Below are 230686 nucleotides of genomic sequence, written 5' to 3' on the forward strand. Positions count from 1 at the left end.
GAGGAACTGCCCGAAGCCTTGCTCCAGCCGGTGGGTCATGCCGCAGCACCGGCAACGTATGGCAACCCCTACGCGTCGGGCGCATCCGCCGGGCGGCAGGAAAGCGCCGGGGGGGCAGAACGCGCCGCGCCGGAGGCACCGGGCGGATTTCGCATTGGCCAAAATGTGCACCATGCCAAATTCGGCGCGGGAGTCATCGTTTCTGCCGAGGGGCACGGGGCAGATGCGCGCGTCCAGGTGAATTTTGGCAAGCAGGGGATGAAATGGCTGGCGCTGGCCTACGCCAAGCTGACAGCGGTTTAAGATCATTCCGACGGCCTGCAATCGGGCAACGAAGCCGGCTGCCGGCTGCGTATATTTTCATCGCCCGTTCATCGCCGCGCAATCGCGCTGGCACCGTGCGCGAACTGCGCAGCGCCATTCGTCTGTACGAACGGCTGGGTTTTGTCGAAACTGCACCCTACTACGCCAACCCCATGCCCAACGTGATCTACATGAAGCGGGCGCTGTAAACCCCGTGTAAACAGACCAAAAAATATAAAATGCCCGGAGGTCCCCGTAGATAAAGGGCTTCAGAGCATCAAAAAACATAAACCGGAAAAATAGCGGCTTCTTTTGCCAAAACACGGTGTTGGCTCGCCTTGCCGTACTGCTCGTACTGTCAGCGGCTTGCCGCCTTGTCTTTGGCAACGTCGAGCCATAGCGGCTTCCTTCGCCAAAATACTACGTTGGCTCGCCTTGCCGTACTGCTTGTACTGTCAGCGGCTCGCCACCTTGTCTTTAGCAAAGTCGAGCCGCTATGAGGCTTTCGGGGCACACTTCTGAACCCCGCGTGGATAGGGCGTTTGCGGGAAGGCACATCTGAAAATCCCTATTTATAAGGGTTTCAGAGCACCCCTCTCGGAGATGCCCTAAATACAAGGGCTAGCAGGCAGGTGCCCTAAGACACTTTAAATATAGGAATTGAATTGCCAAGGCCTGCGCGCTGACTTCCACCCACGGAACTCCTCTTAATGCCGTTGCGCTGAGCGGCAGCGCGCCCCGCTGACTTTCTTTGCCTCGCCAAAGAAAGTCAGCAAAGAAAGGCGACCCCAGGCGCAGAAAACCCCTTGTCGCTGGGCTGCTTGTCGGCGGGCTTGATTAACTCGCTGCGCTCAGACAATCAAGCCCTTGTTCCCGCCAAGCCGCCCCGCGCCTGCGGCTGCGCCTAAGGGGTTTCTGGGTGCTTCGTAGTGATTGAATGCGCAAGGGGATATGCCCGCAACCCGCGTCGATAAAGATGCTCTAGGTAGGTGCTCCGAACCCCGCGTGGATTGGGTGTTTGCGGGCAGGCACCTCTGGAACCCTTATAAATAAAGGGCTTCAGGGAAGGGGTGCCGGAGATGCTCTGTTTACAATGGCTCCAGGGCATACCTCTCGGAGATGCCCTAAATACGTGGGCTAGCGGGCAGTCTCTCGGAAAAACCTGAAAACAAAAATTGAAAGGATTGTTTGACTGTCGGTGCTGGCTCCGTACGCAAGGCTTCTCTTGATGCCGTTGCGCTGAGCGGCAGCGCACCCCGCTGACTTTCTTTGCCTCGCCAAAGAAAGTCAGCAAAGAAAAGCGACCCCGAGGCGCAGAAGACTCCTTGTCGCGGGTTTGCTTGTCGGCGGGCTTGATTAACTCGCTGCGCTCAGACAATCAAGCCCTTGTTCCCGCCAAGCTGCCCCGCGCCTGCGGCTGCGCCTAAGGGGTTTTGGGCGCTCCGTAGTGATCGAATACGTAAAGGGGCGTGCCCGGGACCCCGCGTGGATTGGGCATTTCCTAACACCCCATCTGAAACCCCCGTAGATAGGTCGTTTTCGGGCTGGCTCTTCCAGAACCCGCATGGATAAAGGCGCTCCGGGCAAGTGCCTCTGGAACCCTTATAAACAAAGGGCTGGCGAGCAGGGACTCTGAGATACTTTAAATATAGGAATTGCCAAGGCCTGCACGCTGACCTTCTACCCACGGAACTCCTCTTGATGTCGTTGCGCTGTGCGGCAGCGCGCCCCGCTGACTTTCTTTGCCTCGCCAAAGAAAGTCAGCAAAGAAAAGCGACCCCAGGCGCAGAAAACTCCTTGCCGCGGGTTGCTTGTCGGCGGGCTTGATAACTCGCTGTGCTCAGACAATCAAGCCCTTCTTCCCGCCAAGCTGCCCCGCGCCTGCGGCTGCGCCTAAGGGGGTTCTGAATGCTTCGTAGTGATCGAATAAGTAAAAGGAGATGCCCGCAACCCCGTATGGATAGGGCGTTTCCCCGGCCCCCCCTGAAGCCCTTATGGATAGGCCATTTCCGGGTAGGCATCTCTGAAGTCCTTATAAATAAGGGGCTGGCGGGCAGGATGTCTGGAGATGCCCTGTTTACAAGGGGTTCCGGGCATCCCCTCTGAAATGCCCCAAATACGCGGGGTTCAGGGCATCCATATTTGAGACACTCAAAACATAGCGGCTTAACTTTGCCAAAAGATAAGGCGGCGAGCCGCTGACAGTACACCTAGTACGGCAAGGCGAGCCAACGCCGTATTTTGGCAAAGGAAGCCGCTATACCTCCTTGGAGATACCCTGTTTACGCGGGCTTCGTGTCACCTCAAAAGTTCAGCGTGCGTTTGTCCACGGCCAGCGCGGCTTCTTTGGTGCTTTCGCTCAGGCTGGGGTGGGCGTGGCAGATGCGGGCGATGTCTTCGCTGCTGGCGCGGAAGGCCATTGCCACGCAGGCTTCGGCGATCAGTTCGCTGGCATAGGGGCCAACGATATGCACGCCCAGAATTTCGTCGGTGGCAGCGTCGGCCAGAAATTTGACGAAGCCCGTGGTGTCGCCCAGCGCGCGGGCGCGGCCGTTGGCCAGGAAGGGAAAAGTGCCCGCCTTGTAGGCCACGCCTTGCGCTTTAAGCTGCTGTTCGGTTCTGCCCGCCCAGGCGATTTCGGGGTTGGTGTAGATGACGTAGGGGATGAGCCCGAAATCCACATGCCCGTGCTGGCCGGCGATGCGCTCGGCCACGGCGACGCCTTCTTCTTCGGCCTTGTGCGCCAGCATGGGGCCGCGCACCACGTCGCCCACGGCCCATACGCCGGGCAGGTTGGTGCGGCAGTGTTCATCGACGATGATGTCGCCGCGTTCGCCTAGCTGCAAACCCACGGCTTCGGCATTGAGCCCTTCGGTGCTGGGCGTGCGGCCGATGGAGACGATGAGCTTGTCCACCGCCAGCGTTTGCGCTTCGCCTTGGGCGTTGGCGTAGTGAACGGTGACGCCCTTTTTGCCGCGCTTGATTTCGCCCACTTTGACGCCCAGCTCGATTTTTAGCCCCTGCTTGTCAAAAGCCTTTCTGGCTTCTTTGCTGACTTGTTCGTCGGCCATTCCCAGGAATGTGGGCAGCGCTTCCAGCAGCGTCACTTCCGCGCCCAGACGGCGCCAGACGCTGCCCATCTCCAGCCCGATGACGCCGGCGCCGATGATGCCCAGTTTTTTGGGCACGGCGGTCATGCGCAAAGCGCCTTCGTTGGAGAGGACGGTTGCTTCATCAAACGGCATGTCGGGGAGCTGGCGCGGGCGCGAGCCGGTGGCGACGATGATCTGTCTGCCCGTGACGATTGCCGGTTTATCGCCCGTCACAGCGATTTCATAGCCGCCATCGACTGTTTTCAGGAAAGAGCCGCGACCGTGGAAGAAGGTGACCTTGTTCTTTTTGAACAGATAGAGAATGCCCTCGTTATTCTGCTTAACCACGCCATCCTTGCGGGCGAGCATTTTTGCGACATCCATTTTCAGGTCTTTGAGGCTAATGCCGTGTTCGCCAAAGTGATGCGCGGCCTGCGCGTAATACTCGCTGCTTTGCAGCAGCGCCTTGGACGGAATGCAGCCCGCATTGGTGCAGGTGCCGCCGGGCGCGGGGTCGCCCTTTTCGTTTTTCCAGTCGTCAATGCAGGCCACCTTGAAGCCCAGTTGCGCGGCGCGGATGGCCGCAACGTAGCCGCCGGGGCCTGCGCCGATAACGATGACGTCAAAAGTGTCACTCATATTGTGAATCTCCAGAAAAGATAAAAGGTTGAATCTCAGCAGACTTTCAATGCGGAAGGCGGCAACAACAATTGTGGTAGCCACGCATAAAACAAGTAGGTCGCCCACAGAAGCATGCATAGCGCCAGACCCGCAGCCAGCAACAGACACCACCCACGCCACACGGCAGCCCGACCTTCGAGCAGCACCATGGGAAACCACGGCTTGCCGCGAGAAGGCAGGTTGGTCCGGCGGCGTATCAGTTGGCAGGCTTGATGGACGAGACACGCCCACATCAGCCATGCGGGCAAAAAGCCAAACAGAACGATGCCGCCTGCCACGCCCCACAGCCCTTGGCTGTAGCCGCCCCAGCCCGTTTCACATATCAATGAGCGGGTCCAGGCAAAGTAAGGCTGGAACGGATCGAAACTGGGCGCTTGCCACCAACCCGCCATGTCTGCCAGCATTCCGGCCAGCAGCAGGAAGGCGAGCACGTTCAAAGCTTTGCCGGGAATGCGCCCTTCCACCCAAATAACAGGCTTCGCCTGGCGCGGCGAAGTGCCGGGCAGCGGCTGATTCAGCCAGCGCCACAGCAGGGCAAGGCGCTGGCGCAAGGTCGGTTTGGGCATGGGCATCTTCCCGGTTGCAAGACCCGCCGCGCGCTGCCGCATTGACTCGGAACCTGTTTGCGGCAGGCGACTGGCGTGAGGCCGATCAGAGGTCGAACAGCAGTCGTGCCGGGTCTTCCAGCGCCTCTTTCATGGCCACCAGCCCCAGTACGGCTTCGCGGCCGTCGATGATGCGGTGGTCGTAGCTCATGGCCAGATAGTTCATGGGGCGGATGACGATCTGGCCGTTTTCGGCCACGGGGCGTTCTTTGGTGGCATGCACGCCGAGAATGGCCGATTGCGGCGGGTTGATGATGGGCGTGGACATCATCGAGCCGAACACGCCGCCGTTGCTGATGGAGAAGGTGCCGCCGCTCATTTCTTCGATGCCCAGTTTGCCGTCGCGCGCTTTGGCGCCGAATTCGGCAATTTTCTTTTCGATGTCGGCAAAGCCCATCTGGTCGGCGTCGCGCAGGATGGGCACGACCAGCCCGCGCGGGCTGCCGACGGCGACGCCGATGTCGAAATAACCGTGGTAGATGATGTCGTTACCGTCGATGCTGGCGTTGAGAATCGGATATTGCTTGAGCGCATGCACGACGGCCTTGACGAAAAAGCTCATAAAACCCAGCCTGACGCCATGCTGTTTCTCGAATTTTTCCTGGAAGCGCTTGCGCATGTCCATCACCGGCTGCATGTTCACTTCGTTGAAGGTGGTGAGGATGGCGTTGGTGGCCTGCGATTGCAGCAGACGCTCGGCGATGCGTGTCCGCAGGCGGCTCATGGGCACGCGCTCTTCGGCGCGGTTGCCGGCCATGACTGGCGCGATTGGCGGCGCGGGCGGCATCGCCGGTTGTGCTGGGCGAGCGGCGGCGGGCGTAGTGGCGGTGGCGGCCAGCGCATCGGCTTTGGTAATACGGCCGTCCTTGCCCGTACCGGCGATGCTGGCTGGGTCGATATGCTTGTCGGCAAGAATCTTGGCCGCGGCGGGCATGGCGACGCCCGCTTTACTGCCGGGGGCGGGTAGCGTTTGGGCGGGCGCGGTCGTGGCTAAAGTATCGGGCGCGGGCGCATCGGTATGCGCATTGGCCGATGTGGCGGCGCTGGCTGCGGTATCTATGCGGGCGATGAGCTGATCGGCGGTGACCGTGGCGCCGTCGCCTTCGACGATTTCGACCAGGGTGCCGGCCGCCGGGGCAGGCACCTCCAGCACGACCTTGTCGGTTTCAACTTCGATCAGGATTTCATCGGCCGCCACGGCTTCGCCGGTTTTCTTTTTCCATTGCAGCAATGTGGCTTCGGAGACGGATTCGGAGAGTTGCGGGATTTTGACTTCAACGAGTGCCATTTTGGTTTCCAGTCTTGGGTAGGTTGGCGTCAGGCGCTGGCGAGGCGGAGGCGACTATCATCCCGTCCGGATGCCGGCGCTGGGCGCAATTCATTTATTCAGAACAAAGCCTTTCAGTTTGGCGAACGCGGCGTCGATCAGCGCCTTCTGCTGTTCCTGGTGCAGGTGCGCGTAACCGACGGCCGGCGAGGCCGAGGCGGGACGGCCTGCGTAGCCGAGTTTCTGGCCAGCGGACATGTTTTCGTGAATGTAGTGCTGCACGAAGAACCAGGCCCCCTGATTTTGCGGCTCGTCCTGGCACCAGATGATTTCGGTGGCGTGGGGATATTTTTTGATTTCCGCCCCGAAGGCCTTGTGCGGGAAGGGGTAGAGCTGTTCGATGCGGATGATGGCTACATCGTCACAGCCTTTCTCTTCGCGCTTTTTGACCAGATCGTAATACACCCGGCCCGAGCAGGCGATGATGCGTTTTACCTTATCGGCCTTGAGTTCGCTCTTGTCACCAATGACGGTCTGGAAGCCGCCTTTGGTGAATTTGGCGATGGGCGAGGCAGCGTCCTTGTTGCGCAGCAGGCTCTTGGGCGTGAAGATGACCAGCGGTTTGCGTAGCGGGCGGATCATCTGGCGACGCAGTACGTGGAAGATTTGGCTGGCCGTGGTGGGCTGCACGATTTGCATGTTGATGTCAGCCGCCAGCTGCATGAAGCGTTCGACGCGGGCGGAGGAGTGTTCCGGGCCTTGTCCCTCGTAGCCGTGCGGCAGCATCAGGGTCAGGCCGTTCAGGCGTCCCCATTTCACTTCGCCGGAAGCGATGAACTGGTCGATGAGCACCTGTGCGCCGTTGGCAAAATCGCCGAACTGTGCTTCCCAGATGACGAGGGTGTCCGGCGCATTGGAAGCGTAGCCGTATTCAAAACCGAGCACGGCTTCTTCCGACAGGATGGAGTCGATGACGGTGAAGGTTGCCTGTTTTTCAGCCACGTGTTGCAGGGGAATGTAAATACCTTCATCCCATTTTTCGCGTTTCTGGTCGTGCAGCACGGCGTGGCGGTGGCTGAAAGTGCCGCGGCCGCTGTCCTCGCCGGAAAGGCGGACGTTGTAGCCGCCAACGAGCAGCGAAGCAAAGGCCATGTGCTCGCCCATGCCCCAGTCGATGTTGATTTCTCCGCGTCCCATGGCGGCGCGATCTTCCAGGACTTTCTGGACCAGCGGATGCACGGCAAAGTTTGTGGGAATGGCGGTGATCCGCTCGGCCAGGCGTTTCCATTCAGCCTGCGGGATCGTCGTATCGGCGGTATCGGTCCAGCGGGTATTTCTGAAGCGTTCCCAGTCGGCCGAGTATTTGCGCTGGAAGTTGGCGAGCACGGGATCCACCGGATGTCGGCCGGCCTCCATGGCGGCGCGGTAGGCGGCAACCATGTCTTCCGGGCCGGAAGCGGGTAGCACGCCCTGCGCAACCAGTTTGTCGGCGTATAGCCGGCGTGTGCCCGGATGTTTGGCGATTTTTGCGTACATCAACGGCTGGGTGAGCATGGGCGTGTCCTGCTCGTTGTGTCCCAGTTTGCGGAAACAGACAATGTCCAGCACGACGTCCTGATTGAATTCCTGACGGTATTCCAGCGCCAGCTGGGTCGCGAGTACGACCGCTTCGGGATCGTCGCCATTGACGTGCAGCACGGGGGCTTCGATCATCTTCACGATGTCGGTGCAATACAGCGTGGAGCGCGCATCGCGCGGGTCACTGGTGGTGAACCCGATCTGATTGTTGATCACGATATGGACTGTGCCGCCTGTGGTGTAGCCGCGTACCTGCGACATGGCCAGCGTCTCCTGAACGACGCCCTGGCCGGTGAAGGCGGCGTCGCCATGCACCAGCACGGGCAGCACGGTGTCGCCTTCGGCATCGCCGCGGCGATCCAGGCGGGCGCGCACACTGCCTTCGACGACCGGATTGATAATCTCAAGATGCGAGGGGTTGTAGGCCAGCATCAGGTGAATCGGCCCGTGCGGCGTCATGATGTCGGAGCGGAAGCCTTGGTGGTATTTCACGTCACCCGCGGGCAAATCCTGCGGTGCGGTATGTTCAAACTCGGCAAACAGCATCGCCGGCATTTTGCCCAGCGTGTTGACCAGTACGTTCAAGCGGCCGCGGTGCGCCATGCCGATGACGACCTCCTGAACGCCCTGCCGGCTGGCCTGGCGGATGAGTTCATCCATGGCGACGATGAAGCTCTCGCCGCCTTCAAGTGAAAAGCGCTTCTGACCGACATACTTGGCGTGCAGGAAACGTTCCAGCCCTTCGGCTGCCGTGAGCTGTTCGAGAACGCGTTTTTTTTCCTGCGCGTTCAGATGCGGATTGGTGCGGGCGCTTTCTAATTTCTGCTGCCACCAGCGTTTCTGTGTCTGATCGGTCAGATACGTATATTCGGCGCCAATGGTGGTCGTATAGGTTTCGCGCAGCGCGTTGAGCAGGTCGCGCAGCGTCATTGTGTCATGGCCGAAGAACGTGTTGCTGGTGTTGAACACCGTTTCCAGGTCGGCGTTCGTCAGTCCGTAGAAAGCGGGTTCCAGCTCCGGAATGTCCGGGCGCGGCGTGCGTTTGAGCGGGTCGAGATCGGCCCAGCGCTGCCCGACGTTGCGATAGGCGGCGATGAGTTGTTGGACGGCCGTGCGCTTGCGCCCCATTTCGGTGTCGGCGCCGCTGGCGACGATGACCTGCGTATGCCCTTGGCGGGCGCGTGCAGCAAAGGCGTCGATAACCGGCTGATGCGGAACGTCGCGGCTGAAAGAGCCGTCGGGCGCGGGGGCGTTTTGCAGCGCGTCAAAGTAGGCGCGCCAGTCATCGGGAATATTCGTGGGGTTGACCAGGTAGTTCTCATACATTTCTTCGACGTAGGGCGCATTACTGCCGAAGAGGTAGGTATTGCCCCGGTAATGCTGGTACAGATTGGATTCGCTCATGATTCGCAGGACTCCACGCTTCTTGGAAGCGCTTTGGCGGGTTTGAGAAAACCTTCCGCGACACGGCTGAACCGATTGGCGGATGCGGTAGCTGGCGTAAGGAAGGCGCCGATAAACGCTGCCATTATGCCATCACCGCCAAGTGCGTGTCAGCGCGTGCCGGTGCCTATCTTTAGGCGCCCGTCTGCCCGGGGCAGACAAATGAGTCATGCGATTTTGGCTGCTGTGGTGAAAATCATCTCGCGCGCTGCCGCGCTCGTGCCGCAAGTTGCTGTTTGTCTGAATGTTTTGGCGGCTTTCTGCCAGACTTCCGTCGGCGGTTTTGCTGGAATTCGGAAGCCTTCGGTTATAATAAGCGCCCATTTTAGTCCTGAAAGTTATTGTGTCCGATTCACTGGTCAGCATATCCGAGCTGAATTTTTCATATGACGAGCGAGCGATCCTCAAGGGAATCAATATGGAGGTTCCGCGCGGTCAGCTCGTCGCCATCATGGGTAATTCCGGTTGTGGCAAGACGACGTTATTACGCCTGATTGGCGGGCAGCTCAAGCCGACGAGCGGGACCTTGCTCGTCGATGGTCAGTCGGTGCCGGACATGAATCACAAGGCGCTGTATGCCATGCGTCGGCGCATGGGCATGTTGTTCCAGTTTGGCGCTTTATTCACTGATATTTCCGTATTCGAGAATGTCGCCTATTTGATGCGCGAACATACTGACCTGACCGAGGAAATGATCTGCGACATGGTGCTGATGAAGCTCAACGCAGTCGGGTTACGCGGCGCGCACGCCCTGATGCCTTCCGAGCTGTCGGGCGGCATGGCGCGCCGCGTTGCGCTGGCGCGGGCGATTGCGCTCGATCCGATGCTGATCATGTACGACGAGCCGTTCGCCGGGCTGGATCCGATTTCGATGGGCGTCATCGGCCAGCTTATCCGTCGGCTGAACGATGCGCTTGGCGCGACTTCTCTGCTGGTGACGCATGACGTGCAGGAAGCGTTGCAGATCGTCGATTACGTCTATTTCGTTTCTGACGGGCAAATCGTTGCGCGCGGTACGCCTGACGAAATTCGTGCTTCGAAAGAGCCGTTTGTACACCAGTTTGTCTATGGCGAAGCCGACGGGCCCGTACATTTCCATTATCCATCCGCGCCCTTTACCGAGGCTTTGTTGCGGGAGCGTGCCGATGGCTGAACGTAAACCTTCCATTTTCGTCGCGGCACTCGAATCGCTCGGGCACCGGGTGACCAGTCTGTTGCAGCGGACGGGGTTTGCGGCGCGTTTTTTCGCCACGATTCTGGCCTATTCGGGGCAGTCGTTCCGCCGCTTGCCGCTGACCATCCGGGAAATCTATTTTTCCGGTTTCCAGTCGCTGCTGATCATCCTTGTCTCCGGGCTGTTTATCGGGATGGTGCTGGGCATGCAGGGTTATGAAACGCTGCAACGCTATGGCTCTTCCGAAGCATTGGGCGTACTTGTTGCCTTGTCGCTGACGCGCGAATTGGGGCCGGTGGTTTCCGCCCTGCTTTTTGCTTCCCGTGCCGGTTCGTCGATTACTGCCGAAATCGGCCTGATGAAGGCGACCGAGCAATTAACGGCGATGGATATGATGGCAGTCAACCCGATTGGCCGTGTGGTTGCGCCACGTTTTTGGGGTGGAGTCATCTCGATGCCGTTGCTTTCGGCGATGTTTACCCTGATTGGCGTATTTGGCGGCTATCTGATCGGCGTCGTATTTATCGGGGTGGATGAGGGGGCATTTTGGTCACAGATGCAGGGTTCGGTCGACTTCCGTTTCGATATCTGGAACGGAATCGTCAAGAGCTTTGTTTTTGGTGTGGCGGTTTCTCTGATCGCCGTATTTGAAGGGTACGACGCAGTGCCGACAGCCGAGGGCGTGTCAGCGTCGATCAAGCGAACCGTCGTTCATTCGGCGCTGGCCATTCTGGCGCTGGATTTTGTCCTGACTTCCTTTATGTTCCGGGGAATGTAATGAATCGCAAGCTAATGGATTTGTGGGTGGGTATCTTCGTGGTGGCGGGCTTCGCGGCCATTCTTTTTCTTGCGTTGCGTGTCGGCAACGTATCTTCGGCAAACTTTGCTGAAACTTATCAGCTCAATGCTAGGTTTGATAACATTGGCGGCCTGAAAGTACGTGGCCCGGTCAAGAGCGCGGGCGTTGTCGTGGGCCGGGTGACGGGAATCAGCTTTGATGCGCAGACGTACGAAGCGGTCGTAACGATGACGATCGACAGCCGTTATCGCTTCCCCAAGGACACTTTTGCCTCGATTCTTACCGCAGGCCTGCTCGGCGAGCAATATATCGGGCTGGAGGCGGGCGGCGATGAGAAGATGCTGCAATCCGGCGATGCTTTTGCCCAAACGCAATCGGCGGTGGTGCTGGAAAAACTGATCGGGCAGTTTATGTTCAACAAGGCTTCCGAAGGCTTGGATGCTAAATAACGATAGAGGATCCCCGTGAGCACAGACCGATGTGGCCGTAATCCGCGCTCTCCATTCTTCCGTTTTCTGATGACCGCTGCCAGCGTGTTGGCATTGTCCGGCTGCGCGACGACGGCGGACAACCCCGATCCGTACGAAGGCTTCAACCGCGCCATGTTCCGCGTCAATGAAGGCATTGATGTCGTTTTCAAGCCGATCGCGCAAGGTTACGATGCGGTGACGCCGCAGCCAGTCCGGACGGGTATCGGTAATTTTTTCGGCAATCTGGAGGATGTCTGGATTTCGGTCAATAATCTTTTGCAGGGCAAGCCCGTCGAGGGGGTTTCCGACGCCTGGCGTTTTGTTATCAATTCGACGATTGGTCTGGGCGGAGTGCTTGATTTTGCCTCGGAAATGGGACTGGAAAAGCATAGCGAGGACTTTGGGCAAACGCTTGCTGTTTGGGGTGTTGGTGAAGGCGCATACCTGTTCTGGCCGGTGATTGGCCCGCGCACGGTGCGTGATACTGCCGGCTTCGTCGTCGATCTCTACGGCGATCCGCTGACCTACGTCGACAATATACGGCTGCGCAATTCCCTTTGGGGCGTGCGTCTGGTGGATCGACGCGCCAGCCTGCTGCCGTCGGAGAAAGTGGTCGAGGAAGCCGCTTTCGACAAATATACGTATATCCGCGATGCCTATTTGCAGAACCGCCGCAGTGAGATCGAGAACTGAGACTTCCGGGGAGATTTCCTGGAACGTTTAAGTTCAAATTAGAAAGCTTTGGAAAGAGAGTAAGGAAAACCTATGAAGAAAATATTCAATCTTCTTAATGTGTTGTGGACCTTGTTTTTTAGCCTGCTGATGATCGCGCCGTCTGCTTTTGCGCAGGAAGATTCACCTGACGCCATGATCAAAAGCGTGACGGAAGAGGTGTTGAGCATCGTGCGCCAGGATAAGGATATCCAGAGCGGTAATACGCAGAAAGCGATCAATCTGGTCGAAACCAAGGTTCTGCCGCATTTCAACTTTCAGCGTATGACTTCGCTGGCGGTGGGGCGCGACTGGAACAAGGCCAATGCGGAACAGAAAAAACGCCTGACCGAAGAATTCAAGACGCTGTTGGTGCGCACCTATTCAAATGCGCTGACCGGCTACCGTAACCAGACCGTACGTTACCGGCCGACGCGTATGCAGGCGGGGGATACGGAAGTCGTCGTCAAAAGTGAGATTCTTCAACCGGGTAACAAACCGATCCAGCTCCAGTACTCGGTCGAAAGACAGAACGAGGGCTGGAAAGTCTACGATGTCGTCGTCGCTGGCGTTAGTCTGGTCAGCAACTATCGCAGCACGTTTAATCAGGAAGTGAGTGCCAACGGCATTGATGGGCTGATCAAAATGCTGGTCGACAAAAATCAGCAGAACAACCCGAACAAGCAATGATCGAACGCGACGAAAATGGCGTACGCTTGCGCGGCGCCATGCTTAACACTCATGCCACCGCCCTGCTTGCTGCAGGGCGCGGTTTTTTGCGCCAGAAAGATGCGCCGCGCCGCTTTGTCGTCGATCTGGCCGCGGTTGAGGAAACCGACGCTTCGGCGCTGGCGGTCGCTTTCGCCTGGTTACGTACGGCCCGATCGCTGGGTATCGACCTGCGTTTTGCTCATCTGCCGGCCGGAATGGTCAGTCAGGCCAGACTGTATGGCGTTGACGATATGCTGCCGCTTGGCTGAGCACTGCGCTATTTCTGGCTTTTTCTGTGGGCATTGCCGTTTCCGTTCAGCACGTTGTCAAGGATTTCCCCGGCCTGCGTGCGCTCGACGGCGTTTCTCTGGATATCGCCGAAGGTGAATTTTTTGGCCTGCTTGGCCCGAATGGCGCAGGCAAAACGACCCTGATTTCCTGTCTAGCCGGATTGGCGCGGCCAACGTCCGGCCAACTGACGGTGCTCGGCCGCGATGTACAGGCCGATTACCGCGCGACGCGGCGCTGTCTGGGCGTCGTGCCGCAGGAACTCGTTTTTGATCCCTTCTTCACCGTGCGTGAAACCTTGCGTTTCCAGTCCGGATATTACGGCATTGTGAGCAACGACGACTGGATCGACGAAATCCTGACCCAGCTCGATTTGACGGACAAGGCCGATACCAATATGCGCCGTCTTTCGGGGGGTATGAAGCGGCGGGTGCTGGTGGCGCAGGCGCTTGTGCATCGCCCGCCAGTTATCATCCTCGATGAGCCGACAGCCGGTGTCGACGTCGAATTGCGCCAGACACTCTGGCGTTTCATTCGGCGTCTTAATCGTGAAGGCCATACCGTTGTTCTGACGACGCATTATCTGGAAGAAGCGCAAACCTTGTGTTCGCGTATCGCCATGCTCAAACAGGGGCGTATCGTCGCGCTCGACAGCACGCGCAACCTGTTGGCGCGTTTTGCCGGCCGCACCTTGAGTTTCCGTTTGGAGGAGGGCGGGCGCCTGCCAGAAGCACTGGCCGGACGAGCCGTGCTCAATGATGGTCTCTGGTCGATGCGGCTGACAGGCATCGATGAGCTTGAACCGATACTGTCTGGCCTGCGTACGGCAGGGTGTCGAATCGAAGATATGCAATTGACGCAGACCGACCTGGAGGACGTGTTCATCGGCCTCATGCACGAAGAAGCGCCGCATCTGCCGGAAAGCGTGCCATGACCGGGCTGCGTATGTTGCTGCGCAAGGAAGTTTTGCGCTTCTGGAAAGTCGGTTTTCAGACCGTCGGCGCGCCAATCTTGAGCGCGCTGCTGTATCTGACAATTTTCTCGCACATGCTCGATGCGCGGGTCGAGATCAACGGCGTGCGCTACACTGCTTTCCTGATTCCCGGCCTGATCATGATGTCGGCTTTGCAGAATGCTTTTGCCAATAGTTCGTCGAGCCTGATTCAGTCCAAGGTAATGGGCAGCATCGTTTTTATCCTGCTCTCGCCGATTTCGCACGCCGAATTTTATTTTGCATATCTGGCGGCGGCGATGCTGCGTGGCCTGATGGTGGGGGCGGGGGTGCTGGCGACGACCTGGTTTTTTGCCCCCCATACCTTTGCCGCGCCGCTCTGGATCGTCGTGTTTGCCGTTCTCGGCTGCGGTGTGATGGCTTCGCTGGGTATCATTGCCGGTATCTGGGCGGATAAATTCGACCAGCTGGCAGGATTCCAGAATTTCCTCATCATGCCGTTGACCATGCTTTCCGGTGTCTTTTACTCGTTGCATTCACTGCCCGCCTTTTGGCAGCGGGTGTCGCACTTCAACCCGGTGTTTTACATGATCGATGGTTTCCGCTACGGTTTCTTTGGTGTTTCCGATGTGGCGCCGGAAAAGGACTTGGTGGTCGCCGCCGTGTGTTTTGCCATCGTGTCCGCGGGCGCCTATGCACTGCTGCGCAGCGGCTATAAATTGAGGTATTGATCTGATGAAACTCGAAAGTGTCCAGAAACTCATTGCCGATGGGTTGCCCTGCGAGGGACTGAGCGTCCAGGGTGATGAAAATTATCCGCAGGCGCTGATCGTCAGTTCGTGCTTTGTCGGTAAAAGCCGGGTGCAGCGTCAGCAGATGGTCAATGCGCTGCTCAAACCCTATTTTGATAGCGGCGAACTACATTCCTTACAGATGCAGACGATGACGCCGGAAGAATGGAGCGCTGCGCGTGGATAAGCTGCTGATCCGCGGCGGACGGCGGCTTTCCGGCGAGATTGCCGTTTCCGGCGCAAAGAACGCCGCCTTGCCGATTCTGTGTGCCGGCCTGCTGACGCGCGAAACGATGCGTTTCCAGAATGTGCCGCGCCTCAACGACGTGGCGACCATGCTGCGCCTGATTGAGCAGATGGGCGTCGGCGTGAAGCGGACAGGCGATGGCGAAATCGTCCTGGATGCCGGCAATCTCGATCATCCGCTGGCGCCATACGACATGGTCAAGACCATGCGGGCGTCGATTCTCGTACTGGGGCCGTTGCTTGCCCGTTGCGGCGAGGCGCGCGTTTCGCTGCCCGGCGGTTGTGCCATCGGTGCGCGTCCGGTCGATCAGCATATCAAGGGCCTACAGGCGATGGGCGCTGAGGTGCGTGTCGAGCAAGGTTATGTGCTTGCACGGGCGGCGCGGTTGAAAGGCGCGCGTATCGTCACCGATATGGTGACGGTGACCGGTACGGAAAATCTGATGATGGCGGCGAGCCTGGCGGAAGGTGAAACCGTGATTGAAAACGCCGCGCGTGAGCCGGAAATCGTCGACCTTGCCAACTGCCTGCTCGCCATGGGGGCGCGTATTGCCGGTGCGGGCACCGATCGCATCGTCATCGAAGGCGTTGATGCCCTGCATGGCGCGACGCATACTGTCATGCCCGATCGCATCGAAAGCGGCACCTATCTGTGCGCCGCGGCGGCGACGGGCGGCAACGTGCGCTTGACGCATACTTCGGCGAATTATCTAGAGGCTGTTCTCGATAAATTGCGCGAATCCGGTTGTGAGATCGGCAGTGGGCCGCATGAGATTACACTCAAGGCGCCGGCGCGCTGCAAGGCGGTTGATGTGCGTACCGACCCGTACCCGGCTTTCCCGACCGATATGCAGGCGCAGTTCATGGCGCTCAACAGCGTTGCCGAGGGCACCGCCCTCATCCGCGAAACGATCTTTGAAAACCGCTTTATGCACGCCACTGAACTGATCCGGCTGGGCGCAAACATCAAAATCGATGGGAATACCGCCGCGGTTACGGGCGTTCCGCGTCTGGATGGCGCTAATGTGATGGCGACGGATCTGCGCGCATCCGCCAGTCTGGTCATTGCCGGGCTGGTGGCGCAGGGCGAGACGCTGATTGACCGTATCTATCATCTCGACCGCGGCTACGAGCGCCTCGAAGAAAAACTGGTGCAATTGGGCGCGCGCATCGAGCGGGTCGGGTAGAATTTTTCCGTCGGCTCAAAAAACAGGTCACAGAAAGATCGCAGACAGAAAGGAACCATGCCGTGGATGGCATCACGATTGCCCTGTCAAAAGGGCGCATTTTCGAAGAGACGCTGCCGCTGCTGGCGACAGCGGGCATCGAACCGCTGGAAAATCCGGAAACCTCGCGCAAGCTGATCATTCCGACCAACCGGCCGGATGTGCGCGTTGTCATCGTGCGCGCTACCGATGCGCCGACCTACGTGCAGTACGGCGCCGCGGATCTGGGCGTTGCCGGCAAGGACGTGCTGATCGAACATGGCGGTGATGGCCTGTATCAGCCGATCGACCTGAAAATCGCCAAATGCCGGATGATGGTTGCCGTTCCCGCCGGCTTTGATTACGCCAACGCCGTGCATCAGGGCGCACGCCTGCGCGTGGCAACCAAGTACATCAGGATTGCCCGTGAGCATTTTGCCGCCAAGGGGGTGCATGTCGACCTGATCAAATTGTATGGTTCGATGGAACTGGCGCCGTTGGCGGGATTGGCCGATGCCATCGTCGATCTGGTTTCGACCGGCAGCACACTGAAGGCGAATAACCTTGTCGCCGTCGAATCCGTCGCCAATATTTCCTCGCGCCTGATCGTCAATCAGTCCGCGCTCAAGCTCAAACGCGCCAGGATCGCCCCGATTCTTGACGCCATTGCCCAGGTGGTCAACGCATGATGCCCGCACTCAAACGTTTGTCTACGTCCGATGCCGATTTTTCCGTGCGCCTCGATGCGCTGCTTGCTTTCGAGAATGCGCAGAACAGTGCCGTCGAGCAGACGGTTGCCGCTATTCTGGACGATGTGCGGACGCGCGGCGACGCCGCCGTGCTCCATTACACACGGGACTTCGACCGCCTGAGCGCCAATGCGCTGGCTGAGCTGGAATTACCGCGCGCCACGTGGATGCAGGCGCTGGCGGCGCTGCCCGGCGAGCAGCGCACTGCGCTGGAAACGGCGGCGCGGCGCGTGCGCGAATACCATGAGCACCAGCCGTTGCAAAGCTGGCAGTACGAAGAACCGGGGCGGACAGAAGAGGACGGCGCCGTTTTTCTTGGTCAGAAAGTGACGCCGCTCGACCGTGTGGGGCTGTATGTGCCGGGCGGAAAGGCGGCTTATCCCTCTTCGGTGCTGATGAATGCGATTCCGGCCAAAGTAGCGGGTGTCGGCGAATTGATTATGGTCGTGCCGACACCGGGCGGTGAGCGTAACCCGCTGGTGCTGGCCGCTGCCGCGCTGGCGGGCGTCGACCGCATGTTTACGATCGGCGGCGCCCAGGCGATCGGCGCATTGGCTTACGGCACGGAAACCGTCCCGCGCGTCGATAAGATCGTCGGCCCCGGCAATGCCTATGTTGCTGCCGCCAAGCGCCGCGTTTTCGGAAGGGTGGGCATCGATATGGTGGCGGGGCCATCGGAAATCCTGATTGTCTGCGATGGGCAGACCGATCCGGACTGGATCGCCATGGATCTCTTTTCGCAGGCTGAGCACGATGAGCTGGCGCAGGCGATGTTGCTGTGTCCGGATCTGGGCTACCTCGACCGCGTGGCGGCGTCGATCGAACGGCTGCTGCCTGCCATGCCCCGCCGTGACACGATTTTCGCCGCGCTGGAAAATCGCGGCGCATTGATTGCCGTGCGCGACCTGGAGGAGGCTTGTGAACTGGTCAACCGCATTGCGCCCGAACACCTCGAACTTGCCGTGACCGATGCGGATATTTGGGTCGACAGGATTCGCCATGCCGGCGCAATCTTCATCGGCGCTTACGCCTGTGAGGCGCTCGGCGACTACTGCGCCGGCCCGAACCATGTCTTGCCGACCTCGGGTAGCGCACGCTTTTCCTCGCCGCTCGGCGTGTATGACTTCCAGAAGCGCAGCAGCCTGATCCGCGTTTCGCCCGCCGCCGCCCGGACGCTGGGGGAGGTGGCCGCAACGCTGGCCGATGGCGAGGGGCTGGCGGCGCACGCCGCTTCGGCGCGTTACCGCGTCAAAGGCTGAATAAGGGGTGAATTTTTATCGGGTGCAGATGCATCCGGTGCTGCGGATCGCATCTCAGATCGTGCGTTTATTCGCGTACCGGCAGGCATGAGTCCGATGTCGAGCGAGCCTATGAAAACGGCGTCCATTCTGATTCTGTATTCGACGACAGACGGACATACGCTGCGCATTTGCCGGTATTTGCAGGCACGCATCGAAGCGGCCGGGCAGGAAGCCGTTCTGATGCCTATCACCCGCGATGCAGCGCCGGACTGGCCAGCGTTCGACAAGATCGTCATCGCTGCGCGCATCCGTTACGGGCATCACCATCCGGATGTTTTCGCCTTTGTGCGCGCGCATCTCGATGTGCTGACACGCATGCCGAGTGCGTTTTTTTCCGTCAATACCGTGGCGCGCAAACCGGAAAGAAGCCGGCCCGAGACGAATCCTTACGTACAGAGATTTTTTCAGAAAACGCCGTGGCGACCGTCTCTTGTCGATGTATTCGCTGGCAAGCTCGATTATCCGCGCTATGGATTTTTTGACCGGCAGATCATCCGCTTCATTATGCGGCTGACAGGCGGCCCGACCGACCCGTCCGGCGTATTTGAATTTACCGACTGGGCAAGGGTGGATGCCTTTGCGCGCAAGCTGTGCGCGCTGTAAATAAAAAATGGGAGGCTTTCGCCTCCCTGAAAATGCCGCCGATGAATCCGGGCTAAAAAACCCGGCCATCGGGAGATGCACGGATTGAAACGCGTGGGCTCTAGAAGCCGCGGAAGTCGGTGAACACTTCGACGGCTTCGCGCTCGGTTCTCAGCGTGTTTTCCGGCGCGTTGGGATCAGCGTAGCCGAGCGCCATGCCGCAATAGACGATTTCATTGTCCGCGATGCCGAGATGGGCGCGAATCGTCTTGTGATAGTCGGCAAAGAAGGCTTGCGGGCAGGTATCAAGGCCGCGTGCACGCGCTGCGATCATCAGGTTGCCCAGGAACATGCCGCAATCGACGAGCATGCCTTTGCCGAGGCGGTTGTCGAGCGTGAAAATCAGGCCGACCGGCGCGTCGAAGAAAATGTAGTTACGGCCAGCCTGCTCCTTCATCCGCACCGTATCGCCTTTCTGGATGCCCAGCAGGCTGTAAAGGCCGAGGCCGCACTTGCGGCGGCGCGACAGCCAGGGTTCGACCCATTCTTTCGGGTAATAGTCAAGTTCGCGCCCGCCGTCCGTTTCGCCGGCGGCGTGCTTGGCCATGATCGCGGCGGAAAGCGCATTTTTTGCTTCGCCGCTCAGCGCATAGACCCGCCAGGGCTGAACGTTGGTGCCGGAAGGCGCGCAGGCCGCCAGTTCAAGCAGTTCGCGCACTGTCGCCTTGGGCACCGGCGTAGGCAGGAAGCGGCGCATGGAATGGCGCGAGCGGATGGCTTCGTCGACGTATTTGATGGCTTCGTTCATGGTTTCCTCTCTTTCCTTTCTTGGCGTTTAGAGTGTTGGCGCGTGGTTTATACCCATTGTGTAGAGCCGGGCGGCGTAAATCATTGCCCGCCGCCGGAGGCGTTCACAATGGCCGATAAGGCGTCGGCCAGCGCACGGCACTGCGCGTCCGTGCCGATGCTAATGCGCAGATACTGCTCAATGCGCGGCTGTTTAAAATGGCGGATAAGAATATGGCGCGCCCGCAGACTGGCGGCGATATGTGCGGCATCGTGCCGTGGATGGCGGGCGAAAATGAAATTGGTCGCCGATGGCAAGACTTCAAAGTCCAGCCCGCGCAAGGCGCCGATTAACCATTCCCGGCTTTGCATGACGGCGCGTCGCGTCATGTCGAAATGGGCGCGGTCGCGCAAGGCGGCGGTGCCGCCGGCGATGGCGAGGCGGTCGAGCGGGTAGGAGTTGAAACTGTTCTTGACGCGATCAAGCGCCTCAATGAGCGGCGCCTGGCCGATGGCGTAACCGATGCGCAGGCCGGCGAGGGAATAGGATTTGGACAGCGTGCGGATAATCAGCAGATTCGGCAGGTGCTTGATGAGCGGTACGGCGGTGGGAATTTCCGCAATCGTTTCGCCGCTGAAGTCGATATAGGCTTCGTCGATGACGACGGGGATATCGGGATGTGCGCGTGCCAGGCGCTCGATGTCGGATTGCGGCAACAGACGGCCTGTCGGCGCGTTCGGGTTGGCGAGAATAATGGCACCGCATCCGCACTGGGGGGCCAAGTAATCGTCGATGCGAACGGTGAACTCGTCATCGAGCGGTATACGGACGCAATCAATACCGTAAAGCTGGCAATAGGCGGGATAGAAACTGTAGCCGATGTCCGGTGTGAGCAGTGGCCGGTCGTGCTGGAGTAGCGCCATGAAAACGTGCGCCAGCACTTCGTCCGAGCCATTGCCGACGAAGATCTGTGCGGGGGTGATGCCGCTTGCCGGAAACTGCTCGGCGATCGTTGCCTTGAGCAGCGTCGCCTCCGGGTCAGGATACAGGCGCAGTACGGCGGCGTCTTCACCCAGTGCCTCGTGCAGCGCTGCCAGAACGGCAGGTGAGGGCGGATAAGGATTTTCGTTGGTATTGAGCTTGATGAGGCCGGGCAGCGCGGGCTGTTCGCCGGGGACATAGGGCGTCAGGCGGTGGACGGTCTGGCTCCAGAATTGGCTCATGGCGGCAACGGTATGCGGAATAGGTCGTGGGATCGTGGCTGTTGCAGTGACGGCATGGCGCATCCGGCCGGAAGCCCTGGACAACGCCTTTGCGGACAGGAGGCAATGGTATCATGACGCCCATAAACTGATACGGGCGCGGATGCATGGGCGAAACGGCCTGCCCGAGCAGCCGGCCTTTTCCGCCCGCCCATCATCCGACATGTCATTTCCTCTCAATGATCGTGAATCAAGGTGCCAGCATGCGGCAAGCCGAAGTGAGCAGAAATACCTCCGAAACGCAGGTCAGGGTCCGGCTGAATCTCGATGGCGCCGGTCAGGCAAAGCTGGCGACCGGCGTGCCTTTCCTCGACCACATGCTCGACCAGGTGGCGCGGCATGGCCTGATCGATCTTGACATTGAGGCGACGGGCGATCTGCACATTGATGCACACCATACCGTCGAAGACGTCGGCATCGCCTTCGGGCAGGCGCTGGCGGCGGCGCTGGGCAGCAAGCAGGGCATCTGCCGCTACGGACATGCTTACGTGCCGCTCGATGAGTCACTCTCGCGCGTGGTGGTCGATCTGTCCGGGCGTCCGGGGCTGGTGTTCTCCGTCGCCTTCGCGCGTGCATGGGTCGGTGCGTTTGACGTTGATCTGTGCCGGGAATTCTTCCAGGGGTTGGTCAATCACGCGCTGATGACACTGCATATCGACAACCTGCGCGGCGACAATGCCCATCACCAGGCGGAAACCGTGTTCAAAGCCTTCGGCCGCGCCCTGCGCATGGCCGTTGCCGAAGATGCGCGCCAGGTTGGCCGGGTGCCATCGACCAAGGGGGCGCTTTGATGCTGGCACGCGGGACGATTGCCATCATCGACTATGGCATGGGCAATCTGCGCTCGGTGCAGCAAGCGCTACTCAAGGTTGCCGACGGATGCGAGGTCGTCGTGACGGCTGATCCGCAAACGGTCATGGCCGCCGAACGGGTCGTTTTTCCTGGGCAGGGCGCGATGCCCGATTGCATGCGAGAGATCGATGCGCGCGGTTTGCGCCAGGCCATCGTTACTGCGGCACGGAACAAGCCTTTTCTCGGCATCTGTCTCGGGCTGCAAATGCTGTTTGAACATAGCGAGGAAGGCGATGCCGCCGGATTGGGCATTCTGCCCGGCCGTGTTCGGCGCTTTCCGGCGCGTGGCGTGGGTGCGGACGGTACTACGGAACGGCGGCTCAAGGTGCCGCACATGGGCTGGAACGAAGTGCATCAGACGCGAATGCATCCCATGTGGAACGGTATTGACGACGGCGAGCGTTTCTATTTCGTACATAGCTACTACGCCGAACCGGCCGATTTACAGATGACGGTGGGCGAAACCCGGTATGGCCTCCGCTTTACCAGCGCGGCGGCGCAGGATAATATCTTTGCCATCCAGTGCCACCCGGAAAAAAGTGCGGCTGTCGGCCTGCGGCTGCTGGAAAATTTCATCGGCTGGCGGCCTTGAGTTCTTGAACGATAAACACATGCTATGGCGGGTTTCTTGCTGTACGGACGCCGGAATGACGGTAGGAATAGCCCGCTTTGGGCTGTTTTCCGCATGCCGATTTTGAGGCGTTCCGGGTGAGTGCCCGTTTTTTCACCAACCTCAGTAATTCGTTTCCGAAAAATGCTGATCATCCCCGCAATTGATCTGAAAGACGGCCAGTGCGTGCGCCTGAAGCAGGGCGACATGGACGAAGCCACGGTGTTTTCCACTTCTCCCGGCGAGCAGGCCGCGCACTGGCTGGCACAGGGCGCACGTCGGCTGCATGTCGTCGACTTGAACGGCGCTTTTGCCGGCCGACAGAAGAATGAGCGGGCGATTCGCGAAATTGTCGAGGCGCTCGATGGCGAAATTCCCATCCAGCTGGGCGGCGGTATCCGTGATCTCGATACCATTGAGCGGATTCTGGATCGCGGCATCAGCTACGTCATCATCGGTACGGCGGCGGTCAAAAACCCCGGCTTTCTGCGTGATGCCTGTAGCGCCTTCCCCGGGCAGATTATCGTTGGGCTTGACGCGAAGGATGGCAAAGTCGCGGTTGATGGCTGGTCGAAACTGACGGGGCACGATGTCATCAGCCTGGCCAAAAAATGTGAAGACTACGGTGTCGAAGGCATTATTTATACGGATATCGGGCGTGACGGCATGCTCACCGGCATCAACATTGAGGCAACGGTGCGGATGGCGAAGGCGCTGCGCACACCGGTCATTGCCAGCGGCGGCTTTTCCAGTCTCGACGATATCCGCCAGTTATGCGAGGTAGAAAGCGAGGGGATTTTCGCCACCATTGCCGGACGCGCCATCTATGACGGCACCCTTACTTTTGCCGATGCTCAGGCCGAGGCGGACCGTCTCTCGGCGGACTTTCGCTGACGGAAACTGACGCCATGACCTTGGCCAAACGCATTATCCCGTGTCTGGATGTCACGGCCGGGCGTGTCGTCAAGGGGACGAATTTCGTCAACCTGCGCGATGCCGGCGATCCGGTTGAAATTGCGCGGCGTTACGATGAACAGGGGGCGGATGAGGTGACGTTTCTCGACATCACGGCTTCATCCGATCAGCGCGATATCATCCTGCATGTCGTCGAAGCCTGTGCCGCGCAGGTTTTCATTCCGCTGACCGTTGGCGGCGGCGTGCGCACGGTTGCCGATGTGCGCCGCCTGCTCAATGCGGGAGCTGACAAGGTGAGCATCAACACGGCGGCGGTACACAATCCCGGTCTGATCGCCGAAGCATCGGCCAAGGTCGGGAATCAATGCATCGTTGTCGCCATCGACGTCAAGCAGGTCGGAGTGGGGCGATGGGAAGTCTTTACCCATGGTGGCCGTACGCCGACCGGGCGTGATGCGATTGCATGGGCGAAGCAGGTGCAGAGACTAGGTGCGGGGGAAATTCTGCTGACCAGTATGGATCGTGATGGCACCCGAAACGGCTTCGATCTGGCGCTGATACGCGCCGTATCGGATGCCGTCGATGTTCCGGTTGTCGCCAGCGGCGGCGTCGGAAACTTGCAGCATCTGGCCGATGGCGTGACGCTCGGTGGCGCCGATGCCGTGCTGGCTGCCAGCATTTTCCATTTTGGTGAATACACCGTGCGGCAGGCCAAGGAATTCATGCGCGAACGCGGTATCGAGGTCAGGCTGTGAGCGATCTCGATACCAGCCAGCCTTGGCTCGACGCACTCAAATGGGACGCGCACGGCCTGATTCCAGCGATTGCCCAGGACGCGGCGAGCGGGCGCGTTGTCATGCTGGCTTGGATGAACCGCGAGTCTTTGCAGGAAACGCTTCGCTGCGGCCATGCGGTGTATTGGTCGCGCTCGCGTCAACGTCTGTGGCGTAAAGGAGAGGAATCGGGGCATGTACAGAAACTGCTGTCGATTCGCGCCGATTGCGATGGTGACGCACTGCTGCTGTTGGTCGAGCAGGTGGGGGGCATCGCTTGCCACACCGGTCGGGCGAGCTGCTTTTTTCTTGAACTGAAGGACGGACATTGGTCGCCCGCCGATCCGGTGCTGAAAGATCCTGACACCATTTATAGACGATGATGCCGTGTGCCGCACGGGTATAGGGCCATACGCTAGAGGTGTGAACGTGCGGCTTATGGGTTCGATCCATGCAGGACGCAGGCGTGGGTTGGGGTAGAATGGCGCCCATCGGGTAATCGCCAAACGCTGCTCCGGCAGATAGAACAGGATGATCGGAAAGGATGACCGAAAAGGGGCTCGGAACGAGATGGCAAATGAAATCACGACTGCGATGAATGAGGACGTTCTGCGTCGCTTGGGCGCAACGCTGGCTTCACGCCGCCATGCCGATCCGGCTGTTTCGTATACGGCCAAACTATTCGCCAAGGGGCCGGACGCCATCCTCAAAAAGATTGGCGAGGAAAGCGCCGAGCTGATCATGGCGGCCAAGGATGGCGAGGCCGATCACATCGTTTACGAATCGGCCGATCTGCTCTATCACGTCATGGTTTTGCTGACCTTCTGCGGCCTGAGCATCGAAGATGTTTTCCGGGAACTGCATCGCCGCGAGGGCGTTTCCGGCATCGAGGAAAAAAACGCGCGGACGGCGAAGTGAGCTGAGTTCTGACAAAGTGAATGCGAGGTCAAATCATGGATGACTGCCTTTTCTGCAAGATCGTGCACGGTGAAATTCCGTCGCGCAAAGTGTACGAAGATGATCTGGTTTTCGCGTTTCATGACATCCACCCGCTGCGGCCGATGCATCTTCTCGTCATTCCCAAACGGCACATCACTTCACTGGCCGAGGCGGAAGCCGCCGACGAACCGGCGCTGGGTCGACTGCTTGCCGTTTCCCGGCGTCTGGCGCAGGAATGCGGCAGCACGGACGGATTCCGCGTGATCATCAACACGGGGCGTGTAGGCGGCCAGGAAGTCCCGCATCTACACGCGCATATTGTCGGCGGGCCGGATCCGGTTGGGCCGATGCTCAAACGCAATTAAGGAGGAACATCATGGCTCCGAGTATCTGGCAAATCCTGATCGTCCTGCTCATCGTACTGGTTATCTTCGGTAAAAAGCTGCCTAGCCTGACTTCGCTGGGCAAGGATCTGGGCGGGGCGTTTCGGGGCTTTAAGGAAGGCATCAAGGGCGAAGAAAATTCGGCGGCCGAGTCTCGGGCGGCCGTCGATGCCGACCCGGCAAAACAGTTGTCCGAGGGGCAGAAAGCGGTCGAAGGCGAGGCCAAGAGCAGCGCCGATACTTAGACGATGCTTATCGGGTTTGCTTCCTGCGCCATTGGTTGATTCCGCCAGCTTCGCTGAATGTTCGACATCGGTTTTTCTGAATTGGTGCTTATCGCCATCGTTGCGCTGGTGGTGGTCGGACCGGAGCGGTTGCCGCGTGTAGCGCGTACGGCGGGGTTGCTGCTTGGTCGTCTGCAGCGATACGTGGGCGACATCAAGGCCGATATCCACCGGGAAATCGAGCTTGATGAGCTGAAGCGGTTGCAGGCCGATATGCAGGCATCGGCGCGCGATCTGGAGCGCAGTATGGCGAGCGTGAAGGAGAGTGTGCAGTTGGCTGAACGGTCGTCACGGCATGCGCTGGCAGAAACTGGCGACGAGATTCGTGCGCTGACGGGCGATATCCCTGGACGCGTCATCGACGAGATGCCGCAGACTGAGTCGGATGCCGCTGCCGAGACCGGGGAATCCCCGCCGCCTGCTGCCGCGTCGGCCATGCACGCGGACGATAGCGCCAGAACGGCCCGCCCGCCGGAGAAAGCATGAGCGCCGGGCCGCATTCCGACCGGGAGCCTGACTGCGCAGGCGATGATGACGGGGGGAAAGAAGAACCTCTGATGTCACATCTGATCGAGTTGCGTGACCGGCTTATCCGCGCGCTGCTTTCGATCCTGATCGTTTTCCTTTGCCTCTTTTATTGGGCCAAGGATTTGTACGCACTCTTGGCCCAACCGTTGCTGGCCAGCCTGCCACAGGGCGGGCAGATGATTGCGACGGATGTCGTTGGCGTCTTTCTCGTACCGATGAAAGTTGCGCTGATGGTTGCCTTTCTCATTGCCTTGCCCTATGTGCTGTATCAGGCCTGGGCGTTTATTGCTCCGGGTCTCTATGCGCATGAGAAGCGTCTGGCGCTACCGCTGGTGACGACGAGCGTGTTGCTTTTTTTCGTCGGCATGGCGTTTGCCTACTTCCTCGTCTTTCCCGCCGTGTTTGGTTTTATGGCGCAAATTGCGCCGGAAGGCGTCGCCTGGATGACCGATATCGATAAATACCTTTCCTTCGTCCTGACCAGCTTCATTGCTTTTGGCGTGACTTTCGAAGTGCCCGTCGTCGTCATCGTTCTGGTTAAAATGGGTATTGTCGAACTGGAAACGCTCCAGGGATGGCGGCCTTACATCATTGTCGCCGCATTCGTCATCGGCGCCATCTTTACACCGCCGGATGTCGTTTCTCAGCTTTTTCTGGCTGTGCCGCTCTGCTTGCTTTACGAGCTGGGTTTGTTGCTGGCGCGCTTCATCAGTAAACCGGCGGATAAAGACCCGGATAAAGACCATTTTCCGGCGGCGATGGACTGATTGCAGCACAAGGGCGTTTGCCAGAACATGCTTTATTGCCGGGTCGGCCGTGTTGGCCGAGAGGGCGTAAATGATCAACCCGTGCAGGAGGTGTGGCATGAATCGTGATGCGCTGGTGGGCTATCTCAATGACTTGCTGGCAGCGGCGCGTTTTAAGGACTATTGTCCCAACGGTTTGCAGGTGGAAGGGCGTGCCGAGATACGAAAAATCGTTGCCGGCGTGACGGCCAGCCAGGCGCTAGTCGATGCCGCAATCGAGCGCGATGCGGACGCATTGCTGGTACACCACGGCTGGTTCTGGCGCGGTGAGGACGTACGTGTGACCGGCCTGCGCAAGCGGCGCCTGCAAGCCTTGCTCGACCGCGATATCAACCTGATTGCCTACCATCTGCCGCTCGATGCGCATCCTGAGTTGGGCAACAATGCGCGGCTGGCGCAGCGCCTGGGCTGGTGCGTCGAAGGGCATTACGGTGAGCAGGAAATCGCCTGGTTTGGCCGCCTGGAAACGCCGCTGCCATTGGCTGATCTGGCCGCTCGCGTCGAGGCCGCTTTGCAGCGCCCACCGCTGGTCATCAGCAATGATGTGACGCCTGGACGCCTGATTCATCGTATCGCCTGGTGCTCGGGAGGCGGGCAAAGTTACTTTGACGAGGCGCTGACGCTTGCTGTTGATGCGTTTTTGTCGGGCGAGATTTCCGAGCCGCAGGTGCATATGGCGCGCGAATCCGGCGTTGCCTATATCGCCGCCGGGCACCACGCCACCGAGCGCGGCGGGGTTGCGGCACTGGCGGCGCATCTGAGCGAAAAATTTGCGCTCGACTGCGAATTTCTCGATCTCGACAATCCGGTGTGACCGCTTTGCCGGTTTTCTGACGCTCTTTTCCCCAGTCTCAAGGAGCCGCCATGGCCTATGTTTTCCCGCCGGCACTGCCGGTTAGCCTACCGATCGTCGGTCGTACCGAGCGCTTTCCTGTTCGCCGCGTCTATTGCGTCGGGCAGAATTATTCCGACCATATTGCCGAGATGGGCGGCAATCTGCGTGAGCCGCCGTTTTTCTTCAGCAAGCCGTCCGATGCGCTGGCGCCGGGTGACGGCGAGGTCGTTTATCCAACGCAGACTGAAGACTACCAGCATGAAATCGAGCTGGTCGTGGCGATTGGTGAGGGCGGCCGCGAGATCGCTGCCGGGCGGGCGCTGGCGCATGTGTTTGGCTATGCCGTCGGCCTCGATATGACGCGCCGCGATTTACAGCGGCAGGCGAAAGAGCGGCAGCAGCCGTGGGAAATGTGCAAGGGCGCTGATCAGAGTGCGCCCATCAGCCCGCTGTTTCCAGTCGCGCAGGCCGGGCATCCGTGTCGTGGGGTGATTTGGCTGAAAGTCAACGGCGTTGAGAAGCAGCGCGGCGATCTTGCGCAAATGATCTGGAAACCCGCCGAGATTATTGCCAACTTATCCGCGTACATCGCACTCGCGCCGGGAGACCTGATTTTTACCGGCACGCCGGCAGGGGTATCGGCGGTGACCCGCGGCGATGTGCTGGAAGGGGGCGTTGACGGATTGGGGACCTTGAATGTCCGCGTGGTTTAGCCTGATCCGGTGGCCGTCAGAAAAACTGCGTGGCAAGGAGCGGGGCGGCGAAGCATTGGCCGCCTAAAATGACGGCCCAAAAACAATGCCGCGCCCGGGTGTCGATAACACATCCGGAACGCGGCATGCGCGTTGTGATGAACTGCGTTTAGTGTGCCGAGACCGTTGGCCCGTGACGACGGGACTTGATCAGATCCGCGAGTGCGTTGACGGCGTTGGTGGTCAGATCGACCAGTTTGACCGCGGCATACGTGATGAATGCGGCGACCAGGGCGACGAGGAGATGCAGTTCCAGAGAGTGCTTCATAAACAGATCAAATGTTGCCATGCTTCTTACCTTCTTCCTTCTATCTTCCAAAACACAATCAATAAAAATAAACGACTCAATCAAACCTCAATGATTCGGGATACCCGAAAAATCGAGGCGCCTATTCTATCCCCTGCGTCGCCATTGTTCTGCCAACTTTGTCACTGTTTTGGTATGTGGCGTGGTTTTTTTGCAGAATACGGGGAAAGCATGGCGTCAATACGGCAAGGCGCACGAGTGAACGGAGGGTGGAGAGGGTATGGAAAAAATGGCGGAAGCGGCGGAGAAAGCAGCATTTGGCAGTCTGCCAGGAATCGGGTAGTCTGGGGTAGTCTGGCCGGCATGGTGATGTCTCATGCGCTGCTGATCGGGCAATCTTATCCCGCGTCTCGGTGTTTTTTCGCCATTGTCCGATGCTTTCTATTCCTGTTTCTCCTGACCCCATTCGTCCCTGATCGCCCATGTTTTTCCAGCAGGCCAGACTGATCGTCCTGCATGCCGTGCCGATGCTGGTAGCGCAATTGGCGGCAATGGGCATGATGATTACCGATACGGTGGTGCTGGGCCATTATGGTACGGAGGATCTGGCCGCCGTTGCCGTTGGCGGCGGCATCTACGTCGCCGTACTGTTTGCGCTGACCGGTGTGTTGCAAGCCGTTTCGCCCACCGTGTCGCAGATCAAGGGCGCCGGGCGCGACGGCGAGATCGCCGGGGCGCTCCAGCAATGTTTCTGGCTGGCGCTGTGTTTTGCCGTTCCCGGCGTGCTGATTCTGCTCCATCCCGATCCGCTGCTGAGCCTTTCAAACATCGATGCCGGCGTCGAAATGCGCGCGCGCGCCTACCTTGCCGTGCTTGCCTGGGCAATTCCGGCGATGCTGTGCTATCGCACCTTCTACGCTTTCTGCAACGCGCTGGGTCAGACGCGGCCGCTGGTGCTCATCTCGCTCGGCAGCACTTTGCTGCACGCGCCCTTGTCCTGGTTTCTGGTCAATCGCGGACTGGGCGTGACAGGGGCGGGCATAGCCAGCGCCCTGATCAGCTGGTGTACGGTCATTTGCGGTTTCTTTTACATGAGAACCGGCAAGGCGCTGGCGCCTTACCGCCTGCTGCACGACTGGCAACCGCCCAGGCCGGCGTCGATGTATGAGCTGGTCAGGCTGGGCCTGCCCATGGGGATGTCGAATTTCGTTGAAATTTCCTCGTTCACGCTGACCTCGCTGTTTGTCGCCCAATTGGGCGCAACCGCGGTTGCCGGGCATCGCGTCGTCGCCAATCTGGCGGCTATCTGCTACATGCCGCCACTGGCGCTGGCGATCGCTACGCTAACGCAGGTCGGTTTTGCCGCCGGCGCGCGCGACTGGCCGCGCGCCCGCATTTCTGCGGTCGCCGGACTAGTGCTGGCCTGCGCTGTGGCCTGTCTGCTCGGCGGCGCGCTCTGGCTCGGCGAAAACGCCATAGTCAGCGCCTACAGCAATGATCCCGCCGTGCGCAGCGTTGCACTGTCGCTGATTATTTACATTGTCGGCTATCAGATTTTTGACGCCGTCCAGACGATTGCCGCCTTTGCGCTGCGCGGTTACAAGATCGCCTTCGTCCCCATGCTGGTGCATCTGCTGTGTTTCTGGGGCGTCGGTTTATTCGGCGGCTGGTGGCTAGCTTTCCGTGGGCTGGCGCCGATTGCGCCGATGGGGGTGGAAGGATTCTGGCTGGCCTCCCTGCTTGGCCTGGCGCTGGCCTCGCTGCTCTTTGGCGCGCTACTCTGGCACCGCATACGGCGCGATCTGTAGCGCGCCCTGGTCGATCTTTACAAAAGACTGCCCGCTAGCCCGCGTATTTCGGGCATCTTCGGGCAGGCGGCCTGAAACCCTTATAAACAGGGCGTTCCAGAGGGGCGCCCGGAGGCCCTTTATCCATAAGGGTTTTAGAGGCGCAGACGCTGAGATGCCCTGTCCACGCGGGTCACGCGGGTTTCGGAGAGAATGCTTCTGGTTGTACAGGCATTTGTGCCCGATAAACGTGAACGAGCGTCGGGCACGATATTCCGTTTTATGTTTTTTGATGCGCTGAACCCCGCGTATTTAGGGCGTCTCAGGGCGATTTATGTTTTCTGCCCTATTTGCGCGGGTTTCCGGGCATCGTTTTTTGCCGGGCATTTAAGCCCGGCCAATCGTCTAATCTTCCCCCAGAACGCCTGCGCAGCCGCTGCGCCCGTCCGCGCGCGGGCGCATGAAAACAGGCAGCATGTGCCAGCCCATGAGCGTGAAGGCAATGCACCACAGCGCAGCGGACAAGGCCAGCAAGGGGATCGGCGCATCAGCGAGCGAGGCGGCGGCGCGCAGCGGCGCACTGGTCGCGAGCAGGCAGGCGCCAACCGGCACCCAGGCGCGATCATCCTTTTCCAGACCGCTGTGGGTGTAACCGGCAATGGCGATGACCGCGTAGATGGACAGCCCCAATCCGCCGATGGTGAGCAGATGCAGGCTGCCGTTGGCGAGCAGCCCGTCGCCGAGCAGCGAGAGTCCAGTCAGGCCGTAACCGGCGGCCATCGCGGCGTAAGAGGCATAGAGCATGAGCGGCCAGCGCCGCCAGAGCGCGCGGCCGACGTGCCAGTCACCCATCAGATTGAGCATGGCGCAGGCGGCGGCCAGCGCCAGCCAGGCGCTGATGCGTCCGCCGGGCTGATACCACTGTGCGGTGGTGAATAGCGCGATGCAAATGATGGCCAGGTTACGGCGCGGCGGCCGGGCAATATAGCGCTCGGGCGCTTCTACGGCGTCGAAAGCAGTCTGCGCGGCCTGTTCGGCGTCTTGACGTTCCTCGATACTGGCGTTGACGATGCGCATGGAGATGCGGCTCATGGCGATAATGATGAGCGCCATGAATGCGCCGAGCTGCGCCAGCAGCCAGCGTGCAGGCGGCTCGCCGCGCAGGGCATCGAGGTAAAAGCCCGCCGTCAGCGCGATCATCAGCAATAGCGCGCCGACAAAAGCAAGCTGGGCGTCGTTCGCGGTCGCGCCAGATGGGCGGCGCAATCAGTTTCAGCAGGCCGCCGAGCAGGAGCAAATGCGCAAGCGCGGCGGTGGCCATCGCCGGGCGCGGCCATGCGCCGCTGAGCCAGAAAGCGATGCGTCCGGTTAGCCAGAGCAAAACAAGCGCACGCACCGGCGCGGCCGGGAATTCAGGCGTTTCGGTGAATTCCGGCACGGCCGTCAGGATGAAGCCAATGGCGGCGGCCAGCGCACATCCCATGAGCAGTTCATGCGCATGCCAGACGAACGGGCCATCGGGGACGTCGGGCAGCGGCCAGCCGAAGGTGAGGTATGCTCCCCACAGCGCGATCAACCCGGCGGCAGAAAGGATGGCCAGCGCGAAAAATGGACGAAAAGGGCACAGCCATAGCGGATGGGCGAGCGACCACGGCGGAATGCGGCGTTGTGTCCGGAGAGGCGCGGGGGAGGGCGGCGATGCCGGCTTCTGCATTTCTGCGGGGTCGGGGCGGCTGGAAAGGGTTTTTTGCATTGCTTCTAGATGAGCGGATGGCGTTTTGGGTGGGTGTGTATTTGCAAGCCGTGTGTTTTGCGGCGTTCGCTTCCGTGCGGTTTTCGGCACGCCGCCTTCAGGCGGATGCGGCCCACGGAGAAACCTCGATCAGCTGCGGATCGTGTGCGTGGTCGATGAGCATGGCGCGCACGCGCGCCTGCCAGAGTGCGGCGAATCGTTGCTGTTCCGCCGGGGTGGCCTGGCCGCCGATGGCTTTCGGCATCAGTGTCTGCATCGCTGCATCGGGCGGCACAAGGGCCGGATGGCAATTCACCTGCACGCCTGCGCCATTGTCGCGCCGGCGCAGCGCCAGCGAACCCGTGATATCCGCGTCGTAGTGCAATAGATTGCGGCGGCTGAAGCGATGCCCCGGGCCGACGCCGCCAAAGCCGGTTTCTGCGGCGGCGCCGGTGAGGAGCGTGACGATGGCAGCCGTGACGCCGGTGGTTCCTTCCTCGCGGCCGCCGCGCATCCATGCCTCAACGCCGCCGCGTTCAGGCAAGGCTTCGCCGTACAACGCGCGCAGGGCGTGCACGACCATCAGGTAGGCGCCGGCGACCGTGGGGCAGGAATGCCCGGCCAGGCGCACGGCGTCAGCATAGCGGTATTCGATGATGCCGTCGGCCGCGGCGCCGAGAAATTCGGCCAATGGGTCATAGACGCGCAGCGTCGGCGCGTCGGTAAAAAATTCGGGAAATGTCGTCGGTGTCGTACTGTGGTGGGGCGTCATGGCGGCGTCGATGAATCGTCAGTGGTTGTAAAAGCGTTGGTTACGGCATCGGCAAAAAGAATGAGACTTCCTGCACTTAGCATTGTGTCGGGGATTTGGCGGGGGTGACCGACCCGGCGACGGCCGTGCCGGAAAACAAGGGCGCGGACGGATCAGCGTCGCCAGGCGGCTCAACCGGCGCCCGATGGGAAACAGCGGCAGCGGGCAGGTTGAAAGCGGTGCGTACCGCCGGCTGCGCCAGCAACAGCGCCGTCTGGCGGTAAATCCACTCATCGCTGCGCTGCGCCGGCGGTATCGGCAGATCGAGCCGCCAGCGCATGCGCCCGGGCTGTCCGCCCATGACGATGATGCTGTCGGCCAGCGTGACGGCTTCCATCACATCATGCGTGATCATCAGCACAGCGAGCGGGCGGCGTGCCATTTCGGCGAGCAGCAGTTGGTGCATCTGGCCTTTGAGGCCGATGTCCAGGGCGGCGAAGGGTTCGTCGAGCAGCAACAGATCGGGCGTCAGCACCAATGCGCGCGCCAGCGCGGCACGGCTTTGCATGCCGCCGGAAAGCTGACCGGGAAATTGCTCGATGGCAATATCGTCCAGCTCCAGGGCGTGCCCCATGCGGCGGGCGGCGGCCAGCCGTTCGGCACGGGGCATGCCGCGCGCCTTGAGGCCGAGAGCGATGTTGTCGAGAACGCTCTTCCAGGGCAGCAGATGCGGTTGCTGGAAGAGCATGGCGGTGCAGTCGAAGGTATTGTCGATGCGCCCTGACTGTACGCTCAGCAGATTGGCGCACAGGTTGAGCAGCGTCGTTTTTCCACAGCCCGACGGGCCGACCAGTGCGATTGCCCGGCCAGCGTCGAGGCGCAGATTGACGTCCTCCAGCACGGTGCGCATGGCAAAAGCGTGGCTGAGGCCGCTGACGGTCAGCGCCGGCGTGTTCATGCCTTGTCCTCTGCTCGTGTGCCGGCCTCGCGCCAGCGCTCGGTTTCGCGCTTGATCGGCTCCAGCAGCAGGTATTCGAGCGCCAGAAGAAGCAGCACGACGACGCTGATCCAGGCCAGCGTGGCCGGCATGTCCAGCTGTGCGCGGCTGGCCTGCAAGGCTGCCCCGACGCCGCTGGACGAGGCTAGCAGCTCGGCCATGACGACGACGCGCCAGGCGCTGCCAAGGGCGACGACCCAGGCGGGAAATAAATAGGAGATGACGTGCGGCAGGTAGATGTCGGTGACCCGCATGCGCCAGGGCAGTGCAAAGGTTTGCGCCAGATCGCGCCAGCGCTGTTCCAGCGTGCGCGCGCCCTGCATGCCGCCGGCGAAAACGACCGGGAAACAGGCGATGAACACGGTGAAAACCGGCGTCCCGTCGCCCGTGCCGAACCACAGCATCGCCAGCACCAGCCAGGCAATCGGCGGCGTTCCCAGCAGCACGGTCACCCACGGGCGCGCCATCATCGAGGCGGTCATCGACACGCCGGCGGCGACGCCGAGCAGGCTGCCAAAAGTGACGGCTAGGGCGAGGCCGGCGAAGGCGCGCCGCGCCGTCAATAGCAGGGCGTCGCGAAAAGCATGGCCCTGCTCAATGAACTGGCGCAGGGTCTCGGCCGTTTCCAGCGGCGCCGGCAGCACCAGCGGGCCGTAGAGACCGGCGAGCAGTTCCCACAGGGCAACGAGCAGGAACAGGCTGGCGATGGCGCCCCAGCCGCCCCACAGGTAAGCGGGCAGTCCGGCGAGCCAGGTGCGTAGTATCGTCATGAGGCAGCGACGGCTGTCGTAGAAGTTGTGGGTTGGTAATAAAAGCCGTCGTCTGGTAGCTTGCCGCCAACTAGACCTGGCTGCTGCTCCATCAGCTGTCGGTAGAAAAATTCCAGCTCGGGACGGGCCTGGCTGGCGGGTACAAGTTCGGCCTTGTCTGCGCGCATAGCATCGGTTACGGCCTCAGGGGTAAGCATATTGATGTGCTTGACAACCATTTTTCCGCATTCTTCCGGATGGGTTTTGCACCAATGGATGGCTTCGGCGTGCGCTTGTTGAAAGCGTTCGATCAGCATAGCATTGCCTAGCTGTGGACCCAGCATGGCGACGCCCGCTTGCGGAATGCGTGGTGGGCGTTTGAGGAGGCGGCCCCATTCGGCCTGAATGTCGATGCCGCGATGCAGATCAGGCGCAATGACGCTGACCGGAAAAGAACCGCTCTTGCGCAGCCCCATTGACACGGCAGGCTCGGCGAGCAAAACGTTGTCGGTGCGGCGCATAAGCAGTAGTTGCAGGGCTTCCATCGACGTAGCGACGTAACGCAGCTTTACATCTTTATCGGGATCGATGCCCGCATGCTTCGCCAGCAGACGGAAGGTGCAGTCCGGCATGTCGCCCTTGAAGTGCATGGTGAGTTCTTGTCCCTTGAGATCTTCGATGTGGTTTAGCTTCGCGTCGCGTGTGAGCACCCACAGAATGCCCCAGATAGTGATGCTCAGCAGCTTGAGCGGTACGCCCTTGTTGTAGAGGTTGGCGGGCACATTGCTAGGCATGGCGAGAAAGTCCGCTGACTTGTTCACGGCCATGGCGCGCAACTGGTCGGGGCTCTTCCAGGAGATGAATTCCACCTGGTCGGCCACGTCGGCCAGGGCGCCGCTCTCCGCGATGCGGATCAGCGGGTACGAAACGGTGGCAAATGGCCCAGCCAGCGTCAGTTTGGGCAGACGCTTAAGCGGCGTCGCGGTTTTGGCGGGCGACTGTGCGCCGGCGCGCCACGGCGCACCCAGCGCCAGCGCGGCGCCGGCGAGGCTCGCTGCCAGCAGACGGCGGCGGCCAGGATTGCCGGGCGTTTCCGGATTTTCGGTGCAGGGCGCAACGCGCAACGATGCCGAGGATTCGGCGAATCCATTACGATGATGGCGCGGATCGGATGAGGACATGGTGAACTCCTTGCAGGATGGACTGATGGGTTCGGCGGAAGTTCAGAAGGTTAGAAGTGGACGTCAGAGGCTCAGGACGTCAAAAGCGACCTTCCCAGGTGACGTGAAGGCTGCGGCCGGGCGCCTGCACCTCCATGCCGGGCAGCCCTTCAGCCAGATGCTCGTGATAGCGCTTGTCGCCCAGATTCTTGATCGCGGCGCGCAGCGACTGCCGGGGCGCAAAGCGCCAGGTGGCGCCGATATCGACCACGCCGAAGCCCGGCGTCGCGTCTTCGGTGCCGCGCGCAAAGCGCGTCGCTACGCGCGTTTGGCGTCGTACCAGGCGCACGCCGGCGTCCGCTGTCCACGCGGGGGCGAGGCGGCCTTCCCAGCCCAGCGTCAGCTCGTCGGCCGGCATCTGGAACAGCGGTTCGTCAAAATCGCCGTTTTTGCCGCGCAGGCGTGAATAGGCGGCATGCAGCCAGTGGCCGGCGGCGAACTGCCAGTGCAGTGCGGCTTCCAGGCCGGTCAGCGTGGCGTGGCCAAGATTGACCGTCTGCATGCAGGCGCCGGCATTGGCTGCGCCGCAGGCGGCGATCGCGGCGCGGCCGCTCAGGCGCATGCCGGTGATGTAGTCGTCGATGCGGGTGCGGTAGGCGGAAATCTGGTAGTTGAGCCGTTCGCTTGCGCCTTTCAGGCCGATCTCGAACTGCGTCGCCGTTTCCGGCTTGATTTGCGGGCTGCCGGCGTAGTAGTAGCCGTTGTTGCGCAGGCCGGACTGGTAGCGCTCGCGCAGGTCGGCGGCGCGGAAGGCGCGTGAGAGGTTGGCGTAAGGACGCAGGAGCGGCGCGGCTTCGTAAATGACGCCGAGGCTGGCGGAGGTGGCGCTGTCCTCACGCGCCAAGCCAGAGGTAATGCGGCCGCTGTTCATCGAGCCGGCGCTGCCGCGCACCCGGTCATGACGCAGACCGGCCAGCACGTTCAGCTTGCCGAAACGCATGTCGTCTTGCAGGTAGAGGCCGGCAGCGTGCATCTTGCCGTTGGTGAACGGCAGGGTTGTGACGAAATTCCGGAACTGCGGCGGTTGGGCGGTGCGGCTGTCCGGTTCGGCGTTCATGCGCCAGAGATTGACGCCGAAGGAAAGCAGATGTTGCGGATGGGCGAGCCAGTCGGCGCGCGCATCGACACCGTTGGTGGCGAATTTCACCGAATTGAGGATGATGTCGCGTCCCAGCCTGTTAGCGTGGGCGTAGATGGTGCGCTGCATTTCCTGCCGGTAGACGCGCACGTCGACATTCAGCGGCTGCTCGCCCGCCCCCTTGAAACTGTAACCAGCCTCGTACAGGCGGCGCGTCTGGCGCGGCGAATGCGTCGTGACGCTGCCGATGGCAGGCAGCCTATGCGGGCGCGTTGCGCCGGGATACCAGACGTCTTCATCACGCTGCTGCTGGAACGACAGGCGCAATTGCTGTGCGCTGTCGATGCGGAAACGGTACTGGCCGATAAATGCGCCTGAATCATAGCCGGTGCGGTTGGTGCGGCCCTCCGGCGTGCGGTAATCCTGCTGCTGCGAGCGCGCTACGCCGAGCATCAGGGCATGGTCGTCACTGGCTGCGTTGAGCACACCCGCGCCGCGCAGCCCTTTGCTGGCGGTGTCGTAGCCAAGCCGCGTGTCGAAGTGCACGCCCGGCTCGAAACGCGCCTGCGGCAGCCGCACGTTGATGGCCCCGCCAAGTGCGCCGGTGCCGTAGAGTACCGAGGCCGGGCCTTTGACGACTTCGACCTGTTCGGCCAGCCCCATCGACATGAACGAGGCGATCGCACCGACCGGCTGCGCGGAATTCAGCCGCATGCCGTCGACCAAGAGCACGATGCTGTCCTTGCCCAGTCCGCGGATGATCGGATTTTGTCCCTGCGCGCCGTCAAGCATGACCGACAGGCCGGGTTCGCCGCGCAGCGCCTCGCCGACGTTCTGCGCCTGCTTGTGCGCCAGCGCCTCGCGCGTGAGCACCGTCGTGGCGATCGGTGTTTCGCTATCGTCGGCGGCGTAGCCCTTGGCGGTGACATTGACCGTGGATAACGCGGTCGCTTCGTTTTCTTGTGCGCCGGATTGTTGTGCGCTGGATTGAGCGCGCGATGGCGTCTCGGCGGCCTGTGCCTGTGCGCCGGCCGCAAACAGGGCAGCCAGCGCTGCGGCCAGCGGCGTGACAAGCGCCGTGAAGGTGCGGGATGAGCGATTCATGATGAGCTTCCTAAAAATTTGCGTTATTGAGTTTTGGTGTCGATTGGGGCGACGTTCTCGTTTTTTCCGTTCCTTTTTGCATGGTCTGCGGTTTTGGCAGCGAGCGGCTTTTCTGCCTTCCCGCACTTCCCGCCCTTGCGCTGGGGTCCGCGGTCAGGAACGGCGACAGCGGGCAGGATCAAGCAAAAATCATCTGCCCAAGGCCTGCGCAGATACCCCAGGCATCACGGATACCGGCGAGAATGCAGCATTGCGCGGCATTTGCCAAAACGCGCCGCGAGTCTATCCAAACGATTTGTTATTGACAATTAATCTTATTGAGAGTGTGGTTTTGGGGGCGGGTGTTGCCAGTTACCCCCGCTGAAATAGCGGCTTCCTTTACCAAAATACGGCGTTACTGTGTTGGTTTGGCCTTGCCGTACTGAGTGGTCTGCCTGCGGCTTACCGCCTTGTCTTTTGGCAAAGTTAAGCCGCTATAGATTGTTTGGTTTTTAAAAAAGGCTGCCCGCAATCCCGCGTGGAGTGGGCGTTTCCGGGCATGCACCTCTGAAACCCTTATCAATAAAGGGCTGGCGGGCATGGTGCTCTGAGATGCCCTAAATACGCGGGCTTCAGACCACCTCTTTTTGGACATGCACCTGCACTTTTGCCCCCGCGTTTTTCCAATTCTCCCTGTCGGGGAGAGGCTCCGAAACCCGCGCGGATAAAGTTACTCTAGGCAGGTGCCCTAAAACTAAAAACAAGAATCACCAAAGCCTGTGCGCTGACCTTCCACCACGGAACTCCTCTTGATGCCGTTGCGCTGAGCGGCAGCGCGCCCCGCTGACTTTCTTTGCTTCGCCAAAGAAAGTCAGCAAAGAAAGGCGACCCCGAGGCGCAGAAGACTCCTTGCCGCGGGTTGCTTGGCGGCGGGCTTGATAACTCGCTCATGCTCAGACAATCAAGCCCTTGTTCCCGCCAAGCAACCCCGCGCCTGCGGCTGCGCCTAAGAACGTGTTCATAGTCTTCGTAGCAGGATTCCCAAGAAAGCCAAAACTACCATTTGCAGACTGGTACTCAACTTACGCTCGCAGTTTTTCCAAAGCCGTCTGTTCTTTTCCAACCAGGAAAAACTGCGCTCTACTACCCATCGCTTTGGCAATACCGCAAAACGCTGCAATTCGTTTCGTTTGGCAATCTCTACTTCCGCACCAATCAACTCCTGTACCGACGAAGCAAATGCCTGACCCGTGTAACCTCCGTCGGCAAGGACTTTTTGTACCGCACCAAGATTATCTCTGTCACGTTCCAATGCCACCAGGCCGCCTTTTCTATCCGTAACATCCGCCGTCGTTACCGCAAGGGCATGCGGCAAACCTTGCGTGTCAACCGCTATATGTCGCTTGATACCGCTAACCTTCTTGCCCGCATCGTAGCCTTTTTCCATGGCGGTATCCGTGTTCTTCACGCTCTGCGCATCAATAATCAGGAAAGTGGTTGCTTCATGGCGTCCCTGCTTGCGACGTGCTGCGGCCACCTGATTTTTTTTAACGCTTCCTCAAGGAGACTGATGCCACTTTCGCGGGGCTCACTCCATCTTTGGAAGTAGGAATGAACGGTGCGCCATTTGGGAAAATCGCCCGGTAAGGCACGCCAGGCACAGCCGTTGCGTAGAAGATAGAGAATGGCACAAAAGACATCGTACAAGTCCACTTTGCGCGGTGCTGTGCGTCTGCGAGCACTTTCCAAAAGAGGAAGAAGAGTAGCAAATTGTGTGCGACTTATATCGCTTGGGTAGGCTTTTCTGTTCATAACGATACTTTACAGCAGAGACTATGAACACGTTCTAAGGGGTTTTGGGCGCTTCGTAGTGATCGAATACGCGAAGGAACATACCTGGAACCCCGTGTGGATAGGGCGTTTCCGGGCAGATGCCCCTGGAACCCTTATAAATAAAGGGCTTCAGGGTAGGGTGCCCGTAAATGCCCTAAATACGCGGGCTTCAGGCCACCTCTTTTGGTAGATGCGCCTGCATTTCCGCCCCCGCGTTTTTCCAATTCTCCTACTTCTCCTACTGTTGGGAAGATGTACCGAAACCCGCATGGATAAAGGGCTTCAGGGCAGGGGTGCTGGAGATGCCCTAAATACGCGGACTTGCGGGCATCCTTTCTGCGGCGCCGCAAAACATAGCGGCTTAACTTTGCCAAAAGACAAGGCGGTAAGCCGCAGGCAGACCACTCAGTACGGCAAGGCAAGGCCAACACAGCAACGCCGTATTTTGGTAAAGGAAGCCGCTGTCAGCCACCCCGGAGATGCCCTAAATACGCGGGTTGCAGCGGGGGTGTTTTGCTGATGAGGTTTAGAGCGGCCAGCCGCGTTGGCGTGGCGCTTTTGCCGTGGAGCGCGTCAGTTTTGCCGTATCGGCGGCCGGTGGGGCGAGGCGCACGGAAAACGTCATCAGTTCATCGCGGCGGAAGGCATGAACCTGGATCGTGTCGCCAGGCCGGCGGCGGAGCAGGCAGGCATCGAGCGTTTCCGGCGTGACGCGCAGTCCGTCGATGGCGACCAGTACGTCGCCTGCGGCCAGACCGGCTTGTTGCGCCGCACCGCCGTCGAATACGGTCGCCAGCCGGAGTTCGTTGCCTTCGCGCGCTGTTTTGACGCCGAGCGTGGGCGCGCGGGAAGCCTGCCAGTCAAGGCGGATGCCGAAGTGGGCGAGCAGTGTTTTGAGCGGCAGTTCACGCGTGCCATAGACGTAGTCGGCGAAGAAGCGTTGCAGCCGCAGGCCGGCGCATGCTTCGGCGATTTTTTGAAATCCGTCTTCCGCCAGGCCAATACCGGTCTGGCCGTGATGCCGCCAGAGCGCGCGCATCACATCGTCGAGGGAAATCCGGCCCTGCGTGTCGCGCCGCAAGGTCAGGTCGAGCGTCAACGCGACGAGTGCGCCTTTGGCGTAATAGCTGACGACGGCGTTCGGCGTATTTTCGTCCGGCCGGTAGAACTTGCTCCAGGCGTCGAAGCTCGATTCAGCGACGGACTGACGCAGACGGCCGGGTGTTTTCTGAACATTGCCGAGCGTTTGGGCGAGCAGCGCCAGGTAGTCGTCGATACCGATGACGCCGCTGCGCAGCAGGGCGAGGTCGTCGTAGTAGGAGGTGATGCCTTCAAAAGCCCAGAGCTGTGTCGTGTAGTTTTCGCGGTCGAGATCGTAGGGAACGAAGGCGGCGGGTTTGATGCGTTTGACGTTCCAGGCGTGGAAATACTCGTGACTGCACAGACCGAGGAAGGTGCGGTAGTGCTCGTTCATGCCTGGCATGCCGGGCCAGGGCAGATCGCGGCGTGCGCAGAGCAGCGCGCTCGAGGCGCGATGTTCGAGGCCGCCGTAACCTTCGCCGACGGCGGTGACAAGAAAAATGTAGCGCTTCATCGGCGCCGGTTCGCCAAACAGGCGGATTTGCCACTCGCAGATTTTCTTGAGGTCGGCGGTCAGCCGGCCGAGGTCGGCGTCATGCCGGCCGGTCAGCGCGATTTCATGGGGAATGCCGCAGGCACTGAAGCTCGCCAGCGTGAAGCGCCCCATTTCCACCGGATGATCGATCAGTTCGTCGTAATCAGCGGCGCGGTACAGTCCGAAGCCGTGCCGCCTGGCGGCGCCGGCTTCGCCGCGCGCTGGTTCGAGCGCGGTCGCGACCCGCCAGTTGGCGAATGCCGGGCCGGCCGGCGCCTGGAGATGAACCTGGCAAGGCGTGCTTTCCTGGCCAATGACGCGCAGGAAGACGCTGGCGCCGTTGAAGAATCCGTGCGTTTCGTCCAGATGCGCGCCGCGTACCGACAGATCCCAGGCATGAATTTCGCAAATGACGCTGAGCGGCTGCCCTGCGCGCAGCGGCGCGGCCTGCCAGGTGTGTTTGTCAAGTTTGCTGAGACGTACCGGCCTGCCGCCCGATTCGGCGCGGATGGCGACGATGTGGCGGGCGAAATCCCGGATCAGGTAGCTGCCGGGAATCCACGCCGGCAGGGCGAAACGCTGTCCGGCTGGGTCGGGGCATTCGACGCGGCAAATGACTTCATAACGGTGCGCGCGCGGATCGAGCGGGCGGATGGCGTAGCGGATAGGCGGGCGGCGTAGCGCGGAAGTGTGTGCGGCGCGTGGGGTGGAAAAGGGCAAAGCGGGTAAAGCGGGCAAAGCGGGCAAAGCGGGCATATCAGACATGGGCGCTGGAGGTTTTGAAGGGGCGGATCGGCGGCGCCCTGCCGGTTACACGGGCGTGCCGGATGATGCGGTGTGTTGCGGCCGGGGGCGGGTCGTGCAGAGCCGTGCCATGAACGCTGGGTATATCATTCGCCCTCTGGTTCGCGCGGATTTTACGCTTTCCGCGTAGGTTTTGATTTTTGCGGCAGCCCGATGATGCGTCCGGGCGCGCTGGACTGTTTGAAAGGTTGTGTCAATGCCGTTGCCTTTGCCTGTAGCGGAACGCAGGCGCGTGCACAAGCGCGCAATTACTCTGGAAGGCTTTCGCCGTAGCGATGGCTTGTGGGATATCGAAGGTCATTTGCAAGATACCAAGGATGCGCCTTTCGACATTCATGGCGATATGCGCCTGCCCGGCGATGCGGTGCACGACATCAGCGTGCGCCTGACCATCGATCACCGGATGAATGTGCTGGATGTGGCCGTCAGCTTCGATGCGACGGCTTTTCCGGGGACATGCGAAACCGTGGGGCCGGATTATCGGCAGGTGGTGGGACTCAATCTATTCAAGGGCTTTGTCAAGACGGTCAAGACGCTGTTTCGTGACACGCAAGGTTGTACGCATGTCTCCGAATTGCTGATGTCGATGCCGACGGCAGCGTTCCAGGCATTTGCCGGACAGGTTCGTTATGAGGACCGCGTCGATGCCCGCCAGGTGCCCTACCATCTTGATCGTTGCCATGCGCTGAGTCTGGAATCTGAAGTGGTTCGGCGGGCGTATCCGCGCTGGTATCGGGGGAAAAAGCCGGTGTCCGGCGACGGTTTGCCGGGTATGCCGACTTCGCCTGAAGGGCGCCGGGACGCGGGCTGACGGGCATGGCCGGTGCGTCGCATGCCGCTGCATGAGGCAGTGCCTGCGCCGGCGGTGCGATGCATGGTCGCTGGCGGGCGATGAACGGCGGTTTGCGGGCGGAACCGTCGGGCGGTGAATTTTGTCTTTTCAGGCGTTCGCGTTCTATGCGTCGTGGCTGATAAAATCGGTCTTAAACCGCGTGCATGCGAGGAATCCAGAGGTGTACACTCACTCAGCATTTTCAACGCAGAAAAAAGAGAGGCGGCAAACAGATGGCACAGCGAAGCAATCGGGGCAAGCGGAAGCAGTAAAGGATAAGCGGGGATGGCAAGAACATTGTCGGAGAAATGCAGGTGGCGTCCAATCCGTTGAGCGGAGCGCTCGAAATTGTCGTTCGTTCGGATCCGGGCATGATGCGCCGGTACAACGAGGACGCCGTATTCGCCAATCCTGCGCTGGGTCTGGTCATCCTGGCCGACGGGATGGGCGGCTATAACGCCGGTGAAGTCGCCAGTAGCATGGCGATTACGGGGATTTCCGCCGCGCTCGAACAGGATTTTTTTCTGCACTCGCCGTATGCGATCGGCGGCGCCCCCGGCGATCTGCATGTCCAGCGCTGCCTGTCCCGGCGCATCGCCGCAGCCAATACGGCGATTTATCAGACGTCAATGACCCAGCCGGAATGCGCGGGAATGGGCACGACGCTGGTGATGGCGATGTTTCACGATAACGCCGTGATTGCCGCGCATCTGGGCGATTCGCGCCTGTATTGCCTGCGCGGCGATGAGTTCCGCCAATTGACCCATGATCATTCGTTTGTGCAGGATCAGGTTGACCGTGGCCTGATGACGGCGGCGGATGCGCGCCTTTCGCGCAATCGCGGTCTGCTGACGCGGGCGCTGGGCGTTGATGCGATCGCCGCGCCCGATCTGCGCCGCCATCCCGCGCGCCCGGGCGATATTTATCTGTTGTGCTCGGATGGCCTCAACGATATGCTGATGGACAGAGAGATCGGCAAGGCGCTGCGCGCGCAGTCGGACAATCTCGAACTGGCCGCGGCGCAGTTGATTCAGATGGCCAACGACATGGGTGGACGTGATAATGTTTCTGTGATTTTAATCAAGGTGTTGCGTGAGTTTCCCGTACAGCACACAGCGCTGTTCCGGCAGCGTCGAACCGGTGAGCACAGCCGCACGCTTTTTGAATGAGGAATGGGCAAAATGGCGAAGCTGATATTGAGCATGGACGGTCTGGTTCTTAAGGAGATCGTTCTTAACAAGGAGCGGATGACCATCGGGCGACGCGCCAGCAATGACGTGCAGATCGACAATCTGGCGATCAGCGGCGAACACGCGGCGGTGGTGACGATCCTCGAAGACTCTTTTCTTGAAGATCTCAACAGCACCAATGGCACGCTGGTGAATGGGCAGCCGATCCGGAAGCATTTCCTCAAGGACGGCGACCTCATCGAAATGGGCAAGTACAAGCTCAAGTATGTGGTTGAGCGGCCTTCTGCGATTGAGACAGAGGAATATGGAAAAACGGTGTTTCAGCCGGAGGGGGAAGCGGCCGCAGCCACAACCGCGCCGCCTGCAGCTGAGCCGGTGGTTTCTGCGACGTCGGTCATGGCCACGCAGCCCATGACCTTGCCGGCGGCCGCGCTTCAGATACTCAACGGCGCCAATGCCGGGCGCGAGCTGGCGCTGACCAAAACGCTGACGACGCTCGGCCGGCCGGGGGTGCAGGTGGCCGCCATTACGCGGCGTCCACACGGTTATTTCATTGCGCACGTCGAGGGGGCGCAGTTTCCGATGGTCAATGGTCAGGCGCTCGATGCGCAGGCGCGGGCGCTCCGCGATCACGACATCATTGAGCTGGCCGGCACCAAGATGGAGTTCTTCCTCAAAGAATAGGGGAGCGCGTCTGTTGCAGGCGAAGGCGGGCAGCCGCGGATCAATGCAAGTCTTCGGGCAGGCACCGGGAGCACCGGCGATGTCAACAATGGAGTCAGGATGAGGGTCGAGGTTCTCGGATGTAGCGGCGGTATCGGACGGATAGGCGGCCAGGTGCTGCAAACGACTTCGCTGCGTGTCGATCACGACATCCTGATTGATGCGGGCACCGGTGTTGCCGGCCTGACGCTGGCTGAAATGGCGGCGATCGACCATGTGTTCATTACCCATTCGCATGTGGACCACATTGCGGCGCTGCCGTTGATGATTGACTCGGTTGCCGAAATGCGCCAGGCGCCGATGACGATTTATGCCGAAGCGGCCACATTGGAAATTCTCCGCGAACATGTTTTTAATTGGGCGATCTGGCCGGACTTCAGCGAAATTACGGTATGCAAGTCCATGGCGATCCGGTTTCAGCCTGTGGCTGTCGGAGCGCCGCTTTATCTGGGGGGGCGGACGATTACCCCGCTGCCGGCCGTGCATGCCGTGCCGGCGGTGGGTTACTGCCTTGATTCCGGCGCGGGCAGTCTGGCTTTTACTGGCGATACAACGGCCAATGACGCGCTCTGGCCCATGCTGGAGCATGTCGACAACCTCCGCCATTTGATCATTGAAACGGCCTTTCCCGACAGCGAGCAGGCGCTGGCGCTGCGCTCAAAGCATCTGTATCCGAGCCTGCTGGCCAAGGAACTGGCGCGCTTTGCCGGGCCGGCCGATTTAGCCGTTCATATCTCGCACATCAAACCGGGTCAGGCGGAACGGATCATGCGCGAAATCGCCGGGCATGGGACCCGGTTTTCACCGCAGATGTTGCAGGATGGACAAATTTTCGAGTTATGAACCCGACCAGGGAGTTTCATGAATGCTCGTGAACACCCCATGCCGAGAGATGAGTCATTTTTATGAATAACACGATGCCGATCCTTGCCGCCAGCATTCTTTCTGCCGACTTTACCCGTTTGGGGGCGGAAGTCACCGACGTGATCGCGGCCGGCGCCGACTGGATTCACTTCGATGTTATGGACAATCACTATGTGCCGAACATGACCGTCGGCCCGCTGGTTTGTGCGGCTATCCGTCCGCTGACCGGGGCGGTCATCGACGTGCATCTGATGGCTCGTCCGGTCGATCGCCTCATTGCCGATTTTGCCAAAGCCGGCGCCAACCTTATTTCCTTTCATCCGGAGGCTTCGGAGCATGTTGACCGCAGCCTTGCGCTGATTCGTGAGCATGGCTGCCAGGCCGGTCTGGTCTTCAATCCGGCAACCCCGTTGAATTACCTCGACTACCTCATGGACAGGATCGATCTCGTCCTGGTCATGGGCGTCAATCCCGGTTTTGGCGGCCAGACCTTCATTCCGGCGATGCTCGGCAAGCTGCGCGAAGCGCGCGTCCGAATCAACGATTATGCGCGCACTAGCGGCCGCCGGATTCGGCTGGAAGTCGACGGCGGCGTCAAGGTTGATAACGTTGCCGAGCTTGCGCGGGCAGGCGCCGACACCTTCGTGGCCGGTTCGGCCATTTACGGCGCCCGTCGCCCAGACGATGCGCACGGCTACGACAGCGTTATTACCGCCTTCCGTCGCGCGCTGGAGGCGGCGTGACGACCGGAACCACCCTGCCGCACCTGGAGGCACGCGCCGTCCTTTTTGATCTGGACGGTACGCTGGTCGATACCTTGCCCGATCTGCATGTGGCGGTGTGCGCCACGCTGACCGAAATCGGGCGGCCGATTGTTACGCAGGAAACAACGCGCGCCTACATCGGCAAAGGCCTGCGAGTGCTGATCCGGCGCTTGCTGGCCGGTTCGCTGGCGGCGACTGACGGCGAGGATACGCCGCAGCATGTGCAGGCACTGGCGGCGTTCCGCACGCATTATGCGCGCGAGAACGGATGCCATTCGCACCCATACCCGGGTGTCGTCGACGGTTTGCGCGCGCTTAAGGCGCGTGGCCTCGCGCTGGGCGTGGTAACCAACAAACCTGACGTTTTCATTGCGCCGCTACTGGAAAAAACGGGACTGTCTGGGTTTTTCGATGTGCTCGTCGGCGGCGATACGCTGCCGCGTATCAAACCCGACCCGATGCCCGTCGTCTGGGCGTGCGGGCGTCTTGGCGCATTGCCGAAAGAAACCCTGTTCGTCGGCGATTCGCTCAATGATGCCCTGGCGGCGCGTGCAGCGGGCTGCCCTGTATTCCTTCTGCCTTATGGCTACAACGAGGATCAGGACGTACGGCATCTGGATTGCGATGCTATAATCGCCGCCATTTCCGACATTGAGCCGCATCTGCGCACGGTTGGCCGACCATGACGGCGCGCTATGGCTTTAGAATCCGGTTATCGAGTTTTTGAATACGCAATGACGCAACTTCTTCACAATCTGCATTGGGCGCCCGCATGTTGGGCGGAGGCGTGGCCCTGGCGACGCTGTCGCTAGTTGTTGTCCCGCTTTGCGCGCGGGCATGAGTTTCAGGATTTTCTGGATTTACCGCGCGTTTTCGTTGCCCCGCAGTTTTGTGAATGGAGTTTGATATGACCGAATCGTCCGCGTCGGCGTTTGAGCGTCTGGCCACCGAAGGCTATAACCGCATCCCCGTCACCCTCGAAACATTTGCTGATCTCGACACGCCGCTGTCGATCTACCTCAAGCTGGCCAACGGCCCGTATACCTACCTGCTCGAATCCGTCCAGGGCGGTGAGCGTTTCGGCCGCTATTCGTTCATCGGCCTCTCCTGCCCGACCCGTCTGGTCGTCAACGCCCGGCAGGTTCTGCTGCTCAATGGCAACCGTATTGCCGAGCGCGCTGACGATATTGATCCGCTGGATTTCATCGGCGCGTATCTGAAACGTTTCCGCGTCGCACCGCTGCCCGGCCTGCCGCGCTTTTGCGGCGGGCTGGTCGGCTGCTTCGGCTACGACACCGTGCGCTATGTCGAACCCCGCCTTGCCCATGCGCGCAAAACGGATGTCTTGGGTGTGCCGGACATCATCCTGCTCCTATCGGAGGAGATTGCGGTGGTCGATAACCTGACCGGCAAGCTGACGCTGGTCGCCTATGCCGAGCCGGGCGTGCCGGGCGCTTACCATAAGGCGCGTACGCGACTCAAATCACTGCTGGAACAGCTGCGCCGGCCGGTCGATATTCCTGCCGAAACGCCGGCCACCGCGCAGCCTGCCGTTTCCAGCGTGGGTGAGGCGGCTTTCCAGGCGGCTGTCGTCCAGGCCAAGCGGCATATTTTTGAAGGGGACATCATGCAGGTTGTCCTCTCGCAGCGCCTGAGCAAACCTTACGCAGCCAGTCCGCTGGCGCTTTACCGTTCGCTGCGCTCGCTCAATCCTTCGCCCTACATGTTCTATTTTGATTTTGAGGATTTCCACATCGTCGGCGCATCGCCGGAAATTCTTGTGCGGCTGGAGGGAGAAACCGTGACCGTGCGGCCGATTGCCGGCACGCGCAAACGCGGCGCAACGCCCAGTGAGGACCAGGCGCTGGCCGCCGAGCTGCTGGCCGATGAAAAGGAGCGCGCCGAGCACGTACAGCTGCTTGACCTTGGGCGCAATGACGCCGGCCGCGTATCACGCATCGGCAGCGTCAAAGTGACCGAGACAATGACCATCGAGCGCTACTCGCACGTGATGCACCTCGTTTCCAATGTGGAAGGCCGCCTGCAAGCCGGGCTGGACGCTATCGACGTGCTGCGCGCAGCCTTTCCGGCGGGAACGGTGTCCGGTGCGCCCAAAGTCCGCGCGATGGAAATCATCGACGCGCTGGAAAGCGAAAAGCGCGGCATTTACGCGGGTGCGGTTGGCTATCTCGGTTTTCAGGGCGACATGGATCTTGCTATTGCCATCCGTACCGCACTGATCAAGGATGCGCGGCTTTATGTTCAGGCCGGTGCGGGCATCGTCGCTGATTCCGACCCGGCCTCCGAGTGGCAGGAAACCTGCAACAAGGCGCATGCCGTGCTGCGTGCGGCGGAACTGGCCGAGCGCGGTCTCGATACGCGGTTTGCGTAAGCCGGTTGTGCGGAATGTGTGGCAGGCGCGAGAAACATCGCGCCGCTGCGCGGGTTTTCTTTGCAGGCTTTTATTTCCGGCCGCCATTTCCTGCCGGGCCGTGCGCCTGCCAACGTCTGCAACCGGCGAAATCACGGATTCCCAATGAATTTCGAGGAAATCAATATGCTGCTGATGATCGATAACTACGATTCGTTTACCTACAACCTTGTCCAATATTTCGGCGAGCTGGGCGAAACGGTGCGCGTCTATCGCAACGATGCCATTTCCCTGGACGGGATCGCCCGTCTCAAGCCGGATCGCATCGTGATTTCTCCCGGGCCGGGAACGCCCGCGCAGGCAGGCGTGTCGCTGGACGTCATCCGCGAATTCGCGGGCAAAACGCCGCTGCTCGGCGTCTGCCTCGGCCATCAGGCGATCGGTGAAGCATTTGGCGGACGGATTGTCCATGCCAAACGCCAGATGCACGGCAAGGTCTCGCCGGTTCACCATTACGGCACGGGCGTTTTTGAAGGCTTGCCGAATCCGCTGGCCTGTACGCGCTATCACTCGCTCGCACTTGATCGAACTTCGCTGCCTGAATGCCTCGAAATCACCGCCTGGTGTGACGACGGCGAAATCATGGGCGTGCGCCATAAGACGTTCGATGTCGAAGGCGTGCAGTTTCACCCCGAATCCATCCTGACCGAATGCGGGCGCGACCTGCTGAACAATTTTCTAAAGAGGTAAATATCATGATTACACCCCAAGAGGCACTGCAACGAACCATTGAACACCGCGAGATTTTCTACGACGAAATGCTCGACCTGATGCGTCAGATCATGCGCGGCGAGCTTTCGCCGCTGATGACGGCGGCCATTCTGGCGGGGCTGCGCGTCAAAAAGGAAACTATCGGCGAAATCACCGCTGCGGCGCAGGTGATGCGTGAAATGTCCGCGCGCCTGGAGGTTCCCGACAACGCCAATTTTGTCGATATCGTCGGTACCGGCGGCGACGGTGCGGGTACGTTCAACATTTCGACGGCAGCGATGTTCGTCATTGCCGCCGCCGGCGGCAAAGTCGCCAAACACGGCAACCGCGGCGTTTCGTCGAAATCGGGCAGCGCCGATGTGCTGGAAGCGCTGGGCGTCAATCTCAGCTTATCCACCGCGCAGATCCAGGCTTGTCTGGCGGAAACCGGCATCGGCTTCATGTTTGCGCCGAACCATCACGCCGCGATGAAGAATGTTGCCCCTGTGCGCAAGGAAATGGGCGTACGCACCTTGTTCAATATCCTTGGGCCGCTGACCAATCCAGCGGGCGCGCCCAACGCGCTGCTTGGCGTTTTTCACCCCGATCTCGTCGGTATTCTCGTGCGCGTCATGGCGCGGCTCGGCGCGCATCACGTGCTGGTCGTGCATGGCAAGGACGGGATGGATGAAATCTCGCTCGGTGCGGCAACCCTGGTCGGCGAACTCAAGGACGGCAAAATCCGCGAGTACGAAATTCATCCGGAGGACTTTGGCCTGCACATGGCTGCCAGCCGTAATCTGCGTGTCGACAGCGTCGCCGCATCCAGGGAAATCCTGCTGGCGGTGCTTGACGGCAAGGACGACGGCGCGGCGCGTGAGGTCGTCATTTTCAATGCCGGCGCGGCGCTTTATGCGGCCAATGTCGCCGCCTCGATCGAAGAAGGCATCGAACGCGCGCGGGCAGCGTTGGCAAGCGGCGCAGCGCGTGCCAAACTCGACGAGTTCGTGCGTTTTACGCAGTCGGTCAAGAACTGACGAGCATTGACCGAGAGCCGCATGGCGGCCGGCAACTGCGGCCGGCCGCCACGCGGCTCTGGCAACCTGCCGAAAGCCGCCTGATACGGGATGCGGTCAGAAAATGAAGGTTGGATGAACAGGCTGAAAAACCGATGAACGATATTCTGCAAAAAATTCTTGCCGTCAAATGCGACGAAGTCACCCAGGCGCAACGGAACAAGCCGCTGGCAGCCATGCAGGCCGAGGCGCTGGCATGCCCGCCCGCACGTGATTTCGTCGGCGCGATACGGGGTAAGCAGGCGGCTGGTCAGGCGGCGGTCATTGCCGAAATCAAAAAGGCCAGCCCGTCGAAAGGCATTCTGCGCAGCGATTTCCGGCCGGCCGATATTGCCGCCGATTATGCGGCGCACGGTGCGGCTTGCCTGTCAGTGCTGACCGACCGGCAGTTTTTTCAGGGGGCGCCGGCGTACTTGCAGGCCGCGCGCACTGCCTGCGAACTGCCCGTACTGCGTAAGGATTTCATCGTCGATGCCTACCAGATTTACGAGGCGCGGGCGATGGGCGCCGACGCCATTCTGCTTATCGTCGCTGCGCTTGACCTGGCGACGATGCAGACCTTCGAGCGCCTTGCCCATGGCCTTGGCATGAGTGTGCTCGTCGAAGCGCATAATGGCGACGAACTGGCGCAGGCATTGCAACTGGAGACCCCGCTGATCGGCATCAATAATCGCGATCTGCGCAGCTTTGCCGTCAACCTGCGCACAACGCTCGACCTGTTGCCGCGCATCCCCGACGATCGCATCGTGGTGACGGAAAGCGGTGTCCTCAAGGTGGAAGATGTCCTGCTTATGCGCCAACATCGGGTCGATACCTTCCTCGTCGGCGAAGCTTTCATGCGCGCGCCCAGCCCCGGCAAAGCGCTGGCGGCGTTGTTCTCCTGATGGCCTTGCTAAACCCGGCGTACTGACTTTTGGAATGTTGGTCCGCTGCGGGTAGCGATTTACCGGCATGCCGTCTATCGGCGTACGGTAGCGTACAGCGGCAGGGCGCCATGTAATTCCGGCGCCGGCAGGCACTTGCCCGGAACCCGCGCCGATCAAGGGCTTGCGCTTTTAGCCATCCGACTTCAGGCAACAAAAAGCCAGTCGCTGCGGCTGGCTTTTCTTTTGTCGCGATCTTTCTGAAAATCACTTTTCTTCAAAATTGCCGTAGGTCATAATGTCGGCAAAAAAGGAACTGACATGACGGGCTTGGTCATCTCCGACAGAAAATCTCCGGAACAGGAAGAACTCGAAGGCAAACTCAGCCAGATTGATGCGCTGGAGAGTGAGTTTGCGCAACTGCAGCTTGAATACAGTACGTTCGCAGGCGAGTTGAGCGCATTCTGCAATCGTTACTATTTGCGGGTGGGCGGGCTGTTTGCCCGGCTTGATAGCTTGCGCGCTGAGATCAAGGCGCTGGAGGCGCAGAACAATCCCGATGACGAAGCTATGCGTGCGGCGGCCGAAGCAGCCCGCAAGCAGGCTCAGGAAACCTGGGAAGAGGTCGGCCAGACCATTGAGGAAGACCCAGTCATTTTTCAACCCTCGGCTGACCTGAAATTGGCTTACCGGCAGGCGGCGAAACTTATTCATCCCGACCGCGCTGACAATGAAGAAGATCGCAGCCTGCGCGATCGGTTAATGGCCGAGATCAATTCGGCTTATGCGCACGGCGATATCGATACCATTACCGAACTTGTCGATCGTTACCGCGAGAAACTTAATGAGCCGGATACGGAGGATATCGGCACGCGGCTGGTAAAAGCCATCCGCAATATCGCCCGTTTGCGGGCTAAGCTGGGGCAACTGCGCGACAGCATTGAAGAGCTGAAATCTTCGCACTGGGCAAAGCTGATGCGTGAAATCAGCGAAGGAGAAGCGCGCGGCGAAGACCCGCTCGGCCAGCTTGCTGAAAAAATCCATGCGGACATCGTCGCCGAAGAAGCACGACTCAAGCAACTCCTCAATGGCCTCCAGACCGAAGCGCAGGATGCTCCGGGCGAAGCCTCGCCTTCTGGCGAACTGCCGACGGTTGGCGCTTCGCCGGAGGAATCCGCGCCGTCGGCGAAAGAAGCCGCAAAGACCTCTGTCTTCAGACCGGAGGGGCTGATCCACCGTACCGAACGTGGCGAAAAGGTGCGCAGCAAATCGGAAGCGATCATTGCCAATATGTTTTTTCATTTGGGTCTGGACTATCGTTACGAATACCCTATTGAAGGCCACAGAACGCCGGGCATTCGGCGGCCGGATTTTACTTTTTTCGATACCGAGGGGCAGCCCATTCTTTGGGAGCATCTGGGGATGCTGAACGATCCGGATTATCGCGCCCGCTGGAATGCCAAGCTGGCCTGGTATGAAGACAACGGCTTTACCCAGGGCGTCAATCTGTTTATTTCGCGGGATGAGGCCGACGGCGGGCTTGACTCCCTGCGCATCCGAAAAATGGCGGAATATCTCAAGGGTCTGCTGGAGTAAAAGCCATGCCGGCTGAAACCGTCGTCGTCATTGATTTCGAGACTACGGGGCTTAGCCCCGACTGGGGCGCCCGCGCCACCGAGGTGGCGGCGGTGCGCATGGAAAACGGCGAAGTTACCGCGACCTTCCAGAGTCTGATGGATGCAGGCGTAGCGATTCCCCAAGAAATCGAGGCGCTGACCGGCATTACCAACACCATGCGGCGGGCGGCTCCGCCGGCTGCGCAAATCATTCGGGAATTGCATCAATTTATCGCCGGTGCGCCGCTGGTTGCGCATAATGCGCGTTTTGACGCGGCTTTCCTCGACAGCGAATACAAAAAGGCCGGAATATTCTGTGCAAGCCCCTCGTTTGCCTGCACCATGAAGCTTGCCCGGCGTATTTATCCCCGGGCGCCCAACCACAAGCTGCAAACCTTGATCCGCTATGCGGATATTCCCTGTCAGGGACGGTTTCACCGGGCGCTCGCCGATGCGACGGCGACTGCCCATCTGTGGCAACAAATGCGCCATGACCTGCGCGCCCGCTACCGGCTGCTGGAATTGCCCGGCTATGCACGCCTGTGCCGTCTTTCGGCGCTGCCCTTGGCGCGCATTGACGGATACATCAAAAACTGGCCATAGAGACAGGTGAAACGATGAATAACGCCTCTCTGCCTGCCCCGGGCATCCCGCATGGGCTGGCGGTTCTGACAAAAAAAGATGCCGGTCGGCTGGCCATGCGCGGTCTGCAGGCGCTTCAGCTTGGTTTGCCGACCGCCGCGCAGCAGGCGGCGGAGAACTTCTTCAGCCGACATCCGGACTGGTTCCTGTTTCGGGTCTGTCGTTGCGGTCCGATTCCGCAGGCCCTGATTGAAAATTATCAGGATCGGTGGGATTGGGGGCGGCTATCCTGGAATACGGCGCTGCCCTGGTCGGAGGCGCTGATCGAACGTTATCAGGATCGGTGGGAGTGGGGGAAACTATCCAGCAATACGGCGCTGCCCTGGTCGGAGGCGCTGATCGAACGTTATCAGGAGCGGTGGGATTGGCGGGGACGAAGGCGTAGTCTTTTGGATTTCTTTTTCTTGCAGGGACTATCCAGAAATATCGCGCTGCCCTGGTCGGAGGCGCTGATCGAACGTTATCGGGATCGGTGGAATTGGAAGGGGCTATCCTGGAATACGGCGCTGCCCTGGTCGGAGGCGCTGATCGAACGTTATCAGGATCGGTGGGAGTGGGGGGAACTATCCAGCAATACGGCGCTGCCCTGGTCGGAGGCGCTGATCGAACGTTATCAGGATCGGTGGGATTGGGGGTGGCTATCCAGCAATACGGCGCTGCCTTGGTCGGTGACATTGATTGAACGCTATGTGCACAAATGGACTTTTGGCCGGGGGCTGGTCAGTATTCTGCTGCGCGAACCCGGCTGCTTGAGCCTGACCACGCAGCAGACTGAAAAACTCACCAGGCAGTGTCTGGCGGCAGGGCGAAGCGCGGATACAGTTTCAGCCTTTGCCGAGATATGTTTGACCCGACGCAACATCAACCGTCTGGTTTCTTATTGTCAAGCGCTGGCCGCTGAATAGGCCTGTGGCAAGGGTCAAGCCTGCGGTAATTGCCAGCCTACGGCAGGGGCAATTTGCGGTAGTGGGATTTGGTATTAGGCTGCGCCCCCTTCTGTCCGCGCATCCCGCGCACGCGAACGAGTGGGAAGGCTAAGGTAATGAGGTAAGCATTGGGCTGTGCCCATGTCCCATGCCTCCGTATTTACTGGCGCGGCTGCCCAGGGCACGGCAGCGCCGATGCGCTATTTTTCACCGGATCGCCCCGAACTTTTCGCAAATACAGAAAGGCCGGAACCCTTGTGTTTGCTTGAGGTTTCCGGCCTTTGTTGGACTGCTTGGAAAGTATTGGTGGTGGTGATGGGCAGAATTGAACTGCCGACCTACGGGTTATGAATCCGTCGCTCTAACCAACTGAGCTACATCACCCCGGTGACGAAGAGCGCAGGATTTGCATTGGTGCAGCAATCATCCCGCGCTTGAGATACAGGGCATGTGGTGGAGAGGAAGGGGATCGAACCCTCGACCTCCGCATTGCGAACGCGGCGCTCTCCCAGCTGAGCTACCCCCCCACAAACGGCGGCGATTCTACGCGGCCGGCGTGTCTGCGTCAAATCCCCTGAGGGCAAATCGCCGAGGACTTCGGTGACTTTCCGGCCATTTTCCGGCCGGGGTCAGCACGGCCTGAGCCTTGTGTATGAGTGTGTATGCGGGTAACAAAAAAGCGTGCCATTCTGCGTGTTATTCCGGACGCGACATTTCCGGGCATGTTTTTCTGCGCTGCTGCTGCGTGGTGGGCGTTTCTGGCAAGGCGTGTTTTGCCGCTTGAAAAGCGCTTCGTGCAAGTTGATGACGGCAAGTGATGCGTAGGTTTTATGAGCCTGTGTGATCGCCCGGACGCTTGCGGAGCAGACATCCGCCGGTTCCAGCGCGGAGCGATTAAAATGATTTTTTCGTTGAATAGCTCGAGGTGTCATGCCGCCGCTGATGAAAACCCTATTGCGCCTTGTCGGTTGGCTGCTGGCCGGCATGCTGACGCTGGCGCTGCTTGCCGTGACGATTTTCTGGCTGATCAACCGGAAAGACGAGGCGCTGCTGCCCGAGGTGGCGCAGGCGATCGTATTTACACCGCCACCGCCCGAGGCCATGCAGCGCAATGCTTACTTTGTTCTGCTAGGGCTTGGGGCGCCGGTTGGCGAAGATGCACTGGCGGCGGGGATGCGCTTTTTCGCGGCGCAGATGCAGGATTACGCCGATCGCCGCCAGACGGGGCAAGCGCGCTCATCTACCGTGCAGGCGTGGCCGCATCAGCCGCTCGAGATCAACGCCTTGCGCTGCCCGGTGGAGCGTGACGATTGTCTGGAATACTGGCTACCGCGTCAGGGCGCGATTCGCGCTGCGCTGAAACAGTATGCGCATGTCCTCCGGCGCTATCGCTCGTTGCTGGAAATGCCGGAATACGAGGAAGTCATCCCGCCCGATCTTGCCGTGGCGATGCCTTACTACGGCGATCTGGTTGCGGCCTCCGATCTGGTTTTGATGCAGGCAGCCTTGCTGCTGCACGGGGGCGATGCGGCGCAGGCGTTGCTGCTACTGGAGCACAATGCCCGTCTGCATCAGCGTCTTATGGCCGGTTCGCGTACGCTGATCGGCGGCATGATCGCCTTGTCCATGCAGATGCGCCAGCAGCGCGTCGTCAGCCATCTCCTGTTGCGTCATCCTGTGCTGGCGCGCGCCCATACGGCGCGGTGGCAGGCTGCATTGTCCAGTGAGGCCGATCTTTCCGCCGCGCTGGCAGGTGAGGGACGCTGGATGGTGAGTTCGTTCAATACTGATATGAGTCAGGAATTGCGTCGTCTGGCTGCCGGGAATTTTCCCGGAAAGGACGAAGCGTCCATGGTGGCGCGCCTAGAAAAGACACTCGCGATTTCGCAGAAGTTTTATCTGCATCATGAGACGCTCAACCGCTTTTATCGCGCATACCGCGTAGCCATGCGGCTGGCCGATGTGCCTGCCGACCAGATCGATGCGCAGGTGACGCGGGTGGCGCAGGAACAGGTCATTATTGGCCAGCCGTGGTGGAAGCGCCCCTATTTCGGGCTGCGTAATCAACTGGGCAATATATTGCTGGAGATGGGTCAGCCCGACATACAGCGTTATATCGAGCGTGCGCATGATGTGGAAGGCCATCGCCGGCTGGTGCTGCTGCAACTGGCAGCTTACAGCGCGGGTCTTGAAGCGGCGGATATGCCCGACTGGCTGGCGAAGTCGCCAGAAGCATTGCGCAACCCCTACACGCTTGCGCCCATGGGCTGGGAGGCGGACAAGTCACCGTCCAGAGCCGGCGGCAGCCTGGTATTCCAGGGGCGTCAGCCGCAGGTACAGAACCCTGCGCGTTCGCCCGTTTATCGCGTGCGGGTCTTTACGCACTGATCTGAAAAGACGCCTGATCAGCCGACTGCATATTGTCCTTGAACGATTGCCCCTGAGTTTCATGCCCGGATGCCGGAGGAAAGAACCTCATTGACGGTAAAGCCTGCTGGTTTTTCTGTCTGACAGAAGCGTCCATCGGCGCGATTGTCCGCCAAGTTCTGCTATGCTTTCCACATGAAGTTTCTTTTTATTCTTGCCGTGGGATGGATTTTTTTCCGGCTGTTGCGCCCGTGGTTCTTTGCCAGGGACAACCATGCGCGCGCTTCACGCCCGACGCAGACGTCGACGGCCGCGGGCGCGGAAGTCCATACGGTCAGATGTGCGTATTGCGGGGCGTTTTTTTCGCCCGATGAAGGCGTCGATTCCGGTGGCCGGCATTTCTGCTCGCGCGAGCATCGTGACCTGGAAAAAGCGGCCGGGGAGCATCGCTCGCCATGCTGACGGACTGGATGCCTGAACGCAGGGAGGTAGGCGCAGAAAAGTTGAAGCGCCCGAAGGAAATCCATTTCTCCGAAGCACACTGGAAGTCATTGCTTTATTTCAGCGCCTACCGGTTTTTCCTGGCCGGACTGCTGTTTGTCGTGTCGCTGGTCAATCCCGCTTCTTTCCAGCCTTTCAGTATCAACCAGGTCCGTGCGATTACGGGTGGTTATTTTTTGGCTATGGCCATTGCGCTGATCAGTGCGCGTGTTTTCCGCCGCCATTTCAATTGGCAGGTGAGCTTGCAGGTGCTGGCGGATATTGCTGTTTTTATCACGCTGATCCACTTCAACGGTGAGCTGTTCGGTAGTCTGGGCGTGATGCTGCTGGTAACCCTGGCCGGCGCGGGGCTGGTTGGGCAAGGGCGGCTGGTGTTGTTTTATGCCGCAATGGCTACGCTGTCCGTGCTGCTCGAGCAGACCTATCGGGGGCTTGTGACCGGCTTCGTGCTGGGCGATTTCTTTCAGACGGGGCTGTTTTGTATCGGTTTCTTCGGCGTTGCCGTGACAGCGCATCTGCTTGCCAGGCGGGTGATTACCAATGAGGCGCTGGCCCGTCAGCGCGGCATCGACCTGCATAACCAGATGCTGGTCAGTCAGCGCGTGATCGAGGAGATGCAGGACGGCATCCTGGTGCTCAAGCGCGACGGCATGATCTGGCAGCATAATCCGCGTGCCTGCGAGCTGCTCGGACTCGGCGACCCCACGGGGCGCCTGCTGGCTGATTATTCCAGTGAGCTTTCCCGCAGTTTCGTTAATTGGTGCGCAATGCCGAGCGATGCGTATGTGCTCGTGCGTGCGCCGGCCAGCGGTATGCGTCTACAGGCGCGTTTTCTCGCGACCGATAGCCTGGGGCAGGACGTTCTGGTCTTTCTTGAGGATATGGAGCGCGTACAGACGCAGGCACGGCAAATCAAGCTGGCGGCGCTGGGACGCCTGACGGGCAGTATCGCCCATGAAATCCGCAATCCGCTGTCGGCGATCCAGCACGCCAGCGAGTTGCTGGCCGAGACGCAAAACGACCCGGTGAGCGAGCGTTTGCTGCGCATTGTCATCGAGAACACGCAGCGCGTCGAACGCATCGTCAGCGACGTACTCGCAGTCGGCCGGCGGGATCGCCTGCATCGGGAATTGATCGATCTGCGGCAGATGCTACCGCTGTTTGTCGAGGAATATTCGATCAAGGAGAACGTCGCAATGGATACCGTGCGCCAGGAGGTGAGCGGACTCGGCATGCTGTGCTTCGACCGCTCGCATTTCCATCAGGTCCTCTGGAATCTTGCGGGCAATGCCCTGCGTCATTCCCATCAGGAGGCGTGCAGTATTTTGTTGCGTGTCAAGGACGGTGTGCGCAAGGGAACTGTCGAATTTCATGTGATTGATGATGGGCCGGGCGTTGAAGAGTCGCTGCGCGAGCAGATTTTTGAACCTTTCTTTACGACGCACAGCCGCGGGACAGGACTGGGTTTGTATATTGCGCGCGAGCTGTGTGAAGCCAATGGCGCACAGCTCGATCTTGTACCAAGCGAAACGGGTGCGGATTTCTGTATCGTGGGGAGGAATGATGAATGTCAATAAATAAAGCTGGCGCGCGCGCGAAAACAACGGAAATGCGGGTTCTGGTCATTGATGATGAGGCGGATATCCGTGAATTGCTCGATTTGACGCTGGCGCGCATGGGGCTGTCGGCGGATTGTGCGGGCAGCGTGGCAGAAGCCAAAGCGTTTCTGGCGCGCGAACGTTATCACCTGTGTCTGACCGATATGCGCCTGCCCGATGGCGACGGCCTGGAAATCGTGCGCCTGATCGGATCAGATTACGGTGCGACGCCTGTCGCCGTGATTACGGCGTTTGGCAGTACCGACAATGCTGTTTCGGCGCTGAAGGCGGGCGCGTTTGATTACCTCTCCAAGCCGGTTGCGCTGGATCAGTTGCGCACACTGGTCAAATCGGCGCTGAATCTGTCTGCCGAGCCGGCGGGCGGTGGTGCGTCGGAAAAGAAAACAGCGGGCGGAACGCTCCTGATCGGCGAATCTCCGGCGATGCTGGCTGTCCGCGAAATGATCGATAAAGTCGGGCGCAGCCAGGCGCCCGTTTATGTTTCCGGCGAGTCGGGCAGCGGCAAGGAGCTGGCGGCGCGCTCAATTCATGCGCAAAGTGCCCGCCATGCCGCGCCATTTGTGCCGGTCAACTGCGGCGCGATTCCGGAAAATTTGATGGAGAGCGAATTTTTCGGCTATCGCAAGGGTGCGTTTACAGGCGCCGATAGCGACCGGGAAGGTTTTTTTCAGGCTGCCAATGGCGGCACGCTGTTCCTCGACGAGGTGGCCGATTTGCCGTTGGCCATGCAGGTCAAACTATTGCGCGCCATCCAGGAAAAAAAGGTACGCAAAGTCGGGAGCGCCGTCGAGGAACCTGTCGATGTCCGCATTATTTCGGCGACCCATCGCCAACTCAAAGACTGTGTGGATGCCGGGACTTTCCGTCAGGACTTGTACTATCGGCTCAATGTCATCGAATTGCATATGCCGGCCTTGCGCGAGCGGCAGGAGGATATTCCGATATTGGTTGATGCGACGTTGAAGCGCCTGTGCGGCGATAACCCGCCCAGTTTGTCGCCGGAGGCCAGGCAGGCGCTCGCCGCCTATGCTTACCCGGGCAATGTGCGTGAGCTGGAGAACATTCTTGAACGCGCCACCGCGTTATGCATCGACGGAAAAATTGCGCTGGAAGATTTGCAGCTTTCAGAAACGGGGATTGAGGGCGTGGTCGATGCCGGGGGGACGCTCGACGACCAGGTAAATCGCTTTGAGCGTCAGCTAATCCTCGATGCGCTGGTCAAAACGGGTGACAACCGAACGGCAGCGGCTCGTCTGCTTGGCGTAACCTTCCGCTCGCTGCGTTACCGTATTGAGCGTCTGGGAATCGATACATGAATACGCTGGCGGTTGAGGGAATTGGGGTGATTGGGGCGGTTGGGCATCGGTTGGTTGATGGCGATGGCCTGAGTTCCGACGGCTGGCTGGTTTCCGCGCGGCGTGTGCCATCTCCCAATCATGACGCGCGTCCGCCGAAGACTGTCATTTCCCTCCTGGTGATTCATGCGATTAGCCTGCCGCCCAATCAATTTGGCGGTGATGCCATTGAGCGTTTTTTTACCAATACGTTACCGGCCACGGAGCACCCATTCTTTGCCACGATCGATGGGATGCATGTTTCGGCGCATTTTCTGATTCGCCGTAATGGTGAGTGCGTTCAGTTTGTTTCCTGTCTGCAGCGTGCCTGGCATGCCGGCGTATCTTGCTGGCAAGGCCGCGATCGCTGCAATGATTTTTCCATCGGCATCGAACTGGAAGGGTGCGATGAGCAGCCGTTTGAAGAAGCGCAGTATGTGAGCCTGAACGCCCTGATTGAAATATTGACGCGCGCTTTCCCGATTACGGCAATCGTTGGGCATTCGGACATTGCGCCGGGGCGCAAGACAGACCCGGGGCCTTTCTTCGTGTGGCAGCGCATCGTTGGAGCAGGCGCTGCTTTGATATGACAAATCTGTCAAAGAATTTCGCTGAACACAAAATAGTTCTTGCGTCAAGTCGGCTTGCTTACTACAATTGGTCGCGAATGACAAGGCCGGCGCAATCGGGCGATTTTTAGGCGTTGGCCGTGTTGGCTCTGTTAGCCTTTTCCCTGCGGCCTTTTTGTGGGGTTTTTACGGTTTATGCGTTGTTGAGGTGGTGCGAATAGGCGGTTTCTCCACACACGCCGTTTGCATCAAGTTTGCATTAATAAGTTCCGGGCTCTTGGTGAATTGAACGGACCGTTGCTTCATAACAATGACACAGTTTTATCGCGTGGACGCGGCAAAAACGGCCTGCGGCGTACCAGCGATGAGCCAATCGTCGCGCGGCGGTTCGATCGCCCTGGCGGTAGAAAAAACTTCTTCCACTTTTTGTTTTCCGGCAGGGCGCGCCTGCTTTCCTTCGTCATCGCGCCGATGAGCGCGCATCGCCATGATTGCACTTTTGTACCCCCGGCGTTTTTATCCCATTTTTCTGTGTTTGCCGGCGGCATTTATTCGATGGCAAGCGGTGTGAGTGTTGTCGCCGATTCCGTATCTGCTGCCAATAGGCGTGATTGCTTTATTGTTGGGGTTGGGCGTCTTGCTGATGCTTTCTTATCGGTCGTTTCCACTTTTGTAAGTCGGCTATTGATGTGGTGGGAATGCTGGTGTTGTGGTTTTCCAGGTAGTTTTTATTCATGTCATCAAAGAAGGAGGTAGGAATGGCGACAAGTGCCAAAAAAACAGGGGCAAATGCAGTATCAGCGGCTAAAAAGCCTGCCGTTAAAAAAGCGGCAGCTAAACCAGCCGTGAAGAAAGCGGTTGCAAAGCCCGCAGCAAAATCTGCAGCGAAGCCTGCAGCTAAGGCAGCGGTGAAGAAGGTTGCCGCTAAGGTCGCCGTCAAAAAAGCGGCCGCCAAACCGGCAGTGAAAAAAGTAGCCGCAAAACCCGCAGCAAAATCTGCAGCGAAGCCTGCAGCTAAGGCAGTGGTGAAGAAGGTTGCCGCCAAGGTCGCCGCTAAAAAAGCGGTTGCCAAACCGGCAGTAAAAAAAGTGGTCGCAAAGCCCGCAGCAAAATCTGCAGCGAAACCCGCAGCTAAGGCAGCGGTGAAGAAGGTTGCTGCCAAGGTCGTCGCGAAAAAAGCGACCACTAAACCGGCAGTGAAGAAAGCGGCCGTAAAGCCCGCAGCAAAATTAGCAGCGAAGCCTGCGGCTAAGGCTGCGGTGAAGAAGGTTGCCGCCAAGGTCGTCGCGAAAAAAGCGGCCGCCAAACCGGCAGTGAAGAAAGCGGCCGCAAAGCCCGCAGTAAAATCTGCAGCGAAACCCGCAGTGAAGGCGGCGGTGAAAAAAGCAGCCAGCAAGCCAGTAGCAAAAGCGGTAACAAAGGCAGCGCCGTCTACGGCGGCAACCCCCGGTATTAAGTCGGCTCTGAATCCTTCCGGCGCCTGGCCATTCCCGACAGGTTCGCGTCCCAAATAAACCTGCATGGAAAAAGATGGGAGAGCCAGGCGGCTCTCCCTGACGCAAGGCCGCTTGGACTCTTGCCGCGAGCCTCAAATTTCCTGATCGTCGCGCATCACCCATCATCTCGTCAGCGTCGGCATTGACCTTCTGACCGGGGACGATGTCCTTTGATGCTGCTGAAGGCGCGCGCGTGGTTCCTCATTGGCTTTTTTAGCGAGCCGCTTTCGTTGTTGACCGGAATCGCAGCCATCTATTGGTTGTTGCCGCCAGTTTGGCTAAAAATATTCCGTGCAATGACCAAGACATTCCGGCTTCAAAAGCCAGTCATCGTGCAAGTAGATGCCGGTGGATGAGCCGAATATGGACGGGCGCCGTGAGTCGTTTACCTTTGGCGCCGAGCTTATCGATGCCTGTCGATAAGTACTGCGAGCGCGCAGGGCAGACTGATACAATATTGCCCACCACCGTTTTTCTGACAGACAGCCCTCCCTCAATTCTCAGGATTTTGCCGTGAACCACGCCCCAGAAAACACTCGCAAAGATGCTTTGAAAGATAGCCCGACGACGCCCGCGACCAATTTCATCCGCAACCATATCGACGCGGATCTGGCTGCAGGGAAATATACGATACGTCGCTGGTCAGGAGCGCCTGGCCTGGCGGCGCAGCAGCTGGCGGGCGAGCCCGATCCGGCAAAAATCCGCACGCGCTTTCCCCCTGAGCCGAACGGCTATCTGCATCTGGGACATGCCAAATCGATTTGCCTTAACTTCGGCCTGGCGCGTGATTATGGCGGCCGCTGCCACCTGCGCTTCGACGATACCAACCCGGAAAAAGAGGAAAAAGAATATGTCGATTCCATCACCGAAGCCGTGCGCTGGCTGGGTTTTTCCTGGGATGAGGGCGATGAGAACAACCTCTATTACGCATCCAACTATTTCGACTGGATGTTTGCCTGCGCGGAATATCTGATCGAATCCGGCCATGCCTACGTCGATAGCCAGAGCGCCGAGGAGATGCGCGCCCGTCGCGGTACGCTGACCGAACAGGGGCAGGATTCGCCTTATCGCAATCGCAGCATTGAGGAAAACCGTGCGTTGTTTCAACGCATGAAAGCGGGTGAATTTCCCGACGGCGCCCACGTTCTGCGTGCCAAGATCGATATGGCTTCGCCGAACATCAACCTACGCGATCCGGCGATTTACCGTATTCGTCACGCCGCGCACCACAATACGGGCGACAAGTGGTGCGTGTATCCAATGTACACCTTCGCACACCCGATTGAGGACGCGCTGGAAAATATCACGCACTCGATCTGTACACTGGAGTTCGAGGATCAGCGCCCCTTCTACGACTGGCTGCTTGCGCGGCTGGCCGAAGGTGGGCTGATGCAACGTCCGCTGCCGCAGCAGATTGAGTTCTCCCGCCTGAATTTGACCTACGTTGTGCTGTCCAAACGCAAGCTGATCCAGCTCGTCGAGGAAAAACATGTTTCCGGCTGGGACGATCCGCGCATGCCGACCATCGTCGGCGCGCGTCGGCGCGGCTATACGCCGGAAGGATTCCGTCTGTTCGCCGAGCGCATCGGCGTATCCAAGGCGGATTCCCTGATCGATTACGCAGTCTTCGAGGATTGCATGCGCGAAGTGCTCAATGAATCCTCCGAGCGCCGAGTCGCCGTGCTCGACCCGCTAAAGCTGATCATCGACAACTATCCGGCCGGGCAAAGCGAAGAATGCTTTGCACCCAACCACCCGTTGAAACCGGAGCTGGGCAAGCGCGCGATGCCGTTCTCGCGCGAACTGTGGATCGAGCGCGAGGATTTCATGGAAACGCCGTCCAAGGGCTACCATCGCCTCTATCCGGGGAATCGCGTACGTCTGCGTTATGGTTACATCGTCGAGTGCACGGGCTGCGACAAGGATGTCGACGGCAACGTCGTCGCCGTGCATTGCAACTACTTTCCGGATACCAAGTCCGGCACGCCAGGCGCGGATAGCATCAAAGTCAAGGGGAATCTGCATTGGGTCTCGGTGGCCGAGGCGTATTCCGCCGAAGTGCGTCTTTACGACCGCCTCTTCGCTGCGCCCGCACCGGGTGCGCGCCGTGAGGGCGATGCCGAGGGCGTCGAACGTAATTTTCTTGACGATCTCAATCCGGACAGTATGCGCACCGTCATCGCCCGTCTTGAGCCCTCGCTCAAGACGGCGCAAGCCGAGGATCGTTACCAGTTCGAACGGCACGGCTATTTTGTCGTCGATCGTGTCGATGCCAGACCAGGCGCGCCGGTTTTCAACCGCACGGCGACGCTCCGGCAAAGCATTGCTCCGAAAGGTGTTGCCCCGTCGAGTGGAGGTGGGTTTGGCAGGCCTAGCGTTATCCAAACTCCGTGAGGTATTGCCCTAGTGAGCGGGGACGAAGGTAGGCCTAGTATTCTTTAAATTTAGCGTAATGGTTTATACGGCATTGTGGCGGTGGAAAACCGGCTGTCGTCAACCCATAGCAGCGTGCCGTTGAATGCATACTGTCGGTTCGACGTGCCTGGTGGATACTCCAGATCAGCAGGCAGGGGCTTGATGCGTGGCAAAAGTGAAAAGCGCATTGGGTGGATTGGGGGCACCGCCATGCGGTGATTGGTTGCACTGATCCCCCCTATTGTCATCCTGCACAGTACATAATTATTTGACGACGTAAGCTTCCGGCAGCCGTACAGCGGCTAGGCCGTAACAATCGTCCGCATCCTGTCCGGCATCCTCGGCACAGACCGGTAGACTGGTCGCCTGGGCAATGGTAGTGAGAATCTGGCGTGCCAGATCGACTTCGCCATTAAATGTCATCAGGCTGTCGTAATCCGCCGCTTGCAGGCGATCTTCGAGTGCCTGGCGGATGGAAGTTGCCATATTGCTCAAATGGTCGCGCGCGCTGATCGTCTGCTTGCCACCTAAGCGGATGGCGATGACCGGAATTTCGAGCCGGTAGCCGGTCGCTTCCCCCGGATTTTTCGGGTTCATGAGCGCAACGGAAAGATCAGTGACCAGTGCGGGGATTTCGCGACCCGTGGTATTTTTTTTCTCTGCTGTCGCCGCGCCTGGTACGGGCAAAGCATCATCTTGTGGCAGCGGTGGTGTCGATTGCACGGATTGCGGAGCGGTCTGCATGATACGCAGCCGGCGCCGTACAGTGGGTGAGTCGTGCGGCGGGGCTTCCGCGGTGACGGGCGGGTTAACCGGAGGCGTCGATCTGTGCGGACCGGGGGTGGCTATTCGTCTGACTGTGATGATCAACACCCAGAAGACGGCGACGATCAGAACGCAGGCACACAACAGGATGATGAAAGAAATGCGGCTCTTTGGGGAAGTGGCTCGAATATGCGGGTGTTCCCGTGAGTAGCTTCTTTCTTCTTGTCCGTAAGTTGCCGATGATGTCGCTGTGGCATCGTTATAAACCCCGAACACATTACCGTACAGTTCATTCAACGATTGGTCATAGGCTGCACGTCGCTCGGCATCAGCAAGCGTCTCATAAGCCTGCGCCACCAGTACGGCACGTTCCGCCGCCTGTTTGTCGCCGGGGTTTTTGTCCGGGTGGTAGCGTTGCATCAGGCTGCGGTAGGCGGCGCGAATGACCTCAGGACTTGCAGTGTGACTGACTTCGAGGATGTCGTAATGGCTGGGCGCATGGCCGGGTGAGAGCTGGGATGCAGGCATGGTGCTCAGTCAATCTTGACGAAGGTGGTTGTACTGCCGTTCCGCTCACGTAGCTTGAACTCTCGCGGCGAGACGGCCAGGACGGTTTTTGCCTCATGGCTGATACGGCCATTGTGCAGGTTGCTCCACAGGATTTTCTTATCGACCAGTTGCCAGACGCCATATTGCTGGATGGAACCGTCAGGGGCCTGGATTTCCCATTCGCCATTGTTGTAAAGCCGGATGGGTGTCTCAGCGCGCGACGATTTCCATTTGCCGACGAACTGGGCGGTTTCGAAGGAATCCTCAAACCACGAACAGGCCGAAAGCTGAAAAAACAAGAAGGCGGCAAAGAGGAAAACGCGCGTTGTACCCGTGAAAAAAGTGTGCTTTTGTATATCGGAGGGGCGCGCTTGGCTGCGCGGCCTGCTGGCTTCGGGTAGGGTGAGCGTTTCCGGTCTGTCCATCGGGGGCGGTTCCTCAGTGCGACTGCGGCTGCATCACTGAACGCCAGTGCTGCTGCATACGCTCGGTGCGTTCGGCTTCTTCGCGCTGTTTGCGCTGCGCTTCTTCCTGTGCGCGTTTTTCCTCGCGCCGTTCGGCTTCTTCCGCACGCCGCAGATCGAAAGAAACACGATCGGCGTAGCGGCGATCCGCTTCCTGCCGCTGCTGCGCTTCGCGCTCTGCGCGCGCCCTCTCGCGTTCTGCCTGAAGCGCTTCGGCTGCACGCTGACGATGTTCAAGATCACGCCGGCGCGCTTCATCCGCTGAGGCCAGGCGCTCGCCATACTTATGGTAATAGTCCTGAATGATTAGTTTTTCTTCTGCATTGGCGGTGGCAGCGGCCAGTTTTTCGTTGTAGGCGCGCTCAACACGTGATGAATACACAAGGTAAGACTGCAACATGACCGCCAGAATGACGACAGTCATCATGATAGCGAGCAGCGAGCGAAGCGGTGATGAGCTGTGACTCGACAGAGAAAATGACGAAGCCCGAAAGCTGCCCAGACTGCCTGATGCTTCGTTTGCATCAGCGTGGTACGTCATGGCTCTGGAACGTATCGGCGGGGTATCGGCGGCCTGGGCCAGGCGGTCGGGAGCGGGCAGTCGGGCGGAGACCGGGGTAGGTTTTGCGCCTTTACGATCGGCGGAAGCCGTGCCGGAACCGCGGCGTGCCATCAGCTTGTCATCGTAACCCATGCGGGATACTGGGTCGCTCAACGTGTCCCGGGCGAGCAGAATCAGTGTGCGGCGGAAGTCGTAATCCTCGCGGTTCATGCGGTTTTCGGATGCTTCCAGTACGGCAAGCGCGCGTTGATACCCCGCTTCGATCTCATTTGTTGATGCGGAGGCGGGGACTCCCAATACCTGATACAGCGTTTCCCTGATCATAAACGTGCCATTTGTCGAGTTTCCGATACCATGCCTGTACTTTTATGCTGACCGGAAGATTATACCGTGCCCTCAATGCCAGCGCGCCAAGGTATTCAACTATATACCGGGGTGGTAGCCGATGCTAGACGGACAGCGAAATCATTGCCCGTTTCTTGACGAACTGCTCTAAGCAATCCGGGTTTTCGTGCAGGTATAAATGGAGGGTGCGAACTGTCGTATGCGGTGAGACAATAACGTATCGATACTATATTTCGGATGTGTCCATATCATGACTTTCATTGAGATGTTGCAGGCTGCCTGGCAGAAAAATGATTCTTTGCTTTGCGTTGGGCTGGATCCCGATCCCATGAAGTTCCCGACGCATCTCCAGGGGCGGCCAGAGGCCATTTTTGAATTTTGCCGCGCTATCGTTGATGCGACGGCCGATCTCGTCTGCGCCTTCAAGCCGCAGATTGCTTACTTTGCCGCGAACTGTGCCGAAGATCAGCTGCAGGCGCTGATTGCCCATATCCATGATCACCATCCCGGCATTCCAGTGATCGTCGACGCCAAGCGCGGTGATATTGGAAGTACGGCGGAACAGTACGCCATTGAAGTTTTCGAGCGTTACTGTGGTGATGCGATCACCGCCAACCCCTATATGGGGCGTGACTCGGTCGAGCCTTATCTGGCGTATCGTAACAAGGGCGTTTTTCTGCTTTGCCGAACATCTAATCCGGGCGGAAGCGACCTCCAGTTTCTTGATGTGGGCGGCCAAAAACTTTATGAACATGTGGCTGGGATCGTGGCGCGTGACTGGAATATGAACGGGCAATGCGGTCTCGTTGTGGGGGCGACGTACCCGGGCGAAATTGCCCGCGTCCGCCGGATTATCGGCGAGATGCCGTTGCTCGTGCCTGGCATTGGTGCGCAAGGCGGTGATGTGGAGGCAACGCTGAAAGCGGGACGTACGGCATGCGGTACGGGGCTTATCGTCAATAATTCGCGGGCCATTCTTTATGCCGGCAAGGGAGAGGATTTTGCGCAGGCTGCCCGCCAAGCGGCGATGACTTCACGTGCGCTGATCAACCGTTTTCGTTAGATCGTTAGAAGAAGGACGGCGGTTAGAAGAAAGGTGTTCTGCAGGCAGGGTAAGCCGGTACGAGCTGGCAGCGTTTTCCCGCAGTTTCACTTTGCCGATGCCTCAACTGACAGCGTGTAGAGGCTAAGGAGACATGCCTCAAAATATGGGCGCAGGCGTACAATCGTGGCGATGCCGGTGGATGAATTTTCTGAGGTTTTCCGTATTTTTACGTCTGCCTGCATCGACGGATTCGGCGCTTCGGCGTGTAATTCCGGCCGAACTACCCGGATATTCTGGACTTGCCCGCGCACGCAGCGCATAAAACAAAAGACAGGAGCAGGATATGAACATTGGATTTATCGGAATAGGCATCATGGGACGGCCGATGGCAAAAAATCTGATCAAGGCCGGCTACGCATTGACGGTTTACGACAAATTTGCCCCGACCGATGACCTAGTCGCGTTAGGCGCCGTTGCGGCCAAGTCAAATAAGGACGTGGCTGCGCAAAGCGACATCATTATTACCATGTTGCCCAATTCACCGCATGTCAAAGAAGCCGTGATGGGTGAAGACGGCGTACTCGAAGGCGCCCGGCCTGGCGCCATTCTCGTCGATATGAGTTCGATCGCTCCTTCTGCCTCGCAGGAAATCTGCGCCGCAGCCAAGGCCAAGGGCGTCACTATGCTCGATGCCCCTGTTTCTGGCGGCGAACCCAAAGCCATCGACGGTACGCTTGCCATCATGGTTGGCGGAGACAAAAAAACCTTTGAAACGGTCAAACCGATTCTCGAAAAAATGGGGTCTTCCGTTGTCCTCGTCGGCGATATTGGCGCGGGCAACGTCACCAAACTTGCCAACCAAATCATTGTTGCCCTCAACATTGCGGCCGTCTCGGAAGCCCTTGTTCTGGCCACCAAGGCCGGCGTCAAGCCGGAAGCGGTCTTCGACGCGATTAAGGGAGGGCTGGCCGGATCCACGGTCATGAATGCCAAGGTGCCGATGATTCTCGACGGCAACTTCAAACCGGGCTTCCGTATTGAACTGCATATCAAGGATCTGCAGAATGCGCTCGATACCGCGCACAATCTCAATGTCGCCGTACCGCTGACCGCCAATGTCATGGAAACTTTGCAGGCGCTTAAAGTGGATGATATGGGCGCCAATGACCATAGCGCCATCGTCCGCTTCTACGAAAAACTGGCCAAAATTGAGGTCAGAAAGTAAACACTGAATTCTGCTCCTTCATCGTCCGGCTGTGAAATCCATCCATCCGGCGGTAGAGGGAAAAATATGCCGAACCGCCGTGACGATGATTACGGCGGTTTTTGTATGCATTTATCGCTAATCGAGCCAGTTTTCTACTAGGCGACGTCTAACCGACAATACGGCGAGTGTGGAGAGCGCAGTGAATGAACAGGCCGATAGGCGTCTGAGGCGGGGGGCTGAAAGATGGGGGGCGGGTAAAAGGCCGAATAACAGTGTTGCCATCCGCGCCCCTGAAATACAGGAAATTCAAGGGCTGCAAGGGGTCAGGGATAACGGCTTACTTTTCGGTTTCCCTGACATGCAGTACACGCTGTGCTGCGGCGTAATCGCCGGCGGCAATCTGTGGCCAGGCGAGCAGGCAGCGGTCGAGTGCGCGGTCGATCAGCGCCTGTTCTTCTTTGCGCGGTGCCTTGAGGACGTAGTTGATGACTTCACTGCGTTCGCCGGGGTGTCCGATGCCCAGGCGAAGGCGCCAGAAATCGGGCGTTGATAGGCAGGCCTGGATGTCCTTGAGGCCGTTATGACCACCGTGACCGCCGCCATGCTTGAGGCGGATGTCGCCGGGTTGCAGGTCAAGGTCGTCATGCACGATGAGGATTTCGTCTGGAAGAATCTTATAAAAGTTGGCGAGCGCAAGGACGGCGCGTCCGGAGGAATTCATGTACGTGGACGGCTCGAGCAGCCATAATTCGCGGTAACGCCCGATGCTCCCGTGAAATTTGCCTTGCGGCGTAAGCGTGATTTTCAGTTCGTCTGCCAGCTGGTCGACAAACCAGAAACCGAGGTTATGGCGGTGATCGGCATAACTGGCACCGGGATTGCCGAGACCGACGATCAAACGTGGGGAAGGCATGTTGAAATGGGCGTTCGGATAAAACAAACCGCCGCGGGCGGAAAAACCTGCGGCGGCCTGGAGTGGAATTGCCGGCGATCAGGCGGTTGGCGGCGTAGGCGTAGCATCGGAGGATGCTTCAGCCTCTTCTTCCGTCGTTTCGGCCGCTTCAATCTTCTTGGCGACGATCGTCACCACGACCGGATCGTCCTCACCATGCGCAACCGGTTCGACGCCCTTGGGGAACGTCAGCTGTGAAACGCTCAGCGCCTGACCGATGTCCAGATCTTTCAGGTCGACCTCGATGAAGGCGGGCAGGTCCTTTGGCAAGCAGGATACTTCGATGTCGCTCATAATGTGCGAGACGATGCCGCCGCCGACCTTAACGCCCGGCGCGATATCGGTATTGACGAAGTGCAGCGGTATTTTCTGGTGAATGGCGCGGCTGGCGTCGACGCGCAGGAAGTCGACGTGTAATACCAGCGATTTATAGGGGTGCATCTGTACGTCGCGCAAGAGCACGCTTTGCGCAGCGCCATCTAGTTTTAGCGTAATGACTGAAGACTGGAAAGCTTCCTTACGTAGGGCCAGTAACAGTTCGTTGTGGTCAACTTCGATGGAAACCGGTTTACTTGCTCCGCCATAGACGATGCCAGGCACCTTGCTGGCGCGACGCAGGCGGCGGCTCGCTCCGGACCCGTGCTGAACGCGCGTTTTCGCATTGATTTCAAATTGCATAACTGCTCCTGATAAACAAACCCAGCCCGCGACCAGACCGGGTGGTTGAAAAAATCATTCGATGAAGAGCGAAGAGACCGACTCTTCGTTATTGATGCGGCGGATTGTTTCAGCAAAAACGTCGGCGACCGACAATTGGCGGATATGCGACGATTTTTGCGCTTCTTCGCTGAGCGGAATGGTATCGGTGACGATTAATTCGTCGAGATCGGAATCGTTGATGCGGCTGATGGCGGGGCCGGAGAGCACCGGATGCGTGCAATAGGCGATGACAGACCGGGCGCCGTTGGCTTTGAGCGCCGTCGCTGCCTTGCATAACGTTCCGGCGGTATCGATGATATCGTCTATCAGCACGCAGGTTCGCTCCCCAACATCGCCGATGATATTCATGACTTCGGAAACATTGGCCTTGGGGCGGCGCTTGTCGATAATCGCCAGGTCGCATTCCAGGCGCTTGGCCAGTGCGCGCGCGCGCATGACACCGCCAACATCCGGCGAAACGACGATCAGATCCTTGATATCGCGCTTCCAGACATCGGCCAGCATGATCGGCAACGAATAGATGTTGTCGACCGGAATATTGAAAAACCCCTGAATCTGCTCCGCGTGCAGATCCATCGTCAGCACACGATGGACACCGGCGGCCGTCAGCAGGTCGGCGACCAGCTTGGCGGCGATGGGTACGCGCGCAGAGCGTACCCGGCGATCCTGGCGCGAGTAGCCAAAATAGGGAATGACGGCCGTGATGCGGGCGGCAGATGCCCGGTTGAGCGCATCGACCATGATCAGCAGTTCCATCAGGTTTTCGTTGGAAGGCGCACAGGTCGGCTGAATGATGAACACGTCGCGGCCGCGAACGTGTTCCTCGATTTCAACAGAGACTTCGCCGTCGGAAAAGCGTCCGACATTTGCCCGCCCGAGCGAAACATGGAGTCGGTGAGCCACTTCGGCTGCCAGCTTCGGGTTAGCGTTCCCGGAGAAGACCATCAGGCTATCGTAGGCCATAGCGCGCATCCAGTGACGCCGAGACACGGCGCCGTCAAAGAAAGACGGGCAGGTTGCTGCCTGCCCGAGATCAGAAAACCTGAATGGCTGGGGAAGAAGGATTCGAACCTTCGAATGCCGGAATCAAAATCCGGTGCCTTAACCAACTTGGCGACTCCCCAGCAAAACCCGCTGAATAAGCGTCTAGCGGATGAGGCGCGGATTATAGCGGGGTTTCGTTAAAAATACTAGCCAAGCGAAAGCAACGGTGTCGCATTGTTGCGTGTTTGTTAACCATTTCTCTGTGAGCAAGTTACGTAGCAGTTCCGTGAAAATCAAGGAAAGATTGGCAGCGATTGCGCCGTGTATCGGATACCGACGCACGAATGGACGACAGCTGGAAAAAGACAGCCTGGCCGGTAAAAGATGGGCGTTACAAGCGTGCTGTCAGAATGGCTTTCATCTGCGACCGATCAAGCCCCACTGGATTGTTCTTGTTGTGTGCTTGGTCAAGAATATGAGGAAGGTCACCAATGCGCATGCCATATTGTCCCAGTCGCGGGATCCGCGTGCGTTCGATCCAGTCATCGAGCGTATCGACCAATCGTTGGCAGTCTATTTGCGGCGAAGCGGGCGATTGGCCACTCAGGATGACGCCTGCCTGTGCGTATTTGGCAAGCACTGTGGCGTGTTTTTCTGGGTCTGCCTGCAACGCCTCGATCGTTCGGCGCGTCGTTTCGCCCAGCAGTGTGCCGCAGACTTCGCCATGCGGCATCGGGATGGCGCCGCCGATCGGCCCGGCAAAGCCATGTACCAGCCCGAGGCCCGCGTTGGCCAGTACGATGCCTGAGAGCAGCGCAGCGTAGGCCATGCGGGCACGCGCGTCTAGATCGTCGCCACATTCGTAGGCGCGCAGGAAGCCGTCGGTGACATGGCGCAGGCCGCTCAGGGCCAGCGCGTCGGTCATGGGCGAGGCCTGCGTCGAAACATAGGCCTCAAGCAACTGGGTCAGCGCATCAAGGCCGCAGGCCGCCGTAACGGCGGGTGGGCAGCCCATGGCCAATTCGGGGTCGATGAGGGCGAGGTCGGGCATGAAGCTGTTGTGCCGCAGCGAGCGCTTGAAGCCGTGTTCGCCGATGATACTGAGCACCGCGTTCTTGGTGGCCTCTGCGCCGGTGCCGGCGGAGGTGGGCACGGCGGCGAACAGTATTTTGCGTCCGTCGTGCTGGCGCGTGGCCATGCCTTCGAGAAAATCGCGTACCGAGCCTTCCTGCGGCAGCATCGCAGCAATAGCCTTGCCCGCGTCAATGGCGCTGCCGCCGCCGATGCCGATAACCCAATCCGGGCATTGCGCGCGGAAATCCGCCGCGACCGCATCAACGAAATCCGGTGACGGCTCGCCGCGGAACGAGACGACATCGACGTGGATATTTTCCGCCGCCAAGCCTTGTAGTAACCGGGCGCAATGCGGCGAGGCCCGGAACGAGGTCGTTCCCGTCACCAGCAGGACGCGGCTGCAGTTGCGATGCAGCAAGGCCGGGAGTTGTGCCAGTTTGCCTGGACCAAAGTGGATCTGCGGAGTGTGGGAAAAGATGAAGTTGGTGTTCATGGCGGATCTTACGGTCGATGTGTTCTGTTTTTCCTGTCTTGTCGATTGCCGTTGCGTATGGATTCGTGCTCAATCGGTGGCCAGCGTGCGCAGAGGATGCGCGGTCAGTCCTTCAGCCAGCCAGCCGCGCATACCGGTTGGTAAAACATCAATGACGGCCTGCGCGGCCTCATGTGTCGGAAATTCAGCAAATATGCAAGCGCCGGAGCCGGTCATACGCGCCGCACCAAAGTGACTAAGCCATGCAAGATATTCTGCTAGCACCGGGAAATGCCGAACGGCAACGGGTTCCAGATCGTTCCGCCCAAAGCCCGGAGACCAGGAAATATTGCGGCTTGATGGAATGGGCGGCGTGTTGCGCCGAAGTTCCGGAGCGGAAAAAATGTCAGCTGTGGGAATGCTGATCGGTGGTTCCAGTACGACGTACCAAGCGGGTGGCAGGTCGATGCCATGTAGGATTTCGCCGACGCCTTCGGCAAAGGCATTGCGCCCAAACAAAAAAACAGGGACGTCCGCGCCGAGCGAGAGCCCCAGCGCCTGCAAGCGCTGGCGCGGCAGGTATAGACGCCAAAGATGGTTCAATGCCAGCAATACGGTGGCTGCATCGGAACTGCCGCCGCCAAGACCACCGCCCATTGGCAGGCGTTTCTCGACATGGATGTCGACGCCCTTCCGGCATCCGCTGACATCGCGCAGCAGGCGCGCCGCGCGCAGACACAAATCGGCCTCGGGAGGAACGCCGGGCAATGGCTTGACAAGATGCAGTTTGCCGTCACGACGCGGAGAAAAGCGCAGGCTGTCGCCATGATCGATGAAGCGAAAAAGCGTTTGCAGCAGGTGGTAGCCGTCATTGCGTCGGCCGACGACATGCAGGAAAAGGTTAAGTTTGGCCAACGCCGGATAAACGCTGTCCCAGTGCCAGCCGGCCCGGTGTGCCGCTGGGTCTGCAGGCAAGCTCATGGCGTGCCAGCTTCAGCGGGCAGAGGCTGCCAGGTATCGACGATCAGGCGCAGCTCGAATTCCTCCGGACGCTGTGCATGAATCCGGCGCGGAAGCGATTGCGGGTTGGTGTCGGCATATTCATAGTCGATCATCCATCCGTCGAGGCGCAAGTGCGTCAGGCGCCCCGATTCGTCACGGCGCGTTTCACCTGCATCGGAGCGGGCGGGGCGAGCACGAATCCAGTCGGCCAAACGTAAGAGCGGCAGGGCGTAGCCGAGCACTTCCTGTGTCAGTGTTTCCGCATCTGGAGCCGTGAAAGTCTTGCCTTCCGCTGTTGACAGGCGCGCCCCCTGCGCATCCTGGACAATTTCTGCAATGCCCTGTCCTAATGGGGATGAGAGGAGAATTTCACTGGATGCGCTCGCCCCAGGCGTACTTGCCGTGGCCGACTCGTATTTCCAGTACAAGCGACCGGAATGGCGCTGCTCCGCTTGCATGTGCGCAAACTGCGTGAGTGAAAAGCGACCGTTCAGGATAAAGCCGTTAAGTTTGTGATCTACCGACGTGGCGTCTGGGACGGGAAGAAAACGGGCGCAGCCGGTCAGGAATAGAGCCATAGCCAGCCAGCAGGCCGCCATGATGCGGCATAAGGGCGAAAACAATGTCATGGCAATCTTTTGTCCGGATGTGCTCAGGGCAGGAATTTTTTGATGATGCTGTTCAGCGTTTCGTTATCGGGATGCTGTTTCTGCATGTCCTGCCACAATGTACGCGCTTCGTCCTGGCGCCCCATTGCCCACATGACTTCGCCCAAATGGGCGACGACTTCCGGGTCATTGTTTTTGGCACGCGCCTTTTCGAGGTAATCGAGCGCGCCGGGCAGATCGCCTTGCCGATAGCGCACCCAGCCCATACTGTCGAGAATGTAGAAGTCGTCCGGCGAGAGCTTGTACGCTTTCTCGATCAGCGCGCGCGCCTCATCCAGACGCAAGTTACGGTCGGCCAGCGAATAGCCGAGCGCGTTGTAGGCCAGCGGGCTGTCGGGTTGCAGGCTGATGAGTTTACGCAGACGGCGTTCCATCAGGTCGAGACCGTCGAGTTTTTCCAGTAGCAGCGCGCTTTCATACAGCAGACCAGGTTGTTCCGGCTGGGCATTGAGTGCTTTTTCGAGCAGCGTAAAGGCGGCGCGGTATTGTTTGGCTTCGCGCAATAATCCGGCTTCGGCAATCGTCAGCTGAACGCGCTCCTGCGCCGTTGTACTAGGCGCATCGCGCAACTGTGCACGCGCTTCGTCGAGACGCCCCTGATTGGCTAGCAGATATGCCCGACGAATCTGCGCCGATATGAAATGCTCGCCGGCAAGAACCTTGGCGTAATTGTCGAGTGCTTCATCGACGTGTTTGCCTTCTTCAGCAAGCTGTCCGAGGAAGAAAAAGGCCGTATTCTTGTCCGCTTCCGGAAGCGTCAGCAGGTGCTTGAGATGTTTCTCAGCCTCTGCCCAGTTTTTTTGTTGCAGGGCGACGAGCGCCGTGGAAAACAGAATTTCCGGATTGTTGGCGTTGTCCTTGAGTATATTTTTGAACTGTCGCAGCGCCTCGTCGTAGCGTTTGGCGCTGACCATCAACCGCGCCAACTGAATTTGCGCCTCACGTGCTCGCGGATTTTTATTGACAAAACCTGAGAGAAAGTCGATGGCTTCCTGCGTTGATGCGCGGAACAGGATCTGCGTTTGCAGCAGCGCGGCTTTTTCCCAGTCCGGCCGCAGTTCAAGTGCGTGGTGTGCTTCAGTGCGGGCGCGTTCATTCTGGTCGGCCGAGGCGGCTATGACGGCGATGGCGTAATGCGCCTCAGCCATATTGTCATAGGGGCGGCTGACCGTTTCGGCAATGTTCAGCGCCGTTTGCCGGTCGTTGAGCTGCGCCAGTAGGGGCGGAAGCCCCAGCAGAATGTCGGCGCGTTTCGCTTCATCCAGTTCGAGCAGGTGCGACAGGGTGGGCGCCAGCTCGTCGGTCTGCCGGGCGATAGCCATGACGCTCGCCTGAAGCTCGTAGGCTTTTACCGATTGGGGGTCATGTTCCGTCCAGAGACGTGCAGCGTCCAGTGCAACGTCAATCTGTCGGCCGTAAAGGGCGATTTCGATCGTGCGTTCGAGCGCTTCGGGATCGTGCGTGCGCAAGGCAAGATCGGCGTAGGCCGAGCTGGCCAGCGAAGGATTTCCGCGCCGCAAGGCGATTTCCGCCAACAGCACCTGGAACACGGTTTGCCCGATCTGATTGTCGTCGGCGTTGGTGAGGCTGTCGTCTGTAGAGGGGCGGGAGATGCGCGGCGCGCGGCGCGCATGCTGGCGCGTTCTGCCGGTTTTTTTATCCGCAGACGGGGCGGAGGATGCTGTTTCTTTGGGTGTGTCGGCGCGCTGCCCCATTGGCTGGGAAGGTTCCTGTTCGCCCGCTGTCTGCGCCAGGAAGCCGTCGGAAAATGACAGGGAGGGCAGCGCCAGTACGGCGACCAGCGCCGCCGGTACAAGAAAACGGTAAATGTTGCTATATGTTTCCATAGGATGAATATTACCCGCAACAACTTGTTTTTACAGCTTGTTTTTGCACATTAATGTCAGATTTCCAGCAAAAGTGTATGGCGCAGGATGCACGAAGACGGCGCTATACTTTGCCGCGACGAAATTGTATCTGCGATGCTGCATATCAGGATGTATTAGTGAGCCGTCGTGCGCGTTGGCGTGGCAATCCAAGGAATGCTGTTTCAAATGGATTGGTATTCTCGGCAGATCGCCGGCGGGCAGTTTGTACGAGCAGCGTGTGCCGATATTATTGAGTTTTCTGGGAGGTTTCAATGCCGGAACTGCCTGAGGTCGAGGTTAGCCGCCAAGGGTTGCTGCCCTATCTGGTTGGGCAACGCATCGAACGCACCATTTTTCGCGTCCCGCGACTGCGTCGCGCATTGACCGAGGATTTGGCTGCGACGCTGGTCGGACAGCGCATTGTCGCCATTGCGCGGCGTGGCAAATACCTGCTGTTCGACTGTGAAATTCCGGCGGCTGGCCGGGGTGAGGCACGGGATGGAGATGGAATGACCGATGGCGGGAATCAGCATGGCTGGCTGATCGTCCATTTGGGGATGTCGGGGAGTTTGCGCCTTGTGCCGCCGGGAACGACCTGGCAGAAGCATGACCATGTCGACCTTGTTTTTGCCGATACCGTCCTGCGTTTCCGTGATCCACGCCGCTTTGGGCTGCTTGCTTGGCATCCAGGCACGGATATTTATGCCCATCCCCTGCTTGCCGCCCAAGGGGTCGAGCCGCTTTCGCCGCAATTTGACGGCAGCTGGCTTTACGCTGCGACGCGTCGGCGCACCGCACCGATCAAGCCGCTCTTGATGGATAGTCATTTGGTTGTCGGCATCGGCAACATCTATGCGGCGGAGAGCCTGTTCTTGGCAGGAATTTCGCCACTGCGTCGCGCCGGTCGGCTGACCCGAGCGCAGTGTGTGCGTCTGGCCGAAGCCGTTCGGATGACACTATTGCGCGCGATCGCCGCTGGCGGTAGCAGTGTGCGCGATTATGTGCATAGCGATGGCGGTGCAGGCAGCTTCCAGATGCAATGCGCAGTCTATGATCGCGCGGGCGCGCCCTGCGTCGTTTGCAGTACGCCGATCCGGTGCGTGCGCCAAAGCGGGCGCAGCAGCTTTTACTGTCCGCAATGCCAGAAGTAGCAAAGAAACGGCGATCGCTGGGTGATCGCTACCCCGTCAAAGCACTGCCTGTGGTGGATTGCCGTGAACCGGCGGCGCGTTTTCCGTATTTTTGGGGTGTCGCATATGTGACGTATTTGGGACATATCGATGCGCCAAGCGAATAGGGCATGATGGATTAAAAAGAATCGTGTTACATTATGGACAAAGAGTGTTTCATATTGTTTCTCGTACATTTTCTGCTTTTTTCCGCACTTTCGGCCTTTCTGACTCATGACACTCACTCAGCAATTTGCCGCCTATACGCATTGGCGCTCGCAGCTTGTCGAGGGAATCGATCGCTACAAGCGCTGGCTGGCGGAAAACGAGCTTTCCGATGCGCAGACGGGGCAGCGTTTCGCCCGCCTGCTTGAAAAACTGCACGAAGATCGTCTTTACGTCGCTTTCCTCGCTGAGTTTTCGCGTGGCAAATCGGAACTGATCAACGCCGTTTTTTTCGCCGAATATGGCCATCGCATGCTACCTTCGACGGCTGGGCGCACCACGATGTGCCCGACCGAGCTGCTGTTCGATCCCGGGAAAGTGCCTTGTATCGAGCTGTTGCCCATTGAAACACGCGGCTCGGGACTGGGGGTGGGAGAATACCGGCGGTCGCCGGAAGCCTGGAGAACGGTTCCTCTTGATATCGAGTCGCCGGAGGCCATGCACGCTGCTTTGCGCGCGGTGAGCGAAGTGTTGCATGTGCCACTGAATGTGGCCAAGGCGCTCGGGTTTGCCCAGAATGCAATGGATAATACGGCGTTGGATATCGCCGCGGACGGCTCGGTGGAAATCCCTCGCTGGCGTCATGCCATCATTAATTTCCCCCACCCGCTCTTACAGCAAGGGCTGGTGATTCTCGACACGCCCGGTCTGAATGCGATTGGCGCTGAACCGGGGTTGACGCTATCGATGCTGCCCAATGCGGATGCGACTATTTTCGTCCTGTCGGCCGATGCGGGCGTCACGTTGTCCGACCTGACTATCTGGAAAGACTATATCAGTGCATCCAGAGGGGGAAGTAAAGGCCGAATGATCGTGCTCAATAAGATCGATGGCTTATGGGATGAATTGCGCTCGCCCGCTGAAATCAACGCCGAAATTGACCGCCAGGTGAGTACATGCGCAGTGACGCTGGGCGTGCCGACGGCGCAGATTTTTCCCGTCTCGGCGCAAAAAGGACTGGTCGCCAAAATCAACGGGGACGAAGCCTTGTTAGCCCGCAGTCGCATCAATGCGTTCGAGAATGCGTTGGTCAACAAGCTGATTCCGGCCAAACGCGAGATCGTGCGCGAAAATACGCAAGCCGAATTTGCCGACATTGATCTGCGTGCGCGTAACCTGCTTGAAGCGCGGCTCTCCGAGCTAGGCGAACAACTCGCAGAATTGACCGAGCTGCGCGGCAAAAACAAGGGGGTTGTCGGATACATGATGAATAAAATCCGTGCCCGCAAGGAAGAATTCGAGGCCGCGCTGGAGCGTTATTATGCGGTGCGCAGCGTATTTTCCCAGCTCTCGAACCAGCTGTATGGTCATCTGGGCGTCGGAGTGGTGCGTCGATTGGCAACGGCGACGCGCGATACGATGAACGAGGCGAACTTTTCGAAAACGCTCTCCAATGCGATGAGGCATTTCTTTCTGGTAATACGCGGCAATCTGGATCAGGCCGAGCGCGATGTTCAGGAAATCCACGCCATGCTCGAGGCGGTTTACCGGAAGTTCGTCGTCGAGCATAGTCTCAAGTTGGATACGCCGATGACCTTTTCGCTGACGCGCTATCAAAGGGAAATCGACCGGCTGGAATCCTGGTGCGACACTCATCTGAATACGGCGTACCAGTTCGTGACGCATGACAAAACGAGCGTCATGCAGAAATTTTTTGGGGAAATTGCCGTACAGATGCGGCACAATTTTGAACGCGCCAACCGCGATGCCGAGCTATGGCTGAGAACTATCATGGCGCCGATGGAAGTCCAGGTGCATGAACGCCAAAAACAGCTCAAGCAGCGCCTCAGCAGCATCAAGCGCATTCATCAGGCGACCGAGACGTTAGAAGAACGGATTGATGAACTTCGTCAGGCCGAAAGCGATCTACTCCAACAGCAGCAAAAAACCGAGCGGATCGCGCAGGATGTGTTGCAGGTATTTGCCCGGCAGCCCGCAGGCGTGCCGGTCGGCACCGCGCATGTCCGGGCGGCGTAGTCCGTAGTCATTGATTGCGCCGATATTCGATACGGCGCGGGGCGTTCCGTTTCGCGCAGGGTGCTAGTCTCTGGGGCTCAGGTGCCGCTGGTCAGCTGCTCATATTTGGCCCACAGCTGCTCGTCGCTTTCGACACAGTTTTCATCCTTGATGATGGCATCGACCGGGCAGACTTCCACGCATTGCGGCGTGTCGTAATGTCCGACGCACTCCGTGCACCGGCTCGAATCGATGACATAAATTTCATCACCTTGTGAGATCGCCACATTCGGGCATTCCGGCTCGCATACATCGCAATTGATGCAGTCGTCGGTGATTATCAACGCCATGAAGAAAACCCTCTTTCCTTAAAACTAAAAATCAGGTGCGCCGCAAGGCCGCTACCTTGCTGGTCAGACGTTCCTTGACCAGCGGATGAACGAATTTGCCCACATCGCCGCCCAGTGAGGCAATTTCACGTACGAAGGTCGCCGAGATGAAGGTAAATTGCTCGCTGGGGGTCAGGAACATGGTTTCGACCTCAGGATAGAGGTTTCGGTTCATTCCCGCCATCTGAAATTCGTACTCGAAGTCCGAGACGGCACGCAGACCGCGCAGAATAATCTTGGCGCCTTTTTGGTGTAAAAAGTCCATCAGCAGGCCATCGAAGCCGCAGACTTCGATGTTCGGATATGGCGCGAGTACGGCTTGAGCCATTTCCGTACGCTCGTCAAGCGAGAAAAATGGCTGCTTCGTCAGGCTCGCAGCAATGGCGACGATGACGTGATCGAAAATCGCGGCGGCGCGGCGTGCAATGTCCGCATGTCCGCAAGTGATCGGGTCAAAGGTGCCTGCGTAGATTGCTACCCCTTTATCCAGAGCCATTCGCTCAACCCCTCCGCATCAAATGAAAATATACCTGGCCGGCATGCCCTTGGCGCACGGTTTGCCATGCGCCACAAACGGACAGCGCCTGTTCGGCTTCGATATAGACTGCCCCGTCATCGGCAACCAGGCGCGGCAAAAGTGGTTCGATACGCTCGATCCAGCCTTGCCGGTATGGCGGATCGAGGAAAACCACATCAAAACGAGGTGCTCGCGCATCCCGAGAGGAAGCGAATTCTAGCGCATCTGCGCGTAAAACCTGAAGGCGTTGATCGGCATCGAGCATGCGTGCATTGGCGGCCAGCGCCGATGCGATTCTGGGGGTGCGTTCGACCATGATGACACTGGCCGCACCGCGTGAAGCCGCCTCAAACCCCAGCGCGCCGCTACCAGCAAACAGGTCGAGGCAGGTACGCCCGTCCAGACTCTGCCCGAGCCAGTTGAAAAGCGTTTCGCGCACACGATCCGGCGTCGGGCGCAGCCCCTCCGCATCGGGAAAGCATAAGCGCCGTCCCCGCCACCGGCCGCCGATGATGCGCAGGCTGTTCATGAACGCATGATGTGCGTTTTATTTTTACTCGGCCCCCACCAGCACCGTGACCAGGCGCTTGAGATCGACGTGGCGGGCAAAGGCGGCCTTGATATCGGCGGCGGTCACTTTCTCGATATTTTCCGCATAGTGGTCGAGATAATCGAGTGGCAGACCGTAGAAACCAATGATCGCCACGTTGTCGAGGATTTTACGGTTGGTGTCCAGATTCAGCGGAAAGCTGCCAATCAAATTTTGTTTGGCAGCCTTAATTTCAGCTTCATTCGGGCCATCGCGCAAAAAGTCGGTGAGTACTTTGTGCGTGAGCGCCAGCGCCTCATTTGCCTGCGTTTTCTTGGTTTGCAAATTAATGCGGAACGGACCGGGGTGCGTCATCGGAATGAAGTAACTATGGACGCTGTAAGCGTAACCGCGCATTTCCCGCACCTCTTTCATCAGGCGCGACACGAAACCGCCGCCGCCCAGCGTGTAGTTGCCGACCTGCAAGGCAAAAAAGTCCGGGTCGCCGCGTTTGAGCGCCTGTGTGCCAAGCATCAGGTGAGCCTGTGCCGACGAGGGGTGCGCGATGCGTTCCTCTTTGCCGGATGGGGGGGGCGGCGAGGCGATCGTTGTCCCTTGCTCACTGGTTGGCAGCGCCTCGGTCAGGTGCTGTGCCAAGGTTTCGGCCTGTGCCCGCGTTACGTCGCCGACGATCGATACGACGGCGCGCCGGGCGGTGAAATGCTGGTGGTGATACTCAGCCAAATCGTTGCGCTGCACGGCGGCGACGGATTCCGGTGTGGCCGAGACGCCATAAGGATGGTCGGGGTAGAGCGCCGCCCAGAATGCCCGGTTGGCGATCGTATCGGGCTGTGTCAGCGATTCCTTGAGCGCGGCGACTGAACGCGCCTGTTCGCGCTCAAAGACGGCTTCCGGAAACTGCGGCGTGCTCAGCACGGCGCGCAGCACGTTAAGTGCCGGCGTACGCTTGTCTTCGGCCGAGAGTGTGCGCAGGCCGATCGAGGCACGCTCGCGGTCGATGTTGCCGGAGAGCATTGCGCCCAAATCGGCCAGCCGGTTCGAAATCGCGGTTTCATCCATGCCCTCTGCACCGAGGTCGATGACCGTCTGGGTTAGCGCGGCCGTCCCGGCTTTTCCCGGCGGATCGTAGGCCGTGCCGGCGGCAAAATCGATCTGGACGTCGAGCATTGGCAGGGCGTGCGTCTCGACAAAAAAGACACGCGCGCCGGAGGGCGCTGTCCAGTGCTGGATGGTGATGCCTGCCCGCGCCAGCGGCAGGTTCAGGCAAAGCAGGGCGCAGAGCAGCGCTCTGCCGAGGATCTGGGGGAAGCCGAAAGGTTTGGAATGTTTCATCGCAATTATCCGCAAGCGTTTTTTAGGTGGCGTTTCAGGCCATGTCAATGGCGGGTGGAAATCGTGCTCTTGCGCGACGTCTTGGGCAGGGGCTGCGGATCAAGTTCCGCGACGGTCAGCCGATCGTCACGAAAATATTTCTTGACGACTTCGCGCACCTGTTCGGCCGTGACGGCCTGTAGTTTTTCAAGAATGCGGGTCTCTGCCGTATAAGGGATACCAGCGGTTTCCAGCTGACCGATTTCCATGGCTTGTGCGAACATGGAATCGCGTTTGTAAATTTGGCTGGCGACAAGTTGCGCCCGCGCCCGCACCAGTTCTTCGGCGGTAACGCCTTCGCTGGCGATGCGCATCAATTCAGCGCGGAAACCAGCCTCCAGTTCAGCGCGTGTTTTACCTTCGCTCGGCGAGCCGACCAGATAGAACAGCCCCGGCCCGCGTGAAATGGCGTCGTAGCTTGTGCCGGCGCTGACCGCGAGCCGCTGCTCGCGTACCAGACTGCGCGTGAAGCGCGCCGCGTCGTGACCGTCGAGCACGGCCGCCAGCATTTGCAGCGCATACGGTTCGGTGTCCTTCTCGACATCGCGCAATACCGGCGTTTTATAGGCGAGAGCGACGACAGGCAGTTCAGCAGGCGCCTTGACCGTCAGGCGGCGGATGCCATCCTGTGCCGGTTCGATCTGCGGCTTGCGTTCGGGCAACGTGTGCGGCCGGATGGGGCCGTAGTGTTTTTCGGCCAGCTGAAAGACCTCGCGGTGGTCAACATCACCGACGACGACGACGAAGGCGTTGTTCGGTGCGTACCAGCGTTCGTACCAGGCGCGCGCATCGCGCACGGTCATGTTCTCCAGATCGTTCATCCAGCCAACGACCGGTGTGCGGTAGGGATGCGCCTGAAATGCCGTTGCTGTCAGTTGCTCGAAAAGCCGTGCCTGCGGCTGGTCATCGGTACGCAGGCGGCGCTCTTCCATGACGACCTTGATTTCCTGTGCATACTCTTTCGGATCGAGCGTGAGATGGTGCATGCGATCGGCTTCCAGACGCATCATCTGCGCCAGTTTCTGTTTGGGGATCTGCTGGAAGTACGCCGTGTAGTCCTTGCTGGTGAAAGCGTTGTCGCGCCCGCCCGCTGCGGCGACGAGACGGCTGAATTCGCCGGCGCCGACGCTTGGCGTGCCCTTGAACATCATGTGCTCCAGCAGATGTGCCACGCCCGTCGTGCCGTTATGTTCGTCCATACTGCCGGCGTGATACCAAACCATGTGGACGGCTGTCGGTGCGCGCCGGTCTTCCTTGACGATGATGCGCAGTCCGTTGGCCAGTTTGTATTCAAATGGATTGGACAGTGCCGTTTGCGGCAGGCCCGCCAAAGACATGCCAAGCAAGGTCAGCCAAGCCGTTTGGTGTAAGGAGCGATATAAAATGCCACGTAATCCAGACATACCCATCAATGCCTTCTGTTAGAATCGAAAAATCCAAAATGGATGGTGGCATTATCTTACCATTTTGAACCTTGGCATCCCGGTGCAGGCAGATCGTCCCTGAAGCCGACAACGGGGCGCAGACAGATTCTTGCAGACTGACAAACGCCGTGCTCTATGTTTAGTTTCTTCAAAAAATCGCCGCCTCCGGCAGAGGAAGCAACGACGCCGGATGCTGCGCAGCAGACACCGGAAGAACCGCAGCCGCCCAAACTTTCCTGGCGCGAACGGCTTAAAGCCGGGCTGGCTCGCACGCGCGCCCAGTTCAGCAGCCAGCTCAAATCCGTGTTTTCGCGCGGCAAGGTTGACGATGAACTGCTCGAGGAACTTGAAAGCCTGCTGCTAACGAGCGATGTTGGCATGGAGGCGACGGCGCATCTGCTCGCGGCGCTCAAGGCGCGCGCCAAGCGGGATGCGCTTGATTCTCCGGCAGCCATCCAGCAGGCGCTGGCCGATGCGCTGCTCGAATTGTTGCAGCCGCTGGAGCAGCCGCTCGATACGTCTTCGCCGCGTCCTTTTGTCATCATGGTCGCCGGCGTCAATGGCGCGGGCAAGACGACGTCGATCGGCAAACTGGCGCGATATTTCCAGTCGCAAGGGTTATCAGTACTGCTGGCTGCGGGAGACACCTTTCGCGCTGCGGCGCGCGAGCAGTTGCAGACCTGGGGGGAACGCAACGGCATTACGGTCATTGCGCAGGAATCAGGTGATCCGGCCGCTGTCGTTTTTGATGCGATCTCGGCGGCTAAAGCGCGCGGTATCGATATCGTGCTGGCCGATACGGCCGGACGCTTGCCCACGCAATTGCATCTGATGGAAGAAATTGCCAAGGTGCGCCGCGTCATCCAGAAAGCCGACCCGAGCGGGCCGCACGAAACCTTGCTCGTGCTGGACGCCAATTTTGGCCAGAATGCACTGGCGCAGGTTCAGGCTTTTGACAAGGCCATTGCCGTCACCGGCCTCGTTCTCACCAAGCTCGATGGCACGGCCAAGGGGGGCGTCGTAGCCGCCATTGCCCGCCAGTGTCCGAAGCCCATCCGTTTCGTCGGTGTGGGTGAGGGCATCGACGATCTGCGTCCTTTCATCGCGCGTGATTTCGTCGATGCGCTGTTTGCGCAGGAGTAGGGAGCTGGCGTTGCAATGATTACGGCCAATGTCGTCTGCAAACGCTATCCGGAAGGGATTGAGGCGTTGCGTGATGTCAGCTTTACGATCGATGCAGGCGAAATGGTCTTCATCACCGGCCACTCCGGCGCTGGCAAGACGACGCTGTTTCGTCTGCTGGCGGCGATCGAGCGGCCGACATCCGGCAGCATCGTCGTCAATGGCCAGAATATTTCCGCACTGCGGCGTAGCGCTATTCCTTATTTAAGGCGAAATTTCGGCCTTGTTTTTCAGGATCAGAAATTGCTGTTTGATCGTAGCGTGCTGAATAATGTCCTGCTACCGCTGGCCATCATCGGCATGACGCCGAAGGAAGCACTGCGCCGGGCGAACGCCGCACTCGATAAAGTGGGTTTACTCGATCGCGCCAATGCCAATCCGGTGGCGCTTTCCGGTGGCGAGCAGCAGCGGCTGGCGATTGCCCGCGCCGTTGTCAACCGCCCGGCAATCCTGCTGATCGACGAACCGACGGCCAATCTTGACAGCGCATCGGCAGCTGCGATTCTTGATATTTTCCGCGCTTTTCATCAGGTCGGAGTGACGCTGATCATCGCCACGCACGATCCTCTGTGGATGGCGCATTTCGGGTCGCGTCGGCTGCATTTGGAGCATGGCCATTTGCAGGAATATACGGAAGAAAGGCTGGCGGAAGCCGGCGAGTATCCGCATGACCTCCCGCATGATCCGGCGAACGGGTTGAATACAAACAAAGGTGCCGAAGTGAACGAAGATCACGGGAAAAAGGCATGAGACGCTTCTTTGCCCAGCACCTTGCCGCGCTGCGCGATGCCTGGCGACGTTTGGTGAGCACGCCGCTCAACAGCCTGCTGTCGTTGATCGTCATCGGTGCGGCGCTGACATTGCCGAGCGTTGGCTGGGTGGTGTTGGACAATCTGCGCGGCGTCGGTGATTACAGTGCGGGGATTCCGCAGATCAGTCTGTTCATGACGCGCGATGCCGAGCCGGCGGATGTCGCCGAAATCGAAAGCCGTCTGCGCGAGGCTAAGGCAGGCAACTGGCGTTTTGTCTCGCGCGAAGAAGCGCTCAAGCGCATGGCCTCGAACGAGGGCATGGCCGAGATCGTCGCCAATCTACCTCGGAATCCGCTGCCGGATGCCTTTATCGTCGAACCGGACGACCTGCATTTGGAGGCGCAGGAAGCGCTGGTGACACGTTTTTCCGCATGGCCCAAGGTTGCACATGTACAGATCGATTCCGACTGGGCGCGCCGTCTCGATGCCTTCTTGCGCCTCGGCAAACTGTCGCTGACGTTGCTGGCGGGGTTGTTTGGCGGTGCGCTGGTCGTTGTCACTTTCAATACCATCCGTTTGCAGATTCTGGCCCAGTCCGACGAAATCGAGGTGGCTAAACTGATCGGTGCGACGGATGCCTTCATCCGTCGCCCGTTCTACTATTTCGGCGCGTTACAGGGCGCGCTCGGCGGGTTGTTCGCCGCGGCGCTTGTCTGGCTGGGCGTTTATTTGTTGACGCCCGTCATTCATGAGATCGTCGCGCTTTACCACGGACATTTTGTGCTGTCCGGTCCCGCGGCGCGCCAGGTCGCCGTATTGGCGGGGGTTGGGGCGGCGCTCGGCTGGATCGGCGCATGGCTGTCTGCCGCGATTCATCTACATAAAATTGGTTGATGGGCGGAGCCGGCGGATATGGAAAAATCACCGACCTCTTCCGCTGTACGCTGGCGTGCTTACCTGAGCAATAACTGGCCCGCCGCGCTGGGTCTGGCGGTGGCGCTGGCCGTCGTGATTTTTCTGCTGGTGCAGAGCGTACTTCGCATTGCCGGCGGCGAGGCGCCAGCCGGGGTCGTCAATGCGCTGCTGGGCGGCGTAGCGGCAGCAGCAGCGACGGCATTGGGCGCGTTGCCGGCCATTTTGTTGCGCGGCATTTCGCAAAAACTGGAAGACAGTCTGCTTGGCATGGCAGCCGGCATGATGCTTGCCGCCAGCGCATTTTCGCTGATTCTGCCTGGGCTTGACGCGGCCGAAACAATGCTTGGGAGCAAGGTGGGGAGCGCCGGCGTGGTGGTGACCGGGATGGCTCTTGGCGTCATGCTCATGCTCGGGCTGGAGCGCTTTACGCCGCACGCGCACGAGGTGATCGGAGTGTCCGGCCCGGGTTCGGAGCGTTATGGGCGCGTTTGGCTGTTCGTGTTTGCTATTGTGCTGCACAATCTGCCGGAGGGCATGGCGATTGGCGTGAGTTTTGCACGTAACGACCTTTCCGTCGGTTTGCCGACGACGCTGGCTATTTCCTTGCAGGATTTGCCAGAAGGATTGGCGGTTGCTCTTTCGTTGCGCTCGATTGGCTTTGGCGCCTGGCGCTCAGTACTTGTAGGCGGCGCCAGCGGCCTTGTCGAACCGCTGGGCGCTCTACTGGGCATCGGCTTGTCAAGCGGCTTTGCGCTGGCGTATCCGACGGGACTGGGGTTGGCGGCAGGCGCAATGATCTTTGTCGTCTCGCACGAGGTGATTCCCGAAACCCACCGCAACGGCCATCAGACGATGGCAACGCTGGGGCTGATGGCAGGCTTTGCCCTGATGATGGTGCTCGATACGGTGCTTGGCTAGTCGTTTTGAATTGCTTTTTCGGAAGCAGCTGTTTCTTGTTGGCGCCTGTTTAGTTTGCGGACAACACCGGCGAGTGCCGCCGCCCCAGCCGGTTGAACCAGAACGACGCCATCACAACCAGCATGCCGAGCGAGAGCCGTTTAAGGTCGGTATCACGGTTCCAGATCAAGACATTGACGATCAGTCCAGCGGGGACATGCAGTTCGTTCATCACCGCCAGGACGCCCGCGTCGACCCGCGTGCTGCCCTTGGTCCACCCGTACATGCCCAGTGCTGTGGCAAATATGCCCAGCCAGGCCAGTACGCCCCATTGCATGGGCGTTTGCGGCAGACGTGACGGGTCGCCGAAAAGCCACCAGGAGGGCAATGCGACGAATAAGGCGCCTAGAAAGAAGTGTCCGAAGAAACGGTACATCGGAATATCGGTCGGGTAGCGCAGCAATAAGCGCCGGCAGATGACTTGCCCGGCGGCAAAAGCTAGATTGGCAATCTGTAGCAGGATGAAGCCGACGAGATAATCGCCGTGCAGTGGCCTGAAGCGGATGATGATGCCGCCGGTCACGGCGACGACCGCGGCAAGCAAGGCCCAACGGTTGAAATGGCGCGCCATGGCGTCGTCGAGCAAGGTGACGTAGATGGGCGTCAATACGGTGAAAAGCAGCACTTCCTGTACGGACAGCACATTGAAGCTGCGGTACAGGCAAAGGTAGGTAACGCCGAACTGCAAGGCGCCTGCCAGCCAGAAGCCGCGCACCAGCGTGGAGGGCAGGCCTCGCCAGATGCTCAGAGGGACGAAAATCGCTGCCGCTATTGATACGCGTGCCAGCACGGCAAAATCACTATCGACCTGGGCGGCCAGGTACTGGCCAATCAGGCTGAAAGAAAATGCCCAGAGAATCGTGACAATAACCAGGTAACGCATCGGTAATCACTACGGTGATGACATGAGGCCGAAGATGATAGCCGAATATTTGCCGATAAAACGACGTTGCCAGAAGGGCTTTGGTGATGCGGCGGAGCGGCAAGCAGCGCCATGTCGAATGCTTGCGGGATAAAGTTTGGATCGGTATGGCCGGCAGATGGAAAGCTGAAATATTCCATGCTGCATGAGTGCGCTTCGCCACAAGCTTGTTTTCTGATGGCTGTAGACGAGCCGCTTTGTGCCTCATTCTCCGGCGCTTTGATTGGTTGGAAGTTCTTGGGGCGAACGACACGCCTTTAAACCCAGGGTCAACTCGAATTAGGCATATTGCGTTATGGGAAACGTTACAAGTTCTCGCTTGTTACGCGATCCTGGGCGAGGGAAACGGCCTGCGAAGTGGTGAATGGGTGAATGATCACCAAGTCCGCGCCGAATGTTTTCCAAGCCTTTCATTCATCCAGCTCATTGGAGGTACGTATGAAGAAAATCATCCCGACCCTGCTTGCCAGTCTTTTTGCCGTCTCTTTCGCGTATGCGCAGACCGCCGCGCCAGCGTCTCCGACGCCCGCAACGGCGACGCCTCCAGCTCCCGCACAAACGGCGCCGGCAGCGGCAACGCCTGCCGCCAGCGCAGAAACACCTGCCGCTGCGCCGCAACAGGCTGTTGCACCGGCACAGAGCTGCGAACAAAGGGCGATTGATAAAAACGGCAAACCGCTGGCCGGTGCGGCCAAAACCGCATTCATGAAAAAGTGCGAGCGCGAAACACAGGGAGAAGATCCGTGCGAAGCCAAGGCGATTGGTAAAAACGGTAAGCCGCTGGCCGGCGCCGCCAAGACCGCATTCATGAAGAAATGCCAGAGCCAGCAGTAATCCGCCGCAATTTCCTGGTCGTGTGATCGTGTGACTATGTGGCCAGTGTGTTGCGCAGTATAAAAATCGATGGGCTGTCTGTTTGCAGGCAGCCCATTTGTTTTCAGAGCGGGGCTTGGAGAAAGCGCATGTCTTTTATTGTGCTGCCTCGCCTTGCTATCCTACCCAGCTGTTTTTGGTTGGCCATGTTTCGCAACACGTTGTGAGCCAAGCCGTCTCAGCGCCTTGTTGGTGCCGCTTTCATCGAGGCTATTTCTTGCGGGTACAATCCGTCTGGCTGAATGACATGCCAGATCAATATTGAGTAGGAAGAAATTATGGAGCCGCAGAAAGCACGGCTGAAACTGAACGGACGACATAAAAAAATCCTCGAACAGCTTCGGGAAGAAGGGTTTCTGGCGACGGAGCAGATGGCGCGTAATTTTGCCGTGACGACACAAACCATTCGCCGCGATATCAACATGCTCAGCAACCAGGGGCTGGTGCGCCGTTATCATGGGGGCGCGGGCGCGGTATCGAGTGTCGAGAATGTGGCTTATGCCTCGCGTCAGGCGCTCAATCATGAGGCGAAAGCGCGCATTGCGCGCGCCGTTGCGCGACAGATTCCAGATAAGGCTTCACTGTTCATCAATATCGGGACAACGACCGAGGCGGTTGCCCAAGCGCTGGCCGAACGTAAGAATCTGCGCATCATCACCAATAACCTCAATGTCGCCGCCTGTTTGTGCGGAAACAGTGCCTGTGAAGTGATTGTTGCCGGCGGTGTGGTACGTAGCGACCACGGCGTCATTGGCGAATCGACGATCGACTTTATTCGCCAGTTCAAGGTTGATTACGGCATCATCGGCATTTCTGGCATCGATACCGATGGCGCGCTGCTTGACTACGATTACCGCGAAGTGCGGGTAGCGCAGGCGATTATCGAAAACTCCCGCCAGGTTTTTCTGGTGGCCGATCGATCGAAGTTCAGCATCGCGCCGATGGTTAAGCTGGGTAGCCTGGCGGATATCGATGCGCTCTTTACCGATGCCGAGCCGCCTGCATCGATCGTTGAACTGTTAGCCGCTTCGCAGACCCGCCTCTTCATTGCCGACGACGGCAAGGCTGCCCGAAAACCCGTGTAAACAGGGCCTCTCCGGGCGGGTGCTCTAAAACCCTTGTAAACAGGGCATCTCAGGGGTGGGGCGCTGAAGTCCTTTATCCACGCGGGTTTCCGAGCAGCCTCCTCGGAAATGCCCTATTCACGCGGGCTCTGGCGGTGCTTTGTTGCCGGGCTTCTCCGCTATCAATATGTATTTTCGCTGTGCGGCAAAACCGCGTTTTTTTCGTTGACAAGTCGCAATAGCATAATTAATGTTCGTAAACGAAAATAATTGGCTTAATAATTGTTTTTGTATGAACAGTTTTTCGGCTTATTGACATCGAATTTCCGATGTTAACCGGATCGCACGATGCATGAGGGAGGCTTCCAGATGGAACTGAGGACGGGCAATATCGAAAAACTCAGCCAGGGCGTCCATGATGTTCTGGTCATTGGCGGCGGCGTCAATGGCGCCGTTGCCGCAGCGGCGCTGTCGGGGAGGGGCGTGAAGGTCGCATTGATCGACCGACAGGACTTTGCCGGTTTTACCAGTCAGCAGTCGAGCAATTTGGCCTGGGGCGGTATCAAATATCTGGAAAGCCACGATTTTGCGTTGGTGCGCGGCTTATGCAAAAGCCGCAATCACTTGCTGGAAAACTTCCCTTCGCGGATTCAGGAAATCCGCTTCTTTACAACGATCGAAAAAGGCTTCCGTTTTCCCCCATGGTTTATTTGGATGGGTACCTGGGTTTATTGGCTGTTCGGCAATTGTTTTACCCGTCCGCCGCGCCTACTGAGCCGGCGGCTGACCGAACAGGAAGAGCCAGTGGTCAGCACCGACAATTATTTTGGCGGCTTTGAGTATTCCGATGCCTACCTGCGCGATAACGACGCACGTTTTGTCTTCCAGTTTGTCCGTTCAGCGATGGATCGCGGCTGCGTTGCGGCAAATTACGTCGAATCGCTGGGCGCGCGGCGCGAAGACGATGTGTGGGTGGCCAAGGCGCGTGACGTAATTTCTGGGGAAACGCTGGAAATCCGTGCGCGCGTGCTGATCAATGCCGCAGGACCTTTCGTTGATGAGCACAATGCGCTGACCGGCGAGCAGACCGAGCACAAGCACCTGTTCTCAAAGGGCATTCATCTGATTGTTCCGCAGGTCACGACGCACCGAAAAATCCTGACCTTCTTTGCCGATGACGGGCGCTTGTTTTTTGCCATCCCGATGGGCAACCGCACCTGCGTGGGAACGACAGATACGCGCGTTGAATCGCCCCATAGCACCGTGACGGAAGAGGATCGCCGTTTCGTGCTCGACAACATTAACAAACGTCTGAAACTGGATAAACCGCTGACGTCTGCCGACATCATCGCCGAGCGTTGTGGCGTGCGTCCGCTGGTTGTCAAGCGCAGCAGCGGCGGCAGCGGTGAGCGCGACTGGCTTTTGCTGTCGCGCAAGCACGAAGTCGACATCAATCGTGAGACGAAGCACATTAGTATTTTTGGCGGAAAGCTGACCGATTGCGTCAATGTCGGCGACGAAATCAGCGGCATTGTTTCCGGAATGGGCGTGGACGTTCTGCAGCCCGGTTATAAATGGTACGGAGAGCCGCCTGCCTCGGTACGGGCGGATTTCGAGCGCCAGGCCAAAGACATGAATCTTGACAGACCGGCTTCGCCGCAGGATGCCGAGACGATCAGCGAACGACTATGGAGGCGTTACGACAAGCGCGCCCTCGAACTGCTCGCCATGATTCGCGAAGATTCGCGTCAGGCCGAGACCATTATCGAAGGCGCGGACTACCTGCGCGGCGAAATTGCCTTAATGCAGCGCCAGGAAATGATTGTTCGGCTTGAAGACTTTTTACGGCGGCGTTCAATGCTCGCCCTGACCATGCGGCGCGAGGACATCCATCAGGCAAAAGGCTTGCTAGAAGCCTGTGAAATCCTGTTTGGCAACGAGGCCAGGGCAAAATACGACGAGTATTTTGCAGCGCCGGCGTAATCACGAAGACTATACTGGGCGAAATAGGGCGTCATGGGCGTAAAAAACCGTTTTTTTCGTATTCCACGGATTTACGCCGAAGCATTTGGCTGGTATTTTCCGGTAGCCGATCTGCGGATTGTGGGGTCTAGAATCCGCTGCCTGTGTCGGCTGCTGGAATAGAGTTGCCGGAGCCGCGTATCACGGCAGACGTGTTGTTGTACAAGGCAATGGCGCATGGTGGGAATGGTGGGTATTCTTTTTTCTGGAGAGATTATGAAACGCAGAATTCTTCTTTTATCGGCATTGGCCTTGCTTGGCGCTTCGACGATGCCGGCTTTCGCAGCCGAAAAGAAAATTGTGGTCAAGATCGCCGGCATGAAACCTGAGGGCGAACCGGAAACCATCGGCATGAAGCTGTTCGCCAAGTACGTCATGGAAGGCACCAAGGGTAAATACGACGTGCGCGTCTTCCCGAACAGCCAGCTTGGCAAGGAAGATGCCTATATCGCCCAGACGCGCAAGGGCATCATCCAGATGTGTGCGACGGGCACGCAGACTTCATCCTTGTTCCCGGCTATGGCGATGCTGGAAACGCCTATGCTGTACGACAGCCTGGAACACGCGCATAAGGCGATGAATGGGGAAACCTTCAAGCTGATCAATAAAGGCTTTGCGGAAAAATCCGGCCTGACCATGCTCAATGCGTTCCCGCTCGGTTTCCGCCATTTCTACACCAAGAAGCCGATCAGCAGCGTGAATGACCTGAAGGGACTACGCATGCGCGTACCGAACATTCCGCTTTATCTGGAATTTGCCAAACAGCTTGGCCAGAGCGGCCAGCCGATGCCGTTTGCCGAAGTGCCAGCGGCGCTCGATCAAGGTACGATCGATGGCGGCGACAGCCCATTTTCCGATATCGTTGCGCTGAAGATGTACGAAATTGCGCCGAACATCACGCTGTCCGGCCATATTCTGGTGATCCACTCGCTGTACATCAACAACGATTTCTATAACAAACTGCCGCCGGAAGACCGCAAGGTGTTTGACGATGCCGCCAAGCGTTCTGCCGAAGACGTGTGGAAAATGGCCGCCGATGTCGAGAAAAAGGCTGTCGAAGAAATTACCAAGGGTGGTGGCAAGATCGTAACGCCCAATGCCGAGTTTAAGGCCGCGCTGAAGAAAGCCGGCGAAGGCACCTGGAAGCTGTTCTACGATACCGTGCCGAACGCCAAGGAAATTCTGGAAAGTGTGAAGCAGTACCAGTAAGTTAGCGTCGATCGTTCCGGAAGATGCGCTTGGGGACGGCCATCTTCCGGCAGTGTTTTGCCAGTCCTGTTGTTGTTTGAGGGGATGAAAAAGTCGGGCGGTGGTGCCGGATGTGCGCCGCTGTTCCGTAAATGGCGGTTGACGGGCGTTTCGATGCGCTTGCCCGCACCGCGTCGCTGCTGAAACAGAGGTTGTCAATCGAGAAAAGACAGGAGCGTCACGATGAGCGAGCTTATGCCCGAAAAACCAGAGGAAAAAGACAGCAAGGCGGAAGTGATCTTCCAGATATTCTGCGCGGTGATTTTCCTGTCCATGATCGGACTGGTCTTTTATAACGCAATCCTCCGCTATGCCTTCAAGTCCAGCTTTGCGCCCAGCGAGGAATGGGCGCGCATTCTGTTTATGTACATCACCTTCTTTGGCTCCATCGAAGGGTTTTACCGCGGCCGGCACATCGCGGTCGATATGCTGACCAATCTGCTCAGCGGCGTCACCAAGAAAACCGTCGATATCTTCGCGCAGCTGCTGGCACTGGCGGCGCTATTGCTGCTGCTCATTGGCGGCGTCTCGCTGGTCCAGCAGACGATCGATACCTCGACGGTGGCTACCGGCCTGAATATGGCCTTTGTCAATGGTACGTTGCCGATTATGGCGTTTGCCGTCATCCTCATTCGCGGGCGCGAACTTCTGCGCACAATCAAAAAACCTGCGTCCGAATTTGTGCGCGTGAAAAAGGAATTCTGACATGGAACTGCTCGTTTTCCTCGGCAGCCTGTTTTTCTTCCTGCTGCTCAATATTCCGATTGCGCTGGTCATGGTGCTCGCGGCCATCGTGCTGATGCTGTATTCCGGCGATAACGACTTCATGATCATTCCCCAGGCGATGGTCGACGGCGTCAATAACTATCCGCTAATGGCAATTCCCTTCTTTGTTTTTGCCGGCGAGATTATGGCCAAGGGCGGGTTGTCCAAACGCGTCATTTTGCTGGCGCAGCTGATGATCGGCCGCGTTAAAGGCGGCCTGGGATACGCAACGATCATCGCTTCAATCATCTTTGCCGGCCTGATGGGGAGTTCGGTCGGTGAGGCGGCGGCGCTGATGGGGATTCTCTATCCGATGATGAAAGATGCCGGCTACGACCGCGGTCGTGCCGGTGGCGTGATTGCCTCGGGCGCCATCCTAGGGCCCATCATTCCCCCTTCCGCCAACTTCATCCTGTTGGGCGCGACGATGGAGCTGTCGATCACCAAGCTGTTCATGATCGGCCTGGTTCCCGGCCTGCTGATTGGCCTGTTTCTGCTGGTCATGTGGTTCTTCATCGTAAGGAAAGACGGCTATTCGGAAACAATTACCTTTACGCGTGCAGAAGCTATCAGCATCCTGAAGGAAGCGACACCAGCTTTCATGCTGCCGGTACTGCTGCTGGGCGGTATCCGCGGCGGTATTTTTACGCCGACCGAAGGCGGCGCCTTCGCCGCAGTTTACGCCATCGTCGTGACGATGCTCTATTACCGCGAGCTTCCCCTGCGCGACCTGCTGCGCGTCAGCGCCACGGCAGCACGCAGTACCGCCGTGGTCATGCTCATCGTCGGCGCGGCCACGGCTGTCGGCTGGTTCATCACCGCAGCGCAGATTCCGGCGCAGATGACGGCTTTCTTCCAGCCACTGGTGCCAACGCCAACCCTGCTGTTGCTCGCGATCATGGTCTTTCTGTTCGCCGCTGGCATGGTTATGGATCTGACGCCAAACATCCTGCTGTTCGCGCCGGTGTTCTATCCGCTTACCACCGCCGCCGGTATCGACCCGTACTTTTTCGGCCTGCTTTTCGTGCTGAACGTCGGCATCGGCGTCATCACGCCGCCGGTCGGCACGGTACTGTTCGTCGTCTGCGGTTCGGCCGGCATTTCGATGGGCTATCTTGTCCGCAAGATGGCGCCGTTCCTTCTGATGGAAGCCGCTGTGCTATTGACCTTGCTGCTCTTCCCGAAAATTTCGCTGATTCCGCTCAAGTGGCTGACGTAACGTGAATATCGAACATAAAAAGTGCTTCGTCTTCGATCTGGACGGCACCGTCTACCTCGGAGACGAGCCGATTCACGGCACCGTCGACTTCATCCGGCGCAATATGGCGCACCGGGAGATTTACTTCCTGACCAACAATACCTCCAAAAACCTGGGAGACTACGTGCGCAAGCTCGCCCGTATCGGCATCGAAACGGCCGTCGAACGCATCCTTTCGCCCCTGCTGCCGCTTGCGGATTATCTTGAGGCGGAAGGCATCGGGCGCTTGTACCCGGTGGGTAATGCAAGCTTCCAGGCCTACCTGAAGCAGCGCCTGCCGGGGATCGAATTCACGGCAGGCGCACACTGCCAGGCCGTCGTCCTCGGTTACGATACCGAGCTGACTTACGCAAAATTGGCGGATTCGTGCCTGCTGCTCCAGCGACCCGAAATTCGTTTTCTCTCCACACACCCCGATCTCGTGTGCCCTTCGCCGCAGGGGCCGTTGCCGGACGCCGGCAGCTTCGTCAAACTTTATGAAGCGGCGACCGGACGTTTGCCGGAAATCGTTTTCGGCAAACCCAATACATTGATTTTGTCGCCGCTCCTCAAACGCTTTCAGCCCGACGAGATGGTTATGGTGGGTGACCGGTTGTCGACGGACAAACGGCTGGCCGAAAATGCGGGTATCGACTTCATCCTCGTCTTGAGCGGCGAAGCCAAGCGCGAAGATCTGCTAACGCAGATACGCCAGCCTAGTCTGGTGGTGGATCACCTGGGTGGTTTTTGAGTGGTATGTTGGGCAATGTTCTGGGCGGTAAGGTAGATGACTGAATCGGGAACCTACGAACTGACGATGATTCTGGGAGCGGCCACGCTGATGCTGTGGGGCGTGCGTATGGCCAGAACCGGCGTGATGCGGATGTATGGTGCAGAGATCCGTAAATTCCTGCCCAAGGCGCTGAAAAACCGCCTGATCGCCCTGCTGGCAGGGGCAGGCTCGGCCACCATCCTGCAAAGTTCGATTGCCGTGGCCATTTTTACCTCATCACTGGCCGCTTCCGGCGTCATTCCGGTCGCCGATGGCCTGGTGCTGATGCTCGGCGCGGACGCCGGCAGCGCCATTGTCGCTGCCCTGCTGACGCTCAATCTCAAAGCGTTCTGGCCCGTCCTCATGTTTCTGGGCTACGTACTGCATTCCAGCTATTCCGAAACCAATTCGCCGATCAAGCAGCTCGGGCGCATTCTGCTCGGCATCGCCATGATCCTCGTCGCACTGACTTTCATGGGGCAAGTGTCCTCGGCGCTGGCGGAAAGCGAACTGATCCGGACGATCATCATGTCGCTCGGCAACGAACTGTTCATCGCACTTCTGCTCTTTGCGATCCTGACCTGGCTAGCGCATTCGTCGATTGCCATTTTGCTGTTCTGGGCATCGCTTGTGCAGGCGGGCATTACCGACAATTCCGCGCTGATCATTGCGGCGATTCTGGGCATCAACGTCGGCAATTCCATTCCCCCCATCGTCATGAGCATGAATCAGGCCCCGCCCTCGCGCCGTATCGTTGTTGGGCACGGACTCATCAAGCTGGCGGGCGTCGTCGGCTGCTTTATCTGCCTTCGTCTGATTCAGGGGGTATATCACATCGTGCCGGGGCAGCCAGGATTCCGGGTCGTCGTGCTGCATATCCTGTTCAATCTGCTGCTGATCGCCTTCTTTGCCTGGCAGGCTGGGACCATTGCAAGGTTCATGGAGCGCTTTTTTGTCACTACCGAAAAAACTACTGACGATAACGGCCCCAAATACATTCCGGAAGCCTCGCAGGTCGATACGGTTCCGGTGGCTTTCCCCGTTCTCTCGCTGACCCGGGAAATCCTGCGCATTCTCGGCACGATCCAGAACATGCTGGAGAAAATGCTGGAACTGCTGCTTTCCGGGAAATACGAGGACACCGAAGAGATCGTGCGCATGGAGGAAAAAGTCGACCGGCTGTTCAAGGCCGTGCGCGCTTATGCGGTATTTTTAACCCGTAAAGATCTGAGCAATGCCGAACAGCGCAAGGTGTCCGCCCTGCTGCGCTACACCGCCAGCCTTGAAAATTCAGGCGATGTGATCAGCAAAACGATGGTCGGCATCTTCAAGTCGATCAAGCGCTCCGACTATCAGTTTTCCGAGCAGGGCAAATCCGAGCTGGATATGCTCTTCCGCTTCCTGATCGGAACGGCGCAGCTTGCCGGCGAAGTCATCATGGCCTGGCATCCCGATACCGCGGAGCTGCTCATTGAGCGTAAACGCGAGATGAAAAACATGTGCCACAACAGTTCCAAGGAACATGTCCAACGGCTCAGCCAGGGGGTATCGAATGCGCTGGCTTCCAGCTCCGGCCACCTCGACCTGATCTCCGAACTGCGCTGGATCAGTACGCAGATTTCGAGCATCGGCTACGACATCCTGCCGGATGAATCTTCCGACACTGAGGCGGAAGAGCGGCTGATCGGCCATTCAGAATAAAACAGGCCGAAGCCTCCCTCCGTTACCTATCCGCCCATCTGCCCATTCGTCCTGTTCCCTGTTTCTGTTCCTTTCCGGTAGAACGGCGCGCACCGCTAACAGCCCTACAGCCCGCTGAATACGGGCATTTCCCGCCGGTATGCCCGGAAATCCGCTCAGGACGTGGGTTTGCGGCCAGGCAGACCGGAAACGCCCGATAGACGCGGGTCTCCGCGGTGACCGATCCGCACCCCACTCAATAGGGCATTTACCGCTGGTGTGCCGGAAGTCTGCCTAGCCCGCATTTCTCACAGATAGAAGGTGCATCGCGGCCGGAGATATAAGAAAGTTTTTTTGCGAGAACGACTTAACCATATCTCTGAGGAAGCCGCGATGCCGACACAGTGTACCGTAGTCAGCCCATGCGCGAAGCGTATTGATGGCCGCCAGGTGGCGGTGGATTTCGACGGAGGGCAGATCAGTTCGGATGCGGGCGCGCTGTTGCTGCGCGAGGTCGATCGCACCTTGCGGCTGACCGAACGGGTGGCGGCCTGCTTCGAGGATGGGCGCGATCCGGAGCTGATCGAACACACGGTGCACACGTTGGTGATGCAACGGATCGTGGGGATCGCGCTGGGCTACGAGGACCTGAACGATCACGATCAATTGCGCCGTGACCCGGTACTGGCCACGCTGGCCGGTAAGCTCAGCGCTCGGCGCAAGGGCTGCGAGCCGCTGGCGGGCAAGTCGACCTTGAACCGGCTCGAACATGCCCCCGACACCAAGGACGGTTCGCGCTATCACAAGATCGCTCACGATCCGGCGGCCTTCGAGTCGCTGTTCGTCGCGTGCTTCATTGAGGCGCACGAGCAGGCACCTGACGAGATCATCCTCGATCTGGACGCCACCGACGACCCGCTGCACGGCCAGCAGGAAGGGCGTTTCTTCCATGGTTACTACGGCGGCTACTGCTACCTGCCGCTGTACATCTTCTGCGGCCGACATCTGCTCGCCGCCAAGCTGCGCCGGGCCAACACGGATGCCTCGGCGGGCAGCATCGATGAACTCGAACGCATCGTCACCCAGATCCGCCGCCACTGGCCGGAGGTGCGCATCGTGCTGCGTGCCGACTCGGGCTTTGCGCGCGATGCCTTGATGAGTTGGTGCGAGCAGACGCACATCGACTTCGTCTTCGGGCTGGCCAAGAACGACCGGCTCAAGGCCCAGATCGAAACCGAGATGAGCCAGGCGCAGGCCGAATGCACCCAGACCGGCAAGCCCGCACGGCGGTTTCGCGACTTCACCTACCGCACCCTTGACAGCTGGTCGTGCGCCCGGCGGGTCGTCGGCAAGGCCGAGCAGCTGCCGGGCAAGGCCAATCCGCGCTTCATCGTCACCAGCCTGGACGCTCAGCGCTGGCCGGCACGCGAACTGTACGAGGCGCTGTACTGCGCCCGAGGCGAAATGGAGAACCGCATCAAGGAGTGCCAGCTACACCTGTTCGCCGATCGCACCTCAACGGCGACGATGCGGGCCAATCAGCTGCGGCTGTGGTTCGCCTCCTTCGCCTACGTCATGCTCGAAGCGCTGCGCCGCATCGGGCTGGCTGGCACCGAACTGGCCGAGGCCACCTGCGAGAGCCTGCGCCTGAAACTGCTCAAGATCGGCGCACGGGTCAAGATCAGCGTGCGCCGCATCCATGTCAGCATGGCCAGCAGTCATCCGTTCCAGACCACCTGGCGCCTGGCCCAGGCCAGACTCGCCCCCGGCTGATCCGCCACGCCACCGTGGCCCTGCTGATCCGATCGCGCTCCCGTTCGCGCGAGGCGGTCTCATGCCCAAACAGCGCCGCTTGCCCCCTCAACGCACCTGACCGCCCGCAGAACCTCACCCGCCTGCACTCCATTGGCCGCTCGCGGGCCTGAATCCTCGCGGTCACGGCAACGCGTGAAGGAAAAAGCCGCGCCAACGGGGGCCGAACCGTGAGAGTGTGAGAAATGTGGGCTAGGAATTTTGTCCATTACCTCCTCTATTCCTGTTCCTTTCTGGTAGAACGGCGCGTACTGCCAATACCGCCCTACAGCCTACTGAATACGGGCGTTTCCCGCCGGTATGCCTGGAAAGCCGCTCAGGACGTGGGTTTGCGGCCAGACAGGCCGGAAACGCCCTATCGGCGCGGGCTTCCGCGGTGACTGCCCAGCGGCATCAGCTTTGGGCTAGGGCGGTGTATGGTCTGTCGCCTGCTCAGGGGCAGATTGCCGCGCGGCGGCCATAGAACGAAAAAGCCGCGGCCAACCTCCGAATTGCAGCGGTTGGCCGCGACAGTGATAAGAAAGAGAAGCGCCGCGGAAGGATGGCAGCGGCGGTTGCGTGACGCTATTTTTTCTTCGCCGGCGGCAGATCCGTACAACTGCCGTGGGCGACTTCGGCCGCCATGCCGAGGGTTTCGCCAAGCGTCGGGTGCGGGTGGATCGTTTGGCCGATGTCAATGGCGTCACAGCCCATTTCGATCGCCAAGGCGATTTCGCCGATCATGTCGCCCGCCGAGGGGCCGACGATGCAGCCGCCGACGATGCGGTGATTGTCGGCGTCGAACACCAGCTTGGTAAAACCGTAGTCGGCGCCGTTGGCAATGGCGCGCCCCGATGCCGCCCAGGGGAAAACGGCGGTGTCTATCTTGCGCCCATCCCGCTTGGCCTGATCCTGCGTGAGGCCGACCCAGGCAACTTCCGGATGGGTGTAGGCCACGCCGGGGATGACGCTGGCGTCGAAGCCTGACGGACGACCAGAGGCGACTTCTGCGGCGACGTGCGCTTCATGCACGGCCTTGTGCGCCAGCATCGGGTTGCCGACGACATCGCCGATGGCAAAAATGTGCGGCACGTTGGTGCGCATTTGCGCGTCGACCGGAATGAAACCGCGTTCGTTGATCGTGATGCCGGCTTTTTCCGCGGCGATCTTTTTGCCGTTGGGCGTGCGGCCTGCCGATTGCAGGATCATGTCGTAGCGCACGGCCTCGGTCGGCGCCTGTTCGCCTTCAAACTTGACCCACAGCCCGTCGTCTTTGGCCTCAACGGCGACGGTTTTGGTCTTCAGCATGATGCGTTCGAAACGATGCGCGTTGCGCTTCTCCCAGACTTTGACGGCGTCACGATCGGGACCTTGCATGAGCACATCGAGCATTTCGACGACGTCAATTTTGGCGCCGAGCGTTGAGTACACCGTCGCCATTTCCAGACCGATGATGCCGCCGCCGATGACCAACATTTTTTTGGGAAGGGCGCGTAGTTCCAGAGCGCCGGTGGAATCGACAATGCGTGGGTCGTTCGGCAGGAAAGGCAAGTGCACCGGCGTCGAGCCGGCGGCAATGATGCATTTCTGGAAGCGGATGTGTTTTTTCTCTCCGGTCTGTGTTTGCCCCTCACCGCTGGTCAGCGCCACTTCCAGATGATGTGCGTCGAGGAAACTGCCGACGCCGCGCACAATGCTGACTTTGCGCGCTTTCGCCATGCCGGCGAGGCCACCGGTCAGCTTGGCGACGACGCCCGCCTTATGCGCGCGCAGCCGGTCGATATCGACCTTGGGCGCGGCAAAGCTGACGCCGCAATCGGCCAGATGGGCGGTTTCATCAAGCAGGCTGGTGACGTGCAGCAGTGCTTTGGACGGAATACAGCCGACATTGAGGCAGACGCCGCCCAGCGTGGCATAGCGTTCGACGAGCACGGTTTTCATGCCCAGGTCGGCGCTGCGGAACGCGGCCGAGTATCCGCCCGGACCGGCGCCTAGCACGAGCATTTCGCATTCGATATCCACGGCGCCTGTGTAAACATCGGCCGCGATAGGCGCGGGTGCCGGCGTAGGTGGGGAGGCAGTGGGGGCAGATGCCGGCGCCGTTGGTGCGGTGGCCTGCGGAGCAGGCGCTGCGGCAGACGCTGCTTTCTCCGCCGGCGCCGCTGCGCCGGCCGTTGCCGCCCCTTCAATACGGGCGATCAGACTGCCCTCGGAAATCTTGTCGCCCACCTTGACCGTGAACTCCTTGAGCACCCCGCCAACCGGACTGGGCACGTCGATGGTGGCCTTGTCGGATTCAAGCGTCAGCAGCGGGTCTTCCGCCTGCACGGTGGCGCCCGGCTCGACCAGCAGCTCAATGACCGGTACATCATGAAAATCGCCGATGTCCGGCACCTTGACTTCAATTATCTGGCTCATGGCGTCTCCTCAGACCAGTGCCCGACGCATGTCGGAGAGCAATTGTGCGACGTAGGCGTTAAAGCGCGTGCCGAGCGCGCCGTCGATGACGCGGTGGTCGGCCGATAGGGCCAGCGGCAAGGTCAGGCGCGGGGCGAAGGCCGTGCCGTTCCAGACGGGCTTCATGAGCGAGCGGGAGACGCCGAGAATGGCGACTTCCGGCGCATTGACGATGGGTGAGAAGCTGATGCCGCCAATACCGCCCAGGCTGGATACGGTGAAACAGGCGCCCTGCATGTCGGCCGGCGCGAGCTTGCCGTCACGCGCTTTTTTGGCCAGCGCGCCGCATTCGGCGGCGATTTCGCTCACCGTCATGCGATCGACGCCCTTGATGACGGGGACAACCAGACCATTCGGCGTATCTGCGGCAAAGGCAATGTTGAAATATTTCTTTAGCACCAGCGTATCGCCGTCGAGCGAAGCGTTGAATTCCGGGAATTTCTTCAAGGCGAGCTGGCAAGCCTTGATGATGAAGGCGAGCATGGTGATCTTGGCGCCGCCGCTCTTTTCGTTTTCCTTGTTGAGCGCAAGGCGGAAAGCTTCCAGATCGGTGATGTCGGCCTCGTCATGATAAGTGACCGCAGGAATCATGACCCAGTTACGCGCCAGGTTTTGTCCGGAGATTTTCTTGATGCGCGAGAGCGGCTGGATTTCGATCTCGCCGAATTTGGCGAAGTCGATCTTCGGCCACGGCAACAGGTCAAGGCCGGTGCCGCCACTGCCACCGACAACACCCGCCGCGCCGGTGGCTGGCCTGGCTTGGAGGGTGCCTTTGACGAAAGCAATGAGGTCTTCGCGCAGAATCCGCCCCTTGGGGCCGCTAGCCGTGACCTGCGTCAGGTCGATACCCAGTTCGCGGGCAAGGCTGCGTACCGACGGGCTGGCGTGCGTCGTCTTGCTGGGCGTGGGCGGGATGGCCGTGGGGATTCCGGCAGGGGCGGATGCCCATTCGAGGGGTTGATTGGCCGGTACGTTCAGGGCGGGTGCAGATACGGGCGTTGGGGACGTTTGTATTGGCGCTGGTGCCGGCGCAGGGGAGGCGGTGGGGACGGATGCCGTCGCCGCCGGTGCGGTGGCCTGCGGAGCAGGCGCTGCGGCAGACGCTGCTTTCTCCGCCGGCGCCGCTGCGCCGGCCGTTGCCGCCCCTTCAATACGGGCGATCAGACTGCCCTCGGAAATCTTGTCGCCCACCTTGACCGTGAACTCCTTGAGCACCCCGCCAACCGGACTGGGCACGTCGATGGTGGCCTTGTCGGATTCAAGCGTCAGCAGCGGGTCTTCCGCCTGCACGGTGGCGCCCGGCTCGACCAGCAGCTCAATGACCGGTACATCATGAAAATCGCCGATGTCCGGCACCTTGACTTCAATTATCTGGCTCATGGCGTCTCCTCAGACCGTTAAGGGGTTGGGCTTGTTGCTGTCGATGCCGTATCGGGCAATGGCTTCTGCGACCTTGCGCGGCTCGATTACGCCGTCGTCCGCCAGCGCCTTGAGCGCGGCGACGACGATCCAGTGACGGTCGACCTCGAAGAAATAACGCAGCGCCTTGCGCGTGTCAGAACGGCCAAAGCCGTCCGTGCCGAGCGTGACGTAGCGGCGGTTGAGGAACGGGCGGATTTGTTCGGCGTACTGGCGAACGTAGTCGGTCGCGGCGATGATCGGGCCGCGTGTGCCATTCAGGCAATGTTCGATATGTGCCTGACGCGGTTTTTCCGTCGGGTGCAGCATGTTCCAGCGGGCCGTATCGGTGCCTTCGCGGGCCAGTTCGGAAAAGCTCGGGCAGCTCCACAGGTCCGATTCCACGCCCCAATCCGCCTTGAGCAGATCGGCGGCGGCGATGGCTTCCCGGAAGATGGTGCCGGAGCCGAGCAGTTGCACGCACGGCGCCTTGCCGGCGTCGGATGCGCCGCGGCGGAAGAGGTACATGCCCTTGATGATGTCCGCTTCGACGCCTTTCGGCATTTCCGGGTGCTCGTAGTTTTCGTTCATCACCGTCAGGTAATAGAACACGTCTTCCTGTTCGACAAACATGCGGCGCATGCCTTCGTGCATGATGACGGCGATTTCGTAGGCGAAGGTCGGGTCATAGCTGATGCAGTTGGGGATCAGCCCGGAAAGCACCAGCGAATGACCGTCTTCATGTTGCAGCCCTTCGCCGTTGAGCGTCGTGCGTCCGGCCGTGCCACCGATCAAGAAGCCGCGGGCGCGCTGGTCGCCGGCGGCCCAGTAGAGATCCATGGTGCGTTGCAGGCCGAACATTGAGTAACAGATGTAGAACGGAATCATCTGCTCCTTGTGCACCGAATAGGCAGTGGCGGCGGCGATCCAGTCGCTCATCGCGCCAGCCTCGTTGATGCCTTCCTGCAACACCTGGCCGGTCTTCGATTCCTTGTAGAACATGAGCTGGTCGTGGTCTTCCGGCAAGTAGTTCTGTCCGAGCTGGTTCCAGATGCCGATCTGGCGAAACAGCCCTTCCATGCCGAAGGTGCGCGATTCATCCGGCACGATGGGAACGACGCGCTTGCCGATGGCCTTGTCCTTGAGCAGGATGTTGAGTAGGCGGACGATGGCCATCGTCGTCGAGATTTCGCGCCCTTCGCCGGAGGCCCGGAGCAGCGGCTCGAAGGCCGAGAGCGGCGGAATTTCGAGCGGCGTCGCCTTGCTTGTGCGCTGCATGAGGATGCCGCCGAGCGCATTGCGCCGTTCGAGCATGTACTTGTATTCCGGCGAATCCTTGGCAAAGCGTAGGAAAGGCACCGATTCGATCTGATCGTCGGGCACGGGCAGCTTGAAGCGGTCGCGGAAGCCGATCAGCGCCTCGCGGTCAAGTTTTTTCTGCTGGTGCGAGATGTTCATTGCCTGGCCGGCTTCGCCCATGCCGTAGCCTTTCACGGTTTTTGCCAAAATCACAGTGGGCTGGCCCTTGTGTTCGACCGCGGCCTTGAACGCGGCAAAAATCTTGAAGATATCGTGGCCGCCGCGGTTGAGGTCGGCAATGTCGCGGTCGGTGTAGTCGGCGATGAGCGCCTTGAGTTCCGGGGTATTGAAAAAATGCTCGCGCATGTAGTCGCCGGGCTTGGCCTTGTAGGTCTGGTATTCGCCGTCGACGACTTCCATCATGCGTTTTCTGAGCAGGCCGTTTTTGTCGCGCGCAATGATGGGATCCCAGAAACGTCCCCAGATCAGCTTGATGACGTTCCAGCCGGCGCCGCGGAAAGTGCCTTCCAGTTCCTGGATGATTTTGCCGTTGCCGCGTACCGGCCCGTCCAGGCGTTGCAGGTTGCAATTGATGACGAAAATCAGATTGTCGAGCTTCTCGCGCGCCGCCATGCCAATGGCGCCGAGCGTTTCGACTTCATCCGTTTCGCCGTCGCCGATGAATGTCCAGACCTTGCGGTCGCTTGCCTCGATAAGGCCGCGGCTTTCCATGTAGCGCATGAAGCGCGCCTGGTAGATGGCCTGGATCGGCCCCAGCCCCATCGAGACCGTCGGAAAACGCCAGAAATCGGGCATCAGCCACGGATGCGGATAGGAGGGCAGCCCTTTGCCGTCGACTTCCTGGCGGAAATGATTGAGCTGGTCTTCCGTCAGCAGGTCCATCAGAAAGGCGCGGGCATAAACGCCGGGGATCGAATGCCCCTGGAAAAAGATGAGGTCGCCGCGCTGCGTTTCGTTCTGTGCCCGCCAGAACCAGTTGAAGCCGACGTCGTACAAAGCGGCCTGGGAAGCGAAGGAGGCGATATGGCCGCCGACGTTGGTGTTCCGGTTGGCGCGCACGACCATGGCCATGGCATTCCAGCGGATGTAATTGCGGATACGGATTTCGATATCCGGATCACCCGGATACGGCGGCTGCTGGTCGGCAGGGATGGTGTTGAGATATTCGGTGGTGGCGCTGTAGGGAATATTGATGCCTTCTTCGCGCGCCTGGGCGATCATCTGCTGGATCAAAAAATGGGCGCGTTCGGCGCCTTCATGCTCGATGACGCTCGCCAGCGCTTCCTGCCATTCGCGGGTTTCCTGCGGATCGGCGTCGACGCCGTGCTTCGTGTCAATTAATTCGCCTTGCGATGCCATGTCGTTCTCCTTGTCGGTAAGCGCATCCTGCCGAAAGCGCAGGGGAAACCCCCTTCGTCGCTGTCTGTTGTCCGGCCGCTGTTCGAGCGCTATTTTAGCCCCAAGTTTCAATGGGCTGCTGCGTGTTTGGGTGGTCTGACCGTCCTTGGGCGGAAATATTCCGGGGACGTTGGCTAGACACGGACTATCGGTGGCAAGTTCCGGACTTTCGTGAAGATTATGCGCGCAGATCAACAGGGCGATCGGGGCAGGGCATCGTCTCGATCGAGGGTGAAGATCATTCCTTCCCGTACCTTGCTGGCAGGCGTGCCGGTTACGCTTGCAGCCCCGGTCGGACTGTTAAAATTGCCGCATGAAAACAATGTGTGGACAGTCATGAGCAGCAAAGAAAGACAGGTGTTCGGAGAAACGGTGTCCGGAAAAACGGGTACGGCAGATACGGTGGATATGGCAAATACGGTAGATAGGGCGGATGCGGCGAATATGGCGGGAAAAAAGGCCGAGGATCGGCGCCAGGCTGCGGCGCCTGCGCGTCTGGTGATCGCTTCGCGCGAATCGCGCCTGGCGATGTGGCAGGCGCAGCATATCCGCGACCGGTTGCGGACGCTGTATCCGGAAACGGCGGTCGATATTCTCGGCATGAGTACGCGCGGCGACCGGATTCTCGATCGGCCGCTGGCGCAGATCGGCGGCAAGGGGCTGTTCATCAAGGAACTCGAAACCGCGATGCTGGAGGGGCGCGCCGATCTGGCCGTGCATTCGCTCAAGGACGTACCGATGGAGATGCCAGACGGCTTCATGCTGGCGGCGATCGGCGTGCGTGAAAATCCCTGCGATGCCTTCGTTTCCGGACGTTACGCCCGGTTGGATGCGCTGCCGGCCGGTGCGGTTCTCGGCACATCCAGTCTGCGTCGGGCGGCGCTCATGCGCGCCCGTTATCCGCATCTGCGCGTCGAATCGCTGCGCGGCAATCTCGACACCCGCCTGCGCAAGCTCGATGAGGGGCAGTACGACGCGATTGTTCTGGCCGCGGCAGGCCTCATCCGCCTAGGTTTGCAGGCACGTATCCGCGCCGTGCTTGCGCCGGAAGTATCGCTGCCCGCGCCGGGACAGGGCGCGCTGGGCATCGAAATCGCCGCCGAACGGAAAGACCTGTTGCCGTGGCTCGCTCCGCTGAACGACGCTGCGACGGCATCGTGCGTCACGGCCGAGCGCGCCTTTTCGCGTGCCTTGGGTGGCAGTTGCCAGGTGCCGCTCGGGGCTTATGCCGTGATCGAGACGCACGCCGGTGCGCCGGTTTTATGGCTGCGTGGCTTCATCGCGACGCCGGACGGTGGGCGTATCGTGCGTGGTGAGCAGCACGGTGCGCCTGAGCATGCCGCACATTTGGGCAGCTCGCTGGCGCAGCAGCTACGCGCGGCAGGAGCTGACGACATCCTGGCCGCGCAAGGGGGGGCATGATGCAAGCGAATGTGCCGGGCAGTCTGCATGGACGGACGATTCTCGTTACCCGACCGGCGGCGCAGGCGGACGCGCTGTCCGGCATGATCGCCCGCCTCGGTGGCGAGGCGCTGAGTTTCCCTTTGCTAGAAATCTCGCCCGCCGCGGATACAGCGCCCATACGGGCCGCCGGCGCACGTCTGGAAGCCTATGCCCTGGCAATCTTCATTAGCCCGAATGCCGTCGAATACGGCCTCCCGCCGCTGCTGGACGGGCGTTCGGGCTGGCCGGAGGGCGTACAGGCAGCGGCGGTCGGGCCGAGCACGGTGGCGGCGCTGGCGGCGCGTGGCGTGCAAGGCGCGCTGGCTCCTTCCGAGCGCTTCGATTCAGAGGCTTTGCTGGCGCTGCCTTTCTTTCAGGCGTCGCGCGTTGCCGGGAAGCGGGCTTTGATTCTGCGCGGCAACGGCGGCCGCGAGCTGCTCGCCGAAACGCTACGCGCGCGTGGGGCGACGGTGGACTGCGTCACTTGCTATCGACGCTCGGGGCCGCAGGATGCGACGCCGCTTCTGGACTGGCTGCGCGCCGGCCGCCTGGACGCAATTGCCATTTCGTCGAGCGAAGGGCTGCGCCATCTCTGGGCGCTGCTCGATGCATCGGCGCGCCAGCGCTTGTGCCGTCTGCCGCTGTTCGTGCCGCATGCGCGCATTGCCGAGCAGGCTCGGGCGCTTGGCTTGCACCGCGTCGTTACCACCGCGCCGGCCGATGCCGGCATTGTCGATCGCTTGCGGACGTTCGACTGGCCGCGTCAGTGAATTTCGCTTTCCCCGCGGCGCGTAGATACGGCCGGGTGCCATTTCGCCGTTGATAAGCCTGGGGTGCGCCGGGTAGCGTTGCCGATTTTGCGCTGCCGGTCTCAGCGTGTCATGGCGCGATGGCCGATGTCATGCCGATACTGCATGCCTTCAAAGTGGATGCGTTCCACGGCGGCGTAAGCCGTTTTTTGCGCCATTTTGATGTTGTTGCCCAACGCCGTGACGCAGAGTACGCGACCGCCGGCGGTGACGACCTGGCCCGCTTTTTCAGCGGTACCGGCGTGGAAAATCTGTACGGCGTCATCGACCTCGTGCGTGCCGGACAGACCGCCGATGGCATCGCCCGTGCGCGGTGCGCCGGGGTAGCCGGCGGCGGCAAGCACGACGCCCAGCGCGACGCGGTGATCCCAGGCGGCTTCAGCCTGGTCGAGCGTACCGGCAACGGCGTGTTCGAGCAGGATATGCAGATCCGATTTGAGGCGCATCATGATCGGCTGCGTTTCCGGATCGCCCAGGCGGCAGTTGAATTCGACGACCTTGACCGCGCCGTCCTGACCGATCATCAATCCGGCGTAAAGAAAGCCGGTGTAGGGGATGCCGTCGGCGGCCATGCCGCGCACCGTCGGCAGGATGATCTCGCGCATCACTTTGGCGTGAAGTTCCGGCGTGACCACTGGCGCCGGAGAGTAGGCGCCCATGCCGCCGGTGTTGGGGCCGGCGTCGCCATCGAAAATACGCTTGTGGTCCTGGCTGGTGGCCAGCGGCAGGACATTCTTACCATCGACCATGACGATGAAGCTGGCTTCCTCGCCGGCCATGAAATCTTCGATCAAGACACGGGCGCCGGGTGTGCCGGGCGCTGTGCCGGAGAACATGTGGTCAATGGCACGGTGTGCTTCGGCAAGCGTTGTGGCGACGACGACGCCCTTGCCGGCGGCTAGTCCGTCGGCTTTGATGACGATTGGCGCGCCTTTGCGCTCGAGGCAGGCGTGTGCGGCGTCCGCATCGGTAAAGGTTTCGAAGGCGGCGGTCGGAATCTGGTGCCGCGCCATGAAGCGCTTGGCAAAATCCTTGGAGCTTTCGAGCTGCGCGGCGGCGCGGGTCGGGCCAAAAATCTTCAGCCCGCGGGCGCGGAAAAGGTCGACGATGCCGGCGGCGAGCGGCGCTTCCGGCCCGACGACGGTGAGATGGATTTTTTCCCGTTCGGCAAAGTCGGCCAGTGCGGTGAGGTCGGTGAGCGGCAGATTTTCCATCAAGGGCGCATGATGTGCCGTGCCGGTGTTACCGGGTGCAATATAGATTTTCCCCACGTCAGCGGCCTGGGCCAGTCGCCAGGCCAGAGCATGTTCACGGCCGCCAGAGCCAATGATGAGAAGTTTCATGTTTTCCCCTTGTGTTTTTTATCAAATGCCTCTCGAACGCCTTGCCAAATCGGCGCGGACGCAGCGTGGCGTTATCGGTTTTTCGTCCGGTGGCAGCTGAACGTTGGCAACGTATCCGGTCGGCAGAATTTTTTCATGACCTTACCCCCAAGGCCGATATCGTATTTCGCCCGGATTGTGCGGGCAAGCGCTTTGACCTCGCAGCGCGGATTCGATGTGGCATCTTTTCCGCCTGAATGGGTCTTGCCAGGTCGGTCGCCGTGTGTCGTGCGGCCCTGCCCGGAAGGCTGCCGGCTTTTGGCATGCCTTGGGTGCAGCCGTGATGTACAGATGATGTGGCGCTGGCGTGGGACCGTGGCGAAAAGGGAATCAGTGCCGAAAGTGCCGTATGCCGGTAAAAACCATGGCGATGCCATGTTCATCAGCGGCGGCGATCACTTCGTCATCGCGCACCGAGCCGCCCGGCTGGATAACGGCGACCGCGCCGGCTTCGGCCAAGGTGTCGATGCCGTCGCGGAAGGGAAAGAAAGCATCCGATGCGACGACTGACCCTTTAAGTGTCAGTCCGGCGTTTCTGGCCTTGATGCCGGCGATGCGCGTCGAATCGACGCGGCTCATCTGACCGGCGCCGACACCGAGCGTCATGCCGTTGCCGCAAAAGACGATCGCGTTGGATTTGACGAACCGAGCAACGCGCTCGGCAAAGAGCAGGTCTTCGACCTGCGCCGCCGTGGGCGCACGCCGGGTGACGCACTTGAGGTCGCTGGCCTGCACGGCAAAATTATCTGCCGTTTGCACCAGCAGGCCGCCGCCGATGCGCTTGAATTCGAGGGTATGACCAGTATCGCCTGCATGCGTGGCTGGCAAGGGTACGGTCAGCACGCGCAGGTTAGTTTTGGCGGCAAGCGCGGTTTTGGCCTCGGCGGTGAAGGCCGGGGCGACCAGCACCTCGACGAAATGCTTGCGCGCGTTGATCGCGTCAATTACGTCGAGATCAACTTCACCGTTGAAGGCGAGGATGCCGCCGAATGCCGAGGCGGGATCGGTCTGAAAGGCTTTTTCATAGGCTTGAACCAGCTGGCCGGCGATGGCGACGCCGCACGGATTGGCGTGCTTGACGATGACGCAGGCCGGTGTGGTGAAGCACTTGACGCATTCCCAGGCGGCATCGGCATCGGCGATGTTGTTATAGGAAAGTTCTTTTCCCTGTAGCTGGCGGTAAGCGGCGATGCCGCCGGTACGGCCGGAGTGGCTGGAGTGACTGGATAAGGGCGTTGCATCGCGGTAGAAGGCGGCGCGCTGATGGGCGTTTTCACCGTAGCGCAGGATTTCGGCGCGATCGAAAGCCAGCTGCAGGCATTCCGGAAAGCGCGACGGTACGGATGACGCGGTGGTGGCCACTTCGGTGGCGGGTGTTTCGGTCGGGTTCCCGGATGGCGCTTCGGCATTTTCCGGCAGTCCGGTCAGCCAGTTGGCGATCATGCCGTCGTAACGTGCAGTGTGGACAAACGCTTTTTTGGCCAGCGCGAAACGGGTCGCCAGCGAAAGCTCGCCGTCGCCGTGCTGCATTTCGCTCAACAGGCGCGGGTAGTCGTCCGGGTCGGTGACAACCGCGACTCCCGTATAGTTTTTTGCCGCCGAGCGGAGCATCGCCGGGCCGCCGATATCGATATTTTCGATCGCTTCGGCCAGGGTGACGCCGGGTTGGGCGATGGTCGCCGCAAAGGGATAGAGGTTAACGCAGACGAGGTCGATCGTCGGGATGCCGTGCGTTTTGAGGGTGTCCATATGCGCCGGCAGATCGCGGCGGGCGAGGATGCCGCCATGTACTTTTGGATGCAGCGTCTTGACGCGGCCGTCGAGCATTTCCGGAAAGCCAGTGTAGTCGCCGATTTCGGTGACGGAGAGCCCGGATTCGCGCAGCAGTCTGGCGGTGCCGCCCGTCGATAAAAGGTGGACGCCCTGGGCGGCGAGTCCGCGCGCAAATTCAAGGGCGCCGCGTTTGTCGGAAAGGCTGATGAGGGCTTGGCGGATTTTCATGGTTGGCGTTTGTCAAAATTTGGCGCCGGACTGGCGCCGGATTGGTGTTGGCCCGGCGCCGGCTTTGCCTGGTTTTACTTGTATGCGAGCTGATGCTCGGTGAGTTTCTTGCGCAGGGTGTTGCGGTTGATGCCGAGGATTTCCGCAGCCAGCGTCTGATTGCCGCCCGCGCGTTCCATGACGACCTGGAGCATCGGGCGTTCGACGCGCCTGAGCACCATGTTGTAGACGGCGACAGGTTTTTCGCCGTCCAGCGTTTCAAAGTAGCGGGTCAGCGCTGCGTGAACGCAGGCGTGGATATCGTGTTCTTGATTCATGCGGCTAATACTCCAGAGTCTTCGATCGGCGCATGCGGCGCATGCGAATCGTAGGCCAGACGTTCGTCTTTTTCGGCCAGAGTAAAGAAAAAGTCGTTGACGGCGTTGCGCTGTCCGGTGATGTCGGGCAGCTGATTCATGGCATGGCGGAAGGCGGCCGATCCGGCCAAGCCACGGGTGTACCAGGCAATATGTTTGCGTGCCACGCGCACGCCGGCATCGATGCCGTAGAAGGCATATAGATCTTCAAGATGGGCGAGCAGAATCGCGTGAATTTCATCGACGCGCGGCGGCAGAAGATGCGTGCCGGTGGAAAGGAAATGCTCAATCTCGCGGAACAGCCAGGGGCGGCCCTGTGCGGCGCGGCCGATCATCAGCGCGTCGGCGCCGGTAACGGCGAGCGCATGCCGGGCCTTTTCAGGTGAAACAATGTCGCCGTTGGCAATGATCGGAATATGCGCAGCTGCCTTGACGGCGGCAATGGTGGCGTACTCGGCCTCGCCGCGGTAAGCATCGGCGCGTGTACGGCCGTGGATGGCCAGCGCCCGGATCCCCGACTGCTCGGCGATTTTGAGGATGTTCAGAGCATTGCGGTTGGCGCTGTCCCAGCCGGTGCGGATTTTCAGTGTCACCGGCGTCGCCGGCACGGCCTTGACGACGGCTTCCAGAATGCGGCCGACCTGCCTTTCGTCCTTGAGCAATGCCGAACCGGCCATTACATTGCAGACTTTCTTGGCCGGGCAGCCCATGTTGATGTCGATGATCTGCGCGCCACGCTTGACGTTGTAGCGCGCTGCCTCGGCCATCATCTCCGGCACTGCGCCGGCAATCTGGACGGAGATGGGTTCGACTTCGCCGCTGTGATCGGCGCGCCGCCGCGTCTTGGCGCTGCCGTAAAGCAGCGAGTTCGACGTGACCATTTCGGAGACGGCCAGACCCGCGCCCATCTTTTTGCACAGCTGGCGAAACGGGCGATCGGTCACGCCCGCCATCGGTGCGACGAAAAGATTATTGCGGAGCGTGAAGCCGAGAAAGTCCATGGGTGAAAGAAAAGGGTCGCAGGGATGGAAGTGAAATCAATAAAAAGCCTCGTCAAAGCCAAACTGGCAACACGGTGGCAGTGCTGATCAAGGCCGAACGGCAAAAGTCGGTGACGGGCACATACGACGATTCAGGAAAAAGCGATTCTACCTGCTTTGCTGTGCAAGGACTGTCAGGAAGTGTACAGAGTGTATGTGCGCAAGTTCCCTAAAGTACGGAGAATCGGGCGAGCAGCCCCGCCTGGAGCGGGCTGCCGATGCCACGCCCGTCATCACCGTCTGTCTGCTTTGCCGGCAGGCGGCGAATCATGCCGGCCTTAGTATTCCGTATCGGGCTTATCCGCTGTTTTGTCGTCCGGCTCGGGCAGGACGATGTTGACCTCAAGCACCTCGTAGTTCCCCTGCTTTTCCAGCGACACTTTGATGTCATCCGGATTGATCGACACGTACTTGGAAATCACGGCGATCAGTTCCTTCTGCATCTTGGGCAAAAACTCTTTTTTGCCCGACAGGCCGCTGCGTTCGTGCGCAATGATCAGTTGCAGGCGCTCCTTGGCCGTTGCGGCGGATTTCAGTTTGTTGCCGAACAGGCGTGAGAACAGGGACATTTATTTCCCTCCGAAAAGGCGGCGGAGCAGGCCAGGCTTTTCGTAATCGACGAAGCGCAGCGGCAGGTTTTTGCCTTCCTTGTCGAGGAAGCGGTCGACCACGTCGGCGTATGCCTGCGCCACGTCGCTGTCCTGAATGTGGATGACTGGGGTGCCTTGGTTGGATGCCTGCAACACGGTTTCCGACTCGGGAATGACGCCGATGATCGGAATCCGCAGGATTTCCTGCACATCCTTGTACGAGAGCATTTCCCCGTCATCGACCCGCTTGGGCGCGTAGCGGGTGAGCAGCAGATGTTCTTTGACCGGTTCGTCGCCGGAAATGGCGCGCCGGGATTTCGCCTGGATAATGCCGAGAATGCGGTCAGAGTCACGCACGGAAGAAATTTCCGGATTGGTCACGATGATCGCCTCGTCGGCGAAGGTCAGCGCCATGACCGCGCCGTGCTCGATGCCGGCCGGCGAGTCGCAGACAACGTAGTCGAACGCCATCTGTTCGAGTTCCTTGAAGACCTTCTCAATGCCTTCTTCGGTCAGCGCGTCCTTGTCGCGCGTCTGCGAGGCGGGGAGCACGAACAGATTGTCGTTGCCGCAATGTTTATCCTTGATCAGGGCTTGGGTCAGCGTGGCTTCGCCATGCAGGACATTGACCAGATCGTAGACGACGCGGCGTTCGCATCCCATAATCAGATCGAGGTTGCGCAGGCCGACGTCGAAATCGATGACGGCGGTTTTATGGCCGCGCAGCGCAAGGCCGGATGCAAAGCTGGCGCTGGTGGTGGTTTTGCCGACGCCCCCTTTGCCGGAGGTCACGACGACGATTCGTGCCATGGCGGTCTCCCGTCAAAAAGAAAGGATTCTACCTGTTGCCGGAATTTTTTCCTGTTCGGCCGCCGGTCGTCGGCCGAAAGGGCGCGCTCAGTCGGTTTTCAGCGCCCGGATGTCCAGCCAGTCGCGCGCTTCCACCGTGTCATGGCAAAGCCGGATTTGCGCCGGTCGTCCGGCCAGGCCGTCGGGAATGCCGTGTTCAAAGGTGCGGTAGAGTCCTGCGATCGAGACCAGTTCCGCCTCCAGGCGCGTAGTGAAAATACGCGCGCCCGCATCGCCGGAAGCGCCGGCGAGCGCCCGGCCGCGCAGGGGCGCATAGATGTGGATGCTGCCGTCGGCAATCACCTCGGCGCCGGCATTGACGGCCGCCAGCATGACCAGATCGCCGCCGCGGGCGTAGACCTGCTGACCGGAACGCAGCGGCCGGTCGATGATCAGCGTCTGCGCGACGGGCGGCGCATCGGGTGGCATATTGGACAGCATATCGGGCGGCGTTCCGGACGCAGGCTCGCCTGCGCTTTCGGGGCGGGCTTCGGATGGAACGTCCGGTGCGGCAGTGTCGGGGTGGATGTCGTCTCCGGCGGTGAGGGGGGCAAGCGCCTCGGCGCGAGCGGGATGCCGAAAAGCTGTTAGCGGCGGCAGGCCGGCTTCGGCAGCGGCGGCCCGCAGCGCATCGCTGCCGCCGCTCACGCCGATGATGTACAGGCCGTGACGCTGGAAGAGGGCGGCGATGGCGGCCCAGTCGGGCGATTCAGGCAGGCTGTCGTCTGCCGCCTCGGCCAGCGGGTCAAGCTCAAGTACGGCGGCCTCACCGTCAAAAAACGCTTCGTCGCCAAACAAATCGGCTGCACAGGTAGCCAACGAATCCGGCTGAAGCGAGCGCAGGGCAATGCTGATGACGGGGAGCGTGGTTCCTTTGAATTCAATGAGGCGGATTTTCTTGCGCGTGCGCGCCATGGCAGCCGATCCTGAAAATTGACGAGATGGGTGAGTCTAGCCGAGCTGGCGAAAATGTGGAATGCGATGCAAACCGGTGGCGGAGCGGCCGAGGCGCCAGCGGTTTAGGCGGGGGCGTGAGCGTTTCTGCCGACACCCAGCAAACGCTGTACAAGCGTCGTATAAATTCCTTTTGTATTCAATGCCTTGTAGCCCTAGTGTATAGGGCGTTTGCGGGCCGTGGGTCTTAAAAGGCCTCGCGTAGGCCGGTTTCATCCTTTTTGTTCTGCGTGTTGGTGAGTGCGCACGCCCGTGCCAGACCGACCTGCCATCAGAGAAGGTCTGCAGAAAATGGCACGCCGAGGGTAATGTCGTCGAATTTAGCCATGGCGCATCAGGGCTTCGATATCGGCGATCGCCCTAGGCGCGCGGGTATACACCTCGCAGCCCGTGTCGGTGACGAAAACGTCGTCTTCGATGCGGATGCCGATACCTTGCAGAGGTTCGGGCGCGCCGGCATCGGCGCGCAGGTACAGCCCCGGCTCAACGGTCAGCGCCATGCCCGGGCGCAGGCGCGTCCAGTCTTCGCCCGTCTTGTAATCGCCGACATCGTGTACGTCGAGGCCGAGCCAGTGTCCGGTGCGATGCATGTAGAACGGCTTGTAGGCCTCACGTTCAATCAGGCCGTCGATGTCGCCGGAAAGTACGCCGAGATCGACCAGACCGCGTACGAGGACGCGCACGGCCGCGTCGTGATACGCCGAGAAAGACGCACCCGGGCGGATCGCTTCAAAGGCCGCTGTCTGCATGGCCAGAACGATTTCGTAAGCAGCGCGCTGCGCGCCGGTGAAGCGGCCGTTGACCGGGAACGTGCGCGTGATGTCGGCGGCGTAGCCGTCGAGTTCGCAGCCGGCGTCGATCAGCACCAGTGTGCCGTCGGCAAGCGGTGCGTTGTTGTCGGTGTAATGCAGGACGCAGGCGTTGGCGCCGCCGGCGACGATGGGCGGGTAAGCATGGCCGCCGGCGCCGCGGATGCGGAATTCGTGACTGAGTTCGGCTTCCAGCACATATTCCCGATGGCCGGGGCAGCAGGCGCGCATGGCGCGCAGATGCGCATCCGAGGAAATGTCGGCGGCGCGACGCATGATGTCAATTTCAAAGGCATCCTTGATCAGGCGCATGCGCTGCAAAGGTTCGCGGATGTCGCGCAGGACGGCCGGTGCGCGTCGGCCCGCACGCGACTGGGCGCGGACGCGGTTGAGTGCGTCGATGATTTGCCGGTCTTGCCCAGCGTCCTGGCCGACGGCATACCACAGGGTTTCGTGCCCGGCGAGGAGGTCCGGCAGCGCATCAGCGAATTCAGTGAAAGGCCGTGTTTCGTCGAACCCGAAGATTTCGCGCGCAGCGGTGGGGCCATAGCGGAAGCCTTCCCAGATTTCGCGTTCCTCATCTTTGTCCCGGCAAAACAGCAGGGTGCGCGGCGCGTTGCCGCCGATGAGCACGAGCACGGCTTCCGGTTCGGGGAAGCCGGTGAGATACCAGAAATCGCTGTCGAAGCGGTATGGATACAGGATGTCGCGGTTGCGCGGGCGCTCTGGTGCGGCAAAGAGCAGGGCGATGCCCTCGCCGATATCTTCGAGAAGGCGCTGGCGGCGCCGGTGGCAGGGTTCGAGGTTGAGGTTCATGAGCGTGTCCAATGTTCAGGCGCGGGCGGGGAGGATCGTCGGCTGTATATGGCAGGTGGCTGCGGCAAGCTGTCGGTCGAGTTCATGCAGTCGTTCCGGCGTGCCAACATCGCTCCAGCAGCCGGCATGATATTCGCCGTGAATGGTGTGTTGACCGATGCCAGCATCGAGCAGGGGGCGCAGCTTCATGACGGCGCCGGCCGGGACGCCGGTGAAAAAGGCGGGCGAAAAGATGCCGATGCCCGCGTAGGTCAGGGAAGTTCCCGCGCCGTCGGCGGCGTAACGAAGAGCATTGCCGTCGAGGCAGAAATCGCCGCCGGCATGGTGCGCCGGGTTATCGACGAGGATGAGATGCGCAAGATACGCGGGCGTATCGGGCGTATCGGTTTCGTGGGCGGCCATCTGTTCGGCCACGGCGAAGGCGCGGGTGAAATCCCAGTCGCACCAGATGTCGCCGTTGACCACGAGAAAGGGCGCTTCGCCCAGCAGCGGCAGGGCGTGGGCAATTCCGCCTGCAGTTTCCAGCGCGCCGGGTGGTTCGGGTGAATAGCGGATGGCGAGGTTCCAGCGCGCGCCGTCGCCGAGCAGCGTCCGGATGCGTTCGCCCAGCCAGGCGGTATTGATGAGGATGTCGCGGAATCCGGCGTCGGCAAGCCGTTCCAGATGCCAGACGATCAACGGTTTGCCGCCTGCGCAGAGCAGCGGTTTGGGGGTGGCGTCGGTCAGTGGACGCATGCGTTCGCCACGGCCGGCGGCGAGGATCATCGCCTTCATCAGAAGGTTAATCCCGTTTCGTGCGGCCGGTTCTCCAGCCGGTCAAGCAGGCGCGCCAGCGGCCGCAGTTCGGCGTAACGCCTAGCCGTGCGGCGCAGGTAGGCCATGACGCGCGGCATGTCTTTCAGGTAACCGTCCTTGCCGTCGCGGTGGTAGAGGCGGGCAAAAATGCCAAGTACCTTGAGCTGGCGCTGCGCGCCCATCCATTCGTAATCACGGTAGAAAGCGTCGAAATCGGCCCGTACCGGCAGGCCGGCGGCGCGCGCGGCTTCCCAGTAACGGATGACGAAATCGAGTTCCTGCGCTTCTTCCCAGGCGATATAGGCGTCGCGGTAAAGCGAAACAGGGTCGTAGGTGATCGGCCCGTACACCACATCCTGGAAGTCGAGAACGCCCGGATTGGCGGTAGTGAGGGAATGAGCGGGCGTCGGCGCCTCTCCGATAAGCATCAGATTGCGCGAGTGGTAGTCCCGATGGACAAAGACCTGCGGCTGCGCCAGATTGTTATCGAGGAGCGCAGCGAAAACGGCGCGCAGATCGGCCATCTGACTGGCATCGAGCGTAAGACCGAGGTGCCTGGCGATATACCAGTCCGGAAACAGATCGAGTTCTCGTTGCAGCAGTGCGCGGTCGTACACGGGCAGAACGCCGGGGCGGCTAGCGCACTGGAGTGCGATGAGCGCAGCGTTGGCGTCACGGTAGAGCGCGGGCGCCGTCCGTGCGTCGAGTACGTCCAGGTAGGTGGTGCGGCCGAGGTCGGAGAGCAGCAAAAATCCCTGTTCAAGGTCGGCGGCGAGCACTTCGGGAACATGGACGCCCGCCTCATGAAACAGCGACGCGATGCGGATGAACGGGCGGCAGTCTTCGTATTCCGGCGGGGCATCCATGATGATGCGCGTCGTGCCGTCGGGCAGATCAAGGCGAAAATAACGGCGGAAACTGGCGTCGGATGAAGCCGGCGCACAGGGCAGCGGCGCTTCGCCGGGCTGGCGCGGAAAGAGTTGATCGAGCCAGTCGCGCAACTGGCGGGTACGCGGCATGCACCCTCCTGAAGATGAAAAGATGAAATAAAGCGGTAGATGCTAGAATGCGTCAATTTTAGCATTCACGCCGTACGCCTTTGCGGCCGGAAGCAGCGCTCGCCGCGCAGGGTTTCGCCCGTTCCGGCTTTCCCTGGCGGTGGGGTATGGCAGGCAAGGTAGCCATAATTTATGGTGGTCGATGGCGTAATTGATGACGAAGGGCAGATGAAACCGACAGTGCGGCATAAACCGCTGGCACAGTGCTTTTTGTTCGGCATGGCCGGGTTAATGACCGGCGGACATGCCCTGGATGTGCAGGCAGAGCCATTGCGCATCGATCCGGCCCTGCTCGCGCCCGAGCTGCGGGAAGCTGCCCGTGAAGCCCCGTCCGGCGCGGCCTCCGGTGGCCGTGCTGAGGCGGCGGAAACTATGCAGGCGGTCTCCGCGCCTGCCAATACACAGCCCATTGCCGCGTCGCGCGCGCCCAGGCCGACAATATCCGCGCCAGCGCCAGTTTCTTCAGCTGCCGTTGATTCACTCGCTCCGCCCGCCCGCCCAGCGGCTGATGCCGCGCCTGTTCCTGCGGCGCCTGCCGCTGTTTCGCCAACCCCGCATGCTTCGGCCGCTTCCGTCGCACCGTCGGCACCGGCATCCCGCCCGGCCGCACCCGCCGTCGTTACTGCGCCTGCACCTGCTGCCGTGTTCGACATCGATACGTCTGCGGTTTCCGCACGGCCGGCAAATGCGAAGCCACACGAAGCATCGGCCGCCAAATCGCCCGCCGCATCCTTGCCGCATGTCGATCCGTCCTTGCTGGGGGATTCTTCTGCACATGCCGCATCGCCCGGACAGGCGGCTCCGCCTTCTTCTTCTGAAATGCCGGCGGCGTCCGCAGCCGCTCCCGTCACATCCGCCGAACCTGCCGTTGCAGGCACGTCGGCGGGCATGCCGGCGGCTTCCGGCGCCCCATCCGCATCCTGGGCCTTGCCGGCGGATGCAGGATCGGGCAGGGAGGCGCGTGTGGCCGATACCTCTCCTGCCTTGACCTTGCGTCGTTCGGCCGCGGTATCACCGGTGGTCTCGGCAGATAGAGAAGATGCCCGTCCTGCCTTCCTGAGTGCGCAGCGGGTAGGCGGTGACGGAGAACGCGAACTGAGCGCCGAAGGCGATGCCGAGTTGCGCAAGGTGGATGTGACCGTCAATGCGGACCGGATGACCTACTGGCCGGTCGAGGATGAGGTGGAGGCGGAAGGGCGGGTGCGTCTCGCACAAGGACAGGACACCGTGACTGGGCCGAAGATGCGGCTCAAACTCGAGGATCAGGTCGGCTTTTTCGAGCAGCCGGAATTTAGTTTCAAACGCAGTCCGCAGTCTGCCAACCCGTCGGCGGCGGATATCGCGTCGGCCGAGCGCTATCTTGAACAGCGCCGCCAGAATTACTGGCATTCCGGTTTTGCCATGCCGCTGACGACCGAGAGCGTCGAGGCGATGAGTGGAAAAGGACAGACGATGTCCGACGTGCGCGGTGATGCTGAGCGCATCGATTTCGAAGGCGAAAACCAGTACCGTCTGAGCGACAGCCGGTTTACGACGTGTGCACCGGGTGACGATAGCTGGTATCTACGCTCGAACAAACTCAAACTCGACTATGACTATGAACAGGGTGAGAGCCAGGCATCGACGCTGTATTTCAAAAATGTCCCTATCCTGTACTGGCCCAATTGGTCGTTCTCGCTTAACCGGCAACGCAAGTCGGGTCTGCTGACGCCAAGCTTCGGAATGAGCAGCAGCAACGGCGTCACCCTGAGCGTACCGTATTACTGGAATATCGCACCGAACCGCGATGCGACGATTACAACGCGCCTGATCAGCAAGCGCGGGATACAGTTCGATGTTCTGGGGCGTTATCTCAACACAGCCTGGGGCGGCCGTTATGAGGGCGAGGGACGCGTCGAATATCTGCCGAGCGACCGGCAGTACGACAATAAAAACCGCTACGGCATTGCGTTCTCACATCGCCAGTTTACAGGCAGCGGTTTTTCTGGCGAGTTCAATTACAACCGGGTGTCGGATGACCACTATTTCACCGACCTATCGAGCCATGTGACTGCGACCTCGCAGACGCAATTGCTCCGGCAGGCGAAGGTGAGCTACGGCGGTGGCGGCTGGTGGAACGCTACCGTCGACTTCCAGGGCTATCAGACTTTGCAGCCGGATGCGAATAACCCAGTGCTCGAGCAGTACCGCATGCTGCCGCAGATTACGCTCAATGCGCGCAAGGCGGATCTGTATTCTGCCGACGCCAGCTTCATGGGCCAATTTACCGCTTTCTCCAAGCCGAAGCAGATCATCAACGGCATGACCGTCACTGCGCCGGAAGGGCGCCGTCTGGTGTTATACCCGCAACTGGCTTTGCCGTATGTACGGCCGGGCTGGTATATCACTCCCAAACTGGGTCTGAATATTCGCCATTATTCCCTGTCGAACCGGGAGGCCGGTACGCCGAAGTCGATCAGTTCGACACTGCCGATTATGAGCATCGATTCGGGGATGACTTTCGAGCGGGACAGCCGGTGGTTTGGCAAGAATTATCAGCAGACGCTGGAACCGAGGCTGTATTACGTCAATATTCCCTATCGCAATCAGGATGCGATCCCGGTCTTCGATACGGCTCTGGCCGATTTCGATTTCGCGCAGCTGTTCTCGGAAAACCAGTTCTCCGGCTGGGACCGCATCAACAACGCCAACCAGTTGACCGCCGCAGTGAGCAGCCGCCTGCTGGAGCCGAATTCCGGTGCCGAGATTGCACGGGCGACGATTGGTCAGCGTTTCTATTTCACGCGTAACAAGGTGGGCTTGAGCGCCAATTCGATCGCCAGCAGCGAGGGGCGCAGCTGGGATAAATCCGATTTTCTGGCGGCATTCAGTGGCCAGGTGCTGCCGCGCGTCTATGCGGATTTCGCTTCGCAATACGATGTGCGCGACAGGCAGGTCAAGCGCCTGTCGGCCGGCGTGCGTTACCTGCCTGCGCCGGGCAAGGTGCTCAATGTCGCCTATCACTACAATCGCGATCCCAGCGCGCCGGTCAAGCAGATCGACCTGTCCGGGCAATGGCCGCTGACGGGACGGTTGTACGCCGTCGGCCGCTACAACTATTCCTTCCGCGACGACGGCGCGGTGTTGTCTACCGTCAGTCAGCGCGGCCGTCTGATTCAGGCGGTCGCCGGGCTGGAGTACAACGGCGGCTGCTGGGTGGTGCGCGGGGTTGTCCAGCGCCTGGCGCTGACTTCGGAAAAAGCCTCGTCAGCTTTCTTCCTCCAGCTTGAACTGAATGACTTCACCAGCATCGGCTCCAATCCGATCGATATGCTGCGCCGCAATATCCAGGGTTACAGCCTGATCAACGAGCCGGTCAAAGATTCCATCTATGTGCATTGAGGGGCGCGCATGAAAATTCTTCCTTCCCTATTGTTATCGCTGGGACTGTGCGTTTCAGGGGAACTGCTTGCGCAGGCTGCCGCGCCGGCGTATCCGAACCTGAAGCCTGCCGACCATATCGTCGCCGTTGTCAACGACGAAGTCATTACCCAGGTCGAGCTGACTGACCGACTGGAACTGGCATTGCGGCAACTGCGACAGCAAGGAACTTCGCTGCCGCCGCGCAACGAGCTGGAGCGGCAGATGCTCGAACGCATGATCATCGATAAACTGCAATTGCAGCGTGCGCGGGAAATCGGTCTGCATGTCGATGATGCCGTGTTGGAACAGACCTTGCAGCGGATTGCCGCCAATAACAATATGTCGATGGAGCAATTCCGCGAAACGCTACAGCGGGACGGTATCCCCTTCGCCAATTTCCGTGAAGAAATTCGCAATGAAATGACCATTGCCCGCGTGCGTGAACGCGAGGTGGACAACCGGATCGTGGTTTCCGAAGGCGAGATCGATAATTTTCTGAACAGCCAGGCGACGGGCAGCGGGAACCAGGAGTACGAGGTGTCGCATATCCTGCTGCGTCTGCCGGAAGGTGCAACGCCGGAACAGATTCAGCGCACGCAGGCCAAAGCCGATGATATTTACCGCCGTTTACAGGCCGGCGAGGATTTTGCCCAGATGGCCGCCGCCTACTCTGATGCACCGGATGGCCTGCGCGGCGGCAGTCTGGGCGCCCGTCCGCTTGATCGCATGCCGGGAATCTTTGCCGAAGCGGTTGTAAAACTGGCGCCCGGGCAGTTGGCGCCCATTCTGCGCAGTTCCAATGGTTTTCACATCGTCAAGCTGCTGGCCAAAGGCGGCGCGACCGTGCCGCCGCAAGTGCAGCAGACCCATGCCCGTCATATCCTGATCAAGGTCGATGAGCTGGTTTCCGATGTCGAGGCCAAACGCCGTCTCGACGATCTCCATGAGCGGTTGAAGAACGGTGCAAAATTCGAGGAGTTGGCCCGGCTCTTTTCGCAGGACGGTTCTGCCGCCAAAGGCGGCGATCTCGGCTGGCTGTATCCGGGGGATACGGTTCCCGATTTCGAGCGGGTTATGGATCAGCTTGCGCCGGGCGAGATCAGTGTGCCGATCCGCTCGCCGTTCGGCTATCACCTCGTCCAGGTGCTCGAGCGGCGTATGCAGGACGTTTCGGACGAACGCAAGCGCGCTGCTGCGCGAGAGGCGCTGAAAGAGCGCAAGCTGGACGAGGCGTATCAGGACTGGCTGCGCCAGGAGCGCGACCGCGCCTATGTCGATATCCGGCTCGACGAGCATTGAAAGGCGGGCGATGCACGCGCAATGCTCCGGCACGTCCGGAGAACCCGCTTCCCCTCCACTGATTGCCGTCACCTGCGGTGAGCCGGCAGGGATTGGGCCGGAGCTATGCCTGCGCCTGCCCGAACGTTTTAGCGCGAAGGCGCCGTTTCGTCTTCTCGTTCTGGGGGATCGCGGGCTGCTTGCCGAGCGCGCCCGGCATCTCGGCCTAGCAGTAACTTTGCGCGACTGGACGCCGGAGAACCCATTTCCGCCATTGCTTGCAGATACGCTTGATGTGCTGCATTTTCCCTTGACCGCACCGGCGATGCCCGGCCGTCTCGATCCGGCCAATGCCCGCCATGTGCTCAACCTGCTCGATCGCGCCGTGAATGGCTGCATGTCCGGCGAATTTGCGGCGATGGTGACCGCGCCGGTACACAAAGGCGTGATCAATGATGCGGGCGTCGCATTTACCGGACATACCGAATACCTGGCGGCACGGACGGGGACGCCGCACGTCGTCATGATGCTGGCGGGCAAAGGGTTGCGCGTCGCGCTGGCGACAACGCATCTCCCGCTCAAGGATGTGCCAGCGGCGATTACGCCGGAATCGCTGACGGCGACACTGCGCATCCTGCATGCCGATATGCGCTGTAAATACGGCATCGACGCGCCGCGCATCCTTGTTGCTGGACTTAATCCGCACGCGGGCGAGAGCGGCTATTTGGGGCGGGAAGAAATCGAAATCATCGCGCCGACGCTGCAACGTTTGCGCGCCAAGGGGATGACGCTGTTAGGCCCATTGCCTGCCGATACGATGTTTACGCCGCCGCTGCTTGCACAGGGGGATTGCGTGCTGGCCATGTATCATGACCAGGGATTGACCGCGCTCAAATATGCCACGTTTGGTCAGGGCATCAACGTGACGCTGGGACTGCCGATCATCCGTACCTCAGTCGACCATGGCACGGCGCTGGAACTGGCCGGGACAGGTGCGGCCGATCCAGGCAGTCTGTTTGCCGCGGTTGAACAGGCAGCCGAGATGGTGGCGCGGACGCGGAAAATGCACTGCGCCTAGCGCCACAATAGGCAAGGCGCAAAGATGTGAAGGCGATTTTCCAGGGACGGTTTATGCAAAAACATATCGCCCGCAAGCGTTTTGGTCAGCATTTTCTGATCGACCCGCAGGTTATTGGCGACATCGTGCGGGCGATTGCACCGCGCCGCGAAGAGCGTCTCGTTGAAATCGGCCCCGGCCTGGGCGCACTGACCGAACTTTTGCTGCCTCGACTGAATCACCTGCATGTCATTGAGATTGACCGCGATATCGTTGCCCGTTTGCAGCAACGCTTTGACACCGCTCCCGGCGGACCTTTGACGATTCACGCAGGCGATGCGCTGACTTTTGATTTTTCCGTATTGGCGAGAGGCGAGGCGGGCGTTTTACGCATCGTCGGCAACCTGCCGTACAACATTTCGACGCCGCTGCTGTTTCATCTGGCGACATATGCCGAATCGATCCGGGACATGCATTTCATGTTGCAGAAAGAAGTCGTCGCGCGCATGGCGGCGGCGCCCGATACGCCGGATTACGGCCGCCTGTCGGTCATGCTGCAATACCGTTTTTTTGTCGATCCGCTCTTCGATGTACCGCCGGGAGCGTTTGCTCCCGCGCCCAAGGTCGACTCCACCGTCGTTCGCCTGATTCCGCGCCCAACGGCGGAATTGACGGCGCGTAATGCGGAGACACTGGCTGAAGTCGTCGCGGCCGCTTTTTCCCAGCGTCGAAAAATGCTGCGTAATACGCTATCGGCCTATTTCCCCGAAACCGATTGGGCGCGACTCGCCATCGCGCCCACGGCACGCGCCGAAATGCTGACCGTCGAAGAGTATGTTTACCTGGCGAACGCCTTGGCTGGCGAGATGCGCGCAACCTGAATACAGGTTTCCGGAGTACGTTACAAGCGACAACGGCGGATTAAGTGCGGCGCTGAATGGTGATTGGATGGTGTTGCGGGTGAATAGGCGCCGTTTGCATCGCCGACTCATTTTGTTTCCATGCCAGGGCAAGTGCCTGATCACGGCACAATAGCGCGCCGACGGTGAGCAGATAATCCGGCACGCCGCTTTTAGGCCAGTGCAATGATTGTCCTGCCAGTTTTTCGGCCAGTGCGGTGACATCGAAGCCCAGCGCTTCGAGCGAATAGCGCATTTTGGACGGCACCTGGCAGGCGATGCCGCGCGGGCGCGTACATTTTGAACAGCCGGAACAGTGGCCAGCAATGACCGAAAGGCAGCCGTCGCGCTCCCAGTGTTTCAGCGTATTGACCAGAATCTGGCGGGCGGCAAGGAATTGCTCGATGAGGCGCTCTTTCGTCGAGCCGGGTTCCACCCAGGTTTTCTGGGTGACCAAAATGGCGTGCGTCCATGGTGGCAACTGTTCCAGCGGTGAGTTTTCAAAAGGCGGGCACGACCAGAACTGGCCGTATTTCTCACAAGTTCGGCAGTACCCCTGGATGCGTTCCGGATCGTAATACCGCATCATGTCCGCCTTGCTGACGATGACGGTGTGCACGGTTCCGGTCATGGATTTCGTTGCTTCCATTGGGATCGTCGACACTCAATTTTGCCTATGGTGATCATTTGCCTTATTGCATCAGGCGGCAATGATAACGCGCCCCTTCGGCAGTGGCATCCGATGCTGATGTTTGCCTGTGCCGAAACGGCTGGTAGTCATGCGCACATGCGCAGTACGGCAGCAAGCGCTAAAGAACACGGCAATGCGCGATCCGCGCCTGGTCTTTACGCGATTGCGCTAAGGCGTGCGCAGCGTCGCCGCACGCACCGCCCATGCAGCTGTCAGGCCGACCTTGCGCGGAGCGCTATTCAGCGGCACAACCCAATCTACGATGCGCCGAAGATCTCGTTCAGCTGCTGCGTCACGCGCACAAAGGTCGTGCGTTTGGAAAGCTCCTTGAGCGTGCGTGCGCCCACATAGGTGCAGGCGGAACGGACACCGCCCAGAATATCCTGGAGCGTGTTTTCGACCGAGCCGCGGCAGTCGAGCAACACCTCTTTACCTTCCGAGGCGCGGTAGACGGCAACCCCGCCGGCGTATTTGTTCATCGCCTCGCGTGAACTCATGCCGTAAAAGCGCATTTTGCGCACGCCGTCGACCTCGACGATTTCCGAGCCGCACTCATCGTGGCCGGCAAGCATCCCGCCGAGCATGACGAAATCCGCGCCGGCGCCGAAAGCCTTGGCAATGTCGCCTGGCGAGGTGCAACCGCCGTCGGCGCAGATGAGGCCGCGCAGCCCGTGTGCGGCGTCGGCGCATTCGATGATCGCGGACAGCTGCGGATAGCCGACCCCCGCCATTTTGCGCGTTGTACAGACCGAACCGGGGCCGATACCGACTTTGACAATATCCACGCCATCGAGAATCAGCTCCTCAGTCATTTCGCCCGTAACGACATTGCCGGCCATGATCGTGATGTTGGGATAGGCGGCGCGCAGCTTGTGGATGAAGCGGATGAAAGGTTTGGTATAGCCGTTGGCAACGTCGACGCAGACGTGGCGAATGCTGCCGTTGGCGGCTTTCATGACGCGCTGGAATTTTTCATAATCGGGCGTTGTAATGCCCATCGAGTAAAAAATCGGCAGCATGGCATCGGTCTGTTCGGCAAAAAAAGCGAGCAGTTCGCTTTCGCCGTAATGCTTGTGCAAGGCCGTTGATAATCGATGCCGAACCAGTGTGCGTCCCATCTCGAACGTGCCGGTCGAGTCCATATTAGCGGCAATGATCGGGATGCCGTGATATTTCTGCTGCGAATGCAGGAAAACGAATTCACGGGCAATATCGACTTCGGAGCGCGAACTGAGCGTCGAGCGTTTGGGGCGGATGAGAACATCTTTGAAATCAAGTTTCAGATCCTGTTCGATTCGCATGAAAAAACTTTCGGTAAAGTCTGGCGGTTGATGGGAAGCGTCAATCGTACCTTCACGCCCTGTTCCTGAAAAATGAACGGGTAATGAAGGCCGTTGAGGCAGCTTGGCAGGGCTGTTGCCGGGGCATCACGGTTTCATTCCGCCGGAACGCCGTCTTTCAGGTACATCGGCGAACGCGGGCCATAAAGCATGCCATGCGGGCGCCCCGCATATAGAAGGCGTGCATCGGTGATCTCGGCAATCCGATGACCGTGGTCGGCGACCGTTTCGGCGATCTGGTACAAGGCGGCGCTGATCAGCATACCGATCAGCCCGCCGCCGCTATCACCTCGCCCTTCGGCGCTTGAGGCCGTTGCGGCGCCGTTCCAGAGTTCCGTACCGCTGCGCAGATCGACCAGCCGCGCCTTCGCGGTGACGCGCGTTTCGCTGGCCAGCAAGGCGTAAGAGGTCCCGTAATGCATGACATCAATATACAGCGCGGCGTCCGCGCCGAAAATCTGGCGCAGCTTGTCAAATGGCAGCGCATGGATATCGGCGGGGACGGTCAGCCCGTTCTGCTTGAAGGTTTCTTCAGTCAGCGTGACCGGAAACACGTAATAACCGGATTCGGCCAGCGGCACGCTTGTGTGCGACATGACGCTGTCGCTTGCCTTGATGTCCGGAGAACTGTTGAGCGGCGGCAGTACGAGAATCGACGCAGGGCGCGCCGTCTTGAACGCGGTGTAGTCAAACGGCTTGACTGCCTGCTTGGCGCAGCCGGCAAGCAGGGCGAGGATTGGCAATAGTGCGGCGAAGCGCCGCAGAGGGGCATGCAGACTCATCATTGGCCTCTATGGACGTTTTTTACTGGGTTTTTATGTTCGGGCGTTGCCTCGCCCGATTGAGACTTTGCCGAACCTGTCTGATCCGCATGGGGCGCGCCCGGCTGGGCTTTCTCGGGCGGATTTTTCTGGAGCAGAAAATCGATGTAGGCAGCACTTTCTGGATACTGCTGTTTCTCCGCTGCCAGGTACTGTTCGAACAGGTCGGTTCGTCCCGTTTGACCATACAGCAGTCCAAGATGGGCCTGGAACCCCGGCGGCAAGGGTTTTCCTTGCGCCTTGGCTTCTTCACGGGTCTTTTCAAGCGCCTGGATGCCTTCTTCCGGCCCCTGCCTCCCCTGGAGGTAGGCATATTGCTGTGCCGGGAAATTTCCCCAGTAATAGAGCGGTTCACGTGGCGCCGCGCACGCTGTCAGGAGCGCGGCGCACAGTGTGGAAATTAGGAGGCGCATAGGGTTCCCCAACTCATCGCCATTGTTTTTGATGTTTAATTACCGGCTTGCCAGGCGCCGGATTCGATGCCGGCGACAAGCGCATCGACAGCTTGGCGGATCGCCAGATCGAGCACTTTGCCGTTGAGCGTCGAGTCATAGCTCGCCGTGCCGCCAAAACCGATGATTTCGCGGTTCGACAGCGAATATTCACCCGCGCCGCTGGCGGAGTAAACGACCTGCGAAGTGCCCACGTCAACGACGTTCAGCGTGACCTTGGCATAGGCGACCTGCTGCTTGCCGCGTCCCAGGATGCCGAACAGTTGATGATCGCCGACTTCCTTGCGCCCAAATTCACTGACATCGCCGGTGATGACGTAGCGCGCGCCTTGAATCGACTGCTGCCGTTTGGAAAATTCCGCTTCCTGCCGGATTTCCCCCATATTCTCGCGGTCAAGTACGATAAACCGGTTCGTCTGCTGCAAATGCGACACCAGAATCGTTTTGGCCTGACTGCCTAGCCGGTCGACGCCATTAGTAAATACGCTGCGCATGAAATTCGAGCGGTTGTCGAACTTGCCGACGGCAATCTGTTGCCGGACGCCGGTATATGGGCGAGTTGTGGCGACCGTTTGCGTCGTCGCCAATGTCCGCGACTCCTCGGTTGCACAGCCGGTCAGTAATCCAAGGAGCGCGAGCAGGCCAATGAAAAAAGTCTTCCGGAGGGTTTTCATCTCTTTCTCCCTACTGATACAAACGTAAATATGGGACATCGATTTCGACAGAAAAAGCAGCGCGTGCGCGCTGCCTTTGTCTGCGGTGTTACCTACCGGTCGTGCCGACAACCCGATGCCGGTGCGGGCACGCCCGATCACGGCATGTCATGTTACGACGGCAGATAGCGCACGCGCAATACACCATCGATCGTCGCCAGTTGCTCGATGATTTTCACGGAAATTTCGGTTTCGACATCGACCAGTGTGAAGGCCATATCCCCTCGTGATTTGTTGACCATGTTATGGATGTTTAGCCCCGCATCGGCCAGTGCCGTAGAGATCTGCCCCAACATGTTGGGTACGTTGGCATTGGCAATGGCAAGCCGGTAACGGGACTCACGCGGCATGGCGATGTTGGGAAAATTCACGGAATTCTGGATATTGCCGTTTTCGAGATAATCGGCGATCTGCTCCGATACCATGATGGCGCAGTTTTCCTCGGCTTCTTCGGTCGAAGCGCCCAGGTGGGGCAATGAAACGAAGTTGGGATGCGGGCGCAGCAAATTACTTGGGAAGTCACACACATAGGCGTGTAGTCGGCCTTCGTTGAGGCTGTCCAGCGCCGCGGCGTCGTTGACGATGCCTTCGCGTGAGAAATTGAGCAGTACCACGCCTTTTTTCATCAATTTGATGCGCTCGGCGTTGATCAGGTCGCGGGTGGCGGGCAGTAACGGTACGTGCAGACTGACAAAATCGGCGCGCTTGACGAGATCGTCAATGCTGGCCGACCGGCGCACCTGCGAGGGCAGCCGCCAGGCCGCTTCGACGGTAATGTCCGGATCGTAGCCGATGACATTCATGCCGAGCTGGATAGCCGCCTCGGCCAGTTTGGAGCCAATGGCGCCCAGGCCGATAATACCCAGCGTGCTGCCCCGCAATTCGTGGCCGACAAAGCGCTTTTTGCCCGACTCGACCTGCTTTTGCAGCGATTCATCATCGCCGACCAGCCCGCTGACGAAGCGCAATGCCGGAAAGAGATTGCGCGTGCCCATCAACATGCCGGCGATCACCAATTCCTTGACGGCATTGGCGTTGGCGCCAGGTGTATTGAACACGACGATGCCCTTTTCGCTCATCGCTTTGATCGGAATATTATTGGTTCCGGCGCCGGCGCGCCCGATGCACAGTACGCTGGGGGGGATCGCCATTTCGTGCATATTCTGCGAACGGACGAGGATGGCATCCGGTGCTTCCATATCGTTAGCGGTTGTATAGCTTTCGGGCAGGCGAGCCAGCCCTTTCTTAGAAATGGCGTTGAGCGTCAGGATTTTACGGTTCATGGTGTGCGTGATCTCTAGGAAAAGTATCTGGATTCAGATGAGTCGGTGACCAACGACCCGGATATCCGGGCCGGCGGTTTATGCGTGTTGTTTTTCAAATTCGCGCATCAGTTCGACCAGTGTTTTGACGCCTTCGATCGGCATCGCGTTATAAATCGAAGCACGCATGCCGCCAACCGAGCGATGCCCTTTGAGCTGGATCATGCCGCGCGCCTTCGCACGTTTGAGAAATTCCTCGTCGAGGTCGGTATTTTTGAGCGTAAAGGGAACGTTCATGCGCGACCGGTTTTCCCTGGCCACCGGTGAAATGAAAAATTCCGACGTATCGAGAAAGTCGTACAACAACGCCGCCTTGGCAATGTTTTCTTTTTCCATGGCAGCGAGGCCGCCTTTGGCGCGCAGCCATTTGAACACCAGGCCGGCGATGTAGATGGCGAAGGTGGGCGGCGTGTTGTACATCGAATCATTGTCGGCGGCGATCTTGTAATCAAACATCGTCGGCGTTCCCTTGAGCGTTTCGCCAAGCAGATCCTCACGCACGATGACGATCGTCAGGCCGGCCGGTCCGATATTCTTTTGCGCACCCGCATAGATCAGGCCGAATTTTGCAACATCGATAGGGCGGGAGAGAATGTTTGACGACATATCGGCAACCAGCGGTACGTTGCCGGTTTCCGGCGTCCAGAATATTTCGACGCCGCCGATGGTTTCATTCGGCGTGTAATGCACGTACGCGGCGTTGGGGTCGAGTTGCCAGGCGTTTTGTGCGGGCGCATAGGTGAAATTTTTGTCTTCAGAGGAGGCGACGATGCTAACGTCAGCGAATTTTTTGGCTTCCTTGATCGCCTTCTTCGACCATTCGCCTGTATTGAGATAATCGGCCGAGGTTTTTCCACGTAGCAGGTTCATCGGCACCATGGCGAACTGCGCAGAGGCACCTCCCTGCAGGAATAGCACCTTGTAATTGGCCGGAATGCCGAGCAGCTCGCGCAGATCGGCCTCGGCCTCGGCGTGAATGCTCATGTACTCCTTGCCGCGGTGGGACATTTCCATCACCGACATACCGCTGCCCCGCCAGTTGACGAGTTCGTCGCGCGCCTGTTCGAGAACGGCCTGCGGCAGGGTCGCCGGGCCGGCGCTGAAGTTGAAGATGCGATCCATGATTGTGCCTTTCTGGGATATCCGAAACCGGGATGGAAGATTGAATAAAGAATGAATGAAAAAGAAAGAAGAAAGCAGGAAAAGCGGGCGCCGCGACCAAAACGGCCATAAGGCGCATCGACGCGCCATTGTAGCGAAATTGCATCCGGTCAGGCCAGCCTCATGGTGCGCAGAGCGGCATGTTGTGGCACTCGGCGTAGAATGACACAACACCGGTTTTAACCATAAAAATAGATGAAGCAGCCCGGGTTATAGGATGATAAATCCGTGCAGATCAATGGCAGTGTTTGGAAAACGTCATCACGGCACATCAAAGGCAAGCAGCGACTGCCCGGCAATGGCCAGCAGCAGCTTCCCGTCGGCAGAAAAGCCCAGTTCGTGGAAAACAGTCTTGACCCTGAATTTTAAATCGATACCATCCATGGTTTGTCTTGCCAGTTCGTTCGACTCTGTCATATAGCGGGCGATAGGCCGGCGACTGGCAATGTCCCAGACTTCCACCCCCGTTCTTTGTGTGGCTTCATCGAACAGCGAAACTGCCAGCCGACCGTTGGCGTTCAGTGCCACACTCATGACAGGAGCGCTCATGTCCTGATCGAAGAACTGATGCGGCACGCCGGTGGCCGGGTCGATGCGATAGGCCCGTACCCTGTTCCCGGCCGTCGCGGCAAACTGGTATTGGTCGGGGAGACCGGAGAAAGTGTTGCCTTGCACCACTTCCTCGCCAATGCCTTCGGCGCAGCGCGCTACCAATTCCGGCTTGTCCCCGCGCCGCCAAACCGCACAGGCGCCGTCAAAATTGACCGTGACCAGATGCCGGTGATCCGGCGTGCTCATGAAGTACCTGACCCTGGATTTGCCGGTCGTTTCCCAGTCGACCTTGCGGCCCGTGGCTGGATTTTCCTCACGAACCCAAGGGTTGAAACCATGCATCAGTACTGCGTTGTCCTGGGTGATCCCCAGGTAGGCCACATTCGGCCCCGCCCAAGGGATGGTATAGGTTTGCCCGCTCTGCCAGTACAGCAGGCTTTCTCCACTCAGGGCAACTTCCCTATTGGCGAAGATGGGATCATTGTTACGTTCAAACTGGTATTCGAAGGTCTTTATACCGTCCGGCACCCGATAGACCTGGAATAGGGCGTACTCCAGATTGGCAAACAACTGATCGTTAGAAACAAAGTCCGTTTCTAGATGACTCGATTGACCATGTTTCAGGTGGATGGTGGTGACATGTTGCGGGCCGGCTGTGCGAAAAATGTCAATGGTTGGGGAGTACGGCCCCGTGATGAGAAAGTGTGCCCTGTCGGGAGAAAAGCGGATACGGCCGAAATGTTCGCGCTTCAGGCGAAGGTCTCGATGTATCAGCACCCTCGGCCTCAGGGGTTTCGGCACCTGCACGGCGACCGGCGCAGCCGCCTCCGCCTGCGTATTAGCTGCCGACTGCGCCAGACGACAGCCGGAAAGCAGCATCGCACTGCCGATGATCACTCCCATCAATCCGATCGCTAGCCTACGTTTCATGAGTCGCATACATCACCTCCATCCTGCCTCGTTCATTTGCCCTGTGCTCCGGATTCCGGATTAGTGCCTTGCGGCGCCGACAAAGCCGTAGTAATACGGCAGGAAGTTGCCGACCCGGCCGGCCGACATGGGGCGCTCTCTGCCCCAGGTGTAGATGCGTGCGCGCAGGGGTTCGTCTTCCAGACCGTCGGTGCGCGGCAGGCTGCAGCTAAAAGGGATCAGGTTCTGCTGACGGCCCAGGTGAATGTCCGAAACGAGGACGACCCAGTGGTCGGGCGCGCCCGACCAGGTTTTGGGGGTGTCTTTGCCGCCCAGTTTGTTAATCCCGAGGCTTCCGCCGCCGCCAATGATGGCGGCGCGCAGGAACAGGCAGACGCAACTGCCGCTGCGATGGCGACAGTTCGCTTCGATCAGGGAATCGAGGCCGTGTTCGGTGGAGGAGGTGCTGGCCTGCTTGCTGACGCCGCCGGAAAAGAGTCCGGACTGGTTGAACCAGTCGGCCAGGGTCGATGGCAGGGTGATGCCGGCCAGACTGCTGCCGGCGGTAACGGACAGGAAGTCGTTGCTTGAATCGCGCAGGCTGGCCAGTGCAATCCAGTCAACCGGGTCAATGCCGATCTTGACAAGATTATCAGCCGTTTCGTTGAGGCATTCCGGGCGGGGCTTGACGTGTAGGCTGCCCAGCATGGCTTCGCCATGGTAGGCCAGGTCCTGTACGTATTTTCGGTAGGTTTCGGGGGCGGTGCGGGCGATGCAGTACATGAAGGCGGCCGGGCCGCACAGGGGGCTGCCTTGCTGGTGGATTTTGGAGGGGTCATTGATACGTTGAGTCAGGGAATCCTTCCATGTATCTTTGTATTTCGAATCCTCTAGTACCTTGAAAGCATATTTCGGTTCGGCCATGTTTATCTCCCTTAAGTATGCTCCATTATGGATGCGCCACAGGTTCGCTGACGTATCCGCCGCTTTGTATGTCGTTTACCCGATGGGAAAGAAAAAGCCTCGCCCCTGTACCCTGTATTCCTCCGGTCAGCACAGGTTAAAGGCAAGGAGACAAGGGGCAGGCGTTAGCAGCGATTTCCCTGCCTCTTAGGCCTTCTAGGCTTTTTGCGTCGGAATCGATTCGCCTGTGCGCTTGATGCGGTTCTGGGCGTCGGCGTAGATCAGTTTCGGTTTGTGTGTGGCCAGTTCGGCTTCGTCATACACGGCAAAGCTGGCGATGATCAGCAGGTCGCCAGGCGCGGCGCGGCGGGCGGCGGAACCGTTGACCGAAATGATGCCTGAGCCGCGTTCGGCGCGGATGGCATAGGTGGTGAAGCGTTCGCCGTTGTCGACGTTCCAGATGACGATTTGTTCGTTTTCCAGAATGTCGGCGGCTTCCAGCAGCGTTTCGTCGATGGCGCACGATCCTTCGTAATGCAGTTCGGAGTGTGTCGTGGTGACGCGGTGCAGCTTGGACTTGAGCATGGTTCTTTGCATGGGGATGCCTCGATACGGTAGCAATAAGAAAAATTGGGTGCGATTCTAGACGGTGTGACCGCCGTGTCAAGCGGAATCGGCGATGACTTCAAGGTTGTCGATCAGGCGTGGCGTTCCCAGCCGGCTGGCGGCCAGAATAACCAGCGCGCGGTCGCCAGGCTGCGGTTCTTGCAGATCGGCCTGGCGGCGAATGGCGACATAATCGGTTTTCCAGCCGTGTGCGTCGAGTTCGGCCATGGCGTCGCGTTCGAGCTGGGAAAAATCGCGCCGGCCCGCCTGGATGGCCGCCTTGATCTGGTGCAGCACGCGGTTCAGGCGGGCGGCCTCGGCACGCTCTTCGGCTTTGAGGTAGGCATTGCGCGAAGAAAGCGCCAAGCCGTCTTCGGCGCGCACGATTTCTCCGCCGATGATCTCGATCGGCAAAGCCAGCTGGCGCACCATGTTGCGCAGAATCATGAGCTGCTGGTAGTCCTTTTTGCCAAATAGGGCCGCATGCGGCTGCACGATGTTGAACAGCTTGAGCACGACCGTGGCGACGCCGCGGAAATGGCCGGGGCGGAATTCGCCTTCGAGTTGGCCCTGGATGGGCGGCGGATCGACATGGTACTGCTGGGGTTCGGGGTATAAATCGGCCTCGGTGGGTGCAAACAGAATGTCGACGGCCGCCTCGCGCAGATGCGCGCAATCAGCCTCGAAGGTGCGCGGATAACTGTCGAAATCCTCATGGGGGCCAAATTGCAGGCGGTTGACGAAAATGCTGGCGACAACCGTATCGCCGTGCGCGCGCGCCTGTCGCATCAGCGACAGATGACCCGCGTGCAGGTTGCCCATGGTCGGTACGAAAACGATGCGTCCGCGCTGCTTGAGCGCGTGGCGGAGTTCGGAAACGGTAGCGTGGATTTGCATCGCAAAGCCTTTCGAATGACGATGACGGAAAATGGAAAAATAGGAATACTGTGGCTGGTCCGGGGACTGATGACGCCATGCGGCATGGCCGCAATTTTCGGTAGACCTGGAAAATCCGGATAAAGACCGAAAAAGCTGCGGCAGGTCCGGCGGACGATCTCTCTCTATCTCGCTAGGCGGGTGGCGGAAACTTTAGAAAAACGATCAATGAACGGGATCGGTGGCGTGGAAATGCCGGCGATCCGGCGAGGCGTCAGGAAATGAAAAAGAAATGAAAAGAATGCAAAAAGGCAAACGGGATAAACGACGCCATCCGGATCACAAAGAACACAGGAACATACGGGAGCCATATGAGTGGAGTGCGAGATGCGCTTCTTTCCGTCTTGCCGGCAGTATTGCTGGGGCGCGTGCGGCAGCAATGTTCAGCGGCGACGGTTCATCGGCAAACGTTGTATCAATAACAGTGCTCGGCGGCCGGGAAGCTGCCGTCCTTGACGGCGGCGGCGTAAGCCGACAGCGCGCCGACAATCGAATCCTGCCCGGCCATGAAGTTGCGCACAAAGCGCGGCTTGCGGCCGGGCGCGACATCGAGCATGTCGTGCAGCACCAGCACCTGCCCGGAGCAATCCTTGCCAGCGCCGATGCCGATGGTCGGCACGGCGAGCTTCGCCGTGATTTCCGCGGCGAGCGGCGCCGGAACCGCCTCCATCAGCACCATCGCTGCGCCGGCTTCCTGATGCGCCAGACTGTCGGCCACAAGCTGTGCTGCGCCGCTTGCGTCCTTGCCCTGTACCCGGTAGCCGCCCAGCTGATGGACGGACTGCGGCGTCAGTCCCACGTGGGCACAGACCGGGATGCCGCGCGCGACCAGATAGCGTGTGGTGTCGGCCATGCCGGCGCCGCCTTCGATCTTGACCATCTGGGCGCCGGCGGCCATCAGCGGAACGGCGTTACGGAAGGCGACCTGCGGGCTTTCCTGATAGCTGCCGAAAGGCATGTCGGCCAGAATCAGCGGGCGCTGGCAGCCGCGCGCGACACTGGCGGTGTGATAGGCAATGTGCTCGACGGTGACGGGGAGCGTTGAATCGTGCCCCTGGATGACCATGCCGAGCGAGTCGCCGATCAGGATGATGTCGATGCCGGCGGCCTCGCAGGCCTTGGCAAAGCTGGCGTCGTAGCAGGTGAGCATGGCGATTTTTTCACCGGCGGCGCGCATTTTGACCAGATCGAGTTGCGTGAGCCGGCGGGTCGGAGTTTGTGCAGACATGGCAATGTACGATCAGTTGTGGTTCAAGGGAAATTGGACGCGGCAAGGATACACGGCTTGTGCGGCCATGTGTCAAGTGTTTGCGGGGGATTATCCGGGCAAACGGTCGCCACGGCATTTTTTGTTGCGTATTTTTCAGTTACTCCATTTTTTCTGCCGGCGGAAGGCGCTCGATCGCCTGCATCTGCACGGCAGGCCGCCAGGCGGCGGCCAGGCCGCGTCCGGGAATGCGGCAATCGGGGGCGATTTCGAGCAGAGGCATGATGACGAACGCGCGTAAATGCAGGCGCGGATGCGGCAGTTGCAGCCGGGGGGTGTCGAGTACGCGGTCGTCGACCATCAGCAGGTCGAGGTCGAGCGTGCGCGGTGCGTTTGGGTAATCGCGGCGGCGGCCAAACTCCGTCTCGATGCTCAGCAGCGCATTGAGCAGCGCTTCCGGCGCCAGCGCCGTTGCCAGCGCAGCGACGGCATTGATGAAGTCCGGTTGCCCATGAACGCCGATCGGCGCGCTGCGGTACAGCGACGACGTGCGCAGCAGGCGCGAATGATCGATCCGCGCCAGGGCGTCGAAAGCGCGCCGGAGCTGGGCGATCGGCTCGCCCAGATTGGCGCCGAGCGCCACGTAAGCCAGGTATGGAGCGAAATGCGAGGCTGAAGGCGTAACGGGCGGCGCATCGGCCAGCGTGCTGTTGCCTGATGTTTCGGTCGGCGCGCCGGGCAGGGGGTGTCCGGAAATAGTGGTGGCGAGCGTGACGGCCATGGTCTGCGGCGGAATGTACGGTGGAAAGCGCGGCATTATGCGCTGGCGTCCGCGCCCTGCGGCCGCGGGTTTTGCGCGGTTTCCGTGTTGTCCGTTGCCGATGCCGGCGCGGCCGTTTTACGCCGGCGGCGCCGGCGCTTTCTGCCTTCGCCGGCGCGGGGCGGTTGCAGCATGGCGCTGCGCGCTGCGCCGTCGGCGTCGAGAAAAGTCGTCCACCATGCGGCCAGTTCGTGGTCGATTTCCCCGGCCTGCGCGCGCAACAGAAGAAAGTCGTAACCGGCGCGGAAACGCGGCTGTTCGATGAGCGAGAAAGGCCGCTTGCCGCTGCGCTGCTCGAAGCGCGGCTGCAAGACCCAGATGTCTTTGATGTCGGCCGCGACGCGGCGGGTGATCGCCAGCGTTCTGGCCTGCGTTTCAAGAACGCTGTCCATGGCGCGGAAGAGCGCGGGCAGCGGGCGCTCACCGTCGGCTTTATGCGTTTCCCACTGCGCCAGCATTTCGTGCCAGAGCAGTGTTGCGAACAAAAAGCCGGGAGAAATCGGTTTGCCCTCGCGGATACGGCGGTCGGTGTTTTCCAGCGCCAGCTGGATGAAGCGCTGCCCGGCCGGACGTTCGAGAATGACATCAAGCAGCGGCAGCAGGCCGTGATGCAGCCCCGCTTCACGCAGGCTGTGCAGGCATTTGAGCGCATGGCCGGAGGTGAGCAGTTTGAGCATCTCGTCGAACAGGCGCGAGAGCGGCACGTTGCCGATCAAACCGGCCAGTTCGCCGATGGGCGCGCGCGTCGCCGGGTCGAGCGAGAGGTCAAGCTTGGCGGCCAGGCGCACGGCGCGCAGCATGCGCACCGGATCTTCGCGGTAGCGGGTCGCCGGATCGCCGATCATGCGCAGGGTTTTATTGTGTAGATCGTCAATGCCGTGATGGTAGTCGATGACCGTTTCCGAGATCGGGTCGTAATACAGTGCATTGACGGTGAAGTCGCGGCGCGCGGCATCTTCCTGCTGCGAACCGAACACGTTGTCGCGCAATACGCGGCCATGCGCATCGGTTTGCGCCGGCCCGTTGCCGTGCGCCTCGTGGCTGCCGCGGAAGGTCGTGACCTCGATGGTTTCGCGCCCCATCATGACATGGACGATCTGGAAACGGCGGCCGATGATGCGCGCGCGGCGAAAACAGCGGCGCACCTGTTCCGGCGTGGCGTTGGTGGCTACGTCGTAGTCCTTGGGCGGAATGCCGGCGAGCAGGTCGCGCACCGCGCCGCCGACGATATAAGCCTGATAACCCTGCTGCTGCAAGGTCTCGACCGTATGCCGGCTGCCGTTGCTGACCGCATCGCGGCGGATGCCGTAGCGGCTGGCGGGCAGGGTGTTCGGCTTGTTATGTGCGCCGGTTTGTTTGGCGGCCTTGCGCCCGAAAACGCGGGCAATCAGTTGGCGAATCATCGCGTTGTGGAGTCTCTTTCCAGAAGGTCAGGGATACAGTTCCAGAATCGGCCAGCCGGCCTGCTCGGCATGGGCGCGCAGGGGGGGGTCGGGGTGTACGGCGACCGGATCGCTGACCGCCTGCAACAGCGGCAGGTCATTGAACGAGTCGCTGTAAAACCAGATGCGCGTGAATGCGCCGCGCCATGACCCCATCGCTTCCAGCCAGGCGTCCAGGCGCTCAAGCTTGCCTGCACGAAAAGCCGGCGTGCCGCGCACCCGGCCGGTAAACCGGCCGTATCCGTCCTGCGCCGGGATGGTGGCGATCAGGTGCGGAATGCCGAATTCACGGGCGATCGGCCCGGTCACAAAGCTGTTGGTCGCCGTGATCAGCGCGCACAGGTCGCCTTGTTCCTGGTGGCGGTTAACCAGCGCGCGCGCCGCCTGGCCGATGACCGGCACGATCGTGCGCGCCATGAAGTCGGCGTGCCAGGCGTCGAGCCGGGCGCGCGGGTTGTCGGCCAGCGGCGCGAACTGGAAGTCGAGGAAAGCCTGGACGTCCAGCATGCCGGCACGATATTGCGCATAAAAGTCGTCATTCTTTCGCGTGAAATCCTCCCGATCGACGACCCCTGCATCGATCAGATACTGTGTCCAGGCGTAATCGCTGTCGCAGGGCAGCAGGGTATGGTCAAGGTCGAAAAGGGCAAGTTGCATGGCGGCTATTTATTCTGAATTATTTTGAAAAGCGGCAGTGTGCGGGGCAGGGTGCAGAACTTCGCGCAGCAGGGGAAGGGTGATCGGCCGCCGCCGTTCCAGCGAGTAGCGGTCGAGCGCGTCGAGCAAGGCGGACAGGCTGCGCATGTCGCGCGGCGCGCGGCTGCGCAGATAGGCGAGGGCTCCCGTCGGCAGGCGGAGTCCGCGGCGGGCGGCCTGGGCTGTCAGGGCGGCGTCCTGTTCGGCTTCGGACAGCGGCTGGAGCCGGTAAACAAGCCCGGAACCAAGGCGGGTGCGCAGGTCTTCGCGCACGGCGAGCTGTTGCGGCGGCGCGGCGGTGGCGGCGAGCAGACGCCCGGCGCCATTTGTTGCGCGCAGGCGGTTGAACAGGTTGAACAGGGCGATCTGGCCGCGTTCATTGAGGGCTTCGATATTGTCGATGGCGTAACGGACGGGCGAGGCGCGCGTGGGGATGCTTTCCGGAGTCATTGTCGTCGCCATCGTGTCTTCCGCGGTCGCCGCCGCCTCTAGACCAGCGAGTGCGCAATCGTCCTGCGCGTCGATATAGCGTGCGCCGCTGGCGCGCAGCAGATGCGTTTTGCCGGATGCCGGCTCGCCCCACAACAGCAGCAAGGTTTCACGACTGTCGGCGGCCAGCCAGCCGGCCAGCCCGGCCAGCGCCTCCCCGTTGCTGCCAACGACGAAATTGTCGAGCGACGGGGGTGTTTCCGGCAGCAGGTCGAGAATCAGTTGATGCATGGGATAAAGGTTATGGAGAGCAGGTCATGGAGAGCACAGCGCGCCTGCAACGCAGGACGCAATGGAAAATGGCGATGGCTTGACGCTAAGGCATGACGACGGAGCGGGCCGCCCGCAGGGCAGTGAATTTGGATAAAATCGCAGCGCGTCGAGGAGGCTGCGTATTCTAGCATTACCATTCCGGCTTCCGCTGCTTTTCCCGCCTTCCCCGGCTTCCTGCCGTTTTTTCCTGCCCATTCAATCTTCAAGGATGATGAACGAGATGACCCAGCCCGTGCCGCCTTCTTCCCCGTCTCCGTTGTCTTACCGCGATTCCGGTGTCGATATCGATGCCGGCGATGCGCTGGTCGAACGCATCAAACCGCTTGCCAAAAGAACGCTGCGAGAGGGCGTGCTCGGCGGTCTGGGGGGGTTTGGCGCGCTGTTCGAGGTGCCCAAACGCTACCGCGAGCCGGTGCTTGTCTCCGGCACCGACGGCGTGGGGACTAAACTGCGCCTGGCCTTTGCACTCAATCGCCACGATACGGTGGGCATCGACCTCGTCGCCATGAGCGTCAACGATGTACTGGTGCAGGGCGCGGAACCGTTGTTTTTTCTTGATTACTTTGCCTGCGGCAAGCTGGATGTGGATACCGCGGCGACGGTCGTTGCCGGTATCGCCCAAGGCTGCGAGCAGGCCGGCTGCGCGCTGATCGGCGGCGAGACGGCGGAAATGCCCGGCATGTATCCGCCCGGTGAATACGATCTGGCCGGCTTTGCCGTCGGCGCGGTCGAAAAATCGAAGATCATCACGGGGCAGGACATCGCGGCCGGCGATGTCGTGCTCGGTCTGCCCTCGTCCGGCGCGCATTCCAATGGCTATTCGCTGGTGCGCAAGATCATCGAGCGCGCCAAACCGGCGCTCGATGCCCCCTTTGAGGGCGGCAAGACGCTGGCGGATGCGGTCATGGCGCCGACGCGCATTTACGTCAAACCGATGTTGTCCGTACTGGCCGCCCTGCCGGTCAAGGGCATGGCGCATATTACCGGCGGCGGTCTGCGCGAAAATATCCCGCGCGTGCTGCCAAAAACGGTCAAGGCGGTCATCGAACAATCGTCCTGGCAGCGCCCAAAGATTTTCCAGTGGCTGCAAAGCGAAGGCCGCGTGGCCGAGGATGAAATGCACCGCGTGTTCAACTGCGGCATCGGCATGGCGGTCATCGTTGCCCGCGAAAACGTCTCGCAGGCGCTGCGGCTGCTGCGTGCGGCGGGTGAAGAGGCGGTGGAAATCGGCCATATCGAGGCGCGGGGCGAAGGCGAGGCGCAGACGCTGGTCGTATAAGCAGTCGGAAAGCGCGCGCCGGGACGCCGGCGCGATCCCACGGAAGCAAAAAGGCACAGACAGCAAAAAGCAGGCCGAGACAAAAGATAAAGCCGCTGGAACGGCGGCGCGTTCTGCTGGCCGATGCGGAGGAATTCAGGAATTCATGAAGATCAGGAGCCAGAAAGATTTTGTCGCCGGACTGCTGCTCATCCTGATCGGCCTGGCGTTTGCCGTCGGCGCGACCGACTACAGCTTTGGCACCGCCGTGCGTCCGGGGCCGGGATACTTTCCCTTTGGTCTGGGGATCATTCTTGCGCTGCTTGGCGTCGTCGTGCTGCTTTCGGCGTTCACCAGCCAACGCACGGATCGCACGGACGGCGACCCTGTCGGCAGAATTCCGTGGCGGCCGCTGCTTTGCGTGGTCGGCGCGATTGTGTTTTTCGGCGTTGCCCTGCCGCGGCTCGGCTTCTTTATCAGTCTGCCGGTCATGATTGTCCTGACTTCGGCGGGCAGCCGTGAATTTTCCTGGCGGGATGCGTTGCTCAATGCAGCGGTTCTGACGCTGGCCTCTTACGCGATTTTCATTTACGGCCTGCAATTGACGATGCCCTTGTGGCCGGCGCTGTAGCCGATAAAGCCGATGCTGCCGATGGTTTCGCCGCCTGTTCTGTCCGTTCCGCCCGCTTTGCCCGGCGCACGCGGCTGCTTGATGCCTTCGTTGTTCATCCTGCCGCCTGAAGGTTCCGGCGCCTCAGCGCGGCGCCGACGCCAGTCAATCCAGTCAATATAGGGTTTCCCCGGAAAGAGTGCTCATGGATCTTTTGCAGAATCTGGTGCTGGGTTTCCAGACCTCGCTGTCGCTGGCCAACCTGGGGTACGCCTTTCTCGGCGCCTTGCTCGGCACGCTGATCGGCGTGCTGCCGGGGCTGGGGCCGATCGCTACGATCGCCATGCTGCTTCCCTCGATGTACACCCTGCCGCCGACTTCCGCGCTGATCATGCTGGCCGGCATTTATTACGGCGCGCAGTATGGCGGCTCGACGACGGCGATCCTGATCAATGTGCCGGGCGAAGCCTCATCCGTGGTGACGGCGCTCGACGGCTACCAGATGGCGCGCCGCGGGCACGCCGGCAAGGCGCTGGCGACGGCCGCGCTGGCGTCCTTTTTTGCCGGCACGGTAGGAACGCTCGTCGTTGCCGCCTTCGCCCCGCCGCTGACCAGCCTGGCCTTTGAATTCGGCGCGCCGGAATACTGCGCCCTGATGTTCCTGGGGCTGGTCGGCGCGGTTATTCTGGCCTCCGGTTCGCTGCCCAAGGCGATGGCGATGGTCGTGCTTGGCCTGCTGCTCGGCCAGATCAATACCGATGTGATCACGGCGGTGCCGCGTTTTAGCTTCGGCATCCCCGAACTGATGGACGGCATCAACTTCACCGTCATCGCCATGGGGATTTTCAGCTTCGGTGAAATCATCGCCAACCTGGGCAGGCCGCCCGGGCAACGCGAAACCTTCGTGCGGAAGGTGACCAACCTCATGCCCGACAAAGAAGATTTCAAGGCCGCCGCGCCGGCGACGGTGCGCGGAACGTTGCTTGGATGCCTGCTCGGCGTGCTGCCTGGCGCCGGCCCGATGCTGGCCTCGTTCTCCTCCTACACGATCGAGAAAAAACTCTCAAAAACGCCGCAGGCATTCGGCAAAGGCGCCATCGAAGGCGTCGCCGCGCCCGAGGCGGCAAACAATTCCGGCGCCCAGACTTCGTTCATTCCCATGCTCACGCTCGGCATCCCGACCAGCGCGGTCATGGCATTGATGGTGGGCGCCATGACGATCATGGGCATTCAGCCCGGCCCCCAGGTCATGACGGCCAACCCCAGCCTGTTCTGGGGGCTGGTGACATCAATGTGGATCGGCAACCTGATGCTCGTCATCCTCAACCTGCCGCTGATCGGCATCTGGGTCCGTTTGCTGACCGTGCCCTATCGCTTCCTGTTCCCCGCCATCATGGCTTTTTGCGCCATCGGCGTTTACTCGCTGTCGAACAATACCTTCGACGTCTACTGCGCGGCGGTTTTCGCCGTCATCGGCTTTGCCTTTCACAAACTCGGCTTTGAACCGGCGCCGCTGATTCTCGGCTTTGTCCTCGGCCCGATGATGGAAGAAAACCTGCGCCGCGCCCTACTCATGGCGCGCGGCGACTGGAGCGTCTTCCTCACCCGCCCGATCGCGGCGACGATGATCGCGCTTGCCATCGCCTTGATGGTGATGATCGCCCTCCCGGCGATCGGCAAAAAGCGCGAAGCCGTATTCGTCGAGCAGGAATAAAGCACGCTGCGCCCGCCTGCTGCTGCAGGGGATGGAGGCATGGATAGGCATCCCTGAAGCCCGCGTCCTATAAGGGTTTCCGGATGCCCACCCCTGAAGCCCACGTCCCATAAGGGTTTGCGGATACCCATCGCTGGAAGGCTTATTCCACAAGGGCTTCCGGGTAGGGTGGCTGGAAACGCCCATTCCACGCGGGCTGGCGGCCACTCTGTTTTATTGGTGAGCAGCACCCTGCCGGCATCGTGCTCATCAAAAAGAGGCGACTCGGAATCCCGCGCATCGACCGCACCGTTCAATCCGCCCGGGGGCGTTGGGCATCATGCCTGAATATCAGGGCGCTGATCAGACCGCTGATCAATGGTGCGGAAAACCACAGGAGATTTTGTTCATGCGTGATGGCAAACCACAGCCATCCCAGGAAAAACCCCAGCGATGCGCCGACCGCAATGGCAAAATAAAGGCCAAGTTGCCAGATGCGCTGGAGTACGGCGCCGACCCCGTACAGGCTGATGGAAGTAAAGGCAAAGCCTGCCGGAAAATAAATCAATGTTTGTAAGACCCATCGCTCATGGGATTGCTCCCCACCGATCAAGGGCATGAATTGCAGCAAGGAGGGCGGCGTTAACCAAAGCGGCGCAGAAAGCCAGACGGCCTGCCCTTTGGGGTCGATGATCGTTGCCGCATAAAACATGGCCATGACGCAATGGGCGTAATACAACAGAACCAGAAAAATCCCCAGATGATGACGCATGCTATGTGTTGTGAACCCGGATGGATGGTGGCGCGTAATGCGCAAATTTTTTCAGTATTTTAGCCATTTCCATTTCACCGGGGTATTGCGCAGGAATGACGCGCCCTGCGCCCGCCCGCTGCTGCAGGGATGGGGGCATGGATAGGCACCTCTGAAGCCCGCGTTCTATAAGGGTTTCCGGATGCCCACCCCTGAAGCCCACGTTCTATAAGGGTTTGCGGATGCCCATCGCTGAAAGGCTTATTCCATAAGGGTTTCCGGGCAGGGTGGCCGGAAACGCCCATTCCACGCGGGCTAGCGGCCGACGGTGAGTGGTACCGCCAGCGTTACGGCCAGCGCTACCCATTCTGCGCGGGTGAGCGGTCGCCCCGTTTTTTAGCCTCTGGCGCGGGATTCCAGGTAGAGGCCGAGCGCGCATCCGGCGATGACCAGCGCGATGCCGTGCCCGAGCGTGAAGGCTGCGAAGTTGTAGGCGAGTGAGATCGCCAGGAGTCCGGAGACGAGGAGGCAGAGGAGCAGGCGAAGCGGGCGCCGGAGGAACAGTACGATATCCAGCAGGTTGAGCAGGAAGTCGAGCAGGAGATTAAGCAGGGAATCAAGCATCTTTGTCTGCGTATTTATTTCGCGTTTTGCGGCTGCCCATAGTGCGCGAATTTTTTCAGGATTACCGCCATTTCGTCGGCGTCGAGCAGAACGGGGGCGCCGAGCTGGCAGGCGCGCCAGTACTGTTCGCACAGCGCCTCAAATTCAATGCCCAGCGCCAGCGCGCGTTCCGGCGTCTCGGCGTAGAGCAGAAAGCCGTGATTGGCGAGCAGGCAGGCTGTGCGGCCGTTCAGCGCTTCCAGCGCCGCGTCCGACAGCGCCTGGGTGCCGAAGGTGGCGTAGCGGGCGCAGCGGATGTTGTCGCCGCCGAAGCGGGCGATCATGTAGTGGAAAGGGGGAATGTCCCAGCGCAGGCAGGCGAGGCTGACAGCGAAAGGGGAATGCGCGTGCAGCACGGCGCCGGCCTGCGGGTGGGCCAGGTAGAGGTCGCGGTGAAAGCGCCATTCGGAGGATGGCTGACGGCGGCCGCTGGCCATGCCGTCAAAGCGCATGAATACGATGTCTTCCGCCTCCAGTGTGGCGTAGTCCATGCCGGAGGGCGTTATCAGGAAGCCGCTTTCGCTGTTCTCGCCGTTTTCATCGTTGTGGGTAAGGCGCAGGCTGAGGTTGCCGGCGGTGCCTTTGTTCAGGCCGGCGGCGAGCATGCCGTGCGCGGCGGCGATCAGGCGGTGGCGGACGTGGTCGGTCGTCTTCATGGCTGCTTCCTGTCGGGGTTGTCGGGCGTATCGGGCGTGTTAGGAGTGTCAGAAGTATCACGATAAAGGCCGCCCAGCCCTGCCGCCGAGGCCGGGCAGACGCCGCGTTCGGTGATCAGCGCCGTGATGTAGGCGGCGGGGGTGATGTCGAACGCCGGATTGGCGACGGCCGCATCCGCCGGCAGGATGCGCGCCGTTACGCGCCCGTCGCACGCCTTGCCGTGCGCACATTCGCCCATGTCGCCGGGCCTGTTGGCATGGGTGGCGGCAGGCGCGTCGACATGCGCGTTGTTGTGGCCGGCGGCGTCAGAGTCTCTGTTTCCAGCAGGCGCGTCGCATTCCGCCGTCCCGCCGATCAGGCGCACCTCGTCCCCATCACGTTCTTCGATGGGGATGGCGCCGCCGTCCGGACAGCCGAAGTCGATGGTTGAAGCGGGCGCGGCAACGTAAAAGGGAATCGCGGCCGCCCGCGCCGCCAGGGCTTTCAGATAGGTGCCGACCTTGTTGGCGACATCGCCGTTGGCGGCGATGCGGTCGGCGCCAACGAGGACGGCATCGACCCGGCCTTGCGCAAGCAGCAGGCCGGCGGCGTTGTCGGCCAGGACGGTATGCGGCACGCCGCGCTGTTTCAGCTCCCAGGCCGTGAGCAGGCCCTGGTTGCGCGGACGGGTTTCAGAAACCCAGACGTGCAGATCGATGCCGGCCGCCTGGGCGGCATAGATGGGCGCCAGCGCGGTGCCATGCGCCACGGTCGCCAGGGCGCCGGCATTGCAATGCGTCATCAGATTCAAGCGTCGTCCGGCGGGCGTCAGCGCGCGCAGAAGCGTCAGCCCGTGTGCGCCAATGCGCCGGCATTGCGCGGCGTCTTCGTCGGCGATGGCGGCCGCTTCGCGCCAGGCGGCGTCGGCGCGTTGTGCGGGGTGCAGCGGCGTCAGGCGCTTGCGCATGCGCGCCAGCGCCCAGGCGAGGTTGACGGCGGTCGGGCGGGTGGCTGCCAGCCGCGCAACAGCGGCTTCCAGCGCGGCGTCGCCGGCATCCTGACGCATGGCCAGCGCCACGCCGTAGGCGGCGGTCACGCCGATCAGCGGCGCGCCGCGCACCTGCATGGTGCGGATGGCGTGCGCCGCTTCGTCCAACGTGCTCAGGCGCAGGGTGCGAACGGCATGCGGCAGCATCGTCTGGTCGAGCGTGCAGACGTGTTCTCCATCCCGATCCGTTTCTGTCCAGAGCGTGCGCTGGGTGTAGGGCGCTTCTGCGCTGTGTGGGGCGTTCAATGCGCTGTCCTTTCTGTCCTTCCGTATCAACTGTCCGCGCGGCTTGCCGGCCTGCGCTATGGCTGGCGCGCCTTAAGTTTTTGCGCCAGAAAATCACGCAGTACGTCAAGCTGCCTGATCCGCGCCTTCGCCTCAAAGGCCACGGCGTCATTGTCCTGTCCACACTGGAAATAGGCCTGATCGGTCGTGCGGCTGATGGTCATGGCGTGGGGCAGAAGCTGCGCATACATTGCCAGTATCTGAATGAAGTTCAGACGCTGCGGTATGCGTTTCCTTGCGCGTTATTTCAAAAGCCGTGCGCCCGTTTTCCTCCCAGCTGAATCGGCTGATTGTTGTCGATTGGATTTCCTTGGTCGCCTGGGCGCCGTGATCGACGATGCGCCGGCCGGGCATAGGCGGCGCAAGCATATCCGCATCTGCCTTCACTCTCTCCACTCCCCACTCCATCTCAGCATTTGATTGCCGGCGCTGGTCGCCGGGCAAGGCTTCATTGGCGTGCATGTTACCGTGTGGCGCGGCCAGGGCTTTGCGCCCCGCCCATCCGGGCAGCAGAAATGCAATCCAGTAGAGTCCGTGCGCGATGACCGCTCTTCTCGCAGGCATATTTTCGTCTCAAGGGCAGGCAATGGCAGAAAATTCCGGTCAATCAGGCCCAGTCAGAACCAGTCACGGCGAATCACGACCAATCAGGGCCAATTACGACCAATTCCAGCCAATGCCGCTGATTCCGGCGGCGCGGCGCACCACCCGGCGCGCCCGCCTGGAATGGTTCGTGAAATGTTCGTGAAATTCTATCCAATTGCACTGCCGACAAGAAGATCAATGCCGGCCTAAAGTCGGCAACGTTTCGTCAAACATCGGATGTAAATTGCCATGTAAAATGAAATTACCCTAATTTTTCAGAAAGCTAACGACATGTTTCAAGAATTCAAAGAATTTGCCATGCGGGGCAATGCCATGGATCTGGCCGTGGGCGTCATCATCGGCGGCGCGTTCGGCAAGATCGTCGATTCTGTGGTGAACGATCTGGTCATGCCGATCGTTTCGATGCTCATGGGCGGGAAATTCGACTTCTCCAACCTGTTCGTCGTGCTCGGTGATGTGCCCGCCGGCACGGCGATGACGCTCGATGCGCTCAAAAAGGCCGGCGTGCCGGTCTTCGCTTACGGCAACTTCATTACGATTCTGGTCAACTTCATCATTCTGGCTTTCATCATCTTCATGATGGTCAAGCAGATGAACAGACTGCGCAAGCCGGAAGCGCCTGCACCCGAACCGGAAACGCCGGAAGACATCGTGCTGCTGCGCGAAATCCGCGACAGCCTGAAAAAATAAATGACGGCCGACCGCGGCTGCTGGGTCGTCGGGCCGGTTAAATCTTAAACAGGCGTGCTTTCGGGCGCGCCGTTTTTTTACGCATTGATTTTGCGGCCCGGCTCAGGCGTCGAAAACAGCAGACCACAATGCCCGTATCGCCTCGATTTGATGGATGTGCGCCTCGCGCTCAACCCGATTGCTGGTGATGCCGTCGAGCCGAAGATGGTGCTGGATGCGGCGGTACTCGCGATAAGCGGCGCGCGCCGGGGCGCTTAAGTTTTCCGGAATCAGGCCGAGTTCGACGGCGATGCCGAGCAGCGCGATGTTGCCGAGGTTGCCGCAGAGTTGCTCGTACCGATGCGCGTGGCCGAGCACGAGATACTGGACGGTGAATTCAACATCGACGAGGCCGCCGGCGTCGCGCTTGAAATCAAAAAAGGCCTCGCTGTGCGAGGCGCACGCGTCATGGATGCGCCGGCGCATGGCGAGCACGTCATCTTTCAGCTTCGCCAGATCGCGCGGCCGGCGCAGGACGTCGGTGCGCAGGGCTTCAAAACGCGCGCCCAGCGCCGCGTCGCCGGCACAAAACCGCGCACGGGTCAGTGCCTGGTGCTCAAACGTCCAGGCTTTTTCAAGCTGGTAATCGCGGAAGGCCTCGATCGGATTGACGAGCATGCCGGCATCGCCGTTCGGGCGCAGGCGGTAATCGACATCAAATAACTGTCCGGCCGGCGTTTGCGCCGACAGCCAGTTGCTAAGGCGCTGGCCGAGGCGGGCGTACAGTTCGCCGGCGCCCGGTTCCGGGTCATCGTGCAGCAGCACCAGATCGAGGTCGGAACCGTAGCCCAGCTCCTTGCCGCCGAGCTTGCCGTAGGCGATGACGGCCAGGCGCGGCGCCGCCAGTTGCTGCGGGTGGCGGCTGCGCAATTTTTTCCAGCATAAGTCCAGCGCCGTTTGTACGATGATGTCGGCCAGTTCGGTCAGATGGTCGGCCAGCTGTTCGACGGTGTGCAGGCCGGCAATATCCTGCGCCAGCAGGCGGAAAACCTGGGCGTGGTGTTCTTCGCGCAGAATGTCCATCTCGCGTTCGGCGTCCCCGTCAGCCTCGGCCAGCCGCTGCGCCATCCGCTGGCGGAAGGCCGGCCAGTCGATGGCGGTTTCGTAGAGGTGCGGATCGAGGATCTCATCGAGCAGAATCGGATGGCGCGTCAGATAAGTCGCCGCCCAGGCCGAACTGCCGATAATTTCCGCCAGCTTGCGCAGGGCTTGCGGGTACTCCTGCAAGAGGGCGAGATAGGCGCCGCGCCGGCTGATCGTTTCAAAAAAGTCGAGTCCGCGCTGCCAGGTGGCGTCCGGCGTGCGGGTCGCTGCCGAGACTTCGATCAGGCGCGGGCCGAGCGCATCCAGCCGTTCCCGGCCGGAGGTCGGCAACTGCTGGTATTTGGCGCTTTTGCGGAAGGCGTGCAGGCGTTCGAGCATTTCTTTGGGGTGCCGGAAGCCCAGCGTCGAGGCCGATTCCAGCGCATCGTCACCGTCGATCTGCTCCCGCCAGAGGCCGTCCAGCGGGTGGGCGTCTTCCACGGAATCGGAAAAGATGCCGCTGAAATGACGGGCGACCCGCGCCCGGTGCGTTTCCAGCTCAGCGGCAAATGCCGGCCAGCCGGAAAAGCCCATCGAACGGGCGATCTGCGCGCGCTCCGCATCGCCGGTCGGCAGCCGGTGGGTCTGCTCATCGTTGACGTACTGCAGGCGGTGTTCGAGGCGGCGCAAAAACGCATAGGCGGCGAGCAGTTCGTTGCCGCCCTCCGGACTCAGCAGGCAGCGTTCGATGAGCCGCGCCAGCACGGTGAGCGTCGGGCAGACTTGCAGGGCGCCGTCGCGTCCGCCGCGGATGAGCTGGAACACTTGGGCGATGAATTCGATTTCACGGATGCCGCCCGGTCCGAGCTTGATGTGGTCGGCCCGATCCTTGCGCACCACCTCGCGGCGAATCTGCGCGTGCAGGTCGCGCATGGCGTTGATCGCGCCGAAATCCAGATACTTGCGGTAAATGAACGGGCGGACGATTTTCTCCAGCATCTCCGTCCAGTGCGGCTGGTGGTTTTCGCCCGTATTCAGGATGCGCGCCCGGATCCAGGCATAACGCTCCCATTCGCGCCCCTGGGTGATCAGATAGTTTTCGAGCGAAACGAATGAGCAGACCAGCGGGCCGGCATCGCCGTTCGGGCGCAGACGCATATCGACGCGGAAAACGCGGCCATCGCCGGTGATTTCGTCGAGCATCGCAATCAGACGCTTGCCGAGGCGGACAAAAAATTCGTAGGCCTCGATCTTCCGGCCAGCGCGGCGTGCCTGCCCTTCGCCCGCCGGTACGCCGGCCGTTTCGCCGTCTTCCGGGTAAATGAAGATGAAATCGACGTCGGACGATACGTTGAGTTCGCGGCCGCCGAGTTTGCCCATGCCGACGACGATCAGGCGCTGCGGCTGGCCTTGCCGGTCAAGCGGCTCGCCGTACTGGCTAGCGAGCTGACGATGCAGAAAAGCGAGCGCCGTATTCGTCGTCAGCTCGGCCAGCTGCGTCATGCTCTCCATGACTTCGGCCAGCGGTGCCAGGCCGCCAAGATCGCGCACGATCAGCGCCGCCATAACGCGCTGGCGCAGCCCGCGCAGGGCGGCACGCAGCGCCTCTTCGCCCTGTTCGGCAGGCGTGAAATGGGCGTCGAGATAAGCGCGCATCACCGGCATATCCACCGGTTGCCGCCAATGTTCAGCCAGCCAGGCCGCCACGTCGGGGCGGGTATCGAGCAATTGGCGCAGGTAAAAGCTGTGCGCCAATGCCGGCTGCCATTCTGCCGGCATGGTTGGCATGGTTGGCGTGAGGGCGGTATCGGTATCGGGCAAGGTCGGGGGCGTGGTCATGGCGGAATGCGCAGCATTGTAGCGCCGCCGGGAGATCCTTATAAATAGGGCATCTCAGGATGGTATGCCATGAGGTCCTTTATCCACGGCCATCTCCGAGGGGGTTGATAGCGGCTTCCTTTGCCAGAATACGGCGTTGCGGTGTTGACCGGGCCTTGCCGTACTGAATGGTCTGCCTGCGGCTTTACCGCCTTGTCTTTTGGCAAAGTTGAGCCGCTATTTAAGCTTGCGAAGTCCCCTCTAAAATCCGTAAAAACCGTGCAGAAAACATAAAATGCTCGGAAGCCCTTTAAACACAAGGGCTTCAGCGCATCAAAAAACATAATGACTGCTTCGCTCGCTTTTTTAAAGGGGAGCTGCCCAAAGGGCTGAGGGGTTAACAGCCTATTTTTCACATGGCAAAGTCGAGCCGCTATATTTGGGGCGTCTCAAATATGGGTGCCCTGAACCCCGCGTATTTAGGGCGTTTTAGAGGAGGTTCCCGTAAACCCCTTGTATTTAGGGCATCTCCGGGCACCCCGCCCGCAAACGCCCTATTTATAAGGGCTCCAGAGGCAACTGCCCAGAAACGCCCTATCCACGCGGGGTTGCGGGCAGCCCTTTTAAAAACCAGACAATCTATAGCGACTCGACTTTGCCAAAAGACAAGGCGGCGAGACGCAGACAGTACGAGTAGTACGGCAAGGCGAAGCCAACGCCGTATTTTGGCAAAGGAAGCCGCTATTTCAGGGACGCGGGGCAGCTTGGCGGAATCAAGGGCTTGATTGTCCGAGCGTAAGCGAGTTAATCAAGCCCGCCGCCAAGCGGCCCAGCGACAAGGAAAGTCTGCGCCTGGGGTCGCGTTTCTTTGCTGACTTTCTTTGGCGAGATAAAGAAAGAAGGTGGGAAAGTCAGCGGGGTGCGCTGCCGCTCAGCGCAACGGCATCAAGAAACGGTTCGTGAGGAAAGGTCAGCGCGCAAGCCTTGGCAATTCCTCTATTTAAAGTATCTCCGGCCACCTGCCCGCTAGCCCTTGTATTTAGGGCATCTCCGGGGCACCTGCCCTGAAGCCCTTTATTTATAAGGGTTCCAGAGGTGCCTGCCTGCAAACGCCCACTCCACGCGGGGTTCGGAGCACCCGAATAGCCCCTTGCCTTTTAGGAGAGAGTAAAAAAGTAAAAAGAGCACAGGGACAAAATCAAATCCCTTCTGAAATAACAGAAACCGAAGCTTCCGGCGTGTTGCCCTCTCTGCCCCTTCGGGGCATCTCCCCCACAGGGGGAGAATTAAAATCCCATCGACCGCCAAAGCGACGGCTCCGTGACGCCTTCCCCAAAAAAAGGTGGCCTGAAGCCCGCGTATTTAGGGCATTTCAGCGGGGATGCCCGGAAGCCCTTGTATTTAGGGCATCTCCGGGCACCCTATCCGAAAACGCCCTATTTATAAGGGTTCCAGAGGTGCCTGCCCGAAAATAACCTATCCATAAGGGGTTCAGAGGGGCTGGGAAAATGCCCTGTCCATGCGGGTTTGCCGGACGCTTCTTTGCAGGCGTTTTCTGCCCGTCCAGACTCCGTCCAGACGGCCAGAGCGGATGTCTGGAGTACAATGGCGCTCCCTCGATTCATCCTTTCCGGCATTCTAGTGACGCAGCGTAAGAATTGGCAAAACTCCCCGCCCGCGAGAGGCCTCTGATGCCGCGCGGGTTCGTCCATTCCCTTCAGCAGCGGCTGGCCGGCGCTTTTCCCTGGATGGCGCGTCTGCGGGCATCGACGGCGGTCAGGCGGTTTGGGTGCGCGCTGTGGTGGACGTTCTGGATTGTCTATTTCAGCTTTGTCGCGCTCGTGCTGGCGCTGCGCTACAGCATTCTGCCCAATATCGAGGCGTATCGCCCGTCCATCGAGCGGCTCGCCGGCCGGGCGCTCGGCCAGACGGTCAGCATCGGGCGCATTGAGGCAAGCTGGGATGGCATCAATCCCGATTTCGACCTGTTCGACGTGCGTGTGCTCGACGCCGAAGGCCGGCCGGCGCTGGCTTTTTCGCGCGTCGAGGCGGTCGTGTCCTGGCTGTCTGTGCCCAGCGGCACGCTCAAGCTGCGCCTGCTGCGTATCGATCAGCCGACGCTGAATCTGCGCCGTGACGCCGACGGCCGCTTTTTTATTGCCGGGATCGCGCTGGCCGATGATGAGGCGAGCGGTTCGGCATTTTCTGACTGGGTGTTCGCCCAGCGCCGCATCCGTATCCATGACGCCACGCTGATCTGGGAAGATGCCCTGCGGCAGGCGCCGGCGCTGCGCCTGGAAGCGCTGAATTTCGGCCTCGACAATTTCGGCAGGCGGCGACGTTTTGGCCTGACGGCGCAGCCGCCTGCGGCGCTGGCTTCGCACATCGATATTCGCGGCGATTTTTCCGGCAGCGATATCGATCGCCTTGATGACTGGAAAGGTCATATTTTTACCGAAATCGATTATGTCGATCTGGCGGCCTGGCGGCAGTGGATCGACTATCCGCTGACGCTTTTGCGCGGTCAGGGCGCCTTGCGTCTTTGGGCGGGAATCAAACGCGGCGCGCTGCGTGAGATGACCGCCGATCTGCTGCTGCGCGATGTCGCCATGCAGCTGCATACGGAGTTGCCGATGCTCGCGCTGACCGAGGCCTCCGGCCGGGTGAGCGTGCAGCGGACGGATCGCGGCATCGTTGCGAGCGGCAGCAAGCTGGCGTTGATGACTGCATCCCAGCCAACGCTGGCCGCCGAAGCGGCGGCGTCTGAAGCCGCAGACTCCGGCACGGATGCTGCCGCCGGCGTCCGCATCGCCCCGATGGATTTCCGGCTTGCCTGGAATACGGATGCGCAGGGGAACAATGCCTCGGGCAGCCTGACGGCCAACCAGATCGACCTGGGCGCTTTGAGTCAACTGACGGCGTATTTGCCGCTGGCTGCGGATGTCCGCCAATTCCTTGCCACATACCATCCGCGCGGGCAGCTCTCCGGCCTCGATGCCCGCTGGCAGGGCGACGCCGTTGCCGGCAATCTGAAAACGTATGCGCTGGAGAGCCGCTTCCAGCGCCTGGCGCTCAACGCCCAAGGCGATTTGCCGGGGTTTGCCGGCCTGTCGGGGGAGGCGTCGGTCAATGAAAAGGGCGGCCACCTCACGCTGGACAGCACACGCGCCAGCATCGATCTGCTGGGGGTCTTTCCGGTTGCGCGGACGGAGCTGGAGCGCCTGGATGCGCAGGCCCGCTGGACCCTTGGCGAGGCGGGGCTGGATGTCGATTTGACGCGGCTTGCCTTCGCCAATGCGGAAGCGGCCGGTTCGGCTGCCGGCGTGTACCGCAAACAGGGAGAGGGGCCGGGGTACATCGACCTCAAGGCTACGCTGACGCACGCCGATGCGCGCGCCGTCTGGCGCTACATCCCGCATACCGTTGGCGATGCGACGCGGAACTGGCTGCGTGATTCGCTGATTTCCGGCAAAGCCGGCGAGGCTAAGCTGACGCTCAAGGGCAATCTGGCGGATTTTCCTTTTCTCGATCCGGCCAAGGGGCAGTTTCTCGTGACGGTCAAGGCCGAGGATGTCGTGCTCGATTACGCCAACGGCTGGCCGCGCATCGAACATATTTACGGCAATCTGCGTTTTGCCGGCGCCGGCATGGTCGTCGATGCGCAGCGCGGGACGATTCTCGGCGCCAAGCTCGGCGCCACGCGCGCGGAAATTCCCGATCTCGATCTGGATACGCCGGTCATCGAGATCACGGGGCAGGCCGAAGGGCCGACCGCCGAGTTCCTTAAATTCATCGATCAGAGTCCGGTGGCCGAACGGATCGACCGTTTTACCGAAGGCATGCGCGCGAGCGGCAACGGGCATCTGGACATTGCGCTGAAGATTCCGCTCGATGAGCAGCAGCTTAATGAAGCAAAGATCAAGGGCGAATATCGCTTCCAGAACAATACTGTGTCCGTCGATACGGCGCTGCCGCCTTTGCGGCAGGTCAACGGCAGCATCCGGTTTTCAGGCAGCGAACTGAATCTGCCGGAAATCCGCGCCAGCCTGTTCGGCGGGCCATTGAGCATCAAGGGCGGCCTGCAAAAGGATGGGCGCGTGCTGATCACGCTCAACGGCACGGCCAACGTCGATCAGCTGCGCCAGCCAAACGGCGCCGGCGCGCCGGTCAAGCGGCCGGGCAGACAAAATAAAGCGCAGGGCGAAGCCGCCGAGGCCCAGGACGGACAGGGCGCGGAGAGCTTTCCGCTGCTGGCGCATCTGTCCGGTTCGGCTGCCTATCGTGGCGAGGTGCGCATCAATAAACGCGACGCCGATCTGGTCATCAACTCCTCTCTGACCGGGTTGCGCTCGACCCTGCCCGAGCCATTTGGCAAAGCGGCGAACGAATCGCTGCCGCTGCGTTTTGAAAAGCGCATCCTGACGGCCGATGCGGCAGGTACGATGCGCGATCAGTTGCTGGCTTCGCTCGGGCAGAAACTGTCTTTCCAGGCCATTCGCCGCCGGCAGGGCGGCAGCTTCGTCGTTGAACGGGCGGCGCTCGGCATCGGTCGTGCGCAGGCCTTGCCGGATAAGGGATTCATCGTCGGCGTATCGGCCTCGCGCATCGACCTCGACCTCTGGCGCACGCTGTTTCAGACAGACTCCGGGGGCAATGCCCAAAGCGGGCAGTCGGCCGCCGGTTTGATGCCCAATGCCGTCAGCCTCGCCACCCCGGAGCTGCGCGCTTTTGGCCGTCTTCTGAACGACGTGTCGCTGAATGCCGAGGCGGCGTCCGGACAGTGGCGGCTGCATCTCGATTCGCGCCAGGCCGGCGGCGAGATTCGTTGGGACGGCGCTGGTCGCGGCAAGCTGACGGCACGCCTGAAGCAATTGATCATCGATCCGGAAGAAAGTGAAAACGCAGTGACGGACGAGGAAAAGGAGGCGATGAAGGAATTGCCGGCGCTCGACGTCGTGGCTGAGGATTTCCGTTTTGGCAAGCGCCGCTTTGGCCGGCTCGAACTGCAGGCGGTCAATGCCGGAGAAGCCTGGGACCTCAATAAGGTGCAGATGAATGCGCCGCATGGCATCCTGACGGGCAAAGGGCAGTGGCGGATGACGCCGGGGCTGGGGCGGACGCATCTGAATTTCACGCTCAATAGCGATGATGTCGGCAAACTGCTTGACCAGCTCGGCTATGTTGGCATGATCAGCGGCGGCACGGCGAAGCTGGCGGGGCGGCTGGACTGGCCCGGCGCGCCGACGGGGTTCGAGTTGGCCGCTCTCGACGGCGCCTTGTCGCTGGAAGCCGGACGCGGCCAGTTTCTCAAGGTCAAGCCGGGCGCCGGGCGCCTGCTCGGGTTGATCAGCCTGCAAAGCTTGCCGCGCCGCATCTCGCTCGATTTCCGCGATGTCTTCAGCGCCGGTTTTGCCTTTGACAGCATCGCCGGCGATCTCGCCCTGAAGGGCGGTGTCATGCGCACCGAGCGTTTGCAGATCGACGGGCCGGCGGCGCGTGTGCTCATGCGCGGCGAGACTGACCTCAAGCGCGAGACGCAGCGCTTGTTCGTGACTGTACAGCCGGAACTGGGGACGACGGCGGCGCTGGGCGTGGCGCTGGTCAATCCGGTGGCGGGCGTGGCGACGCTGTTGGCGAACAAACTGTTGCAGGATCCGCTGAACCAGATGTTCGGCTTCGATTATCTGGTGACCGGCAGCTGGGACGACCCCATGGTCGAAAAGCTGGGGCGGCAGGCGGCCAAAACGGCGGCTGATGCCGCGGGCAAGGATGCCGTCGGAGAAAAAAACGGGCATGAGAACGCAGCGGCCGCCAATGGCGGGGCGGCCGGTCATGCGGTTCATGAGGCCGCTGATGGCGCGGCGCCGGCGCCCCTCACCGATTCGGCACAACCTGCATCTAATCCTGCCGCCCACGACACGGAGACGAAAGACGATGCCGCACATGAATGAAGGGGCGGGCGCCGCCACAACAGACGCTACCGTAAAGTTCCGCCTGGCGGCCATCCAGATGGTGTCTACGCCGCGGGTTGACGAAAATCTGGCGGTGGCTGACCGCCTGCTCGCCGAGGCGGCGGCGCAAGGCGCGCGGCTGGCGGTTCTGCCGGAATACTTTGCCGTCATGGGCATGCGCGAGCGCGACAAGCTCGCGCTGCGCGAGCCGGACGGCCGGGGGGTGATCCAGGACTTTCTGCGCGAAGCCGCACGCCGCCACGGTCTCTGGCTGGTTGGCGGCTCGCTGCCGCTGGCCGCTTCGCATCCGGATAAGGTGCTCAATACCTGTCTGGTGTTTAATCCGCAAGGCGAGCGGGTGGCGCGCTACGACAAGATTCATCTGTTCGGTTTTGAGCAAAACGGCGAACGTTACGATGAAAGCGCTTCGATCGAGGCCGGCCGGCAGCCGGTGGCTTTCGAGGCGCCGTGCGGTCGTGTCGGATTGAGCATCTGTTACGACCTTCGTTTCCCCGAGCTGTATCGGCGTTTGGGCGTCGTCAGCCTGATCGTAGTGCCGGCAGCCTTTACCGAAACGACCGGCCGGGCGCACTGGGAAGTGCTGCTGCGCGCCCGCGCCATCGAAAACCAGTGTTATGTACTGGCCGCTGCGCAGGGCGGACAACATGAAAACGGGCGCGAAACGCACGGCAACAGCCTGCTGATTGATCCGTGGGGCGTGACGCTGGCGCGGCGCGACAAGGGAGAAGGCGTCGTGGTCGGCGATCTCGATCCGGCGCGTCTGGCCGATGTGCGCGCCAGCCTGCCGGCGCTCCAGCATCGGGTGATGTGACTGGCGGCGATCCGTGTCGGCGGATTGGGACATAGACAGAAAGAAGACAGAAGACTGGATAACGAGGAAGGTAATGAGTGCGAAGAATGCAAAGCGCGCGCCGGACGGGCAAACGCAAATTCTGACCGAGGAAACGTCGCTGCTGACGCAGGCCGGGCAAACCCTGCTGACACCGTATGGGCTGGACGATAGCGCGCTGGCGCAGGTGTTCGGCAAGATCATGACGCATGCCGTCGATTACGCCGACCTCTATTTTCAGTACAGCCGTTCCGAGGCCTGGAGCCTGGAGGAAGGCATCGTCAAGTCCGGCGGTTTCAATATTGATGAAGGCGTCGGCGTGCGGGCGGTGGCGGGCGAAAAGACGGCCTTCGCCTATTCCGACGATATCGGCTATGGCGCGCTGGGCGATGCCGCCCGCGCCGTACGCTCGATTGCCGATGCTGGCCAGCAGCGGCGGGCAAAAATCGCTCCCGCGCGCGCGTACAAAATGCCGGTGGCGCGCAGCCTGTATCTGCCCGACGATCCGCTGGTTTCGCTTGACGCCGGTACGAAAGTCGGCCTGCTCGAACGGCTGGAATCCTATGCCCGCGCTGAAGACCCGCGCGTTGTTCAGGTGATGGCCTCTCTTGCCGGCGAATACGATGTCGTCCTCATTGCTGGCAGCGATGGCCGGCTGGCCGCCGACATCCGCCCGTTGGTGCGCGTATCGCTGACGGTCATTGTCGATGATGGCAAGGGGCGGCGCGAACAAGGTTCAGCGGGCGGTGGCGGCCGCAGTGATTATGCCTGTTTCACTGATGCGCTGCTGCGCGAATATGCGCGCGCGGCCGTGCATCAGGCGCTGGTCAATCTTGACGCGCGCCCGGCGCCGGCGGGCATCATGCCGGTCGTGCTGGGCGCGGGCTGGCCGGGCATTTTGCTGCACGAGGCCGTCGGGCATGGGCTGGAAGGCGATTTCAACCGCAAGGGGAGTTCAACCTTTGCCGGCCGTATCGGCCAGCGTGTCGCCGCCCGCGGTGTGACCGTGATCGATGACGGAACGCTTCCCGGCCGGCGCGGTTCGCTCAATATCGACGACGAGGGCAATCCGACGCAATGCACGGTATTGATCGAGGACGGCATTCTGAAAGGCTATATGCAGGATAGCCTCAACGCCCGTCTGATGGGCACCCGCTCAACTGGCAACGGCCGCCGCGAATCCTTCGCCTATCTGCCGCTGCCGCGTATGACCAATACGATGATGCTCAACGGCGACAAGCATGTCGAGGAGATCATCCGTTCCGTGAAAAGAGGAATTTACGCCGTCAATTTCGGCGGCGGGCAGGTCGATATCACCAACGGCAAGTTTGTTTTCTCGATGTCCGAGGCGTATATGATCGAAAACGGTAAAGTCACCTATCCGGTCAAGGGGGCGACGCTGATCGGCAGCGGGCCGGAAGCGATGCAGCAGGTGTCGATGGTGGCCGACGATCTGGCGCTCGACACAGGCGTCGGCACCTGCGGTAAAGATGGTCAGAGCGTGCCGGTCGGGGTCGGCCAGCCGACGCTGCGCATCGACGGCCTGACGGTCGGGGGGACGGCGTAAGGCGTAAGACGTAAGACGTAAAAGCCGGTCAGAGTGCCGGCAGATGGCAGATGGTCGCTGATGGGTTGGTGTTGACGGTGCTGCGCCAGGCGGTCTCCGCCGGCGCAGCTTGCCTGGCAGGAAGGCGCTGATGAATTACGAACTCTTGTTTGATGCTGCAGCCGGAAAAACGGTGGCGCTGGCGATCATCGGTGTGGCCGGTTTTAACCACTCGCTTTTTTATTACGCGGCGCGGAGCGACAGGTTGAGCATTCGCGTGCTGTGCGGGCGGAATGTGCACAAGTGCGTGGCGGCTTACCGTGCGCTCGGCATTGCGGAAGAACGGATTGCCGTGTGCGAAAGCTATGCGGCGGGGATGAAAGCGTATCAGGCCGGGCTTTTTCTGGTGTTTGGCGATGCGCTGCTTGCCATGCGCATGCCCTTCGATGTGGTGATTGAAGGCACCGGCAAGCCGGAAGCGGCGGCAGCGCACGTCCTGGCCGCCATTGAAAACGGTAAGCATGTGGTCATGGTGACCAAGGAATCCGACTCGGTGGCGGGGCCGCTGTTCGCCCGCAAGGCGCGGGAAAAAGGCGTCGTCTACTCGCTGGCCGAAGGAGACCAGCCATCGCTGCTGATTGGTTTGTACACCTGGGCGCGCACAGCCGGGCTGACGGTGTTGAGCATCGGCAAGGCGAGTGAATACGATTTCATCTACGATCCGAAGACCGGCTCGATATGCGTCAATGGCCAGGAAATCGCCGTGCCGGATTTTGATGCCGTCTGGGCGCTGGGCGAGGATTGCCGTGCGACACTGGCGCGGCGGAGTCAGATGCTGTCCGCGGTCAGGCAGCGGGCGATCCCCGACCTGACCGAGATGGGCATCGTGCTCAACCATCTGGAGGGCTTTGCGCCGGATGTGCCGGCCTTTTACTGCCCGATCGCGCGTGCCGTCGAAATTCCCGATCTCATGTGCGCTGAACGCGATGGCGGGATTTTTGCGGATAACGGGCGCATCGACGTCGTCAACCTGCTCCGCCGCGAGGACGAACAGAGCCTGTGCGGCGGTGTGTATGTCGTCGTGGCGTGTGATGATGAGGCCACCTGGCGGGTGCTGAAGGAAAAAGGCGTTCCCGTCAGCCGCAACGGCAAGACCGCGCTGGTTTATTACCCAGCGCATTATCTTGGCTTTGAGGCGATCTTCAGTATCTTGTCTTGCGCGCTGCTTGGTATGCCGACCAGTACCCGTCATCCGCGGCCGCGTTACGATGTTGTTGCGCGCGTGACGGCGCCGCTCCGGCGGGGAACGGTGTTCGCGGCGCAAGGGCATCATCATGAAATTGCCGGCCTGGAAGGTATTTTGCTGCCGGCCGAGCCGATCGCCGGAAATCGCCAGCTGCCGTTCTACCTTGCCGATGGCGCGCAGCTCAAATGTGACGTCCGGCCCGGGCAACTGCTGACGGCTGATATGCTCGAAATACCAGGCGATCCATTGCTCTGGAGGCTGCGCAGGGAACAGGATGCGCTCTTCTTTACGTGTGAATTTGAGGGAGCACGCGCGCCGAATTTCCCGTAAAACGAGGGCGTCACCTGCAACAATCTGCCGCGTAGTTGATGGCGCCCAGGATCCGCACGCTCATTGACGGGGCGCTGGATCACTTCAATGCCTGCCGAGCAAGGTGCCGGGGGGGTGTCCAGCGCGGCATTGCGATTGCGGCGGGCAGGGCAAAAATGTCTTCTCCGTGCATCGCGCAATGCGTGTCGCCGCAAGCCACGCGTTAACCGGGGTTGCAGACCGTGGCATGCAAGCCGGCAGCGGGTTCTCATGCGGCGAATAATGCGGGTTCGGGGTGTGCCTTTTCGGCTTTCTGGACGGATGGCGCATGAAAAAATTTGTCCGCTTCCACACGCATTTTTTGACCCTAAAAGCAAAGATCAGGCGGTGTAGTGCGCTGGATGGCGGTGGACTGCATGTCTGTAATTTACAAATACAAGTGTTTACGTTTGAATTTTTTTGTTTTATATTTGATGCAAAATTATCTGAAATAAATACTAATGAGGACAAATATGGCGCAGATGCAGACGCTTTCAATTCGATTGCCGGATGAGGATTTTCAGTGGTTATTGTCGGCACGTCCGGAAACGGGTAAAACGCCGAGTGAAAAGCTGCGTGCTTTGGTTGCCGGCAGTCGTCAACAGGATGTGGAACGCGCGGATCCGGAGATGTGCGCTGAGTCGATGAAAGGATTGGTGCAGGCGCTGGTAAATTCGGTGGCCGTCTGGGAGCGCCGTAGTATGCGGCATTCGGAACTGGTCGGTGCGGTGCTGGAAACCGTGCCGCAGCTGATGGCGATTCTGGCTTCATCAATGCCTGTCAGCGAAACGGCGGAGGCGGGCGAAACGATGGCAAAAGAACTGGAGGCGGCGCTCGCCCAGCAATGCTTCCGCTTGCTGACGCGGATTTTGCGTGCGGCGGTGACTTCTGCGCCGGAAGTTTACGAGCGGGAATCCATCGAACGCTATCTGCCGGGCATCGTCGAAATTATGGAAATCATTGCAACCCGTAGAGAGAAGGAGCGTAAAAATGGCTGACAGCATTACAACCCGTATTTCCCGTCTGATTGCCGGCGGTGCGCATGCCTTGCTTGATCGTGCCGAAAATCTGGCGCCGGAAGCGTCGATGATGCAATCGATACGCGAAATCGAACAGGTTGCCGATGAGGTTCGCGGCGATTTGGGTCGGGCTGAAGCCGGAAAACACCTGGCATTGAGCCAGATGGCGCGCCTGAACACCGAGCATGAAACACTCTCTGCCCAGATTGACGCCGCTTTGGCAAATGGCCGTGAAGATCTGGCGCGAACGGCGATTGGCCGCCAGGCGGATATTGAAGATTTGCTGCCAGTGTTGCAGAAAAATTTCGATGAGCAGTCTGACCAGGCAAAAGAGCTGGAGAGTTATGTCGTTGCGCTGCTTGCCAAAAAACGTGAATTGGAACAACTGCTTGCTGATTATCATGCGCGTCTGGGCCGTGCGCCTTCAGCGGCGGATGTTGTGGAAACCCGTGATGACGGATACGGACGTCAGATGCGCGCGGACGGCGCGGCGGCTGCATTTGGCCGGGTATTGGGGCGTCAGACCGGGGCGACCGGGCTGACCTCCGGGCTGGTGGGGGATGCGGGCAGACTCAAGGAAATCGCCGAACTGCAACGCAAGCATCGGATCAGTGAGCGTCTGGCAACGATCAAGGCGGCCAAGGCGCTGCCGGATGCGTCTGTACCGGATTGACCTAACCGGAAGTTGCGATGGAACTCTTTTTTGTCCCGCAATCCTGGCCTTTCCTGCTGGCGCTCATGTTATTGATTGCCCTGGCGGTGATCGAGGGGCTGGCGCTGTTGCTTGGCTTCAGCCTTTCGGGCTGGCTTGATGATCTGATCCCCGATCCGTCGGCGGGTGAGGGTGGCGATTTCTTCGATTCGTGGCTTGGCTGGCTGCATGTTGGCGAGGTGCCAGTGTTGATTATTTTCGCCATCTTGCTGACGTCGTTCTCGGTGTTTGGCTTTGTGCTCAATGGCCTCGTTCAGGCAGTGTTTGGCTTCTATTTGCCGAGTTTCGTCGCGGCGGTCGCCGCCTTTTGCGGCGCCCTGCCGGTCGTGCGCGTTTCTGCCGCAGCCATTGCCCGCCTCGTCCCCTACGACGAAAGTAGCGCCGAGCCGCTGGAAAATCTGGTCGGGCATGTGGCGGTCATCATCAACGGCACAGCGCGCAAAGGGTATCCTGCGCAGGCGCGGGTCAAGAATGCACACGGCCGGACGCTCTATGTCCATGTCGAGCCGGATGGCGAAGATGTTTCACTCAATTCCGGTGAATCGGTGCTGCTGGTTAAACAGATTTCCGGTTCGCGTTTTCTGGCGATTGCCAATCCGCATCCGGAGTTGTTGTAACCCCCTGATGCAGGAAAATTTGCGTTGATTTCATAACCAGTTTTTAAGGGAGCTATGATGAATCTCGTCACGATCGTTGTTCTGGCCGTCGCCATTCTCGTCGGCCTGCTGCTTGTCGGTTTAGTGCTTTCGCGCCTTTATCAGCGCGCTTCGAAGGAGCTGGCTTTTGTGCGGACGGGGCTGGGTGGACAAAAGGTCGTCATGGACGGTGGCGCCATTGTGCTTCCGGTCTTCCATGAGATCGTGCACATCAATATGAATACCCTCAAGCTCGAAGCGTCCCGCGCCGGAGCGGATAGCCTGATTACGCTTGATCGTCTGCGTGTCGACGCCGTCGCAGCCTTCTTTGTGCGCGTCATCCCCAGTTCGGAAGGCGTTGCCAATGCAGCGCAAACGCTGGGGCAACGAACCATGGCGCCCAATTCGCTGAAGGAGCTGGTCGAAGACAAGTTCGTCGATGCGCTGCGCGCCGCGGCGGTTTCGATGAGCATGCACCAGTTGCTCGACAAGCGCGCCGATTTCATTCAGGCGGTGCAGAATGCCGTCTCCGAGGATTTGCTGAAAAATGGCCTGGAACTTGAATCGGTCAGCCTGACCCGTCTTGACCAGACACCGATCAAATTCTTTGATGCCCAGAACGCTTTTGATGCCGAAGGCCTGACCAAGCTGACGCAACAGACGCAGCAGCGCGCCAAGGAACGCAACGAAATCGAACAGGATACGTCGGTGGCGATCGCCCAGAAAAACTACGAGGCGACCCAGCTCAAGCTCAATATCGAAAAAGAAGAGACGTTTGCCACCTTGCAGCAGCAACAAGAGGTGGCAGAGCGCCATGCCCAGCAGGCGGCTGAAGTGGCGGCGGTGACGGCGCAGCGTGAGCGCGAGGCGAAGCAGGCCAAGATCGACGCCGAACGTTTGGTGCAGGAGGCGGAGGTCGAAAAGGATCGTGCGGTTCAGCAGCGCCAGATTGAGGCCGACCGTGAAGTGAAGGTAGCGAAGATCGAACAGGAAAAGCGGACGACGCTTGCCGATCAGGACAAACTGATCTCTATCGCCGAGAAATCGAAGGCGCAGTCTGAGGCCGAAAAGCAGGCCAATGAAGCGCGCGCTTTGGCCGCGCGCGCCGAGGAAGAGGTTAAGACGGCGCGCGAAGTGGCGATTGCCGAGCGCGAAAAGCAGATTGCCATCGTCGCTGCTGAGCAGACGGCGCAACAGGGCGCTATCGGCATTCGCATTGCGGCCGAGGCGGAAAAAGATGCCGCAGAAAATCATGCCGAGGCGGTCAAGATCAAAGCCGAAGCGCAGCAGGTTCAGTATCAGGTCGAGGCCAACGGCATCGAAATGCGCAATGCCGCACTGAATACGCTGGCGGCCGAGCAGATTGCCATGCAAATCAAGATGAAGCTGCTCGACGCCTTGCCCGGAATCATTATGGCGTCGGTGAAGCCGATGGAAAAAATCGACGGTATCAAGATTGTGCAGGTCGACGGCCTGAATCGTGGCGGCCGCGGCGCGGCGGGCGAAGCGGCTTCTACCGGCAGCGGCAATCTTGCCGAGCAGGCGGTTTCGGCGGCGTTGGCTTATCGTGCGCAGCAGCCGATTCTCGATGCCGTATTAGGCGAGATCGGTATGAAAGGCGGCGATCTCAATGGTCTGGTTGAAGCGGTGCGTCAGGAGATTGCGCCATCGCCCAAGGAAGACAATTCACCGTCAAAGAAACGCTAGAAGCAATGTAGGCCCGGACAGGACACCCATACTGTCCGGCAAAATTGCAGGCGCTTTATGCCCGCGCCGTCTCTTGACGATTGTGCGCCCCATTTTCGTCAGAGGTCGGGTCGAGGTGCGCGATTTTACTGTACTGGGAGCGCGCTACTGGATGGTTCTGGGGCAGGGCCTCGCTTATCCGGCCTATCATAGCCGTGTGCTGCAGCGAATCCACGAGCGCTTTTAGCACATTCCCGAAGGGTTGCCGACTCACAGATGCGATTTGATTTTTGCACGCGTTATTTTCCGGATGAAGCGCATTGCCGCCGGCACGGTTGTTGAACCGGCAGGCGGCTTGGGCGCTGTGTCGCCGTTATGGTTTTGCGGCGGGCTTGTGCTGGACCCAGAGCACGTCGCCGCGGCCGGACGCCCGGTTCAGCGTGCGACCGAGGACGAACATCAGATCGGACAGGCGGTTGAGGTATTTGCGCGCGTATTCGGAAAGCGGCTCGTTGTTGCCGAGACTGACGACGCGGCGTTCAACGCGGCGGCAAACCGAGCGGACAAGGTGTGCCAGCGCTGCGGCACGCGTGCCGCCGGGCAGAATGAATTCCTTGAGTGGCGGCAGTTCGGCGTTAAAGTCGGCAACCAGTTGTTCGAGGCGCAGAATGTGCGTCTCGCCGATGGTGGCATAGCCGGGGATGGAAATTTCACCGCCCAGATCAAACAGATCGTTCTGCACTTGCAGCAAGGGCTGGCGGATGGTTTCCGGCAGATCTTCGGCAAGCAGTACGCCCAGCGTCGAGTTGAGTTCATCGACCTCGCCGATGACATCGATGCGCTGGCAGTCTTTGGGGACGCGCGACCCATCGCCGAGGCCAGTGGTGCCGGCATCGCCGGTACGGGTGACAATTTGTGAGAGACGGTTGCTCATAGGACTATTCCCAAGGAAAATAGATGGAAGACGGTAGAAAAAAGCGGTGTCTCATACCGTGATCTGATTATAGCGGAAGGCGTCGGTGCGGATACCGACTCAATGGAATATGCAGGAAGATGTTAAAAAAGCAGACGGCGATTAGTATTGATGCCTGTGTTGCGCAGCATCAGGGCGACCGCGCCGAACAACAGGATCGTGTGGTCCTGCTTTCGCACCCGAGCGGTGACGTTGTGCTGGCCGTTGTGGCGGATGGCATGGGCGGTCATGCCGGCGGGGCGCTTGCCGCACAGCAGGTCATCCATACGGCACGCGGCAATTTCGAGCGTTATTTTGTACGCCATGAATCGCCGCAGCAGCTGTTCGAAGCCAATATCAACGAAGCGCACATGCTGATCAAAGCCCTGCGCTTCGTCAATGAAAAAGACCCGCACAGCACGGCCGTGATGCTGCTGCTGCAATCCAATAAGGCGACTTGGGCGCACTGTGGCGACAGCCGCCTGTACCATTTCCGCGGGAAGCGTCTGCTATCGAGAACAACGGATCATTCCTATGTCGAATTTCTGGTGGCGAATGGTTTGCTTTCGCCGAACGAGGCGGAAAAACATCCGCGCCGTAATGTGCTCGTAACCTCGCTGGGCGGTATCGAAGCACCGTATATTGATTATGGAGAAGCGAACGATCTGCGGGCGGGGGATGCTTTCTTGCTGTGTTCGGACGGTCTCTGGGATTACTTTACGGATGCGGAGCTTGGCCTGGTTGTCGCCAAACTATCCGCGCGTAGGGCGTGTGATGCGCTGATTGCCCAGGCAAGGGTGCGGGCGCAAGGCATCGGGGACAATGTTTCGGTGGCGGTGCTCAAGTTGGTGGGGAATCAACCGCCCGCGCGCCCGACGGATTCCCGCAAACGCAGGGGAACTTCCAAATCTTCCAGGCGGCATAAGCCTGCGGATGCGAAATAACTGGAAGATGGCGAGCCAGGCTGGGATAGGGCGGGAAAACGCGGGGAAGGGTGGGAAAAAGCAAGAGAAGGCGGGAGAAATGACTTGGCGAAGTGGCTTGGATGGCGATTGCTGAGGAAATACCCGGTCGGAACGGCGCAGAGTCCGGCCGCCAGTTAATCTCACCGCTTTGATTATTGGCCGGAATGTTGACCGGGATTGGCCTTGTTGGGCGAGCGTTGACCACCCAGCAGCGCAGCAAGTGGCTTGCGCTTGCGGTCAAGGCCGGGGGCGGCGGATGCCCGTGTTTGCCCGGCGGCAGACGGTGCGCTCTGCCTGGGTTCGTAGGGTTTGCTGAAGTCAAAGCCGTCGGGCGCAATCGTGCTGATCGGCGCTGGTGCTCCAGATACCTTGACCGCGCGGCGTCCGCGCGTCGATGATGTGGCGGATACCTCGTAACCAGCTGTACGCGACGAGCGTTTTTTCTTTCCGCTCGGCGGGTATTCATAGTCCTCATCCGGCGCATAACCGGGAATGATGATCTGCTCGATGGGTTTTTTGATGAGCTTTTCGATATCGACAAGATAGCGCACCTCATCGGCAGTGACCAGGGAAACGGCGGTACCGTGCTTGCCGGCGCGCCCGGTGCGGCCGATGCGGTGGATATAGTCTTCGGGCGTATGCGGCAGCTCGTAGTTGATGACATGCGGCAGATCGTCGATATCCAGCCCGCGTGCGGCAACGTCGGTGGCAACGAGTACGTGCGTCGTGCCTTCCTTGAAGGATTCGAGTGCTTTCAGACGATCGGTCTGGCTCTTGTTCCCGTGGATTGAATCTGCGGCGATGCCGGCCCGCTGAAGTTCCCGGGCAAGCCGGTTGGTCTCGATTTTCGTCCGTGTGAAGACCAGCACTTGCGTGAACTCTTTCGAACGCAGCAGCTTGACGAGCAGTGCGCGTTTGGCGGTGGCTGCGACCGGGTGCACGCGATGTTCAATGGTTTCCGATACCGTATTGCGCTGTGCGACTTCGATTAGCGTCGGAGCGTGGAGCATCTTGTCGGCGAGCTTTTTGATTTCTTCCGAAAAAGTGGCCGAGAACAACAGGCTTTGCCGCTGTGCGGGCAGCAGTTTGATGATACGTGTGACATCGGGGATAAAGCCCATGTCGAGCATGCGGTCGGCTTCGTCAAGGACCAGCGCCTGTACTTGGCCAAAATTCAGGCATTTTTGCTCGACCAGATCGAGCAGGCGGCCAGGGGTGGCGACAAGCACTTCGACGCCGCGGCGGATTTCTTCGATCTGCGGTTTGATGTCGACACCGCCGAAAGTGCACAGACTGCGGATCGGCAAATATCTGGCGTAAGTCACGACAGACTCGTAGACCTGAATGGCCAGCTCTCGCGTCGGTGCAAGAATGAGGACGCGTACGGGATGGCGTGCGGGTGAGGGGCTGTTGCTGGTGAACGGCAGGATGCGTTGCAGAAGCGGCAGCGCGAACGCCGCTGTTTTGCCGGTGCCGGTCTGGGCACCGCCCATGAGATCACGTCCGGAAAGTACGATGGGGATGGCTTGCGCCTGGATCGGCGTCGGCTGCGTGTAACCCTCGTCGGCAATGGCTTTCAGGAGTTCTGGCGCGAGGCCGAGTTCATCAAACCGCATCGGGAGCGCCTGTAGGTAAATGATGCAAATACATGGACATAGGCGATGGATTATACACGCATAGATATAGTGTATCCGGCTGACGACGCACACGCCGCCGCCATGTCATTTGGGGGCGGACAAGCGATACCTCTGTCCTTATAATGGCATTTTTCGTTCTGAAGGAATAAAAAATGCGTAAAACATGGCTGGCAATTTCGCTAACGACGCTGGGCGCCTTTGTCTTTTCTTCCTCACTGATTGCTGCGCCGGCGCGTGGCAAGGCCAAGGCGCCTCGTAAAGCGCCAGCTGCTGCCGCGCCGGCAAGCGGCCCGGCTGAAATTGCGCTCGGCCATCAGCTCGAAGAAGATCGCGTGGCACGCATCATGCCCCTGATCGATGCATTCAACAATCAGCATAAAGACGTGCGGGTGACGCTGGTGCGCCGCGCGGCGGGCGAAGCGCCCAAACAGTTGAATCTGGTGACGAGCGCCGAACGGGAACAGTTCATCGCACAGCGTGCGCACTTCAAACCGCTGCATGCGATCATGAAGGCGGCCAAAATCCCGTTCGATGCCCGTAAGCTCTCGCCTGCCTTGCGCGAAGGCCTGGTCGATGGACGCGGCCAGTTGTCGGCCCTGCCGCTGGCATTTTCGACGCCGGTGCTCTATATCAACAAAGCCGCGTTTCGCAAGGCGGGCCTGAATCCCGACACGCCGCCGAAGACCTGGGAGCAGATGCAGGATACGGCGGGCGCCCTGTACGCTTCGGGCGTCACCTGCCCCTTCACGACTTCATGGCCGGTGTGGGTATTTATCGATAACCTGAGCGCTTGGGACGGCGTCAGCGTCAGCGATGCCAAAGGACGGCCGATGTTCAACAGCCTGCCGCAGGTCAAGCACATCGCCATGATGGCTTCCTGGGTTAAAGCCAATTATTTCCATCCGGCCGGTCGCCGCGACGAGGGCGATAAGCGCTTTACCAGCGGCGAATGCGCAATGCTGACCAGCACCTCCTCGCTCTATCCGCAGCTGCTGGCGAACAAGACGGTCGAAGCAGGCGTTTCTGCGTTGCCGTATCACGATGATGTTTATGGCGCGCCGAAAAACACGCTGGCCGACGGCGCCTCACTGTGGGCGCTCGACAAACTCAGCCCTGCGGAAACCCGCGGTGTCGCACAGTTTGTGAACTATCTGCTCAGCCCGGAAGTGCAGATTAACATGACGACGGCCGGCGGTTTCCTGCCGCTGACACCCGTGGCCAAGGCGACTGCCTCCAGCCGTCTGCTGAACCAGGATATGGCGGCGCTGAGCGTGGCGGAAGGACAGTTGAGCCAGCATGCCGTCATGCCGAAGCTGCGTCCGGCGCAGAACGAACGGATGCGTATCGTGATCGACGAAGAGCTGGAAGCCGTCTGGGCGAATCGCAAACCGGCCAAGGAAGCGCTGGATAACGCCGTGGCGCGGACGCAAGCGCTGTCGTCTGCGGGCGCACGTGCACCGGCAAAGGGCAAGCGCCGCAAATAAGCCCGCTTTCACTTCGCCCGGTCGCCTCGCCGGTGGCTGCGTCCGGGTTGAAAACCCCGCCCGTGCGGCGGGGTTTTTGTTAGTGCTGCGCCAGCGTGGCCTAATCCTTTTTTGCCCGGTTGCTGCGCGCCGTCGCTGCGGGCGGCGTGGGCGGAGCCATTCGGCAGTGTTAGAATCTGCAACCCATCTGCAACCCTTATGCTTCTTCCGTAACGCCTTCTTCCGTCTCGGGAAAAATCAATGAAAAGCGCTGAAATCCGCGAAAAATTCCTTAAATTTTTTGAATCCAAAGGGCATCAGATTGTCGCTTCCAGCTCGCTGGTGCCCGCCAACGACCCCACGCTCATGTTCACCAACAGTGGCATGGTGCAGTTCAAAGACGTGTTTCTTGGCACCGACAAACGCCCCTACAACCGCGCCACCAGTGTGCAGGCCTGCCTGCGCGCGGGCGGCAAGCACAACGACCTAGAAAGCGTCGGTTACACGGCGCGCCACCATACCTTCTTCGAGATGCTGGGCAACTGGAGCTTTGGCGATTACTTTAAGAAAGAAAGCCTGCAATGGGGCTGGGAACTGCTCACCCAGGTGTATGGCCTGCCGCCCGAGCGCTTGCTCGCCACCGTCTATCACGAGGACGACGAAGCCTATGACATTTGGACGAAAATCATCGGCCTGCCGCCCGAGCGCGTGATCCGCATTGGCGACAACAAGGGCGGCAAATACAAAAGCGACAACTTCTGGATGATGGCCGATACCGGCCCCTGCGGCCCGTGCAGCGAAATCTTTTACGACCACGGCCCGCACATCCCCGGCGGCCCCCCCGGCAGCCCCGATGAGGACGGCGACCGCTTCATCGAAATCTGGAACCACGTGTTCATGCAGTTTGAAATGCACGAAGATGGTAGTGTCACCAAACTGCCCGCGCCCTGCGTCGATACCGGCATGGGGCTGGAGCGCGTGGCCGCCATTTTGCAGGGTGTGCACAGCAATTACAAAATTGACCTGTTCCAGGCGCTTATCCAGGCCGCTGCGCGCGAAACCGGCGTGCCCTACAGCCAGGATGTGCCCAGTCTGAAAGTGATTGCCGACCACATCCGCGCCTGCGCCTTTCTGATTGCGGACGGCGTCATTCCCAGCAACGAAGGCCGCGGCTACGTGCTGCGCCGCATCATCCGCCGCGGCATCCGACACGGCTACAAGCTGGGGCAGAAGCAGCCCTTCTTCTACAAACTCGTGCCTGATCTGGTACGGGAAATGGGCGGTGCCTACCGGCACCTGGCCGAGCAGGAGGCGCACATCACCGAAACGCTCAAGGCCGAGGAAGAACGCTTCTTCGAGACGCTGTGGAAAGGCATGCTGGTTTTAACTACCTCTATTGCTGCGAAGTATGCAGAAAAACAGAATATTAAAAATCTGGTTCCTTATCCAATTAGATATCCCAATTATTCCTTTGAATATTACGTTGGTGATTTAGATGGGAATCAGGTGGATTTTGCTCATATTGAAAGCTCAACGCCAGATCGTGATCTTGAAGCTGCTAAAAATGTTAATAAGCTCAATAAACCAAAGCGTCCGCTATATTCTAGTATAAGGGGATGTCCTAAATTTGAATCCAATGACCCAAACACTTGTATCCATTCGGTTCCTGTCATTCTCCCAGGCGACGTGGCCTTCAAACTGCACGACACCTACGGCTTTCCGCTTGATCTGACGCAGGACGTGTGCCGCGAGCGCGATGTGACGGTGGATGTAGCCGGTTTCGATGCTGCCATGCAGCAGCAGAAAGACGCTGCCCGCGCCGCCGGCAAGTTCAAGATGGATAAGCTGCTCGAATATGAAGGCGAAGCGGGCGTCTTTACCGGCTACGAGGAAATGGCCCACGACGCTTGCCGCGTCGTTGCGCTGTACGCCGATGGCGCCAGCGCGAACGAACTGAAAGCGGAGCAGGCCGGCGTGGTCGTGCTCGACACCACGCCTTTCTACGCCGAAAGCGGCGGCCAGGTGGGTGATGCCGGCCGGCTCACCGCCCCCGGCGTGGTGTTTGATGTGGCCGACACGCAAAAAATCAAGGCCGGCGTGCACGGCCATCACGGTGTGCTCACACAGGGCGTGCTCAAGGTAGGCGATGCCGTGCAGGCGCAGGTCGATGCCGCGCGCCGCGCCGCCACCATGCGCAACCACAGCGTCACTCACCTCATGCACAAGGCCCTGCGCGAAGTGCTGGGCGATCATGTGCAGCAAAAAGGCTCGCTGGTCGATGCGGATAAAACCCGTTTCGACTTCACGCACGGCGCGCCCGTCACGCCGCAGCAGATCGCCGAAGTCGAGCGCCGCGTAAATGCCGGAATCCTCGCTAATACCGCCACTCGGGCGCGCCTCATGACTATTGATGAGGCTCGCACAACTGGCGCCATGATGCTCTTTGGCGAAAAATACGGCGAGACCGTGCGCGTCCTCGATATTGGCGACAGCCGCGAATTGTGCGGCGGCACGCATGTGGCGCGCACGGGCGATATCGGCCTGTTCAAGATTGTGGCCGAATCCGGCGTCGCTGCCGGCATCCGCCGCGTGGAAGCCATCACCGGCCTCAATGCCCTGCACTGGGCGCAGGCGACCGAAGGCACCGTGCAGGCCGCCGCCGCCGCCCTGCATACGCCTGCCGCCGATCTGGAAGGTCGGCTGCAGCAAACGCTTGACCATGTCAGGGCGCTGGAAAAAGAAATTGCCATGCTCAAGGGCAAGCTGGCCGCCTCGCAAGGCGACGAACTCGCCGCCCTGGCGGTGGATGTCGGCGGCGTCAACGTACTGACCGCGCGGCTGGACGGGGCCGACGCCAAAACCCTGCGCGAGACGCTGGACAAACTCAAGGACAAACTCAAAACCGCCGCCATCGTGCTCGCCGCCGTGGAGGGCGACAAAGTGCAACTGGCCGCCGGCGTGACCAAAGACCGCGTGGGCAAAATCAAGGCCGGCGAACTCGTCAACTTCGTCGCCCAGCAGGTTGGCGGCAAAGGCGGCGGCAAGCCCGACATGGCCATGGCCGGCGGCAGCGCGCCGGACAAGCTGCCGGAGGCGCTGGCTTCGGTCAAGGACTGGGTCGCATCCCGCCTTTGATTCCGGAATTTTGCCCGTGAACCCGATGGATACCTGATGGATAGGCGATAAAGCGATACATGAGGGCGGTGCATACGGTGCCGCCCTCCGTTTTTTGTAACCATGCCGCTCATGCCGTCTTCTCTGGTCATTCACTCATGCTGTCCATTCCGCCTATTTCATTTATTTCGTCCATTCGCTGGTACCCGTTTTTACGCTGGCGGTGCGCATGGGCAGACGGGGCGCGGAGAATGCATAAGGAACTGACATGACGCACCGGCCTTCGACCACCGAGCAGATCGTTATCCGCGGCGTGCGCCACAATATCCGGCATTGGCGTGTTCCGGCCGGGCGGGATGGACACGCAGGGCAGGATGCGCCTGTCGTCTTTTTCCTGCATGGCTGGATGGATGCCTCGCCGACCTTCCAGTTCGTCGTCGATGCGCTGCTGTCCGACTGGCATGTCATCGCGCCAGACTGGCGCGGCTACGGCGATTCGGAATGGCTCTTGCGTCCGTACTGGTTTTCCGATTACTACGCCGACCTGCACGAAATTCTTGCCTACTATTCGCCCGAACGTCCGGCGCGGCTGGTTGGCCACAGCATGGGCGCAAACATTGCGGCGATTTATGCCGGCGCTTGTCCAGGGCGCGTTGCGCAGCTGGTCATGCTTGATTTTCTCGGCTTAAAACCGGCGGTCAATGATGCGCCGGTGCTGATCGGCAAATGGCTGCGCCATCTTGCCCGCACACCGGCGGGCAGCGTGTATGCCGACAGCGAAGCATTCGCCGCCCGCTTCATGCAAATGAATCCACGCCTGAGCCGGGCGCGGGCACAGTTTCTGGCGCGGCACCTTGGCCGTCGCCGTGACGATGGCCGGATCGAAATGGCCTGCGATCCTTGGCATCGCGTACCCTCGCCGTTGCCTTACCACGCCGAGGACAATCTGGCGAGCTGGCGACGGATTGCCGCGCCGGTGTTGCTGGTGATTGCCGATCATGGCTACGCGATGCTGCGTTTCGGCAGCGACCCGGCGGAATTCAAGCGGCGCGTCGATTGCTTCCGCGATGTACGCCTTGTGCGGGTTGCCGAAGCTGGACACAATCTCCAGCATGATCAGCCGGAACGCGTCGCTCAAGCGATTGAGGCCTTCCTGACGCGGGATTAAAGCGCCTTCCTTCGCCAAAATACGGCGTTGCCGTGTTGGTCAGGCCTTGCCGTATTGCTCAACCTGCTTCTGCCGCACTCGCCGGCAAAAGCGCCCCGAAAACCCGCGCAAACAGGTCAGAAAACATAAATCGCGCTGAAGCCCTTTAAACACAAGGGCTTCAGCGCATCAAAAAACATAATGACTGCTTCGCTCGCTTTTTTAAAGGGGAGCTGCCCAAAGGGCTGAGGGGTTAACAGCCTATTTTTTACACGGCAAAGTCGAGCCGCTATATTTTGGTTGTCTCAAATATGGGTGCCTTGCCCGTTAGCCCTTTGTTTATAAGGGTTCCAGAGGCGCCTGCCCGGAGCGCCTTCATCCATGCAGGTTTTGGAAGTACCCGCCCGCAAACACCCTATCCACGCGGGGTTCATAAATGTGCCCCGAAAGCCTCATAGCGGCTCGACTTTGCCAAAAGACAAGGCGGCGAGCCGCTGACAGTACGAGTAGTACGGCAAGGCGAAGCCAACGCCGTATTTTGGCAAAGGAAGCCGCTATTTCAGAGCGGGCGCGGGGCGGCTTGGCGGAATCAAGGGCTTGATTGTTTGAGCGTGAGCGAGTTAATCAAGCCCGCCGCCAAGTAACCCGCGACAAGGAGTCTTCTGCGCCTGGGGTCGCCTTTCTTTGCTAACTTTCTTTGGCGAGATAAAAAAAGAAGGTAGGAAAGTCAGCGGGGTGCGCTGCCGCTCAGCGCAACGGCATCAAGAGATGTTTTGTGGGTGGAAGTCAGCGCGCATGCTGTGGCGATTCTTGTTTTTAGTTTCAGGGTAGCTGCCCGCTAGCCCGCGTATTTAGGGCATCTCCGAGGGGGATGCTCTGAAGCCCTTATAAACAGTGCATCTCCGGGCGCCATGCCGGCAAACGCGTTATTTATAAGGGCTTCAGAGATACCTGCTCGCAAACGCCCTATCCACGCGGGTTTCCAGGCATATCTTTCCGCGTATTCATAACGACGAAGCACCCAAAAACCCCTTAGGCGCAGCCGCAGGCGCGGGGCGGCTTGGCGGAAGCAAGGGCTTGATTGTTTGAGCGCAGCGAGTTAATCAAGCCCGCCGCCAAGCGGCCCGCGGCAAGGAGTCTTCTGCGCCTGGGGTCGCGTTTCTTTACTGACTTTCTTTGGCGAGGCAAAGAAAGTCAGCGGGGCGCGCTGCCGCACAGCGCTACAGCATCAAGAGGAGTTCCGTGGGTGAAAGTCGGCGGGCAGGCTATGGCGATTCTTATTTTTTAGTTTCAAGGCACCTGCCTGCCCGCCCGTGTATTTAGGGCATCTCCAGCGCCCATGCCCTGAAGCCCTTTATTTATAAGGGCTCCAGAGGCGCCTGCCCGGAAACGCCCTATCCACACGGGCCTCCGGGCAGCCTCTTGGAAACGCTTTTCCCACGCGGTAAAGTGGCGGCTCCGGGCAGTGACAGCCATTTCATCATCTATAACAAGGAGTCTGTGATGCGCACCATGAAGATCGGAAAGTCGGGCGTGGAGGCATCCGTTGTCGGGATCGGCAGTTGGGCGATTGGCGGCGACAGCATGTGGGGGGCGAGCGATGATGCGGAGTCTATCCGCACCATCCATCGCGCCCGCGAACTGGGCGTCACCCTGCTGGATACGGCGCCGGTATATGGCTTCGGTCATAGCGAGGAGGTCGTCGGCAAGGCGCTGGCCGGGCGACGCAGCCAGTACGTCCTGTCAACCAAATGCGGTTTGCGCTGGGATATTCAGGAAGGCGGGCTGCATATGGAACGCGACGGCGCGCGTATCGTGCGCAATACCCGCCCGGAGTTCATCGCCCAGGAAATCGAAGCCAGCCTGCGTCGCCTGAAGACCGACTATATCGACATTTATATCGTCCATTGGCAGGCGCAGCCGGAATATCCCTGCCCGATTGCCGATACCATGGGCTGTCTGCTCCGGCTCAAGCAGCAGGGGAAAATCCGCGCCATTGGCGCCTCGAACCTTGACGAAGCCCATTTCAGGGAGTACGTCGCCGCCGGACAGCTCGATCTGATCCAGGAAAAATACAGCATGCTCGATCGCGACGCCGGCGAGCGTCTGTTCGGCTTGTGCGACGAATATGGCGTGACTTTCCAATGCTATTCCCCGCTCGAACGCGGCATCCTGACCGGCAAGATCACGCCCGAATCGCCCGTATTCATGGGGCTGGCGCGCAGAAAGATCAAATGGTTCGCGCCGGAAAATCTGGCGAAGATCGGCGCCTTGGCCGAAAAATGGGCGCCGCTGTGCAAAAAATACGCCTGCACCATGACGCAGCTGGTTATTGGCTGGACGGCGGCGCAGGGCAACGGCCGCAATATCAATGTGCTATGCGGCGCCCGCAAGGCTTACCAGATTGAGGACAATGCCAAAGGCGGCGACGTGGTGCTCGATGCGACCAATATTGCCGCCATGCGCCGCGATGTCGAAGCCATCGCCTGAGGTCTGATCGCTGAATATCCGGCGGCTCGGCCCGTTGGGCCGGCTATGCATGGGGTATGGATGCGGGATGCACTATACCCTATGCTTCTGCGATCACCGCCCGCCGCCACCCGCCATCCGTTCGATGATGCGGCGTTGTGCATAGCCGTAAGGCGGCGTGTCCGATGGTTGGCAGGCTGCGCTGCTGATGGCTTGTCGCGCGGCCTTATAGTTATAGACGTCGGATTTTTTCCAGCAGCGCGGTCGTTGATTTCTGGTGGATAAAGGGGATGGAGACCGTACGCCCGCCCCAGGCGGCGACTTCGGTGTGGCCGACGATCTTTTCCGTCGGCCAGTCGCCGCCCTTGACCAGGACATCGGGGCGGCATTCCAGGATGCGTTCGATGGGCGTGTCTTCCTCGAACCAGGTGACGAGCGAAACGCTTTCCAGCGCGGCGATTACCGCCAGCCGGTCGGCCAGCGTATTGACCGGGCGGTCATCGCCTTTGCCCAGCCGCCTGATCGAAGCGTCGGAATTGAGCGCGACGATCATGGAGGCGCCCAGCGCCCGCGCTTGCGCCAGCAAGGTGACGTGACCGCGGTGCAGGATGTCGAAGCAGCCGTTGGTGAACACCCGCGGGCGCGGCAGTGCTGCGAGCGCGGCGGGCAGGCCTTCCGGCGCGACGATCTTTGCCTCGAAGTCAGCCGCAAGAACGGGGGCGGGAACGGGCACGGGCACGGGGGCGCGTAGGTGAGTGAATGAATCGGCTTGCCAATGTCTAGTTCTTGCTCGCCGCGTCTTCTCTGGGCCTGTTCTTGTCGCGGCTCGCTTCAAGCTCAAGCTCCTTGACTCGTTCGACGGTGACGATTTCCATCAGGTTGACCACCTTCTTGACGCCGGAAGTCGTTCGCGCGACTTGAACGGCGGCATCGGCCTCCGACTGGGTGACGATGCCAAGCAGGAACGCCGTACCGGCCTCGGTGACAACCTTGACGTGCACAGGATTGAACTTGCCGGTATCCACCGAGCGGCTCTTGATCTTGGAGGTGATGAAGGCGTCATTGCTGCGATTGACGAACGAGGATGAGGGCGCGATGGCGAGCTCGTTATACGTATTTTTCACGCCGGGAATGGCGCGGACGATGCTGTCAACTTCGGCCTTGGCCGCTTCGTTGTAGGCTTCGCCGGTCAGCAGCACCGCATGATTGTAGCTGGTGACATTGACGTGCGCGCGATTACCGAGTTTTTCTTCGATGCGGGCGAGGGCTTTCCATTCAATGGCTTCGTCATCGGTCTGTGTGCCGACCGAGCGGCGGTCGATGGCGGCCAGCACGCCGACGGTTGCGCCCGTGGCGACCAGGGGGATGCAGCCCTGCAGGGCAGGCAGAAGAGCGGCACAGGCGGCCAGGGAGAGTAACAGTTTCCGTTTCATGCTTCGACTCCTAACAGAAGAGAATCAATGGCATCGCACAGGCAATGCACAGTCAGCAGGTGAACTTCCTGAATGCGTGCGGTGCGCTTGGCCGGCACGCAGATGTGAATATCGCCCTCGCGCAGTATGCCGGCGATCTTGCCGCCGCCTTTGCCTGTCAGCGCAACAACGTGCAGATCGTTGTCATGCGCGGCGCGGATTGCCTCGACAATGCTGGGCGAGTTGCCGGAAGTGGAGATGGCCAGCAGCACGTCGCCCGCTTGTCCCAGTGCACGCACCTGGCGTTCAAAAACCTGGTCATAGCCGTAATCGTTGGCGACGGCGGTCATGATTGAGCTGTCGGTGGTCAGGGCGATGGCCGACATGCCCTGCCGCTCGACCTCAAAGCGGCCGACCAGCTCGGCGGCGAAATGCTGGGCGTCGGCAGCCGAACCGCCGTTGCCGCAGGCCAGTAATTTGCCGTTGCCGACCAGGCAGTCGGTCATCAGCTTCGCCGCCTGGGCAATCGGGCCGGCCAGCGTTGCACCGGCTTCGAGCTTGATCTGGGCGCTGTCGGTGAAATGCTGTCCGATTCGAGAAATCAAATCCATGATGAACTCAAGCTGATACGGGAGCCGTTAGTCTAACACCATCTTGCCGACAGGCCGGCGGGATCGGTGGGCCGGCATGGGATGACGGAAAGGGAAAGCCTGTACTCGGCGTGGTTATCCGGCGTTCATCTCCGGCGTTCATCTTTGTTTGGCTTTTGCGGCGGGCGCATCGTGTTTTTTCTGGGGGTCGGTATCCTGGCCAGCGTCGCTTTTTTTGCTTTCCTGTGCGGACTGTGCAGTGGCCATTGTGACCGGTAGCGGGCTGGCCGCACGCAGATTCACATCGCGCGTCGGGAAAGGAATGTTGATGCCGGCCGCGGCAAGCCGCTTCTCGATCATAAAGCGCAGGTCGCTGTCGATGCGCCGTCCATTCGTATGCGCGCCGAGTTCGATCCAGAAAGTCATGGCGATGTCGAGGCCGCTGTCGGCGAAACCGTCGAAATAGACTTCGGGCGCCGGGCTCTTGAGTACCTGCCCATGCGCCTGTGCGCATTCCATAATGATATTGGCGGCATCGCGCACTGGCGCGCCGTACTCGATTTGCAGGCCGATTTCGCGGCGCAGACGCGGATCGGAATAGGTCCAGTTGATGACCTGGTTTTCCAGCACGTTGGAGTTGGGGATCAGCGCCTCGGTGCCGTCAAAGGCTTTTACCGTCGTTGCGCGCAGGTCAACGTTGGTGACCGTGCCGGTCACGTCGCCGATGACGACGATATCGCCGACGCGCACCTTGCGCTCAAAGAGCAGAATGATGCCGCTGATGAAGTTTTTGATGATCGTCTGCGTACCAAAACCGACGCCGATCGCCAGCGCGCCGCCGACGAAGGTGAACACCGTCAATGGAATTCGCGCCAGATTGAGAATGGAGACGGCGAGCAGTACCGAAACCGAGATCATCAGCCAGCGGCGCGTAACGGAAGCAACCTGGGCATTGACATTGCCGCGTTCGACGAGCAAAGCGAGGATGCGTTTGGTGATGCGCGCAAACAGCCAGTAACCGAGGCCGAACAGAAAAATGGCGCCGATGCTTTTGCCTACGGTGATGCCATAACTGATCGTGATTTTCTGGCCGTCCGCCTGCGAAATGTCCTCGACGGTGAACAGCTCGTAATTCCAGACGGAGTAGGCGACGCGTTTGGCGGTTTGCCAGAGATCGTTGAGGCGCAATCCGGCGAGCGCGCTTTCATTGTTCTCTGCCCCCGTGAAGTCGCCAATCCAGCGCGCCGTTTCCTGGTTGATCCTGCGTGCCAGTTGGGCGATGCGGTCGTAAATGGTGAGCGCATTGCGGTACAGCGAAAGTACTTCTTTCTCCGCCGCGATTTGTGCCGACCCGCCCTGCATCAGGCTGGTCGTGCGTGCTTCCAGGTCGGCGATTATCGCGCGCAGATTTTCCTGGTTTATGGCAATTTGCTGCCAGCGGTTGTCCTTTTTATCTTTCGTGTTCAGGCTGGCGGCAATCTGGCGCAGGGCGTTGAGGGCGCTCTGGCGCACCTCGGCGGTGCTGTCGGCGGCCAGCAGGAGAATGCGCTGTTCCCAGGCATCGGCGTGAAATTGCTCCAGCAGTTGCAGGGTGCGCAGGCCTTCCAGCGCCATGCTATCGGCGCGCAGCGCCTGGTCGATAAAAGCAAGGCGCGAAGCGTCATTGCCGTTTTTCGATGCAGCAAGCAGGCGCTGCCGCTCGGCCAGGCGTTTGGCATGACGGGCGGCCACCTGGTCGACCTCGGTGGATGCCTTGTCCTGCGCGGTGCGCAGGGTGTTCCGGATTTCATTCAGGTTACTTTCCGAGAGCGCTTGCGCCGGCAGGACGCGGGCGACGATGTGCTTCATTTCTTCGATGCGCTGCCTGACGCTGCTGATCTGCGCCTGCAAATAATCCTGGTCGGCGGCGCTGGCCGCCAGTTCGACTTCGGCCGCCTGTTTTTTCAGTTCGGCGATTTCCTGGTTGCGGCGATTGGCCTCGGTTTTTTCATGAGCGGCCTTGTCGCTGGTTAGGCGCACTTCTTCATTGGCCTTGCGCAGGCGTTCGCTGAGAAACTGTTTTTCCGCTTCCCGCATCTGGACGCTGTTTTGCAGCGATTGAAGATGGTCCTGCTGCGTATCCAGTTCATCGCGCAGCGCATCGACGCGCAGGGCCGAATAGGGTGGCTTTTCACCCAATGCCTTGACGGACGGCAGCGTATCTACGGGGGTTGATGCGGTGTTTTTGAGTGCGGCCAGATCGTTGAGTCGCCAGAGCTTTTCATTGCGGAAATAGAGCTGGATGTCGAGCAGGCGCTGACGTTCTTCCTTGTCGGCGGCTGCGGCCGCATCAGCGGGTTGGAGCGCGGCGTTTTCTTCCAGCTTCTGCCGGACTTCGTCGAGATCGGCTTCGGCCTGTCGGCGTAATTCATCCGACGATTGGTCAGTCGCCGCCTTGTCTTCCGTCTGATTGTCCTTTTTGACAATATTCAGAAGCGATGCCTGTGCTGCCGCAGGGGCAATAAAGGCAGGCGTGAGCAAAACGGTCAGTGCGACCAGACAAACGGAAACCAGCAGGCGGAAAGGCTTCATGGGCGAATGGCGTTGGCGTAAGAACGCAGGCATGAAAATGAGACGATGGAATATTAAAACATGATTGCGGAGTAGGCGCGGTTGCTGCGGTGCATTGATGGCTCGACTCTGAATTGCGTCTGGCGGGGAGCGCGCTTGCCGCCGCGTTTGTCAGAACATAGGTTTCACTAAAAAAGCGCGTCAGAAAGGCGCTACAGGACTTTGCTCAGGAAGCGCAGGGTGCGTTCTTCGCGCGGGTTATCAAAGATCGCTTCCGGCGTGCCTTCCTCGACCAGCATGCCTTCGTCCATGAACAGCACGCGGTGCGCCACGCGCCGGGCGAAGCCCATTTCATGCGAGACGACGACCATCGTCATCCCTTCTTCGGCCAGTGTCTGCATGACGCTCAGGACTTCGCCGACCATCTCGGGGTCGAGCGCCGAGGTGGGTTCATCGAACAGCATGATCGCCGGTTGCATGGCCAGCGCGCGGGCAATGGCAACGCGCTGCTGCTGGCCGCCGGAAAGCTGGTTAGGATAGGCGTCGATCTTGTCGAGCAGGCCGACCTTGATGAGCAGGTCATGCGCCCGCGCCCGGGCCTCTTCTTCCGCGAGGCCGCGTACCTTGATCGGGGCAAGGATGATGTTTTCCTGCACCGTCATGTGCGGAAACAGGTTGAAGCGCTGAAACACCATGCCAATTTCCGAACGCAGTGCGTCGATATTTGTATGGTTGTCATGCACCGAGACGCCGTGAACCAGCACGCGCCCGCCTGAGGCTTCTTCCAGGCCGTTCAGGCAGCGCAAGAAAGTGCTTTTGCCCGAGCCGGACGGGCCGATGACGCAGACAACTTCGGAATTGTGTACCGTACAGTCGATGCCGCGCAGCACCTGTAAGGTACCGAAGCGCTTGGTCAGGCCTTCAACGCGTATCGCCGCGCCCATAGCGCTCCTCCAGTTTCCTGATTCCCCAGGCCAGCCCCAGCGTCAGCAGCCAATACATGAACGAAATCGTGAGATAAGGCTCCCAATAGCGCGAATAGGCGCCGGCGACGGTGCGTGCGGTATAAGCCAGTTCCGCCAATCCGATGGCCGAAATGAGCGAGGAGTCCTTGAGCAGCGCGATGGCATTGTTGCCCAGCGGCGGCAGCATGCGGCGGAAAGCCTGAGGCAGCACCACATGGTACAGGGTGCGCGAGAAGGGCAGGCCAAGCGAGCGCGCCGCTTCGATCTGCCCGCGGTCGATCGACTGGATGCCGGCCCGGAAAACTTCTGAAATATAGGCGCCGGAATTGAGCGTCAGCGCAATGACGCCGGAAATGAGGGCGCCATAATTCTGCTTCAGACTGCGCGCCATTTCGCCGGAAATCAGCAAGCCGTCGGTTGGGTTGATGAAGACCGGCAGTACGGCAAAATGAATCAGCAGGATCTGCACGAACAGCGGCGTGCCGCGAAAGAAACTGACGTAGACAGTGGAAGGCCAGCGCAGCAGGTAACGACAGATTTGCCGCGCCGGAGCGTGGCGCGCATCCGCCAGGCGCGCCAGTCCGATGAACAGGCCGAGCACCGTGCCCTGTACGATGCACACGACAGTGACCAGTATGGTCATCTGTAAGCCGTGCCAGAACATCACCTTGTATTCGGCGATGATGTCGGCGCGGAACCATCCAAACCAGAGTACGGGGTCCATCAGTTACGCCGCTCCTGTGTTACTGGGCCGGCAGTACAGGCGCTTCGGCGTGGAACCAGGTTTTATAAATGCGGGCGTAGGTGCCGTCGGCTTTGATGGCGGCAAGACCGGCGTTGAGCTTGTCGAGCAGCGCCTTGTTGCCTTGTTTGACGGCGATGCCGAAATATTCCTTAGGAAAATTCGGGTCGCTGACCGTTTTCAACTGCTTGTGCTCCTGCACGCGGTAGGCGATCACGCCATTGTCGCCGATAACGGCATCGACACCGCTGTTGGCCAGCTCGGAAACGGCGACCGGCGTACTTTCAAAACGCTTGATGTTCTGGCTGGTTTTGCCGAACTCGCGCGAGGCGATGTCGTCGCCCGTGCTGCCGGTCACCACGCCGATCTTCTTGCCGGCCAGATCCTTCAATCCCTTGATCGCGCTGTCCTTGTGGACGCCGATCAGCTGGCGAGCCTCGAAATAGGGCGCGGTGAAATCATAGGACTGTTTTCGTTTGTCGTTGATCGTTACGCCGGAGATGATGAGATCTACGTCCCCGTTGTTCAGCGCGGCAAAAATGCCGGTCCACGGCGTGTTGACGATCTTGATTTGCAGCCCTGCTTTCTGAGCGACGGCCTTAATGATGTCGATATCGTAGCCGACGATCTCCTTGCTTGGGCTTTCATAGGCAAAGGGGCGATAGGTTGCGCTCGACCCGACCGTAAGTTCCTTCTGCTGTGCGCTGGCGACGCCGGCGAATACAGCGGCCAGACCCAATGGGAGCAGTATTTTGCTGAGCAGTTTCATATGTTTTTTTCCTGAAAAAATCGCCATCCGGCGGACGGCAAAACTAAAAATCTTCGCGTCTTTCTGTTAATTTTGCTGCGGAAGTAAAGCGCAAAAGCGGCATTGTATGCGAAACCGCACGCCACTCTGGAAAATTTTTAACGGCTGTCTTGAACAATCCGGTAAGCGTTTTTCCGCAACCCAGGCGTTGGCGACATTTGAACATGGTATGGCGAAGTCAGAAGGCTGCATTGCTGAATGCCGTAGCGCTTGTCAGTATGAATAAATAAAATTCGCGCCCACGTACTTCGTCTCCCGCCCTGTCCCTGTACTTGATTTTCCAAGCGTGTGGGCAGTGAGCCTTCTGTCCAGAGCCTCGCCGACATCCGGCAGAGAATGTTGCCTTGTGCGTTGTATTGTGCGGGGAGTCCGGGCGCTACCGGCTGGCATGAAAAAATCGCTCAGGTCATGGTGTCCGGGGCGTCTTCGCCAATTGACGCCGCATTAGTGGGGCGATGCACAAGCTTCTCTTCCCGGCATAAATGTTAATCCGATGGGGATTAACGTCTTCTGTTAGTCAGTCGCGGCATCAAATGCGTTGCGTACCCAGTCGATGTTTTCGCCGTCGATCAGTACGCAATCGATGCGGCACATGGCGTCGGGACGCTTTTCACTGGCTAGATAGTGGCGGGCGGCGAGAAGGATGCGCCGCTGCTTGGCGGGCGTGATACTGGCGGCAGCGCCGCCGAAACGGCGGCTTTGGCGCTGGCGGACTTCGACGAATACCAGCGTGTTGCCATCACGGCAGATGAGATCGATTTCTCCGCCGCGGCAGTGGTAATTGCGCGCGATGACGCGCAAGCCTTGGCGGGCAAGGAATACGGCGGCAGCCTGTTCGGCGCGCCGGCCTTTATCGGTGGCCTTCTCGGCCGCAGTGTCGCGGGGTGTGGGATTGGTGCTATTGTTATCGCGCATTGCACGGGGGCTGCGAACAACGAATATGGTCATGACGGAAAATTCTCCCGCATTATATGTAGTCCCGACCCCGCTGGGGAATCTCGGGGACATGACGCAGCGCGCCATTGAGGTGCTGCGCAATGTGCCGTGGGTGGCGGCCGAGGATACGCGGCACAGTGCGCCGTTGCTCCGGCATTTCGGCGTGACTGCCCATTTGTTGGCGGCACACGAGCACAACGAGGAAGCCGCGGCGCAGCAGATTATCGTCCGTCTGGCGGCGGGCGAATCGGTGGCCTTGGTGACGGATGCGGGGACGCCCACAATTTCCGACCCCGGCGCCCGGCTGGTGGCGCGTGTGCGCGCCGCGGGGTTCCGTGTGGTGCCGCTGCCGGGCGCGTGCGCGGCGGTTACGGCGTTGTCTGCGGCGGGGATAGAGGCGCCGCATTTTCTGTTCTACGGATTTCTGCCGGCCAAAGCGGCGCAGCGCGAGCGCGCGTTACGCGATCTCGCCAGTTTGCCGTTCGCGCTGGTATTTTATGAGGCGCCGCATCGCATTCTCGCGTCGGTCGCCGCCTTGGCGCAGGAACTGCGCGGCCAGCGGACATTGGTGATCGCCCGCGAACTAACCAAGGTGTTCGAGACAATTCATGTCGGCCCGCTGGCAGATGGGCTGGCCTGGCTGGAGGCCGATCCCGACCGGCAGCGGGGCGAGTTCGTCCTGATCGTTTCCGGCGCCCCAGCCAGTGACGGTGCCGATGATGAAGGCGCTCGCGTGTTGCGTGTGCTGCTGGCCGACGGACTGCCGGTCAGGCAGGCCGTCGATCTGGCGCGCGCAATCACCGGCGCGGGCAGGAAAACGCTGTACGGCCTGGCATTGTCGATGGTAGAAGCCAGGGACTCGTCGATCGACTCCAAAACCGAATCCGGCAGGCCGGATGGCCGGTGATTTCTATCCACACTGAAAGGACGCTCAAGCCATGCAAATCACACTGACCCGACCTGACGACTGGCATCTACACCTGCGTGACGGTGAGGCGCTGAAAGCCGTGCTGCCGCATAGTGCGCGCCAGTTTGCCCGCGCCATCATCATGCCCAACCTGAAGCCGCCGGTGACGACGGTCGATGCGGCGGCGGCTTACCGCCAGCGTATCCTGGCCGCCCTGCCGTCAGGCAGCGGGTTTTTGCCGCTGATGACGCTGTACCTGACGGACAACACGTCGGCGGATGAAATCCGCAAGGCCGCCGACAGCGGTTTCGTGCATGCCGTCAAGTTGTATCCGGCCGGGGCGACGACCAATTCCGACGCCGGTGTCACCGACCTCGCCAAATGCGATGCGGCGCTGGCCGAGATGGAAAAAATTGGTATGCCGCTGCTGATGCACGGTGAAGTGACTGATTCGGCGATCGACCTATTCGACCGCGAAAAAGTATTTATCGAGCGGGTGCTGCAACCGCTGCTCCGCCGTCGCCCGGGGTTGCGCGTGGTCTTTGAGCACATTACGACCCAGGAGGCCGCCGAGTTTGTCGAAGCGGCGGCAGACAATGTAGCCGCGACGATCACCGCACATCATCTGCTGTATAACCGCAATGCCATTTTTCTCGGCGGCGTGCGGCCGCACTATTACTGCCTGCCCGTGCTCAAGCGCGAACGGCACCGCGCGGCGCTGGTGAAGGCGGCGACTTCCGGCAGCCGGAAATTTTTTCTTGGCACCGATTCCGCGCCGCATGCCCGTCACACCAAGGAGGCGGCCTGCGGCTGCGCCGGGTGTTATACAGCGCTGGCGGCGATCGCGCTGTATGCGGAGGCCTTTGAGGCCGCGGGCGCGCTCGATCGGCTGGAGGCGTTTGCCAGCTTTAATGGCCCGGATTTTTACCGGCTGCCGCGTAATACCGAGCGGATTACGCTAGAGCGCGCCGAATGGCAGATGCCGGTGGAACTGGCTTACGGTTGCGAGGAAAAACTCGTTCCCCTGCGCGCCGGTGAGGCGGTGCACTGGCGACTGGCGGAGTAACCTGGCGGAATCAACGGCTACCGGTTTGTGGGCGCAAACCGGTGCCGCCCGCGTGTTCGCCCTGTTGCCCTGAAAGCCGGCTACGGCGCATCCCTGGAGGCGGGTGTCATTTAACGCCATTTAACAATTCGTAATTCATTATCAATATGCCGCAATATTTTCCGTATTGTCCACCTCTATAATTGCCCGTCGATCAAATGGCATAAAAACGGTAGAGGGATAGTGTTTTATGAGCGAAAAGACAGACGACAAGGCAAACGAAAAAGCAGACGAGAAAAACCAGAAAAATGGCGGTGGCGGCGGCAGTGGGCTCAGTAGAATCCATCGCGTTATTTTTAGCAAGTTCGGGCGCGGCGTGCGCGTTGCGCTGGTCGTATTGCTGCTTGTTGCCGGGTACGGCGCTTACGCCTGGTATGCCGCCAGAAAATCCGCCAGTGAAACACCCAAGCACATTACCGCCGTCGTCAGCCGTGGCGACATTACCCGTTCCGTCCTTGCCAGCGGTGCGCTACAGGCGTTCAAGTCGGTCAAGGTCGGTGCGCAGGTCTCGGGAAAAATCAGTGCGCTTTACGTCAATATCGGCGATCGCGTCAAGGCGGGCGACCCGATTGCCGATATCGATGCCAGCACGCAGCAAAATGCGCGCGACAGCGCGGCGGCAGAGCTGGCGTCGAGCAAGGCGGCGCTACTGACCGCTCAGGCCAAGCTGGAGGAGGCGCGGCAGCGTCACGATCGACAAAAAACGCTGGTTGACAAGGGCGCGGCGGCGCGCGAGACGTTGGAGTCGGCCATTGCCGCGCTGAAGTCGGCAAAAAGCGCGGTGGCCCAGGCGCGCGCGGATATCCAGAAAAGCCAGCTGAGCCTGGACAATGCCGGCGTAACGCTCGGCTATACGCGTGTGACCGCACCCATGGATGGCGTGGTCGTTTCCGTCGCGGTCGAAAAGGGGCAGACGGTCAACGCCGTGCAGGACAGCCCGACGCTGGTCACCATTGCACAGACGGACACCATGACGGTGAAGGCGGAAATCGCCGAGGCGGATGTCAGCGAACTCAAGCCCGGCATGGCTGCCTATTTCACCCTGCTCGGCGCCGATAAAAAACGTTATGAGGGCGTTCTCGAATCGATCGACCCGGCGCCTCTTGCCACGTCAAACAGCACGACGGCGACTTCTGCAGCGACGACTTCTTCTAATACGGAGACAGCTGTTTACTATTACGGAAAAATGGATGTGCCCAACCCGGAAGGCAAGCTGCGTATCGGGATGACCGCCAATATGGTCATTACCGTCGGCGAGGCGAAGAATGTCCTGATCGTGCCGATGACGGCATTGCAAGCGCGCAAGGAAGGGAAGGGGGAAGAAGTCCTGGTGGCGGAGCATGGCAAAACCCGCACGCAGCCCGTGAAAACCGGCCTGGAAGACGGCGTCAATGTGGAAATTCTCGAAGGTCTGAACGAGGGTGAGGAAGTCGTCGTCAGCACGGCCGTGAGCGGTGCGGGCAGCCTGATCGTTGGCGGTCCGGGCGGCCCGGGAGGCCCGTTCTGATGGCGTCACCGCTCATCCGCGTCCGTGGCCTTTTCCGGCGTTTCCCCAGCGGCGATCAGGATATTACCGTTCTCAGAAATATTAATCTCGATATCGAGGCGGGGGAAATGGTCGCCATCATCGGCCAGTCCGGCTCAGGCAAATCGACCCTGATGAATATCCTGGGTTGCCTGGATCGCCCCAGTGAAGGCGAATACCTCATCAACGGTCAGAATACGGCCGATATCGACCCGGCGGCGCGCGCCAGACTGCGCCGGGAAAATATCGGCTTCATTTTCCAGCGCTATCACCTGCTCAGTGACCTGAATGCCTGGGAAAATGTCGCCATTCCCAGCGTTTATGCGGGCATCGGCGCCGAAGCGCGCAGCGCGCGCGCCAAAATGCTGCTTTCCCGCCTGGGGCTGGCAGATCGTCTGGAACATAAACCCAACCAGCTTTCCGGCGGCCAGCAGCAGCGGGTTTCCATTGCCCGCGCACTGATGAATGGCGGACAGATTATTTTCGCCGACGAACCGACGGGCGCGCTGGACAGCCGCAGCGGCGAGGACGTGATGCGGATCCTGGGCGAACTGCATGATGAAGGCCATACCATTATTCTCGTCACGCATGACCGCGATATTGCCGCACATGCCGAACGGATCATTGAAATCCATGATGGCGAGATCATCAGCGACCATCGTCGGTCGCCGTCGCCGCACCATGCGCGCCGCCAAGCCCCTGCCTTGCAGCTGCAGGGCAGCCGGTTTGGCGCCGGCCGCCTGCTTTCCGCCGTGAGTATGGCCTGGCGCGCCATCCGCGGGCACAAGCTGCGTGCCTTTCTGACCATGCTCGGCATTATCATCGGCATTGCTTCCGTGGTAAGCGTGGTGGCGCTGGGCCAGGGGGCGCAACAGCAAGTGCTGGAGAACATCAGCGATCTGGGTTCCAATACGATTCAGGTTTTCCCGGGGTCTTTTGGTGATCGCCGTTCTGCGCGCATCCGCACCCTCGTTCCGGCGGATGCTGAGATTCTCGCCCAGCAAAATTTCATCGACAGCGCGACGCCTACGGTTAACGCCAGCCCCACGGTACGCTATGCCGGTAAAGATTTGACCGGCCAGCTGACTGGCGTCGGCGAGCAATATTTTCAGGTGCAGAACATCCCCATGTTGAGCGGGCGCGTTTTCAGCAAACAGGATGTGGATGATTATGCCGCTGTTGCCATCCTCGACCAGGCTGGCGAAAAAAACCTGTTTGGCGAGGAAAGCGCGCTAGGCAAAATCGTCCTGCTTAACAATGTGCCGGTGCGGATCGTCGGCGTTGCCAACACTGAAAAACAGGCGCATCTGAGCAACAGCAACAACATTAATGTCTTTATGCCCTATACGTCGACGATGAACCGTCTGCTGGGGCGTACCTACGTTTCCAGCATTACATTGCGCATCAGTGACGGTATCGACACGGCGGTGGCTGAAGATGCCATTACCCGCATTTTGACGCGGCGCCATGGCAGCAAGGACTTTACGTTGTTCAACAGCGACAGCCTGCGCAAGGCCATTACCCAGACGACCCAGGTCCTGACGCTGCTCATTTCCACGATTGCCGCGATTGCGCTCGTTGTCGGCGGTATCGGCGTGATGAACATCATGCTGGTTTCAGTGACAGAACGCACGCGCGAAATCGGCATCCGCATGGCCATCGGCGCACGGCAGGGCGACATCATGATGCAGTTTCTGGTCGAAGCGCTCATGCTCTGCCTGCTCGGCGGCGCGTTTGGCATCGGCCTGGCCTATGGGCTTGGCTGGATCCTCAATAAGGCCAGTACCGAGTTCAAGTTGATTTATTCCGCCGCTTCCATTGTTGCCGCTTTTTTATGTGCCAGCGGCATCGGCATGATTTTTGGCTTTTTACCGGCGCGCAATGCGGCTCGTCTCGATCCGGTCGAGGCGCTCAGCCGGGAGTAGGCGCATGCATGGTGACAAGAAAATGACAGGGAAAATCATAACGTCGAAATGGCCGGAAGCGGCGCGGATTGGGGATTTGCCATGAATGTCAGCGCCAGGTTTCTGCCCATCGTTCTGTTTCTGGCCGGCTGTGCCATGCAGCCGCCGGGGGATTTGCGGCGTGACATCGAGACGACGACTGACATCCCGACCACATGGATGTTTCACTCGGCCATCCAAAGCCAGGCAGGATCGAGCCAGTGGTGGCGGGACTATGGCAGCGTTGAACTCAACCGCCTTGTTGAACACGCGCTGGCAAAAAACCAGAGCTTGGCCGCCGCGGGGTTTGCCTGGCGCAAATCCCGCCTGGCCGTAGACAATGCCCTGCAAGATCGCTTGCCCAGCTACAACGGCACGGCCTCCGCCAATTTCAGCCGCAAGCTCGATGACGAGACGCAGCGCACGACCTATAACTACAGCGCCAGTCTGGGCATCAGCTATCAGGTCGATCTGTGGGGCAAACTGTGGCTGGCGCAGGATAATGCCCGCTGGGGCCAGGAAGCCAGCGCCGAAGACTTGCTTGCCACGCGCCTTTCACTCATCGGCGACGTCATCGCCCGCTACCTTGACTTGGTGTACGTGGCCGACCAACTGACCCTGAATCGCGCCTATCTTGGCTATGCCGGACAGATTCTCGCAATCACCCGCGCCAGATACGAGGCCGGCGGCGCCTCCCGCCTCGATGTGGCCGAGGCCGAGCAGAATCTGAGCATTCTGGAAAGCAGCCGCGACAACCTTGAAAACCAGCGCCAGCAGCATGAAGTCGCCCTGTCTATTCTGCTGGGCAGTGCGCCCAGACCGTTGCCGAAGGTGCAGGAAACGCTCGCTGATTTCAAATTGCCTGCTGTCGATGTGTCCGTGCCGGCGCGCCTTTTGGCGCAACGCCCCGATCTGCGTGCCGCGCAGTACCGTCTGCAACAGAACCTGGGCAATATTGCCATCGCCGAGCGTGACTTTTACCCGGAACTCAACCTCGGCGCCAGCCTGGGCTCCAGCGCCGAGCGTCTGCGGAAAATTTTTGAAAATCCTGTGGGGGCGTTGACCGCGGCCATTGCCCTGCCTTTCCTGAACTACCACCGCAAGGAGATCGCCCGAAAAGAGGCCGAAGTGGGCTATCAACAGGCTTTGGCGAATTTCCGCCAGACGCTCTACAAGGCGCTGGGTGAGGCGCAGACAGCCCTATTGGGACTCGGTCTGGCGCAAACCGACGCGGTTCACCTGCAACAGCGTTTCGCGCAGGCGCGGGAAATCGAAAATCTCACACTGGCCCGCTACCAGGCGGGCGCCGTCGATTTGCAGAGCTACCTCGAAAAACAGAATGCGACACGTAATGTGGAGGAAAGCCTGCTCACCAACCGCTACCAGCAGCTCAGCCGCAGCCTTGCGCTGCATCTGGCGCTGGGAGGCACGGCCGGCGATCATGAAGCAGCGCGCCCGCGCGCGGATGACGATAAGGCCGACAACATGGCTGACAATGCGGCGGGCGGTCAAACCGGCAACTCGGCCGGCAATTAATACCTGGCAGACCGGGGGCTGCCCGGAAACCCGCGTGGATAGGGCGTTTGCGGGCAGTTGCCTCTAAAACGCCCTATTTATAAGGGCTTCAGAGCATCCCCTCCGGAGATGCCCTAAATACGCGGGCTTCCGGTCACCTATTTTTGGAGATGCGCCTGCGCTTCCGCCTCCCGAATTTTTCCAATTCTCTCCCTGTCGGGGAGATGTTCCGAAACCCGCGCGGATAAAGGACTTCAGAGCACCTGCCCAGAGATGCCCTAAATACGCGGGCTTCCGGGTAGGTGCCATGAAACTAAAAACAAGAATTGCCACAGCCTACGCACTGACTTCCGCCCACGAGACTTCTCTTGATGCCGTTGCGCTGAGCGGCAGCGCACCCCGCTGACTTTCTTTGCCTCGCCAAAGAAAGTCAGCAAAGAAAAGCGACCCCAGGCGCAGAAAACTCCTTGTCGCGGGTTGCCTGGCGGCGGGCTTGATAACTCGCTTGCGCTCAAACAATCAAGCCCTTGCTTCCGCCAAGCTGTCCCGCGCCTGCGGCTGCGCCTAAGGGGTTTCTGGGTGCTTCGTAGTGATCGAATACGCAAAGAGATATGCCCGGAACCCCTCGTGGATAGGCTATTTCCGGGTAGGTACCTCTGGAACCCTTGTAAATAAAGGGCTAGCGGGCATGGTGCTCTGAGATGCCCTAAATACGCGGGCTAGCGGGCAACCCCTCTGAAACGGCCTAAATACGCGGGCTAGCAGGCAGGTGTTCCGAAACTAAAAACAAGAACCGCCACAGCCTACGCACTGACTTCCGCCCACTAAACTTCTCTTGATGCCGTTGCGCTGAGCGGCAGCGCACCCCGCTGACTTTCCTACCTTCTTTTTTTATCTCGCCAAAGAAAGTTAGCAAAGAAAGGCGACCCCAGGCGCAGGAGACTCCTTGTCGGGGGTTGGAGTGGTACTTGTGCGGCGGGCTTGATTAACTCGCTCACGCTCAAACAATCAAGCCCTTGATTCCGCCAAGCCGCCCCGCGCCCGCTCTGAAATAGCGGCTTCCTTTGCCAAAATACGGCGTTGGCTTCGCCTTGCCGTACTACTCGTACTGTCAGCGGCTCGCCGCCTTGTCTTTTGGCAAAGTCGAGCCGCTATAAATTGTCTGGTTTTTAAAAAGGGCTGCCCGCAACCCCGTGTGGAGTGGGTGTTTGCGGACAGGCACCTCTGGAACCCTTATAAATAAAGGACTTCCGGGTAGGATGCTCGGAAACGCCCTGTTTACGCGGGTTTCGGAACACCCTAAAAAACCTCTCCCGTGCAGAGCACCCGCCCGGAGATTTTCTATCCACGCGGGTTTCCGGGGAGGTGCCGGGAAACGCCCTGTTTACACGGGCCTCCGGGGTGCCTGCTGGTAAAACAAAACGCCTGCCCGGTGACGCGCTACCGTATAATTCCGTCGGGAAGTCGGCCAGGCAACCGCTGCGCGCTGCGGCGCGGAGAGGAAAGTCCGGGCTTCACAGAGCGGGATGCCGGCTAACGGCCGGGCGCAGCAAGTCGAAAGACCCAAGGCGACGGAAAGTGCAACAGAGAGCAGACCGCCGATGGCCGAACGGGCATCGTCATGTGCGATCGCTGTTTCGGCACAGGCAAGGGTGAAACGGCGAGGTAAAAGCTCACCGCGGACGTGGTAACACGGACGGCACGGCAAACCCCATCCGAAGCAAGGCCAAATAGGGAAGCATGGACGTGGCTCGCGTCGCTTCCGGGTAGGCCGCTTGAGTGCGTCGGTAACGGCGTACCTAGAGGAATGGTTGCCCACGACAGAACCCGGCTTATCGGCCGGCTTCCTTTTTTCCGGCGAGGCGGTGCGCGGCGGGGAGTTTTGCCGGCGCTGCGATTTGCCGTTTTTGTTGCATTTCTAATGTGTGGATAGGGCGAAAACTATGCGGAATATTTGTTTGCGGTGTGGGGGGCTTTGGGGGCGGCGACTGATGGCGTTGCTGGCCGTGGTTTCGATGTCGATGGGCGCTCATGCGCAGAATGCCTGGCCGACGCAGACGGTGCGCCTTGTTGTTTCTGCGCCGGCGGGCAGTTCAGTCGATATCGTGGCGCGGCTGGTTGCCGATAAGCTGGGCGGTGAATTGGGGCAGACGGTCATCGTCGACAATAAGGCCGGCGCAGGCGGCACCATTGCGACGGACGCCGTGGTCAAGGCGCGGGACGGGCACACCTTGCTGCTGGCCTATAACGGCCCGATTACCGTGGCCCCCTCGCTGTTTTCAAAGTTGCCGTATGCGCCGCAGCGCGATCTCCTGCCTGTCATTCTGGCGGTGACACAGCCCAATGTGCTGGCGGTACGCACCGATCTTAAAGTCAATTCGGTGGGCGAGCTGGTGGCGCTGGCCAAGAGTCAGCCGGACAAGATCGATTACGCTTCTGTCGGTAACGGTTCGCTGTCACATCTGGCAATGGAGCTGCTTAAGATGAAGAGCGGAATGTCCATGCTGCATATTCCTTTCAACGGCGGTCCGGCGGCGGCGCTGGCTTTGGGACGCGGTGACGTCAAGGTGCTGTTCGCCGCGCTGTCCAATGTGCAACCGCTCTTGCGCGACAGCAAGGTCAGGCTGCTGGCGGTATCGAATGCCAAACGCTCCGCCGTTTTGCCGGATTTGCCTACGGTGGCCGAGCAGGGGTATCCGGAGTTTGATGCGACGACATGGAATGGCTTTTTTGTGCCGGCCTCCACGCCCAAGACCGTCGTGGCGCAGTTGAATACGGCGATCGAAAAGATTCTGGCTTTGCCCGAGGTGAAACAAAAGCTGTTGGTGGCCGGTGCGGAAGTCGCTGGCGGATCGCCTGAGCAATTCGCAACGCTGATCAAAAATGAAACGGCCGCCTGGAAGGGTGTGATCGAACGCGCTGGCATCAAACCGGATTGAGCGCCCGCGCGCCCGCAGCCGCCTGAACGGGCCGCGCCGCGCCCCGAAAGGTGTGCAGAAAAATAACGGCAAAAGATGACGGCAGGCCCCGAGCCTGCCGTTTTCATTACGTGCAGGCCGGCCTGCCGCCGGCGCAGAACTGCACGACGCCAACGACCGGCAAAGTAATTGCTGACAGATACCGCTGGAACCCCCTGGATAAATGGTCTCCGAGCATCCCTTTATTTGCCCTCTCCCCAAATTCCTCTCTCACAGGGCGAGAGGTTTTTTTGAGGTGCTCCGAAACCCGCGTGGATAGGGCATTTTCGGGCGGGCGCTTCTGAAGCCCTTATCAATAAAGGGCCTCAGGGCGCCCTTTTGGAAATGTAGGTAAATAAAAGATTTCCGGGCAGGCGCTCGGAGATGCCCCGTTTATAAGGGTTCCGGAAGCGCCTACTCTGAAATGCCCTAAATACAAGGGCTAGTGGGCCGTGAGCCCGAAGATGCCCTATCTACACAGGTTTGAGAGAGCTGGTCGGGCACAGTGTACGGTTTATGTTTTGTGATGCTCTGAAGCCCTTGTATTTAGGGCGTTTCAGCGCATTTTATGTTTTCTGGTCTGTTTGTAATGGTTTCGGGACAAGGTGCCCGGAGATACCCCGTTTACAAGGGCTCCAGAGCATTTCCTTAGAGATGCCCGCAAATAAAGGACTTGCGGGCGCTCTTCTCTGAAATGCCCTAAATACGCGGGCTAGCGGGCAGCCCTTCTGTAACGACTGTGGGTAAAGGACTTCAGGGCAAGTGCTCCGAAACTAAAAAACAAGAATCGCCACAGCTTGCGCGCTGATTCCAACCGTGCAACTTCTTTTAAGTCTGTAGCGCTGAGCGGCAGCGCGCCCTGCTGACTTTCCTACCTTCTTTCTTTATCTCGCCAAAGAAAGTCAGCAAAGCAAAATCCGAAGGTTTTTGAACGTTGCTTTAGCAACGGCACGAAGTGCGAGCGAAGCGAGTAAATGCGACCCTAAACGCAGACTTCCCTTGTTGCGTGCAGCTTGTCGGCGGGCTTGATAACTCGTTCACGCTCGGATAATCAAGCCCTTGCTTCCGCCAAGCCGTCCCGCGCCTGCGGCTGCGCCTAAGGGGATTAGGGCGCTCCGTGCTTACCTATCCGGCAGACCGCCCGTGCATCGGCTTGCAAAACAGCGCGGACGGATTTGTCGTCAGCGGCAAGCCCGAATCGGTGGCGCGCGCGTGCGGCGTGTTGTCGGACACGGTGAAAGACGCAAACGGCCAAACGCCCGAAAAGCTGCTGTGGCGGCTGGACGTGGAAGTCGGCTTCCACCCCGCCATGCTGCCCGCCGTAGCGCAAGTGGCCGAATGGGCGGCAGCCTACGGTTTGGACGTGGAACAGGCGCGCGGCATCGCGCACAATATTCTGATGGATCCGGTGGACTGGGTAGCCGAATGCCGCAGGATGGCCGCGCTGGGCGTGCGGCGGATTTTGGAAATCGGCTCCTCCGGCGGCGTGGTCATGCTGACGCAGGCTGTGCTGGACGGGGAAGGAATCGAAGTGCTGGATGTTTCCGGCGCGGAAGGCAAAGCGGCGTTGTTTGGTGCGTGATGAAAGAGATTGACGGGATTTTTGAGCCGCCAGATATAAAAGGCTGCCTGAAAAATATTTCTGCTGATTGAAGCGAATTATTTTAGCTTCGCGGAAACTTACTTCGTTCGTTTTAACTTCGTTGAAGCTGACGCTTTCAGGTAGCCTTTATCAATAAGATATTTAAATGGCAGCTTGCTGAGAACGAAGCTTCAACGGAGTTGAAAAGCAGCCTGCACATTGGTTTGTTTTAGATGGGCGGGTGGTTTAGGGATTGATGGGTAGACCGTATTTGTATTTGAGGCCGTCTGAAAAGTGGCAGCTTCAACGAAAGTAAATTTGGGAAGGGCGAACCGTCAATCAAACAACCGTGTGCGTGCCGCACACACCCTACGCGTTTATTTTGAAGCTCTGTGTGATTCACAGGTAGGGTGTGTGGCAAAGCCACGCATGCGGGTGGGTATGCAGGCTACGGCTTGCTTGTTTTCATTCATTTAGAATCCTTTTTATTTCATCGAATAGTATGTAAAAATTATTAAAACTAGATTTATCAAACTGATCACATATATTTGCGAAATCACTCTTATGACTATCATTTAGTTTAAACACTTCTGTATTTAATATACTTGCACCTTTTAAACCATTCTGTTCAAGAAGTTTATCTGGGAAATACATTTCAATAGACAAATATCTTTGAGTAATATCATCTTCTGTAACAAAAAGTTTTCTATTTTGAGGAACAGGTAGAGTTATTCCATAGAACGCTTTAGTTTTATGTTTTCTTAAAATAAATGATTCACAATGAAAATCTTCAAATATTGCCTTATTTAAACCTTTTAATTGCTCAACACCTTCTCTATCATTATCAAATAATCCAATCACAATCCCATCATAAATAGTTGACAAAAACTCTACTGTTCTTCTTACAGTGTCTGCATTTCCTACTCTTTTTGATTCATCAATATTATTAATTCCAGATTGGATTATTTTAAATGGCATAGAGTCATCAGGATATAATTTCCTCCATGCAATTTCTAGAATAATTTTATCTGTTTTTCCTTCGGTCAATATTAATGGTAATGGTTCGTCAGATAGATTTCCTGCAAGTTCTTCAGATACTTTGTCATACAGATGGGCATCGAGTAGTTTTAACTCACCACATTGTTTGGCTTCGTTGTTTAAATATAGTAACTCTCCCTCATACGCCTCTGATATTAACCTATCATTGTGTGAAATAATAAAAACTTGGCTATTTTCCGATGTTGTTCTAAGTTCTTTAATTAAATTAACTTGAGTATTTGCATGAATGTGTGAGTCTGGCTCGTCAACTAGAATTAAGCAAATCCCATCAGTTACTTGTTTGATATATTCAAGGGTACTAAATATTTCTACTATTTGAAGAAAACCGCTGCCCATTAAAGAAATATCTAAATCTGATCCTTTTGTTTTTTGGTCTGCATTCTCTTCTTTAATAATTGATATTTTTATAAACTCATCATCATTTCTATTTCTATTTTTGAACCTAAATTTATATTTAGTTCCTAATATACTATTCACTCTTCGTTCTAATTTGCTAAATTTTTCATCTACCTTAACATCCCCAGAAATTTCTGTTTTGAGTATTTTATTTCTTAAAACGTCATGAGACTTACCTAAATTTATTTTAGCTTCAATTTGCCCATTATTATAAAATGGTTCATTTTTATATATGGCTGATAATGGTTTAGTTTGATAAATAAAAATGGCATCTTGCAGAGAACAGGACTTATTTTCTATATGTTTTGCAAATCTATCAAAATCATTATTTCTATAAATTCTGAAGTAAGAGTTTTTAATAGTTGTTTTTTCTAGTGAAACTTCTAAACTGAAAATTTCATCATTATCTGTTATTTTTACTAAAATAGATGCTTTTCTATGATTTTTATCAAAAAATAAATCATCGTCATTAACAATTCTTATTTGATTCAAATCATTAAAATTTAGATATGTTGGCGTAGTATTGCTATAAAACTTCTTTCTTTTGTTAGTAGATTTTATAAATAAATTATATATATGTTTCCATAATAATAAAGCTTCAAATATGGAACTTTTGCCAATATTATTTTCTCCTACGATAATATTAAATTTTTCATTAAATTTGATATTTATGTTTTTAAATGATTTATAATTTTTTAAACAAAGTTCGCTGATATACATAATGTTGTTACCTCGCTAATATTTTAAATATGATTTCAAATACTCCCCAGTATAACTTCCCTTAACCTTCGCCACTTACTCGGGGCTACCTGAAGTAATAATTCTTCCTCCACCATCACCGCCTTTCGGCTCTAAGTCGATAATATAATCAGCCGTTTTTATAACGTCCAGCTTATGTTCGATAATCACAATCGAGTTGCCTTTGCCTTTCAGACGACCTATCACTTACTTCCAGCAGCAGGGCGATGTCGGCGAAGTGCAGGCCTGTGGTGGGTTCGTCGAAGATGTAGAGCGTTCTGCCGGTGTCGCGTTTGGAGAGTTCCAAGGCGAGTTTGACGCGCTGGGCTTCGCCGCCGGAAAGGGTGTTTGCCGAAAGGCAGCGCTGGAGTCCGCGTAAACAGGGCGTTTCCCGGCCCACCTCTGGAACCTTTATAAATAAAGGGCTTCAGGGAAGGTGCTCTGAGATTCACTGTTTACGCGGGTTTGCGGGCATCCTTTCTGCGCCGCCTAAAACATAGCAGTTTGCCGTCTTGTCTTTTGGCAAAGTCAAGCCGCTATTAAGCTTTCAGGGCACTTCTCTGAGATCTGCGCGAATAAGGCAGAAAACATAAAATGCCCGGAAGCCCCCTAAATACAAGGGCTTCACGGCATCAAAAAACATAAACTGGAACACCGTGCTCGATTAACCCTCTGAATTCCGCGTGGATAGGGCGTTTGCGGGCATGCACTTTCAAAACCTGCATGGATAGAGGAGCTCCGGGCAGGCGCCTCTGAAGTCCTTATCAATAAAGGGCTGGCGGGCCGGGCGCCCGGAGATGCGCTAAATACAAGGACTCCAGGGAGTCTTTTCTAAAACCCCTATGAACAAAGAGCCGGTAGGCGCCGCAGCAAAAGCGGCATGCATGCGCGCGCTTTGAGAGCACAAATCCTGCTCAGATCCGTTTGCTGCTGGCTATTCGTAATAAACGACTTTAAGTTATAAATTTTTCCCATTGTTTTTTAAGGAAAAATTTTTCACAAAATTTATTCAAAACCTGTGTAAGTCATTGTACGGATTGAAAAAATACGGAAAAACGCTTGCATTGCTTTAATCTTTGCCTTAAAGTGGGAGAAAGTGGTGAGAAGTGGAAAATCTTTCTCTAATTTTTCGCAAGAGGTCAGATTCGATGTTTCAGGGTGCAACTGCGCTCAATCTCGATGCCAAAGGTCGGTTAGCCATTCCGGCGCGCCATCGGGAGCCGCTCGCCGCGGCTTCGGGGGGGCACGTGGTGCTGACCGCGCATCCGCATCGTTGTCTCTTGCTGTATCCCGAGCCGGCTTGGGCGCCGATTCGTGACAAAGTGCTGGCGGCCTCGAGCCTCAATCCACAATCGGCAGCAATCAAGCGTTTGCTTGTCGGTAATGCGCGCGACGAGGGCGTTGATGCGGCCGGAAGGTTGCTGGTTGCACCGGAGTTGCGTCAGTTCGCTCAGCTGGAAAAACAGGTTTGGCTGGTTGGGCAGGGAACGCATTTTGAAATCTGGTCGGATGCCAACTGGCAGCGGCAGATGGAAGTCTTTACGGGCATCGGCGATCAGACTTTGCCTTCCGATCTGGAAGGCTTGGCGCTGTGAGCGAACGCTTGATGCATCAAACAGTTCTGTTGAAAGAAGCCGTCGAGGCATTGGCAGTGAAACCTTGCGGAATTTATGTCGATGGTACGTTTGGTCGTGGCGGTCATAGCCGGGCGATTCTCGAACGTCTGAGTGACGGCGGCCGTCTGCTGGCGTTCGACCGTGATCCGCAGGCGGTGGCAGCGGCAGAGGCCATTCAGGACGCCCGTCTGACGGTGCGGCATTGCAATTTTGGCGATTTGTCCGAGGCGTTGCGGGATGCGGGCATCGCTGCGGTGGATGGCGTGCTGCTCGACGTGGGCGTGTCCTCGCCACAAATTGACGATGGATCGCGCGGTTTTAGTTTTCGTTTCGATGCGCCGCTCGACATGCGTATGGACACGACTCAGGGTGAAACGGCTGCGGCATTTCTGGCAAGCGCCGATATCAGGGAAATTACGGAGGTCATCAGAAATTATGGCGAAGAACGGTTTGCTTTCCAGATTGCAAAGAAGATTGTGGCTGCTCGGCGCGAGCAGCCGCTTGCAACCACCGGCCAGCTCGCCGCGCTGGTACGCGCGGCCGTGCGGACCCGTGAGCCCGGCCAGGATCCGGCGACGCGGACCTTTCAGGCTCTACGGATTCACGTCAATCGGGAACTCGATCAGCTCGCGCTAGTACTGCCGCAGGCCGTGAATGCGCTTAGGCATGGCGGCCGGCTGGTCGTGATCAGTTTTCATTCACTCGAAGATCGCATCGTCAAGCGTTTCATGCGCGAGCAATCGTCGGCGGACAGGCTACCGAAACATTTGCCGCTGCGGGCGGTTGAATTGCCGAAACCGTGTTTGCGCCTGGTCGGTAAGCCGGTGCGTGCGGGTGCGGCTGAAGTTGCCGCCAACCCACGTGCGCGCAGTGCCGTGATGCGCGTGGCGGAACGACTGGGTGATCTGACGATAGCGGAGGCCGCTTGATGATCCGCATTAATATGTTTCTGCTGCTGGCCGCCGTATTTTGCGCGCTGGGTATCGTGACCTCGCAGCACAAGGCGCGCAAACTTTTTCAGGCGCTGGAGGCCGAACAGCGGCACGCTGAAAAACTGGATGTTGAATTTGACCAGTTGCAGCTCGAGTTATCGACCTGGGCGACGTCGCCGCGCATTGAAAAAATTGCCCGGGAAAAACTGAAGATGCACACACCGGAAGCCGGTAGGGTGCTGACGGCATCGACAGGGGGTGTTGCAAGATGATGCGTTTTAGTCCGCGTGCGCATCGATTCGCCGAAAGTCCGGTGCTTAAGCTGCGCCTGCCGGCCTGGCGTTCGCGGCTGATCGGCCTGTTGATTTTGTTTGGCTTTGGCGTGTTGATTGTGCGCGCTTTCTATCTGCAAATGCTGAATGATGAGTTTTTGCAGGGGAAAGGTGAATCGCGCTACCGTCGTGATCTGCAAATCAATGCATTGCGCGGCCGCATCGCCGACCGTAACGGCGACATTCTTGCCATCTCAACGCCGATGAAATCTATCTGGGCGGTGCCGGCGGAAGCGAAGTTGTCACCGCAGCAGACGAAGCAACTGGCCTCGCTGCTGGAAATGAAGCCCGCCGATCTGAAGAAGAAGTTGGCGAGTGAAAAATCTTTCGTCTTCCTGCAGCGGCAGCTGCCGCCGGAAATCGGTGAGCGCGTCGCGGCGCTAGGGCTGCCGGGCATCGGGCAGGATCAGGAATATCGGCGCTACTACCCGGCCGGTGAAATGACGGCGCATATCGTCGGTTTTACCGGCGTCGATGACAAAGGGCTGGAGGGCGTCGAACTGGCTTTTCAGGATCAGCTGATCGGTCGTGCGGGCAGCCGCAGCGTGATCCGTGACCGGCGAGGTCAGATCATTGAAGACGTGGGTTCGATCAAACCCCCTCAGGATGGCAGCGATATCCGTCTGGCGCTCGATTCGAAAATTCAGTATCTCGCTTACAGCCAGCTCAAGCAGGCCGTTACCGAGCACAAGGCCAAAGCGGGTGGCGCCGTCGTCATTGATACCCGCACGGGTGAAATTCTGGCGCTGGCCAACTGGCCGACGTATAACCCAAACAACCGTGCGCGCCTGTCCGGGGCGCAGCTGCGCAATCGTGCGCTGACCGATACCTATGAACCCGGTTCGGTCATGAAGCCTTTCCCCATCGCACTGGCGATGGATCACGGCAAGGTGAATTTCAATACGGTCATCAATTGCGCGCCCGGCCGCATGAAAATTGGCCCGGCAACGATTTCTGATGCGCATCCGCATGGCGACCTGACGGTGGCGCAGGTGATCCAGAAATCGTCCAATATCGGTACGGCAAAGATTGCCGCCATGCTCTCGCCGCGCCAGATGTGGGAAATGTTTAACACGGTCGGTTTCGGCCGTACGCCGCAGCTCGGTTTCCCGGGCGAAGTGAGTGGCCGGCTGCGGCCGTGGAAGCAGTGGCGTCCCGTCGAGCAGGCAACCATGTCGTATGGGCACGGTATTTCCGTTTCGCTAATGCAGATGGCGCGTGCCTACACGGTATTTGCACGTGACGGTGAGCTGATCCCATTGGCGCTCACCAAATCCGAAGATGTCGATGCGACGCCGGAAGGCACCCAGTCAATCTTTACGCCTAAAACAGCGCGGGCAGTGCGCACCATGCTGGAAATGGCGGTTCAGTCGGGCGGCACGGCGCGCAAAGCGCAGGTGGCCGGTTACCGCGTCGCTGGTAAAACGGGGACGGCTTACAAGATCGAGGGCGGGCAATATGTCAAAAAATACATTGCCTCATTCGTCGGTTTTGCGCCGGTTTCCAATCCGCGTCTCGTAGTGGCGGTCATGATCGACGAGCCGGGCGCCGGGCGCTATTACGGCGGTGATGTTGCCGGGCCGGTGTTTTCCGGCATCATGGGCAGCGCTCTGCGCACGCTGGGCGTCCCGCCCGATGCGCCGCTGGGTACGCCGGAAAAGCCCGTGCTGCGGACGGCTGGAGTGGAAAAATCCAATACGCCGGTGCGCGTCGCCGGCAGAAGCGGAAAAAATATCAGCTCGCCTGCGAAGGAGTCGCTATGAGTCGGCCGAATGTTCCGCCCTCACTTTCCGCGGCTGATGTCCTGACGCAGTTGCGTGCGCAGGGCGCCGATCCGCTGGGCGTTACCGACGATAGCCGTCAGCTTCAGCGGGGCGATCTGTTCATGGCCTATCCGGGCGATTCTGCCGATGGCCGCACGCATATCGCCGATGCTGTTGCGCGCGGCGCGGCGGCCGTGTTGTGGGAGGATGGCGATGCCTTCTCCTGGCAGCCGGAATGGCGTCTGGCCAACCTGCCGGCGCAAGGTGTGCGCGCCCTGTGCGGACCGCTGGCGCATGCCGTTTTCGGACAACCGAGCGAACGGTTATCGTTGATTGCCGTAACCGGCACCAATGGTAAAACCTCGATTAGCCACTGGCTGGCGCAGGCGCATCCACGGCCTTGCGCGTCGATCGGCACATTGGGTGCGGAATTCCGCAATATGCTGGAAACAACCGGGCTGACGACGCCGGAAGCGACGACGTTAGCGCGCTGTCTGCGCCGGTTTGCCAATGCGGGAGCGCAGGCCTGCGCCCTGGAGGCCAGCTCGATCGGTATTGAGGAAGGGCGGCTCGATGGCGCTCATGTCGATGTGGCGATCTTTACCAATCTGACACGCGACCATCTCGACTATCACGGCACGATGGAAGCCTATGCGGCCGCCAAGAAGCGTTTGTTCGACTGGCCGGATCTGCGACTGGCCGTCATCAACGTCGACGATCCGTTTGGCGCCGAACTCGCTAGACAAACAACGGCTTGCCGGACGGTGTGTTATGCCACCCAACCCGATAAGGGCATCGGCTGTGCGAATGTCCTGCGTGCCGAATCGATTCAGGAAACCGCCGAAGGCATGTCTTTCTGGCTGGTCATTCCGGAAATTCCTGACATGCCGGACTGGCCGCACGGCCGCGCCAAAATCGAGACTGGCCTGCTGGGGCGTTATAACGTTTCAAATCTGTTGGCCGTGGCGGCTGTACTGGCTGATGCCGGGATGACGCCGCGCGAAATCGCCGGGCGTCTGCATGCGCTGACACCGCCGCCGGGGCGGCTGGAAAAAATCGGCGGCGCTGATGATCCGCTGATTGCCGTCGATTACGCACATACGCCGGACGCGCTGGAAAATGCGCTGATCGCCTTGCGTGGCCTGGCTGAGGCGCGCGGCGGCGGGTTGACGGTCATTTTCGGCTGTGGCGGTGACCGTGATGCCGGTAAGCGTCCTTTGATGGGTGAAGTCGCCGCGCGGCTGGCCGATCGTGTCGTGATCACCAGCGACAATCCGCGCAGTGAAGATCCGGAACGGATTGTTGAAGCCATTCGCGTCGGCGCGCCCGATGCGGAGTTCATTGTCGATCGTGCTGCGGCGATTCGTCGTACCGTGCTGGCCGTGTCGTCGACAGAGGTCATTCTGCTGGCGGGCAAAGGGCATGAGCCTTATCAGGAAATCGCCGGCGAACGCCGCCCGTTCTCGGATGTTGCTGAAGTGCGGGCGGCGCTGGCCGTACGCCGGGAGGTGCGTTCATGAGTGCGATGCGCCTGCAGGAAGCTATTCAGGCGATGGGCGGTTATCTGCTCGACGGCCGGGCGGAGGAAGGGCGTGACCGGTTGTTGACCGGCGTTTCCTGCGACAGCCGGCAGATTGCCGCGGGCGAGCTTTTTATTGCCTTGCGCGGCGAACGTTTCGACGGCCATGATTTTCTTGCCGCCGCCCAGGCAGCGGGCGCTGCAGCGGCGGTCATCGACGGACACGCCGTGCAGAAAGTCGATGTTCCCGGTCTGCCACTGGTCGTCGTGGCTGATACGCGGCAGGCGCTGGGTTTGCTGGCCGGCTGGCGACGTTCGCGTTTTTCCTTGCCGCTGATCGCCGTGACGGGGAGCAACGGAAAAACGACGACCAAGGAAATGATCGCCAGCATCCTGCGCGCCGCTTTTGGCGATGCCGTGCTGGCAACGCAGGGCAACTTCAATAACGATATCGGGCTACCGCTGACCCTGCTGCGGCTTGACGCCCGACACCGCGCGGCCGTTGTCGAAATCGGCATGAACCGGCCCGGCGAAATTATTGCGCTGGCGCGTCTGGCGCGGCCAACCGTGGCGATTGTCACCAATGCACAGCGTGCCCATTTGTCCGGCATGGGGTCGCTGGAAAACGTCGCTGCCGAAAAAGGCAGTCTTTTCGGCGAGCTGGACGAGTCCGGCGTCGCCGTGATCAATGCCGACGATCCGTGGGCTGAGCGGTGGCGTGCGCAGGCGGCCGGCCGACGCATTGTCGATTTTGCCTTTGAATCCCCCGCCAGTGTGCGCGGCCGTTATGCGGGGCATGGACTGGAATCCCGCCTGTATTTGTCGACGCCTGCGGGTGAGGCTGAGGTCGCCCTGGCGGCGCCCGGCATCCATAACGCCCATAATGCGCTGGGTGCGGCGGCGGCGGCATGGGCGGCGGGGCTTGGGCTGGACGCCATTTGCGCCGGTCTGGGGGCTTTTGCCGGCGTCAAAGGGCGTTTGCAGCGGCTGGCCGGGCCGAATGGCGCGTTGCTGCTCGACGATACGTATAACGCCAATCCCGATTCTGTGCGGGCCGGCATTGATGTGCTGGCGGCAATTCCCGGACGCAGAATTCTGGTGCTCGGCGACATGGGCGAAATCGGTGATATGAGCGGCCAGTATCACGACGAGGTGGGCGGCTATGCCAAGAGCCAAGGGATTGACCGCCTGCTGGCGCTGGGCGAGACGAGCCAGCTGGCGGTGCGCAATTTCGGTGCGGGCGGCGAACATTTTCGCAGGCTGGAATCTCTGGTGGCCGCGCTGCGGCAGGAGATGCAGCCCGGAACGACCGTGCTGGTCAAAGGCTCGCACTTCATGCATATGGAACGGGTGATCGAAGCCTTGCTGGCAACGCCTCAAGAAAATACTGGCGCCCCGCCGAAGGATGCGCCCAAAAAACCGGCGGGATGTGCGGAGCAAGCGGAGCGGGCGGAGCAGGCAGAACAGCCCGCAAAGCCGCAATTGACAGGAGAGAAAGCATAATGCTGTTGGCTCTGGCGCAATGGCTGTCGCAAAGCATCAGCGGATTTAATGTATTCGCTTACATCACCCTGCGCGCGGTCCTGGCGGCGCTGACGGCGCTGACGATTTCCTTTATTGCCGGGCCCTCGGTAATTCGCTGGTTGGCGGCCAAAAAAATCGGCCAGGCCGTGCGTCAGAACGGTCCGCAAACGCATCTTTCCAAATCGGGAACACCGACCATGGGCGGCGTGCTGGTTCTGATTTCGATCGCCGTTACGACACTGCTTTGGAGCGATCTGACGAATCGCTATATCTGGGTGATTCTGATCGTGACGCTGGGTTTTGGCGCGATCGGCTGGTACGACGACTGGAAAAAAGTCGTCTACCGTGACCCCAAAGGATTGGCGAGCCGCTGGAAATATTTCTGGCAGTCGGTGATCGGGCTACTCGTCGCCCTCTATCTGGCGATGACTTCGACGCTGCCGGCGCAAACGCAACTGATCGTGCCGTTTTTCAAAACGGTGGCGTATCCGCTCGGTATCGCCGGTTTTGTCATTCTTACTTATCTGGTCATTGTCGGCACCAGTAACGCCGTCAATCTGACCGATGGTCTCGATGGTCTGGCGATTATGCCGGCAGTGATGGTCGCGGCGGCGCTGGCGATTTTTGCCTACGTAGCCGGCAATGCCGTTTTTGCCCGTTACCTGCTGATGCCATATATCCCCGGCGCAGGCGAGCTGGCCGTTTTTCTTGGCGCATTGACGGGCGCGGGACTGGGGTTTTTGTGGTTCAACGTCTATCCGGCGGAAGTTTTTATGGGCGATGTAGGCGCGCTGGCGCTGGGCGGTGCGCTGGGTACCGTGGCCGTGATCGTCCGTCAGGAAATTGTGCTGGCGATCATGGGCGGTATTTTCGTTGCCGAAACGCTGTCGGTCGCAGCGCAGGTCCTCTATTTCCGGCTGACGGGCGGCAAGCGCATTTTCCGGATGGCGCCGCTGCATCACCACTATGAGCTGGGCGGCTGGAAAGAAACCCAGGTCGTCGTTCGTTTCTGGATCATCACCATCATCCTGGTGCTGATCGGACTGTCCACGCTGAAGATCCGTTGAAATGCGCACCGAAAAAATGTTCCCAGAGACACCGGAAACAATGCCCGCAGACAAGGCATTGCAGGGGAAACGCGTCCTGACGCTTGGGCTGGGAGAAAGCGGCCTGGCGATGGCGCGCTGGCTGGCGCGCGAGGGCGCGCGCGTTCGCGTGGCCGATAGCCGTGCTGCGCCGCCGAATGCAGATGCACTGCGCGCATCCGTTCCGGACGCCGAACTGTTTTTCGGCGGTTTTCCTGAAGCGGCGTTTGCGGAGGTTGATCTGCTGGCGATTTCTCCCGGTGTGCCGGTACAGACGCACGCAGTTGCCGCTGCCGTGGCTGGCGGTTTGCCGCTTGTCTCGGAAATCGAACTGTTTGCCTGGGGTGTGCGCAAATATGCGCCGCATTCAAAGATCATCGCCATTACCGGTAGCAACGGCAAAACGACGACGACGGCGCTGACGGCGCATCTGCTTTCAGCGGCTGGCGTGCCCGCTGTTGCCTGCGGCAATATTTCGCCTTCGGCGCTTGATGCGCTGATGCAGGCGCTGGCGGACGGTGCGCTGCCGAAGGTCTGGGTGCTTGAATTATCGAGCTTCCAGCTGGAAACGACCCGTTCGCTGAATGCCGCAGCAGCGACGGTGCTCAACATCAGCGAAGACCATCTCGACCGCTATGCCGACATGGCCGCTTATGCAGCGGCCAAGGCCCGCATATTTACAGGCTGCCGGACGATGGTTGTCAATCGCGACGATACGTGTGTAGCGGCCTGGGCGGGCGAACAATGGGCGCCGCCGCGCCGCATCAGTTTTGGTCTGGATCGACCGTCGCGCGCCGGGGATTACGGTATTGCCGACGGCTGGATCGTACGTGGCGAAACGCGCCTGGCTGCCCTGGCGGATTTGCCGCTAACGGGCCTGCACAATGCCGCCAATATCATGGCGGTGTTGGCGCTCGGCGAGGCGTTTGACGAAGAAAATGGCATTTCGCCGCAACGCCTGCTGGCCGGACTGGCGACGTTTTCCGGCCTGCCGCATCGCGTTGAGAAAGTGGCGGAAATCGGCGGAGTTGCTTATTTCGATGATTCCAAAGGCACCAATGTCGGCGCGACGCAGGCTGCGCTGCAAGGTTTGGGACGCAAAGTCGCGATCATCCTCGGCGGTGAAGGCAAGGATCAGGATTTTTCCCTACTGCGGCCTGCATTGACCGCACATGCACGCGCTGTGGCGCTGATCGGTCGTGATGCCCGCCTGATTGCCGAAGCGATCGGCGAGGTGGGCGTTCCCGTGCATTTCTGCGCCGATCTGCCGCAGGCAACGCGCTGGTGCGCCGCCCAGGCGCAGCCAGGAGATGCTGTGCTACTTTCGCCGGCCTGCGCCAGCTTCGATATGTTCCGTAATTATGCCCATCGCGCCGAAGTGTTCGTTGCCGCCGTACATGCGCTGCAGCGTGAGTCGAAAGATACGGTGGCGCATACGGCGGTAGAAAATTCAGTTAAAGGATCCGTGCGATGATCCCATCCTTTGACACGCCGCGCCGTCTGCCTGCCGAAGTCGATCTGACGCTGCTGTGGAGCGCCCTGTTTTTGCTGCTTCTGGGCATGGTCATGGTGTATTCGGCCTCGGCGGCCATTGCTGAAGCCGACCGCTATACCGGCAACCATCCTGCGTACTATCTGGTGCGTCACGGCATTTTTCTGGCCATTGGCCTAAGCGCGGCGGCTATAGCTTTTCAGATTCCGATGACAACATGGGAGCGGATTGCGCCCTGGCTTTTCGTTGCCGGCTGCGTGCTGCTGGCGCTGGTATTGATTCCGGGAATCGGGCGCGAAGTCAATGGTGCACGCCGCTGGCTGCCGCTGGGTGTCGTCAATCTCCAGCCGTCGGAACTGATGAAGTTGTTTGCCGTGCTCTATGCCGCCGACTATACGGTGCGCAAGATGCCGTACATGCATAACCTGAAAAAGGCCTTTCTGCCGATGGCGTGCGCGATGATTGCCGTCGGCGTGCTGTTGCTCAAGGAGCCGGATTTCGGTGCCTTTGTCGTTGTGATCTCGATTGCCATGGGCATCCTTTTCCTTGGCGGGATGCGTGCACGCTTGTTTGCCGTGCTGATCATCGTGCTGCTGGCCGCATTTACCGCGCTGATCATTACTTCGCCGTACCGGCGCGACCGCATTTTCGGTTTCATGGATCCGTGGGCCGATGCGTTTGGGCGCGGTTATCAGCTTTCTCATGCGTTGATCGCTTTCGGGCGCGGCGAATTCTTTGGCGTCGGGCTGGGCGCCAGTGTCGAAAAGCTGTTCTACCTACCTGAGGCACATACCGATTTTCTGCTGGCGGTGATTGCCGAAGAGCTGGGTTTTATCGGCGTTACGCTGGTGGTCGTTCTGTTTGGCTTGCTCATCCAGCGAGCGTTTGCCATCGGTCGCCAGGCCGTCACGCTTGACCGCCTTTATCCAGCGCTGGTGGCACAGGGCATCGGCATCTGGATCGGCGTGCAGGGGTTCATCAACATGGGCGTGAATATGGGCGTGTTGCCGACCAAAGGTCTGACGCTGCCGCTGATGAGCTTCGGCGGATCGGGCATCCTGATCAATTGTGTCGCGCTGGCGATCGTCCTGCGCGTCGATTGGGAAAACCGGCAATTGATGCGAGGCGCCAAGTTATGAGGTCCGCAACATTGACGCTTCTGGTCATGGCCGGCGGTACCGGCGGCCATGTGTTTCCCGGTCTGGCAGTGGCCGATCTTCTGCATGCGCGCGGCTGGAACGTCATCTGGATGGGGAATCCGGACAGTTTCGAGGCGCGCACCGTACCGGCGCGCGGTTACGAGATGGCCTGGGTGAAATTCGGCGCATTGCGCGGTAAAGGATTGCTGCGCAAACTGCTGCTGCCGTTTAGTCTGCTGTCCGGTTTTTGTCAGGCGCGGCGCGAAATTCGCCGTATCCAGCCGGACGTTGTGCTTGGCATGGGTGGGTATATCAGCTTTCCCGGCGGCATGATGGCCGCGTTATCCGGCCGCCCGCTTGTGATTCATGAACAAAATTCCATTGCCGGGCTGGCCAATCGTGTCCTCGCCGGTGTAGCCAAACGCATCGTCTGCGGCTTCCCGGATGTGTTGCGCAACAGCGTCTGGGCGGGCAATCCGGTGCGCGCCGAAATTGCGCATCTGCCGCCGCCGGCCGAGCGTTTCGCCGATCGTCCGGCCGGGGCGCCGATCCGTCTGTTAGTGCTGGGCGGCAGCCTGGGCGCCGCGGCGCTCAACGATATTGTGCCGCGCGGTTTGGGGCTGATTCCCGAGGCGGAACGCCCGCAGGTCGTGCATCAGGCAGGCGCAAAGCATCTGGCGCAGTTGCAGGCAAATTATGCCGCGGCCGGCGTACGCGCCGAATGCGTCGATTTTATCGAAGATATGGCCGGCGCCTATGCCTGGGCCGACCTGGTGTTGTGCCGTGCCGGGGCGCTGACCGTCGCCGAACTGGCCGCAGCGGGCGTGGCGAGCATTCTCGTGCCTTATCCGCATGCCGTGGATGACCATCAAACGGCCAACGCCCGTTTTCTCACCGCGGCGGGGGGCGCCATCCTGTTGCCGCAGGCCGAGATGACGCCGGAGTCGGTCAGCCTGATCCGCAACTACACGCGCGGACAATTGTTGCAGATGGCCGAGCGCGCACGTGCGCTGGCCAAACCGGAAGCCGCCGAAACGGTGGCACAGATTTGCGAAGTGCTGGTCAGACCGGCCAGCGGCGGCGGAGAACAGCATGCGGCATAAGGTTAAACACATTCATTTTGTCGGCATCGGCGGTTCCGGGATGAGCGGTATCGCGGAAGTGCTCGCCAATCTGGGCTTTACAGTCAGCGGTTCTGATCTGGCCGACAGTGCGACGACGCGCCGTCTGGCGAGCATCGGTATCCGTATTGCCGTCGGTCATGCCGCTGCGAATATTGCGGGCGCCGATGTCGTGGTCGTATCGACGGCGGTGCATGCGGACAATCCCGAAATCACGGCGGCCCGTGAGCGAAAAATTCCCGTCGTACCGCGTGCGCAAATGCTCGCCGAGCTGATGCGCTTGAGGCGAGGCATCGCCGTTGCGGGGGCGCACGGCAAAACGACGACGACCAGCCTGGTCGCCTCGATTCTGGGTGAAAGTGGAATGGACCCGACCTTCGTCATCGGTGGCCGGCTCAATGCCGCTGGCGCCAATGCGCGGCTCGGCGCAGGCGAGTTTATCGTCGCCGAAGCCGATGAGTCGGATGCCTCTTTCCTCTATTTATCGCCGGTGATTTCTATTGTCACCAACATCGACGCCGACCATATGGAAACTTATGGACATGATTTTGGCCGGCTCAAACAGACATTTATCGATTTTTTGCAACGCCTGCCGTTTTATGGCGTGGCGGTACTTTGCACTGATGACGCCAACGTGCGCGAAATCATGCCGGCGGTGACGAAGCAAATCGTCAGTTATGGGCTCGATCCGGCCGCAAACGTGCGCGCCGAGAACATCGTCACGGATCATGGGCAGATGCGGTTTGACTGTGTGCGTACGAACGGCGGCGTCTCGCGTTTGCCGGTCACGCTCAATCTGCCGGGTGTTCACAACGTACTCAATGCGCTAGCGGCGATTGCCGTGGCCAGTGAGCTGGGCGCACCCGATGCGGCGATTGTCAGGGCGCTGGCCGAATTCAAGGGCGTCGGCCGGCGCTTCCAGCGCTATGGCGAGGTGGCTTTGCCGGGCGGCGGCGCGTTTACGCTGGTTGATGATTACGGCCATCATCCGGCGGAAATGCGTGCGACGATTGCTGCGGCTCGCGGCGCTTTCCCGGGCCGCCGTCTGCTATTGGCATTCCAGCCGCACCGTTACTCGCGTATGCGTGACTGTTTTGAGGATTTCGTCAGCGTGCTCTCCAGTGTCGACGCTTTGGTGCTGGGCGAAGTCTATGCTGCGGGCGAGGCGCCGATCGTGGCGGCGGACGGGCGTTCGCTGGCCCGCGCACTGCGCGTGGCAGGAAAAATCGAACCGGTTTTTGTCGAGGACGTTGCGGCGATGCCGGCGGCAATCATCGATGCGGCGCGTGACGGCGATGTCGTCATGACGATGGGCGCCGGATCGATTGGCAGCGTACCGGGAAAACTGGCTGCCGGGTTGGTCGGTGCGGCTTCGTAAAGGATGAATGAAATGAGCCTAGAGGTGACATTTTTGGCAAAAGCAAGCGATACAGGCGGTGCGCATGAGTCCGTTCGGTAAGGTTGCCGTGCTGATGGGCGGGCGCTCGGCGGAGCGCGATATTTCGCTCGACAGCGGTTCGCGGGTATTGGCAGCGCTGCAACGGCAAGGCGTCGATGCGCAGGCGTTCGATCCGGCGGAACGGCCGTTGAGTGATCTGGCGGCGTTCGACCGCGCCTTTATTGCGCTGCACGGGCGTTATGGCGAGGATGGCACGATTCAGGGCGCGCTTGAATTGATGGGCGTGCCTTATACCGGCAGCGGTGTGATGGCTTCGGCGGTTGGCATGGATAAATGGCGCACCAAGCTGATTTGGCGCGCAGCCGGTTTGCCGATGCCGAATTTCATCATGCTGGACGAAAACTGCGATTTTGAGGCGGCTGAACGGCATCTGGGGCTGCCGATTTTCGTCAAACCGGCGTGTGAAGGCTCGTCGATCGGCATTACCCGCGTCAGTCGGGCAGGGCAATTGCAGGCCGCTTACCGCGAAGCGGCAAAGCACGATACCTTGGTCATCGCCGAGCAGGCAATTTCGGGCGGCGAGTATACGGTGGCCGTGCTGGGCGACGAGGCGCTGCCTGTCGTCCGTATTGTTCCGGCAACCGAGTTTTATGACTACGAGGCCAAATATCTTCGCAACGATACCCAATATTTATGCCCGTGCGGTTTGCCGGAGGCGCGTGAGCGGGAAATGCGCGCGCAGGCGCTGGCAGCTTTTCGCATTCTCGGTTGCCGGGGATGGGGGCGGGTCGATTTTCTGATGGATGAGCGTGGCGCAACCTATTTGCTCGAAATCAATACTTCTCCGGGAATGACAGATCATTCTCTTGTGCCAATGGCGGCTCGGGCGGCAGGAATTTCTTATGAGCAGCTTGTCTGGCGTGTGCTGGAACAGGCGGCACTGGGGTAAATGATGTGGAATCGTCCGCGACTGATGATGGCCGTTGCTGATTTGCTTTTTGTGATCGGCGCCGCTGCGTTGCTGGTTGCCGCGGTGATTTGGGGAATGCGTCTGCCGTTTTTTCCGCTGCGCGAGGTCGTCTTCCAGCGCGAACTTCAGCATGTACGGATGGACGATGTCGAACAGATTTTGACGGAACGCTTGCATGGAAATTTTTTCAGTATCGATCTTGATCGTCTGCAGCAGACAATTGAGGAGTTGCCTTGGGTGCGTCATGCGCAAGTGCGCCGGCAGTGGCCGGGACGCATTGAGGTGGATGTCGAGGAGCACCTGCCGGCCGCCCTATGGGGGACTTCCGGCGGACAGCTTGTCAATTCATATGGCGAACTGTTTTTTGCCGATGTTACGGATATGCCGCAGCGTTTGCCGGTACTGACCGGGCCAATCGAGATGGCGCAGGAAATGCTCGACTATTTCCGCCAGGCGGAAACCTTGCTGGCATCGGTCAAACGCTGGCCGAAGGCACTCGATGTTTCGCCGCGTTTGGCACTGCGCCTGACGCTCGATGACGGCATGGTCGTCGAGCTGGGCCGGCAGCAAGAAAAAGCGCCGATCAAGCAACGGATCGAGCGTTTCGTCGAGCATTATCCGAGCGTGCTGACGGCGGCCGGGCAGCCGCCAGCGGCTGTCGATATGCGTTATCCGAACGGGTTTGCGCTGCGTGTCGGCGCGGTGGCGGCTACTGAAAGTAAAGGAAGACCATGAGTAGGGAAAATAAGGAATTCATTGTCGGTCTTGATATCGGTACGACCAAAGTCGTCGCACTGGTTGCCGAAATTACTCCGGAAGGCGGCCTCAATATCATCGGCATGGGGTCGCAGGATTCTCGCGGCCTACGCAAGGGGGTTGTCGTCAATATTGAAGAGACGGTCGCGACGATTTCGCGTGTCATGCAGGAAGTCGAGCTGATGGCCGACTGCAGGATCAAGGACGTGTATACCGGGATTGCGGGCAGCCATATCCGCAGCTTCAACTCAAACGGTATGGTGGCGATCAAGGACAAGGAGGTGACGCCGGCCGATATCGAGCGCGTCATCGAAACTGCGCGCGCCATGCCGATTCCCGCCGATCAGGAAATTCTGCATATCCTGACGCAGGAATTCATCATCGATGATCAGGATGGCATCCGCGAGCCGATCGGCATGAGCGGCTTTCGTCTCGAAGTGAAGGTGCATATCGTCACGGGCGCCGTTTCAGCGGCGCAGAACATCGTCAAATGCGTGCGCCGTTGCGGTCTGGAGGTTTGTGATCTGGTTTTGCAGCCGCTGGCGTCGAGCTATGCCGTGTTGTCGGAAGATGAAAAGGACCTCGGCGTCTGCCTCGTCGACATTGGCGGCGGGACAACCGATCTTGCCGTGTGGACACAGGGGGCGATCCGCCATACGGCCGTGATCCCGATCGCGGGCGATCAGGTGACCAACGACATTGCCATGGCGCTGCGCACGCCGACGCGTGAGGCGGAGGACATCAAGCGCAAGTTTGGCTGTGCACTGTCCGATCTGGCCGATCCGGAAGATGCGCTCGATGTGGCCGGGGTCGACGATCGTCCATCGCGGCGGCTGTCGCGGCGCGCGCTGGCCGATGTGATTCAACCGCGCGTCGAGGAATTGTATGAATTGATTCAGGCCGAATTGCGCCGTGCCGGCTTTGAGGAAGTGCTCTCGTCCGGCATCGTACTGACCGGCGGCGCGTCAATCATGCCGGGCATGATCGAGCTGGGCGAAGAGGTCTTCCACATGCCGGTGCGGCTGGGCATCCCAAAGTATTACGGTGCGCTGGCCGATGTCGTCCAGAACCCGCGCTTTGCCACGGCCTGCGGCTTGCTCATGGAGGCGCAGGCACAGCGCAAGCGTGGATTGAAGGTGCGCGAGACCAGCAATGCACGGCAGGTTTTGGGGCGGATGCGTTCGTGGTTTGAAAAGAATTTTTGAGGAAATGCTGAGACGTCGTTGTTTGTGCGTATTTATTAATGTTTTTTTTGCGAAGGAGAAACGCTATGGCCATGTTTGAAATCATCGACAAAGAAGAAAGCGCGAGCGATACGGAAACCATTATCAAGGTTGTCGGTGTCGGTGGGGCAGGCGGCAACGCCGTCGATCATATGATCCGCGAAGGCGTCATGGGGGTCGATTTCGTCGCTGCCAACACGGATGCGCAGGCGCTCAAGCGCTCTGTCGCGCATCGCAAAATTCGTCTCGGCAAATCCGGCCTGGGAGCAGGCGCCAAACCGGAAGTCGGCCGTAATGCGGCGCTGGAGGAACGCGAGCAGATTGCCGAGACGCTGCGAGGCGCCAATATGGTTTTCATTACCGCTGGCATGGGCGGCGGCACCGGCACGGGCGCCGCGCCGATCATCGCCGAGGTCGCGCGTGAAATGGGGATTCTGACGGTCGCCGTCGTGACCAAGCCGTTTGCCTTTGAAGGCAAGCGCGCCAAAGTGGCTGAGGCCGGTCTGGTCGAGTTGCAGAAAAACGTTGATTCGCTGATCGTGATCCTCAACGACAAGTTGATGGATGTGCTCGGTGATGATGTTTCGATGGAAGATGCGTTCAAGGCTGCCGACAACGTACTGCGCAATGCGGTGGGCGGTATCGCGGAGATCATCAATTATCCTGGCCTCGTCAATGTCGACTTTGAAGACGTGCGCACAGTCATGAGCGAGATGGGAATGGCGATGATGGGGTCGGCCAGTGCCGCCGGTGTCGATCGCGCCCGCATTGCCGCCGAACAGGCCGTTGCTTCGCCGTTGCTCGAAGGCGTTAATCTTTCGGGCGCCAAGGGCGTGCTGGTCAATATTACGGCGACCCGCGGCCTGAAGATGAAGGAAGTCAACGAAGTAATGAGCACGGTGCGTGAATTTGCCGCCGAAGACGCGCATATTATTTTCGGCGCGGTTTACGACGAATCGATGGCCGATGAAATTCGCGTTACCGTTGTGGCGACAGGCCTGGGGCAAGCGCAAGCGCGCCGTCAGGGATTTACCGTCATCGATACGCCGATGGCGCAGGCAACCGGAACGAATGATGCCTATGCCATGCATGCCGACGCGATTGACTACGCTGCGCTCGATGGCATTCCCGCCGTGTTCCGCAACAATATGCGCAGTGGTCGCAGTAGTGCAACGACCGTCGAGGCGATGGTCAATAATGGTATGGATCGCTACGATATTCCGGCCTTTCTGCGCAAACAGGCCGACTGACCGGAGCGTTGGGCAGACGATGCAGTTCATGAGCGGTGCCGGGGTTGGGGTTGTTTAGGGTTGAGGCCAGCGTGCGCTCACCCGGCTCCGGTGATCCGCCTATGTTCTGGATGCATAGCATTTTTTCTCCTTCAGGGAGGCATCGGCGGGCGTGTTAGAATCGCGCCCGTTCCTCCCTTTTTCTTTTTTCCAACGTTTTCGTTTTTGCGCACATGCTCAGGCAACGCACCCTCAAGTCACTGGTCAGCGCCTCCGGCGTCGGCCTGCATTCGGGCGTCAAGGTCAATATGACGCTGCGTCCGGCTGCTCCGGATACGGGCATCATTTTTCGTCGCATCGATCTCGATCCGGTCGTCGACCTGCCGGCGCGCGCCGAGCTGGTGCACGACACGCGCCTGTGTTCATGCGTTGAGATAGGCAGCGCCAAAGTCGGGACGGTGGAGCACCTGATGTCAGCGCTGGCGGGGCTGGGGATCGATAACGTCTTTGTCGATCTCGATGCAGCGGAAATCCCGATTTTTGATGGTTCAGCTTCGCCTTTCGTTTTCCTGGTCCAGTCGGTAGGGATCGAGGAGCAGCCTGCCGCCAAGAAATTTATTCGTGTGCGGCAACCCGTCGCGGTACGCGAGGCTGATCAGTCCGGCGAGAAATGGGCGCGTTTCGAACCTTACGACGGCTTCCGGCTGGATTTTTCCATCGCGTTCAACCATCCCGCTATCGACCGGACCGGGCAGTCGGTGCACTTTGATTTTGCAGAGCAGTCCTATGTCCGCGAAATTGCACGCGCCCGCACTTTTGGCTTTACCCAGGAAGTCGAATGGATGCGTGAAAACGGGCTGGCGCTTGGCGGCGGTCTCGATAATGCCGTAGTGCTTGATGAATATCGAGTGCTCAATGGCGACGGCCTGCGTTATGCCGATGAATTCGTCAGGCACAAGACGCTTGACGCCATTGGTGATCTGTATCTGCTGGGACACCCCTTGCTTGCCGCCTTTACCGCGCACAAATCAGGGCATGCACTGAATAATAGGTTGGCGCGCGAACTGTTGGCGCATCCGGAAGCCTGGGAGTTAGTTTCTTTCGCCGATCAGGCCAACGTGCCGCCCACCCTGCTGCGCTGGCTTGCGCCGCCCGTAGCGACGATTTAAGCGGCGGTTGCAATGTGGCTTTTGCGGCTGTTGGCGATTCTGACCCTGATTGGTGTTGCCGGCGGTGTCGGTGCGTATTTTTTGAGCGGGGACCGTAAATATCTGCGTTTTGCCTTTCAACTTGCGCGTTACGCAGTCGGCATCGCTTTGGCTATTTTCGGTCTGCTGATTCTCGAACGCTTCGCCGTGATTGCGCTGTAGCCCCATTTAATGCTTCAGTATGCAGCGCGCCAGCAAGTGGGATAGCGAATGCTGTAACGCGCTGTTTTCTGGCAGGCGCTCGCGCAATTGCGCCAAGACTCCATAGGTATTGGCACTCAGCGGTTTTGGCCGTGGGGGCGGCCGCTCAGATGAGGTTTTAGGAACTTGTACTTTGATCCGAACCTCGTTACACTCAAACCCTCTTTGGCAGAACCCCTCGGCGAGCCTAGGCGCAATCTGCCGCAGCTTGGCCGCAATCGTTCCGCTGTGGGCATGGATGACGACGATTTTGTCCGATGCCGCGTTTTTATAATTGGCCAGCATGCTGGCCTGCTGTAGGTAGGTTGGCGCGATTTCCTGATAGGCGTGCCTGAGCCGAATGAGCAGATGCGCATGCGCCATGAGTCTGCCGGCACCGTCTGCTGCTTCGAGGTAATGTTTCAGGGAATCGGTAGTGTCGGGCATTGTTTGAAAGGTATGAATTGGGCGTCGCCAAATTTGAGGAAAATACAGCGTGCATATTATTCTTGTCCCTGACCGACTGGCAACTGCCAGGACGCTGACCCTGACGCCACAAAAAGTTTTTTTTGTAGCCGTTTTATTGATTTTTCTGATCTGCTCGGTTGCTGCTCTGCTTGCTTGGGCGGGCGAGCGTTTTAATCTTTTATCGTTTGTCGGCGGCGAGGGCGAATCCGCGCAGCAAAGGCATGATTTCAAGGCCGAGGAATATCTGCGCGACAATATCAAGACGATGGCCGCCAAAATGGGCGAGATGCAGGCGGAGCTTGTGCGGCTGGATCTTCTCGGTGAGCGTATTTCTAAACAGACAGGCATTCCGCTGCCAAAAAATGAGACGCTGACCAAGCCGTCGCAAAGCGCGCCCAAACCGGAAAAAAAAACGGATGATGGGACAGGCGGACCGCTGGTCGGTGTACATCGGCAGCCAACGCTCACCGGATTGCAGATTGAACTGGATCGCTTGGCGACGGCGCTCGCGGAGCGTCTCGAAAGCCTGACGGCGCTGGAGTCGCAGCTCATGGAGCGGCGGGTTAAAACAACGCTGTTGCCGACGTTGCAACCCATCAGTAACGCGCGTATCGGTTCGCCTTTCGGTCTGCGTACCGATCCTATTCTCGGTGTCAGTGCCATGCACGAAGGCATGGATTTTTCTGCACCATCAGGGACACGCGTCGTCGCGGCGGCAGGCGGCGTGGTGACGATGGCCGAGCGTCATTCGGCTTACGGTAATCTGGTTGAGATCGATCATGGTAATGACTTTTCTTCGCGCTATGCGCATTTGTCGCAAATCGACGTGGTAGTCGGCCAGATTGTCAAGCGTGGGCAGGCGATTGCCCTGAGCGGTAATACCGGGCGCTCGACCGGGCCGCATTTGCATTTTGAAGTGCGCTATCGCGGCGTTGCCCAGGATCCGGCGCGCTTTTTGAAAATGGGCGGAGATACGCAACTGGCGCAGCATCTGGATAAGCTGGATCTACTTAAACCGAATGCGGAAGCAGATGAAAAACGCTTGGGCAAGTCTGCCAGGGGCAAAAAGAAAACAAACGGGGTCAAGCCTTCCGCACGGACAGAGAACGACGGCGAAACGCGTATTCATCAACGCTTCGAAAATAAGTCGTAACCTTGCCGCAGTCAGCCTGCATACCGATGTTTGCATAAGGTTCCAGGTATGGCTGCGTTGCACGGCATGCTAGAATCGCAATTTTCCGTCTACCAAAAAAACTCCGATGATTTCCGGCATACTCAAAAAGATTTTCGGCAGCCGTAATGACCGGCTGATCCGGCAATACATGGCGGTCGTTCGCCAGATCAATGCACTGGAAGCTGGTCTTGCCGCGCTTTCCGATGAAGCATTGCGTGCGAAGACGGATGAGTTCAAGAACCGGCTTGCCAACGGCGAAACGCTTGATGCCCTGTTGCCGGAGGCGTTTGCCGTCGTCCGCGAGGCCGGGAAGCGCGCGCTGGGCATGCGTCACTTCGATGTGCAGCTGATCGGCGGCATGGTGCTTCACCATGGAAAAATTGCCGAAATGCGTACTGGCGAAGGCAAAACGCTGGTATCCACGCTGCCGGCCTATCTCAATGCGTTGACCGGGCAAGGCGTGCATATCGTTACCGTCAATGACTATCTGGCGCAACGCGACGCCGAGTGGATGGGTGAGCTGCACCGTTTCCTGGGGCTGACCGTAGGTGTCAATCTGTCGCAGATGTCGCATGCCGACAAGCAAGCAGCGTTCGCCTGTGACATTACCTACGGCACCAATAACGAATTCGGCTTTGATTATTTGCGCGACAACATGGTTTATAGCGCCGACGAGCGTGTGCAGCGCAAACTTGCCTACGCTATTGTCGACGAGGTCGACTCGATCCTGATCGACGAAGCGCGTACGCCGCTGATCATTTCCGGACAAGCCGAGGATCACACCGATCTCTATGTACGCATGAATCAGGTTGCGCCTTTGCTCATTCGTGCGCAGGAAGAGGAAGGCCCCGGCGACTACTGGGTTGACGAAAAGGCGCATCAGATTTTGATCAGCGAAGCCGGCTATGAACACGCCGAGCAAATACTGACGGAAGCAGGGCTGCTGACGCAGGGCAGCAGTCTTTACGATGCCGGCAATATCCTGTTGATGCACCATTTATATGCGGCGCTGCGTGCCCATAATCTCTTTTTGCGCGATCAGCACTATGTTGTTCAGAATGGCGAGGTCGTCATCGTCGATGAATTCACGGGACGCCTGATGGCCGGCCGCCGCTGGTCGGAAGGGTTGCACCAGGCTGTCGAGGCCAAGGAAGGCGTGGCGATTCAGAATGAAAACCAGACGCTGGCCTCGATCACCTTCCAGAACTATTTCCGCATGTACAGCAAGCTTGCCGGCATGACCGGTACGGCCGATACGGAAGCCTATGAGTTCCAGCAAATCTATGGCCTGGAAACCGTCGTTATCCCAACCAACCTGCCGATGGTCCGCGAGGATCGCAACGACCAGATCTATCGTACGGCGGAAGAAAAACACGCCGCGATTATTGCCGACATCCGCGACTGTCAGCAACGTGGTCAGCCGGTGCTGGTAGGGACGACATCCATCGAAAATTCAGAAGTCCTGTCGCAACTGCTTGACAAGGAAAAACTGTCGCATCAGGTGCTCAATGCCAAGCAGCATGCGCACGAAGCCGAAATCGTCGCTCAGGCGGGCAGTCCCGGCATGATTACCATCGCTACCAATATGGCCGGACGGGGAACGGATATCGTGCTGGGCGGTAATCCCAGCAAACGGATCGCCACCGTCAATGCTGACGAATCGCTCGACGAAGCAGGCAAAAAAGCGCGCATTGATGAAATTCGCGCCGATTGGCAAAAACTCCATGAACAGGTGGTTGCCGCCGGCGGTTTGCATATCATCGGTTCAGAGCGGCACGAATCGCGCCGTATCGACAACCAGCTGCGTGGTCGTTCTGGACGTCAGGGCGACCCCGGTTCTTCGCGCTTTTATCTCTCCCTTGAAGATCCGCTGCTACGCATTTTTGCTGGCGACCGGCTGAAAGCGATCATGGAACGCCTGAAAATGCCGGAGGGCGAGCCGATTGAGCACCCGATGGTCTCCCGTTCGCTTGAGTCTGCACAGCGCAAAGTCGAAGGGCGAAACTTCGATATCCGTAAGCAACTCCTGGAATATGATGATGTCGCCAACGACCAGCGCAAGGTCATTTATGCACAGCGCAATGAATTGCTCGAAAGCGAGGATATTTCCGAGACGGTGACATCCATGCGTCACGGTGTTTTGCAGGATACTTTCCATCGCTATGTGCCGGTCGACAGTGTCGAAGAGCAGTGGGAACTGCCCGAGTTGGAAAAAGAGCTCGAATCGGCGTTGCAATTGCGTGCGCCGATCAACGAATGGTTCAAGAACGAACCGACGTTATCCAGCGATACGATGCTCGAACGCATCATCGAGCAGGCCGATACGGAATACCAGGCCAAGGTAGCGCTTGCTGGCGCCGAGTATTTTCACCCATTCGAACGCAGTGTCATGCTTCAGATTCTTGACACACAGTGGCGTGAACATCTGGCGGCGCTTGACCATTTGCGTCAGGGGATTCATTTGCGCGGCTATGCGCAGAAAAATCCTAAGCAGGAATACAAGCGCGAAGCCTTTGAACTGTTTGAGCGCTTGCTGGATGCCGTTCGCTTTGAAGTGACGCGAATTCTGATGACGGTGCAGGTGCGTGCCGAAAATGCTGAGGAGGCCGCACCGGCACCGGCCGAAGTGCACAACGTTCAGTACCATCATGCTGATTACGATGAAGCGCTTGGTGTTGCTGCGACGGCTGCTGAGGAAACACCGTTGCCGACGCAGCAAACCGCAGCGAAGGTCGGTCGGAATGACCCGTGTCCGTGCGGCTCCGGTAAAAAATACAAGCAGTGCCACGGTAAGTTGAACTGACGGCCAGAACGCGCATAGAAGGCGATGCGGGCAGCGTTTCTGTCTTTGGATCGTCTTTTGTCCTTTCATAAGAGCGCTCCCTTGGGCGCTCTGTCTTCTTTAGTATTTCGCTTGTCTCCCAGTTTTTTGTCCGCAGTTTTTTCTACAGGATGACCGCTATGACCGTTAACTACACTACCCCCGCAGCCAAACAACTTCACTCTGTTGCAGGCGTTCGCCTGGGGACGGCAGAGGCCGGCATCCGTAAAGCCAATCGCCAGGATTTGACCCTGATTACACTGGATACCGGTTGCAGGGTCAGTGGTGTGTTCACGCAGAACCGCTTCTGCGCCGCACCGGTGCATCTGTGTCGCCGGCATTTGTCCGGCAGTGGGGAAATTCGCGCGCTGGTCATCAATACCGGCATTGCCAATGCAGGCACGGGCGAGCAGGGAATGCAGGCAGCAAGGGCAACGTGTGAAGCGGTCGCGCGTTTGCTGAGCGTTGATGCTTCTCAGGTTTTGCCGTTTTCGACGGGCGTGATTCTTGAACCCTTGCCTGTAGAACGGCTGATCGCCGGCCTGCCGCGCTGTCAGGCCGACCTGGCGGATAATCACTGGTTTGAAGCGGCTCATGCGATCATGACGACCGATACCGTCGCTAAGGCTGCCTCACGGCAGGTGATGATTAACGACAAGACGGTCACGGTGACGGGCATGAGCAAAGGCGCCGGCATGATCCGGCCCAATATGGCGACGATGCTCGGTTTCGTCGCCACTGACGCCGGCATTGCGCAGCCGCTGCTGAAGGCGTTGGTCAAAGAGGCGGCCGACGAGTCCTTCAACTGCATCACCATCGACGGCGACACCTCAACCAACGACTCGTTCATCCTCATTGCCAGCGGCCGGTCGGGCGTCGATTTTACGGCAGCGGATGCCGCCGGCTATGCGGAACTGCGTGCCGCGGTCATCGGCGTTGCCCGTGAATTGGCGCAGGCTATCGTTCGTGATGGTGAGGGCGCGACCAAATTCATTACCGTTGCCGTCGAAAATGGCCGCGACCACGAGGAGTGCAAAACGGTTGGCTACGCCGTGGCCCATTCGCCGCTGGTCAAAACGGCGTTTTTTGCTTCCGACCCGAATCTTGGCCGTATTCTTGCCGCAATTGGCTATGCTCGAATCGACAACCTTGACGTCGATAAAGTACGTGTCTGGCTCGCCAATGCGGGCGAAGAAACGCTGGTTGCTGAAAAAGGCGGTCGCGCCGCATCCTACCGCGAAGAAGACGGCGCCCGCATCATGCAATCGGCGGAAATTACCGTGCGTATCGATCTCGGTCGTGGTCAGGCGCGCGGCGTAGTCTATACCAGTGATCTTTCATACGAATACGTCAAGATCAACGCCGACTATCGGAGCTGACCGAAAATCACTGTTCAGAAATTTCGATAAATTTCGCAAAGCGGCCTGCATGGATTTTCTATTTTAAAGCATACCCGAACATTGCTTGAGCCTTTATTCAAGGCCATGTGCGCTATCTCTTTCCAGACAGTAATTTTTCTAATACCTGTGTCGCGGTGGGAAGCGATGCTTAAACGTAAATCTCGGCGACGGCTGTTTAATGGTTGGGGAATTAAAGAAGACATCGTAGGACGATGAACGGTGTTTGTTTCATCGCTGCGGGTTGCTTTTGTTAGTTATTGTGGTCGCTGTTACGGAAGATACTGCGCAAGGCTGCGCCTATGGGAACTATGCGGCCGATGAGTCTTCCTGCGGAGCTTGCAAATCTTTGGGTAGGACGAAGGTGATGCCTTCTTCCGCCCCGTCGATCTGGCTGACCGGGGCGGCGTTGTCATGCGTGAGCGCGTCGACGACCTCTTTGACCAAAACCTCCGGCGCCGAGGCCCCGGCAGTGACGCCGATGTTTGCCGCGCCCTCGAGCCAGGCCGGGTTGATCTGGCTGGCATCATCGATCAGATGAGCGCGTGCGCCCCGCGTTTCGGCGACTTCGCGCAGACGGTTTGAGTTCGAGCTGTTTTTCGATCCGACGACAAGCACGATGTCGCTGGCGCCGGCCAGCGTCTTGACGGCATCTTGCCGGTTTTGCGTTGCGTAGCAGATGTCATCTTTCCGGGGGCCGGTAATGTTGGGGAAGCGTTGTTTTAGCGCCGCGATGACCTGTGCGGCATCGTCGACCGAGAGAGTCGTTTGGGTCACATACGCCAGCCTGTCCGGAGCGCGAATGCGCAGCGAAGCAACGTCGGCTGCGGTTTCGACGAGATAGATGCCTTGCGGGCTTTGCCCCATCGTGCCTTCGACTTCCGGGTGGCCTTTATGGCCGATCATGACGATCTCGCGCCCTTCTTTGCGCATGCGGGTCACCTCAGCGTGTACCTTGGTGACAAGCGGGCAGGTGGCGTCAAAGACGCGGAGGTTACGCCGCCGGGCCTCTTCGCGCACGGCCAGAGAGACGCCGTGGGCGCTGAAAATGACGGTTTCTCCCGGCGGGACTTCACTCAGTTCCTCGACAAAAATGGCCCCCTTGGCGCGCAGGCCGTCGCAGACAAAGCGGTTATGCACGACTTCGTGTCGGACGTAGATCGGCGCGCCGAATTTTTCCAAGGCACGTTCGACGATGGCGATCGCCCGTTCGACGCCGGCGCAAAAGCCGCGCGGGTTGGCGAGGATAATCCGCATGTGCGGGAGCGTGTCAGAAATCGGTATCGGATTCGACACGGCGATCGTTTTCCGGTTTTTCAAACAGCTGGTCCCAGATGAGCAGCGCAGCGCCCAGTGTAATCGCCGAATCGGCGAGGTTGAAAGCGGGCCAGTAATAGCCGGCGGCATGCCACTGAATGAAATCGACAACGGCGCCAACGCGGACGCGGTCGATGACATTGCCCAGCGCCCCGCCCAATACAAGCGTAAGCGCCAGAGACAGGCGGCATTCGCCGGCGTGCCGGCGCAGCAGAACGATGATCCAGGCGGATACCGCCAATGAAAGAGAAGTGAAGAACCAGCGCTGCCAGCCGCCCGCACTGGAAAGAAAGCTGAATGCTGCCCCCGGGTTGAATGTCAGCACCCAGTTCCAGAACGGCGCGAAATAGCGCGTCTCACCGATGCGCAGTGCGTCGAGCGCCACCCATTTGCTGGCCTGGTCGAGCAGAATAATCAGCCCGGCCAGGCCAAGCCAGGCCGACCAGCCGTAGCCGGTATTCCGGCGCCGCGCCACAGGCGCAGGTTGCTTATGCGCAGGCACGGGGCTCGCCGTCGCCATATAGATTGCTGACGCAGCGTCCGCAGATTTCCGGATGCGCCGGGTCGGCGCCGACATCCTCGCGTACATGCCAGCAGCGCTCGCATTTCGCATAGGCAAGCGGCGCGCAGACGATCCTGTCTTCGGCGCTGCGTACCAGCGTCGTCTTCGAGCAGATGAAAACAAAGCGCAGGTCATCGCCCATCGAAGCCAGAAGATCGTATTTTTCGCCATCGGCGTACAGCGTGACTTCAGCTTGTAGCGACGATCCGATCTTGCCGGCGATGCGCAGGTCTTCAAGCGCTTTGGTCACCTCGGCGCGGTAGGCGCGGAGCTTGCCCCATTTGTCGAGCAGGACGGTTTCGTCCGCGATCTCCGGCAACGCTTGCCAGGTGTGCAGCATGACCGAATCCTCGGCATTGCCGCTCACGATCCGCCAGACTTCTTCGGCGGTGAAGGAGAGGATCGGCGCCATCAGCTTGACGAAGCTGCGCGTGATGTGCCACAGCGCGCTTTGCGCCGAACGGCGCGCCCTGGAGTCTGCGGCGGCGGTGTACAGGCGATCCTTGAGGATATCAAGGTAAAAACCGCCCAGGTCTTCCGAACAGAAAGTTTGCAGCGCCTGGACAACGCGGTGGAATTCATACTTGCCGTAGTCCTCCGCGCATTGCGCTTGCAGACGGCGCGTCATGACCAGCGCATAGCGGTCGATTTCCAGCCACTCGCCGGGCGGCAGCATGTGTCGGTCGGCGTCGAAGTCGGCCGTGTTGGCCAGCAGAAAACGCAGCGTGTTGCGGATGCGGCGATAGGCTTCGACGACGCGCTTGAGAATTTCATCGGAAATCGACAGTTCGCCCGAATAATCGGTGGCGGCGGTCCATAGCCGCAGGATTTCGGCGCCCAGGGTATCGGAAACCTTTTGCGGCGCGATGACGTTGCCCATGGATTTGGACATTTTGCGCCCCTTGCCGTCGACGACGAAACCGTGCGTCAGCAGCGACTGGTAGGGCGCGCGCCCATCAATGGCGCAGCCGGTCAGTAGCGAACTCTGGAACCAGCCGCGATGCTGGTCGGAACCTTCGAGGTACATGTCGGCCGGATATTTGCAGTCGCTCTCGTGTGAGCCGCGCATGACGGACAGGTGCGTTGTGCCCGAGTCGAACCAGACATCGAGCGTATCTTTCATCTTGCGGTACTGATCGGCTTCGTCGCCGAGCAGTTCTCTGGCATCAAGCGAAAACCAGGCTTCGATGCCCGATTGTTCGACGCGTTGAGCGACCTGTTCGATCAGCTCCGGTGTGCGCGGGTGCAATGCGCCGGTTTCCTTGTGCAGGAAGAAGGGAATCGGCACGCCCCAGTTACGCTGGCGCGAGACGCACCAGTCCGGGCGGGTCTGGATCATGGCTTCCAGACGGGCGCGCCCCCAGGCGGGAAAAAACTGCGTTGCATCGACGGCGCGCTCGGCAATCGTGCGCAGCGAAGGTTCGCCTGCGTGTGCGCAATGTTCCATGCCGATAAACCATTGCGTTGTGGCGCGGAAGA

At 59.6% G+C, this 230686-nt stretch carries 199 protein-coding genes, 3 tRNA genes, 1 other RNA gene and 2 pseudogenes (2 of these 205 only partly in view); 116 read left to right on the top strand and 89 right to left on the bottom strand.

Annotation, left to right across the window (positions count from 1 at the left end; translation table 11 throughout):
* On the top strand, window positions 1-303 hold the 3' portion of the coding sequence (locus ABCS64_RS00780; RefSeq protein WP_418890046.1) for a UvrD-helicase domain-containing protein. Its footprint begins 1905 nt before the window's first position; 303 of the gene's 2208 nt are visible here — the last part of the coding sequence; its start codon lies off the left edge, out of view; its stop codon occupies window positions 301-303.
* 2303 nt (window positions 304-2606) lie between these two features.
* Here the strand turns inward: ABCS64_RS00780 and lpdA (ABCS64_RS00785) are convergent.
* From lpdA (ABCS64_RS00785) to ABCS64_RS00800, 4 genes are all read right to left on the bottom strand, one after another.
* Window positions 2607-4034 (bottom strand): dihydrolipoyl dehydrogenase, encoded by a 1428-nt coding sequence (lpdA, locus tag ABCS64_RS00785; protein WP_418890047.1) that lies wholly within the window; start codon window positions 4032-4034, stop codon window positions 2607-2609.
* 35 nt (window positions 4035-4069) lie between these two features.
* On the bottom strand, window positions 4070-4684 hold the full coding sequence (locus ABCS64_RS00790) for a hypothetical protein (RefSeq protein ID WP_418890048.1): 615 nt from the start codon (window positions 4682-4684) through the stop codon (window positions 4070-4072).
* A gap of 43 nt (window positions 4685-4727) precedes the next feature.
* Entirely contained in the window at window positions 4728-5969 is a 1242-nt protein-coding gene (gene odhB / locus ABCS64_RS00795) for a 2-oxoglutarate dehydrogenase complex dihydrolipoyllysine-residue succinyltransferase (RefSeq protein ID WP_418890049.1), read from the bottom strand.
* A 90-nt stretch (window positions 5970-6059) separates the two neighbouring features.
* Window positions 6060-8930, bottom strand: a complete 2871-nt coding sequence (locus tag ABCS64_RS00800) for a 2-oxoglutarate dehydrogenase E1 component (protein WP_418890050.1) — start codon at window positions 8928-8930, stop codon at window positions 6060-6062.
* A 379-nt stretch (window positions 8931-9309) separates the two neighbouring features.
* Here ABCS64_RS00800 and ABCS64_RS00805 point away from each other — a divergent pair, with 379 nt between their 5' ends.
* The 13 genes from ABCS64_RS00805 (at window position 9310) to hemG (ending at window position 18969) form a co-directional block, all read left to right on the top strand.
* Window positions 9310-10122 (top strand): ABC transporter ATP-binding protein, encoded by an 813-nt coding sequence (locus ABCS64_RS00805; protein WP_418890284.1) that lies wholly within the window; start codon window positions 9310-9312, stop codon window positions 10120-10122.
* Window positions 10115-10921 (top strand): lipid asymmetry maintenance ABC transporter permease subunit MlaE, encoded by an 807-nt coding sequence (mlaE, locus tag ABCS64_RS00810; RefSeq protein WP_418890051.1) that lies wholly within the window; start codon window positions 10115-10117, stop codon window positions 10919-10921. Before ABCS64_RS00805 ends, mlaE begins: the two co-directional genes overlap by 8 nt.
* Entirely contained in the window at window positions 10921-11391 is a 471-nt protein-coding gene (gene mlaD, locus ABCS64_RS00815) for an outer membrane lipid asymmetry maintenance protein MlaD (protein ID WP_418890052.1), read from the top strand. Before mlaE ends, mlaD begins: the two co-directional genes overlap by 1 nt.
* Window positions 11392-11406: 15 nt before the next feature.
* On the top strand, window positions 11407-12105 hold the full coding sequence (locus ABCS64_RS00820; RefSeq protein ID WP_418890053.1) for an MlaA family lipoprotein: 699 nt from the start codon (window positions 11407-11409) through the stop codon (window positions 12103-12105).
* A gap of 72 nt (window positions 12106-12177) precedes the next feature.
* A complete protein-coding gene (locus ABCS64_RS00825; RefSeq protein WP_418890054.1) occupies window positions 12178-12813 on the top strand; it encodes an MlaC/ttg2D family ABC transporter substrate-binding protein in 636 nt (211 codons plus the stop codon).
* Window positions 12810-13103: an STAS domain-containing protein gene (locus ABCS64_RS00830; protein WP_418890055.1), complete on the top strand. Its 294-nt coding sequence runs from the start codon at window positions 12810-12812 to the stop codon at window positions 13101-13103. Before ABCS64_RS00825 ends, ABCS64_RS00830 begins: the two co-directional genes overlap by 4 nt.
* 26 nt (window positions 13104-13129) lie before the next feature.
* Window positions 13130-14056: an ABC transporter ATP-binding protein gene (locus tag ABCS64_RS00835; protein ID WP_418890056.1), complete on the top strand. Its 927-nt coding sequence runs from the start codon at window positions 13130-13132 to the stop codon at window positions 14054-14056.
* The gene (locus ABCS64_RS00840) at window positions 14053-14805 is read left to right on the top strand and encodes an ABC transporter permease (protein ID WP_418890057.1); all 753 of its coding nucleotides are present in this window, start codon (window positions 14053-14055) and stop codon (window positions 14803-14805) included. The genes ABCS64_RS00835 and ABCS64_RS00840 overlap by 4 nt, the downstream gene beginning before the upstream one ends.
* A gap of 4 nt (window positions 14806-14809) precedes the next feature.
* Entirely contained in the window at window positions 14810-15052 is a 243-nt protein-coding gene (locus tag ABCS64_RS00845; protein WP_418890058.1) for a BolA family protein, read from the top strand.
* Complete coding sequence (murA, locus tag ABCS64_RS00850; protein WP_418890059.1) at window positions 15045-16298, top strand: UDP-N-acetylglucosamine 1-carboxyvinyltransferase; 1254 nt, start codon at window positions 15045-15047, stop codon at window positions 16296-16298. The genes ABCS64_RS00845 and murA overlap by 8 nt, the downstream gene beginning before the upstream one ends.
* 62 nt (window positions 16299-16360) lie before the next feature.
* The gene (gene hisG / locus ABCS64_RS00855; protein WP_418890060.1) at window positions 16361-17005 is read left to right on the top strand and encodes an ATP phosphoribosyltransferase; all 645 of its coding nucleotides are present in this window, start codon (window positions 16361-16363) and stop codon (window positions 17003-17005) included.
* Window positions 17005-18324: a histidinol dehydrogenase gene (gene hisD, locus ABCS64_RS00860; protein ID WP_418890285.1), complete on the top strand. Its 1320-nt coding sequence runs from the start codon at window positions 17005-17007 to the stop codon at window positions 18322-18324. The genes hisG and hisD overlap by 1 nt, the downstream gene beginning before the upstream one ends.
* Window positions 18325-18420: 96 nt before the next feature.
* Window positions 18421-18969: a menaquinone-dependent protoporphyrinogen IX dehydrogenase gene (gene hemG, locus ABCS64_RS00865; protein ID WP_418890061.1), complete on the top strand. Its 549-nt coding sequence runs from the start codon at window positions 18421-18423 to the stop codon at window positions 18967-18969.
* 100 nt (window positions 18970-19069) lie between these two features.
* Here the strand turns inward: hemG and ABCS64_RS00870 are convergent, their stop codons facing one another.
* Both ABCS64_RS00870 and hisC read right to left on the bottom strand, forming a co-directional pair.
* Complete coding sequence (locus tag ABCS64_RS00870) at window positions 19070-19756, bottom strand: nitroreductase (RefSeq protein ID WP_418890062.1); 687 nt, start codon at window positions 19754-19756, stop codon at window positions 19070-19072.
* A gap of 80 nt (window positions 19757-19836) precedes the next feature.
* Window positions 19837-20958, bottom strand: coding sequence for a histidinol-phosphate transaminase (gene hisC, locus ABCS64_RS00875; protein WP_418890063.1), 1122 nt, complete (start codon window positions 20956-20958; stop codon window positions 19837-19839).
* Window positions 20959-21200: 242 nt separating this feature from the next.
* Between hisC and hisB the strand changes: the two genes are divergently transcribed.
* The 12 genes from hisB to ABCS64_RS00935 all read left to right on the top strand — a co-directional run bounded on the left by hisB (window position 21201) and on the right by ABCS64_RS00935 (window position 28635).
* Window positions 21201-21788, top strand: coding sequence for an imidazoleglycerol-phosphate dehydratase HisB (gene hisB, locus ABCS64_RS00880; RefSeq protein WP_418890064.1), 588 nt, complete (start codon window positions 21201-21203; stop codon window positions 21786-21788).
* Window positions 21788-22441, top strand: a complete 654-nt coding sequence (hisH, locus tag ABCS64_RS00885; RefSeq protein ID WP_418890286.1) for an imidazole glycerol phosphate synthase subunit HisH — start codon at window positions 21788-21790, stop codon at window positions 22439-22441. Before hisB ends, hisH begins: the two co-directional genes overlap by 1 nt.
* 162 nt (window positions 22442-22603) lie before the next feature.
* Complete coding sequence (gene hisA, locus ABCS64_RS00890; RefSeq protein WP_418890065.1) at window positions 22604-23353, top strand: 1-(5-phosphoribosyl)-5-[(5-phosphoribosylamino)methylideneamino]imidazole-4-carboxamide isomerase; 750 nt, start codon at window positions 22604-22606, stop codon at window positions 23351-23353.
* A 14-nt stretch (window positions 23354-23367) separates the two neighbouring features.
* Complete coding sequence (gene hisF / locus ABCS64_RS00895) at window positions 23368-24129, top strand: imidazole glycerol phosphate synthase subunit HisF (RefSeq protein WP_418890066.1); 762 nt, start codon at window positions 23368-23370, stop codon at window positions 24127-24129.
* The gene (gene hisI / locus ABCS64_RS00900) at window positions 24126-24530 is read left to right on the top strand and encodes a phosphoribosyl-AMP cyclohydrolase (RefSeq protein ID WP_418890067.1); all 405 of its coding nucleotides are present in this window, start codon (window positions 24126-24128) and stop codon (window positions 24528-24530) included. The genes hisF and hisI overlap by 4 nt, the downstream gene beginning before the upstream one ends.
* Before the next feature lie 187 nt (window positions 24531-24717).
* Complete coding sequence (locus ABCS64_RS00905; RefSeq protein ID WP_418890068.1) at window positions 24718-25065, top strand: phosphoribosyl-ATP diphosphatase; 348 nt, start codon at window positions 24718-24720, stop codon at window positions 25063-25065.
* 35 nt (window positions 25066-25100) lie between these two features.
* Entirely contained in the window at window positions 25101-25451 is a 351-nt protein-coding gene (locus ABCS64_RS00910; protein WP_418890069.1) for a histidine triad nucleotide-binding protein, read from the top strand.
* An 11-nt stretch (window positions 25452-25462) separates the two neighbouring features.
* Window positions 25463-25714, top strand: coding sequence for a twin-arginine translocase TatA/TatE family subunit (locus ABCS64_RS00915; RefSeq protein ID WP_418890070.1), 252 nt, complete (start codon window positions 25463-25465; stop codon window positions 25712-25714).
* Between the two features lie 57 nt (window positions 25715-25771).
* The gene (gene tatB, locus ABCS64_RS00920; protein WP_418890071.1) at window positions 25772-26239 is read left to right on the top strand and encodes a Sec-independent protein translocase protein TatB; all 468 of its coding nucleotides are present in this window, start codon (window positions 25772-25774) and stop codon (window positions 26237-26239) included.
* A gap of 71 nt (window positions 26240-26310) precedes the next feature.
* Window positions 26311-27048: a twin-arginine translocase subunit TatC gene (gene tatC, locus ABCS64_RS00925; protein WP_418890072.1), complete on the top strand. Its 738-nt coding sequence runs from the start codon at window positions 26311-26313 to the stop codon at window positions 27046-27048.
* 97 nt (window positions 27049-27145) lie between these two features.
* Window positions 27146-27901, top strand: a complete 756-nt coding sequence (locus ABCS64_RS00930) for a Nif3-like dinuclear metal center hexameric protein (protein ID WP_418890073.1) — start codon at window positions 27146-27148, stop codon at window positions 27899-27901.
* Window positions 27902-27951: 50 nt separating this feature from the next.
* Window positions 27952-28635, top strand: coding sequence for a fumarylacetoacetate hydrolase family protein (locus ABCS64_RS00935; RefSeq protein WP_418890074.1), 684 nt, complete (start codon window positions 27952-27954; stop codon window positions 28633-28635).
* A gap of 148 nt (window positions 28636-28783) precedes the next feature.
* Here ABCS64_RS00935 and ABCS64_RS00940 read toward each other — a convergent pair whose 3' ends face one another.
* Entirely contained in the window at window positions 28784-28963 is a 180-nt protein-coding gene (locus ABCS64_RS00940) for a hypothetical protein (RefSeq protein WP_418890075.1), read from the bottom strand.
* A gap of 440 nt (window positions 28964-29403) precedes the next feature.
* Between ABCS64_RS00940 and ABCS64_RS00945 the strand changes: the two genes are divergently transcribed.
* Window positions 29404-30729, top strand: a complete 1326-nt coding sequence (locus ABCS64_RS00945; RefSeq protein ID WP_418890076.1) for an MATE family efflux transporter — start codon at window positions 29404-29406, stop codon at window positions 30727-30729.
* 384 nt (window positions 30730-31113) lie between these two features.
* On the opposite strand, the gene ABCS64_RS00950 is transcribed toward ABCS64_RS00945, so the two are convergent.
* The 9 genes and pseudogenes from ABCS64_RS00950 to ABCS64_RS00990 form a co-directional block, all read right to left on the bottom strand.
* Window positions 31114-31974, bottom strand: coding sequence for an NnrS family protein (locus tag ABCS64_RS00950; RefSeq protein WP_418890077.1), 861 nt, complete (start codon window positions 31972-31974; stop codon window positions 31114-31116).
* 13 nt (window positions 31975-31987) lie between these two features.
* A pseudogene (locus tag ABCS64_RS00955) lies at window positions 31988-32461 on the bottom strand (NnrS family protein); the annotation flags it as partial.
* A 97-nt stretch (window positions 32462-32558) separates the two neighbouring features.
* The gene (locus ABCS64_RS00960) at window positions 32559-33212 is read right to left on the bottom strand and encodes a hypothetical protein (RefSeq protein WP_418890078.1); all 654 of its coding nucleotides are present in this window, start codon (window positions 33210-33212) and stop codon (window positions 32559-32561) included.
* Between the two features lie 76 nt (window positions 33213-33288).
* Window positions 33289-34149: an ATP-binding cassette domain-containing protein gene (locus ABCS64_RS00965; protein WP_418890079.1), complete on the bottom strand. Its 861-nt coding sequence runs from the start codon at window positions 34147-34149 to the stop codon at window positions 33289-33291.
* Window positions 34146-34958, bottom strand: coding sequence for an ABC transporter permease (locus tag ABCS64_RS00970; protein WP_418890080.1), 813 nt, complete (start codon window positions 34956-34958; stop codon window positions 34146-34148). Before ABCS64_RS00970 ends, ABCS64_RS00965 begins: the two co-directional genes overlap by 4 nt.
* Entirely contained in the window at window positions 34955-36118 is a 1164-nt protein-coding gene (locus ABCS64_RS00975; protein WP_418890081.1) for an ABC transporter substrate-binding protein, read from the bottom strand. The genes ABCS64_RS00970 and ABCS64_RS00975 overlap by 4 nt, the downstream gene beginning before the upstream one ends.
* A 79-nt stretch (window positions 36119-36197) precedes the next feature.
* Window positions 36198-38339, bottom strand: a complete 2142-nt coding sequence (locus ABCS64_RS00980) for a TonB-dependent receptor (protein WP_418890082.1) — start codon at window positions 38337-38339, stop codon at window positions 36198-36200.
* A gap of 997 nt (window positions 38340-39336) precedes the next feature.
* Window positions 39337-40130, bottom strand: a protein-coding gene (locus ABCS64_RS00985; RefSeq protein ID WP_418890083.1) for an IS5 family transposase whose coding sequence is annotated in 2 segments (ribosomal slippage) — window positions 39337-39854 and window positions 39854-40130 — 795 coding nt in all. Because the reading frame shifts where the segments join, the coding sequence is not laid out codon by codon here.
* A gap of 547 nt (window positions 40131-40677) precedes the next feature.
* A complete protein-coding gene (locus ABCS64_RS00990; RefSeq protein ID WP_418890287.1) occupies window positions 40678-42522 on the bottom strand; it encodes a M61 family metallopeptidase in 1845 nt (614 codons plus the stop codon).
* A gap of 280 nt (window positions 42523-42802) precedes the next feature.
* Here ABCS64_RS00990 and ABCS64_RS00995 point away from each other — a divergent pair, with 280 nt between their 5' ends.
* The 13 genes from ABCS64_RS00995 to ABCS64_RS01055 all read left to right on the top strand — a co-directional run bounded on the left by ABCS64_RS00995 (window position 42803) and on the right by ABCS64_RS01055 (window position 55166).
* A complete protein-coding gene (locus tag ABCS64_RS00995) occupies window positions 42803-43381 on the top strand; it encodes a DUF2889 domain-containing protein (RefSeq protein WP_418890084.1) in 579 nt (192 codons plus the stop codon).
* A gap of 335 nt (window positions 43382-43716) precedes the next feature.
* Complete coding sequence (locus ABCS64_RS01000) at window positions 43717-44571, top strand: Stp1/IreP family PP2C-type Ser/Thr phosphatase (protein WP_418890085.1); 855 nt, start codon at window positions 43717-43719, stop codon at window positions 44569-44571.
* A 12-nt stretch (window positions 44572-44583) separates the two neighbouring features.
* On the top strand, window positions 44584-45276 hold the full coding sequence (locus ABCS64_RS01005) for an FHA domain-containing protein (RefSeq protein ID WP_418890086.1): 693 nt from the start codon (window positions 44584-44586) through the stop codon (window positions 45274-45276).
* A gap of 99 nt (window positions 45277-45375) precedes the next feature.
* Window positions 45376-46158 carry an MBL fold metallo-hydrolase gene (locus tag ABCS64_RS01010; RefSeq protein ID WP_418890087.1) on the top strand — a complete coding sequence of 261 codons (783 nt, stop codon included), beginning with the start codon at window positions 45376-45378 and terminating at the stop codon, window positions 46156-46158.
* A 62-nt stretch (window positions 46159-46220) separates the two neighbouring features.
* Window positions 46221-46922: a ribulose-phosphate 3-epimerase gene (rpe, locus tag ABCS64_RS01015; RefSeq protein WP_418890088.1), complete on the top strand. Its 702-nt coding sequence runs from the start codon at window positions 46221-46223 to the stop codon at window positions 46920-46922.
* Complete coding sequence (locus tag ABCS64_RS01020; RefSeq protein ID WP_418890089.1) at window positions 46919-47629, top strand: phosphoglycolate phosphatase; 711 nt, start codon at window positions 46919-46921, stop codon at window positions 47627-47629. Before rpe ends, ABCS64_RS01020 begins: the two co-directional genes overlap by 4 nt.
* Before the next feature lie 221 nt (window positions 47630-47850).
* Window positions 47851-49335 (top strand): anthranilate synthase component I, encoded by a 1485-nt coding sequence (gene trpE, locus ABCS64_RS01025; protein ID WP_418890090.1) that lies wholly within the window; start codon window positions 47851-47853, stop codon window positions 49333-49335.
* A gap of 165 nt (window positions 49336-49500) precedes the next feature.
* Window positions 49501-50064, top strand: a complete 564-nt coding sequence (locus ABCS64_RS01030) for an aminodeoxychorismate/anthranilate synthase component II (RefSeq protein WP_418890288.1) — start codon at window positions 49501-49503, stop codon at window positions 50062-50064.
* 2 nt (window positions 50065-50066) lie between these two features.
* Window positions 50067-51101: an anthranilate phosphoribosyltransferase gene (trpD, locus tag ABCS64_RS01035; protein ID WP_418890289.1), complete on the top strand. Its 1035-nt coding sequence runs from the start codon at window positions 50067-50069 to the stop codon at window positions 51099-51101.
* Between the two features lie 134 nt (window positions 51102-51235).
* On the top strand, window positions 51236-52024 hold the full coding sequence (gene trpC / locus ABCS64_RS01040) for an indole-3-glycerol phosphate synthase TrpC (protein ID WP_418890290.1): 789 nt from the start codon (window positions 51236-51238) through the stop codon (window positions 52022-52024).
* A gap of 300 nt (window positions 52025-52324) precedes the next feature.
* Window positions 52325-53599, top strand: a complete 1275-nt coding sequence (locus tag ABCS64_RS01045) for a J domain-containing protein (protein WP_418890091.1) — start codon at window positions 52325-52327, stop codon at window positions 53597-53599.
* Window positions 53600-53604: 5 nt separating this feature from the next.
* Window positions 53605-54222 carry a 3'-5' exonuclease gene (locus ABCS64_RS01050; protein ID WP_418890092.1) on the top strand — a complete coding sequence of 206 codons (618 nt, stop codon included), beginning with the start codon at window positions 53605-53607 and terminating at the stop codon, window positions 54220-54222.
* A 14-nt stretch (window positions 54223-54236) separates the two neighbouring features.
* Complete coding sequence (locus ABCS64_RS01055; protein WP_418890093.1) at window positions 54237-55166, top strand: hypothetical protein; 930 nt, start codon at window positions 54237-54239, stop codon at window positions 55164-55166.
* Window positions 55167-55494: 328 nt separating this feature from the next.
* On the opposite strand, the gene ABCS64_RS01060 is transcribed toward ABCS64_RS01055, so the two are convergent.
* Window positions 55495-55571, bottom strand: a tRNA-Met gene (locus ABCS64_RS01060).
* A gap of 67 nt (window positions 55572-55638) precedes the next feature.
* Window positions 55639-55714, bottom strand: a tRNA-Ala gene (locus ABCS64_RS01065).
* Between the two features lie 403 nt (window positions 55715-56117).
* Here ABCS64_RS01065 and ABCS64_RS01070 point away from each other — a divergent pair.
* The 5 genes from ABCS64_RS01070 (at window position 56118) to ampD (ending at window position 61598) form a co-directional block, all read left to right on the top strand.
* The gene (locus ABCS64_RS01070; RefSeq protein ID WP_418890094.1) at window positions 56118-57575 is read left to right on the top strand and encodes a hypothetical protein; all 1458 of its coding nucleotides are present in this window, start codon (window positions 56118-56120) and stop codon (window positions 57573-57575) included.
* A gap of 174 nt (window positions 57576-57749) precedes the next feature.
* Window positions 57750-58016, top strand: coding sequence for a PP0621 family protein (locus ABCS64_RS01075; protein ID WP_418890095.1), 267 nt, complete (start codon window positions 57750-57752; stop codon window positions 58014-58016).
* Between the two features lie 41 nt (window positions 58017-58057).
* Window positions 58058-59632 (top strand): sensor histidine kinase, encoded by a 1575-nt coding sequence (locus ABCS64_RS01080; protein ID WP_418890096.1) that lies wholly within the window; start codon window positions 58058-58060, stop codon window positions 59630-59632.
* Window positions 59623-60990, top strand: a complete 1368-nt coding sequence (locus ABCS64_RS01085) for a sigma-54-dependent transcriptional regulator (RefSeq protein WP_418890097.1) — start codon at window positions 59623-59625, stop codon at window positions 60988-60990. The genes ABCS64_RS01080 and ABCS64_RS01085 overlap by 10 nt, the downstream gene beginning before the upstream one ends.
* Window positions 60987-61598 carry a 1,6-anhydro-N-acetylmuramyl-L-alanine amidase AmpD gene (ampD, locus tag ABCS64_RS01090; RefSeq protein WP_418890098.1) on the top strand — a complete coding sequence of 204 codons (612 nt, stop codon included), beginning with the start codon at window positions 60987-60989 and terminating at the stop codon, window positions 61596-61598. Before ABCS64_RS01085 ends, ampD begins: the two co-directional genes overlap by 4 nt.
* Window positions 61599-61898: 300 nt before the next feature.
* On the opposite strand, the gene ABCS64_RS01095 is transcribed toward ampD, so the two are convergent.
* Window positions 61899-62066 carry a hypothetical protein gene (locus ABCS64_RS01095; protein WP_418890099.1) on the bottom strand — a complete coding sequence of 56 codons (168 nt, stop codon included), beginning with the start codon at window positions 62064-62066 and terminating at the stop codon, window positions 61899-61901.
* 127 nt (window positions 62067-62193) lie between these two features.
* A complete protein-coding gene (locus ABCS64_RS01100; RefSeq protein WP_418890100.1) occupies window positions 62194-63087 on the bottom strand; it encodes a hypothetical protein in 894 nt (297 codons plus the stop codon).
* A 156-nt stretch (window positions 63088-63243) separates the two neighbouring features.
* Here ABCS64_RS01100 and ABCS64_RS01105 point away from each other — a divergent pair, with 156 nt between their 5' ends.
* Together ABCS64_RS01105 and ABCS64_RS01110 are read left to right on the top strand one after the other, a co-directional pair.
* A complete protein-coding gene (locus ABCS64_RS01105; protein ID WP_418890101.1) occupies window positions 63244-63429 on the top strand; it encodes a hypothetical protein in 186 nt (61 codons plus the stop codon).
* Between the two features lie 157 nt (window positions 63430-63586).
* The gene (locus tag ABCS64_RS01110; protein ID WP_418890102.1) at window positions 63587-65467 is read left to right on the top strand and encodes a glutamine--tRNA ligase/YqeY domain fusion protein; all 1881 of its coding nucleotides are present in this window, start codon (window positions 63587-63589) and stop codon (window positions 65465-65467) included.
* 285 nt (window positions 65468-65752) lie between these two features.
* Here ABCS64_RS01110 and ABCS64_RS01115 read toward each other — a convergent pair whose 3' ends face one another.
* The 3 genes from ABCS64_RS01115 to ABCS64_RS01125 are packed head-to-tail and all read right to left on the bottom strand — an operon-like array spanning window position 65753 to window position 68152.
* A complete protein-coding gene (locus tag ABCS64_RS01115; protein WP_418890103.1) occupies window positions 65753-66781 on the bottom strand; it encodes a J domain-containing protein in 1029 nt (342 codons plus the stop codon).
* A gap of 5 nt (window positions 66782-66786) precedes the next feature.
* Complete coding sequence (locus ABCS64_RS01120; protein WP_418890104.1) at window positions 66787-67227, bottom strand: hypothetical protein; 441 nt, start codon at window positions 67225-67227, stop codon at window positions 66787-66789.
* Window positions 67228-67240: 13 nt separating this feature from the next.
* Complete coding sequence (locus ABCS64_RS01125) at window positions 67241-68152, bottom strand: J domain-containing protein (RefSeq protein WP_418890105.1); 912 nt, start codon at window positions 68150-68152, stop codon at window positions 67241-67243.
* A gap of 271 nt (window positions 68153-68423) precedes the next feature.
* Between ABCS64_RS01125 and pyrF the strand changes: the two genes are divergently transcribed.
* Together pyrF and garR are read left to right on the top strand one after the other, a co-directional pair.
* Complete coding sequence (gene pyrF, locus ABCS64_RS01130; RefSeq protein WP_418890106.1) at window positions 68424-69236, top strand: orotidine-5'-phosphate decarboxylase; 813 nt, start codon at window positions 68424-68426, stop codon at window positions 69234-69236.
* Window positions 69237-69561: 325 nt separating this feature from the next.
* Complete coding sequence (garR, locus tag ABCS64_RS01135; protein ID WP_418890107.1) at window positions 69562-70443, top strand: 2-hydroxy-3-oxopropionate reductase; 882 nt, start codon at window positions 69562-69564, stop codon at window positions 70441-70443.
* A 319-nt stretch (window positions 70444-70762) separates the two neighbouring features.
* On the opposite strand, the gene pth is transcribed toward garR, so the two are convergent.
* The 8 genes from pth to ABCS64_RS01175 all read right to left on the bottom strand — a co-directional run bounded on the left by pth (window position 70763) and on the right by ABCS64_RS01175 (window position 78144).
* Window positions 70763-71338 carry an aminoacyl-tRNA hydrolase gene (gene pth / locus ABCS64_RS01140; RefSeq protein ID WP_418890108.1) on the bottom strand — a complete coding sequence of 192 codons (576 nt, stop codon included), beginning with the start codon at window positions 71336-71338 and terminating at the stop codon, window positions 70763-70765.
* A gap of 78 nt (window positions 71339-71416) precedes the next feature.
* The gene (locus ABCS64_RS01145; protein WP_418890109.1) at window positions 71417-72055 is read right to left on the bottom strand and encodes a 50S ribosomal protein L25/general stress protein Ctc; all 639 of its coding nucleotides are present in this window, start codon (window positions 72053-72055) and stop codon (window positions 71417-71419) included.
* A 54-nt stretch (window positions 72056-72109) separates the two neighbouring features.
* Complete coding sequence (locus tag ABCS64_RS01150; protein ID WP_418890110.1) at window positions 72110-73060, bottom strand: ribose-phosphate pyrophosphokinase; 951 nt, start codon at window positions 73058-73060, stop codon at window positions 72110-72112.
* Window positions 73061-73144: 84 nt separating this feature from the next.
* Window positions 73145-73221, bottom strand: a tRNA-Gln gene (locus ABCS64_RS01155).
* A gap of 251 nt (window positions 73222-73472) precedes the next feature.
* Window positions 73473-74648: an iron-containing alcohol dehydrogenase gene (locus ABCS64_RS01160; protein ID WP_418890111.1), complete on the bottom strand. Its 1176-nt coding sequence runs from the start codon at window positions 74646-74648 to the stop codon at window positions 73473-73475.
* Window positions 74649-74717: 69 nt separating this feature from the next.
* On the bottom strand, window positions 74718-75608 hold the full coding sequence (gene ispE, locus ABCS64_RS01165; protein ID WP_418890112.1) for a 4-(cytidine 5'-diphospho)-2-C-methyl-D-erythritol kinase: 891 nt from the start codon (window positions 75606-75608) through the stop codon (window positions 74718-74720).
* A complete protein-coding gene (gene lolB / locus ABCS64_RS01170; protein ID WP_418890113.1) occupies window positions 75605-76258 on the bottom strand; it encodes a lipoprotein insertase outer membrane protein LolB in 654 nt (217 codons plus the stop codon). The genes ispE and lolB overlap by 4 nt, the downstream gene beginning before the upstream one ends.
* A gap of 23 nt (window positions 76259-76281) precedes the next feature.
* Entirely contained in the window at window positions 76282-78144 is a 1863-nt protein-coding gene (locus ABCS64_RS01175) for a tetratricopeptide repeat protein (protein ID WP_418890114.1), read from the bottom strand.
* Between the two features lie 293 nt (window positions 78145-78437).
* On the opposite strand from ABCS64_RS01175, the gene mutM reads away from it, so the two are divergent.
* Together mutM and ABCS64_RS01185 are read left to right on the top strand one after the other, a co-directional pair.
* Entirely contained in the window at window positions 78438-79316 is an 879-nt protein-coding gene (gene mutM, locus ABCS64_RS01180; RefSeq protein ID WP_418890115.1) for a bifunctional DNA-formamidopyrimidine glycosylase/DNA-(apurinic or apyrimidinic site) lyase, read from the top strand.
* 252 nt (window positions 79317-79568) lie between these two features.
* Window positions 79569-81536 (top strand): dynamin family protein, encoded by a 1968-nt coding sequence (locus ABCS64_RS01185; protein WP_418890116.1) that lies wholly within the window; start codon window positions 79569-79571, stop codon window positions 81534-81536.
* Between the two features lie 77 nt (window positions 81537-81613).
* Here ABCS64_RS01185 and ABCS64_RS01190 read toward each other — a convergent pair whose 3' ends face one another.
* From ABCS64_RS01190 to ABCS64_RS01210, 5 genes are read right to left on the bottom strand one after another with little or no spacing between them, the layout of a single operon-like run.
* A complete protein-coding gene (locus ABCS64_RS01190) occupies window positions 81614-81865 on the bottom strand; it encodes a YfhL family 4Fe-4S dicluster ferredoxin (protein ID WP_418890117.1) in 252 nt (83 codons plus the stop codon).
* A 31-nt stretch (window positions 81866-81896) separates the two neighbouring features.
* A complete protein-coding gene (gene coaD, locus ABCS64_RS01195; RefSeq protein ID WP_418890291.1) occupies window positions 81897-82394 on the bottom strand; it encodes a pantetheine-phosphate adenylyltransferase in 498 nt (165 codons plus the stop codon).
* Window positions 82395-82404: 10 nt separating this feature from the next.
* Complete coding sequence (gene rsmD / locus ABCS64_RS01200; protein WP_418890118.1) at window positions 82405-82950, bottom strand: 16S rRNA (guanine(966)-N(2))-methyltransferase RsmD; 546 nt, start codon at window positions 82948-82950, stop codon at window positions 82405-82407.
* 24 nt (window positions 82951-82974) lie between these two features.
* Entirely contained in the window at window positions 82975-84303 is a 1329-nt protein-coding gene (locus tag ABCS64_RS01205; protein ID WP_418890119.1) for a M16 family metallopeptidase, read from the bottom strand.
* A 44-nt stretch (window positions 84304-84347) separates the two neighbouring features.
* Window positions 84348-85745, bottom strand: coding sequence for a M16 family metallopeptidase (locus tag ABCS64_RS01210; protein ID WP_418890120.1), 1398 nt, complete (start codon window positions 85743-85745; stop codon window positions 84348-84350).
* Window positions 85746-85901: 156 nt separating this feature from the next.
* On the opposite strand from ABCS64_RS01210, the gene ftsY reads away from it, so the two are divergent.
* Genes ftsY through ABCS64_RS01230 form a run of 4 tightly spaced genes read left to right on the top strand, consistent with a single transcriptional unit; the run spans window position 85902 to window position 89533 of the window.
* A complete protein-coding gene (ftsY, locus tag ABCS64_RS01215) occupies window positions 85902-86909 on the top strand; it encodes a signal recognition particle-docking protein FtsY (protein WP_418890121.1) in 1008 nt (335 codons plus the stop codon).
* 15 nt (window positions 86910-86924) lie between these two features.
* Entirely contained in the window at window positions 86925-87698 is a 774-nt protein-coding gene (locus tag ABCS64_RS01220; protein WP_418890122.1) for a cell division ATP-binding protein FtsE, read from the top strand.
* Window positions 87695-88594 carry a permease-like cell division protein FtsX gene (ftsX, locus tag ABCS64_RS01225; protein WP_418890123.1) on the top strand — a complete coding sequence of 300 codons (900 nt, stop codon included), beginning with the start codon at window positions 87695-87697 and terminating at the stop codon, window positions 88592-88594. The genes ABCS64_RS01220 and ftsX overlap by 4 nt, the downstream gene beginning before the upstream one ends.
* Window positions 88595-88612: 18 nt before the next feature.
* A complete protein-coding gene (locus ABCS64_RS01230) occupies window positions 88613-89533 on the top strand; it encodes a ZIP family metal transporter (protein ID WP_418890124.1) in 921 nt (306 codons plus the stop codon).
* Between the two features lie 49 nt (window positions 89534-89582).
* On the opposite strand, the gene ABCS64_RS01235 is transcribed toward ABCS64_RS01230, so the two are convergent.
* Window positions 89583-90455, bottom strand: a complete 873-nt coding sequence (locus tag ABCS64_RS01235; RefSeq protein WP_418890125.1) for an EamA family transporter — start codon at window positions 90453-90455, stop codon at window positions 89583-89585.
* Window positions 90456-90932: 477 nt separating this feature from the next.
* Between ABCS64_RS01235 and ABCS64_RS01240 the strand changes: the two genes are divergently transcribed.
* From ABCS64_RS01240 to ABCS64_RS01280, 9 genes are all read left to right on the top strand, one after another.
* Window positions 90933-91328: a hypothetical protein gene (locus ABCS64_RS01240; RefSeq protein ID WP_418890126.1), complete on the top strand. Its 396-nt coding sequence runs from the start codon at window positions 90933-90935 to the stop codon at window positions 91326-91328.
* A 317-nt stretch (window positions 91329-91645) separates the two neighbouring features.
* A complete protein-coding gene (locus ABCS64_RS01245) occupies window positions 91646-92452 on the top strand; it encodes a DeoR/GlpR family DNA-binding transcription regulator (protein WP_479686644.1) in 807 nt (268 codons plus the stop codon).
* A 348-nt stretch (window positions 92453-92800) separates the two neighbouring features.
* Window positions 92801-94414 carry a glycerol-3-phosphate dehydrogenase/oxidase gene (locus tag ABCS64_RS01250; RefSeq protein WP_418890127.1) on the top strand — a complete coding sequence of 538 codons (1614 nt, stop codon included), beginning with the start codon at window positions 92801-92803 and terminating at the stop codon, window positions 94412-94414.
* 255 nt (window positions 94415-94669) lie between these two features.
* Window positions 94670-95662, top strand: a complete 993-nt coding sequence (locus tag ABCS64_RS01255; protein WP_418890128.1) for a TRAP transporter substrate-binding protein — start codon at window positions 94670-94672, stop codon at window positions 95660-95662.
* 222 nt (window positions 95663-95884) lie between these two features.
* Window positions 95885-96406, top strand: coding sequence for a TRAP transporter small permease (locus ABCS64_RS01260; protein WP_418890129.1), 522 nt, complete (start codon window positions 95885-95887; stop codon window positions 96404-96406).
* Window position 96407: 1 nt separating this feature from the next.
* On the top strand, window positions 96408-97685 hold the full coding sequence (locus tag ABCS64_RS01265; RefSeq protein WP_418890130.1) for a TRAP transporter large permease: 1278 nt from the start codon (window positions 96408-96410) through the stop codon (window positions 97683-97685).
* 1 nt (window position 97686) lies between these two features.
* The gene (locus ABCS64_RS01270; protein WP_418890131.1) at window positions 97687-98454 is read left to right on the top strand and encodes an HAD-IIA family hydrolase; all 768 of its coding nucleotides are present in this window, start codon (window positions 97687-97689) and stop codon (window positions 98452-98454) included.
* A 36-nt stretch (window positions 98455-98490) separates the two neighbouring features.
* Complete coding sequence (locus ABCS64_RS01275) at window positions 98491-100176, top strand: Na/Pi cotransporter family protein (protein ID WP_418890132.1); 1686 nt, start codon at window positions 98491-98493, stop codon at window positions 100174-100176.
* 372 nt (window positions 100177-100548) lie between these two features.
* Window positions 100549-101928 carry an IS1380 family transposase gene (locus tag ABCS64_RS01280; RefSeq protein ID WP_418889980.1) on the top strand — a complete coding sequence of 460 codons (1380 nt, stop codon included), beginning with the start codon at window positions 100549-100551 and terminating at the stop codon, window positions 101926-101928.
* A 603-nt stretch (window positions 101929-102531) separates the two neighbouring features.
* Here ABCS64_RS01280 and lpdA (ABCS64_RS01285) read toward each other — a convergent pair.
* From lpdA (ABCS64_RS01285) to aceE, 3 genes are read right to left on the bottom strand one after another with little or no spacing between them, the layout of a single operon-like run.
* Complete coding sequence (gene lpdA, locus ABCS64_RS01285; protein ID WP_418890133.1) at window positions 102532-104364, bottom strand: dihydrolipoyl dehydrogenase; 1833 nt, start codon at window positions 104362-104364, stop codon at window positions 102532-102534.
* Between the two features lie 9 nt (window positions 104365-104373).
* Complete coding sequence (gene aceF / locus ABCS64_RS01290) at window positions 104374-105783, bottom strand: dihydrolipoyllysine-residue acetyltransferase (RefSeq protein ID WP_418890134.1); 1410 nt, start codon at window positions 105781-105783, stop codon at window positions 104374-104376.
* Window positions 105784-105792: 9 nt separating this feature from the next.
* A complete protein-coding gene (gene aceE / locus ABCS64_RS01295) occupies window positions 105793-108480 on the bottom strand; it encodes a pyruvate dehydrogenase (acetyl-transferring), homodimeric type (RefSeq protein ID WP_418890293.1) in 2688 nt (895 codons plus the stop codon).
* Window positions 108481-108963: 483 nt separating this feature from the next.
* Between aceE and hemC the strand changes: the two genes are divergently transcribed.
* Both hemC and ABCS64_RS01305 read left to right on the top strand, forming a co-directional pair.
* Window positions 108964-109941, top strand: a complete 978-nt coding sequence (hemC, locus tag ABCS64_RS01300) for a hydroxymethylbilane synthase (RefSeq protein ID WP_418890294.1) — start codon at window positions 108964-108966, stop codon at window positions 109939-109941.
* Window positions 109938-110732, top strand: a complete 795-nt coding sequence (locus tag ABCS64_RS01305; protein ID WP_418890135.1) for a uroporphyrinogen-III synthase — start codon at window positions 109938-109940, stop codon at window positions 110730-110732. The genes hemC and ABCS64_RS01305 overlap by 4 nt, the downstream gene beginning before the upstream one ends.
* A gap of 101 nt (window positions 110733-110833) precedes the next feature.
* Here ABCS64_RS01305 and purD read toward each other — a convergent pair whose 3' ends face one another.
* The 10 genes from purD to ABCS64_RS01355 form a co-directional block, all read right to left on the bottom strand.
* Window positions 110834-112114, bottom strand: a complete 1281-nt coding sequence (gene purD, locus ABCS64_RS01310) for a phosphoribosylamine--glycine ligase (RefSeq protein WP_418890136.1) — start codon at window positions 112112-112114, stop codon at window positions 110834-110836.
* Between the two features lie 369 nt (window positions 112115-112483).
* Window positions 112484-114154: a bifunctional phosphoribosylaminoimidazolecarboxamide formyltransferase/IMP cyclohydrolase gene (gene purH / locus ABCS64_RS01315; RefSeq protein WP_418890137.1), complete on the bottom strand. Its 1671-nt coding sequence runs from the start codon at window positions 114152-114154 to the stop codon at window positions 112484-112486.
* A 74-nt stretch (window positions 114155-114228) separates the two neighbouring features.
* Window positions 114229-114471, bottom strand: coding sequence for a helix-turn-helix domain-containing protein (locus ABCS64_RS01320; RefSeq protein ID WP_418890138.1), 243 nt, complete (start codon window positions 114469-114471; stop codon window positions 114229-114231).
* A complete protein-coding gene (dusB, locus tag ABCS64_RS01325; protein WP_418890139.1) occupies window positions 114468-115511 on the bottom strand; it encodes a tRNA dihydrouridine synthase DusB in 1044 nt (347 codons plus the stop codon). Before dusB ends, ABCS64_RS01320 begins: the two co-directional genes overlap by 4 nt.
* Before the next feature lie 317 nt (window positions 115512-115828).
* Complete coding sequence (minE, locus tag ABCS64_RS01330) at window positions 115829-116119, bottom strand: cell division topological specificity factor MinE (RefSeq protein WP_418890140.1); 291 nt, start codon at window positions 116117-116119, stop codon at window positions 115829-115831.
* Complete coding sequence (minD, locus tag ABCS64_RS01335) at window positions 116120-116950, bottom strand: septum site-determining protein MinD (RefSeq protein ID WP_418890141.1); 831 nt, start codon at window positions 116948-116950, stop codon at window positions 116120-116122. It abuts the gene before it with no gap.
* Window positions 116951-117037: 87 nt separating this feature from the next.
* Window positions 117038-117904 (bottom strand): septum site-determining protein MinC, encoded by an 867-nt coding sequence (minC, locus tag ABCS64_RS01340; RefSeq protein ID WP_418890142.1) that lies wholly within the window; start codon window positions 117902-117904, stop codon window positions 117038-117040.
* Window positions 117905-118263: 359 nt separating this feature from the next.
* Complete coding sequence (pepP, locus tag ABCS64_RS01345) at window positions 118264-119568, bottom strand: Xaa-Pro aminopeptidase (RefSeq protein ID WP_418890143.1); 1305 nt, start codon at window positions 119566-119568, stop codon at window positions 118264-118266.
* A 15-nt stretch (window positions 119569-119583) separates the two neighbouring features.
* A complete protein-coding gene (gene murU / locus ABCS64_RS01350) occupies window positions 119584-120342 on the bottom strand; it encodes an N-acetylmuramate alpha-1-phosphate uridylyltransferase MurU (RefSeq protein ID WP_418890144.1) in 759 nt (252 codons plus the stop codon).
* Complete coding sequence (locus ABCS64_RS01355; protein WP_418890145.1) at window positions 120342-121382, bottom strand: aminoglycoside phosphotransferase family protein; 1041 nt, start codon at window positions 121380-121382, stop codon at window positions 120342-120344. Before ABCS64_RS01355 ends, murU begins: the two co-directional genes overlap by 1 nt.
* Window positions 121383-121589: 207 nt before the next feature.
* Here ABCS64_RS01355 and ABCS64_RS01360 point away from each other — a divergent pair, with 207 nt between their 5' ends.
* The 4 genes from ABCS64_RS01360 to rsmA are packed head-to-tail and all read left to right on the top strand — an operon-like array spanning window position 121590 to window position 128039.
* The gene (locus ABCS64_RS01360; protein WP_418890146.1) at window positions 121590-124802 is read left to right on the top strand and encodes an LPS assembly protein LptD; all 3213 of its coding nucleotides are present in this window, start codon (window positions 121590-121592) and stop codon (window positions 124800-124802) included.
* A gap of 9 nt (window positions 124803-124811) precedes the next feature.
* A complete protein-coding gene (locus ABCS64_RS01365) occupies window positions 124812-126122 on the top strand; it encodes a peptidylprolyl isomerase (protein WP_418890147.1) in 1311 nt (436 codons plus the stop codon).
* A 10-nt stretch (window positions 126123-126132) separates the two neighbouring features.
* Entirely contained in the window at window positions 126133-127179 is a 1047-nt protein-coding gene (gene pdxA, locus ABCS64_RS01370) for a 4-hydroxythreonine-4-phosphate dehydrogenase PdxA (protein ID WP_418890148.1), read from the top strand.
* Window positions 127180-127232: 53 nt separating this feature from the next.
* Window positions 127233-128039 carry a 16S rRNA (adenine(1518)-N(6)/adenine(1519)-N(6))-dimethyltransferase RsmA gene (rsmA, locus tag ABCS64_RS01375; RefSeq protein ID WP_418890149.1) on the top strand — a complete coding sequence of 269 codons (807 nt, stop codon included), beginning with the start codon at window positions 127233-127235 and terminating at the stop codon, window positions 128037-128039.
* Window positions 128040-128079: 40 nt separating this feature from the next.
* On the opposite strand, the gene ABCS64_RS01380 is transcribed toward rsmA, so the two are convergent.
* From ABCS64_RS01380 to hda, 16 genes are all read right to left on the bottom strand, one after another.
* Window positions 128080-128688, bottom strand: a complete 609-nt coding sequence (locus ABCS64_RS01380) for a DUF2284 domain-containing protein (protein ID WP_418890150.1) — start codon at window positions 128686-128688, stop codon at window positions 128080-128082.
* Between the two features lie 317 nt (window positions 128689-129005).
* Complete coding sequence (locus ABCS64_RS01385) at window positions 129006-130049, bottom strand: GMP reductase (RefSeq protein WP_418890151.1); 1044 nt, start codon at window positions 130047-130049, stop codon at window positions 129006-129008.
* A gap of 134 nt (window positions 130050-130183) precedes the next feature.
* Window positions 130184-130870: a DUF799 domain-containing protein gene (locus ABCS64_RS01390; RefSeq protein WP_418890152.1), complete on the bottom strand. Its 687-nt coding sequence runs from the start codon at window positions 130868-130870 to the stop codon at window positions 130184-130186.
* Window positions 130870-131322, bottom strand: a complete 453-nt coding sequence (locus ABCS64_RS01395; RefSeq protein WP_418890153.1) for a DUF4810 domain-containing protein — start codon at window positions 131320-131322, stop codon at window positions 130870-130872. Before ABCS64_RS01395 ends, ABCS64_RS01390 begins: the two co-directional genes overlap by 1 nt.
* A gap of 35 nt (window positions 131323-131357) precedes the next feature.
* On the bottom strand, window positions 131358-132035 hold the full coding sequence (locus tag ABCS64_RS01400) for a CsgG/HfaB family protein (RefSeq protein WP_418890154.1): 678 nt from the start codon (window positions 132033-132035) through the stop codon (window positions 131358-131360).
* A 152-nt stretch (window positions 132036-132187) separates the two neighbouring features.
* Window positions 132188-133357: a phosphoglycerate dehydrogenase gene (locus ABCS64_RS01405; protein WP_418890155.1), complete on the bottom strand. Its 1170-nt coding sequence runs from the start codon at window positions 133355-133357 to the stop codon at window positions 132188-132190.
* A gap of 78 nt (window positions 133358-133435) precedes the next feature.
* Complete coding sequence (serC, locus tag ABCS64_RS01410; protein ID WP_418890156.1) at window positions 133436-134518, bottom strand: 3-phosphoserine/phosphohydroxythreonine transaminase; 1083 nt, start codon at window positions 134516-134518, stop codon at window positions 133436-133438.
* A gap of 300 nt (window positions 134519-134818) precedes the next feature.
* A complete protein-coding gene (locus tag ABCS64_RS01415) occupies window positions 134819-136048 on the bottom strand; it encodes a WD40 repeat domain-containing protein (protein ID WP_418890157.1) in 1230 nt (409 codons plus the stop codon).
* A gap of 51 nt (window positions 136049-136099) precedes the next feature.
* Complete coding sequence (locus tag ABCS64_RS01420; protein WP_418890158.1) at window positions 136100-136942, bottom strand: hypothetical protein; 843 nt, start codon at window positions 136940-136942, stop codon at window positions 136100-136102.
* Window positions 136943-137137: 195 nt separating this feature from the next.
* Window positions 137138-137518 carry an aspartate 1-decarboxylase gene (gene panD, locus ABCS64_RS01425; RefSeq protein ID WP_418890159.1) on the bottom strand — a complete coding sequence of 127 codons (381 nt, stop codon included), beginning with the start codon at window positions 137516-137518 and terminating at the stop codon, window positions 137138-137140.
* 66 nt (window positions 137519-137584) lie between these two features.
* On the bottom strand, window positions 137585-138424 hold the full coding sequence (gene panC, locus ABCS64_RS01430; RefSeq protein WP_418890160.1) for a pantoate--beta-alanine ligase: 840 nt from the start codon (window positions 138422-138424) through the stop codon (window positions 137585-137587).
* A gap of 454 nt (window positions 138425-138878) precedes the next feature.
* Window positions 138879-139691, bottom strand: coding sequence for a 3-methyl-2-oxobutanoate hydroxymethyltransferase (gene panB, locus ABCS64_RS01435; RefSeq protein WP_418890161.1), 813 nt, complete (start codon window positions 139689-139691; stop codon window positions 138879-138881).
* A 139-nt stretch (window positions 139692-139830) separates the two neighbouring features.
* On the bottom strand, window positions 139831-140487 hold the full coding sequence (gene folK, locus ABCS64_RS01440) for a 2-amino-4-hydroxy-6-hydroxymethyldihydropteridine diphosphokinase (RefSeq protein ID WP_418890162.1): 657 nt from the start codon (window positions 140485-140487) through the stop codon (window positions 139831-139833).
* Window positions 140487-141893, bottom strand: coding sequence for a polynucleotide adenylyltransferase PcnB (gene pcnB / locus ABCS64_RS01445; RefSeq protein ID WP_418890163.1), 1407 nt, complete (start codon window positions 141891-141893; stop codon window positions 140487-140489). Before pcnB ends, folK begins: the two co-directional genes overlap by 1 nt.
* A 27-nt stretch (window positions 141894-141920) precedes the next feature.
* Window positions 141921-142589: a histidinol-phosphatase gene (locus ABCS64_RS01450; protein WP_418890164.1), complete on the bottom strand. Its 669-nt coding sequence runs from the start codon at window positions 142587-142589 to the stop codon at window positions 141921-141923.
* A gap of 9 nt (window positions 142590-142598) precedes the next feature.
* Window positions 142599-143348: a DnaA regulatory inactivator Hda gene (gene hda / locus ABCS64_RS01455; protein WP_418890165.1), complete on the bottom strand. Its 750-nt coding sequence runs from the start codon at window positions 143346-143348 to the stop codon at window positions 142599-142601.
* Window positions 143349-143610: 262 nt separating this feature from the next.
* On the opposite strand from hda, the gene purM reads away from it, so the two are divergent.
* Both purM and ABCS64_RS01465 read left to right on the top strand, forming a co-directional pair.
* Window positions 143611-144669: a phosphoribosylformylglycinamidine cyclo-ligase gene (purM, locus tag ABCS64_RS01460; RefSeq protein WP_418890166.1), complete on the top strand. Its 1059-nt coding sequence runs from the start codon at window positions 143611-143613 to the stop codon at window positions 144667-144669.
* Window positions 144670-144814: 145 nt separating this feature from the next.
* A complete protein-coding gene (locus ABCS64_RS01465; RefSeq protein WP_418890167.1) occupies window positions 144815-145279 on the top strand; it encodes a tripartite tricarboxylate transporter TctB family protein in 465 nt (154 codons plus the stop codon).
* Here ABCS64_RS01465 and ABCS64_RS01470 read toward each other — a convergent pair.
* Window positions 145237-145377, bottom strand: coding sequence for a hypothetical protein (locus ABCS64_RS01470; protein ID WP_418890168.1), 141 nt, complete (start codon window positions 145375-145377; stop codon window positions 145237-145239). The two genes, ABCS64_RS01465 and ABCS64_RS01470, sit on opposite strands and share 43 nt — an antisense overlap.
* Window positions 145378-145463: 86 nt before the next feature.
* Here ABCS64_RS01470 and ABCS64_RS01475 point away from each other — a divergent pair, with 86 nt between their 5' ends.
* Entirely contained in the window at window positions 145464-146972 is a 1509-nt protein-coding gene (locus ABCS64_RS01475) for a tripartite tricarboxylate transporter permease (protein WP_418890169.1), read from the top strand.
* Window positions 146973-147264: 292 nt separating this feature from the next.
* Here ABCS64_RS01475 and ABCS64_RS01480 read toward each other — a convergent pair whose 3' ends face one another.
* From ABCS64_RS01480 to ABCS64_RS01500, 5 genes are all read right to left on the bottom strand, one after another.
* Window positions 147265-147723 carry a hypothetical protein gene (locus tag ABCS64_RS01480; RefSeq protein ID WP_418890170.1) on the bottom strand — a complete coding sequence of 153 codons (459 nt, stop codon included), beginning with the start codon at window positions 147721-147723 and terminating at the stop codon, window positions 147265-147267.
* A gap of 375 nt (window positions 147724-148098) precedes the next feature.
* Window positions 148099-148326 (bottom strand): hypothetical protein, encoded by a 228-nt coding sequence (locus ABCS64_RS01485; protein WP_418890171.1) that lies wholly within the window; start codon window positions 148324-148326, stop codon window positions 148099-148101.
* A 14-nt stretch (window positions 148327-148340) separates the two neighbouring features.
* On the bottom strand, window positions 148341-149021 hold the full coding sequence (locus ABCS64_RS01490; protein ID WP_418890172.1) for a class II aldolase/adducin family protein: 681 nt from the start codon (window positions 149019-149021) through the stop codon (window positions 148341-148343).
* On the bottom strand, window positions 149018-150295 hold the full coding sequence (gene mtnA / locus ABCS64_RS01495) for an S-methyl-5-thioribose-1-phosphate isomerase (RefSeq protein ID WP_418890173.1): 1278 nt from the start codon (window positions 150293-150295) through the stop codon (window positions 149018-149020). Before mtnA ends, ABCS64_RS01490 begins: the two co-directional genes overlap by 4 nt.
* Window positions 150296-150351: 56 nt before the next feature.
* Window positions 150352-150525 carry a hypothetical protein gene (locus tag ABCS64_RS01500; protein ID WP_418890174.1) on the bottom strand — a complete coding sequence of 58 codons (174 nt, stop codon included), beginning with the start codon at window positions 150523-150525 and terminating at the stop codon, window positions 150352-150354.
* Between the two features lie 685 nt (window positions 150526-151210).
* Between ABCS64_RS01500 and mscL the strand changes: the two genes are divergently transcribed.
* Window positions 151211-151630 carry a large conductance mechanosensitive channel protein MscL gene (gene mscL / locus ABCS64_RS01505; RefSeq protein ID WP_418890175.1) on the top strand — a complete coding sequence of 140 codons (420 nt, stop codon included), beginning with the start codon at window positions 151211-151213 and terminating at the stop codon, window positions 151628-151630.
* Window positions 151631-151732: 102 nt separating this feature from the next.
* On the opposite strand, the gene glnE is transcribed toward mscL, so the two are convergent.
* Window positions 151733-154531 carry a bifunctional [glutamate--ammonia ligase]-adenylyl-L-tyrosine phosphorylase/[glutamate--ammonia-ligase] adenylyltransferase gene (glnE, locus tag ABCS64_RS01510; RefSeq protein ID WP_418890176.1) on the bottom strand — a complete coding sequence of 933 codons (2799 nt, stop codon included), beginning with the start codon at window positions 154529-154531 and terminating at the stop codon, window positions 151733-151735.
* A gap of 1670 nt (window positions 154532-156201) precedes the next feature.
* Between glnE and ABCS64_RS01515 the strand changes: the two genes are divergently transcribed.
* The 9 genes from ABCS64_RS01515 to ABCS64_RS01555 all read left to right on the top strand — a co-directional run bounded on the left by ABCS64_RS01515 (window position 156202) and on the right by ABCS64_RS01555 (window position 168524).
* Window positions 156202-160461 carry a YhdP family phospholipid transporter gene (locus ABCS64_RS01515; RefSeq protein WP_418890177.1) on the top strand — a complete coding sequence of 1420 codons (4260 nt, stop codon included), beginning with the start codon at window positions 156202-156204 and terminating at the stop codon, window positions 160459-160461.
* Complete coding sequence (locus ABCS64_RS01520) at window positions 160445-161293, top strand: carbon-nitrogen hydrolase family protein (RefSeq protein WP_418890178.1); 849 nt, start codon at window positions 160445-160447, stop codon at window positions 161291-161293. The genes ABCS64_RS01515 and ABCS64_RS01520 overlap by 17 nt, the downstream gene beginning before the upstream one ends.
* Before the next feature lie 121 nt (window positions 161294-161414).
* Window positions 161415-162878: a metalloprotease TldD gene (gene tldD, locus ABCS64_RS01525; RefSeq protein WP_418890295.1), complete on the top strand. Its 1464-nt coding sequence runs from the start codon at window positions 161415-161417 to the stop codon at window positions 162876-162878.
* 130 nt (window positions 162879-163008) lie between these two features.
* A complete protein-coding gene (locus ABCS64_RS01530) occupies window positions 163009-164433 on the top strand; it encodes a hypothetical protein (RefSeq protein WP_418890179.1) in 1425 nt (474 codons plus the stop codon).
* 307 nt (window positions 164434-164740) lie between these two features.
* On the top strand, window positions 164741-164965 hold the full coding sequence (locus ABCS64_RS01535; RefSeq protein WP_418890180.1) for a hypothetical protein: 225 nt from the start codon (window positions 164741-164743) through the stop codon (window positions 164963-164965).
* Window positions 164925-165449: a hypothetical protein gene (locus ABCS64_RS01540; RefSeq protein ID WP_418890181.1), complete on the top strand. Its 525-nt coding sequence runs from the start codon at window positions 164925-164927 to the stop codon at window positions 165447-165449. Before ABCS64_RS01535 ends, ABCS64_RS01540 begins: the two co-directional genes overlap by 41 nt.
* Window positions 165442-166143, top strand: coding sequence for a PspA/IM30 family protein (locus ABCS64_RS01545; RefSeq protein ID WP_418890182.1), 702 nt, complete (start codon window positions 165442-165444; stop codon window positions 166141-166143). Before ABCS64_RS01540 ends, ABCS64_RS01545 begins: the two co-directional genes overlap by 8 nt.
* A 17-nt stretch (window positions 166144-166160) precedes the next feature.
* Window positions 166161-166799 carry a YqiJ family protein gene (locus tag ABCS64_RS01550; protein ID WP_418890183.1) on the top strand — a complete coding sequence of 213 codons (639 nt, stop codon included), beginning with the start codon at window positions 166161-166163 and terminating at the stop codon, window positions 166797-166799.
* 54 nt (window positions 166800-166853) lie between these two features.
* A complete protein-coding gene (locus ABCS64_RS01555) occupies window positions 166854-168524 on the top strand; it encodes a flotillin family protein (RefSeq protein WP_418890184.1) in 1671 nt (556 codons plus the stop codon).
* A 352-nt stretch (window positions 168525-168876) separates the two neighbouring features.
* Here the strand turns inward: ABCS64_RS01555 and ABCS64_RS01560 are convergent, their stop codons facing one another.
* On the bottom strand, window positions 168877-169437 hold the full coding sequence (locus ABCS64_RS01560; RefSeq protein ID WP_418890185.1) for a cob(I)yrinic acid a,c-diamide adenosyltransferase: 561 nt from the start codon (window positions 169435-169437) through the stop codon (window positions 168877-168879).
* A gap of 119 nt (window positions 169438-169556) precedes the next feature.
* On the opposite strand from ABCS64_RS01560, the gene ABCS64_RS01565 reads away from it, so the two are divergent.
* On the top strand, window positions 169557-170399 hold the full coding sequence (locus ABCS64_RS01565; protein WP_418890186.1) for a PP2C family protein-serine/threonine phosphatase: 843 nt from the start codon (window positions 169557-169559) through the stop codon (window positions 170397-170399).
* Between the two features lie 173 nt (window positions 170400-170572).
* Here the strand turns inward: ABCS64_RS01565 and ABCS64_RS01570 are convergent, their stop codons facing one another.
* Complete coding sequence (locus tag ABCS64_RS01570) at window positions 170573-172036, bottom strand: DEAD/DEAH box helicase (RefSeq protein WP_418890187.1); 1464 nt, start codon at window positions 172034-172036, stop codon at window positions 170573-170575.
* 173 nt (window positions 172037-172209) lie between these two features.
* Here ABCS64_RS01570 and ABCS64_RS01575 point away from each other — a divergent pair, with 173 nt between their 5' ends.
* The 4 genes from ABCS64_RS01575 to ABCS64_RS01590 all read left to right on the top strand — a co-directional run bounded on the left by ABCS64_RS01575 (window position 172210) and on the right by ABCS64_RS01590 (window position 180271).
* Complete coding sequence (locus tag ABCS64_RS01575) at window positions 172210-173541, top strand: extracellular solute-binding protein (RefSeq protein WP_418890188.1); 1332 nt, start codon at window positions 172210-172212, stop codon at window positions 173539-173541.
* Window positions 173542-173781: 240 nt separating this feature from the next.
* Window positions 173782-176655: an alanine--tRNA ligase gene (alaS, locus tag ABCS64_RS01580; RefSeq protein WP_418890189.1), complete on the top strand. Its 2874-nt coding sequence runs from the start codon at window positions 173782-173784 to the stop codon at window positions 176653-176655.
* 247 nt (window positions 176656-176902) lie between these two features.
* The gene (locus tag ABCS64_RS01585; RefSeq protein WP_418890190.1) at window positions 176903-177802 is read left to right on the top strand and encodes an alpha/beta fold hydrolase; all 900 of its coding nucleotides are present in this window, start codon (window positions 176903-176905) and stop codon (window positions 177800-177802) included.
* 1401 nt (window positions 177803-179203) lie between these two features.
* Window positions 179204-180271, top strand: coding sequence for an aldo/keto reductase (locus ABCS64_RS01590; protein WP_418890191.1), 1068 nt, complete (start codon window positions 179204-179206; stop codon window positions 180269-180271).
* A 211-nt stretch (window positions 180272-180482) separates the two neighbouring features.
* Here the strand turns inward: ABCS64_RS01590 and ABCS64_RS01595 are convergent, their stop codons facing one another.
* From ABCS64_RS01595 to ABCS64_RS01630, 8 genes are all read right to left on the bottom strand, one after another.
* A complete protein-coding gene (locus ABCS64_RS01595) occupies window positions 180483-180989 on the bottom strand; it encodes an adenylyltransferase/cytidyltransferase family protein (protein ID WP_418890192.1) in 507 nt (168 codons plus the stop codon).
* A gap of 40 nt (window positions 180990-181029) precedes the next feature.
* Window positions 181030-181683 (bottom strand): BON domain-containing protein, encoded by a 654-nt coding sequence (locus tag ABCS64_RS01600; RefSeq protein ID WP_418890193.1) that lies wholly within the window; start codon window positions 181681-181683, stop codon window positions 181030-181032.
* Window positions 181680-182273, bottom strand: coding sequence for a phosphoheptose isomerase (locus ABCS64_RS01605; RefSeq protein WP_418890194.1), 594 nt, complete (start codon window positions 182271-182273; stop codon window positions 181680-181682). Before ABCS64_RS01605 ends, ABCS64_RS01600 begins: the two co-directional genes overlap by 4 nt.
* Window positions 182274-182411: 138 nt before the next feature.
* On the bottom strand, window positions 182412-184823 hold the full coding sequence (locus ABCS64_RS01610; protein ID WP_418890195.1) for a mechanosensitive ion channel domain-containing protein: 2412 nt from the start codon (window positions 184821-184823) through the stop codon (window positions 182412-182414).
* 191 nt (window positions 184824-185014) lie between these two features.
* Entirely contained in the window at window positions 185015-185746 is a 732-nt protein-coding gene (locus ABCS64_RS01615) for an amino acid ABC transporter ATP-binding protein (RefSeq protein ID WP_418890196.1), read from the bottom strand.
* On the bottom strand, window positions 185724-186491 hold the full coding sequence (locus ABCS64_RS01620; protein WP_418890197.1) for an amino acid ABC transporter permease: 768 nt from the start codon (window positions 186489-186491) through the stop codon (window positions 185724-185726). The genes ABCS64_RS01615 and ABCS64_RS01620 overlap by 23 nt, the downstream gene beginning before the upstream one ends.
* 19 nt (window positions 186492-186510) lie before the next feature.
* Entirely contained in the window at window positions 186511-187278 is a 768-nt protein-coding gene (locus ABCS64_RS01625; protein WP_418890198.1) for a basic amino acid ABC transporter substrate-binding protein, read from the bottom strand.
* Between the two features lie 552 nt (window positions 187279-187830).
* Window positions 187831-188265 (bottom strand): YraN family protein, encoded by a 435-nt coding sequence (locus ABCS64_RS01630; RefSeq protein WP_418890199.1) that lies wholly within the window; start codon window positions 188263-188265, stop codon window positions 187831-187833.
* On the opposite strand from ABCS64_RS01630, the gene rsmI reads away from it, so the two are divergent.
* From rsmI to ABCS64_RS01670, 8 genes are all read left to right on the top strand, one after another.
* Window positions 188264-189160: a 16S rRNA (cytidine(1402)-2'-O)-methyltransferase gene (rsmI, locus tag ABCS64_RS01635; protein ID WP_418890200.1), complete on the top strand. Its 897-nt coding sequence runs from the start codon at window positions 188264-188266 to the stop codon at window positions 189158-189160. The two genes, ABCS64_RS01630 and rsmI, sit on opposite strands and share 2 nt — an antisense overlap.
* 31 nt (window positions 189161-189191) lie before the next feature.
* The gene (gene pyrC / locus ABCS64_RS01640) at window positions 189192-190226 is read left to right on the top strand and encodes a dihydroorotase (RefSeq protein WP_418890201.1); all 1035 of its coding nucleotides are present in this window, start codon (window positions 189192-189194) and stop codon (window positions 190224-190226) included.
* A gap of 229 nt (window positions 190227-190455) precedes the next feature.
* Entirely contained in the window at window positions 190456-191772 is a 1317-nt protein-coding gene (locus ABCS64_RS01645) for an efflux RND transporter periplasmic adaptor subunit (protein ID WP_418890202.1), read from the top strand.
* Window positions 191772-193715 (top strand): MacB family efflux pump subunit, encoded by a 1944-nt coding sequence (locus ABCS64_RS01650; protein ID WP_418890203.1) that lies wholly within the window; start codon window positions 191772-191774, stop codon window positions 193713-193715. Before ABCS64_RS01645 ends, ABCS64_RS01650 begins: the two co-directional genes overlap by 1 nt.
* Window positions 193716-193763: 48 nt before the next feature.
* Entirely contained in the window at window positions 193764-195269 is a 1506-nt protein-coding gene (locus tag ABCS64_RS01655) for an efflux transporter outer membrane subunit (RefSeq protein ID WP_418890204.1), read from the top strand.
* A gap of 1439 nt (window positions 195270-196708) precedes the next feature.
* Window positions 196709-197099: RNase P RNA component class A (gene rnpB, locus ABCS64_RS01660), an RNA gene on the top strand.
* A 140-nt stretch (window positions 197100-197239) separates the two neighbouring features.
* Complete coding sequence (locus ABCS64_RS01665) at window positions 197240-198187, top strand: Bug family tripartite tricarboxylate transporter substrate binding protein (RefSeq protein WP_418890205.1); 948 nt, start codon at window positions 197240-197242, stop codon at window positions 198185-198187.
* Window positions 198188-199322: 1135 nt separating this feature from the next.
* Window positions 199323-199787 carry a hypothetical protein gene (locus ABCS64_RS01670; protein WP_418890206.1) on the top strand — a complete coding sequence of 155 codons (465 nt, stop codon included), beginning with the start codon at window positions 199323-199325 and terminating at the stop codon, window positions 199785-199787.
* Window positions 199788-200252: 465 nt separating this feature from the next.
* Here ABCS64_RS01670 and ABCS64_RS01675 read toward each other — a convergent pair whose 3' ends face one another.
* On the bottom strand, window positions 200253-201962 hold the full coding sequence (locus ABCS64_RS01675) for an ATP-dependent nuclease (RefSeq protein WP_418890207.1): 1710 nt from the start codon (window positions 201960-201962) through the stop codon (window positions 200253-200255).
* Between the two features lie 75 nt (window positions 201963-202037).
* Window positions 202038-202335: pseudogene (locus ABCS64_RS01680) on the bottom strand (excinuclease ABC subunit UvrA); the annotation flags it as partial.
* Window positions 202336-203128: 793 nt separating this feature from the next.
* Here ABCS64_RS01680 and mraZ point away from each other — a divergent pair.
* From mraZ to ABCS64_RS01765, 17 genes are all read left to right on the top strand, one after another.
* Window positions 203129-203575, top strand: coding sequence for a division/cell wall cluster transcriptional repressor MraZ (gene mraZ / locus ABCS64_RS01685; RefSeq protein ID WP_418890208.1), 447 nt, complete (start codon window positions 203129-203131; stop codon window positions 203573-203575).
* Between the two features lie 11 nt (window positions 203576-203586).
* Window positions 203587-204525 (top strand): 16S rRNA (cytosine(1402)-N(4))-methyltransferase RsmH, encoded by a 939-nt coding sequence (gene rsmH / locus ABCS64_RS01690; RefSeq protein ID WP_418890209.1) that lies wholly within the window; start codon window positions 203587-203589, stop codon window positions 204523-204525.
* Window positions 204525-204800, top strand: coding sequence for a cell division protein FtsL (ftsL, locus tag ABCS64_RS01695; RefSeq protein WP_418890210.1), 276 nt, complete (start codon window positions 204525-204527; stop codon window positions 204798-204800). Before rsmH ends, ftsL begins: the two co-directional genes overlap by 1 nt.
* Window positions 204800-206623, top strand: a complete 1824-nt coding sequence (locus tag ABCS64_RS01700; protein WP_418890296.1) for a peptidoglycan D,D-transpeptidase FtsI family protein — start codon at window positions 204800-204802, stop codon at window positions 206621-206623. Before ftsL ends, ABCS64_RS01700 begins: the two co-directional genes overlap by 1 nt.
* Window positions 206620-208143, top strand: a complete 1524-nt coding sequence (locus ABCS64_RS01705; protein ID WP_418890211.1) for a UDP-N-acetylmuramoyl-L-alanyl-D-glutamate--2,6-diaminopimelate ligase — start codon at window positions 206620-206622, stop codon at window positions 208141-208143. Before ABCS64_RS01700 ends, ABCS64_RS01705 begins: the two co-directional genes overlap by 4 nt.
* 5 nt (window positions 208144-208148) lie before the next feature.
* A complete protein-coding gene (locus ABCS64_RS01710; protein WP_418890297.1) occupies window positions 208149-209645 on the top strand; it encodes a UDP-N-acetylmuramoyl-tripeptide--D-alanyl-D-alanine ligase in 1497 nt (498 codons plus the stop codon).
* A complete protein-coding gene (gene mraY / locus ABCS64_RS01715; RefSeq protein WP_418890212.1) occupies window positions 209645-210733 on the top strand; it encodes a phospho-N-acetylmuramoyl-pentapeptide-transferase in 1089 nt (362 codons plus the stop codon). The genes ABCS64_RS01710 and mraY overlap by 1 nt, the downstream gene beginning before the upstream one ends.
* A 1-nt stretch (window position 210734) precedes the next feature.
* Complete coding sequence (gene murD / locus ABCS64_RS01720) at window positions 210735-212225, top strand: UDP-N-acetylmuramoyl-L-alanine--D-glutamate ligase (RefSeq protein ID WP_418890213.1); 1491 nt, start codon at window positions 210735-210737, stop codon at window positions 212223-212225.
* Complete coding sequence (gene ftsW, locus ABCS64_RS01725; RefSeq protein ID WP_418890214.1) at window positions 212222-213382, top strand: putative lipid II flippase FtsW; 1161 nt, start codon at window positions 212222-212224, stop codon at window positions 213380-213382. Before murD ends, ftsW begins: the two co-directional genes overlap by 4 nt.
* Window positions 213379-214485: an undecaprenyldiphospho-muramoylpentapeptide beta-N-acetylglucosaminyltransferase gene (murG, locus tag ABCS64_RS01730; protein WP_418890215.1), complete on the top strand. Its 1107-nt coding sequence runs from the start codon at window positions 213379-213381 to the stop codon at window positions 214483-214485. The genes ftsW and murG overlap by 4 nt, the downstream gene beginning before the upstream one ends.
* Window positions 214475-215881, top strand: coding sequence for a UDP-N-acetylmuramate--L-alanine ligase (gene murC / locus ABCS64_RS01735; RefSeq protein ID WP_418890216.1), 1407 nt, complete (start codon window positions 214475-214477; stop codon window positions 215879-215881). The genes murG and murC overlap by 11 nt, the downstream gene beginning before the upstream one ends.
* 64 nt (window positions 215882-215945) lie before the next feature.
* Window positions 215946-216851 (top strand): D-alanine--D-alanine ligase, encoded by a 906-nt coding sequence (locus ABCS64_RS01740; protein ID WP_418890217.1) that lies wholly within the window; start codon window positions 215946-215948, stop codon window positions 216849-216851.
* On the top strand, window positions 216852-217607 hold the full coding sequence (locus ABCS64_RS01745; protein ID WP_418890218.1) for a cell division protein FtsQ/DivIB: 756 nt from the start codon (window positions 216852-216854) through the stop codon (window positions 217605-217607). It abuts the gene before it with no gap.
* Entirely contained in the window at window positions 217604-218833 is a 1230-nt protein-coding gene (gene ftsA / locus ABCS64_RS01750; RefSeq protein WP_418890219.1) for a cell division protein FtsA, read from the top strand. The genes ABCS64_RS01745 and ftsA overlap by 4 nt, the downstream gene beginning before the upstream one ends.
* Before the next feature lie 71 nt (window positions 218834-218904).
* Window positions 218905-220101: a cell division protein FtsZ gene (gene ftsZ / locus ABCS64_RS01755; RefSeq protein ID WP_418890298.1), complete on the top strand. Its 1197-nt coding sequence runs from the start codon at window positions 218905-218907 to the stop codon at window positions 220099-220101.
* Window positions 220102-220313: 212 nt separating this feature from the next.
* Complete coding sequence (gene lpxC / locus ABCS64_RS01760; RefSeq protein WP_418890220.1) at window positions 220314-221249, top strand: UDP-3-O-acyl-N-acetylglucosamine deacetylase; 936 nt, start codon at window positions 220314-220316, stop codon at window positions 221247-221249.
* A 12-nt stretch (window positions 221250-221261) separates the two neighbouring features.
* Window positions 221262-221450, top strand: coding sequence for a hypothetical protein (locus ABCS64_RS01765; protein WP_418890221.1), 189 nt, complete (start codon window positions 221262-221264; stop codon window positions 221448-221450).
* A 6-nt stretch (window positions 221451-221456) separates the two neighbouring features.
* Here ABCS64_RS01765 and ABCS64_RS01770 read toward each other — a convergent pair whose 3' ends face one another.
* Window positions 221457-221915 (bottom strand): DciA family protein, encoded by a 459-nt coding sequence (locus tag ABCS64_RS01770; protein ID WP_418890222.1) that lies wholly within the window; start codon window positions 221913-221915, stop codon window positions 221457-221459.
* Window positions 221916-221964: 49 nt separating this feature from the next.
* Here ABCS64_RS01770 and ABCS64_RS01775 point away from each other — a divergent pair, with 49 nt between their 5' ends.
* The 3 genes from ABCS64_RS01775 (at window position 221965) to argJ (ending at window position 227310) form a co-directional block, all read left to right on the top strand.
* A complete protein-coding gene (locus ABCS64_RS01775) occupies window positions 221965-223089 on the top strand; it encodes a M23 family metallopeptidase (RefSeq protein WP_418890223.1) in 1125 nt (374 codons plus the stop codon).
* A gap of 106 nt (window positions 223090-223195) precedes the next feature.
* Window positions 223196-225913 carry a preprotein translocase subunit SecA gene (gene secA, locus ABCS64_RS01780; RefSeq protein ID WP_418890224.1) on the top strand — a complete coding sequence of 906 codons (2718 nt, stop codon included), beginning with the start codon at window positions 223196-223198 and terminating at the stop codon, window positions 225911-225913.
* Between the two features lie 158 nt (window positions 225914-226071).
* Window positions 226072-227310 (top strand): bifunctional glutamate N-acetyltransferase/amino-acid acetyltransferase ArgJ, encoded by a 1239-nt coding sequence (gene argJ / locus ABCS64_RS01785; protein WP_418890225.1) that lies wholly within the window; start codon window positions 226072-226074, stop codon window positions 227308-227310.
* Window positions 227311-227637: 327 nt separating this feature from the next.
* On the opposite strand, the gene ispH is transcribed toward argJ, so the two are convergent.
* The 3 genes in view from ispH to ileS are tightly spaced (at most 13 nt apart) and all read right to left on the bottom strand, a layout consistent with a single transcriptional unit that may run on beyond the window.
* Entirely contained in the window at window positions 227638-228585 is a 948-nt protein-coding gene (ispH, locus tag ABCS64_RS01790; RefSeq protein ID WP_418890299.1) for a 4-hydroxy-3-methylbut-2-enyl diphosphate reductase, read from the bottom strand.
* Window positions 228586-228598: 13 nt separating this feature from the next.
* Window positions 228599-229165, bottom strand: coding sequence for a signal peptidase II (gene lspA / locus ABCS64_RS01795; RefSeq protein ID WP_418890226.1), 567 nt, complete (start codon window positions 229163-229165; stop codon window positions 228599-228601).
* Window positions 229134-230686, bottom strand: partial view of an isoleucine--tRNA ligase gene (gene ileS, locus ABCS64_RS01800; RefSeq protein WP_418890227.1) — the 3' portion only. It continues 1246 nt past the right edge of the window; 1553 of the gene's 2799 nt are visible here — the last part of the coding sequence; its start codon lies beyond the right edge, outside the window — the gene reads right to left on this strand; it ends in the stop codon at window positions 229134-229136. Before ileS ends, lspA begins: the two co-directional genes overlap by 32 nt.

The sequence above is a fragment of the Dentiradicibacter hellwigii genome, from assembly GCF_041770905.1.
In the GTDB taxonomy this organism is placed as follows: domain Bacteria; phylum Pseudomonadota; class Gammaproteobacteria; order Burkholderiales; family Rhodocyclaceae; genus Propionivibrio; species Propionivibrio hellwigii.

Coding starts and splice junctions, on each gene's coding strand:
- lpdA (WP_418890047.1), bottom strand. CDS start 4,034: ATGAGTGACACTTTTGACGTCATCGTTATCGGCGCAGGCCCCGGCGGC.
- ABCS64_RS00790 (WP_418890048.1), bottom strand. CDS start 4,684: ATGCGGCAGCGCGCGGCGGGTCTTGCAACCGGGAAGATGCCCATGCCC.
- odhB (WP_418890049.1), bottom strand. CDS start 5,969: ATGGCACTCGTTGAAGTCAAAATCCCGCAACTCTCCGAATCCGTCTCC.
- ABCS64_RS00800 (WP_418890050.1), bottom strand. CDS start 8,930: ATGAGCGAATCCAATCTGTACCAGCATTACCGGGGCAATACCTACCTC.
- mlaE (WP_418890051.1), top strand. CDS start 10,115: ATGGCTGAACGTAAACCTTCCATTTTCGTCGCGGCACTCGAATCGCTC.
- mlaD (WP_418890052.1), top strand. CDS start 10,921: ATGAATCGCAAGCTAATGGATTTGTGGGTGGGTATCTTCGTGGTGGCG.
- ABCS64_RS00825 (WP_418890054.1), top strand. CDS start 12,178: ATGAAGAAAATATTCAATCTTCTTAATGTGTTGTGGACCTTGTTTTTT.
- ABCS64_RS00830 (WP_418890055.1), top strand. CDS start 12,810: ATGATCGAACGCGACGAAAATGGCGTACGCTTGCGCGGCGCCATGCTT.
- ABCS64_RS00840 (WP_418890057.1), top strand. CDS start 14,053: ATGACCGGGCTGCGTATGTTGCTGCGCAAGGAAGTTTTGCGCTTCTGG.
- ABCS64_RS00845 (WP_418890058.1), top strand. CDS start 14,810: ATGAAACTCGAAAGTGTCCAGAAACTCATTGCCGATGGGTTGCCCTGC.
- hisD (WP_418890285.1), top strand. CDS start 17,005: ATGCCCGCACTCAAACGTTTGTCTACGTCCGATGCCGATTTTTCCGTG.
- hemG (WP_418890061.1), top strand. CDS start 18,421: ATGTCGAGCGAGCCTATGAAAACGGCGTCCATTCTGATTCTGTATTCG.
- ABCS64_RS00870 (WP_418890062.1), bottom strand. CDS start 19,756: ATGAACGAAGCCATCAAATACGTCGACGAAGCCATCCGCTCGCGCCAT.
- hisC (WP_418890063.1), bottom strand. CDS start 20,958: ATGAGCCAATTCTGGAGCCAGACCGTCCACCGCCTGACGCCCTATGTC.
- hisB (WP_418890064.1), top strand. CDS start 21,201: ATGCGGCAAGCCGAAGTGAGCAGAAATACCTCCGAAACGCAGGTCAGG.
- hisH (WP_418890286.1), top strand. CDS start 21,788: ATGCTGGCACGCGGGACGATTGCCATCATCGACTATGGCATGGGCAAT.
- hisA (WP_418890065.1), top strand. CDS start 22,604: ATGCTGATCATCCCCGCAATTGATCTGAAAGACGGCCAGTGCGTGCGC.
- hisF (WP_418890066.1), top strand. CDS start 23,368: ATGACCTTGGCCAAACGCATTATCCCGTGTCTGGATGTCACGGCCGGG.
- ABCS64_RS00905 (WP_418890068.1), top strand. CDS start 24,718: ATGGCAAATGAAATCACGACTGCGATGAATGAGGACGTTCTGCGTCGC.
- ABCS64_RS00910 (WP_418890069.1), top strand. CDS start 25,101: ATGGATGACTGCCTTTTCTGCAAGATCGTGCACGGTGAAATTCCGTCG.
- ABCS64_RS00915 (WP_418890070.1), top strand. CDS start 25,463: ATGGCTCCGAGTATCTGGCAAATCCTGATCGTCCTGCTCATCGTACTG.
- tatB (WP_418890071.1), top strand. CDS start 25,772: ATGTTCGACATCGGTTTTTCTGAATTGGTGCTTATCGCCATCGTTGCG.
- tatC (WP_418890072.1), top strand. CDS start 26,311: ATGTCACATCTGATCGAGTTGCGTGACCGGCTTATCCGCGCGCTGCTT.
- ABCS64_RS00930 (WP_418890073.1), top strand. CDS start 27,146: ATGAATCGTGATGCGCTGGTGGGCTATCTCAATGACTTGCTGGCAGCG.
- ABCS64_RS00935 (WP_418890074.1), top strand. CDS start 27,952: ATGGCCTATGTTTTCCCGCCGGCACTGCCGGTTAGCCTACCGATCGTC.
- ABCS64_RS00940 (WP_418890075.1), bottom strand. CDS start 28,963: ATGGCAACATTTGATCTGTTTATGAAGCACTCTCTGGAACTGCATCTC.
- ABCS64_RS00945 (WP_418890076.1), top strand. CDS start 29,404: ATGTTTTTCCAGCAGGCCAGACTGATCGTCCTGCATGCCGTGCCGATG.
- ABCS64_RS00960 (WP_418890078.1), bottom strand. CDS start 33,212: ATGACGCCCCACCACAGTACGACACCGACGACATTTCCCGAATTTTTT.
- ABCS64_RS00965 (WP_418890079.1), bottom strand. CDS start 34,149: ATGAACACGCCGGCGCTGACCGTCAGCGGCCTCAGCCACGCTTTTGCC.
- ABCS64_RS00970 (WP_418890080.1), bottom strand. CDS start 34,958: ATGACGATACTACGCACCTGGCTCGCCGGACTGCCCGCTTACCTGTGG.
- ABCS64_RS00975 (WP_418890081.1), bottom strand. CDS start 36,118: ATGTCCTCATCCGATCCGCGCCATCATCGTAATGGATTCGCCGAATCC.
- ABCS64_RS00980 (WP_418890082.1), bottom strand. CDS start 38,339: ATGAATCGCTCATCCCGCACCTTCACGGCGCTTGTCACGCCGCTGGCC.
- ABCS64_RS00990 (WP_418890287.1), bottom strand. CDS start 42,522: ATGCCCGCTTTGCCCGCTTTGCCCGCTTTACCCGCTTTGCCCTTTTCC.
- ABCS64_RS01005 (WP_418890086.1), top strand. CDS start 44,584: ATGGCGAAGCTGATATTGAGCATGGACGGTCTGGTTCTTAAGGAGATC.
- ABCS64_RS01010 (WP_418890087.1), top strand. CDS start 45,376: ATGAGGGTCGAGGTTCTCGGATGTAGCGGCGGTATCGGACGGATAGGC.
- rpe (WP_418890088.1), top strand. CDS start 46,221: ATGAATAACACGATGCCGATCCTTGCCGCCAGCATTCTTTCTGCCGAC.
- trpE (WP_418890090.1), top strand. CDS start 47,851: ATGACCGAATCGTCCGCGTCGGCGTTTGAGCGTCTGGCCACCGAAGGC.
- ABCS64_RS01030 (WP_418890288.1), top strand. CDS start 49,501: ATGCTGCTGATGATCGATAACTACGATTCGTTTACCTACAACCTTGTC.
- trpC (WP_418890290.1), top strand. CDS start 51,236: ATGAACGATATTCTGCAAAAAATTCTTGCCGTCAAATGCGACGAAGTC.
- ABCS64_RS01045 (WP_418890091.1), top strand. CDS start 52,325: ATGACGGGCTTGGTCATCTCCGACAGAAAATCTCCGGAACAGGAAGAA.
- ABCS64_RS01050 (WP_418890092.1), top strand. CDS start 53,605: ATGCCGGCTGAAACCGTCGTCGTCATTGATTTCGAGACTACGGGGCTT.
- ABCS64_RS01055 (WP_418890093.1), top strand. CDS start 54,237: ATGAATAACGCCTCTCTGCCTGCCCCGGGCATCCCGCATGGGCTGGCG.
- ABCS64_RS01070 (WP_418890094.1), top strand. CDS start 56,118: ATGCCGCCGCTGATGAAAACCCTATTGCGCCTTGTCGGTTGGCTGCTG.
- ABCS64_RS01075 (WP_418890095.1), top strand. CDS start 57,750: ATGAAGTTTCTTTTTATTCTTGCCGTGGGATGGATTTTTTTCCGGCTG.
- ABCS64_RS01085 (WP_418890097.1), top strand. CDS start 59,623: ATGTCAATAAATAAAGCTGGCGCGCGCGCGAAAACAACGGAAATGCGG.
- ampD (WP_418890098.1), top strand. CDS start 60,987: ATGAATACGCTGGCGGTTGAGGGAATTGGGGTGATTGGGGCGGTTGGG.
- ABCS64_RS01095 (WP_418890099.1), bottom strand. CDS start 62,066: ATGGCGATGCGCGCTCATCGGCGCGATGACGAAGGAAAGCAGGCGCGC.
- ABCS64_RS01115 (WP_418890103.1), bottom strand. CDS start 66,781: ATGCCTGCATCCCAGCTCTCACCCGGCCATGCGCCCAGCCATTACGAC.
- ABCS64_RS01120 (WP_418890104.1), bottom strand. CDS start 67,227: ATGGACAGACCGGAAACGCTCACCCTACCCGAAGCCAGCAGGCCGCGC.
- ABCS64_RS01125 (WP_418890105.1), bottom strand. CDS start 68,152: ATGATCAGGGAAACGCTGTATCAGGTATTGGGAGTCCCCGCCTCCGCA.
- pyrF (WP_418890106.1), top strand. CDS start 68,424: ATGACTTTCATTGAGATGTTGCAGGCTGCCTGGCAGAAAAATGATTCT.
- garR (WP_418890107.1), top strand. CDS start 69,562: ATGAACATTGGATTTATCGGAATAGGCATCATGGGACGGCCGATGGCA.
- pth (WP_418890108.1), bottom strand. CDS start 71,338: ATGCCTTCCCCACGTTTGATCGTCGGTCTCGGCAATCCCGGTGCCAGT.
- ABCS64_RS01145 (WP_418890109.1), bottom strand. CDS start 72,055: ATGCAATTTGAAATCAATGCGAAAACGCGCGTTCAGCACGGGTCCGGA.
- ABCS64_RS01150 (WP_418890110.1), bottom strand. CDS start 73,060: ATGGCCTACGATAGCCTGATGGTCTTCTCCGGGAACGCTAACCCGAAG.
- ABCS64_RS01160 (WP_418890111.1), bottom strand. CDS start 74,648: ATGAACACCAACTTCATCTTTTCCCACACTCCGCAGATCCACTTTGGT.
- ispE (WP_418890112.1), bottom strand. CDS start 75,608: ATGAGCTTGCCTGCAGACCCAGCGGCACACCGGGCCGGCTGGCACTGG.
- lolB (WP_418890113.1), bottom strand. CDS start 76,258: ATGACATTGTTTTCGCCCTTATGCCGCATCATGGCGGCCTGCTGGCTG.
- ABCS64_RS01175 (WP_418890114.1), bottom strand. CDS start 78,144: ATGGAAACATATAGCAACATTTACCGTTTTCTTGTACCGGCGGCGCTG.
- mutM (WP_418890115.1), top strand. CDS start 78,438: ATGCCGGAACTGCCTGAGGTCGAGGTTAGCCGCCAAGGGTTGCTGCCC.
- ABCS64_RS01185 (WP_418890116.1), top strand. CDS start 79,569: ATGACACTCACTCAGCAATTTGCCGCCTATACGCATTGGCGCTCGCAG.
- ABCS64_RS01190 (WP_418890117.1), bottom strand. CDS start 81,865: ATGGCGTTGATAATCACCGACGACTGCATCAATTGCGATGTATGCGAG.
- rsmD (WP_418890118.1), bottom strand. CDS start 82,950: ATGAACAGCCTGCGCATCATCGGCGGCCGGTGGCGGGGACGGCGCTTA.
- ABCS64_RS01205 (WP_418890119.1), bottom strand. CDS start 84,303: ATGAAACATTCCAAACCTTTCGGCTTCCCCCAGATCCTCGGCAGAGCG.
- ABCS64_RS01210 (WP_418890120.1), bottom strand. CDS start 85,745: ATGTCTGGATTACGTGGCATTTTATATCGCTCCTTACACCAAACGGCT.
- ftsY (WP_418890121.1), top strand. CDS start 85,902: ATGTTTAGTTTCTTCAAAAAATCGCCGCCTCCGGCAGAGGAAGCAACG.
- ABCS64_RS01220 (WP_418890122.1), top strand. CDS start 86,925: ATGATTACGGCCAATGTCGTCTGCAAACGCTATCCGGAAGGGATTGAG.
- ftsX (WP_418890123.1), top strand. CDS start 87,695: ATGAGACGCTTCTTTGCCCAGCACCTTGCCGCGCTGCGCGATGCCTGG.
- ABCS64_RS01230 (WP_418890124.1), top strand. CDS start 88,613: ATGGAAAAATCACCGACCTCTTCCGCTGTACGCTGGCGTGCTTACCTG.
- ABCS64_RS01235 (WP_418890125.1), bottom strand. CDS start 90,455: ATGCGTTACCTGGTTATTGTCACGATTCTCTGGGCATTTTCTTTCAGC.
- ABCS64_RS01240 (WP_418890126.1), top strand. CDS start 90,933: ATGAAGAAAATCATCCCGACCCTGCTTGCCAGTCTTTTTGCCGTCTCT.
- ABCS64_RS01245 (WP_479686644.1), top strand. CDS start 91,646: ATGGAGCCGCAGAAAGCACGGCTGAAACTGAACGGACGACATAAAAAA.
- ABCS64_RS01250 (WP_418890127.1), top strand. CDS start 92,801: ATGGAACTGAGGACGGGCAATATCGAAAAACTCAGCCAGGGCGTCCAT.
- ABCS64_RS01255 (WP_418890128.1), top strand. CDS start 94,670: ATGAAACGCAGAATTCTTCTTTTATCGGCATTGGCCTTGCTTGGCGCT.
- ABCS64_RS01260 (WP_418890129.1), top strand. CDS start 95,885: ATGAGCGAGCTTATGCCCGAAAAACCAGAGGAAAAAGACAGCAAGGCG.
- ABCS64_RS01265 (WP_418890130.1), top strand. CDS start 96,408: ATGGAACTGCTCGTTTTCCTCGGCAGCCTGTTTTTCTTCCTGCTGCTC.
- ABCS64_RS01275 (WP_418890132.1), top strand. CDS start 98,491: ATGACTGAATCGGGAACCTACGAACTGACGATGATTCTGGGAGCGGCC.
- ABCS64_RS01280 (WP_418889980.1), top strand. CDS start 100,549: ATGCCGACACAGTGTACCGTAGTCAGCCCATGCGCGAAGCGTATTGAT.
- lpdA (WP_418890133.1), bottom strand. CDS start 104,364: ATGAGCCAGATAATTGAAGTCAAGGTGCCGGACATCGGCGATTTTCAT.
- aceF (WP_418890134.1), bottom strand. CDS start 105,783: ATGAGCCAGATAATTGAAGTCAAGGTGCCGGACATCGGCGATTTTCAT.
- aceE (WP_418890293.1), bottom strand. CDS start 108,480: ATGGCATCGCAAGGCGAATTAATTGACACGAAGCACGGCGTCGACGCC.
- hemC (WP_418890294.1), top strand. CDS start 108,964: ATGGCGGGAAAAAAGGCCGAGGATCGGCGCCAGGCTGCGGCGCCTGCG.
- ABCS64_RS01305 (WP_418890135.1), top strand. CDS start 109,938: ATGATGCAAGCGAATGTGCCGGGCAGTCTGCATGGACGGACGATTCTC.
- purD (WP_418890136.1), bottom strand. CDS start 112,114: ATGAAACTTCTCATCATTGGCTCTGGCGGCCGTGAACATGCTCTGGCC.
- purH (WP_418890137.1), bottom strand. CDS start 114,154: ATGAAAATCCGCCAAGCCCTCATCAGCCTTTCCGACAAACGCGGCGCC.
- ABCS64_RS01320 (WP_418890138.1), bottom strand. CDS start 114,471: ATGAATCAAGAACACGATATCCACGCCTGCGTTCACGCAGCGCTGACC.
- dusB (WP_418890139.1), bottom strand. CDS start 115,511: ATGGACTTTCTCGGCTTCACGCTCCGCAATAATCTTTTCGTCGCACCG.
- minE (WP_418890140.1), bottom strand. CDS start 116,119: ATGTCCCTGTTCTCACGCCTGTTCGGCAACAAACTGAAATCCGCCGCA.
- minD (WP_418890141.1), bottom strand. CDS start 116,950: ATGGCACGAATCGTCGTCGTGACCTCCGGCAAAGGGGGCGTCGGCAAA.
- minC (WP_418890142.1), bottom strand. CDS start 117,904: ATGGCGCGCACGCGCAAGAAAATCCGCCTCATTGAATTCAAAGGAACC.
- pepP (WP_418890143.1), bottom strand. CDS start 119,568: ATGAACCTCAACCTCGAACCCTGCCACCGGCGCCGCCAGCGCCTTCTC.
- murU (WP_418890144.1), bottom strand. CDS start 120,342: ATGAAGGCGATGATCCTCGCCGCCGGCCGTGGCGAACGCATGCGTCCA.
- ABCS64_RS01355 (WP_418890145.1), bottom strand. CDS start 121,382: ATGCCGCGTACCCGCCAGTTGCGCGACTGGCTCGATCAACTCTTTCCG.
- ABCS64_RS01360 (WP_418890146.1), top strand. CDS start 121,590: ATGAAACCGACAGTGCGGCATAAACCGCTGGCACAGTGCTTTTTGTTC.
- ABCS64_RS01365 (WP_418890147.1), top strand. CDS start 124,812: ATGAAAATTCTTCCTTCCCTATTGTTATCGCTGGGACTGTGCGTTTCA.
- pdxA (WP_418890148.1), top strand. CDS start 126,133: ATGCACGCGCAATGCTCCGGCACGTCCGGAGAACCCGCTTCCCCTCCA.
- rsmA (WP_418890149.1), top strand. CDS start 127,233: ATGCAAAAACATATCGCCCGCAAGCGTTTTGGTCAGCATTTTCTGATC.
- ABCS64_RS01380 (WP_418890150.1), bottom strand. CDS start 128,688: ATGACCGGAACCGTGCACACCGTCATCGTCAGCAAGGCGGACATGATG.
- ABCS64_RS01385 (WP_418890151.1), bottom strand. CDS start 130,049: ATGCGAATCGAACAGGATCTGAAACTTGATTTCAAAGATGTTCTCATC.
- ABCS64_RS01390 (WP_418890152.1), bottom strand. CDS start 130,870: ATGAGTCTGCATGCCCCTCTGCGGCGCTTCGCCGCACTATTGCCAATC.
- ABCS64_RS01395 (WP_418890153.1), bottom strand. CDS start 131,322: ATGCGCCTCCTAATTTCCACACTGTGCGCCGCGCTCCTGACAGCGTGC.
- ABCS64_RS01400 (WP_418890154.1), bottom strand. CDS start 132,035: ATGAAAACCCTCCGGAAGACTTTTTTCATTGGCCTGCTCGCGCTCCTT.
- ABCS64_RS01405 (WP_418890155.1), bottom strand. CDS start 133,357: ATGAACCGTAAAATCCTGACGCTCAACGCCATTTCTAAGAAAGGGCTG.
- serC (WP_418890156.1), bottom strand. CDS start 134,518: ATGGATCGCATCTTCAACTTCAGCGCCGGCCCGGCGACCCTGCCGCAG.
- ABCS64_RS01415 (WP_418890157.1), bottom strand. CDS start 136,048: ATGCGACTCATGAAACGTAGGCTAGCGATCGGATTGATGGGAGTGATC.
- ABCS64_RS01420 (WP_418890158.1), bottom strand. CDS start 136,942: ATGGCCGAACCGAAATATGCTTTCAAGGTACTAGAGGATTCGAAATAC.
- panD (WP_418890159.1), bottom strand. CDS start 137,518: ATGCAAAGAACCATGCTCAAGTCCAAGCTGCACCGCGTCACCACGACA.
- panC (WP_418890160.1), bottom strand. CDS start 138,424: ATGCAAATCCACGCTACCGTTTCCGAACTCCGCCACGCGCTCAAGCAG.
- panB (WP_418890161.1), bottom strand. CDS start 139,691: ATGTCTGCACAAACTCCGACCCGCCGGCTCACGCAACTCGATCTGGTC.
- folK (WP_418890162.1), bottom strand. CDS start 140,487: ATGCCGCGCTTTCCACCGTACATTCCGCCGCAGACCATGGCCGTCACG.
- pcnB (WP_418890163.1), bottom strand. CDS start 141,893: ATGATTCGCCAACTGATTGCCCGCGTTTTCGGGCGCAAGGCCGCCAAA.
- ABCS64_RS01450 (WP_418890164.1), bottom strand. CDS start 142,589: ATGCAACTTGCCCTTTTCGACCTTGACCATACCCTGCTGCCCTGCGAC.
- hda (WP_418890165.1), bottom strand. CDS start 143,348: ATGCATCAACTGATTCTCGACCTGCTGCCGGAAACACCCCCGTCGCTC.
- purM (WP_418890166.1), top strand. CDS start 143,611: ATGACCCAGCCCGTGCCGCCTTCTTCCCCGTCTCCGTTGTCTTACCGC.
- ABCS64_RS01465 (WP_418890167.1), top strand. CDS start 144,815: ATGAAGATCAGGAGCCAGAAAGATTTTGTCGCCGGACTGCTGCTCATC.
- ABCS64_RS01470 (WP_418890168.1), bottom strand. CDS start 145,377: ATGAACAACGAAGGCATCAAGCAGCCGCGTGCGCCGGGCAAAGCGGGC.
- ABCS64_RS01475 (WP_418890169.1), top strand. CDS start 145,464: ATGGATCTTTTGCAGAATCTGGTGCTGGGTTTCCAGACCTCGCTGTCG.
- ABCS64_RS01480 (WP_418890170.1), bottom strand. CDS start 147,723: ATGCGTCATCATCTGGGGATTTTTCTGGTTCTGTTGTATTACGCCCAT.
- ABCS64_RS01485 (WP_418890171.1), bottom strand. CDS start 148,326: ATGCTTGATTCCCTGCTTAATCTCCTGCTCGACTTCCTGCTCAACCTG.
- ABCS64_RS01490 (WP_418890172.1), bottom strand. CDS start 149,021: ATGAAGACGACCGACCACGTCCGCCACCGCCTGATCGCCGCCGCGCAC.
- ABCS64_RS01500 (WP_418890174.1), bottom strand. CDS start 150,525: ATGTATGCGCAGCTTCTGCCCCACGCCATGACCATCAGCCGCACGACC.
- mscL (WP_418890175.1), top strand. CDS start 151,211: ATGTTTCAAGAATTCAAAGAATTTGCCATGCGGGGCAATGCCATGGAT.
- glnE (WP_418890176.1), bottom strand. CDS start 154,531: ATGACCACGCCCCCGACCTTGCCCGATACCGATACCGCCCTCACGCCA.
- ABCS64_RS01515 (WP_418890177.1), top strand. CDS start 156,202: ATGCCGCGCGGGTTCGTCCATTCCCTTCAGCAGCGGCTGGCCGGCGCT.
- ABCS64_RS01520 (WP_418890178.1), top strand. CDS start 160,445: ATGCCGCACATGAATGAAGGGGCGGGCGCCGCCACAACAGACGCTACC.
- ABCS64_RS01530 (WP_418890179.1), top strand. CDS start 163,009: ATGAATTACGAACTCTTGTTTGATGCTGCAGCCGGAAAAACGGTGGCG.
- ABCS64_RS01535 (WP_418890180.1), top strand. CDS start 164,741: ATGAAAAAATTTGTCCGCTTCCACACGCATTTTTTGACCCTAAAAGCA.
- ABCS64_RS01540 (WP_418890181.1), top strand. CDS start 164,925: ATGGCGCAGATGCAGACGCTTTCAATTCGATTGCCGGATGAGGATTTT.
- ABCS64_RS01545 (WP_418890182.1), top strand. CDS start 165,442: ATGGCTGACAGCATTACAACCCGTATTTCCCGTCTGATTGCCGGCGGT.
- ABCS64_RS01550 (WP_418890183.1), top strand. CDS start 166,161: ATGGAACTCTTTTTTGTCCCGCAATCCTGGCCTTTCCTGCTGGCGCTC.
- ABCS64_RS01555 (WP_418890184.1), top strand. CDS start 166,854: ATGATGAATCTCGTCACGATCGTTGTTCTGGCCGTCGCCATTCTCGTC.
- ABCS64_RS01560 (WP_418890185.1), bottom strand. CDS start 169,437: ATGAGCAACCGTCTCTCACAAATTGTCACCCGTACCGGCGATGCCGGC.
- ABCS64_RS01565 (WP_418890186.1), top strand. CDS start 169,557: ATGTTAAAAAAGCAGACGGCGATTAGTATTGATGCCTGTGTTGCGCAG.
- ABCS64_RS01570 (WP_418890187.1), bottom strand. CDS start 172,036: ATGCGGTTTGATGAACTCGGCCTCGCGCCAGAACTCCTGAAAGCCATT.
- ABCS64_RS01575 (WP_418890188.1), top strand. CDS start 172,210: ATGCGTAAAACATGGCTGGCAATTTCGCTAACGACGCTGGGCGCCTTT.
- alaS (WP_418890189.1), top strand. CDS start 173,782: ATGAAAAGCGCTGAAATCCGCGAAAAATTCCTTAAATTTTTTGAATCC.
- ABCS64_RS01585 (WP_418890190.1), top strand. CDS start 176,903: ATGACGCACCGGCCTTCGACCACCGAGCAGATCGTTATCCGCGGCGTG.
- ABCS64_RS01600 (WP_418890193.1), bottom strand. CDS start 181,683: ATGAAACGGAAACTGTTACTCTCCCTGGCCGCCTGTGCCGCTCTTCTG.
- ABCS64_RS01605 (WP_418890194.1), bottom strand. CDS start 182,273: ATGGATTTGATTTCTCGAATCGGACAGCATTTCACCGACAGCGCCCAG.
- ABCS64_RS01610 (WP_418890195.1), bottom strand. CDS start 184,823: ATGAAGCCTTTCCGCCTGCTGGTTTCCGTTTGTCTGGTCGCACTGACC.
- ABCS64_RS01615 (WP_418890196.1), bottom strand. CDS start 185,746: ATGGGCGCGGCGATACGCGTTGAAGGCCTGACCAAGCGCTTCGGTACC.
- ABCS64_RS01620 (WP_418890197.1), bottom strand. CDS start 186,491: ATGGACCCCGTACTCTGGTTTGGATGGTTCCGCGCCGACATCATCGCC.
- ABCS64_RS01625 (WP_418890198.1), bottom strand. CDS start 187,278: ATGAAACTGCTCAGCAAAATACTGCTCCCATTGGGTCTGGCCGCTGTA.
- rsmI (WP_418890200.1), top strand. CDS start 188,264: ATGACGGAAAATTCTCCCGCATTATATGTAGTCCCGACCCCGCTGGGG.
- ABCS64_RS01630 (WP_418890199.1), bottom strand. CDS start 188,265: ATGACCATATTCGTTGTTCGCAGCCCCCGTGCAATGCGCGATAACAAT.
- pyrC (WP_418890201.1), top strand. CDS start 189,192: ATGCAAATCACACTGACCCGACCTGACGACTGGCATCTACACCTGCGT.
- ABCS64_RS01645 (WP_418890202.1), top strand. CDS start 190,456: ATGAGCGAAAAGACAGACGACAAGGCAAACGAAAAAGCAGACGAGAAA.
- ABCS64_RS01650 (WP_418890203.1), top strand. CDS start 191,772: ATGGCGTCACCGCTCATCCGCGTCCGTGGCCTTTTCCGGCGTTTCCCC.
- ABCS64_RS01655 (WP_418890204.1), top strand. CDS start 193,764: ATGGCCGGAAGCGGCGCGGATTGGGGATTTGCCATGAATGTCAGCGCC.
- ABCS64_RS01665 (WP_418890205.1), top strand. CDS start 197,240: ATGGCGTTGCTGGCCGTGGTTTCGATGTCGATGGGCGCTCATGCGCAG.
- ABCS64_RS01675 (WP_418890207.1), bottom strand. CDS start 201,962: ATGTATATCAGCGAACTTTGTTTAAAAAATTATAAATCATTTAAAAAC.
- mraZ (WP_418890208.1), top strand. CDS start 203,129: ATGTTTCAGGGTGCAACTGCGCTCAATCTCGATGCCAAAGGTCGGTTA.
- rsmH (WP_418890209.1), top strand. CDS start 203,587: ATGCATCAAACAGTTCTGTTGAAAGAAGCCGTCGAGGCATTGGCAGTG.
- ftsL (WP_418890210.1), top strand. CDS start 204,525: ATGATCCGCATTAATATGTTTCTGCTGCTGGCCGCCGTATTTTGCGCG.
- ABCS64_RS01700 (WP_418890296.1), top strand. CDS start 204,800: ATGCGTTTTAGTCCGCGTGCGCATCGATTCGCCGAAAGTCCGGTGCTT.
- ABCS64_RS01705 (WP_418890211.1), top strand. CDS start 206,620: ATGAGTCGGCCGAATGTTCCGCCCTCACTTTCCGCGGCTGATGTCCTG.
- ABCS64_RS01710 (WP_418890297.1), top strand. CDS start 208,149: ATGCGCCTGCAGGAAGCTATTCAGGCGATGGGCGGTTATCTGCTCGAC.
- mraY (WP_418890212.1), top strand. CDS start 209,645: ATGCTGTTGGCTCTGGCGCAATGGCTGTCGCAAAGCATCAGCGGATTT.
- murD (WP_418890213.1), top strand. CDS start 210,735: ATGCGCACCGAAAAAATGTTCCCAGAGACACCGGAAACAATGCCCGCA.
- ftsW (WP_418890214.1), top strand. CDS start 212,222: ATGATCCCATCCTTTGACACGCCGCGCCGTCTGCCTGCCGAAGTCGAT.
- murG (WP_418890215.1), top strand. CDS start 213,379: ATGAGGTCCGCAACATTGACGCTTCTGGTCATGGCCGGCGGTACCGGC.
- murC (WP_418890216.1), top strand. CDS start 214,475: ATGCGGCATAAGGTTAAACACATTCATTTTGTCGGCATCGGCGGTTCC.
- ABCS64_RS01740 (WP_418890217.1), top strand. CDS start 215,946: ATGAGTCCGTTCGGTAAGGTTGCCGTGCTGATGGGCGGGCGCTCGGCG.
- ABCS64_RS01745 (WP_418890218.1), top strand. CDS start 216,852: ATGATGTGGAATCGTCCGCGACTGATGATGGCCGTTGCTGATTTGCTT.
- ftsA (WP_418890219.1), top strand. CDS start 217,604: ATGAGTAGGGAAAATAAGGAATTCATTGTCGGTCTTGATATCGGTACG.
- ftsZ (WP_418890298.1), top strand. CDS start 218,905: ATGTTTGAAATCATCGACAAAGAAGAAAGCGCGAGCGATACGGAAACC.
- lpxC (WP_418890220.1), top strand. CDS start 220,314: ATGCTCAGGCAACGCACCCTCAAGTCACTGGTCAGCGCCTCCGGCGTC.
- ABCS64_RS01765 (WP_418890221.1), top strand. CDS start 221,262: ATGTGGCTTTTGCGGCTGTTGGCGATTCTGACCCTGATTGGTGTTGCC.
- ABCS64_RS01770 (WP_418890222.1), bottom strand. CDS start 221,915: ATGCCCGACACTACCGATTCCCTGAAACATTACCTCGAAGCAGCAGAC.
- secA (WP_418890224.1), top strand. CDS start 223,196: ATGATTTCCGGCATACTCAAAAAGATTTTCGGCAGCCGTAATGACCGG.
- argJ (WP_418890225.1), top strand. CDS start 226,072: ATGACCGTTAACTACACTACCCCCGCAGCCAAACAACTTCACTCTGTT.
- ispH (WP_418890299.1), bottom strand. CDS start 228,585: ATGCGGATTATCCTCGCCAACCCGCGCGGCTTTTGCGCCGGCGTCGAA.
- lspA (WP_418890226.1), bottom strand. CDS start 229,165: ATGGCGACGGCGAGCCCCGTGCCTGCGCATAAGCAACCTGCGCCTGTG.